This window comes from Saccharothrix sp. HUAS TT1 (assembly GCF_040744945.1).
Lineage (GTDB): Bacteria > Actinomycetota > Actinomycetes > Mycobacteriales > Pseudonocardiaceae > Actinosynnema.
In genome coordinates this window covers 3625683-3856368 of the sequence record NZ_CP160453.1, presented here as the reverse complement: position 1 = coordinate 3856368, position 230686 = coordinate 3625683, and the positions used below count along the sequence as shown (strand labels likewise).

Sequence of the window (230686 nt, the reverse complement as noted above, 5' to 3'; positions counted from 1 at the left end):
GCACCGGAGGTAGTTGTCCTGAAACTTGATTCCCCAAGCCTCTCCGCACGTCTTGAACTGCTCCAAACCTTCGCGTTCCACGCACCGCTGGTAGGCCGTGAAAGCCCGGCGGTCGTTGGTGGTGCTGTCGCTGGCAGCGGCCGGCGACTCACCCCCGAACAGCGCGACCAGGAACCCGAGGGTGATCCACACCGCGAACAGCGCACCGACACCCAGGACCCAAGCCTTGTGCTTGGCGAACCAGTTGGCCGGCTGTGCCTTGGTGTTGCCCTTAGCCATGTCATGCCCTTTCCCTTGACGTTTCCCCTCGCAGGGAGGGACCGAGGTCCCTCCCTGAAAGGCAGACGTCAAAGTCATATTCCTGATGCTTTCGCCTATGTCATGCATATGGGCGGATCACCAGCCCACTCGGCACATCAGGTAATGCACTCGCTGTTGAGTTCTCAAAGATCAGGTGAGGGGTTGGATTCCCCCGGACCTAGTAGCTTTCGCACCTGGTATCCGGTCCGTGTCCCTCTGGTGTAGCGCTAAGCTTGCCGGTCGTTGTGGGGAACTGTCAAATCCGCAGGTAGACGACGGTTTCGGGCGTACCTACTGAACCTTGGCGTTGGGTTCCGTCGAATGCGGCTCTGACTGCGGCCCACTGGCCGGCGTCACTCACGTAGGGCCCGGCTAGGCCGGTCCCATGTGCGCTGTAGTTATGCCTAGCGGTTCGAGTCGGCGCAGGTAGTTCGCGTCCCTTGCGGTTCGCGTCCCGTCCTGGCGACAGCGGTATTAGTTCATAGGTTGCGGGGAACTGTCAAATCAGGAGGCTCAAACCTGCCCTGACCTGCGGTTTCCCCTCGGTAGGTTCCGCCTGGGAGGGGGTCACCGCAGTAGGCCGGCCCCTGGGAGGGGCCTCGGTACTGGGCCTGCCCAGCAAGGGCCGCTTTCCTGCCCCCTGGGTGTGCCCTACAGGGCTTTTCCCTACAGGGGGTTGCACAGGGGAGGGGTCTGCACACAGGGGGGCTTAGAGAGGCACACAGGGGGAGGGGGGGTGGATTGTGTGCGCCCTGGTCGCACTAGTGCATTCCGGTGTGAGCTAGGCCGCGGCACGCAGTTTGGGGGGTGGCTTGCAATTCGCATCCCTGCCCGGCAGAATCGCAGGCACAACTTCAGAGCCTTTGTCCGGCCCCAGGGGGGTGACCCCCCGGGGCCGGGCCCCTGACCGGGGCGTATAGCTGCCCGTCGGTTGTGTACGGGTTTTCAAGTCGATTCGTTAGTCGCTAACCGGTGATCCGGCTGATTGCAATCGTGTACTCGACCGTTGGAACGCCTCCAGGCTCGACCGTAACCCCGATCCAGGTATAGCCCTCGGGCATCTCCTGCATGGTCACGTACTCGCTGAGCACAGACGCCGCAGCAGCGGCCATTGTGCTGTTCGCCGAGTGCTCACCGAAGGCGTCTTCGAGGATGACAGGGGCACGTTCAGGGCTCGCATAGGCCCACAGCGACGCGTAAACAGGCCCCGTCTTCCTGGGCTTAACGGGCATGTGGGCACCGTAGCGGCGATCCATCTGGCAGTGTCAGATCGTCACACGATCGAGTGACATGGTGACCTGCATCACAGTTCTGGGGTGCCATGTGACGATCATGGACGTGTAACACCTCTATATAGAGTGAGGGGTGCTGATCACCCCGAACGACAGACTTAACTAGAGAGGCCCCGAAAGGGCCTCTAGCTAGAAAAGACTAAGAGCCGCCCCGTGGAAGGGCGGCTCCTAGTTTTTAAGGGGTAATCGTGCCGTGGAGTTCTTCGAACCGCCGCGGAGAGCTTCCCCCGGGTTGGCTAACCAGGTACGTCCCTCGCATCCTGCGGCGGGACAAGTACAAGTGCCGGCTCGCCTACGACAGGTGCCTAGGCCGCGCCACTGAGGTGGACCACCGTGTTCCGGGCCTGGACCATTCCGACGAGAACCTTCAGGCCGCGTGTGCCAGGTGCCACGCGACGAAGAGTGCCCGTGAGGGCAACGAGGCGAAAGCCCGCCTCCATGCGATGCGGAAGCGTCCACCCGAGAGTCACCCGGGCCGGCGCAAGAGCTAACTCGCGATGTCAAGGATCTGGACATGTTCCGCAACCGGTAGCGAGTAACCCCGTGGTGGTTTCGGCTCACCATAGAAAGAAATGACGGTTCCTGGCCGCAACTCGTGCACGTGACGAGGCAATTCGTCGCGCCGGACGAACCACCTTATATCGCTGTCGTCCCTCGCCTGGCCCACTCTTGTCCGGGGATTCCAGTCCGTGACAATCGCGATGTGGGCTGACTCGTCGGACGCTTTCAACGATGCTTTGAAGTAGACAAAACTGAGTGGCGGTAGCTGTTGCAGGCTGCCTGCGTAGGTCAATTCCGGGGTAGCTTCGCGCCGACCGAACTCATCTGCCTCCTTAGACGAACAAAACCCTGCCAACGAGCGGTACTGGCCTGTCTCTGTGACCTGGAATACGGCTTCCCAGTTTTCGCGAATCGCCATATGTCCGCCTTACGTTACCCGTCGCCAAGTAACTATCCATTGTAGACGAATGTGATCGGCGACACAACCGATCCCGGGTGGATCGTTTCAGATACTCCCAGGAGGAGGTTGGTCACCATGGGTGACAGAGGTCCAGTGCCGAAGCGTTCCGAAGAACGAGTTCGACGCAACAAGGACGAAGTTCAGATCGAGAAGATTACGGCCATCGGCACGGTTCTTCAGCCACCGCTGGACTTCCCGAGTCCACATCCGATCACCGTTGACCTTTACCGATCGATGGGCGAGTCCGCACAGGCGCGATACTACGAGCCTTCCGATTGGGAGTTTGCTCGGGCCACGCTGCACTTCCTTGACCGCTTGCTCAAATCCACGAAGCCAAGCGGTCAGATGCTAGCCACGGTGAACCAGATGCTAACCGGATTGCTGCTCACCGAAGGCGAACGCCGCCGAGTGGCTATCGAGATCGAACGCGAAACGACTAAGAACGAGCTTGCCGACGTTGCGGCGCTGTTCCGGGATCGGGCCGCGCAGTAGAAGCCTCACCGGCGAGTTTCCCGCTTCGCTGCGTCGGACTGCTCTAGAAGCTTTGGAAGCGCCTGGTCCACAAAGTTCAGCGCCGATGCGATGTCATCGCGTGCGTAAGCGGCGTTGAAGTCGTAAATCTTACTGTCCCGTCGCGCGCTATAAGAAGCTTGACGTACCCTTTCGGCCGCCTTCAAGAGGCTGTCCGCAACCCCGGACAACACCTCATCATCCAGCACCGGCTGATCTGCGCTCTCCTGCTCTCCCACAGGTAAGAGCCTACACCGACTCCGATTCGGTTGAGCGCGTGTCCTCCTTCCGCGTCGCTCCCGGATCGGCCTCCTTTTTCCCGTCACGCCCCGATCCCCTTTCCCGTTTGTCGGGCGAGCGTGGCGGGGACTTAGCTCCCGTAAGGCACCCGCAATGGCTCTATGCCCTTTTGCCGTCCATCGGCTGATCCCCGAGTCGTACCAACAGAACCGAATCACTCCGCGGCTCGTCATCCTTCATACCGCCGTGTCCGGCGCAGAGTCCCTTGAGGGCTATTGGAATTCGCCGGGCATCGTGCTTGAGTCTCACTTCTATGTGAGCCAGCACGGTGTGATCTACCAGTACGTTGATACCAACGTCCGTGCCGATGCCAATGTCAACGCGAACGATTTTGCGGTAAGCATCGAGACCTGGGACGGCGGCAACCCGAACGTTCCGTGGACCGATGCTCAGGTCAACGCCCTCGTTCGTCTGGTGGCGTGGATCTGCGATGCCCACGGCATCCCCAAGCGACTCGCCAACGGCGCGTACGGCAACGGCATCGGCTGGCACAATCTTTACGCGTACGAATGGGCCGGCGGACCTCGTGCCTGCCCTGGTCCCCTACGCATCCCCCAGGCGCGGGACGTGATCATTCCACGCGTCGCGGGCGGGCAGGTGCCCGCCCCTGGTCCGTCGCCTTCGCCGGCCACAGAGTTCCCTCTCCCCTCGGGGCACTACTTCGGGGACATCAGCGGCCCCGACGAGTCCCACGGCGGCTACACCCCGGGCGAACGAGTCTGGGTCCGCCAGGTTCAGCAAGCGCTTCAGCGAGCCGGCAAGGCACCCTCCCACTCGGGTTGGGCTGACGGAGTGTGGGAGCAGCCCACCACGGACGCTATGCGCTCCTGGCAGGCTTCGGCGGGCCGACCTCAGACCGGCCGCGCGTATAAGGACGACTGGGACCGCTTGGTTCTCGGCCGCGGGTCTTCTCCTGCGCCTGGTCCAGCTCCGTCACCGAGTGCGCCGGCTTGGCCGCTTCCCAGGAACGAGTACTTCGGTCTGATCACCGGGCCTGCCCAGAGCCACGGGGGCTACTACCCCCACGAACGCCCTCACATCGTTCGTATCCAGCAGGCCCTACAGCGAAAGGGCTTCGCGCCCGCCTACGCGGGCTGGGCGGACGGGATCTACGAGCAGCCCACGGCCAACGCGGTCGCCGCATGGCAGCGCGCCCACATGCCAGGCACCACCAGGTACGGCGAAGTCTGGTGGGACGACTGGGCTAAGCTCCTGGCGTAGCAACAAGTTTCGCAGTCTTCGCCGCTTCGAGAGGGCAAGACATGCCGATCCCAAACAACGTCTCAACGGCTACGATCATCGGGGACTTCCGTGACTTCACGGGAGCAGCAGACACGGGCACCATCACGTTGCGCCCCAACGTTTCGCACGTGGTGGTTGCCGGCTCACCCGCCGTTGCACTGAATCAGTCGCCCATCGCCATCAACGTCAGCGGTCCGTTCTCGGTACAGGTTCCTGCGACCGACGATGCAGACCTCACCCCCCGGAATTGGCTCTACAGGGTCGAGATCGACCTTCGACACCGGAAGACCGTTCTGTTCGTCGCTGCGCCCTCGGGTGCCACGGTTGACCTCGCCAAGGCTGTCTCAGCAGTCCCACAGCGAGAACTGCTCACACCCGTGCGGTCCGTCAACGGCGTCGGTCCCGACGCCTCGGGCAACATCGCCCTGGCGTTGTCCTCGGGAGGCTCACCCGAGGACCCCGGTGACTATGTCACCGATGCGGAGCTAGTGACCGCGCTGGCGACGAAGGCAGCCCTCTCTCACACCCACACCAAGGACCAGGCGGGCCTGTCCAATGTGGACAACACGGCCGACCTGGCGAAGCCGATTTCGACGGCTACGCAAGCGGCCTTGGACACCAAGTCCGCCCGGCTTGTTGTGCGACCAGTCCGGATCACGTCCGGCAACATCACCCTTCCGAACACGTCGGGTGGTTGGCAGGCCCTAGCCGGGCTGGAGGTCCAGCTTCCTGCCTCGGAAGGGCACTGGGTCGAGATCGGAGCGCACGGGATGCGCTCGGACGCGTCGAACGCCTTCCTGGACCTGGCGGTCATCGTCGGGAGCCAGCTCGTCAGGTACTTGTCCACCGGTACGTCAACGCCTCTGGTGGAGGGTGATCCCGCTTGGTACGCCGATCCATCGGCGGAGTATCCGAATCTGACGACGCCCAGGGGATTCGTGGTCGAGTCGAGCGATCTTGACTCAGGTCAGGTTCGTTTTGTGGTTGCCGCCAAGGCGAATGGACTTGGCACGATGTACGCCAGCACGGACTTCCCCTTCTACATGTGCGCCAAGAACTTTGGTGTCGTTTCGTGACACCTTTCCCGCGTAGCTCAAAGGCAGAGCAGCCGACTGTTAATCGGCGGGTTCCTGGTTCGAGTCCAGGCGGGGGAGCTTTCCGAGGGTCGCGGGTAGACGCAGCCGCCGCGACTTCAACCAGGCAGGGCCGGCCTCGGATTTAACGGGAAGTACCTCAGCGGCAGAGGACCGGGCTCATAACCCGGCTAGGCGAGGGTTCGAGTCCCTTCTTCCCCACCACGGAATGTAGCTCAGCGGAAGAGCACCCGGCTTACACCCGGGGTGTCGTGGGTTCGACTCCTTCCATTCCGACCGTGACCGTAGCTCAAGGGCAGAGCACCGGATTGTGATTCCGGGCGTGCGGGTTCGAATCCCGCCGGCCACCCCGTCCTTCTAGCCCAACGGCAGAGGCACCACGCTTAGAACGTGGTCAGTGGGGGTTCGAATCCCTCGAAGGACACTTCCTGGCTGTAGCTCAGTAGGAAGAGCGCCTGATTTGGGATCAGGAGGCCGCAGGTTCGAGCCCTGCTAGTCAGACTCACTCAATCAAATAGGGGTTCACGTGGTCGATAACGACGACGACCTAGAGCCCGCACCGAGCTACGTAATCGGCCCGACCTGGCAACGCCGGAAGTCGGGCGGTTGGCATCTACCCAAGAAGACCTTGGGCGACGTAATCGTGAACTGGATGTTCAAATACCTCGTCCAGCCTAGCGGGCCTCGGGCGGGTCAGCCGTTTCTCGTAACAGACGAGCAGTTTCGTTTCTTGCTGTGGTGGTACGCGGTCGATGAGCACTCCGGTCGCTTCGTCTACCGCAATGGGCTACTGCGTCGCCTTAAGGGATGGGGGAAAGACCCGATTGCCGCAGCAATGGCGGTAGTCGAGCTTTGCGGACCCGTGCAATTTAGCCACTGGGATGCCAACGGGAATGCCGTAGGGAAACCCAAAGCGGCTGCCTGGGTCCAGATCGCAGCAGTGTCCCAGGACCAGACCCGCAACACGTTCATGCTGTTTCCCGCGATGATCGCCAAGCACACGCGGACCGAATTCGGTTTGGACATCCACAAGACCATCATTTATTCCGCCGCAGGCGGGATCATCGAGGCCGTTACCTCGTCTCCGCTCTCCTTGGAGGGCAAGCGCCCGACATTCGTCATCAAGAACGAAACTCAATGGTGGCAGGAGAACAACTCGGGTCACGAGATGGCTAACGTAATCGCGGGTAACGTCACCAAGGGTGCTTACGGCATCTGCCGGTCGCTATCCATCTGCAACGCTCACAGGCCCGGCGAGGAATCCGACGCTGAACGGGACTGGGACGCTTACCTAGCCGTCCAGGCGGGCGAAGCCGTCGATGTCGGTTTTCTCTACGATTCGATTGAGGCCCCGCCCGACACACCCGTTGGTGAGCTTGCCGACCTGGTGGAGGACGAAGAGGCGTACGACTGGGCACTTGAGCGCCTACGTCAGGGACTCCTGGTAGCTCGTGGTGACGCTGAATGGCTCGACGTTGACACCATCATCGAGTCGATTCTTGACGTTCGGAACGATGTCACCGAGTCGCGCCGGAAGTTCTTGAACCAGGTCAACGCGGCGGAAGACGCCTGGGTGTCGCCTCGTGAATGGGACGCCTGCCAGTACTCCAAGCTTCGTCCGCTCGAAAAGGGTGACAGGATCACCCTCGGTTTCGACGGCTCAAAGTCGGAAGACTGGACTGCTCTTGTGGCGGTTCGCGTCGAAGACGCAGCGGTTTTCCCCATCAAGGTCTGGAATCCCGAGAAGTACAACGGTGAAGTGCCGCGGACCGATGTCAACGACACGGTCGATTGGGTCTTCGGCAGGTTCGACGTTGTCGCGTTCCGTGCGGACGTGCGTGAGTTTGAGAGCTACGTCGATGCCTGGGGCGCTAAGTACGGCAAGAAGCTCAAGGTAAAGGCGACAGCCAAGCACCCAATCGCGTACGACATGCGATCGAACATCAAGAACTTCACGCTTGAGTGCGAGCGGTTCCAAGACGCGGTCGTTGAGCGCGAAATCGTGCACGGCGGCTCTGTAGTTCTCAAGCGTCACGTCACCAATGCCGTGCGGCGGCCGAACAACTTCGGTATCTCGATCAGCAAGGCAACCAAGAACTCTTCCCGGAAGATCGACGCCGCTGTCTGCGCCGTCCTTGCGTTCGGTGCGAGACAGGAATTTCTGATGTCCAAGAACAACCGTGGCCGTGGGGTGGTGATCGTTCGATGACCACTGCCTACGACAAGGACGTCACGGACCTCACGAACCTTCTGAACACGCAGCAGCCCGCGCTTCAGGAAAACCAGGATTACTACGAGGCCGAATACCGACTCAAAGCCCTGGGGCTAGCTACCCCGCCGGAGATGCGGCATCTCACCGCCGCGATCGGCTACTGCCGAATCTACCTGGACGCGATTGACGAACGTCTAGACGTGGAAGGTTTCCGCTCGGGCGACGAGGCAGAGGCCGACGAACGTCTCTGGGATTGGTGGCAGGCAAACGCCCTGGACGAAGAGGCTCCGCTCGGACATCTCGAATCCATGATTCACGGCGTTTCGTACATCACCGTGTCGGTCCCCGACGAGAACGACGAAGACCTAGACCCGACGATTCCATTGATCAGAGTCGAATCGCCCTTCCACTTTGTCGGCACGCTCGACCAGCGTACCCGCCAGATCCGTCGTGCGCTGAGGCTCTACCGTTCCCCGGAGAGCCCACAGGAAGACCGAGTGACACTCCTGCTTCCCGACGAGACGGTTTATCTCGGAAGGTCGCAGCGTCCGAACGCCGAGTGGTCGGTTATCAGCTCGAACAAGCACAACCTCGGACGCCCATTGGTGAGCCCACTCATCAACCGTGAGCGACTTTCCGAGCCGTTCGGCAAGAGCGAGATGACTCCGGAGCTTCGGAGCGCCACCGACGCGGCGAGCCGAATCATGATGAACCTCCAGGCAGCGGCCGAACTCATGGCCGTACCGCAGCGCGTTCTATTCGGCGTTGCGGCTGAAGAGTTCACCAACGATCCGGAAAACCCAGGCGCTCAGCTAGAGGCGTACTACGCCCGAATGTTGGCTTTCGAGGACTCGAACGGCAAGATCGCTCAGTACTCCGCGGCCGATCTCCGCAACTTCGTTGAGGCTCTTCAGGAACTCGCGAAGCAAGTTGCCTCGTACACCGGGCTTCCTCCCCAGTACCTTTCGTTCTCCTCCGAGAACCCCGCTTCGGCTGAGGCGATCAAGAGCGCCGAATCGCGCCTGGTCAAGAAAAGCGAGCGCAAAGCGCGGATGTTCGGCGGCGCGTGGGAACGCGCAATGCGTCTCGGAATGCTCGCTATGGACGGTTCGGTTCCATCGGACGCCTACAAGCTTGAAACGGTATGGCGCGACCCAAGCACGCCGACGTTTGCCGCGAAGGCCGATGGAGTCGCGAAGTTGCACGCCGCTCACATCATCCCGACCGAGCAGGCCCGCATCGAAATGGGCTATACCGACATCCAGCGTGAGCAGATGCGCGAGTGGGAGAAGGACGACCCCATGAGCCAGCTCAACGCGATCCTCGCGGGTGGGGCCGGTCCTGGCGGTCCGGGCGGTGCGCCTGGCGGTGGAGCTGCCTCGGGCGGAAGCCAGCAGAAGAAGGCCCCGGCGAAGTGACCCTCACCGAGTACACCGCAGCGCAGGCCGCGATCACGGCGGCCCTCGTGCGCCTGGTCCTGGCCGTGCTCCTGCCGTTCCGGTTTGTCCCTCTTACCCCCCTGGCCTGGCTGGGCATCCTCCGCAGCATCTACCCATCCGTGGTAGAGGCCCGCAGACAGACCGCGATCCTCGCGCGGGCGTTCTACGACGCCAAGCGGGTGGAACACGTAGGCGAGGCCACGCACCCGGTTGACCTGCCTTGGTACGACTTCGCATGGCTCGAAGAGGCTCTGCGTCCCGCAGAGAAGCACTTCGGCAACGGCGAGGACAACCAAGGCGCGATCATCATTTCGGCGCTCAGAGTCGCTAAAGAGGTCGAGAACGCAGGTCGCAAGCTCCTGATCAAGGGCGCGCAAAGCGATCCTTTCGGAGTTCGCTGGGCGCGCGTCGCGACAGGCAAAGAAACCTGCGCTTTCTGCTTGATGCTGGTCTCCAGAGGGGCCGTATATCTCGATGCTGACACGGCCGGGTTCAAAGGAGCCCAAACCGATGCATTCGACCTCGGCCTGAATCTCATGGCGGCTCGCCGCAACAACCGGCTAAGTCCGAGCGCGGACAACGCTGCTCTCTTGGACGACGCTAACTCGGCCTTCAAGAAGTTGATGGTCAAGTGGCATCCGGGTTGCGACTGCAAGGTTGTCCCGGTTTTCGACGTGAACGACTGGGAAGGCCGCGAAGAAGCCGATGCGGCCTACGAGCTATGGAAGCAAGTCACCAAGGGCCATGAGGACGCCCTGAACGCGCTTCGTCGCGCGGTTGACCGAGGCCAAGTAAACCCGGCGGACTTTGCCGCCGCGGCCTGACCCGTACCCATTCTTTAGCGCCCCTGGAGGGCGCTTTTTTCATGCCCAGGAGGCACAGCCATGTCCGACGACGCCACCAAGGACGCCCCGAATGCCGCCGAGCTGCCCGAGTGGGGCCGGAAGGCTATTTCGGAGGCGAACGCCGAGGCCGCGAAGTATCGGGTCAAGGCACAGACCGCAGCCGATGAGGCCCGCGCGCAGGCGCAGGCCGAATTTGATGCGAAGTACAAGACCGTTGCCGATGAGAAGTCGGCAATCACGACCGAGCGGGACCAGGCCGTAACCGACCTGGCAAAGCTCAAGGTCGCTCTAGCGAGCGGGGTTCCTGGCGAAACCGCTGTCGCATTCGCGGACCTGCTGAAGGGTTCCAACGAAGACGAGCTGAAGGCCCACGCCGAGAACCTGAAGAACATGTTTGGCGTTTCGGGCAAGTCCGCTCCTGCCGTTGACCTCTCGCACGGGCTTTCGGGTGGTAGTTCCTCCGATCCCGGCGACGCCTTCGCGGCTCTGCTTCAAAGCAAGCTCACTCGATAAGGAAAAGAACCCCGCATGGCTCAGATCAATGAGCTTGCCCCGAATACCTCTACGAAGCACCAGGGCCGTCTAGCCTACGTCCCTGATGACCTCCTGCCCAAGACCATTGTCGGCCCCATTTTCGACAAGGCGCAGGAAGCTTCGCTGGTACTTCGCCTGGGCGAGCGAATCCCAGTCGGTTACGGCGAGACCGTAATCCCAACCCAGACCGCGCGTCCCGAGGTCGGACAGGTCGGTACCGGCACCTCTAACGCTCAGCGTGAAGGTGGACTCAAGCCGCTTTCCGGTACCGCGTGGGACACCAAGTCCTTCTCTCCGATCAAGCTCGCGACCATCGTGACGGTATCGGAGGAGTTCGCGCGTACCAACCCGCAGGGCTTCTACACGAAGCTTCAGAATGACCTGGCCTTCGCGATTGCGCGAGGTATTGACCTGGCCGTTTTCCACGGTAAGCAGCCGCTCAGCGGCGGTGCCCTCCAGGGCATCGACACGGACAACGTCCTGGTGAATACCTCGAATGTCGTGAACCTTGACGCGGTCACCGACAACAACCTGTACGACGAGCTGATCACCGGTTACCAGATGGTTTCCGATGTGCACGACTTCTCGGGTTGGACCGTGGACACCCGTTTCCGTGCTCGCCTCATCCGTGAGGGTGCCGAGCGTGACGCGAACGGCAACCTCCAGAACCCATCGCAGATCAACTTCAACTCCACCGTGGGTAACATCCTCGGCTTCCCTGCCTACTACGGCAAGGCCGTCAAGGGTGACCTTGGCGCGGCTACCGCGTCCACGGTGCAGATGATCGGCGGCGACTTCTCCCAGCTCCGTTGGGGCTTTGCGGACGAGGTTCGGTACAAGGTAACCGACCAGGCCACGCTGACCGATGGTGTGAACACCATCAGCATGTGGCAGACCAACCAGGTTGCGATTCTGGTTGAGTGCACTTTTGGCTGGGTCGTGGGTGATCTGGACGCATTCGTCAAGTTCACCAACCCATCTGGCAGCTAATCAGAATGCGGGGACACCTTCGTGGTGTCCCCGCATTTCGCAGGAGTCCACCAATGCGAGTAGCTGTCTTCGTTCACTTCTACGTGCCGCACAGGTGTGCCGGCTCCGAAACCATGCTTCACGCGATGGTCAAGGCGCTGCAAGCACAGGGCCACGAAGTCCTAGTCATTGCCACGGTGCTCCCTGAAGCACCGCCGAGCTACACCTACGAAGGCGTGCCTGTCTTCGCCACGAACCTGGTCTACGGACAACAGATCCTTGCGGACTGGCGTCCCGACGTGATCGTGACCCACCACGACAACACGGTCAGGGCCGCCCGGATCGCACGCAAATTCAAGATCCCCTTTGCCTTCCTCATGCACAACGACCTGGCCGGAACCCCCGGGATGCTCGACCTCGGCCCGGACCTCGTGGTCTTCAACACCGAGTGGATGCGGGACAAGTTCGCGGAGCGAGCGCCGAACAACCTCGTAGTCCACCCCCCTGTCTTCGCGGAGCAGCACCGCACGGTGCCGGGCTACGCAGTGACCCTGGTCAACCTCAACCGGAACAAGGGAGCAGACCTCTTCTACGACCTGGCCCGCCGGATGCCCGATCAGCGCTTCCTAGGCGTCGTCGGGGGCCACGGTGAACAGGTCGTGCGTCGAGACCTCCCCAACGTCGTCATCCAGGACCACACGGACCGGATGCGGGAACAGGTGTGGTGTCGAACCCGCGTGCTCCTCATGCCCTCCGTCTACGAGTCGTACGGCATGGCGGGGGTCGAAGCCCTCGCCTCAGGCATCCCAGTCATCGCACACCCGACGCCCGGACTCCTGGAGTCACAAGGGCCTCGGGGGATCTTCGTGGATAGGGACGACCCAGACGCCTGGGAGGTCGCTCTCCGGGTGCTCAGCGCCCCGGGGATCTACGAGCGGGCGCGTCTCAGCGCCCTTGAGCGATCAGCAGAACTAGACCCGCGGCCTGAGTTGACCGCCTGGGTCGCAGCAATCGAGAGGTTGACGCCGTGAGCGTCCGCATGAGAGCCGAACGCGGCTCGATCGTAGAGGTGAGCGAGGAAAAGGCCGCTCGTCTCGAATCAACGTTCGGTTGGCGACGCATCGAAGACGAGCCGGCCGAATCCCCCAAGCCTGCCCGGCGAGGCAGGCCACCTAAGAACGGGTAGGAGTCCACATGGCCTACGCAACCGTTGAGGATGTGGAGGCCCGACTAGGGCGCGACCTGGACGAGTCCGAAAGTCAGATCGTCACAGTTCGCCTTAACGATGTCGAACTCCTCCTCAAGTCCAGACTTCCCGATCTTGACGCCAGGATCGCAGACGGCGTGCTTGACGAGGATGTCGTGAAGATGGTCGAAGCCGATGCAATCCTGCGGCTGATCAAGAACCCGGACGGGTTCCGTTCCGAGACGGACGGCAACTACAGCTATCAGATTGACGAGCGGGTTGCCTCCGGTCGGCTCGACATCATGGCCCGTGAGTGGACGCTTCTCGGCGTTAAGTCGGGGGCCTACACGGTGCGCCCCTACCTCAAGCCCTACGGGCCTCTGTCCTTCCACCCGTGGGAAGACGCCACAACCCCTTTTGACCAACTCCCTGCCTGGGACGGCGAGCTAGGGCCTGAATGGACGGAGTTCCGTACATGACGCTCCTAGACCGAGGTAGGGAGACCGTAACCGTCTACCAGGAAGAGCAGTGGATTGACTCTGACGGCAACGTGAGCCGCCGAGCCAGCTCAGTGGGAGTCACCACCAGGGCGACCGTTCAACTCCTCGCACAGTCGGGAACCTCGTCCCGCAGGTCCGAGCAGGACAACGAAGGTTTCGAGACCGAAGCCGTCTACCGCCTGAGGTTGCCGCGAAGCTTCCCCTTCCTACTCGGCGCACAGGCACAGGTCGAGTGGCGAGGCGTTCGATACAGCGTCATCGGTGATGCCCGCTACTTCAACGGCTCAAGGCGCACAGCCCATTACGACTACATCATCAGGCGCACCTAATGGCTAACCGAGTACAGCTCATCGGCCAGAAGGCAATGAACAAGGTCATCTCACAGCGCCCTGAAGTCCTGGATGCCGTGAAGGACGCCGCAGAGAAGATCCGCGCAAAGGCGCAGCGGCTTCTGCTGCCACACCGGATCACCGGTGATCACAAGATCGAGATGGAGAAGAACCTCAAGGAGAAGTACGGCTTCCTTGACTACGAGATTTCTCTAGTCGGAGACGCCGCGGCTCCGTTGGAGTTCGGCCACCTCCATAACGTATCGGGTCGCTGGGTCAACGGCCTATACATCATTCACCGCGCATCGGGGCTGATCCCGTAGCGCTTGGAGGACCCGTGGTTGCGCGCAAGATGCCGCGTATCCAAGAGGTTCTGATTCCGATTCTGCGCACCGCGCTTCCCGGCGTCACAGTCACCTCCTGGGTACCCGACGTGGATGACCGGGTTTATCCCATCCTCAATGTAAGGCGTCTCGGCGGAATCGCGAGAGACCCAAATCGACTCGATCTCCCGGTGATCGAGCTGACCGCCTACGCACAGGGCGGACTGATCGTGTGCGAAAACCTGTTTCTCGACGCACGTCAAGCAATCTGGGATGCCGTTGACAGGCAAACTCTGACGCCTGCCGGCTATCTGCATTCGGCCAACGAAACGATGGGGCCGACGCAGTTCGATTCCGGCTATGACGACACGTGGCGGATTCAGGGACTCATTGAGATTGGCCTCAGGCCGCCGAGATCCTAGGACCCCCGTAATGGCACTTAACGACAATGCGGTTATTACTCCGGCCCGGGGCTACATCTATGTGGCCCCACCCGGCACCGCCGCTCCCACGCCGTCCGCAGTGGCGGCATTCGACCCAGATACCGGCTTTGCCACCTACGAAACGCTGGGTCACACCGCCCGGGACGAGCTTCCCGTATTCGGCTTCGACGGCGGAGAGACCGAGCTAAGGGGGAGCTGGCAGAACGCATCCCTTCGTGAGGTCACCACCGAGGTTGCAAGCGACTACGTCACTTTCAACGCCCACCAGTTCGATGAGCAGGCTCTTGGCCTCTACTACTCGGTGACGAACCCAGGTTCGACCCCCGGGGTATTCGAGGTCCAGGAAGCCCCGTCCACGCCGATTCAGAAGGCAATCCTGATCGTCGTTGTAGACGGCGACGTGAACATTGGCTTCCACGCCACCAAGGCGAGCATCCGACGCGAAGACGCTATCGAGCTGGCCGTTGATGAGTTCGCGTTCATGCCGTTGCGAGCCACCTTTCTCAAGGACCCAGGATCGCCGCTCTTCTCCTGGATCAGCTCTGACACGGGCGTGAACGTCTCGTAATGGCTCGGCAGGCGCGGTTCTTGGCGGACTCCGCGCCTGTCTCTCACATGCAGTCCGCCAACCGAAACAGACTTGAAAGGTCCGCCACATGTCCGAAGTTTTTACCCTCGAAGCCCTTGAGGCCGAGCTTGACAGGCGATACGGCCCGCTGGTTTTCGAAGCGAACAGCGAGCGCTTCGAGCTACGCCCGCTACTGCGCTGCCCGCGTGACGAGCGGGACTCCGTCACCGCCGCACTGAAGTCCCTTGAGGACGTAGACGAGGCCGACGTAAGCGAAGACGAAATCGTTGACGCGATGTCATACGTCCTGCGCACCGTGACCGCAAACGGCCGCGGAGACAAGCTCGTTCAAGCCCTCGGTGACGACCTTCTTCGATACCAGGTGCTCTTCGAGAAGTGGACGGAGAAGACCCAGGCGGGGGAAGCGTAGTCCTCGCCCGCCTTCTCGACAGGCACGGCGAGGCGATCCTTGCAGATTTCCGCCAGTACTACGGCGTCAACCTCGTAGAGGCATACAGGGATTGGTCTCCCCTGTACTTGCTGGCTCACATCAGACAACTCCCCATTGAATCCCGCACGGTCGCCGCGATGCGCGGCGGCGAACAGTTCAACGGGTGGGGAGTGGACAGGTACTTCCTCGCAGCCCTAATCGACGCCGTACACGATCAGACGTACGCGTTCGTGGCTGCCAACTCCAAGCGTAAGCCGAAGCGCCCCAAGCCCATTGAGCGGCCCAAGAAGGCTCACGCATCTCAGTCGAAGACAAATCCCTGGTTGGCCCGAACTCAGGCGATTAGGCGTGCCAGGGGAGGGTAGATGACGAGCCCAGGCGCTAAGGCAAATGTCGGCAAAGTATCGGTCAAGGTTGTTCCGGATACCTCGAAGTTCCGCAAGGAACTACAGGCACAGCTAACCAAGTCCGTCAAGGGAATCAAGGTCAAGGTTCCCGTCCAACTCGACACGAAGGGTGTCCGGGCTCAGCTTGCGGCACTGAAGAAGCAGATCAACGCAACCAAGGGAACCGCGAAGGTTGACGTTGACCTGGACAAGACAAAGAAGAACCTATCCGAGGTCGCAGAAGCAGCGACCTCGGCGGGTAATTCGTTCGGCGGCATGGCCGGCCGAACCGCCCTGCTCGCTTCCGCAATCACCGTTCTGGCCGCACCAGCCGTAGCGCTCCTCTCGACACTGCTGGCTGGCCTACCCGCCTTGCTTTTCGTGGCAGGCGCTGCCTTCGCAGCGGTGGCCCTGGGCATGGACGGCATCAAGCAGGCCGCAAGCGTTCTTGGCCCATCCGTAGAACGGATGAAGGCGAGCCTAAGCGCCACCTTCCAGGATCGGCTAACCCCTCTGTTCCGTCAGCTCATCCCAGTAATGAGCGTGCTCGAAGTCGGCTTGAACAAGGTCGCGGTCGGGCTGTCCAATATGTTCGCCGGCTTCGTTGATGTCGTCTCGTCCGCAGCCGGAATGAAGCAGCTTGAGACGATCCTTGCCGGAGTCGGCACCTTCTTCACGAACATCAAGCCCTTCATGGCCGACTTTACAGCCGCCATTCTCGGGCTAGCCGAAGCCGGGGCCAAGTCGCTCGGTTTCCTCTCGCGGCTGATGAATAACACCGCCGCTGAGTTCCGCGAAACGGTGAGTCGGCTTACGAGTACCGGCGTCTTCGAGACCGCGATGAATGGTCTTTCGCAGGTGCTTGAGTCGGCGCTGAGTCTGACGATCAAGCTGTTCGAGGCCGGCGTTGGGGCGATGGGTCAGCTCACAGGCCCTCTCGTCCGACTGATCGATGGACTGAGCGCTTCTCTAGTCGCACTAATGCCCATTCTGACGTCGATCTCCAGCCTTGTCGGGAATGTACTGGGGCAGGCCCTAAAGACGATTGCCCCCATCCTAACGGCTCTCCAGCCAGCCTTTGCGATGCTCGCTAGCTTCATCGGAATTCTGCTGGTCGAGGCCATTCAAGCGCTAGAGCCCCTGCTCGTTTTGCTGGCCCAATTCCTGGGAACCGTCGTCGTCGGAGCGCTTGAGGCGCTTTGGCCCTTCATAAACCCGTTTCTGGAGTTTCTGCGGCAGTTCGCGGCGATTCTGACGGAATCGTTGCTCATGGCGCTTCAGCAGCTCCAGCCGCTTTTTGACCTGCTGCTTCAGTTCGTAACCGGATTGCTCGTTGCGATAGAACCGCTGCTGCCCGCCTTGCTCGAATTGGTGCAGTCCGCCTTTACCGCCTGGCTTTCTATCCTAACCGAGCTGGTGCCCATCGCGATCGAGTTTGCCGAGAATGCGCTTCCCGGGATTCTGAACGCCGTATCCGAGTTGATGCCATACGTCCTGGATCTAGTAGGTGCGGTGGCCGAATTGGTGCCGGTGATTGCAGCCGTGTACCGCTGGTGCGCGGAATTTCTCCTGCCGATCTTCCGTGAAGCCGCGAAAGTTGTGGCTGAGGTCTGGCCGCATATCGAGACAATCATCAAGGGCGTGCTCGATTTCATTATCGGTCACGTGAAGCTCTTCACAGCGCTTCTGAAGGGCGACTCGCAAGGTGCCGTAGATGCCGTGAAGCAAATCTTCCGTGGCGGCTTCGACGTTCTCAAGGGAATCGTACAGCTCGGAATCGAAGCTGTCGTTCAGTTTTTCATCAATTTGCCACTGGAGGTCATTCGCGCCATCGGGAACCTCGCCGGCCAGCTATTCGGCGCGGGTCAAGGGGCGATGAACGGCCTAATCGACGGAATCAAGTCGATGGTCGGCAAGGTGAAGGATGCGGCGCTCAACATCGTGAGCCAGGTCCGCGACCTGTTCCCGTTCTCGCCCGCAAAGGAAGGCCCATTCTCGGGCAGGGGGTACACCCTGTACTCGGGTCGGGCTCTCATTAGCGATTGGGCCAAGGGCATCGAGCAGAGTACGCCTTCGGCCGTGCGAGCAATCGAAGATGCAATCGGTGCGACCAACCTGGCCGCCGACAACACGTGGAACGGCGTCATTGACGACAACGACTTCGGGTCACTCGGCGACCGAATCGCGGAAGCAATGGCCGGCTGGTCCATCGAGTTCGACGCCAACGGCGTCGCCCGCATGGTGAACAAGTCCAACCTCCGAAAGGCACGGCGAGGCTAGTGGAACCGGCAACGTGGTACCTCGGCCCGCTGGGAAATGTCCGTGCCCTTGAGGTGCCGGAACCAGGAATCGGTATCACCCTGACCCGCTTCGGCGGCTTCCATCAGGGCCTAAGTGGTGCCCGGACGCTAGACGTGACCGGGCACCGCTACTCCTACTCGTTCGAGTGGCGCAACCTGGACCCCTCGGAATACCAGTGGCTAGAAGCGCTCCACGCCCGGCTGATCCAAGGTCCGTTCAGGTTGCTAAACCCGATGAAGAAGAACCGGCTATCGGTACAGGCGTCCACACTCGTCATTGCGGGCACGCAGGGCGGGATCACCGGAAACCCCGGCACCTACCGGTACGAAACCGACTGGCCGAACGCAGCCGGGGCCGGCGCGCGGTCCCTGCGCATCAGCACCTTCGGAGAAGAGGCGTTCACCCGCTTCGATGATGCTATCCCCACTCCGGTCCTACCGGACGAGGAAATCACGGTGTCGCTCTACCTCAAGGGCGAAGCGGCTACCTCTGTTGAACTCTGCCTGGACTGGTACGGGGTATCCCGACAGGACTACCTGTCCACCTCGGCACGCTACCCCGTCGCGGTCACGACCTCGTGGGAGCGCTTCTCGTTCACCATCACCCCGCCTGCTGGCGCTGGCGGTGCAGTCCTGAACTTCGTCAACCAGGACGACACCCAGCCGGTACGGCTGGCAGCTCCGCAGATCGAACCAGGAGACACCGCCACGGCCTTCGAGGTCGGTGGCGGAAGTCCCGTGGTTCTCCTGGACCAGCTATCGGGAAGCTCACGGATCTTCCCCCTCACCGACTGCTCTCTGACCCTCATGGAGGCGTGAGACTTGTTTACGCATGGCGGTGACGCCGCAGAAACGGCCATCACCGGCAGTGAGCGCAGGTTTCACGTTTCCCTGCTGGTGGACTGGAACAACAACGGAGAGTACGACCACGTGCTTTCCGACCTCAGCGCCTACGTCTCATCGGTATCGACCGACCGTGACCTTCGCGGCTCGGTACCCGAAGAGTTGCTTCTGATCGAAGGTTCGGCCGCAGCCGAGTTGATTACTACGCTTAGCGGCGAGTACAACGGTCACCCGTTCACCGCCATCTTCAGCCCGTACAACGGGTTCAGCCCGTTCTACCTCAAGGATGTCCTGGGTTGTGAGATCAAGTATTCGATCGGTGTAGAGACCGCGATCGGTACCGTCTGGTACCAGCAGTTCGTAGGCAACATCCGCACCATCACGCCCAACCGGGCGAGCAGCACCGTGGAGATTACGGCACTCGACCGCGTCGAGAAGCTACGGGTTCCGATCCAGCTTCCACCCTGGGCTGTGTCCGACGAGCACATTGCCTACGGCGAGACCGATTCGCAGTGGGTTCGCTCCCACTGGGTTGTTGACCACTGCCTTCGGCTGTGCGATACATCCCCGACCCCGTATCGGCCGACGACCCGGCAAGAGTTGGTAGACGAAGCGTTCTCCGAAGATCCGACTATGGGCGTCATGTTCTATCTGACCGGGAACGGAAGTTACCTGCCCACAATCGGGTACCTGGACAACCCGAACGCGATGAGCTTTCCGGCCAATACCACGCCGATGTTCGAAGAGTCGGCCCCGAGGAATACACAGGTTGCCTCAGACACCCCGAGGCCGATGGGCCTCAACGGGCTCGGCACTCCCGTGAGCCACGCCTACGGCGACCCCACCAAGCAAGGAATCCTGCGCTACTGGGTAGCCGACCGGAACAATATCTTCGCCAACCGCCTCCACTTCATCGGCTTCACGCTGAACATGAACGGCCCCAATGCCAGCGCCGTCTACTCCATGCCGGAACATAACCTCATCGAAGTTGAGGTAGGCCGTTACGTCCGGATGACGATTCAGGTCAACACCGGGAGTCTCCGCATCCGGTGTTTCGATCCCAACGCCAACTCGTACACGGTCTGGTCGCCTTGGGTCGGCATCCCGAGTGGGCAGCCGAACGTCAACGTGCGTGCCCAGTGGCACAACATCGGAGGCTTCACCCGGGCGGTGCGCCTGCAAGTGGGGACGAATAGCTCCCCGTTCACTAGCGTCGCGGCGATCTCCTTTGGCAACGACGACGATGAGATCGAAGGTCGCGTGACCATCGCGCATTCGGTCAGCATGAGCGACATCTATTATGGAAGCATCCTATCGGGACTGTTCGGCCTAGATCCGGAAATCGGGGTACGGCCCTCGAAGTACGCCGCCGTACTCGACCGCGGCCTCAACCGATTCTCCCATATGCCCTCCCACGATGTACGAGACGCTTGGGATGTGATCACGGGGGTTGCTTCCGCCGAGTTCGGGTCTGTGTATTGGGACGAGGAAGGCGTCTTCCGCTTCCTGAACTACGAATCAATCCTGGACAAGCAGGCGGACATCGTCCGAACCATTACGTTGGACCAGGCTTCGAACATCGAGATCACCAATACACTCGACTCTGTACGGAACATCTACACCGTTCAGGCCCGCCGCAAGCGGGCGCTTCCGGTGGGGCCGATGTTCCAGTCCGGCGATGCCAACGAGTTCATCTGTGCGCCGAGTAATTTCACCAGGTTCCGTATCTGGCGAGACGATGTGCTAAGCCCACTGACCTTCTTGCTTCAGCGGTACTCGACGGCCGTGGGCCACCCGTGGCCTACTTGGGACGACAACGCGAGCCACGGCTACGTGGTTCAGTGGTTGGTGGATGGGGTTTGGGCGGAACGTTACGTGGGCTTCAACTTCACGGACTCGTTCAAGGTGAATGCATACTTCACAGGCGAGGGGTACCTAGAGGTTGAGGTCTGGAACAGCTACGCCTACCCCGCTCGCTTCGCTACCGACTCAGGTTCGGCGGCGATGCGCTTCCAAGGAACCCGCATCGTGGACGACGGGACCACGCACGAGTACACCCGCAACGAAGAGTCCATTGCCCTGTACGGGCCTAGGAACCTCCCCCTTGAAGGCGAGTGGTACCAGGACACGTTCTCAAGCACTCAAATGCTTGAGACCCTGAAGAAGCGTACGGGTTCGCCCAGTCCGGTGACGGATGCAATCGCCATTGCGGGAGATCCCCGTCTTCAGCTTGGCGACACAGTGAAAATTCTCGACGCCGGGGGCCTGGGTGAAGAGTCCACTGTTCAGATTTACGGAATCCGCCGCTTCTTCGACCTGAGCACCGGGCTAACCGACACGCTGACGGTCGAGATGATCCGCCCTCCGGGCATCGGTCTATGGAACTCGCCGCAGTACGGCCGCTGGGACCAGACATTCATTTGGAGTGAGTAAATGGCGATCGTGCCAATGCAGGACGCCGTTCCCGGTGATGTGGCTTCGGCGGCTGAGTACAACAAGCTCATCGACAACATCCAGGATCTGAATTCCCGGACCACCACGGTAGAGACCCGCACCACCCATGCTTCTACGGGTAACACCGCCCTGGGGACGCGGGTCACCACCTTGGAGACCCGCACAACCGATGTCAGCACGGGCAACGCAGCGCTGGGCACCAGGACTACGACGCTTGAAACTCGCACCACCGATGTGAGCACAGGCAACACGGCCTTGGGAACTCGGGTCACTACGCTCGAAACCCGAACGACCGATGGAACTACAGGGAACACGGCGCTCGGCACGCGAACGACCACTCTGGAAACGAATCAGGGTACACGGGGTGCCAACGGCACGGTGTACTCAGAGATCGGCACCCTGAAGAGCACCACCACGCACGCTTCTACGGGTAACACCGCGCTCGGAACCAGGGTTACGTCCCTGGAGACGATCACGGGGCACGCGACCACTGGCAACACAGCGCTTGGTACGCGCCTCTCCACGGTCGAGTCAGCCACCACCAACGGCACGACCGGGAACAGCGCCCTGGGAACGCGCGTGAGCGCCCTGGAAGCCGACGTGGGCACCCTGGAGACCAATCAGGGGGTTCGCGGTGCCAACGGCACCGTGTACGCCGAGATCGAGAGCCTGAAGGCGTCGGTGGGTGGCGACAGCTACGCGCCAACGACGGCATCGGACACACTCCTCTACGGAGACGTGATCAGTACCCACACGCGGAACGAATGCTGGTGGGGAGAAGAGACCTCCAACGGCTTCACGTCGTTGGCGGCAACCAAGAGCACCAAGTCGTTCACCGCGACCGACCTTCGGGTTTGCTTCCCTGCCGCGGCCACTGGTTCAGGGGCCTACACGATCAAGCTCTACACAGGCTCGAATGCATCCAGCCTCACCGAAGTTGCATCGTTCAACGTCGCAGCCAACGTGACGAGTGCGGGGATCAAGCACCTGACGCTGTCGAGCATCGCGATTGCCGCCGGGGACTACGTGGCGATTGCCTTCCTCGGTACAGGGTGGACCACCGCCCCGAAGATGTCCTCAACCGCAGTGGGCACAGGCGCTCAGCACCTAATCAACGAGGTGCCCTTGAGCCTCTACAAGGGGTCTCAGACCACGCTGCCTTCGCCGCTCAACCTCACTGACGGCACCTTCACCAAGTCGAACCAGGCTTTCTGGTTCGCCCTCGCTTAGGAGGTCTTCCTATGGGGGACGAACCACAGGGCTACGTCATCGGCATCAAGGATCTGTACGACGAGCTACGCGGGTTGACGTCCACGCTGACCACCTACATGGCTCGTCAGGATCTCGAAGTTCAACGCCTGGCTCATCGTGTGGATGAGCTGGAACGCGACCAGGCCGACGCCAAATCGGCCCAAATCGAGACGGCCCGCCTGAGGGCGCAAGACCGCCGGCTCATCCTCACCGCCCTCGTCCTGCCGCTCATCGTCGGCGTGGTCGTGGCGCTCATCCCCATCTGGATTGGACCCTGATGTTTACCCTTGCATACTGGCGTGACGCTGCTGAGCGAGTCGTGTCCGCCTTCGCGTCCGGCGCGGTAGGCGTCCTGGCGGCTGACGGCGTCGTGGACGCCCTGAACGTGGACTGGAAGCTAGCCCTTGGGGTTGGCGTTGGTGCGGCTGTCGTAGAGGCTCTGAGGGGCCTTGCGGCGGCTGGAGTCGGTGACCGCGACTCCGCAGCGTTCCTCAAGCGGTAGATGCCCCTCCCCAAGCGCGTGGGGAGGGACGACCACAAGCTACTCCAAGACGAAGACCCCCACCGGGTGAACCCGGTGGGGGTCTTTTTCGTTTGAATGGGACGGCTGCGCTACGCGGCCTCAACCGTCCGGGAAGGCCAGTCGTCGGGGATGAAGACCTCCCACTGATACTTCCCGCGCAGTCGGAGTTCTACGCCCCTATCCAGCAGGAGCTTCCGCCGGTCTTCCTCCGACGCCGCTGCCCAGACCTCCCCATAGGTCACGCCGGTTCCCTTGAACTCCCAACCGGATGCCCGCTGGGGCAACGCCTTCAGCTCGTTGCGCTCAGCCACCAACTTGTCCATGCGGGTGAGGAAGCGCTCCTCGTCCTCGTCGTCCCACGTCGCGCGCAGGTCCTTCTCCCGTTCGAGCCGTTCAATGGCTGCTCGGACCTGCTTCAGGCGCTCCGTGTGGTCCTCGCCGGGCACCCACACTTTACTTTGGATCTCGTTCCTGGCCTCGCGTTCAAGAAACGTCTGCTCGACGATCTCTAGCGCATCCTCGGCAGGAAGCGAGGTTTGGCACTTGGTGTCGAAGTTCCGGCAACGGTAGTAGTGGTAGGTCTTGTGCGGTCGCACGTTGGCGATCCGGTAGGCGGGGGAACCGCACTTGCCACAGTAGACGACTCCGAGAAGGGGAGAAGTCTGGTTCACTCGGTACGGAGCCTTCGACCGTGTCGCCACGGCGTTTTGCAGGCTGCTCCACTCTTCGTCTTCGAAGACGGGATCAGCGATGCGGAACGGGCTTCCGTCCTCATTGTGCATGGGCTTCTTGCCGTCCATCTTGATGCCGATGGACGAGGGGGACGTGAGGAGCTGCTTGACGGTGGAGTCAGTCCACTTGGAACCAAGCAAGTCCATGTCGTGTTCCTTGCGCCACCAGTCCTTGATGGTCAGCTCACCTCGGGCGTTCAGCCTCCGGGCGATGCCCAGATAGGTCTCACCTTCGAGGAACCAGTTCCGCATTTCGTGCATGATGGTCATCGTCGGCTCATGCAGGATCAGAACCTTCCGCTTCTTCATGTCCCCCGAGACGGGGTCAGGAAGTCGCTTCGTGGTCGTGGTGTAGCCGCCTGGGGCGATGCCACCCAACCACGCTTCGGTCCAGCGGCGGGTGAGGATGCTGTCCGCAGCCCGCGCCTTGATCCGCATCAGCTCCCGGTGAGGCCCGATGCACTTCACATGGAAAATGGCTCGACCTTCCGGCGTGTGAAGATCAAGAGTGGGGTCGTCCAGGATCACGAGATCCTTGTTCCACTCGAAGACCAACTTGAACGCAAACGACATGGCGTGCATGTCGTTGCGGCTCAGTCGGTCCTGTGTGGTCACGCGAAGCTGCTGCCACTGCTCCAGCCCTTCCGGCGTGAACCACTTCTTCAACTTGGGCCGCTCGTGCAAGGGGATGTCGCCACTCACCGAGCGGTCTTCGGCTACGTCTACGACATCGATGTCCAGTCCTGAGGCGCGGTCCTGCTCGATCCGCTCCACGTGCAACCGGTGTTGCCGCTCGATGCTGTCCGTCTTCTCTCCCTTGTCCAGGGAGACCCGCTCAGCTAGTAGCACTCTGACCATGCACGTAGTCTGACCTGCGAGGATGGGTGTTGTCAAACCCCATGAGACGATTGGCCGTCCTGGGTGACCACGCCGACGGCTCCGCGCAGCGCCTCGAACGACAGCTCGCGAACGTCCACACCGGACAGCCGGACCGCGCCGGAGTCGACGTCGTAGAGCCGCGGCACGAGCGAGGCGATGGTCGACTTCCCCGCGCCGGACGACCCGACGAGCGCCACGAGCTGACCGGGCTCGGCCCGGAAGCCGATCCCGTGCAGCACCTCCTCGCCGCCGCGCGTGTCCAGCGTGGCCACTGATTCCAGTGAGGCCAGTGAGACCTTGTCGGCCGCCGGGTAGGCGAACCGGACGTCGTCGAACTCGACCGACACCGGGCCGTCCGGCACCCGGCGCGGCCGCTCGGGCTCGGCGATCACGGGCTTGAGGTCCAGGACCTCGAAGACGCGCTCGAACGAGACGAGGGCGGTCATCACGTCGACCCGGGCGTTGGCCAGCGCGGTGAGCGGCGAGTACAGGCGGGTCAGCAGCAGCGCGAGCGAGACGACGGTGCCCGCGGCCAGGTGGCCGGTCAGCGCCAGCGAGCCGCCCAGCCCGTAGACCAGGGCGGTGGCCAGCGCCGACACCAGCGTCAGGCCGGTCATGAACCAGCGGGTCGCCATCGCCGTGCGGATGCCGATGTCGCGGACGCGCGCGGCCCGCTCGCCGAACTCGTCCAGCTCGGCCTCCGGCCGGCCGAACAGCTTGACCAGCGTCGCGCCGGGCGCGGAGAACCGCTCGGTCATCTGGGTCGTCATGCCCGCGTTCAACGTGGCCGCCTCCCGCTGGAGGTCCGCCATCCGGGCGCCCATCCGCCGCGCCGGGATGACGAAGACCGGCAGCAGCAGGAGCGCGAGTGCGGTCACCTGCCACGAGAGGGTGAACATCACGCCGAGGGAGAGGCCCAGCTGGATGACGTTGGTGACGACGCCGGAGAGGGTCGAGGTGAACGCCCGCTGCGCGCCGATCACGTCGTTGTTCAGCCGGCTCACCAGCGCGCCGGTGCGGGTGCGGGTGAAGAACGCGATCGGCATCCGCTGCACGTGCTCGTACACGGCGCGGCGCAGGTCGTGGATCAGGCCTTCGCCGATGCGCGCCGACTGCCACCGCTCGACCAGCCCGAGCCCCGCGTCCACCACCGCGATCCCGGCGATCACCACCGCCAGCCACACCACGACGGACACGTCGCGGCCGCCGACGATGGCGTCCACCACCCGTCCCGCGAGCACCGGCGTGCTCACCGCGAGCACCGCCGACACCACGGTGAGCAGCAGGAACGCGATCAGCTTGGCCCGGTGGGGCCGGGCGAAGCCCAGCACCCGCCGGAACGTGCCCCGCCGGACCGCGGCGGGCGCGTCCGACGCCCGCATCGCGCTGCGCATCAATCCCCAGGAACCGTCCACGACAGACAGCAACGCCGGCGGACCTCCCGACGTTCCCGCCCGGGGCGGCCTCGGTCCCGCTCAGCCCGCGCCGGACGACTCCTTCAGCTCGCGCCACCGCCGGCGAGCGCGGACAGCTCGGCCAGTCGGCGCAGCTGCGCCTCGCGCTCGGCCCGCAACTGCTCCTCCTCCGACGCGCCGCCCGCCGCCGACGCCAGCAGCGCCAGCGTCTCCCGCACCGCGCCGGGCAGCGGGCGCAGCACCCGGGCCACCAGGTCGTCCACCGCGCCGTCCAGCCCGTCCGCGGCCACGACGGAGTTGACCAGGCCGACCCGCAGCGCCTCCTCGGCGCCGACCCGCCTCCCGGTCAGGCACATCTCGGCCGCGCGCGAGTACCCGACCAGGCGCACCAGGGGCAGCGTGCCGCCCAGGTCGGGCACCAGGCCGAGCGAGGTCTCGGCCATGCAGAACAGCGCGTCGTCGGCGGCCACGCGGAAGTCGCACGCGAGGGCGAGCTGGAAGCCCGCGCCGATCGCGTGCCCGCGCACGGCGGCGATCGTCACCCTGGCCGGGTCGCGCAGCCAGCGGAACCCCTCCTGGAACTCCGCGATCAGCGCGGCGCCGGCTTCGGGACCCCGCCGGGTGATCTCCGGCAGGCCCGGCTCGCCCTCCACCGGGGCGCCGGTGAACATGCGCCGGTCGAGCCCGGCGGAGAAGGCGCGACCGGAACCCCGGACGACCACGACGCGGACGTCCGGGCCCAGTTGCCCACCGATCGTCCGCAACGCCACCCAGGTCGACGGCGTCTGTGCGTTGAGCACGTCGGGACGGTCAAGCGTGATGGTCGCGCGCGGTCCGTCCAGGACGAGCCGCACGCCTCCGCGTTCCAGCAGGTCGGCGTCGATGGCGGTCGGTGCCGACATGCTCGGACCTCCGGGGTCTTCGGCAGGCGCCGTCTCTCCTCGACGCCTTGGGTTACCGGAGGGTAGCTTACTTCTTCTTCGTGCGGGTGGCGCCACCGCGACCGCGCAGCTGCACACCGGACTCGCTGAGCACCCGGTGCACGAAGCCGTAGGAGCGCCCGGTGGACTCGGCCAACGCCCGGATGCTCGCGCCCTTTTCGTACTTCTTCTTCAGGTCAGCGGCCAGCTTGTCCCGCGTGGCGCCGGTGATCCGGGCGCCCTTCTTCAGGTCAGCCACCTTGTCCCGCCTTCCGTAGACAGCAGGTCGGGCCTTGAGAGCCCCTGTCGTCGCAATGATCGAACACGGAGACCAAGAACGCCAGGTGATCAAGCGAAATGATCTGCGAGCGGTCGAACGATCACGCAGAGTCGATCAGTGCTCACTTTGGGGTGTAGGAGGCGGATTCCCTTGGCTCAAGCCAACTGCACGAGCTCCAGGTACTCCTGGGACCAGTGATCCTCGGTTCCGTCGGGCAGCAGGATCACCCGCTCGGGCTCAAGCGCCTCCACCGCGCCGGGGTCGTGCGTGACCAGGACGACGGCGCCCTCGTAGCGGCGCAGCGCGTCGAGCACCTGCTCGCGGCTGGCCGGGTCGAGGTTGTTGGTCGGCTCGTCCAGCAGCAGCACGTTCGCCGCGCTCGACACCAGGCCGGCCAGCGCCAACCGGGTCTTCTCGCCACCCGAGAGGGTGCCCGCGGCCTGGTCCAGCTGCTCACCGCTGAACAGGAAGGTGCCGAGCAGCGACCGCAGCTGCTGCTCGGGCACGTCCGGGGCGGCGTGGCGGATGTTCTGCCACACGGTGGCCTCGTGGTCCAGCGTCTCGTGCTCCTGGGCGAAGTACCCGAGCTTGAGGCCGTGACCTGCGACGACCTCGCCCGCGTCGGCGCGCTCCATCGAGCCGATCAGCCGCAGCAGCGTGGTCTTGCCGGCGCCGTTCAGGCCCAGGATGACCACCCGGGAACCGCGGTCGATGGCCAGGTCGACGCCGGTGAAGACCTCCAGCGAGCCGTAGGACTTGCTCAGGCCCTCGGCGGTCAGCGGCGTCCTGCCGCACGCGGCGGGCTGCGGGAAGCGGATCTTGGCGACCTTGTCCGCCTGGCGGGTGTCCTCCAGGCCGGAGAGCAGCTTCTCGGCGCGGCGGGCCATGTTCTGCGCGGCCACGGCCTTGGTGGCCTTCGCCCGCATCTTGTCGGCCTGCGCCATGAGGGCGCCGGCCTTCTTCTCCGCGTTGGCGCGCTCCCGGCGGCGGCGCTTCTCGTCGGCGGCGCGCGCCTCCAGGTACTTCTTCCAGCCCATGTTGTAGATGTCGACCTCGCCGCGCGTCGCGTCGAGGAACCACACCTTGTTGACCACGTCGTCGAGCAGTTCGACGTCGTGGCTGATCACGACCAGGCCGCCCTCGTGCGACTTGAGGAACCCGCGCAGCCACGCGATCGAGTCGGCGTCGAGGTGGTTGGTCGGCTCGTCGATCAGCAGGATCGTGCTGGACTTCGCGCCGACGCCGCCCTCGGAGGCGGCGAACAGGATGCGGGCCAGCTCGACGCGGCGGCGCTGACCGCCGGACAGCGTGCGCAGCGGCTGGGCCAGCACGCGGTCGGCCAGGCCGAGGTTGGCGCAGATCCGGGCGGCTTCGCTCTCGGCCGCGTACCCGCCGAGGGCGGCGAACCGCTCTTCGAGGCGGCCGTACTTGCGGACGGCGTCCTGCAGCGCGGCGTCGTCCACCAGCTCGGCCATCGTGGACTGCATCTTCTCCATGTCGCGGAGCAGCTGGTCCAGGCCGCGGGCGGAGAGCACCCGGTCCTTGGCGATGACCGACAGGTCGCCCTCGCGCGGGTCCTGCGGCAGGTAGCCGAGCTCGCCGGTGCGGCGCACGTCGCCCGCGTACGGCTGCCCCTCGCCCGCGAGGACGCGCAGGGAGGTGGTCTTGCCCGCGCCGTTGCGGCCGACGAGGCCGATGCGGTCGCCCGGCTGGACGCGGAGGGTGGCGTCGGACAGCAGGATGCGCGAGCCCGCGCGCAACTCGAGATCGGTCGCGGTGATCAAGTTCTGCTCCGGTGTGTGGTCGTGCGAGGTCGAGGGCGCGGCTGAGCGCGGGACCTACTCGATCAAGATGACCACGTGCCCAGTCTACGGGGTGGGCGACGGCGAATCACCGGCGTGTGGCGACCGGCATAGATTGCCGCTATGACTTCGGACTTCACGGAGCGGGCGGCCCTGGTCACGGGCGCCAGCCGGGGCATCGGGTACGGGATCGCGCTGGAGCTGCTGGCGCGCGGGGCGTCGGTCACCATCACGGCGCGGAAGGCGGAGGCCGTCGCCGAGGCGGCCGAGTCGCTGGCGTCGACTGCCGGGGTGTCACCTGACCGAGTGTTGGCGGTGCCGGGGAACGCGGGCAGCGCGGAGGACCGGGAGCGGGCCGTGCGGGCGACCGTGGAGCGGTTCGGGCGGTTGGACGTGCTGGTGAACAACACCGGCATCAACCCCGTGTTCGGGGCTCTGGTGGACGCGGACCTGGACGCCGTGCGGAAGATCTTCGACGTCAACGTGGTGGCCGCGCTGGGGTTCGTGCAGCTGGCGTGGAAGGCGTGGATGGGCGAGCACGGCGGGGCGGTGGTGAACGTCGCGTCGGTGGGCGGGCTGCGGTCGACCGGGGTGATCGGGGCGTACGGGGCGAGCAAGGCGGCGCTGATCCGGTTGACCGAGGAGCTGGCGTGGCAGCTGGGGCCGGGGGTGCGGGTGAACGCGGTCGCGCCGGCGGTGGTGAAGACGCGGTTCGCGGAGGCGCTGTACACCGGGCGGGAGGAGGAGGCGGCGGCCGGGTACCCGATGAAGCGGCTCGGGACGCCGGAGGACGTGGCGCGGCTGGTGGCGTTCCTGGTGTCGGACGAGGCGGAGTGGATCACCGGGGAGACGGTGCGGGTGGACGGCGGCCTGCTCGCCACCGGCACCGTGGGCTGAACGGCGGGCGAAGCGGCACCTGAAACGGCGACCAACGGCGGCTGGAACGACAGGTGACGCCTGGCCGCTCACCCCAGGCCCGGCGCTGGCTGGCAGGCAGCTGACCGGCCTGCCAGCCGCCTGGCAGCCGACCGGGCCGCCTGGCAGGTGGCTGGCTAGCGGGCAGGTGGCTGGCCGGCAGGCAGGTGGCGACCTGTTGGCAGCCGGTTCGAGGCAGGCTGGCTGGCGGTGGTGGCTGGTGGTGGCAGCGCGACCGGCGGCCGGCGACCGAGGGCCTGGTGGGCGGTAAGCGGTGGTTGGCCGTGGGCCGGATGGTCGTGGGTGGGGTGGCCGTGGGTTGCTGGCCGTGAGCGGGGTGGTGGTCAGCGGGTGGTGGTGAGGTTGGTGGTGGCTGGTGGGGTGGTGGTGTCAGTCGTGGTGCGGGTGGGGTTGGTGTGGGTCGGTGAGGAGGTGTTGGTGGTCTGCGGGAGTTCGGTGATGGAGGTGGCGGGCTCCGGGCTGGTGCCGATCGGCGGGTCGGAGCTGGTGGGCGCGCTGGTGCTGACCGGGGCTTCGGGTGGGCCGGCGGGGTCGTTGTCGGGTTGGGTCGGTGGTTGGGTCAGCGCGAAGGCGATCACCACGGCCACCAGCGCGGTACCGGCGCCGGCGGCTCCCACGGCGTAGGTGCGGCGGCGGCGTTTGACCCGGGTGCCCCGGTGCACGACGTCCATCGCCCCGAACGTGTTCGGTAGGGGCTTGGTGTTCAGTTGTTCGAACGTCTTCCTCAGCTCGTCCTCAAGCACCGCGCGACACCTCCTGCCACAACGCGCCGAACTCCGGCCCCAGCCTCTGCCGCAACGCCTTCAGACCCCGGTTCGTGTTGCTCTTCACCGTGCCCTCCGAGCACCGCAGGGCCGCCGCCGTCTCCTCCACCCCCAGGTCGTGCCAGAACCGCAGCACGAGCGTCGCCCGCTGCTTGGCGGGCACGGCGGCCAGCGCCTGCCACACCACCAGCCGGTCCTCGCTCAACGACTCCGCCACCGGCGCCTCCGGCAGCACGTCGGTCAGCTTCTCCCGCTTCCACCGCACCCGGCGGCGCTCGGCCAGGAACGTGCGCACCACGATCTGCCGCAGGTACGCCTCCAGCCCCTCGCGCTGCGCCAGCTTCGGCCCCGCGAGGTAGAGCTTGAGGAACGCGGACTGCACCACGTCTTCGGCCTCGTGGTGGTTGCCGCACAACAGGAACGCGGTGAAGCGCATCGAGTCGGCGCACCGGTCGAAGTAGTGGGTGAATTCCGCGTCCCAGCTCACGCCGTCAACGCCTCGTGGTCACCGTCGTGGACGTGGGCAGCGGCGGCGCCGTGGTGGTCGCCGGGTGCGACGCGCCCGGTGACGTGATCACCGTCTCCGTCGGCCGCGGCGGGCTGGTCTCGACCGGTGGCGAGGTGGCAATCGGCGAGGTGGCAATCGGCGACGTCGTGACCGGCAACATCGTGGCCGGCGGAGTCGTGGCCGGCGGGGTGGTGACCGGTGACGTCGTGACCGGCGGGGTGGTGACCGGCGGGGTCGCGGGCGAGGTGGCGACCGAGGTCGGCGTCGGCGTGACGGACACCGGCGCCTCGTCCCCGCCCCCGGACGCCAGCGCGGGCACCGCCACGGCGACACCGCCGAGCACGACGGCACTCGCCGCCAGCACGAGTCGTTTGCGCAGCAAGACTGCTCCTCGGGTTCGTGGGGCCGCCGCTGCCCGGCGCCCCCTCACCCTTATGAATGCGGTCGGGCCGGGCGGGGGTTGTCACGAGTTCCGCGAATCCCCGGCCGGTTCGCGGACGACGACCTCCACCGCCCGCGCCCGCTCGGCGGCCTCGTCCAGCACCGCCCGCCGGGGCTCCGGCACGTCCAACACGCGCGGTGACGCCAGCGCGAACACTTCGTCCAGTCGGCGGTCACCCCTCAGGGCGTCCAACGCCTGCCGGTCACCACCGAGCACGACGGCGTCCAGCTCGCCGACCCGGGGCGCCAGCACCCGCGCCGCGTCGTCCGCCGCCGCCTGGAGCGCGACCCGGGCCTGCCCCTCACGCCGCCGCGCGAACCGCTGCTGCGACCACCCGCCCGCCTTGTTGCGCCCGTGCACCTGCCGGCTGTCCGTGGTCGACAGCAGGACGGCGCCGTCCTGCGCCACCCCGATGCTGTGCCCGCCGAGCCGCACCAGCAACAGCCCGACCCGGCGCGACGCGGACGCGTGCGCGAGCAGCGCGTCGAGCACCAGACCGTCCGCCTCACCCACGGGGGTGAACGAGCCGAACGCGGCCGTCACCGACGCCGTCGCACCGTCCACCGCCGTGACCAGGCACGCGGCCGCCGTCACCGAGGTCGTGGCGATCCCGCCGTGCCGGGAGGCGAACCGCGCGAACCACCCCTCCAGGCGCTCCGGCGGCACCTCGACGGCCCGTCCGCCCCCGGCGACCGGGCGGACCCTGCTCATGCCGGCGCGACCGCGACCCAGACCGGCAGCGGATGGCCGCACTCGGCGGGCGACAGCCGCTGCACGGCCCCGAACCCTGCGTCGGCCAGCGCGGCGGAGACCTGCTCGGGCGACAGCACCCGGTGCCTGGTCGCCACGGTGTTGATCACTTCCCACGTCTCCGCGCCGCGCACCAGCTGCACGACCTCCAGGGCGTACGACTCGCCGTCGGCCGCCCAGTCCCACAGCTGCACGGTCACCTGCCGGTCCGGACCGCGCCCGGACACCTTCGGCGGCGGCGCGGTGGGCCGCAGCCTGCCGAGCTTGTCCAGCTCGGGCACGGCGGCGATGAACAGGCCGCCGGGCCGCAGCGCCCGCCGGGCCAGCAGCAGCGCCTGGTCGAGCGCGTTCTCGTGGGCCAGCCGGGGCATCAGGTCGTCGCCCGCGCGGACCACGTCGACCAGCGGCCCGCCGTGGTGGCGGACCACGTCCAGCAGGTCGATCACCACGTGGTGGCCGGAGCCGAGCACGGCGGTGGCCACCTCCGTCAGGGGGTCCTCCGGAAGGGGCACGAGGTCCTGGGCGGCCGTCACCGGGCACACAGTAGGCCCAACGGATCAACGTCCGCCAACGCGACGGGACCGCCGGGGCGCGCGAACAGCCGCACCGGGGCGCACCAGGACCGAAGGGGCGACGGCCGGACCCCGAAGCCCGCGTTGCACAATGTTACCGGCGGGTTTACAAAGGGGAGAGCACGGATGTTCACCACTTGACAGAACGATGCCCATCCCAGTGAACTCGTAACCCGTACGGCCCAATCAATGACTCCACCTGGAAGGCACCAACGCCCTGCGTTGGCGGGTAGGGTCACTGGGGCGTGATCTCATGACAGCGGGGAGTCACAATGACCAACGCTGCCGGTCGACCCAACCTGTCCGTCGACGAACTCGACTCGACGGGCCACGGCAGTCTTGCGCAGCTTCTCACCACGGGACCGTTCCCCGAGGCGCTGAGAGCGGCGATCAAAGCGAGCAGGCTGAGTCTCGACCGCATCCAGCACCGGCTCGCGCTGCGCGGGGTCACCATCAGCGTCGCGACGCTGAGCTACTGGCAGTCCGGCCGCCGCCGACCCGAGCGACCCGAGTCGCTGGAGGCGCTGCGCCACCTGGAGACCGTGCTCGGCGTGCCGCAGTCCGGCCTGTCCGCGCTGCTCGGGCCGCCGCGCCCGCGCGGCAGGCGCTCGCGGCCGACGACGATGATGCCGATCGACGCGCTGTGGGCGCGTCGCGAGCGGGTGGCCCACCTGCTCACCCAGGTGGACACCACCTCGGACGTGAAGCTGGGCCGGATCAGCCAGCACGACCGGATCGAGATCGCCGCCGACGGCGGGCAGCGGTCGGTGTGGGTGCGCCAGATCCTGCGCGCCGAGCAGGACGGCCCGGACCGGTGGGCGCTGGTGTTCGAGACCGAGCAGGCCAACGTGCTGCCGCAGGTGGTGAACCTGCGCAACTGCCACCTCGGTCGGGTGGTCGAGGACACCGAGGCCAACATCATGGCCGCCGAGATGATGTTCGACCGGCCCCTGACCAGGGGCGAGACCATCATCATGGAGTACGAGCTGCTGTTCGCCGAGGGCCACTACCCGGCGGGCAACAACACGTTCGCCCGCAAGTTCCGGCTGCCGGTGCGGGAGTACGTGATCGAGGTGCGGTTCGACCAGTCGAACCTGCCCGCGCGCTGCCAGCAGTTCAGCGTGCCCGCCGGTGACGACACCCCGTCCCGGCGGCGCAACCTGGCCCTGGACGCGGCGGGCGGCGTGCACGCCGTGGCGCTCGGTTTCGGGCCCGGCGTGTTCGGCATCCGCTGGGAGTGGCCGAAGTAACACGTGAACGGAAAGGGCCCCGGGAGCGCGCTCCCGGGGCCCTTCGTCACTCAAGGACCGATCAGATGTAACCGTTGATCTTCAGCGAGACCGCGCGCAGCGAGCCCTTGTCGGACGAGACCGCGTCCACCAGCTTGAACGTCCAGGTGCCGTCGACCGGGTCGGCGAGCAGGGCGTTCAGCGGGGTGGTCGGCCGCCACGTGCCGGTGAACGGCGCCAGCGCGCTGGTCACCGAGGAGAACGGCTGAGCGGCGGAGTCGTCGAACACGACCTGGCACAGGTTGTTGCCGGTCGAGCCGTTGCGCTGGAGCACGGTGGCCGTCGCACCGGACGGCGAGGTCAGCGTGCCGACCAGGTCACCGACGAACGTGTGGTCGACGCCGACCGTGGTCGCGCCGGTGTTCGCGTTGCAGGTGTCGCCGTCGATCGAGAACACGATCTTCGACCCGCGGCCGACGCCGCTGACCGGAATCGCCACCGAGACGCCGGTGGCGTCGTTGTCCGGGATGGCCACGGCCGGCCCGGCGTAGGCGAACGTCTTCGTCTCCCGGGACGGCTCGCCCACGGTGAGCGTGAACGTGCTCGTCGTCGGCGACGTGGACCCGGCGAACGTCACCCGCGCGTCCAGCCGGATCGAGCTGCCGACCTGCGCCGACGCGGGCACGGTCACCTTGAACGTGTTGGTCACCGTCTGGCCGACCTCGACGTTGCCGTAGTGCTTGGACCGCGGCGCGATCGTCACGCCCGCGGTGGGCGTGGTGAGCACGAGGCTGGTCGACGCGGCGGTGCCGTCACCGGAGTTGACCACCGGCACGGTGACCGTGGCCGTGGTGCCCGGCTTGAGGTACTGGCTGCCGTCGCCGTCGTTGACCACGGACGGCTTCGTCGCCTTCGCCAGCGGCTGCGGCGAGGCGCCGGTGTAGGCCAGCACCAGGTCGGCGCGCACGATGCCCGCGCCGGTCCGGTTGTCCACGCCCGCCTCGACGATGTCGATCGCGGTCGCGGTCATCGCCTCGCGCACCTCGGCGGGCGACAGGCCGGGGTTGCCGGACAGCACCAGGCCCGCGATGGCCGCGGCGCTCGGCGCGGACGCCGACGTGCCGAAGAACGGGTTGAAGCCCGCCACGCTGGTCTGCACGCCGTCGGCCGCGGTCAGGTCGGGCTTCTGCCGGACCTCCTCGCTCGGGGTGCCGTCGGGCGCGAAGAACACCCGGCGCGGACCGTCGGAGGTGAACCGCTCGGGCTTCTGCGCGCCGTCGTAGGCGTTCGGGTACGGGCCGCGCGGGTTGGCCGGGTCGCCCGGCTCCAGGTCGAACGGCAGCGGGTTGTTCGCCGGGGCCGCCGCGACGCTGATCGCGCCCTTGGCCGCGGAGTGGCCGCGGGTCACGCCGGGCGTGGCGTACTTCTTGAGCCCGTCCGAGGAGTCCTTGAAGCGACCGCCCAGGGCGGACAGCGCCAGGTACTTGTCCTCACCGCGGAACTTGACCACGGCCAGCCGCAGGCCGAACGCGCTCGCGGGCGTGGTCAGCCGCTCGTACGGGTCCTGGGTGCCGTCCTGCACGCTCTGGCTGGACGCCACCACGTTGCCCTGCGAGTTCACCAGGTACAGGTCGTAGTCGTTGAACGACGACGCCAGCGGGTCGGACCAGAACAGCGTCACGGGCACGTTGCCCGAGCTGTCCGACAGCGGGTTGAGCACCTGCTTGGCGTCCGGCGACGGGTTGAAGTCGTGCGCGGTGCCGGCGAACTTGCCGACGCCGACGCCCGAGTCCACGAACTGGCCCTCCCAGTGGCCCGAGGTGCCGTCGGCGACGTTGCCCTCGTTGCCCGCCGAGGAGAAGAACAGCGCGCCGTCGGCGGTGACCGCGTCCACGGCCCGCGCGATGACGCCGTCCTGGAACGGCGACTCGTTGAAGTAGAGGATGTCGTCGACGATGACGTCGCAGCCCAGCTCGAAGCGCAGGGCCCGGATGTTGTCGGCGAAGCTCGCGTCGCCGTTGATCGCGGTGGCGAAGCCGAGGCTCGCGTTGGGCGCGAGGTCGTGCAGGATCTCCAGCATCGCGGTGCCCTCGTTGCCGGAGCCCTCCTGACCCGGGAGGACTTCCACGCCGGCGGGCAGTTCGCCGGCGGTCTGCGACAGGGCGAGCGAGTCGACGCCGTCGGACAGCGCGCACAGCTTCACGCCGGTGCCGGTGACGCGGAAGTCGGAGCGCGCGGTGTCGGCGGCGTGCGCCCGGTCGGCCTCCGCGGTCTTGGCCGCCTGCGGCGCGATCAGGACCTCGCGGGTGCGGGCCTCGATCTCCCGGGCCTTGTCCTCCTTGGAGGGCGCCGGGTCCGCCTTGCGGTCCTGCTTGTTGAACGTCTTGTACTCGACCGCGGTCTCGACGCGGCGGACGTCACCGCGCGCGGAGAGCTTGGTGAGCGCGTTGAGCGGGAGCTGGGCCCGGACCGTGCGGCCCTCGGTGGAGACGGAGCGGATGCCGCCCCCGGCCGCCTTGACGGCCGCGACCAGCTCGTCGGTGACCTCGTGCGCGCGGATGTCCACCACGACGGTGTTTCCGCTGTGGACCTTCACACCGGTCTGGAGCGCTGGGAGCTTGTTGAACGTGCCGAGGTTCGTCCGGCGGCGCTGCTCGACCACGAGCGCGCTGTCCACCTTGGACTCGGATGCGGTGAGCGACCGCTTGATGTCCTGCAACGCGGCGATCTGCGCCGCGGTCTTCTCCTCGACGCCCTTGGACGCCTTGGGCGGGTCGGCCGAGGCGGGCGACACGACGCCCAGGGCCAGCAGCACGGCGGCACCCGCCGCGATCAAGGTGTTTCTTCGCAACCGGCGATTCGGTGAGCGCACAGGCGTCTCCCCCAGATCTTGCGTGCCCCCGACGCACGCGGCCTGCGGTCGGATGTCTCCGACCGAGGGGTCAACGTATTGCGCACGGCCAAGTACCGTCTGCCACCGTTCGGCCTACTTCCCAGACGGTGAATCCATCACATTTCACAGTACAAAAGCATCTGTCCACAGCTGACCGGTTCGTCCCGAGAGGGCGTCGAGCAGCGCCGCGGCCTGGTTGTCGGTCAGCGAGGCGATGAAGTCGACCACCGCCCGGCCGCGGGCCAGCGCGCTGACCGCGTCCGGACCGGACGGCGTCTCCCCCGTCGCGCCGACCAGCGCCGACGGGTCCGTTCGGGCCAGTCCGGCGTACTCGTCACCGGCCAGCTCGACCAGGTCGTGCAACCGGCGCGGCAGCCGGTTCGCCTCGTGCCGGTCGGTCACCCACTGCTCCAGCGCCTCCACCAGCGCGGTCAGCAGCCGCGCCTGGCCGCGCTGGTGCAGCGCGAGGTCCGGGCGCAGCAGCACGAACCGGCGGTGCACGAACTTCAGCACCTGCACCTCGTGCCACTGCGGCACGGCCAGCACCACGTGCCCGGAGCGGGTCGTCGGCTCCTCGACCACGCCGACCGAGTCCACCAGGCGACGCGTCCAGCGGGCGGAGAACCCGGCCACCGCCTGCTCGGCCTCCACCGAGCCGTCGAACGGCACCGCCAGCAGGCCGTCCACCAGCTCGGCCCGCACCTTCGCCACGGCCTGCGCGAACGCCTCGTCGTGCACCGCCCACGAGTCCTTGGCGTGCAGCCGGCGGCGCAGGGCCTCCAGCGAGCGGCCGGGCCTGCGCTCCTGGGCGGCGAGGTCGGCGGCGCTCAAGCCCGCCAGCTCGACCGCGTGCTCCAGCCACGTGTTCAGCTCGGTCGACACGGTCGCGTGCTGCAGCACGCCGACGCGGTAGAAGTCCTCCAGGTCGTGGATGGCATAGGCGATGTCGTCGGCGGTGTCCATGACCGACGCCTCGACCGTCTGCTGCCACTGCTCCAGCCGACCCGCGTAGAACGCGCGGGACTGCTCGACGTCCACCAGCTCGGTGACGTAGGCGGAGAACTTGCCGGAACCGGTGCCCGGCGCGTCGGTGGGCTCGGCGGCGCCGCGAGGCGGCATGGCCAAGTCCCTGGGGTGCGGCTTCGGGTAGGAGAGCCGCGTCCACGGGTACTTGAGCATCGCCGCGCGCACCGCCACCGTGAGGTCCAGACCGACCGCGGCCGGTCCGCGCACGTCCGTCGTCGTGACGATGCGGAACGACTGGGCGTTGCCCTCGAACCCGTCCGACAACCCGAACCGGTGCCGGGCCAAGCGGTCCAGCACCTGCTCACCGAGGTGCCCGAACGGCGGGTGCCCCAGGTCGTGCGCGAGGGAGGCCGCCTCCACCACGTCCGGGTCGCAGCCGCCGAGCTTGTCCAGCAGGTTGCTCACGTCCGGGCGGGCGTTGAGGCGTTCGGCGATGGCACGGGCCGCCTGGGCGACCTTGAGGCTGTGCGTGAGCCGGTTGTGCACCAGCAGCCCGGAACCGGTCGAGCTGACGACCTGCGTGACGCCGCCGAGACGGGCGAAGAACGGCGAACTGGCGACGCGGTCCCGGTCGACCCGGAACGGGCTGGTGGCCAGGTCGGCCTGGACGGCGGCGTTCCCACCGACGCGGCGCTGGGCTCGGGGGTCGACGTGCTCGTGGTGCATGGTGGAAGAAAGTAGTCGCCCTCGCCCAGCCCGGCGAACGAGCCCCGCGAGAGCCCGTGAAACGCCTCAAGGGGCGCTCGACTGAGCGCCCCTTGAGGGGAGAATTGTTCGGCGGCGTCCTACTCTCCCACACCCTCACGAGTGCAGTACCATCGGCGCTGGAAGGCTTAACTACCGGGTTCGGAATGGGACCGGGTGTTCCCCAACCGCTATGACCACCGAAACACTATGAAATTACCAACCCGTAGGCACCCCGACCCACCCCCGGATCCCGACCACCTGGTCGAAGGGGTGGACCGTGGTGGTCCGGTTCGGCTCTCTCAGAACCGCACAGTGGATGCGTAGCGCCTTCATGACAAGTCCTCGGCCTATTAGTACCGGTCAACTCCAGCCGTTACCGACCTTCCATCTCCGGCCTATCAACCCAATGGTCTCTTGGGGGCCTTAACCCACAAAGGGTGGGATACCTCATCTAGGAACAGGCTTCCCGCTTAGATGCTTTCAGCGGTTATCCCTTCCGAACGTAGCCAACCAGCAATGCCCTTGGCAGGACAACTGGCACACCAGAGGTCCGTCCGTCCCGGTCCTCTCGTACTAGGGACAGCCTTCCGCAAGTATCCTACGCGCGCGGCGGATAGGGACCGAACTGTCTCACGACGTTCTAAACCCAGCTCGCGTACCGCTTTAATGGGCGAACAGCCCAACCCTTGGGACCTACTCCAGCCCCAGGATGCGACGAGCCGACATCGAGGTGCCAAACCATGCCGTCGATATGGACTCTTGGGCAAGATCAGCCTGTTATCCCCGGGGTACCTTTTATCCGTTGAGCGACCACGCTTCCACAAGCCATGGCCGGATCACTAGTTCCGACTTTCGTCCCTGCTCGACCCGTCGGTCTCACAGTCAAGCCCCCTTGTGCACTTGCACTCGACACCTGATTGCCAACCAGGCTGAGGGAACCTTTGAGCGCCTCCGTTACCCTTTGGGAGGCAACCGCCCCAGTTAAACTACCCACCAGGCACTGTCCCTGATCCGGATCACGGACCGAGGTTAGACATCCAGTACGACCAGAGTGGTATTTCAACGACGACTCCACAACCACTGGCGTGGCCGCTTCACAGTCTCCCACCTATCCTACACAAGCCGAACCGAACACCAATACCAAGCTATAGTAAAGGTCCCGGGGTCTTTCCGTCCTGCCGCGCGTAACGAGCATCTTTACTCGTAGTGCAATTTCGCCGGGCCTGTGGTTGAGACAGTCGAGAAGTCGTTACGCCATTCGTGCAGGTCGGAACTTACCCGACAAGGAATTTCGCTACCTTAGGATGGTTATAGTTACCACCGCCGTTTACTGGCGCTTAAGTTCTCAGCTTCGCCCCGAAGAGCTAACCGGTCCCCTTAACGTTCCAGCACCGGGCAGGCGTCAGTCCGTATACATCGTCTTGCGACTTCGCACGGACCTGTGTTTTTAGTAAACAGTCGCTTCTCGCTGGTCTCTGCGGCCGAAAAATCCTAGCCCGCAAGGGGCTTCAAATCCCTCGGCCCCCTTCTCCCGAAGTTACGGGGGCATTTTGCCGAGTTCCTTAACCACAGTTCGCCCGATCGCCTCGGTATTCTCTACCTGACCACCTGTGTCGGTTTGGGGTACGGGCCGCATGAACACTCACTAGAGGCTTTTCTCGGCAGCATGGGATCACCCTACTTCGCCTCAATCGGCTATGCATCACGTCTCAGGATATATGAACCGCGGATTTGCCTACGATTCTCCCTACACGCTTACACCAGTACTACCACTCACTGGCGGAGCTACCCTCCTGCGTCACCCCATCGCTTGACTACTACAAGTTCAGGTCCCGCGCTCCACGTAGTCCCTCGTCCGAAGACTCGGGACAGGCTTTGGGCGGTTAGTATCACAAGGTTCGCCATGGGCGCGTTCACACGGGTACGGGAATATCAACCCGTTGTCCATCGACTACGCCTGTCGGCCTCGCCTTAGGTCCCGACTTACCCTGGGCGGATTAGCCTGGCCCAGGAACCCTTGGTCATCCGGCGGCAGAGTTTCTCACTCTGCTTTCGCTACTCATGCCTGCATTCTCACTCGTCCAGCCTCCACACCTGGATTCCTCCGGCGCTTCGATGGCTGAACGACGCTCCCCTACCCATCCCAGCTTGCGCTGAAATGACACGGCTTCGGCGGTGTGCTTGAGCCCCGCTACATTGTCGGCGCAGGACCACTTGACCAGTGAGCTATTACGCACTCTTTAAAGGGTGGCTGCTTCTAAGCCAACCTCCTGGTTGTCTGGGCGACCCCACATCCTTTCCCACTTAGCACACACTTAGGGGCCTTAGCCGGCGTTCTGGGCTGTTTCCCTCTCGACTACGAAGCTTATCCCCCGCAGTCTCACTGCCGCGCTCTCACGTACCGGCATTCGGAGTTTGGTTGATTTCGGTAAGCTTGTGGGCCCCCTAGACCATCCAGTGCTCTACCTCCGGCACGAAACACACGACGCTGCACCTAAATGCATTTCGGGGAGAACCAGCTATCACGGAGTTTGATTGGCCTTTCACCCCTAACCACAGCTCATCCCCCAGGTTTTCAACCCTGGTGGGTTCGGGCCTCACGCGGTCTTACCCACGCTTCACCCTGGCCATGGCTAGATCACTCCGCTTCGGGTCTAGACCACGCGACTATGGGCGCCCTATTCGGACTCGCTTTCGCTACGGCTACCCCACACGGGTTAACCTCGCCACGCAGCACTAACTCGCAGGCTCATTCTTCAAAAGGCACGCCGTCACCCCTAAAGGCTCCGACGGATTGTAGGCACACGGTTTCAGGTACTATTTCACTCCCCTCCCGGGGTACTTTTCACCTTTCCCTCACGGTACTAGTCCGCTATCGGTCACCAGGGAGTATTTAGGCTTAGCGGGTGGTCCCGCCAGATTCACAGCAAATTCCACGAGCTCGCTGCTACTTGGGAACACTGTAAGAAGACGGTGAGTTTTCACGTACGGGACTTTCACCCTCTACGGCCACGCTTTCCAGACGCGTTCCGCTAACGACACCGTTTTATGACTCCTTGCCAGCTCGGCAGAACTGACGAACAGGTCCCACGACCCCGCACACGCAACCCCTGCCGGGTATCACACGAATACGGTTTAGCCTCTTCCGCTTTCGCTCGCCACTACTCACGGAATCACGGTTGTTTTCTCTTCCTGCGGGTACTGAGATGTTTCACTTCCCCGCGTTCCCTCCACACGCCCTATGTGTTCAGGCGTGGGTGACCCCACATGACTGAGGCCGGGTTTCCCCATTCGGAAATTCTTGGATCTCAGCTCGGTTGACAGCTCCCCAAGACTTATCGCAGTCTCCTACGTCCTTCATCGGCTCCTGGTGCCAAGGCATCCACCGTGTGCCCTTAATAACTTGCCACAAAGATGCTCGCATCCACTGTGCAGTTCTCAAAGAACAACCAGACGCTCTGCCACTACTGTCAACGCCTACCGGCAACCCGGCGGTTCGAAGACGGGCGAAGCCCTGTCGTTTCTCGCTGAGGAAAACACTCGCGTGTTCTCTCAGGACCCAACAGCGTACCGAACAAGAAACCCTGAACCCCTCGATGACCCTTCCACGCTCCCGGAGGAACAGTACTAACTCACCGAGCAATCCGAAGCCTTGCATATAGCCAGCATCCACAATAATGAGCTCCACCCGACGATCGTTCGCCGCCGGCGTGGCCTCCGAACCCGACCGAGATCGAGTCCGCAGATGCTCCTTAGAAAGGAGGTGATCCAGCCGCACCTTCCGGTACGGCTACCTTGTTACGACTTCGTCCCAATCGCCAGTCCCACCTTCGACCGCTCCCCCCAGCAAGCTGGTTGGGCCACGGGCTTCGGGTGTTACCGACTTTCGTGACGTGACGGGCGGTGTGTACAAGGCCCGGGAACGTATTCACCGCAGCGTTGCTGATCTGCGATTACTAGCGACTCCGACTTCACGGGGTCGAGTTGCAGACCCCGATCCGAACTGAGACCGGCTTTGTGGGATTCGCTCCACCTCACGGCTTAGCAGCCCTCTGTACCGGCCATTGTAGCATGTGTGAAGCCCTGGACATAAGGGGCATGATGACTTGACGTCATCCCCACCTTCCTCCGAGTTGACCCCGGCAGTCTCCCATGAGTCCCCGCCATAACGCGCTGGCAACATGGAACGAGGGTTGCGCTCGTTGCGGGACTTAACCCAACATCTCACGACACGAGCTGACGACAGCCATGCACCACCTGTACACCGGCCACAAGGGGGCCAATATCTCTACTGGTTTCCAGTGCATGTCAAGCCCAGGTAAGGTTCTTCGCGTTGCATCGAATTAATCCACATGCTCCGCCGCTTGTGCGGGCCCCCGTCAATTCCTTTGAGTTTTAGCCTTGCGGCCGTACTCCCCAGGCGGGGTGCTTAATGCGTTAGCTGCGGCACGGAGGACGTGGAAGTCCCCCACACCTAGCACCCACCGTTTACGGCGTGGACTACCAGGGTATCTAATCCTGTTCGCTCCCCACGCTTTCGCTCCTCAGCGTCAGTATCGGCCCAGAGACCCGCCTTCGCCACCGGTGTTCCTCCTGATATCTGCGCATTTCACCGCTACACCAGGAATTCCAGTCTCCCCTGCCGAACTCAAGTCTGCCCGTATCGACTGCAGGCTCCACGTTAAGCGTGAAGTTTTCACAGCCGACGCAACAAACCGCCTACGAGCTCTTTACGCCCAATAATTCCGGACAACGCTCGCACCCTACGTATTACCGCGGCTGCTGGCACGTAGTTAGCCGGTGCTTCTTCTGCAGGTACCGTCACTCACGCTTCGTCCCTGCTGAAAGAGGTTTACAACCCGAAGGCCGTCATCCCTCACGCGGCGTCGCTGCATCAGGCTTTCGCCCATTGTGCAATATTCCCCACTGCTGCCTCCCGTAGGAGTCTGGGCCGTGTCTCAGTCCCAGTGTGGCCGGTCACCCTCTCAGGCCGGCTACCCGTCGTCGCCTTGGTAGGCCATTACCCCACCAACAAGCTGATAGGCCGCGGGTCCATCCCATACCGCCGGAACTTTCCACCCACCCCCATGCAGAGGCAGGTCATATCCGGTATTAGACCTAGTTTCCCAGGCTTATCCCAGAGTACAGGGCAGGTTACCCACGTGTTACTCACCCGTTCGCCGCTCGTGTACCCCGAAGGGCCTTACCGCTCGACTTGCATGTGTTAAGCACGCCGCCAGCGTTCGTCCTGAGCCAGGATCAAACTCTCCAATAAGGAATGAGTTCGATCGCTCCGAACAACACTGACAAATAATGTCAGTTGTCCAGTAACAATCTCAAAGGAAAACCTCTTGACGAGGTCATACAATTTACTGGCTATTCGGCACGCTGTTGAGTTCTCAAAGAACACGCGCTCACCATCACGTCCTGCGTCTTACCGCAGTTCATTCCGGGGCTTTGTGTTTCCGGTGTTTCGCTTGTGGTGAAAGCTTAGCGGGTTCGTTTTCGCGGTGTCAAATCGGCCGTTTCGACCTGCTCGACCCCGCGTTGAAGTCGCCCTGCATTCACTTTGTCTTCCGCCGCGCTCCGTTCCGGTCTCTCTCCGGCCCGTTCCGCGCTGGCAGAGAGAAACTTACACGAGCGGCCCGGGATAGTGAAATCGGGGGGTCGGTCAGGGCATCTCCGCAGCTAGGCGTGGTGCCTGTCGGTGGAACGGTGGATGCTGTGCCGGTGCAGCTCTCCCCTCGACTCGTCCGCTACGCGCTCCACGTCGCGGTGGTGGCGGCTTGTTACCACCTCGGCGCGCGTCTCGGTCTTCTCCAGGCTCTGGTCAACGACCAGGTGACACCGCTGTGGCCGCCGACCGGCGTGGCCGTGCTCGCGCTGGTGCTCGGCGGGTTGCGGATGTGGCCGGGTGTCGCGCTGGGCGCCTTCACGGTGAACTCGACGCTCGGCGACTTCGGGGCGACGCTCCTCATCACGGCCGGGAACACCCTGGGGCCGGTGGTGGCCTACCTGTTGCTCAAGAAAGCCGGGTTCCGGCAGGAGATGGACCGCACGCGCGACGCGCTGGCGCTGGTGCTGCTGGCCGGGTTCGTCGGCATGGCGGTGAGCGCGACGGTCGGCTCGACCTCCCTGCTGGTGACCGGCGCGATCGACGGCGGGTTGTTCTGGTCGACGTGGACGGTGTGGTGGACCGGCGACGTGCTCGGCGTGCTGGTGTTCGTGCCGATCGTCCTGGTGTTCCGCGAGCTGCGCCCCCGCGCGCGCTCGGTGCGCTGGTGGTTGGAGGCGGGTGGGCTGGTCGCGTGCACGGTGCTGGTGCTGACCGTGGCGACCACCCACAACCTCCGGGTGATGTACCTGGTGTTCCCGCTGCTGATCTGGGCGGCGCTGCGCTTCCAGCACCTGGGCACGGCGCCGTGCGCGTTGATCGCGACGACGTTGGCGGCACGGGGTGCGGCGCGGGGCACGGGCCCGTTCGCGGACTTGGAACTGGTGGTGCGGATGGTGACGTTGCAGGCGTTCAACGCGACGGCGGTGCTGACGGCGCTGATGCTGTCGGCGGTGATCGCGGAGCGCAACGCCGCGCGGGACGCGGTGGAGCGGACGGTGGCGCAGCTGACCGACGTGGTGTCGCAGTACCAGCCGCTGGTGCTGGGCAACCTGCTGCCGCCGAAGCCGCCGGAGCAGCGCTAGTGGACGTCGTGGTCGTCGGCGGCGGGCCGGCCGGGAGGGCGTTGGCGCGGGCGTGCGCGGCGAGGGGGTTGGGCACGACGCTGGTCGACCCGAGCCCGGCTCGGCCGTGGCGGGCGACGTACGCGGCGTGGGTGGACGAGCTGCCCGCCGACGCGCCGGTGGCGGTGACGGCGGCGCGGGCGCGGGCGGTGACCACCGAGGAACACGTCATCGACCGCGGTTACGCGGTGCTGGACAACGAGCGGCTGCGGTGGCTGCCCGACGGGGTGCGGGTGGTCGCGGGCCGGGTCGTCGGGTGGGCGGACGCGTCGGTGACGCTGGCCGACGGGCGGGTGCTGACCGGTCGGGTGGTCGACGCGAGCGGCACGGCGGGCGGTCGGGCGGCGCAGACGGCGGTGGGCGTGGTGGTGCCCGCCCGGTCGGCGCTGCCGTTCGTGGCCGCCGGCGAGGCGTTGATCATGGACTGGCGCAAGCCGCCCGACGCGACGACGGCCGACCCGACGTTCCTCTACGCGATCCCGGTGTCGGCGGACGAGGTGCTGCTGGAGGAGACGTCGTTGGCCCGCCGGCCGGGGCTGCCGCTGGCCGAGCTGCGGTTGCGGCTGCACGCGCGGTTGGCCGCGCACGGCATCCCGGCGCCGGCGGCCGAGGAGCGGGTGCGCATCACGTTGGACGGGCGGGCGCGGAACGGCGCGTTCGGCGCGGCGGCGGGGTGGATCCACCCGGCGACGGGGTACAGCGTGGCGGCGTCGCTGCGCCGGGCGCCGGTGGTGGCGGACGCGCTCGCGGCCGGGCGGCCGGTGCCGCGCCCGGTCGCGGAACGGGCGGTGCACGCGTTGCGGTCGCGGGGGTTGGCGGCGTTGCTGGCGCTGCCGCCGGACGAGGTCCCGCAATTCTTCCACGGCTTTTTCCAGCTCCCCGGCGAGCTTCAGCGCGACTACCTGGGCATGCCCGATGACCTGGGCGGGACGGTCCGCGCGATGCTCCGGCTGTTCGGCTCGGCGTCCTGGGTTATGCGAGGCCGGATGGCATTCCCTGTGCAATCGGCCAAAAGTGCGGGAACACTCGGTTAACGCTCTCGGCAAATGAAGATCGACCGGGCACGATCGGGGCCGTGCCCGCCTTGCTGGATGACGTCCGGTTCGCCTTCCAGCCGTTGTTCAACCTCCACACCGGAGGGGTCGTCGCGGTCGAAGCGCTCGCCCGGCCGCATGACGGCAGCGTCCACGACCTGCTGCGGATGGCGTTCCGCGCGGGCTACCTGGCCAACACCGACGTGGCGCTGGCGTGCCGGGCGATCCGGCACGCGGCCGACCACGACCTGGGCGTGCCGCTGCACGTCAACCTGCTCGCGTTGACGATCGCGGACAAGCCGGAGCTGATGGCCCCGCTGTACGGCGCGCTGCGCGAGGTCGGGCGGACCCCGGCGGACCTGGTGGTCGAGGTCGGCACGCCGTACTCGCGCGCGCCGCGCCGGTTGCTGGTGCGGGGTGTCGAGCGGTTGCGGCGGGACGGGTTCCGGATCGGGTTGGACGGCGTCGGGGAGGGCGACTCGCCGCTGTCGCTGCTGGCCGAGGTGCAGCCGGAGGTGGTCAAGCTGGACCGCGAGGTGGTGGTGGCGCTGCCCACCGACCCCGCGCGGTACGCGTTGGCGCAGGCGTTGCAGCACCTGTGCGAGCACACCGGGTCGCTGGTGGTGGCCGAGGGCGTGGAGACGGAGGCGCAGCTGGCCGCGCTGCGCCGGCTCGGGGTGCGGCTCGCGCAGGGCAACCTGCTGGCGAGCGCGCAGCGGCGGCCCAGGGTGGACGCGACGATCGCGGCGGTGCTGAGCGAGGTGAACGACCCGGAGGCGGTCAGCAGCACGATGACCGCGCCGCTGCGGCGCCAGGCCGGACCGCGGGTCACCGACTTCCTGCACCCGGCGACCACGCTGCCCGACTCGGCGACGTCCGAGGAGGTGCGGGACGTGCTGGCGAACCAGCCGACGGTCAGCGGCGTGGTGCTGGTGGACGACGGCGGCAGGCCGCGCTGGACGGTGGACCGCAACCGCTTCCTGCTGGCGGTGACGGGGCCGTTCGGGCACGCCCTGCACGCCAAGCGGGAGGCGGCGCGGTTGGCGGACAAGCCGAAGCTGATCGGGGCGGGGTCGAGCGCGTTGGAGCTGCTGGACGTGGTGGCGCACGCCAACCGGGAGCGGACCAACGACGACCTGGTGGTCGTGGACGACGACGACCGGTGCCTGGGCGTGGTGCGGGTGGCGGACGTGGTGCGCGGTGTGGCGGAGATGAAGGTGGAGCAGGCGGCGGCGCTGAACCCGTTGACGCGGCTGCCGGGCAGCGACTCGATCGCGCGCGAGGTGGACCGGCGGATCCTGGGCGGCGAGCTGTTCGCGGTGGGCTGGCTGGACGTGGACGCGTTCAAGGGGGTCAACGACTCGGCGGGGTTCGCGGCGGGTGACGACCTGATCCGGGCCATCGGGCGGGCGCTGGGCGAGGGCTCGGCGGCGTACCCCGGCGTGCAGGTGGGCCACGTCGGCGGGGACGACTTCCTGGTGGTGGCGGGCCTGAACGAGGTCGTGCCGTTCGCCGCGGGCGTGCTCGACGTGCCGTTCGACGCGGAGGGCCGGGCGGTGACGCTGTCGTTGGCGACGCTGATCTGCGCGGCCGGTTCGGTGGGGTCCTACCGGGAGGTGTCGCGGCTGCTGGCGCCGTTGAAGGAGCACGCGAAGTCGTTGCGCGGCACGAGCTGGGTGCTGGGGCGGCCGGGCAGCGACCACGTGGACGTGCTGCGGGGCGGGCCGCACCTGGCGGTGGGCTGAGCCGCACCCCCCTGGAACGCGGGAACCCGCCGACCCGCCGGGGTGGCGGGTCGGCGGGTTCGCCGGTGAGGTCGGGTCAGACGGTGAAGCCGAGGGCGCGCAGCTGCTCCCGGCCGTCGTCGGTGATCTTCTCCGGGCCCCACGGGGGCATCCAGACCCAGTTGATGCGGAAGTCGTCGACCAGGCCGCCGCCACCGCCGCCGACCAGCGCGGACCGGGTCTGGTCCTCGATGACGTCGGTCAGGGGGCACGCCGCCGAGGTCAGCGTCATGTCGATGAGCGCGACGTTCTGCTCGTCCACCCGGATGTCGTAGACCAACCCGAGGTCCACGACGTTGATGCCCAGTTCGGGGTCGACCACGTCGCGCATGGCCTCCTCGACGTCGTCCACCGCGGCCACGTCGGCCTTCGGCGCGGGCGGCTCGGGCATGCCCTCGATGCCGCGCACCACGTCCTCCTCGGTGCTCATGCCTTCGCTCCCTCGCTGCGTGCCACCGCGTCCTTGAAAGCCATCCAGCCCAGCAGCGCGCACTTCACGCGCGCCGGGTACTTCGCCACGCCCGCGAACGCGATGCCGTCCTCCAGCACGTCCTCGTCGGGCTCGACCTGACCGCGACCCTGCATCAGCTCGACGAACGCGTCCATCTTCTCGAACGCCTGGTCCAGCGGCCTGCCGACCACCAGGTCGGTCAGCACCGAGGTCGACGCCTGGCTGATCGAGCAGCCCTGACCGTCGTAGGACACGTCCTGGACGGTCCCGTCGGCCAGCTTGACCCGCAGCGTCACCTCGTCGCCGCACGTCGGGTTGATCTGGTGCGACTCGGCGTCGAACGGGTCGCGCAGGCCGCGGCCGTGGGGGTTCTTGTAGTGGTCCAGGATGATCTCCTGGTACATCTGCTGAAGCTGCACCTACACCACCCCGAAGAACTTCTGCGCCTCGCGGACGGCGTCCACCAGCGCGGTCACCTCGTCCAGCGTGTTGTACAGGTAGAAGCTGGCCCGCACGGTGGCGGCGGCGTCCATCCGCCGGTGCAGGGGCCACGCGCAGTGGTGGCCGACGCGCACGGCGACGCCCAGGCTGTCCAGCACCTGGCCCGCGTCGTGCGCGTGGATGCCCTCCACGACGAACGACACGGCGCCGCCGCGGTCCACCACGTCCAGCGGTCCGACGACCCGCACGCCGGGGATGCCGGCCAGGCCGCGCAGCGCCGCCTCGGTGAGCAGGTGCTCGTGCGCGGCGATCCGGTCCATGCCGACGGCGTTGAGGTAGTCCACCGCCGAGCCCAGCGCCACGGCCTGCGACGTCATGGGCACGCCCGCCTCGAACCGCGCGGGCGGCGGGGCGAAGGTGGACTTCGCCATCTGGACCATCTCGATCATCGAGCCGCCGGTGAGGAACGGCGGCAGCGCCTCCAGCAGCTCCCGGCGGCCGTAGAGGACGCCGATGCCGGAGGGCCCGAGCATCTTGTGGCCGCTGAACACGGCGAAGTCCACGCCGAGCGCGTGGAAGTCGACCGGGGCGTGCGGCACGGACTGGCAGGCGTCCAGCACGGACAGCGCGCCGACCGCGCGGGCCGCGTCGGCCAGCACCCGCACCGGGTTGACGGTGCCGAGCACGTTCGACTGGTGGGTGAACGCGACGACCTTGGTGGCCGGGGTGATCAGCGAGTCGATGTCGGACAGGTCGAGCCTGCCCTCGTCGGTGACGCCGAACCAGCGCAGCGTGGCGCCCGTGCGGGCGGCCAGCTGCTGCCACGGCACGAGGTTCGCGTGGTGCTCCATCTCGGTGACGACGATCTCGTCGCCGGGTCCGATGCGGAACCGCTCGGCCTCCGGGCCCGAGGTGGACGCGTTGCCCATCGCGTACGCGACGAGGTTCACGCCCTCGGTCGCGTTCTTGGTGAACACGATCTCGCCGTAGTCCACGCCCACGAAATCGGCGATCTTCTGCCTGGCGCCCTCGTAGGCGTCGGTGGCCTCCTCGGCCAGTTGGTGCGCCCCGCGGTGCACCGCAGCGTTGGCGGTCTCCAGGAAGGCGCGCTCGGCGTCGAGGACCTGCCTCGGGCGTTGCGAGGTGGCGCCGGAGTCCAGGTAGACCAGCCGCTTACCCTCCCGCACGGTGCGTCCCAGGATCGGGAAGTCCGCCCGGACGGTAGCGACGTCCAGCGGGGTGACGGTGGTGGTCACTGCTCCGACGCCTCCTCTCGGTACGTGTTCACGAACGGTGCAACGTCACGCGATGCCGGCGGCTTCCTGCTTGCCGATGTACTTCACGTAACCTTCGGCCTCCAGCTGGTCGGCCAGCTCGGGGCCGCCGGACTCGGCGATCCGCCCCGCCGCGAAGACGTGCACGAAGTCGGGCGAGATGTACTTGAGGATCCGGGTGTAGTGCGTGATCAGCATGACGCCGACGTCACCGGACTGCTTGTACCGGTTCACGCCCTCGGACACGACGCGCAGCGCGTCGACGTCCAGGCCGGAGTCGGTCTCGTCGAGGATGGCGACCTTCGGCTTGAGCAGCCCGAGCTGCAGGATCTCGTGCCGCTTCTTCTCGCCGCCGGAGAAGCCCTCGTTCACCGAGCGCTCGGCGAAGGCCGGGTCGATGTCCAGGTCGGACATCGCCCCCTTGACCTCCTTGACCCAGTGGCGCAGCTTCGGCGCCTCGCCGCGGACGGCGGTGGCGGCGGTGCGGAGGAAGTTCGACATCGAGACGCCGGGCACCTCGACCGGGTACTGCATGGCGAGGAAGAGGCCCGCGCGGGCGCGCTCGTCCACGGTCATCTCCAGCACGTCCTCGCCGTCCAGCAGCACGCTGCCGGAGGTGATCCCGTACTTGGGGTGGCCCGCGATGGCGTAGGACAGGGTGGACTTGCCCGAGCCGTTGGGGCCCATGATCGCGTGGGTCTCGCCTGCGTTGATGGTCAGGTCGACGCCCTTGAGGATTTCCTTGGAGCCCTCGTCGGTGTTGACCGAGACGTGCAGGTCCTTGATCTCGAGAGTGGCCATCGGTGCTTCGTTCTCCTGGTGTTGCAAGCGAAAGTCAGTTCGTAGCCAAGGTCAGTTCACGGCCGCGGTGACGTCCACGAGGACGTCGCCGCCGCGGAGTTCGACGGCGTACACGTCGACCGGCTCGGTGGCGGGCGGCGAGGACGGGCGGCCGGTGCGCAGGTCGAAGCACGACCCGTGCAGCCAGCACTCCACGCCCTTGCGCGTCACCTCGCCCTCGCTGAGCGCGACCTCGGCGTGCGAGCACAGGTCGCGCAGCGCGTGCACGGTGTCGCCGTCGCGGACGAGCAGGACCGGGGTGCGCTCGTCGCCGACCTCGAACGCGACCGGCTTGCGGTCGTCGAGGTCGGTCAGCGAGCACACCCGGATCACGCGCCCACCGCTTCCAGCTCCGCCTCGATGGCGGCTTCCAGGCGCTCGCGCACCTCGGGAACGGCGATCTTGAGCAGGATCTCGTGGAAGAACCCGCGCACGACGAGCCGGCGGGCCTGCTCCTCGGGGATGCCGCGGGCCTGGAGGTAGAACAGCTGCTCGTCGTCGAACCGGCCGGTGGCGCTGGCGTGGCCCGCGCCCTCGATCTCGCCGGTCTCGATCTCCAGGTTGGGCACCGAGTCGGCGCGCGCGCCGTCGGTGAGCACCAGGTTGCGGTTCAGCTCGAACGTCTCGGTGCCCTCGGCGGCGGCGCGGATCAGCACGTCGCCGATCCACACGGTGCGCGCGTCCTCGCCCTGCAGCGCGCCCTTGTAGACGACGTTGCTGCGGCAGTTGGACACCGCGTGGTCGATGAAGGTGCGGTGCTCCAGGTGCTGGCCCGCGTCGGCGAAGTACAGGCCGAGCAGTTCGGCGTCGCCGCCGCGCCCGGTGTAGGTGACGACCGGGGTGAGCCGGACGACGTCGCCGCCGAGCGTGATGACGGTGTGCTTGAACGTGGCGTCGCGGCCCAGCTTGGCGTGGTGCGCGGAGACGTGCACCGCGTCGTCGGCCCAGTCCTGGATGGCGACCACGGTGAGGTGCGCGCCGTCGCCGACGACGAACTCCACGTTGTCGGCGTACGCGCCGGAGCCGCGGTGGTCGATGACCACGACGGCCTCGGCGAACGGCTTGGCGTGCACGTGCAGGTGGCCGTAGGCGACCTGCCCCGCGCCCGGGCCGGTCACGGTGATCGTGGTCGGCTCGGACTTCGCGTCACCGGGGAGGGTGACGACGGTGGCCTCGGCGAACGAGGTCCACGCCTGGGCGGCGACGCGGTCACCGGGGGTGCCCGCGACGCCCAGCCGCTCGTCGCCGCGCGCCGCGGTCTCGACCGCGACGCCCTCGGCGGCGTCGACCTCGACGGTCGCCGCGCCGGTCGCCTCGGCGCCGTTGTGCAGGTTCGCCAGGCGCTTCACGGGGGTGAAGCGCCAGATCTCCTCGCGACCACCGGGCACCTCGAACGCGTTCACGTCGAAGGACGTGAAGTGGTCCGCGCGCGAGGAGATCGGGGCACCCGCACCGTGCGAGTGGGCCGTCAGGCCGTGTTGCTGGTCTTCGGTGGTGACGGCCATGTCAGCCGACGGCCCCTTCCATCTGCAGCTCGATCAGGCGGTTCAGCTCGAGGGCGTACTCCATCGGCAGCTCGCGCGCGATGGGCTCGACGAACCCGCGCACGATCATCGCCATGGCCTCGTCCTCGTTGAGGCCGCGGGACATCAGGTAGAACAGCTGGTCCTCGGAGACCTTGGAGACCGTGGCCTCGTGGCCCATCGACACGTCGTCCTCGCGGACGTCGACGTACGGGTAGGTGTCCGAGCGGCTGATGTTGTCCACCAGCAGCGCGTCGCACTTGACCGTGGACTTCGAGTGGTGCGCCCGCTTGTTGACCTGGACCAGGCCGCGGTAGGAGGTGCGGCCGCCGCCGCGCGCCACCGACTTCGACACGATCGTGGACGACGTGTGCGGCGCCATGTGGACCATCTTCGCGCCCGCGTCCTGGTGCTGGCCCTCGCCCGCGAACGCGATCGAGAGGACCTCGCCCTTGGCGTGCTCGCCCATCAGGAACACGGCCGGGTACTTCATGGTCACCTTGGAGCCGATGTTGCCGTCGATCCACTCCATGGTCGCGCCCTCTTCGGCCTTGGCGCGCTTGGTGACCAGGTTGTAGACGTTGTTCGACCAGTTCTGGATGGTCGTGTAGCGGCAGCGGCCGCCCTTCTTGACGATGATCTCCACGACGGCGGAGTGCAGCGAGTCCGACGAGTAGATCGGCGCGGTGCAGCCCTCGACGTAGTGCACGTAGGCGCCCTCGTCGACGATGATCAGCGTGCGCTCGAACTGGCCCATGTTCTCGGTGTTGATCCGGAAGTAGGCCTGCAGCGGGATGTCGACGTGCACGCCCTTCGGCACGTAGATGAACGAGCCGCCCGACCACACCGCGGAGTTCAGCGCGGAGAACTTGTTGTCACCCGACGGGATGACGGAGCCGAAGTACTCCTTGAACAGCTCCGGGTGCTCGCGCAGGGCGGTGTCCGTGTCGAGGAAGACGACGCCCTGCTCCTCGAGGTCCTCGCGGATCTTGTGGTAGACGACCTCGGACTCGTACTGGGCCGCGACACCGGAGACCAGGCGCTGCTTCTCCGCCTCCGGGATGCCCAGCCGGTCGTAGGTGTTCTTGATCTCGTCGGGCAGGTCGTCCCAGGTCGCCGCCTGCTTCTCGGTCGACCGGACGAAGTACTTGATGTTGTCGAAGTCGATGCCCGACAGGTCGGAGCCCCAGGTCGGCATGGGCTTGCGGTCGAACAACCGCAGCGCCTTGAGCCGGAACTCCAGCATCCACTCGGGCTCGTTCTTCTTGGCCGAGATGTCCCGAACGACGTCCTCGTTCAGGCCCCGGCGAGCGCTCGCGCCTGCCACGTCCGAGTCGGACCAGCCGAACTCGTAGTTGCCGATGCTCGCCAGGGTCTCTTCCTGGGTGAGCGGGGCTGTGGTGGTGCGCTGCTCGGCAGCGGCAGTCATGCGGGCTCCCCTCCATCTGGGATCCGGGGTGTGTTCGGGATGTGCGTCGTGCACACGGCGTCGCCGCGGGCGATCGTGGCCAGGCGCTGGACGTGCGTGCCGAGCAGGCCGGCGAACGCCGCCGTCTCGGTCTCGCACAGCTGCGGGAACTCCGCCGCGACGTGGGCCACCGGGCACAGGTGCTGGCAGAGCTGCTCGCCCGCTCCCACGTGGCGCGCCGAGGCAGCGTAGCCCTCCCTGGTCAACGCCACCGCGAGGGCCTTGGCCCGCTCCGCGGCGTCCGGCTGGGCCACGATGGCCGCGCGGTGCCGGTCGACGAATGCGGACACCCGTCGCTCGGCGAAGGTTCGTACCGCCTCCTCCCCGCCCTGTTCGGCGAGGAACCGCAACGCGGCCACGGCGAGGTCGTCGTAGGCGTGCCCGAAGCGGGCCCGCCCCTGCTCGGTCAGCAGGAAGAGCTTGGCCGGGCGACCCCGGCCGCGCTGACCCCGGGGGGCCTCCCTGCTGGTCGCCTCGCCGTCGGCCACCAGCGCGTCGATGTGCCGGCGCACCGCCGTGGGGCTCAGGCCCAGCTGCTCCGCGACCGAGGCCGCGGTGACCGGGCCCTGCTCCAGGAGGAGCCGTGCGACGGCGTGCCGGGTACGCCCGTCGTGCCCGGACGGCACAGCGGTCGATTCGATCCCGGCGTTTTTCACAACACCAGTGTTGCGTATTTCGTCGGACCTCGCAAAGATCGGCCCGGGTCGGGTGACCCGAGTCACGCGTCCCGGCCGGTCGCTACCCTTCGGACGTGACGGCGGGCGGAATGGTGATGGCGGACCGGGGCGGGATCGCCGAGGCGGCGCCCCTCGACGCCGCGGAGACGCGGCAGCTCGACGTCATCCGCCGCTGGGGCACCGTCGGCGCGCTGCTGCTGGCCGTCGGCTCGCTCGGCTCGGGCGCCGCGCCGGTGTTCAGCCCGCTGCCCGGCACGCCGCTGCTCGGCCTGTTCGTCCGGATGCCCAGCGCGTCCATGGGCGCGGTGTGGACCGGCATGTTCCTGGTGGTGTCGGCGTGGCTCTGGCTCGGCCGGTTCGCCCGGCCGGGGCGGCCCCGGCTGATGTCGCGCAGCCAGCTCGACCGCACGCTGCTGATGTGGATCACGCCGCTGGTGTTCGTGCTGCCCATGTTCAGCCGGGACGTCTACAGCTACCTGGCGCAGTCGCAGATCGCGGCCAACGGGCAGGACCCGTACGAGCTGGGCCCGGCGACGGCGCTGGGCGTGGAGCACGACCTGACCAAGAACGTGCCGAACATCTGGCGCGAGACGCCCGCGCCGTACGGGCCGCTGTTCCTGGCCGCCGGGCGGGTCATCTCGATGGTGACCGGCGACAGCGTGCTGCCCGGCATCTTCCTGCACCGGCTGCTGGGGCTGCTGGGGCTGGCGATGATCGTGTGGGCGCTGCCCCGGCTGGCGCGGCGGTTCGGCGTGCCGCCGGTCGCCGCGCTGTGGCTGGGCGCGGCGAACCCGCTGGTGCTGTTCCACCTGGTCGTCGGCGTGCACAACGAGGGCCTGGCGATCGGCCTGATGCTGGTCGGGCTGGAGCTGGCGCTGCGGAAGATGCCGCTCCGGGCGGGCGCCCGGATGACCCGCGAAGAGCTGCTGTGGATCGTCCTCGGCGCGACCATGATCACCATGGGCGCGGCGGTGAAGATCCCGGCCGCGCTGGCGCTCGGCTTCCTCGGCGTGCTGATCGCGCGGCGGTGGGGCGGCCGGTTCTCCGACCTGGTGCGGGCGGCGCTGTTGTTGCTGGTCATCTCCGGTGTGGTGATGGTCGGGACGTGCGTCGGGACCGGTCTCGGGTTCGGCTGGGTGGAGACGCTGAACGTCGCCGGCACGGTGAAGAGCTGGATGTCGCCGCCGACCGCGATGGGGTTCATGGGCGGCGGGCTCGGGCTGCTGCTCGGGCTGGGCAACCACACCGAGTCGATGATCGCGCTGATGCGGGTGGTGACGCAGGCGGTGTCGGTGGTGATCGTGGCGACGCTGCTGTGGAAGGCGTTCCGGGGCCGGATCAAGGCGGTCAACGGGCTGGGCGCGGGGCTGGGCGCGGTGCTCGTGCTGGGACCGGTGCTCCAGCCGTGGTACGTGCTGTGGGCGGCGTTGCCGCTGGCCACGGGCGTGCTGGCGCGCCGGTTCCGGGTGTTCGCGACCACCGCCAGCGCGGTCATCGCGGTCATCCTGCCGCCGACCGGCTCCGCCTTCGACGGCCGCGCCTACACCGTGCCGCAGGCCGTCACGGGCGCCCTGATCGCGTTCGCCGTGTGCCTGTTCGTGGCCCGCAAGCAGGTCATGCCGCTGATCAGGCGCGACCCGCTGCCCGGCTCGGCCTGATCCCCCAGGTTCACCCGACCGGGGAGTAACCCGGAACACCCCCCGCGCGAGAGAAGGGGTGCGGGAGGATCGGCGCGTCCGGGGAGGGAGTGCGCAATGGCCGACGTGCCCAGGGAGCAGATCCGGTTCGCCGTCGTGCTGAACGGGGGTGTGAGCCTCGCCGTGTGGATGGGCGGGGTGGTGCTCGAACTCGACCGGTTGACCAGGGGCGACGGCCCGTACGCCGACCTGCTGGACATGGTCGGCAGCACGGCCCGCGCGGACGTCATCACCGGCACGTCGGCGGGCGGCATCAACGGCGCGGCGCTGGCGTTGTCGCAGGTCAACGCCAACGCCCGGCTGGAGCGGCTGCGCGACCTGTGGGCCGAGCAGGGTCGGATGGAGCAGCTGCTGCGCACGCCGTTCCGCGGCCAGCCGGTGTCGCTGCTGCGCGGCGACGAGTTCTTCCTGCCCCGGCTCCGGGAGGCGCTGGAGCGCCTGACCACCGACTTCGAGCCCACCTCGCGCGACGACCGGCCGGTCGACCTGCGCATCACCACCACGCTGCTCGCGGGCGTGCCCACCGTCACCCACGACGACCTGGGCCAGGCGCTGGTGCAGTCGACCCACCAGGGCAGCTTCTCGTTCCGCCGCGACCCCGGCGGCCGGGACGACTTCACCGCCGACGCGCTGCCCGGTCTGGTCGGCCGGATGGCGCTGGCCGCCCGCTCGTCCGCCTCCTTCCCGTTCGCGTTCGAGCCCTCGTTCATCCCCGTCGCGCCCGGCGCGCCCGACGGCGACAAGCCGAACATGGCGGGCGTCGCGTCCTGGGCCAACGACACCGACAACCGGTCCCGCTACGCCGTGGACGGCGGCGTCCTGGTCAACACGCCGACCAAGGAGGCGCTGGAGGCCATCGACCGGATGCCCGCCGAGGGGCCGGTGCGGCGGGTGATGCTGCTGGTGTTCCCGCACGCGCCCGAGGCGGTCGTGGAGCCGGTGGCGCCGGTGGACGGCGCGCTGCCCAGCACCGTCGCCACCGGCGGCAAGCTGCTCGGCGCGCTGACCAGCCAGAGCGGCCGCACCTACGTCGACCGCATCGAGGAGCACAACCGCAACGCCGCCTCCCGCCGCGGCGGGCGCAACGCCCTGCTGGACCGGCTGGCGTCGGGCGGCTCGGTCACCGCGAAGCTGTACTCGCTGGCCGAGACGCTGCACGACCACTACGAGGACGTGCGCATCCGGCACGCCGCCCGCGACATCAGCGCCCGCCAGTTCGAGGTGCCCGGCGCGAACGCCGCCGGCTGGTCGTTCGAACGGGTCCGGGCCGCGGCCGAGGCGGCCCAGCGGGAGTACCGCGCCGAGCGGGGCAGGCTGCCGTACGTGCCGACGAGGCCGCAGCCGGCCGCGTTGCCCGAGCACGGCTGGCCGTGGGGCATCACGACCGCCGAACGGCTCACGTCCGCCGCGATGGACCTGCTCAAGCGCCTGGTCTGGGTGATGCCGGACGCGCAGCGGCTCGCCCTGGCCAGGACGAACCTGTTCGACGTGCGGTCGCGGCTGCGCGCCGCCCGCCGCGAGCTGGACGCGCACTGGACCACCGAGGTCGCCGAGGAGCTGGACCAGGCGTACTGGGAGCGGCGGGTCCGCCGGTTCGGCGTGAAGATGCTGGACGAGCCGGACGGCGTCGGGCAGCGGGTGCGCGAGCAGGTCGAGCGGATCGCGGGCGTCCTCGGCGACGCGCACGACATCCTCGACCAGCTGGACGACGACCAGCTGCGGGTCGGCGAGCTGAAGTCGTGGCACCGGCTGCTGACCGAGCCGCGCACCGAGGCGGAGGCCGGGGCCGGGCTGGTGGCCGGTGAGCTGTGGCTGTCGCGGGTGCTGGCGCTGGAGGTCGCGACCACGTGCCTGGCCGACGACAGCCGCGGCGGCCTCGACCAGGCCGTCGAGCTGGTGCAGATCAGCCTGCAGACGCGCAACGCGTTCGCCGAGTACAGCGTCACCGCCGAGGACAAGGCGGGCGGCGCGTCGCTGAACCGGTTCTCCGGGTTCCTCAAGCGCTCCTGGCGGGTCAACGACTGGATCTGGGGGCGGCTCGACGGCGCGACGATGCTGTGCAAGGTGGTGTTCGACCCGAAGCGGCTGCTGCGGGTCGACCGGCTGACCGGCGCGGGCGGCGACCCCGCCGAGCGGGCCGCGCGGCAGGTGGACGAGCTGGTGCGGGGGCTGTTCGGCGACGGGTTGCCGGACGAGCTGGCGCCGTGCGTCGAGCGGGCGAAGGCCGAGCTGGGCGCGGTGTACGCCGACCCGGACGGCAACCACCCGCCGACGTGCGCGGCGCTGGCGGAGGTGGCCGCGTGGGGCCTGCACACCCGGATCATCTGCGAGGAGCTGCCCGCGTTGCGCGCGGCGATCCTGGCCGACCGGCACGAGGGCGCGGACCGGCGGTCGCGCGGCGAGCTGTTCCTGGAGGAGCAGGCCGCGCTGCTGGCCCGGCTGCCGGTGCGCACCGACGCCGACCGGGTCGAGGTGGGCGTGCGCGGGCTGGCGGCGTTCGACCGGGCGGGCATCGGGCGCGAACCGCTGGTGCAGGAGGCGAGCAGCGACCAGGTGATCCGGACGGCGGCGACGGCCGCGGCGGTGGCGATCACCGTGGCCGACAGCGACAACTCCGGGTTGGGCACGGCGAAACCGCTGACCAGGACGTTGCGCGGGGCGGCGCTGCTGCCGTACTGGACGATCACCGGGCTGACCAGGGGCGGTCGGCTGGCGCAGTTCCTGGGGCTGCTGGGGTTCGCGCTGGGCGGGGCGCTGCTGGTGCTGGCGCTGTTCGACCTGCTGCCGCCGTGGGCGGTCGGCCCGGCGGCGGCGTTCGGCGGGGGGACGCTGCTGGCGGCGTTCGGCTACGCGGCGCTGCGGTCCGGGACGCTGCTGCACGGGCTGGTGCTGCTGTCGCCGGTGATCCCGCTGGTGACGGTGGCGATCGACCGGACCAGGGACGCGATGGCGTCCGGCGAGACCGGCGACCAGGCGGTGACCGGCATGGTGGCGGTCGGCGGCGTGCTGCTGGTCGTGGTGGGGCTGCTGATCATCGGCAGCCTGCCCGCGCCGGTGGGCACGCCGCTGGCCGTGCTGGGCAAGCTCCGGCTCAAGCCGCGGCTGCTGGTGCGGGTGCTGGTGGCGGCGGCGGTCGTGGCCGGGGTGTGGGCCGTGGTGCGGTGGCGGCTGTACGACCTGAGCCCGGCGCTGGTGGTCGTCGGCACGGTGGTGGCGATCGTGTTCGGCGCGGTGACGTCGTACGCGTTGGGCAGCTCGCTGCGGCGGTGGCGGCAGGTGGACGGCGCGTGGGACACCGAGGCCGCCGAACCGCCCGCCGCCGCGACCGCCGGGTGGGCGGCGGTGTACGGGGCCGTGCTGCTGGTCGTGGCGGCGCTGGTGCAGGTGTTCTCGCTGCGGTTCACCGGGTGGGAGGCGGTGCTGGGCACGGCGCTGGCGTTCGGCCTGGTGCTGCTGCTGGTGACGACGTGGTGGGTGCCGCTGCGGGCCCGTCGGACCATCGCCACGTCGCTGGTGGAGCAGATGTCCATCGTGGACTTCGACTCGGACGACGTGGCCGGCGCGCTGCTGAAGCGGCTGGAGGGCCACGGCATGCTGTTCAAGTTCCTCACCGAGCTGGACGACACCGGCACGCCCCACCTCAGCGCGACCGGCCTGCGCGTCGCCCACCGCATCGCCCACCGCTCCACCACCGGCGCCGACCTCGACTAACCCGCGAGAGTCCAACGCCCAAGCGTCGAGAGTCCAACGCTCAGGACCGGTGAATTCAACGCTCAGGACACTGCTGCCGGTGTCTGAGCGTTGAATTCAGGGCTTCTGAGCGTTGGACTCTCGCAGCGTGGGCGTTGGACTCTCGCGGGGTTAGGCGGCGAGGGCGGGGGTGGGGGGCGGGGTGGTGGGGAGAGGGGTGGGGAGGGGGAGGGGGTGGCCGGTGGCGTGGGCGTAGAGGGATTCGAAGGTGGCCAGGGTGGTGTCGATGGCGTGGGCGGCGATCAGGTCGCTGCTGGCGGCGCCCATGCGGGCGGTGACGGCGGGGTCCGAGGTGACGGAGTGCAGGCGGTCGGCCAGGCCGCGGACGTCGCCCGGGGTGAACAGCCAGCCGTTGCGGCCCGGCTCGCACAGGTGCGGCAGCGCCATGGCGTCCGCGACGACGACCGGCTTGCCGGCGGCCATCGCCTCCATCGTGGCCAGGCTCTGCAGCTCGGCGATGCCCGGCATGCAGAACACGTCGGCGCCGGCGTAGGCGTCCAGCAGCTCGGACTCGCTGACGAAGCCGCGGAACCGCACCCGGTCGGCGATGCCCAGGTCCCGCGCCAGCAGCTCCCACTCCGCCCGGCACGACCCGTCGCCGACGACCTCGGCGCGCAGGCGCGGCACGAGGGCCAGGGCCCGCAGCAGCTCGTCGACCCGCTTCTCCTCGTCCAACCGCCCCACGAACAGCACGGTCGGCCCGTCACCCCGCCGCACGGGACGGCGCAGCCGGTACCGGTCGATGTCGATCCCGCACGACACCGGCACCGCGCGGCCTGGGAAACCGTTGTCGTGCAACAGCTGCACGGCCCGCGGCGTCGGCGCGGTCACCACGTCGGCCGCCCCGAAGACCCGACCCAGGTCGCGCCACGCCCACCGCGACGCCACGCCCTGCAGCCACGCGGGCACCCGGGCGTGGCCGAACAGGTTCTCCGGCATGAAGTGGTTGGTCGCCACCGTCGGGATGCCCAGCGCCGCCGCCTGCCGCAGCACGTACCGCCCGACCACGAAGTGCGCCTGCACGTGCGCCAGGTCCGGCCGCAACGCCGCCAGCAGCGCCCCGACGTCCGAGCGCACCTCCCACGGCAGCCCGATCCGGAACGTGCGGTGGAACGGCGTGCGGTGCGAGCGCAGCCGGTGCACGGTGATGCCGTCGGCCCGCTCGGTGCGGGCCGCGCCGTCCGGTGACGCGCAGATCACGTGCACGTCGTGGCCGCGGCCGGCCAGTCCGGTGGCGAGGCGGTGGGCGAACCTGGCCGCGCCGTTGACGTCCGGCGGGAACGTCTCCGCGGCGATCACGATCCGCATGGCGCGTCCGTTGGTCACTGTCGTCTCCGATCTGGTGGTCACTGCGAGAGGAGTTCGGGTGCGGGCCAGCGCGACGACGCCGCCGACGGCGACCGCGGCGCACGCCACCTCGGCGGCGGCCACGAGCGGGCTGGTCCGGGTCGCCTCGCCGAGCAGCCCCGCGCCGATGCCGACGGCGACGAGCGGGTCCACCACGGTGAGGCAGGCGACCGCCAGGTGCGGCGGTCCACTGGCGTAGGCGTGCTGGGTGAACCAGCCGCCGACGACGAGGGCGGCGACGATGCCCGCCGCCGAGAACGCGGTCGTCCACGCCAGGCCGCCCTGCTGGACGTCCTGCGACACCGACCGCATGAGCACGGACACGAAGCCGTAGGCGACACCGCCCGCCGCGCCGAACCCGAGGGCGCGCACCGCCGGCCGCACCGACAGCACGCCGACCAGGCCGGGGACCGCGACCAGGCCGAGCGCCAGCAGCGCGGCCCGGACCTCGGCCTCCGGCGCGACCGCCGTGGACGTGGCGCTGCCCGCCGCGAGGAGCACGAACGCGCCGACCCCGAACGTGGTCAGCGCGACCGCGGGCAACTCGCGCCGGCGGCCGTCGAGCACCGCGGTGATGCCGATCGCCACCACCCCGACCGGCTGCACGACGCTCAACGGCGCCATCCCCAGCGCCGCCGCGTGCACGCCGGCGCCGACGACGAGCAGCACCAGGCCCAGCAGCCACCGCGGCCTGCGCAGCAGCTCCAGGACCCGCAACGGCCCCTCGCTCGCCCGCACGGCGTCGTGCTGCAGGCGCGCGGCGAAGGCGAAGAACACCGCGCCGAGGACGGCGAGGAGGACGGCGAGCCACGTCATGACCCCACCCCGCGGCGCGGCACGGCGGCGGCCAGCGCGAACAGCAGGCCGTACAGCAAAGCGAACAAAACGCGTTCGAAAAGCCCGAGGACGACCGAGCCACTGCCCGGGTATAACACCGCCACGTGACTCACCATGAATCCCAGCGAAGTAATACCCGCGGCCACCGAAAAGCGGCGGAGAGCGGTACTCGGGATGAACGTCCGGGAAATCAGCCACCCGGCCAGCGGGAGGCTGGTGAACATCACCGCCCCCGCGTACCGGTGCACCGCGCCGGAGAACGACGTCGGCGTGCCGGCCGGGTCGGTGGGGAACACCGCGGCCACCGCCAGGCCCGCCGCCCACAGCCCCAGCAACACCGACACCGGCCCCTGCCTGGGCAAACCCGATCGGATCAGGGCGACGAGCAGGCCGATCGACGCCGCCGCCAGGGACAGCGCGGTGAACGCCAGCAGCCCGCTGCCGTTGGCCACGAAGATGTAGTCGCTGACCGTGTGCGCGATCGGGCTCAGCTCACCGATCGACGACACGTGCAGGTAGGCGACCGGGAACAGCGACAGGGCCAAACCCGCCACCGCGCCGGGAACCAGCCCGCCGGCCACCGCCGGCAACACCGCCGCCCGTCTTTTCCCCCGGATCTCCACCACGGGGAAAATCCTGGTCCAAATCGAAGACCGAAGATATCGGGAACACCCCCGAGACGACCCTGAAGCCACCCGGAGAACCCTGGTAGGGCTGACCCCACCACCGGGTTGGCCGGGCCACGCCCTAGGCTTCCGCGACGTGAGCCCGCATCCCCAGCACCCTGCCGTGGAGGTGTCGGGGCTGGTCAAGCGCTACGGCTCCACCGTCGCGGTGAACGGACTCGACCTGACCCTGGACACCGGCACGGTCCTCGCCCTCCTCGGCCCCAACGGCGCGGGGAAGACGACGACGGTCGAGGTGTGCGAGGGGTTCCGGGCCGCCGACGGCGGCGAGGTCCGCGTCCTCGGCCTCGACCCCCGGCGCGACGGCGCGAAGCTGCGCCCCCGGATCGGCGTGATGCCGCAGGGCGGCGGCGGCTACCCCGGCGTGCGGGCCGACGAGATGCTGCGCCTGGTGGCCGCCTGCGCCGCCAACCCCCTCGACCCCGGCTGGCTGCTCGACGTGCTCGGGCTGTCGTCGTCGGTGCGCACCCCCTACAAGCGGTTGTCCGGCGGGCAGCAGCAACGCCTGTCGCTGGCCTGCGCCCTCGTCGGGCGGCCCGAGCTGGTGTTCCTGGACGAGCCGACCGCCGGCATGGACCCGCAGGCCCGCCGCCTGGTGTGGGAGCTGGTGTCGGCGCTGCGCTCGGACGGCGTCACCGTGCTGCTGACCACCCACCTGATGGACGAGGCCGAAGCCCTCGCCGACCACGTCGTCATCGTCGACGCCGGCCGCGTGGTGGCCGAGGGCAGCCCCGCCGAGCTCACCGAGCACCACGCCGACGACCGGCAGCTGCGCTTCCGCGCCCGTCCCGGGCTGGAGCTGACGCTGCTGCGCGCCGCCCTGCCCGAGGGCCTCCAGGTGCGCGAGGCCGGCCGCGGCGCCTACCTCGTCCAGGGCCACATCGACCCGCAGGTGCTGTCCACCGTCACGTCGTGGTGCGCCCAGCAGGGCGTGCTGGCCGAGGAGCTGACCGTGGCCAGGCGCAGCCTGGAGGACGTGTTCCTGGAGCTGACCGGCAGGGAGCTGCGCTCGTGACCGAACCCCAGCCGTTCGCACCCGGCACGTTCACCCCCGCGCCCGGCCGCGGCGGGCTCGGCCGGATGCTGCTCGCGCAGGCCCGCACCGAGGCCGTGCTCACCCTGCGCAACGGCGAGCAGGTCCTGCTCACCGTGCTCATCCCGGTGGCGCTGCTGGTCGCGATGAGCCTCATGGACGTCATCCCGGTGCCGGAACCCCGGGTCGGCTCGGCCACCGCCCGCATCCTCGCGCTGGCCGTGATCTCCTCCGCGTTCACCGGGCAGGCGATCGCGCTCGGCTTCGACCGCCGCTACGGCGTGCTCAAGCGCCTCGCCGCGACTGCGCTCCCCCGCTGGCTGCTGGTCGCCGGCCGGGTCGCGGCGGCCCTGGCCGTGGTCGCCGTGCAGGTCGTCATCATCGGCGTCACCGCGCTGCTGCTCGGCTGGCGGCTGCCGTCCGCGACCGGCGCGCTGTGGGCGGTCCTGCTGATCGTGCTCGGCACCCTGACGTTCGGCGCGCTCGGCGTCCTGCTCGGCGGCGCGCTGCGGGCCGAGATCGTGCTCGCGCTGGCCAACATCGTCTGGTTCGCGCTGCTGCTGATCGGCGGCGTCGCCCTCGGCGTCGACACCCTGCCCGCCTGGCTGGCCACCGTCGTGGACGCGCTGCCGTCGGCCGCGCTGGCCCTCTCGCTGCACGACGCCGTGGTCGAGGGCGCCGCGCCGGACCCCGGCCACGTCGCCGTGCTGGTGGTCTGGGGCGTGGCCGCGGGCGCGCTCGCCACCCGGACGACGAAGCTCGGCTGACACCCCGCGCGGCGGTTCTCAGCCGGCGGTACCTACCATCGGGTGGTGTCCGTTCCATCCTGGTTCACCACGTTCCTGAGCGCGTTCCAGCGCGCGTTCGCCATCGCCGTCGTGATCGCCCAAGGCGGCATCGCGGTCACCGGGTCGATCGTGCGGGTGACCGGATCGGGCCTCGGCTGCCCCACCTGGCCCCAGTGCTTCGAGGGCAGCATGGTGCCGGTCGAGCACCCCGAGGTGGCGTCGCTGCACCAGTGGGTCGAGTTCGGCAACCGCACCCTGACCGGCGTGGTCGGCGTCATCGCCGGCCTGTGCGTGCTGGCGGCCTGGTTCAACCGGCCGCGCCGCAAGCGGGTCGTGGTGCTGGCGCTGGTGCAGTTCGGCGGCGTCGTGCTGCAGGCCGTGATCGGCGGGTTCACCGTGCTCACCGGCCTGCTGTGGTGGACGGTCAGCGTGCACTTCCTGGTGTCCATGCTGCTGGTCTGGTTCGCCGTGCTGCTGGTCGCCGCCCTCGGCGAGGGCGACGAGCCCGCCCGGCCGCGGGTGCCGAGGGCGCTGCTGTCGCTGCAGGTGGTGCAGGCGGTCACGCTGGGGCTGCTGCTGCTCGCGGGCACGTTCGTCACCGCCGCCGGGCCGCACGCGGGCGACGCGGCCACCCCGCGCCTCGACGCGCCGGTCGACACCCTGGCGCAGCTGCACGCCGACCTGCTGTTCCTGTTCCTCGGCATGCTCGTCGCGCTGGGCTTCGCGCTGCGCGGCCACCCCGTGCCCCGCCGGCCGTACTACGCGCTGGTCGGCGTCGTACTGGCGCAGGGCGCGCTGGGCGTGGTCCAGTACTGGACCGGGGTGCCCGAGGTGCTGGTCTCGCTGCACGTGCTGGGCGCGGGCGCGGTGGTCGTCGCCACCGCCGCCCTGTGGGTGTCCACCCGGGAACGGCCTCAGCGCGAGGACGAGGGCCTGCGCTCCCAGACCGCGGGCAGCTCCGTCGCCAGCCACGTGTAGAGGTCGTCCACGGTCCGCAGCCGCACGGCGCGCTCCGGGTCGCCGCTCATCAGCCGCATCCCGGCCTCGGTCAGCTCGCGCACGCTCACCAGCGCGTCCAGCTTGCGCTGGATCAGGTCGACCCACCGCTTCTCGTTGATCCGGTACTGCGCCGCCTGCCTGCCGCGCCGCGTCCGCTTGGTCACCAGCCCGGCGTTGACCAGGAACTTCAGGTTGGTGCTGATCGAGCCGCTGCTGGCCTCCAGCTCCTGGGACAGCTCGGCGGCGGTCCGCTCGGTCGGCTGGCACACCAGCAGGTAGCCCAGGATGCGCCCGCCGATCAGCGGGATGCCCTCCTCGGCGAAGTGCGCCGCGAACCGCTCGATCCACGCCGACAGCCGCGTTTCCCGTCCGACGCTCATCAGACCCCCTAGGCCACTGCGTCGACACTTCGGTCAACACTGAAGCCATAGTAAGCCTTGTGTCGATCATCACGCAAAGGGCGCGCGGTGATCAGAGCCGGCGCAGGCCCGCCAGGACGCGTTCCATCAGGCCGAGGTCGGGCTGCTCGCCCTCGCTGGACACCGTCTTGTGCACGTCGATCAGCCCGCGCTCGGCCATGTCGCCCAGCAGCACCTTGGCGACGCCGAGCGGCAGCCGCAGCAGCGCGGCGACCTCGGCCACCGAGCGCGGCCGGCCGACCAGCGCGATCACCTCGTGGTACTCGGCCTTCATCGCGCCCGGGTAGTCCCAGTCCACCGCCGAGACCAGCGTCTCGATCTCCAGCTGGTACGCCGACGTGGTCCGGCCGCCGGTCCACGAGTAGGCGCGGACGATCGAGGCCGCCTCCTCGCGCGGGTAGGAGAAGTCGTCCTCGTCGTCGTCGAACACCGGGCGGTGCGGCTTGGTGTCCCCGCTCTCGACCGGTCGCTGCTCCGGCTCCGGCTTCCCCTGCTTGCGACGGCGGGAGGAGTCGAGGCTGAACCCGTTCAGCAGCGCGGCGAACGTCTCGTCCCCGGCTGGCCCCTCGTTCCGGTCCATGACCACCTCACGCAGACGGGCGGGCCATCATCCGCTTCGCGCCGTGGAGCTGGGCGCGCAGCTCGGGGGTCAGGAGCTGGCCGACCTGGTCCACGACCACCGTCATCTCGTAGGCGACCTGGCCGACGTCGGCGTCCGGCGCGGCCAGCACGGCCAGGCAGGACCCGTCCCGGATGGACATCAGCAGCATGATCCCGTACTGCATCTCGATCACCGAGCGCAACACGCCGCCGCCGTCGAAGCAGCGGGCCGCCGACTCGGTCAGGCTCGCCACCCCGGCCGCGATCGCGGCCAGCTGGTCGGCCCGGTCGTCGGGCAGCCCGTTCGACGCGGTCAGCAGCAGGCCGTCCACCGAGATCACCACCGCGTGGGCCACGCCGGGCACGCGGTCGACGAAGTTGCCCACGAGCCAGCCGAACTGGTCGACCTGTCGCGACTTCTGCGTGCTCATCCGCTCTCCTGCCCAGCTCGGTCTTCACCGGATCCACGCACACCATGCCTGATGCCGGTCTGGTAGCTGGCGAGGAAGCCGCGTGTCGCCTGCGGATCCCTTCGGACGGGTGCCACCGCGTCGGGCGCACTCGGCCGTTCGGCCACCAGGTTGGTCCGCGGCTGCCGCTTGGGCAACGCCGCCGGGACGTCCCCCGGCTCGCCCTGCCCCGGCGCGTCCTGCTCCGGCCGGTCGTTCACGGGCCCCTGCCCGCGCGCGTGGTCGTCCGCGGCCCGGTGCCGCGCCGGTTCCGCCGGTCCGGCCGGCGCCGCCGCGCCGCCGAACCAGGTCGAGGCCGCCCGTGGCGGCGGTGACGCCGGGGTGGCGGGCGGTGTGGTGGGCCGTGGTGCGGCGGCGTCGACGGTGCGACCGCTGAACGGCTCCCACCCGTCCTCCCGCAGCGGCACGGCGGGCGGCGACGCGGGCTGCTGCGGCAGGGCGGCGCGCGGCAGCGCCGGCTGCGGGCCGGTCGAACCGTTCGAACGAGGCAGCGCGGGCTGCGGACCCGTCGACGGCGAGCCGTTCGAGCGCGGCGGGGCGGGCTGCGGCACGGTCGGGCGCGGCACCGTCGGCTGGGGGCCCGTCGACCTCGGCAGCGCGGGCTGCGGGCCGGTGCCCGGCGATCCCGGGCCGGAGGACTGCGCGGGCGCCGGGCGGCCCGTCAGCGGACCGGTCGCGCGCACCAGTTCGGCGGGCAGCGCCACGACCGCGCGCAACCCGTCGCCCTGCTCGCGCAGCGCCACGTCGACGCCGTGCCGCCCGGCCAGCCTGCCGACCACGTACAGGCCGAGCTGGCGGGACACCGGCAGCTCGCCGGAGTCCTCCGACGCGGCCAGCGCGATCCGCCGGTTGGCCTGCGCCAGGTCCTCCTCCGACATGCCGACGCCCTGGTCGACCACGTCGACCAGCACACCGCCGCCGGGTCGCGGCCGGCCGCCGACGACCACGTGGGTGCGCGGCGGCGAGAACGTGGTCGCGTTGTCCAGCAGCTCGGCCACCAGCCGGACCAGGTCGCCCGCGGCGTAGCCGACGACCTCGACCGACGGCGTGGTCTGCACGACGACCCGCTGGTACTGCTCGATCTCGGACGCGGCGGCGCGCAGCACGTCGCCCAGCGGCACCGGGCGGGTGAAGCGGCGGGCCACGTCGCTGCCGGAGAGCACCATCAGGTTCTCGTTGTTGCGGCGCATCCGGGTGGCGAGGTTGTCCAGCTTGAACAGGTTCGCCAGCTGCTCGGGGTTCTCCTCCTGCCGCTCCAGCTCCTCCATCAGCTTGAGCTGCCGCTCCACCAGGCCCTGGCTGCGGCGGGACAGGTTGATGAACGCGTTGCGCATGCCGGTGCGCAGGTCGGCCTGCTCGGCCGCGGAGCTGACCGCCTGCCGGTGCACCGCGTCGAACGCGCGCGCCAGCTGGCCCAGCTCCTCCCTGGTGTCCACGGGCACCGGCGCGACCGTGACGTCGTGCGCGGCGTTCTCCCGCAGCTGCGCCACCAGGGTCGGCAGGCGGTGCTCGGCGACGTCCAGCGCGGCGGTGCGCAGCGCGCGCAGGGAGCGCAGCAGGTAGCTGCCGACGACGAAGCCGACCGCGGCGGCGGCGAACATCGACGCCAGCAGGATCACCGACGCCGCGCCCGCCCGGTCGCTGGTCACGTCCTGGAGCCGGCCGGCGGCGGCCGTCAGCTGTCCCTCCAAGGACCGCAGGACGACGCCGTACTGCTTGAGCGCGCTCTCCGAGCCGCTGTTCCACGCCTCGGCGTCGACCAGCCGCTCCACCGCGCCGGGGTTGGCGCGGATCTGCTGGAACAGGCTGTTGCGGAGGTCGACCTCCTGGCCCGAGACGGTGCTGCGGAAGTCGGCCTGCTGCTGCGGCGTGGCGACGGCGGAGAAGTCGGCCAGCTTGTCCTGCTGGCGGGTGTAGGACTGCTCCAGCGCGGTGACCTCGGTGTCCAGCAGCCGGCCGCGGCTGATGCCCGCGAGCACGGCGGCGTGCTGCCAGGACAGCTGCTCGCCGGCCATGGCGAGGTTGTGCAGCGCGGTCGCGGTGCCGGACAGCGCCGGGTCGCCGAAGTCGCCGACCATGGCCTGGTCGAAGTCGAGCAGGGCGCGCAGCACGACGCTGTAGCCGCCGATGGCGCCCTCCAGGTCGACGCTGCCCGACACCACGCGCTCGCGCAGCTGCGGCAGGCCGTCGAGCTGGACCACGACGTCGCGGAACCGGGCGTTGGCGACCTCGCCGAGGGTCGTGGTGCGCTCCATCAGGTTCCGCACGCCGGCGGCGGCGTTGTCGGTGGTGCGGGTCAGGTCCCGGAAGTCGTCGGAGTCGGCGCCGGAGCCCTCGGACCGCTGCGCCGACAGCGCGCGTTCGGCCTGGACGCCCGCGACCAGCGGGTCGATGCCCGCGCGCAGCGTCACGATGCGCTGCATCGCGGCGTAGGTGTCGGCGCTCTTGACGTACCCGCGGATCTGCACCAGGCCCGCGCCGACGGCGACGAGCACGGGCACCGCCAGGACGGCGGCGAGCTTGACCGGCAGGCGCCAGTTCCGCCAGTCCGCCACGCTGCGCCACCACTGCGCGCGCGCGTTGTTGTCGCCAGTCACCAGACAAGCCCCGGGAAGTCCGTAGTTGTTTCGGTCAACGACGCCGACGCTGGATGACGACGAACGTGGGTGTTGCTGGGCGGATAGTAGGTGGTGGACAGGCGTGGGACAACGACCTTGCGGTCGGTCCTCATCCGATCGGCGCAGCGTGACGGACCGAAGTGACGCATGTGCCAATCAAGACGTGCGCTGGGTGTCGACCGGGTCCTGGAGGTGCTCCCGATGGCCGCGTGGCGTTGACTGACGGCCCAGCGCGGTTACGCTGAGCGCTCGCCGCCGGCCGCGCTTCCGCGTGCGCGGCGAGGCGAATCCCCGTGGAGGACTGATGACGAAGGCGATCCTGCCTCCGACTGATCCGAGGTCGGCCCGCGGCGGACGCGGCTTCGCCACCTTCGACGACCCGTCGCCCCGGCTGGTCGACGAGACGGGCGCGCCGGACTTCGCGGCGTTGCAGGACAGCGCCGACTTCCGCGAGCTGCGCAGGCGGATCGCGGTGTTCGTGCTGCCCGCCTCGTGCGGCTTCCTGCTGTGGTACCTGGGCTACGTGGCGCTGTCGGCGTACGCGCCGGACTTCATGGGCACGCCGGTTTACGGCGTGGTCAACATCGGCCTGCTGGTCGGGCTGCTCCAGTTCGCCACGACGATCGCGCTGACCCTGGGCTACTCCCGCTACGCGCGGCGCAGGCTCGACCCGCAGGTCGCCGCGGTCCGCGCGCTCACCGCGGAGGACCAGGGCTGATGGGCGGCAACACCGCGATCAACCTCGGCGTCTTCGGCGTCTTCGTGTTGATCACCCTCTACATCGTGTACCGGGCGGGCAGCCGCAACGCCACCGCGTCCGACTACTACGCCGCCGGCAGCAGCTTCACCGGGCCGCAGAACGGGATCGCGCTGTCCGGCGACTTCCTGTCCGCCGCGTCGTTCCTCGGCATCTCCGGCAGCATCGCGGTCAACGGCTACGACGGGTTCCTGTACTCCATCGGCTGGGTGGTGTCCTGGCTGCTCGGCCTGATGATCATCTCCGAGCGGTTGCGCAACACCGGCCGGTTCACCCTGGGCGACGTGCTGGCGTTCCGGATGCGGCAGCGCCCGGTGCGCGCCGCGGCGGCCAACGTCACCCTGGTCATCTCGCTGTTCTACATGATCGCGCAGATGGCGGGCGCGGGCGCGTTGATGGCGCTGCTGCTGGACGTGCACAGCAAGGCCGGCCAGGCGGTCGTCATCGCGGTGGTCGGCATCGTCATGGTGCTGTACGTGCTGATGGGCGGGATGAAGGGCACCACCTGGGTGCAGATCATCAAGGCCGTCCTGCTGATCGTGTGCGTGACCCTGATGACGGTGTTCCTGCTCGGCAAGTTCGGCTTCAGCCTGTCGGCGATCCTGGAGACGGCGTCGCGCAACACGCCGCTCGGGCCGGAGGTGCTGCAGCCGGGCGTGCGCTACGGCGGCACCCCGACCAGCCGGCTGGACTTCATCTCGCTGGCGCTGGCCCTGGTGCTCGGCACCGCGTCGCTGCCGCACGTGCTGATGCGGTTCTACACCGTGCCGAACGCCCGCGAGGCGCGCCGCTCGGTGGTGTGGGCGACGTGGATGATGGCCACGTTCTACCTGTGCACGCTGGTGATCGGGTTCGGCGCGCTGGCGCTGGTCGGCTCGAAGGCGATCACCGAGGCGCCCGGCGGCGAGAACTCCGCCGCGCCGCTGCTGGCCTACGAGATCGGCGGCGCGGTGCTGCTCGGCGTGGTGAGCGCGGTGGCGTTCGCGACGATCCTGGCGGTGGTGGCCGGTCTGACGCTGACGGCGTCGGCGTCGTTCGCGCACGACGTGTACGCGAACGTGATCAAGCGCGGCCGGGCCGACCCGCGGTCGGAGGTCCGGGTCGCCCGGCTGACGGCGGTGGTCGTCGGTCTGCTGGCCATCGTCGGCGGCATCGCGGCCAACGGGCAGAACGTGGCGTTCCTGGTGGCGCTGGCGTTCGCGCTGGCGGCGTCGGCGAACCTGTCGACGATCATCTACTCGATGTTCTGGAAGCGGTTCAACACGCAGGGCACGCTGTGGTCGATCTACGGCGGGCTCGGGTCGTGCATCGTGCTGATCGCCTTCTCCCCCGCCGTGTCCGGCACGAGGTCGTCCATCTTCCCGGACGTCGACTTCGCCTGGTTCCCGCTGGGCAACCCCGGCCTGGTCTCGATCCCGTTCTCGTTCCTGTGCGGGTACCTGGGGACGGTGCTGAGCAAGGAGCCCTCGGACCCGGCCAAGCAGGCCGAGATGGAGGTCCGGTCGCTGACCGGGATCGGCTCGGGGCTGAAGTAGCGCTGTGGCAACGCCGGACGCCGGGGCTCTCGCGCCCCGGCGTCCGGCGTTGTGGGGGGTCGTCAGCGGCGGGCGAGGGCGGCGCGCACCGCCGAGGCGAACCGGAGCGGCGCGGTGGCGTCGGTCTGTCGGAAGCCCAGCGACGGCTCGACCAGCTCCAGCTCCAGCAGCAGCGGCTCACCGGCCGGGCCCGGGATCAGGTCCACCCGCCCGTACAGCAGCTCGGCGCGGTCCAGGCCGGTCACCGCGGCGGCGGCGTCCAGGACGTCCTCGGCGACCCGGCGCTGCGCGGCCGACGGCGACGCGCCGGACAGCCGTTCCACGACGTAGAGGCCGGACTCGTCGTACCGCGCGTCGGGGGTGAGCATCGCGCCCTTGGTGAACGCGTGCGAGTACTGCCCGCCGAGGAACACCAGCGCGGTCTCGCCGACCGCGTCCACGTTCGCCTGGTACGGCTGCACGAGCGCGGGCACGTCCAGGGTGGCCAGGTGCGCGACCGCCGCGTCGTGGTCGCCGGCGGCGACGCGCAGCGCGCCGCGCGAACCGGAGCCGACCGTCGGCTTCACCACGAACTCGCCGTCCGGCCAGTCGGCGAAGCCGGGCGCGGCCACCGCCGTCGGCACCACCGGCACGCCGGCGCGCGCGAGGTCGACCAGGTACGTCTTGTCGGCGTTCCACCGGACCACCGGCGCCGGGTTCAGCAGCGCGGGCTCGGCGTCGCACCACCGCAGGAACTCCGGCAGCCGCTCCGGGTAGTCCCAAGTGGACCGCAGCACGACCAGGTCGGCCGACGTCGGGGCGCCCCACGTCGTCCACGACGCGTGCACGCCGACGTCGGCGAGGGCGTCGACCAGCGCGTCGTCGTCGCCGTCGCCGGCGGGCAGCGTCGCGCAGGTGGCGAAGGCGACCTTCACCGACCGGCCATCCTGCGGCGGTGCGCCGGCCCGATCTTCACCGCGGCCGTCGTCTCCCGGTCCCACTCGTGCCGCTCCAGGTCCGGGACCGCCTCGACCAGCGCCTCCGCCGACGCCACGTCCGGCAGCACCACGTCGCCCATGGCGCCGTCGTCACCGACCAGCACGACCCGCGCCCCGGCCCGCCCGACGGGCTCCACGACCGCGCGGGCCGGCTTGCCGTGCGCGGCCACGAACGCCGTCGCCGTCTTCACCGCGCGCCCGATCCTCTTGTCCTCTGCCACGTCGGCCAGAGTAGAACCTGCCGGTAACTTCCGCGCACGTGACCGCACTCACGAGGTCGGGTGGAGCGTCAACGGGCAAAGCCCTGCGGGGTCCGCGCCGCCGCCCGGTCCGCCCGACCACGGGGTAGCTTGCGGGCGTGACCGATACCCCAACCCTCACCCAGCTGGTCGAACAGTTCCTCACCTGGCACTTCGACCAGCGGCCGGGCAACGCCGCGATGCTCGGCTCGACGGCGCACGACCACACCCTCGGCGACTTCAGCGCGAGCGGGTTCAGCGAGTACGAGCGCGGCGCCGGGGTGTGGCTCGACCGGTTCACCGCGGTGCGGACCGACGACCTCCAGGAGTCGGTGGACCGGGACCTCGTGATCGCCGTGCTGCGCGGGGTGCGGGCGTCGGCCACGTGGCCCGCCTGGCGGCGCGACCCGTCGCTGTACACCGGCGCGGTGCTGTACCCGTTGTTCAGCGCGTTCCTCAACCGGCTGCGGCCGGAGCCGGAGCTGGTGGCGAGCGTCGTGCGGCGGCTGGCCGAGGTGCCCGAGCTGCTGGCCGCGTGCCGGGCGAACCTGCACCCGGACCTGGCCGCGCCGAGGATCGTCAAGCGGGCCGCCGACCAGGCCCGGACCGGTCGGGCGTTCCTCACCGCCACGCTGCCCGCCGAGGTGTCCGACCCGGCGCTGCGCGCGGAGCTGGCCGAGGCCGCCGAACCGGCCGCGCGGGCGTTCGACGAGCTGGCGGCGTTCCTGGACGAGTTCGCCGGGCGGGCCGCGGGCGACTGGCGGATGGGCGAGCGGCTGTACTCGACGCTGCTGCGCGAGCAGGAGGTGCTGGGCTACGGCGCGGCCGAGCTGCACGAGCGGGGCCGGGCGGCCTACGCCGAGCTGGACGCGGAGATGCGCGGGCTGGCCGGTTCGGACGACTGGCACGCGGTGATGGCGTCGTTCCAGGACGACCACCCGCCGACGCCGGAGGCGATGCGCGCCGAGTACGAGGCCGAGACGCGGCGGGCGCGGGAGTTCCTGGTGGAGCACGGCCTGGTGACGTTCGCCGACGGCGAGGAGTGCCGGGTGGTGCCGTCGCCGACGTTCCAGCGCCCGGTGCTGGCGGTGGCGTCCTACATGTCGCCGCCGCCGCTGACCGACCAGCGGACCGGCCACTTCTTCGTGCCGTTCCCGCCGGACGGGTTCACCGCCGAGCAGACCGCGCAGCGGCTGCGCACGAACTCGCGCGCCCAGCTGGCCACCATCGCGGTGCACGAGGCGTACCCCGGCCACCACTGGCACCTGTCGTGGCTGGCCGCGCAGGACCGCCCGGTGCGCAAGGTGTTCCGCACGCCGTACTTCGCCGAGGGCTGGGCGCTGTACGCGGAGAAGCTGCTGCGCGAGCACGGCTACTTCACCGCCGAGGTGGTGGGCGACCCGGCCAAGGCGCGGGCGCAGGAGCTGGCGCACGTCGAGGCGCGGTTGTTCCGGGCCGCGCGGATGATCGTGGACACCGCGCTGCACTGCGGCGACATGGACGTCGAGGAGGCCGAGGAGTTCATGACGACGAAGGCGTCGCTGACGCCCGGCACGGCGGTCGGCGAGGTCAGCCGGTACTGCGCGTGGCCGACGCAGGCCCCGTCGTACCTGACCGGCGCGCTGGAGATCGAGAGCATCCGGTCGGAGTTCACCGGGTCGCTGCGCGAGTTCCACGACACGATCGCGGGCGCGGGCGCGCTGCCGCTCGGGTTGGCGAGGAAGATCGCTCTCGGACGTTGAGACGACGTCGGTGCGCGGAACACCCCGGCCGTCGCCGCGGTTGGTGTGCTGACGAACGGACATCGCTACAGGAGGACGACACATGCCCAAGGCAGTGGTGGTGCGCACGCCCGGTGGACCGGACGCGCTGGAGTTCGCCGACGTCGACGCGAAGTCGCCGGGGGCGGGCGAGCTGCTGGTGGACGTGGCCGCGGCCGGGGTGAACTTCATCGACTGCTACCACCGCGAGGGCCGCTACCCGCTGCCCCTGCCGTTCGGGCCGGGGCTGGAGGGCGCGGGCCGGGTGAGCGCGGTCGGCCCGGACGTGACCGGGTTCGCGGTGGGCGACCGGGTGGCGTGGTCGGGGTCCCTCGGCAGCTACGCGGAGCAGGCCGTGGTGCCGGTGCGGGACGCGGTGCCGGTGCCGGACGGCGTGGACGACGACACGGCGGCCGCGTTGCTGCTCCAAGGACTCACCGCGCACTACCTGGTCACGTCGACGTACCCGGTGCAGGAGGGCGACGCGGTGCTCGTGCACGCCGCCGCGGGCGGTGTGGGGCTGCTGCTGGTGCAGCTGGCCAAGGCGCGCGGCGCGCGGGTGATCGGCACGGTGTCCACCGAGGCCAAGGAGGCGCTGGCCCGGGAGGCGGGCGCCGACGAGGTGGTCCGGTACGACCTGACCGACTTCGCGCCCGGGGTGCGCGAGCTGACCGACGGCGTCGGCGTCGCCGCGGTGTACGACGGCGTGGGCCGGACGACGTTCGACGGCAGCCTGGCCAGCCTGAAGCCGCGTGGCGTGCTGGCGCTGTTCGGCGCCGCCTCCGGCGCGGTGCCGCCGTTCGACCCGATGCGGCTCAACCAGGCGGGTTCGGTGTTCCTGACCCGGCCGTCGCTGGCGGCGCACGTGGCCACCCGGGAGGAGCTGGAGTGGCGGGCCGGCGAGCTGTTCGCGGCCGTCGCGGGCGGGTCGCTGGCCGTGCGGATCGGCGGGCGCTACCCGCTGGCCGACGCGCGGCGGGCGCACGAGGACCTGGAAGGCCGCCGCACCACCGGGAAGCAGCTGCTCGTCCCCTGAGCCGGGACGGTGGAGGGCGGCCCCGACCCGGGACCGCCCTCCGCCGCACGCGTCAGCGGCTCACTCCTGGACCGAGACCGCGTCCACCACGAAGATCAGCGTCTCGCCCGGCTGGATGCTGCCCCGGCCCTCCGGGTAACCCAGGTCGGACGGCACGACGAGCAGCCGGCGACCGCCCTCCTTCAGGCCGATCAGGCCCTCGTTCCAGCCCCTGATGACGCTCGCCTGGCCGATGTTCGCCAGCTCCAGCGGCTGGCCGCCGTCCCAGGACGCCTCCCGGGTCCGCTGGTCGCGGAACGTCGCCAGCACGTAGTGCAGCTGGGCCGTGGAGCCGGGCTTGATCTCCGGGCCGGCGCCCTCGGCGATGTCCTCGACGACCAGGCCGTCCTGCGGCGTGCAGCCGGTCGGGACGGTGATCGACGGCTTCTCCCCCGCCGCGCCGGTCACCTGGTACTGCGACACCTCGCAGGGCGGGCCGCTCGGCTCGGGCAGGTCGGCCTCGGTGGGCTGCTCCGGCTGCTCCGCCTCGGGCTGCGCGACGGTCGCGGACGGGGTGTTGGTGAGGGTGGACGGCCGGTCGCTCGCGGTGCACGCGGTCAACGCCAGACCGGCGGACAACAGGGACACGAGAGCCAGGGCCGTGCGGCCGACAGTACGCATGGTTGCCGAGCTTAGGGTTCCGGCCCGGACGGCGCGCCGCGGCCCCACCGGCAGGCCCAACGCCGGTCACGGTGCGCTGCTGTCGATCTACGAGTGAAACCGCAAATGTGCCACTAATTACCGCTACCGCCGCTGCGTACGCGCGCGTACAGTAACTGCGCGCACTTGATCGTACACCGAACGCATTCGGCCGATCGAGTGGCGACCAAGGAGGTGCATCGTGTCCGCGGAGCCGAAGGGCATCCGCAGCAACCTGTTACTAGAATTGTTCTGGACCCGGACAGGTCTGCTCCTGCTGACGCTCATCGTCACTTCCGGGGCCAGCCTGGCCATTTCCAGCACAATGGATCAAGGCGCGCTCCGCTCGTTCCTGACATCGGTCGGCACCGGCACCATGATCACGGCCGTGGTCGGGTTCGGGCAGACGTTGATCACGAGTTCGGCCGCGCACCGCGCGCTGGTCACCCCCGTGATCGAGGAGAGCCGCAAGGCGCTGCGCGACCTCACCGCCGAGTACCGGGCGCTCGACCGCGAGTTCTTCCCCAGCCACGTGTTCGAGCCGACCGCACGTCCGGACCCGGCGTTCAACCAGCTGATGATGCAGGACCTGGAACGCACCCGGCTGTACGTGTTCCGCGGCTTCGCGGGCCGGTACGCGGCCTGTCGACTGCTGCTGTCGCAGGCGGAGTGCGAGCTCAGGGCCGTGCTGGCCGACCCGCGGGACGGTCAGGCCATCAGCGGGCGGGCGCGCTACCTGTTGCGCAACGAAGGGGCCGACGGCGACTACGACTCGATCGTGACCACCCTGCGCGAGCAGATCTCCATCGGGCTGGTGGGCCTGTTCCTGGCCCGCGGCCGCTGCTCGCGGATCGACCTCACGATCGTGTCCGACCCGCCGCTGGACCGGCTGGAGCTGTTCGACGACAGCGTGTGGCTCACCCTCTACAGCAACACCAGCGCGGGCGTGCTGCGGCACTACCCGCGCACGGTGCGGTTCTCCGAGGGCTCGTTCATCTACGGGATGGAACGCGCCGAGTTCCTGCGCATCAGCAATTCCAAGGCAGGGCTCCACGTCGTCATCACGCCGGGCACCAGTCGGGCGGACTTCCTCGCCCTGTTCGAGAAGATCACCGGGACCGCGCTCACCGACGAGGGGTTCCGGGCCCTTGAGGAGAAGTTCCACCGATTCCGCAAAGAATTCTCCGCGTCCGCTCAGTTGGGGAGCTGATAAGCCGTGCTCACCGAGTTCACCGGGTTCTCCGCCCTCGCGGAGCTCGCCACGCTCATCGCCGTGGCCGACCCCCCTGTCGTCGACCACTGGGGACACGTCGAGAGGCGTTTCCAGGAGTGGGCGGGTCGACCCGGCCTGCGGGAGAGGCTGCGCGAGCACCTGCGCGCCCTCTCACCCCAGGACGAGATGCGAGTGGTGGCCAGGTCCCGTGAGACGACGACCCACTTCGCGTGGTGCCTGCGGGACGAGCCGGCCGAGCCGTTCACGTTCTGGCTGCACGAGTACAAGCCGCAGCGCGACTGGCGACCGGGCTACGCCGATTCCATCCACAACCACCGCTACCACTTCTGCACCATCATCCTGTCGGGCTCCTACCTGCACGAGCGCTTCGCCGTGGACGTGGCGGACGACGGCCGGGCGATCCTGTCCACCGCCCTGCTGCGCCGCGACGAGGCCCGCGAGGGCGCCTCGGGCACGATGCTCGCGCACCAGTTCCACCGCATCCCCGAGGCGGCGGACGACACCATGACGTTCCTGGTCAAGTCGCGCGCGGTCAGCCCGTGGAGCCTGAGCTACGACCCCGACACCCGGACCAGCCACCGGCACGTGCCGGTCGAGGCGAGGTTGGAGGACCTGACGAACAACCTGTAGCCACCGCACGGCTCGACCGCGCGCGCTTACCATCGGCCCACCCGGCACGGGAGGGTCCAATGAGCACTGTCATGGCGCACGCGATCTCCGAGGTCGAGCGCGAGGTGTGGCGGCTGTGCCGCGACCTCGCCGCGAAACTGCAGTTCCACGGCTGGCACCACGTCAGCTTCGTGCGGGACAAGGCGGTCCACTTCGCCCGGCGCAACGGTTCGGACGTGGCGCTGGTCGAGGTGGCCGCCCTGGTCCACGACGTGAACTACATGGTCCGGCGCAACTCGCTGCCGGTGGACGGCAGGCGGCTGCGGCTGGACATCCTGGCGCGCGCGGGCGTGCCGGACGACGTCGCGGCGCGGGTCGACGTGGTCGTCGAGGAGGCCGAGATGCGCACCCGCCACCGCGACATCTCGATCGAGGCGCAGGCGCTGTCCGATGCGGACACGCTGTTCAAGGCCCTGCCGGTGACGCCGGTGGTGCTCGCGCCCCGCTACCTGGAGGAGAACGGGATCACGCTCAAGGAGCTCGCCCACAAGATCGTCGGCGAGCAGGCGGGCAAGCACGACGAGGGCTACTACTTCTACGACCCGGAGGCGGCGGCCACCTACTCCCGGTGGGCCACGGCGAACCTGGAGCTGTGGCAGTGCATCGTGGAGTCGCTGGACGACCCCGAGGTCAACGAGCTGCTGTCGGCGGTGTCCTAGGGCTGCTTCTCCCAGACGACCAGGTCGAACTCGATCGCCTGGTACACCTCGGCCGAGACCACGACCACCCGGGCCCAGCGCCCCTCCGTGGTCTTCAGGCAGAAGGCCGCGCCCTGTTCCACGGCGCTCGCGTCGATCGAGCTGTTCAACGCCGTCGCGGAGACGCAGTCCTGGTAGGAGGGCGGCGACCCGGAGGTGGCGACCGGCGCGATCTGCTCCGCGAACAGGCTGGAGATGTAGTGGAGGTCGACCTTCGACGACGAGTCCCCGGTGACGCCGCCGCTCTCGCCCTTGGAGTCCAGGTCGATGTAGTAGCCGGACGTGAGGGTGACCCGACCCGAGCGGAACTCCGCCGGTCCCGCGCCCACCGGCGCGGCGGTGGTCGTCGTGGGCGCCGCCGCGACGTGGGTCGTGGTGGCGCCTCCGGTCGGGGCCGCCGGGTCGGAGGCGGGCGCGACGTCCGCGGTGGTGGTGGACGGGTTCCCGCCGGGCAGGGCGGTGCCCGGCGTCGGGCGCAGTTCGAGGCCGCCCAGCAGGCCCGCGGTGGCCGCGCCCACGATCGTGATGGCGGTGGGCAGCGCGAAGTGCCTGGCCAGGCGCTGCTGCGGGCGGCGGCCCCACCGGTAGAGCAACCACACGCCCACGAGCGTGACGACACCGGCCGCCACCAGGGACAACGGCACCAGGTCCTGGATGCCGCCGATGATCGACAGGAGCAGCGCGGCGACGCCGGCCATGCCCCCGAACACCTGCCAGCGATCCACTGTCGCCTTGTCGAAGGACCCCCGGTCGGGTGGTCTTCCATCCCCCTGAACGGACATGCCGACCAGGCTAGCTATCCGCAAACATGCGGAAAGTGCATCAAGCTCAGAACGGCCAGCCGAGCACCGGCAGCCCGACCACCGCGTCCACGGCCAGGCCGCAGAACACGAGCATCAGGTACAGGTTCGACAGGTGGAAGAACTTCATCGTGTTGGTCGACCCGCCGCGCCGCACGACGCCGTGCAGCCGGTGGGCGAACACCGCGAACCACACGCCCGACGCCGCCGCCACCGCCACGTAGATCCACGAGGTGACCGGCGCCAGCAGCAGCGTGCACACCACGGTGATCCACGAGTAGATGACGATCTGCCGGGTGACCTGCTGCGCCGTCGCCACCACCGGCAGCATCGGCACGCCCGCCCGCGCGTAGTCCTCCTTGAACTTCATCGCGAGCGCCCACGTGTGCGGCGGCGTCCAGAAGAAGATCACGCCGAACATCACCAGCGCGGGCCACGCCACCGTGCCGGTCACCGACGACCAGCCGATGATCACCGGCATGCAGCCGGCCATGCCGCCCCAGATGATGTTCTGCGAGGTGCGGCGCTTGAGCACCAGGGTGTAGACGAAGATGTAGAACAGGATCGTGGCCACCGCGAACACGGCCGACATCAGGTTCGTGGTCAGCCACAGGAACCCGAACGACACGACGCCGAGCACGATGCCGAAGACCAGCGCGTTGCGCGGCGGGATCGAGTCCTTCGCCAGCGGCCGGGCGCTGGTGCGCTTCATCACCGAGTCGATGTCGGCGTCGACGTAGCAGTTCAGCGCGTTCGCCGAGCCGGCGGCGAGGGTGCCGCCGGTCAGGGTGCACGCGATCAGCCACAGCGGCGGCAGGCCGCGCTCCGCCAGGAGCATCGCCGGGATAGTGGTGATCAGCAGCAGCTCGATCACCCGGGGCTTGGTCAGCGCCACGTACGCGCCGACGACCTGTCGGGGCGACCGCGCCGGAGCCTCGGTGACGGCACTCATGGCGTCGCGCTCCTCATCAGGTCAGGGGATGGACAGATCGTAACCGCGGGTTCCGAAGGCAGCCCGTTCGGGTACTCCCCGAACGCACCAGCCACGGCTGTGCGCATACCGACCAGGGCTGTGCGTATATCCACAGAGCGTGAGTGCAACGCGCGTCCGCCGGTCGGACTAGGCTGGCCGGTGGACCTTGGTAGCCGCGGATCGGGCCTGACGGGATCGATTAAGTTCGCACCCGGCCGTCACAACCGCCGCCTAGTGAGTTTGGAGCTGGAAGTCAGTGTCCGTCACCGATGACATCGCCCGGTTGACCGAAGCCCACCTGCCCGACGACTGGACCGACCTCGACCGGCGGGCGGTCGACACCGCGCGCGTCCTGGCCGCGGACGCCGTGCAGAAGGTCGGCAACGGCCACCCCGGCACCGCCATGAGCCTCGCGCCGCTGGCGTACGCGCTGTTCCAGCGCGTGATGCGGCACGACCCGGCCGACGCCGACTGGATCGGCCGCGACCGGTTCGTGCTGAGCGCGGGCCACTCCAGCCTGACGCTCTACATCCAGCTGTTCCTCAACGGCTACGGCCTGGAGCTGGACGACCTCAAGGCGCTGCGCACGTGGGGCTCGAAGACCCCCGGCCACCCCGAGCACCGGCACACCAACGGCGTGGAGATCACCACCGGCCCGCTGGGCCAGGGCCTGGCCTCCGCCGTCGGCATGGCGATGGGCGCGCGCCGCGAGCGCGGCCTGTTCGACCCGGACGCCCCGGTCGGGCAGAGCCCGTTCGACCACGACATCTTCGTGATCGCCTCCGACGGCGACATCGAGGAGGGCGTGACGTCCGAGGCGTCGTCGCTGGCGGGCACCCAGAAGCTGGGCAACCTGACGGTGATCTACGACGACAACAAGATCTCCATCGAGGACGACACCGCGATCGCGCTGTCCGAGGACACCGCGAAGCGCTACGAGGCCTACGGCTGGCACGTGCAGGTCGTGGAGGGCGGCGAGAACGTCGCCGGCATCCTGGAGGCGCTGCGCAACGCCAAGGCGGAGACCGAGCGCCCGTCGTTCATCCTGCTGCGCACGATCATCGGCTTCCCGGCCCCGACCAAGCAGAACACCGGCGCGGCGCACGGCGCGGCCCTGGGCGCGGACGAGGTCGCCGAGGTCAAGCGCATCCTGGGCTTCGACCCGGAGCAGACCTTCGAGGTCTCCGACGAGGTGCTGGAGCACACCCGCGCGGTGGTCAAGCGCGGCGAGGCGGCCAAGTCGGAGTGGCAGGAGTCGTTCGACGCGTGGGCCGAGGCGAACCCGGAGCGCAAGGCGCTGCTGGACCGCCTGGTGAACAACCGGCTGCCCGAGGGCTGGGCCGACGCGCTGCCGTCGTGGGACCCGGACCCGAAGGGCGTCGCCACCCGCAAGGCGTCCGGCGAGGTGCTGAACTCGCTCAAGGACGTGCTGCCCGAGCTGTGGGGCGGCTCGGCCGACCTGGCCGAGTCGAACAACACCACGATGAAGGGCGTCGAGTCGTTCGGCCCGGAGTCGATCTCCACCAAGATGTGGAAGACCAGCCCGTACGGCCGCACGCTGCACTTCGGCGTCCGCGAGCACGCCATGGGCTCGATCCTCAACGGCATCGCGCTGCACGGCCCGACCCGCCCGTACGGCGGCACGTTCCTGGTGTTCAGCGACTACATGCGCCCGGCGGTCCGGCTGGCCGCGCTGATGAAGTCCCCGGTCGTCTACGTGTGGACGCACGACTCCATCGGCCTCGGCGAGGACGGCCCCACGCACCAGCCGATCGAGCACCTGGCCGCGCTGCGCGCCATCCCCGGCCTGACCGTCCTGCGCCCGGGTGACGCGAACGAGACGGCCGCCGCCTGGCGGGCCATCGTCGAGAACGCCGAGGGCCCGAAGGGCATCGCCCTGACCAGGCAGAACCTGCCGGTGCTCGAAGGCACCAAGGAGAAGGCGACCGAGGGCGTCGCGCGCGGCGGCTACGTGCTGGAGGGCGACGGCGAGCCGGAGCTGATCCTCATCGCGACCGGCTCGGAGCTGCAGATCGCGGTGGAGGCGCGCAAGGTCCTCGAGGCCGAGGGCGTCGCCACCCGGGTGGTGTCCATGCCGAGCGTCGAGTGGTTCGACGCGCAGGACAAGGGCTACCAGGAGCAGGTGCTGCCGTCGTCGGTGAAGGCGCGCGTGGTGGTCGAGGCGGGCATCGCCCAGCCGTGGCACCGGTTCGCGGGCGACGCGGGCGAGATCGTCTCCATCGAGCACTTCGGCGCGTCGGCGGACTACCAGACGCTGTTCCGGGAGTTCGGGTTCACGACGGAGAACGTCGTCGCGGCGGCCCGCCGGTCGCTCGCCGAGGTCAAGTGACCGGACCGGCCCAATCCCACACAGACTGCACGGGAGTTGACGAGATGAGCACCAATCCGCTGGCCGAGCTCAGCGACGCGGGCGTGTCGATCTGGCTGGACGACCTGTCCCGCGAGCGGCTGAACACCGGCAACCTGGCCGGCCTGATCACCGACCAGCACGTCGTCGGCGTGACCACCAACCCGACCATCTTCGCCGCCGCCCTGGCCAAGGGCGCCGCGTACGACGAGCAGGTGCGCGAGCTGGTCGCGCGCGGCGCGGACACCGACACGGCGGTCCGCGAGATCACCACCTCGGACGTGCGCCACGCGTGCGACCTGTTCCGCGACCTCTACACCGCCACCGACGGCGTCGACGGCCGGGTGTCGATCGAGGTCGACCCGCGGCTGGCCAACGACACCGAGGCCACCGTCGCCGAGGCGCTGGACCTGGCCAAGGCCGTGGACCGGCCGAACCTGCTGGTCAAGATCCCGGCCACGGTCGAGGGCCTGCCCGCGATCACCCGGGTGCTCGCCGAGGGCATCAGCGTGAACGTGACGCTGATCTTCTCCGTCGAGCGCTACCGGCACGTGATGGAGGCGTTCGTCACGGGCCTGGAGCAGGCCAAGGCCAACGGGCACGACCTGCACGGCATCCACTCCGTGGCGTCGTTCTTCGTGTCCCGGGTGGACAGCGAGATCGACAAGCGGCTGGACGCGCTGGGCACCCCGGCCGCGGCGGAGCTGCGCGGCAAGGCGGCCATCGCGAACGCCGTGCTGGCCTACGCCGCGTACGAGGAGACGTTCAAGGGCGAGCGCTGGGAGGCGCTGGCCGCCGACGGCGCCCGCGCGCAGCGCCCGCTGTGGGCGTCCACCGGTGTGAAGGACCCGCAGTACTCCGACACCCGGTACGTGGACCAGCTCGTGGTGGCCGGCACGGTCAACACGATGCCGGAGAAGACCCTGCACGCGGTCGCCGACCACGGCAGGATCGAGGGTGACACCGTCAGCGGGCGGGCCGCGCGGGCGCAGGAGGTCTTCGACGGGCTGGTCGAGGTCGGCATCGACCTGGACGACGTGTTCGTCGCGCTGGAGACCGAGGGCGTCGACAAGTTCGAGAAGTCGTGGGCCGAACTGCTCGAGACGGTGACCGGACAGCTGAACCAGGCCAAGGGCTGAGGACGGGTACTGAAGATGACCGAGGTGATCTCCGTGGAGATCGTCCGCACGCCGAACCAGGACCAGGTCGACATCGTCGTCGGCGACCTGGTCCGCGACTCGGCTCCGAGCAGGCTCACCGCCGGTGACGCCACCCTGTGGGGCGCCGGGGCGGAGTCGGAGGCGTCGATCCGCCTGGCGTGGACGACGTTGCACGAGACGTCCCGCCCGCTGGTCGCGGAGATCACCGCGCTACGCGGCGAGCTGCTGGCCGAGGGCGTGGACCGGGTGGTCCTCGCCGGCATGGGCGGCTCGTCGCTCGCGCCCGAGGTGATCACGGGCACGGCCGGCGTCCCGCTGGTCGTGCTCGACACCACCGACCCCGGCCAGGTCGCCGACGCGCTGGCGGGCGACCTGGAGCGCACCGTCGTGGTGGTGTCGTCCAAGTCGGGCGGCACCGTCGAGACCGACAGCCACCGGCGGATCTTCGAGGCCGCGTTCGAGGCCGCCGGGATCGACGCGGCGTCGCGGATCGTCGTGGTGACCGACCCGGGCTCGCCGCTGGAGGCGGCGTCGCGGGAAGCGGGCTACCGCAGGGTGTTCCTGGCCGACCCGCACGTCGGCGGCCGGTACTCGGCGCTCACCGCGTTCGGCCTGGTGCCCTCGGGCCTGGCCGGCGCGGACGTCGGCCGGCTGCTGGACGAGGCCGCGGCCGCCGCGCCGCTGGTGTCGGCCGACTCGCCGGACAACCCGGCGGTCGTGCTGGCCGCCACGTTCGCGGTGGCGCACGCGCACGGCGCGGAGAAGATCGTGTTCGCCGACACCGGCTCCGGCATCGCCGGGTTCGGCGACTGGGCCGAGCAGCTGATCGCCGAGTCGACCGGCAAGAACGGCACCGGCCTGCTGCCGGTGGTGGTCGAGGGTCCCGGCGCGCCCGGTTTCGTGGACGCCCGCTCGGACGCCACCACCGTCGCGATCGGACCGGCCACCGGCTCGTCCACGCTCTCGGTCGAGGGCTCGCTCGGCGCGCAGTTCCTGGTCTGGGAGTACGCGACCGCGCTCGTCAGCCGGGTGCTGGAGATCAACCCGTTCGACCAGCCCGACGTCGAGGCGGCGAAGAAGGCGGCCCGGTCCCTGCTGGACTCCCCCGCCGCGTCGTCGGCCGAACCGGCCTTCGTGGACGGTCCGATCGAGGTCCACCCGAGCGAGGGCTGGCTGCCGGCGGACGTGAAGACGGTCACCGAGGCGCTGCGGGCGCTCGTCGCCGCCGCTCCCGAGCACGGCTACCTGTCCGTGCAGGCGTACCTGGACCGGCTGGACGACGCGTCGTTCGCGCTGGTCCGCCCGGAGCTGGCGCAGCGGACGCACCTGCAGACCACGTACGGGTGGGGACCGCGGTTCCTGCACTCGACCGGCCAGTACCACAAGGGCGGTCACCAGAACGGCGTTTTCCTGCAGCTCACCGGCGCGTCCGAGACGCACCTGGAGGTGCCGGGCCGGCCGTACGACCTCAGCACGCTGCAGACGGCGCAGGCGCTGGGCGACGGCCAGGTGCTCGCCGAGCACGGCCGGCCGGTGCTGCGGCTGCACCTGACCGACCGCGTCGCCGGGCTCGCGCAGCTCGTGGAAGCGATCCAGGAGGACGGCTCGTGAGCGCTCCCGCCAAGCGCAACCCGCTGCGCGACCCGCGGGACAAGCGGATGCCGCGGATCGCCGGGCCGTCCGGCCTGGTGATCTTCGGCGTGACCGGCGACCTGTCCCGCAAGAAGCTCATGCCCGCGATCTACGACCTGGCCAACCGCGGCCTGCTGCCGCCGGGCTTCGCGCTCGTCGGCTTCGCCCGCCGCGACTGGGCCGACCAGGACTTCATGAAGGTCGTGCACGACGCCGTCAAGGAGCACGCGCGCACGCCGTTCCGGTCCGAGGTCTGGGACCAGCTCGCCGAGGGCATCCGGTTCGTGCAGGGCACGTTCGACGACGACGCCGCGTTCGACACGCTCGCCGCGACGCTGTCCGACCTGGACCGCGACCGCGGCACCGGCGGCAACCACGCGTTCTACCTGTCGGTGCCGCCCAGCGCGTTCACCACGGTGGTCAACCAGCTCAAGCGCGCGGGCCTGGCCACGCCGCCCACCGACAGCCCCGACCAGTGGCGCCGGGTGGTCATCGAGAAGCCGTTCGGCCACGACCTGGCCAGCGCCAAGCAGCTCAACAAGACCGTCAACGACGTCTTCCCCGAGGAGTCGGTGTTCCGCATCGACCACTACCTCGGCAAGGAGACGGTGCAGAACATCCTGGCGCTGCGCTTCGCCAACCAGCTCTACGAGCCCATCTGGAACGCCAACTACGTCGACCACGTGCAGATCACCATGGCCGAGGACATCGGCCTCGGCGGTCGCGCGGGGTACTACGACGGCATCGGCGCGGCCCGCGACGTGATCCAGAACCACCTGCTCCAGCTGCTCGCGCTGACCGCGATGGAGGAGCCGGTGTCGTTCCGGCCGAGCGACCTGCGCGCGGAGAAGGTGAAGGTGCTGTCCGCGACGCGCCCGGTCGGGCCGTTCGACGGGACCACCGCGCGCGGCCAGTACACCGGCGGCTGGCAGGGCGGGCAGAAGGTGCCCGGCCTGGTGGAGGAGGGCGGGTTCGCCAAGGACTCGGTCACCGAGACCTACGCGGCCATCACCTGCGAGGTGAACACCCGGCGCTGGGCCGGTGTGCCGTTCTACCTGCGCACCGGCAAGCGCCTCGGCCGCCGCGTCACCGAGGTGGCCGTGGTGTTCAAGCGCGCGCCGCACCTGCCGTTCGACGACACCGCGACCGAGGAGCTGGGGCAGAACGCCCTGGTGGTGCGGGTGCAGCCGGACGAGGGCGTGACCATCCGGTTCGGCTCCAAGGTGCCCGGCAACACCATGGAGGTCCGCGACGTCACGATGGACTTCGGGTACGGGCACGCGTTCACCGAGTCGTCCCCGGAGGCCTACGAGCGGCTGCTGCTGGACGTGCTGCTCGGCGAGCCGTCGCTGTTCCCGAAGAACGACGAGGTCGAGCTGTCCTGGGAGATCCTGGACCCGGTCCTCGCGCACTGGGGCGCCACCGGCGCGCCGGAGAAGTACAAGGCAGGCACCTGGGGGCCGGCGTCGGCGGACGAGATGCTGGCCCGCACCGGCAGGCACTGGAGGCGTCCGTGATCATCGACCTGCCCTCGACCACCACGTCGCAGGTCAACAGCAAGCTCGTGCGGCTGCGCGAGGAGGGCGGCGCGGTCACCCTCGGCCGGGTGCTGACGCTGGTCATCGTGACCGACGACGGCACCAAGACCGAGGAGGCCATCGACGCGGCCAACGACGCCAGCCGCGAGCACCCGTGCCGGGTGATCGTGGTGGCGCGCGGCGCGCGCAAGGCCGCCCCCCGGCTGGACGCGCAGATCCGCGTCGGCGGTGACGCGGGCGCGTCCGAGGTCATCGTGCTGCGGCTGTACGGCGAGCTGGCCAACGAGGGCGCCTCCTGCGTCGTGCCGCTGCTGCTGCCGGACACCCCGGTGGTGGCGTGGTGGCCGAACGAGGCGCCCGCCGTGCCCGCGCAGGACCCGATCGGGCAGCTCGCGCAGCGCCGGATCACCGACGCGGCGGCCGAGAAGAACCCGATCAAGGCGCTGGAGCAGCGGCGCGCCGGCTATACGCCCGGCGACACCGACCTGGCGTGGACCCGGTTGACGCTGTGGCGGGCGATGCTCGCGTCGGCGTTCGACCTGCCGCCGCACGAGAAGGTCACCGAGGCCGAGGTGAGCGGGGAGAGCGACTCGCCGTCGACCGACCTGCTGGCCGCCTGGCTCGCCGGGTGCCTGCGGGTGCCGGTGAGGCGGGCGAAGGCGGCGCGCGGCGAGGGCATCGTCGACGTGCGGCTGGAGCGCCGGTCCGGTGTGGTGGAGCTGTCGCGGCCGGACGGGAAGGTCGGCGCGCTGACCCAGCCCGGCCAGCCGGAGCGGCGGGTCGCGCTGCAGCGGCGCCAGGTGCGGGACTGCCTGGCCGAGGAGCTGCGCCGGCTGGACCCGGACGAGGTGTACGAGACGGCGTTGCGGTCGCTCGGCAAGGTCGTGCGCGGTCGGACCACGCCGAAGCCGGCCAAGGCCGCCGCGGCGGCGCCTGCCGCGCCTGTTGCGGCTTCCGCGGCTTCGCGCAAGCCCGCCACGGCCCGCAAGTCCTCGGCCGGAACCGGAACCGGAACCGCCAAGGCGAAGTCCGAGGGCGCCGTGAAGGCCGACACCCCGGCCGCTGCCGACGCGTCCTCCGCGCCTGCCGCTTCGAAGCCCGCCGCCTCGAAGCCCGCTGCCGCCAAGCCCGCTGCCGCCAAGCCCGCTGCCGCCAAGCCCGCCTCGGCTGCCGCCGAGAAGCCCGCGGCCAAGGCTGTGGCCAAGGCCCCGAAGCAGGCCAAGTCCAAGACGAAGGCGGGTTCGTGAGCCGTCCCGAGGTGGTGGTGCACCGCGACGGCGACCTGCTGGCCGCCGCCGCGGCCGCCCGCCTGGTCACCGGGCTGGTGGACGCGCAGCACGAGCGCGGTTCGGCGTCGCTGGTGCTGACCGGCGGCCGGACCGGCGCGGCGGTGCTGCGGCACCTGCGCGACACGCCCGCCCGGGACGCGGTGGACTGGAGCCGGGTCGACCTGTACTGGGGCGACGAGCGGTTCCTGCCCGCCGGGCACCCGGACCGCAACGAGACGCAGGCGCGCGAGGCGTTCCTGGACCACGTCCCGGTGCCGGCGGCGCGCGTGCACGTCGTGGAGCCGTCCGACGGGCGGTTCGGTGACGACCCGGAGGCCGCCGCCGAGGCGTACGCCGCCGAACTGCTCGCGGCCGGCGGCGGTTCCGCGCCGTCGTTCGACGTGTGCCTGCTCGGCGTCGGGGAGGAGGGGCACGTGGCCTCGATCTTCCCGGCGTCGCCGGCCGTCCGGGAGCGGGAGCGCGCGGTCGTGGCCGTGCGCGACTGCCCCAAGCCGCCGCCGACGCGGGTCAGCCTCACCCTGCCCGCGATCCGCGCGGCGCGCGAGGTGTGGCTGATGACCACCGGCTCGGCGAAGGCCGGGGCCGTCGCCACCGGCCTCACCGGAGCGGACGAGGTCGACCTGCCCGCCGCGGGCGCCCTCGGTCGGCAGCGCACCCTGTGGCTGCTCGACTCGGCCGCCGCGGCGGAGGCGCCGGACCTGTTCACCCCGCCATCGGACTGAGCCCCCACTGCTCCACCCGCTGCCGCCGTCGCCCCTCGGGCACGGCGGCAGCGGCGTGATGTGCGGCACTCAAAGTCTGACCCCGGCCACGGTGTCCGCTCACCGGACGTTCGCGCTCGCAATTTTGTCCGCTGCCGGGCGTTCCGATCGGGTAATCACAGCATCTCGAAGGGTGAGCGGGTCGATCGAGGACGGTCGGGGGCGGAGAGGCGGGTCATGCCAAGCGCGATGACAGCGCAGTACGGTGAGGACCGGCGGATAGCTGACACAGGAGGTCCGACCCTGGCCGGCAACGCTGTCGAGAGGCTGCCGAGCGGTCGGGTCAACGGCGTCCCGCCCGAACGGGTGCGGCGTGCTGCCTTCCTCGGGGTGCTCGGGCGGTGGCTGGGGCGGCACCGGCAGCTGGCGTTCGACGTGGCGGCCGTCGGGATCGCGGCGCTGGACGTGTGGCTGCGGGTCGTGCCCGAGGCCGAGCGGTACAACTACGTGCTGTCGATCATCTCGGTGGCCGCCGTCGCCCTGCGCCGCCGGTTCCCGTTCCTGGTGGTGCTGATCGCCGTGCCCGGGTTCCTGGCCGGGTGGGCGCAGCTGGCGGCGATGATCGCGCTGGGGACGTTGGCGCGGCGGAAGCTGCTGTCGGCGCAGACCTACGTCGGGGCCGGGCTGGTGTGGCTGAGCCGGTTCTTCGTGTGGCCGCCGGACGAGTTCGTGGCGCTGGACTGGAAGACGCACGTGCACAACGCGATCTACGGGTGCATCGTCGCGGGGATGCCGATCGCGATCGGGTTGCTGGCGCACGCGCGGGAGGAGTTGTCGGCGCGGATCGCCGAGCTGGCGGCGAGCCGGGAGCGGGAGCGGATGCTGCACGCGCACGCGGTGCGGTCGGACGAGCGGGCCAGGTTGGCGCGGGAGATGCACGACGTCGTGTCGCACCAGGTGAGCTTGATCGCGATGCAGGCGGGCGCCCTGCGCGTGGCGGCGGCCGACCCGAACGCGAGGCAGGTGGCCGGGACGATCCGGATGCTGAGCACGCGGACGTTGGACGAGCTGCGGCAGTTGGTGAGCGTGCTGCGGACCACCAGCGGTGACGACTCGCCGCAACCCCGGGTCGAGGACCTGCCCCAACTGGTGAGTTCCGCGGGGATTCCGGCGACGTTGAGCGTGCAGGGCCAGGTCGCCGACCTGCCCGCGCCGGTGTCGGGCGCGGTGTACCGGACGGTGCAGGAGGCTTTGACGAACGTGCGCAAGCACGCGTGCGGCGCTCCGACGACCGTGCGGGTGGTGTCGGAGGTCGACCGGTTGTCCGTGGAGATCCGCAACGACCGCCCGGAGGGGTCGCACGACTGCGGGGCGCTGCCCAGCGGGGGGCACGGGTTGGTGGGGCTGCGGGAGCGGGCGGCGCTGTTGAACGGTGAGCTGGAGGCCGGGCCCACGGACGACGGCGGATTCTCGGTGCGCGTGACGTTCCCCCTGGTCAGACCCATGGACAACTGACGCCATGGGTCACTCATTCGAGTGATCATCACCGAACTTGCCCAGGAAACACTGTTATTCTCGACCTCGAACGTCGGTTGAAACAACGAGGACCGCCCGACCAACCCACCCGCCAACCCCACCGGCCCACCACCCCGCACCACCACCACCCCGACCCCGCACCGCCACCACCCCACCACTCCTCACCGCCCACTACCCCACCGCCCACCGCCACTGACCGCCACTCACCCTTGCCCAACCCGCCTCCTCCGCCACCCAGCTACCCGCCACCTGCCAACCGCCACCCACTCGGCCCGCTGGTAGCCGGAGCATCGACAGTCAGTCCACCGGCGAGCGGCCTACCGCCCGACCTCCCGCCGCCTCGGTCAGGCTTCGGCAGCCAGGCAGTCGGGGACCAGGCTGTCAGCGGCCAGGCTCCGAGTGGCTGGGTAGCCAGCGGCCAGGCAGCCAGCCAGCGGCCAGGCTTCGAGCAGGCAGGCAGTCGGCGGCCGGGACTCGGGCGGCTAAGCAGCCAGCGACCAAGCTTGGGCAGGTAGGCAGGTAGGCAGGTAGGCAGGTAGGCAGGTAGGCAGGCTTCAAGCGGATAGGCAGTCGGCGATGGGCAAGATTCTCAGCGCAGCGGCGAGGTAGTCGGCGACCGGGCCCTAGGCGGTCAAGCTCTCGGCAGCCAAACTCGGCGGCAGGGCTCTCGGCAGCCAGACCGCCCGCAGGATCGCCCCCGTCGCGTCCTATCGCGTCCCGTCGCCCGGTGAACTGCGGCGGTCACGAGCGTCGGCGACCGCCGAGCGTCCAGCGGGAGAATCGCCGCTCAGCGGAGAGCGGACCGGCCGGTGGCGATGGCCGTGCACACGGCGGCGGCCGAGCCCAGTGCGCCGCAGACCAGTGCCGGCCACAGGTCGGGGGTGTGGCGCAGCAGCACGGACGGCAGGAGCCACACCGCCACGCCGAGCGCGAACCCCAGCGGGGCGGCGCTGAGGATTGCGGTGGGACCTGCGGGGCGGCGGTGTCGGCGCAGGGATCGCAGGATCGACTCCAGGTACGCGAGTGCGAACAGCAGCAGCACCGCGCTCCCCGCGCCCATGATGCTGACCATCGGGTTGGTGGTCGGCTGGAGGGAGTAGTCCTGCGACTCGCCGCCGGTCGTCACCGTGGCCACCGCTGCACCTCCCACGATCCAGCGGCTGGCGCCGGGGAGTTCGAAGGTCAGCGGGGAGGTGGGGGTGGCCTCGGCGGGGGACGGGGGTGTGGCGGGGACGTCGGCCAGGGTGATGCCGGCCGCCGTCACGGTCAGGCGGGCAGTGGTGGGGTTGCCGGTGCCGATGGTCACCGGTTTGCTCAGGTCGGCGGTGAGCGGTGGCAGGGAGCGGGTCGGGGCGGTGAACGGGGTGGCCAGCATCAGGGCGCCGGTCAGGGCCGCTGCCAGGGCGAACCAGCGTGCCGGTTTCGGTGGGGTGAGGATTTGGGCGGCGGGGATCAGGGGGGCGGCGCCCAGGTGGGCGGGGGTCGGTGGGGTGTCGGTGTCGGCGAGGGTTGCGCGGACGGGGTGGTTGAGGGTTTCGCGGAGTGAGGGAGAGGTGGAGGGAGGGTGGGAGCCGGTGGGGTGGGTGGCGGCAGTGGCGTAGGTGGTGGCGGGGTGGGTGGCGGCGGCTACTTGGGGGGTCAGGTGGACCGGGGTGCGCAGGCGCAGGAGCCAGTCCCGGCCGAAGACCTCGGTGGCGGCGGTGGCCAGGTCGACGGCGAAGGTCTCGGCGTTGCGGTACCTCGCCGCGGGGTCGCGTTCCAGGCCGCGCATCACCACCCGCGCGAGCGGGGGTGGGACTTCGACCAGGGGGCGCGGTTGCTGGTACACGTGGCGCTGGATCATCGCCAGGGCGCCGCCGCCGCTGTCGAACGGCAGGCGGCCGCTCAGCAGTTCGTACAGCACGGTCGCGGCGCCGTAGACGTCGGCGGCGGGGCTGAGGGGGTTGCCCAGGGCCTGTTCGGGTGACAGGTACGCGGGTGTCCCGAGCACCTGGCCACCGTGCGTCACCAGCGTCGCACCCTCGCTGACCACCTGCGAGATCCCGAAGTCGGCGACCTTCAGCACCCCGCCGGACGTGAACAGCAGGTTCTTCGGCTTCACGTCCAGGTGCAGCACCCCGGCGCCGTGCGCGGCGTGGAGGCCGGACAGCATCGCCAGCCCCAGAGCACACGATTGGGCGGGTGTGACGCCTGGACCGGTGAACTTCGACCACACCGTGCCACCGTCGAGCTTTTCCATCACCAGCAGGTGCTCGCCGCGGTCCTGCACGTAGTCGTACACGGGCACGATGTGCGGGTGGTCGAGCCGCGCCAGCAGCCGCGCCTCGTGCGCGAACCGGGCGCTCATCCGCTCGTCGGACGCCAGCACGCCCGGCAGCCGCTTCACCGCCACCGCCCGCCCCAGCGGCCGGTGCACGGCCGCGTACACGACCCCCATCCCGCCGCGCCCGACCTCGGCGCCGATCTCGTACTGCGGTAGTGCCGCGACGACGTTCGCCGACACCGTCACGCGACACCGCCGGGCAGCGGCCGGGTGATGCGCTGGGTGCTCTCCGGGTCGAACGGCGGATCAGCGGGCGGATCCAAGGGTGGGTCCAGGGTCGAGTCGGGGTGCGGGGTCAGGTAGCCCAGGGCGAACGCCGCCGCGGCCGCGCCGAGGATGAACGGGATCTCGGCGGCCGGCGCGGGGGCCATGATCCGCAGCACGGACAGCGAGATGACCGCGACGAGCCCGGTGCCGACGCCGGCGGGCAGGAACCGCATGGCCCGCTGCCACCGGTTGGCGGGCAGTCGGCGGCGGGCCAGGGCGATCAGGGCGCCGGTCCAGGCGAGCACGGTCAGGCCGAACACCGCGAGCCCGAACACCCCGTACACCGACCACACCGAGCCGCGGACGTCGCCGGTGGTGGCGATGGCCGCGATCGGGTCGCGGTTGGTGTCGAGGACTTCCAGCTCGGTGGGCAGCAGGCCGGTGGCCTGCGTGCCGAGCTGGCCGAGGTCGAGGACGAAGCCGCGGGTGACGCTCTGCTTGGCGGGCACGTCGAACGGCACGGTGGTGTCGTAGGAGAAGAACGTCAGCGCCAGCGCCGTGCCGGCCAGCCGGATGGTCTTGACGTGCAGGACCGCGTCCGTTCCGTTGTGGACGGTGACGGAGATGCGGGAGGACGCGGACGGGTCGAGCAGCAGTTCGCCCGAGCCGACCGGGGTGCCGTCCACTGTGGCGTTGATGGTGACCGCGTCCCCCGCGGCGTCGGCCGGTGCGACGCCGAGGAAGATCCCGCACAGGAGCAGTGAACCGACGCTGCTCATAATGCGTCTCACAGGGGCACCTCATGGTGGGTCGGCGGACGGGTATCCGGGAGTCTGTATGCGATCGGCTGGAACACTAGCTCTACTCGGTGCCGTGGCCTATGGCGTTACGGCCCTTGTGGCGGCGCCGGTGTCGGCGCAGCAGCAGGGCGTGGCCACCGTGAGCCCGGATTCGGGTCCGGCCGGGACGACGTTCTCGGTGAGCTGGTCCGGTGTGTACCTGGACCCGGACTGCCAGAACTACACCGTGCAGCTGGTGTGGGACGGCAGGCAGGTGGTCGGCAGCGGTCGGCACACGGGGCGCGGGTCGGGGTCGGGTTCGGGGAAGGCGCCGTCGGACGCGGGTGTGGGTGGGCACCGGGTCACGGTCCGCCCGCAGTGCGCGTCGACGTCGACCCCGTCGGACGGTTTCACGGTGACGCCGACGCCCACGACGACGACCACCGCGCCGCCGGTCACGACGACGACCGCTCCCCCGCCGGTGACGACGACGACCACGCGTCCGCCGGTCACCACGACCACCACGACGACGACCACCACGACGGCCACGACCACCACGACGACCGGCAGCTCCGCCCCGCCGGCGGTGACGACGACGGCGCCGTTCGACGGTGACGGGGCGTTGACCCTGGACAAGGACAACATCCAGCCGGGCGATCCGCTGACCGCGACCGGGACGGGGTGCGAGCCCGGTTCGCCGGTGCGGCTCAGCTCGCTGGGCGAGGCGGTCGGGACGGCGAAGGCGGACGGGTCGGGCACGTTCAGCACCAGGGTGGAGTTCACCACGATCCAGCCGGGGCGGCACGTGATCCGCGCGGACTGCGGTGTGGTGCTGGTGGGCAGCGTGGACGTGGCGTTGACCAGTTCGACCGGCGGCACGACGTCGACGCTGGTGGTGCTGGTGTTCTTCCTGCTGGTGGGGGCGGTCCTGGTGCGGCGGCTGTTCGCGGGCCTGTTCACCCGGTCGGACTGAGCGGCCGGGGTGCGACGACGAGGTCGAGGACGGGGTCGGTGCGACGACGTGATGCGACGACGGCCCCCGCGGAGGTTCCCGCGGGGGCCGTCGTGCCGTTGTCGCCCGGCTAGGGCTCTTCGCGCTGCTTGCGCAGCTTGGTCAGCGCCTCTTCGAGGATCGCCTCGCCGTCCGCGTCGGAGCGGCGCTCCTTCACGTACGCCAGGTGGGTCTTGTACGGCTCGTTGCGCGGCGGAGCAGGGGGTGCCTGCTCGTCGCGCCCGGCCGGCAGACCGCACCGGGGGCAGTCCCAGTTCTCCGGGATCTCGGCTTCGACCGCGAACGACGGCCGGGACTCGTGCGCGTTCGCGCACCAGTACGACACCCGACGTCGGGGCGCGGACTCGCCGCGCTCCGATTCGCCCATCGGGCCTGCGCCGACGCGGGTACCGCGAATCGCGTTACCACCAGCCATCGACCCTCACACCCCCACCACGTGGATTCCCTGTGTCCGCGTCGGCCGACGCCGTCGGCGCCCGCCGACCTGTGTCAGTTGACCTTCATCAACAGCCCGACACCAACGATGGCGATGACCCAGACGGCGCCGACGAACAACGTCAGTCGGTCGAGGTTCTTCTCCACCACGCTGGAACCGGACAGGCTGGACTGCATACCGCCGCCGAACAGCGAGGACAGACCGCCGCCGCGCCCGCGGTGCAGCAGCACGAGCAGGATGAGCAGCAGGCTGGAGACGATCAGCAGGATCTGAAGGAACAGGATCATTTCTTCCTCGCTGTCAGGCAGGTGACGCCACAGAGTACCCGGTTGACTGCCGACCGTGGACCACCGAGGGGTGAGCGCGGGTCAGTCACTTCAGGGTAGAGGTCCACCGGCGGCGAGTGCGCAGAGCTTCGCGAACTCGTCCGCATCCAGGCTCGCACCTCCCACAAGGGCGCCGTCGACGTCCTTCTGGGCGATCAACTCGGCGATGTTGCCGGACTTGACCGAGCCGCCGTAAAGCACTCGAACGGCCGAAGCGACGTCCTCGCCGTACAGCTCGGCGAGCTTGACCCGCAGGACGCCGCAGACCTCCTGGGCGTCGGCCGACGAGGCGACCTTGCCGGTGCCGATGGCCCACACGGGCTCGTAGGCGATGACGACGTCGCGGACCTGCTCGGCGGTGAGGCCCTCGAGGCCCGCGACGAGCTGGTCGGTGCAGTGCTCGACGTGGCCGCCGGCCTCGCGGACCTGCAGCTGCTCGCCGAGGCAGAAGATCGGGGTGACGCCGTGCTTGAGCGCCGCCTTGACCTTCTTGTTGACCGTGGCGTCGTCCTCGCCGTGGTACTCGCGGCGCTCGGAGTGGCCCACGGTGACGTAGGAGCAGCCGAGCTTGGCGAGCATCACGCCGGAGATGTCGCCGGTGTAGGCGCCGGAGTCGTGCGGCGAGAGGTCCTGGGCGCCGTACTTGAGCTTGAGCTTGTCGCCGTCGACCAGGGTCTGGACGGACCGGATGTCGACGAACGGCGGCAGCACCGCCACCTCGACCTTGGCGAAGTACTTCTCCGGGAGGGAGAAGGCGATCTTCTGCACCAGGGCGATGGCCTCGAGGTGGTTGAGGTTCATTTTCCAGTTGCCCGCGATGAGGGGCTGACGCTGGGCCATCACGCCTCCAACACAGACACGCCGGGCAGTTCCTTGCCCTCCAGGTACTCCAGGGACGCCCCACCGCCGGTGGAGATGTGCGAGAACCCGTCCTCGGGCAGGCCGAGGGCGCGCACGGCCGCGGCCGAGTCGCCGCCGCCGACGACGGTGAACGCGTCGCTCTTGACCAGCGCTTCGGCCACCGCGCGGGTGCCGCCGGAGAACGCCTCGAACTCGAACACGCCCATCGGGCCGTTCCAGAAGACGGTCTTGGCGTCGGCGAGCTTGCTCGCGAACAGCTCGCGGGTCTTCGGGCCGATGTCCAGGCCCTGCCGGTCGGCGGGGATGGCGTCGGTGGCCACGACCTCGTGCTCGGCGTCGGCCGCGAAGTCGGTGGCGGCGAGCACGTCGACCGGGAGCACCAGTTCGACGCCGCGCTCCTCGGCCTCGGCGAGGAAGCCGCGGACCTGGTCGAGCTGGTCCTCCTGGAGCAGCGAGCCGCCGACCTCGTGGCCCTGGGCCTTGAGGAAGGTGTAGGCCATGCCGCCGCCGATGAGGAGCCGGTCGACCTTGGTCAGCAGGTTCGCGATGACGCCGAGCTTGTCGGACACCTTCGCGCCGCCGAGGACGACGACGTAGGGGCGCTGGAGGTCGTGGGTGAGCTTGCGCAGCACCTCGACCTCGGCCAGCACGAGGCCGCCCGCGTAGTGCGGGAGCTTCTTCGCGACGTCGTAGACGGACGCCTGCTTGCGGTGCACGACGCCGAAGCCGTCGGAGACGAACGCGTCGGCCTTGGCGGCCAGCTCGTCGGCGAGGGCGGCGCGCTCGGCGTCGTCCTTGCTGGTCTCGCGGGCGTCGAAGCGGATGTTCTCCAGCAGCACGACGGTGCCGTCGCCGGCGGCCTCCGTGCCGATCTCGACCGGTCGGCCGAGCAGCTCGCCGAGCCGCGTGGCGACGGGGGCGAGGGAGAACTTGGGGTCGGGCTCGCCCTTGGGGCGGCCCAGGTGGGCGGCGACCAGGACGCGGGCGCCCGCGTCCACGAGCGCCTTGATCGTCGGGACCGACGCGCGGACGCGGCCGTCGTCGGTGATCCGGTCGCCGTCGAGGGGGACGTTCAGGTCGGCGCGCACCAGGACGCGCCGACCCGAGACACCCTCGCTGAGCAGGTCGTCGAGAGTCTTCACAGCGAGTGATCCGCCTCTTGGCTCAGAGCTTGCCGGCGACGAGGTTGACCAGGTCGGCGAGGCGGTTGGAGTAGCCCCACTCGTTGTCGTACCAGCCGACGACCTTGACCTGGTTGCCGATGACCTTGGTCAGCGGCGCGTCGTAGATGCACGACGCCGGGTCGGTGACGATGTCGGCCGACACGATCGGGTCGGTGTTGTAGCGCAGGTAGCCCTTGAGCGGGCCGTCGGCGGCGGCCTTGTAGGCGGCGTTGACCTCGTCCACGGTGACGTCGCGGCCGACGGTGACGGTGAGGTCGGTGGCCGAGCCGGTGGGCACGGGCACGCGCAGGGCGTAGCCGTCGAGCTTGCCCTTCAGCTCGGGCAGGACCAGGCCGATGGCCTTCGCGGCGCCGGTGCTGGTGGGCACGATGTTGAGCGCGGCGGCCCGGGCGCGGCGCAGGTCCTTGTGCGGCGCGTCCTGGAGGTTCTGGTCCTGGGTGTAGGCGTGGATCGTGGTCATGAGGCCACGCTCGATGGTGAAGCTGTCGTGCAGCACCTTGGCCAGCGGGGCCAGGCAGTTGGTGGTGCACGAGGCGTTGGAGATGACGGTCTGCGAGCCGTCGTACTGGTCGTCGTTCGCGCCCAGCACCACGGTGAGGTCCTCGCCCTTGGCCGGCGCGGAGATGATGACCTTCTTGGCGCCGCCCTCGTCCACGTGCTTGCGCGCGGCCGAGGCGTCGGTGAAGAAGCCGGTCGACTCGACGACGACGTCGACGCCGAGGTCCTTCCAGGGCAGCTTGCCGGGGTCGCGCTCGGCCAGGGCCTTGATGACCTTGCCGTCGACCGCGATGCCCTCGTCGGTCACGGTCACCTCACCGTCGAGGCGGCCGAGGATGGAGTCGTACTTGAGCAGGTGGGCCATGGTGTTGACGTCACCGAGGTCGTTGAAGGCGACGATCTCGATGTCGTGCCCGCTGGCCTGAACGGCGCGCCAGAAGTTGCGACCGATGCGGCCGAAACCATTGACACCTACGCGAACCGTCACGGTGAGTCTCCTCGTACTCGACTGGCGTTCTCCGCCAGGGGCGTGCAGTCATGGGGCTGACCAGGCAGCCGCAGTCAGCCTAGCCGCCACGTTGCGGCCCTGGTCACTCGCACCTCCAGGATCTCTTTATCGAACAAGAAAATCCAGCTTGTCAGCGTTGTTACCTCTAAGTAACAACTTTCGGTCGTTCGGCTGTCCGATGGGTGTGGCCGTCACTCGGACGGATCGGGGTTGCTCGCGGTGAGCAGCGGTTGGAAGAAGCCGGTGTCGGCCGGCTCGTGCCACGTGGCGCCGGTGAACCCGGCGTCGGCGGCGAACCCGGCGAGCCGGTCGCGGCCCAGCGCCCAGTACCGGGCCCGGCGGACGTCGGCGGTCCACGCCGCCCCGCTCGCGGTGAGCTGGAACAGCTCCAGGTCGTAGTGCTCGCCGTCGTCGTCCCAGTGCCACAGCTGGAAGCTCACCGCGCGGCCGGCGGGACCGGTCGTGGGGTGCGCGGGGGTGGCGGTCGGGCGGGTGGCGAGCAGGTCGTCGTAGGGGCGGGTGGTGACGACCAGCAGGCCGCCGGGCGCGAGCGCGCGCCGCATGGACGCCAGGGCGGCGCGCACGTCGTCGGCGGTCAGCAGGTGCGGCAGCGAGTTGTCCGCGCACACCACGGCGTCGAAGCGGCCCGCCCGCACCGGCAGGGACCGCATGTCGGCCGCGGCGGTGGTCAGCCGCAGGCCGCGGGTGCGCGCCTCGCGGGAGGCGCGGGCCGCGGCGGCGGGGCTGAGGTCGGTGGCGACGACCCGGTGGCCGAGCGCGGCCAGGCCGAGGGCCTGGGTGCCGATGCCGCACGCGCAGTCCAGCACGTCCTTCGGGCCGGGGCCCAGCGCGCGGCGCAGCACCCCGTCGAGGGCCGCGCCCTGGCGGCCGACCGAGGCTTCCCAGTCGGCGTAGAGCAGGTGGTAGCGCTCGGCGAGCCCGTCGTAGAAGCCGCGCGCCGCGGTGTCCTCGTCCGGCATGGCGGCACGGTACGCGCGCGGGGCCCGCGCGCACGAGCGGTTCGCGCTCCCCCGGCCCCTGGACGCCGGGGCCGTCAGACCTCGGCGTCGAGCATGTCGGCGGTGACGGCGGACTCGGTGTCGGGCAGGCCCAGTTCCTTGGCGCGCTTGTCGGCCATCGCCAGCAGGCGGCGGATGCGGCCCGCCACGGCGTCCTTCGTCATCTGCGGCTCGGACAGCTGGCCCAGCTCCTCCAGCGACGCCTGGCGGTGCGCCAGCCGCAGCGCGCCCGCCGCGGCCAGGTGGTCGGGCGCCTCGGGGCCCAGGATCTCCAGCGCGCGCTGCACCCTGGCCGCGGCGGCCACCGCCGCGCGGGCCGAGCGGCGCAGGTTCGCGTCGTCGAAGTTGGCCAGCCGGTTCGCCGTCGCCCGCACCTCGCGGCGCATCCGGCGCTCCTCCCAGGCCAGCACGCTGTCGTGCGCGCCGAGCCTGGTCAGCATGGCGCCGATCGCGTCGCCGTCCCTTATCACCACCCGCTCCGCGCCGCGCACCTCGCGCGACTTGGAGCCGATGCCCATCCGCCGGGCCGCGCCGACCAGCGCCAGCGCCGCCTCCGGCCCGGGGCAGGTCACCTCCATCGAGGAGGACCGGCCGGGCTCGGTCAGCGAGCCGTGCGCCAGGAACGCGCCGCGCCACGCCGCCTCGGCGTCGCACACCCCGCCCGACACGACCGGCGCGGGCAGGCCGCGCACGGGCCGGCCGCGCGGGTCCAGCAGGCCCGTCTGCCTGGCCAGGCCCTCGCCGTCCTTGACCACGCGCACCACGAACCGGGTGCCCTTGCGCAGGCCGCTGGAGGTGATGGTGAACACGTCGGACTGGTGCCCGTACAGCTCGTGGATCTCCCGCCGCAGCCGCCGCGCCGTGGAGCCCAGGTCCAGCTCGGCCTCGACGACCACCCGGCCGCCGACGATGTGCAGCCCGCCCGCGAACCGCAGGAGGGAGGCGACCTCCGCACGGCGGCAGCAGGTCTTGGCGACGGCCAGCCTGCTCAGCTCGTCCTTCACCGCCGACGTCATCGCCACGGCGCCTCGCCTCCCCTGGTCGTCCGGTCTTCCTGGAGGGTTGTACTCGACGCCCCGCCGGTCCCGTCAGCAGGGCCGGCCAACGCCCGCGTGATGCCCAGCGCCAGCGCGACCGGGTCGTGCCGGTCCGGCGCGCCCGCCACCGCGATCGGCGCGAGGTGCGCGGCAGCGCCGAGAGCTGCGGCGGCCCGGCGCAGCCGGTCCGGCACCGGCACCGCGTCGACGTCGGCGATCACCGCGTCCACCCGCAGCTCGGGCGCGTGCTCGCACAGCACGTCGAGGTGCAGCTCCGGCGAGAAGCCGTCGGTTTCCCCCGGTTGGGGGACGAGGTTGAGCACCACGACCTTGCGCGCGGACGTGCGGACCAGCGCGTCGTGCAGCTCGGGCACGAGCAGGTGCGGCAGCACGCTGGTGAACCAGGAGCCGGGTCCGAGCAGCACCACGTCCGCCGCGAGGACCGCCTCGACGGCCTGCGCGCAGCCCCGGGGGGCCTCGCCGGGGCCGCCCGGGCCGTGCAGCCGGATGCGCTGCACCCGGCCCGGCGTGGTGGCGATCGCGACCTGGCCGCGGATGCGGCGCACCACGTCGGCGTCGTCGTCCAGGCCGGTCACCTCGGCCTCGATGGACAGCGGTTCGGTGCACATCGGCAGCACCCGGCCGCGCACGCCGAGCAGCCGCCCGGCCGCCTCCAGCACCGCGACCGGGTCGCCCAGCTGCTCCAGCAGGCCCGCCAGCACCAGGTTGCCGACGGCGTGCCCGGCGAGCGCGCCGGTGCCGCCGAACCGGTGCTGGAACAGCGTCGACCACAGGGCGTTCGCCGGGTCCTCGCCGGCCAGCGCCACCATCGCCTTGCGCAGGTCGCCGGGTGGCAGCAGGCCCAGCTCGCGGCGCAGGCGCCCCGACGAGCCGCCGTCGTCGGCGACCGTCACCACGGCCGTCACGTCGTCGGTCACCCGGCGCAGGGCGGTGAGCGTGGCGTGCAGCCCGTGCCCGCCGCCCAGCGCGACCGCTGCGAGGCTCACTCGCGTCCCAGGTCCCGGTGGACGACCTTGACCGCCATGCCGTCCTCGCTGGCCAGCCTGCCCGCCAGCTCCTCGGAGATGGCGACGCTGCGGTGCTTGCCGCCGGTGCAGCCGACCGCCAGCGTCAGGTACCGCTTGCCCTCGCGCCGGTAGCCGGCGCCGATGAGCCGCAGCAGCTCGTGGTAGCGGTCCAGGAACTCGTCCGCGCCCTCCTGGGTGAGCACGTAGTTGCGCACGTCGCCGTCCAGGCCGGTCTGCTCGCGCAGCTCGGGGATCCAGAACGGGTTCGGCAGGAACCGCACGTCCATCACCAGGTCGGCGTCCATCGGCAGGCCGTACTTGTAGCCGAACGACAGCACGGTGACCCTGGTGCGGGTCGCCGACTCGGTGCCGAACGTGTCCTCGATCTTGGCGCGCAGCTGGTGCACGGACAGCGCCGAGGTGTCGAGCACCAGGTCGGCCTCCTCGCGCAGCGGCGTGAGCAGGACCCGCTCGGCCTCGATGCCGTCGGCGAGCCTGCCGTCCGCCTGCAGCGGGTGGCCGCGCCGGACCGACTCGAACCGGCGGATCAGCACGTCGTCGGTGGCCTCCAGGAACAGCACCTTCGGCTTGTAGCCGCGCGCGTCCAGGTCCTTGATGACCGCCGCCAGGTCCTCGGTGAACGCGCGGCTGCGCACGTCCATCACCACCGCGACCCTGGTGATGGCGCCCCTGGCCTGCGCGCCGAGCTCCACCATGGTCGCGATCAGCTCGGGCGGCAGGTTGTCCACCACGAACCAGCCGAGGTCTTCCAAGCACTTCGCGGCCGTGCTGCGGCCCGCCCCGGACAGGCCGGTCACCACCGCGACTTCGATGCCGGACTTCTCGCCGGCCGGTGCGCTCACTTCTGCTCCTGTCGATCTTCGGTTACCGGCTCCGCCGCGCCCAGCGCCGCCAGCACGGCCTCGGCGGTGCGCCTGCCCACCCCGGGCACGACGCTGATCTCCTCGATGCTCGCCTCGCGCAGCTTCTTCAACGAGCCGAAGTGCTTGAGCAACGCGGTCCTGCGGGTCTGGCCCAGGCCCGGCACCTCGTCCAGCGCGGACGTCGTCATCCGCTTGGACCGCTTCTGCCGGTGGTAGGCGATGGCGAACCGGTGCGCCTCGTCGCGCACCCGCTGCAGCAGGTACAGGGCCTCGCTGGTGCGGGGCAGGATGACCGGGTCCGGCTCGCCTGGCACCCAGACCTCCTCCAGCCGCTTCGCCAGGCCGACCACCGCGACGTCGGTGATGCCCAGCTCGGCCAAGACGTCGGAGGCTACCTGCGCCTGCGCCGCGCCGCCGTCCACGACCAGCAGGTTCGGCGCGTAGGCGAACCGGCGCGGCTTGCCCGTCTCCGGGTCGATGCCGGGCGTCGGACCCGCCTTGACGTCCTTGTTGTCCCGCAGGAACGCCTGGAACCGCCGCCGGACGACCTCGGCGATCGAGCCGACGTCGCCCTGCTCGGCGCCCTCGCGGACGGCGAAGCGGCGGTACTCGGACTTGCGGGCCAGGCCGTCCTCGAACACGACCAGCGACGCCACCACGTCGGTGCCCTGGACGTGGCTGATGTCGGTGCACTCGATGCGCAGCGGCGCGGTGTCCAGGCCCAGCGCCTCCTGCAGCTCCTGCAGCGCCGCCGACCGGGCCGTCAGGTCGCCCGCGCGGCGCAGCTTGTGCTGCTGGAACGCCTCCTTGGCGTTGCGCTCCACCGTCTCCATCAGCGCCCGCTTGTCGCCGCGCTGCGGCACCCGCAGCGCCACCCGGCCGCCGCGCAGGTCCGACAGCCACTTCTCCACCGCCGCCGCGTCGTCGGGCAGCTCGGGCACCAGCACCTCGCGCGGCACCGGCGCCGACTCCACGCCACTGGCCAGCGCCGACTCGGCCTGCTCGCCGTAGAACTGGGTGACGAACTGGTCGACCAGGCCGGTCACGCCGCCGTCGTCGACCTTGTCGACCACCCAGCCGCGCTGACCGCGCACCCGGCCGCCGCGCACGTGGAAGACCTGGACCGACACCTCCAGGTCGTCCTGCGCGAACGCGACCACGTCGGCGTCCGTGCCGTCGCCGAGGACCACGGACTGCTTCTCCAGGGCGCGCTTGAGCGCGGCCTGGTCGTCCCGCAGGCGGGCGGCCTTCTCGAACTCCAGCTCCTCGGCGGCGGCCGTCATCTCGCGTTCGAGGCGGCGGACCATCGAGTCGGTGCGGCCGGCCAGGAAGTCGCAGAAGTCCTCGACGATGTCGCGGTGCTCGTCCGGGCCGACCCGGCCGACGCAGGGCGCGGAGCACTTGTCGATGTAGCCGAGCAGGCACGGCCTGCCGATCTGGCCGTGCCGCTTGAACACGCCCGCCGAGCAGGTGCGCGCCGGGAAGACCCGCAGGAGCAGGTCCAGCGTCTCGCGGATCGCCCAGGCGTGCGCGTAGGGGCCGAAGTAGCGGACGCCCTTGCGGCGCGGGCCGCGGTAGACGTGCAGGCGGGGGAACTCCTCGTTCAGCGTCACGGCGAGGACCGGGTAGGACTTGTCGTCGCGGTAGCGGACGTTGAAGCGCGGGTCGAACTCCTTGATCCAGTTGTACTCCAGCTGCAGCGCCTCGACCTCGGTGCCGACGACGGTCCACTCGACGCTCGCGGCGGTGGTGACCATCTGCCGGGTGCGGGGGTGCAGGCCGGTGATGTCGGCGAAGTAGGAGTTCAGGCGCTGGCGCAGGCTCTTGGCCTTGCCGACGTACACCACGCGGCCGCCGGCGTCGCGGAACTTGTAGACGCCGGGGGCTTCGGGGATGGTGCCTGTCGCGGGGCGATAGGTCGACGGGTCGGCCACGGGTAGAGGGTACGTGCGCCCACCGACAGACCTGTCCAAGGCCGACCGGTCGGGGACGCGCGCGGGGTCCCGCGGCAGGTCCCCCGGCCGGGGGGCGGCCCGGCCGGGTGTCCGCTCAGGCCAGCACCACCTGGCCGGCCTCCACCTTCACCGGGACCTCGGCCAGGCCCTTGGTGGCCGGGCCCTTGGTCACGGCGCCGTCGGCGGCGTCGAACGTGCTGCCGTGGTTCGGGCACGTGATGACGCCGTTCTCGGGCGGCGAGACGGCGGTGCCCTGGTGCGGGCAACTGGCGTCGTAGGCCTTGATGGCGTCGCCGGTGCGCACCAGCACCAGCGGCTTGCTGGTGGCCGGGTTGCCGGCGATCAGGCCGCCGCCGTCGGGCACGTCGGCGAACGCGGCGATGGACGCCGTGCCGTTCGTCGCGGTGCCGCCGCCCGTCGGGGTGCCCCCGGCGGGCGCGGTGCCGGTGCCGGCGCCGCTCGGCGTCGAGCCGCTGCTGCACGCGGCCAGGCCGCCCGGCACCGCCAGCGCGACCAGCACGCCGCACAGCACCGAGCGACGGGACAGCCCTGTCTTCTCCACGGAACTCACAGCAAGTCCTCCGCTACGTCGTGGTGGGATGGTCGTTCGGCCACACAGGCAATACGACACGACGTGAAGCGGGGGTTCAAACAGTTCGGCCGTTGGGACGGGATCTTCAGGAGAGCACCACGTCCGGCCCGGCCACCGAGACCGCCACCTCGGTCAACCCGCGGGGTGACGGACCGGACAGCACCGCGCCGGAAACCGGGTCGAACGCGCTGCGGTGCGTCGGGCAGGTGATCGCGCCGGCGGCGGGCGGGTTCACCGTGGTGCCCTGGTGCGGGCAGGCCGGGTTGAACGCCCGCACTTCCGACTCCGATGGCCTGACCAGCAACAACTGGCCGTCTCCGGCGACGTCGACCAGCGCGCCGGAGCCGATCGGCAGGTCGGCGAGCCCGGCGATCCGGTCACCCGCGCGGGCGGAGCCGACCCCGGGCCGACGCGTCGGCCCGCCCGCGCCGCAGGCGGTGAGGGCGAGCAGTCCGCACAGCAACGTCCGTCGGTCCACCCGCCCATCCTCGCCTACTGGTCCTTGGTCACCGCCGTGCGGGCCAGCGCCAGCACCGCCGTGAACGGCGGGAACCAGTGCCGCGAGTGCGACGGCGGGTTCGCCCAGCGCAGCGACCCGTACCTGGTCATCGTCGGCGGCAGGGCGATGCGCTGCGGCGAGCGGACGAACTGGACCTCGGCGGGCGCCTTCAGGTGCGTGGGCAGCAGGGCGACCAGCTCGGCGAGGAAGATCCAGTGCTCCCGCGGGCCCGGGATGACGGTGACCGGGCCGGCGAGCATCCTGGCCTTGAGGTCGGCCAGGACCCGCGAGCCGATCCGGGCGGGCATGGCCAGGGCGGTGGTGGCGGGGCCCAGCGGCAGGAAGACGCCCTGCTCGGTGACGGACACCTTCCAGCCGAGCAGCCGGTAGCCCGCGATCGCCTCACCGAGTGCCTGCTGGTGCGCGCGGTCGCGTGGCCCGTACCGCGGGCCGTTGTCTGCGGTGGTGGCGGCGGTGATGCTCATCGGTGGAGGTCCCTCCCCGGTCGGGTGGAGCGGGCGGCGTGCGCGGGCCGCGGGGTCGTCCCGGCACTGGCACACCACGAGCGTCCGTCGGACGACCGCGTTCCACCACACCGTTATCGGGTCGGATCCATGCACGCGCCGGATGGCCCCCATCCGGCACGCCCCGTCACGAGGCCGCCGAAGTGCGGCCCACCCCGTCTTATGCACGAAATGCATGGACTCCTGATCACATGTCTATAGACTGGTGACCACGCTCAGTGACGGGAGCGAGCCATGGATCGGAAAGCTCGTGGAGCAGCCAGTACCAGGCGCGCATGCCCGTCGTGCGGGGCGTTGATCGCCGCCGACAACACCGACCGGCTCTGCCAGCGTTGTCGCCGCAACGCTCGGACCGAGCTCTACGGACCACCCGAGGTCCCCGCGGACTTCTGGGACCACGAGGCGATGGCCGCCGCGTTCACCGACCGGAACATGGGCGCCCTCCTCGCCGCCTACCGGCACCACCCCCAGCACGTCAGCCGCGTCACCCAAGACCGCATGGCGTCCTGGCTGGGCATCTCCCAGGCGCAGCTGTCGCGGTACGAGACCGGTGAGAACCCGATCGACCGGATCGACCGCCTGCGCCACTTCGCGCGGGCGCTCGGCGTCCCGGCCGACCGGCTGTGGTTCGACCGCGTCGGAATCCCAAGCCAGGCGGGCGCCGATCGCGGCGCCTCGCCCGATGTGCTCGCCGCGGCGTGGGACGCGTCGAGCATTGCCAGATCGGTCGAGGAGACGGCGAGGAACGACTTGGCGATCAGCAGACGAGCGGCGCTCACCGGAGCCGCCGCGGTGGCGATGGGTCCCGCACTGGTCGAACCGCTCCAGCGGTGGCTCCACCCCTTGCAGCCCCTGTCCAGGTGGTCGTCCAGCGCGGCGATCAGCGAGGAGGAGTTGGCGGCGCTGCAGCGCGTCGCCGACGGGCTGCGCGGGTGGGGCGGGCGAGGCGGGTACGGGCTGGCCCGCAAGGCGGTGCTCGGGCAGTTGGAGGAACTGGCCGAGCGGTTGTCGCGGGCGCCGGCGGGGCCGACCACGGAACGGGCCTTCTTCATCGGGGCCGAGCTGTCCAAGGTCGCGGCGAGCATGTCGTGGGACGCGGGGATGCACGACGCCGCGCAGCGGTACTACGTGCTCGGCGTGCGCATGGCGAAAGCCGGGCGCAACGACCCGTTCGCGGCCCTGTGCCTGGCCGCGATGGCCAGGCAGATGTTCGACCTCGGGCGACCCGAGGACGGGTTGGAGCTGGTCCAGCTCGGCCAGTACGGCACCAGGCGCACCGCGACGCCGACGTTGCAGGCGTTGCTGCTGACCCGGGAGGCGTGGGCGTACGCGCAGATGGGTCGGGTGCGGGAGTTCCACCGGGCGGTCGGGCAGGCGCAGGACAGCTTCGCCCAGCGGCGGCCCGGCTCGGACCCGTGGTGGCTGGACACGTTCGACGAGGCGGAGCTGGAAGGCGTCATCGGGGCCCGGATGCGGGACCTGGCCGGGCACGACCCGAAGCAGGCGCCGCTGGCCGAGCAGCACATCAGGCGGGCGCTGGACCTGCGCGACCCGGCCAGGGTCCGCAACCGGGCGTTCGACGTCATCGGGTTGGCCCGCACGAAGATGGTCGCGGGCGAGCCCGAGGAGGCGTGCGGGCTGATCCAGCAGGTGCTGCCGACGGCGGCCGGGCTGGCGTCCGGGCGGGTGGTGCGCAAGTTGCAGGACTTCGCCCAGGAGGCGGAGCGGCACCGCGACCTCGCGGTCGTGCGCGACACCCGTGAGGCGATCCGCGGGGTGCGGACGGCCTAGTGATGCGGGTGGGGATCACCGGGCACAGCAATCTGGCGCCCGACTGCGTCGACGACGTGCGCGAAGCCATCCGCACGGCGTTGGAGGCCGAGGCGGCGGGCGGGTCATCCCTGGTCGGGGTGACCTGCCTGGCGCCCGGCGCGGACCAGCTGTTCGCCGGGGTGGTGCTGGAGCTGGGCGGCCGGGTCGAGGTGGTGCTGCCCGCGATGGACTACCGGGAGAAGCTGAAACCGGAGAAGCGGGCCGCCTACGACGAGCTGCTGGCCCGCGCGCACGTCGTCAGCGTGCTGCCCAACGAGCTGTCCGGTCGGCACGCCTACGTGATGGCGAACGAGCGGATGCTCGCGTCGGTGGAGCTGCTGATCGCGGTGTGGGACGGGCAGCCGCCGGACGGTCGCGGCGGCACGGCGGACGTCGTGGAGACGGCGCGCGCGTCGGGCGTGCCGGTGGTGGTCGTCTGGCCGGGAGGAGCGCGGAGGGCGTAACGCGGACCGGGGTCGTCCGCGTTGGCCGGCAGACTGCGGCCCATGCTGGAGACCTCGGCCCGTCTGCTCAAGCTGCTGTCGCTGCTGCAGGTGCGCCGCGACTGGACCGGCGCGGACCTCGCGCGCCGGCTCGGCGTGGACGTGCGGACCGTGCGGCGGGACGTGGACAAGCTGCGCACCCTCGGCTACCCGGTCAACGCCGAGCCGGGCGTGGCGGGCGGCTACCGGCTGGGCGCGGGCGCCGAGCTGCCGCCGCTGCTGCTGGACGACGACGAGGCCGTGGCGGTCGCGGTCGGGTTGCGCACGGCGGCGAACGGCACCGTCACCGGCATCGAGGAGACGTCGGTGCGCGCCCTGGCCAAGCTGGAGCAGGTGCTGCCCGCCCGGCTGCGGCGGCGGGTGAACGCGCTGCAGGCGCACACCGTGGCGCTGCCCACGCGCGCGACGCAGGTGGACTCCGGCACGCTGACCACGATCGCGGTCGCGTGCCGGGACGGCCAGCGGCTGCGGTTCCCCTACGCCGGGCGGGACGGCGGCACCCGGCGGCACGTCGAACCGCTCGGCCTGGCCCACACCGGGCGGCGCTGGTACCTGGTGGCGTGGGACGTGGACAAGGAGGACTGGCGGACGTTCCGGGTCGACCGGATCGAGGAGGAGCCGACGCTCGGCGCCCGCTTCCCGCCGCGCGAGCCGCCCGCCGAGGACCTGGCGGCGTACGTGTCGCGGCAGCTGTCCGTGGCGCCGTACCAGCACGAGGCCCGGCTGGTCATGCACGCGCCGTACGACGTGGTCGCGGCCCGCACCTCGGCCACCTCGGCGCACCTGGAGCGGATCGACGACGAGCGCACGCTGCTGACCGTCGGCACGCCGTCGCTGGAGGACGTCGGGCTGTGGATCGCGATGATCGGCGTCGACTTCGAGGTGCAGGGCCCGGAGGAGCTGAAGCAGCACCTCCGGGCCACGGCGCGGCGGCTGCTCCGGGCGGCCGGCGACGATCAGCCGCGGGAGCAGGCCAACCGGTAGGCGGCGGCGCCGATCAGCTCCAGGGAGATCTGCAGGCGGTCCGGGCTGACGTTCTGCGCGATCGTGTCCTCGGGCGTGTGGTAGAGCGGTTCCAGCTCGTGCGGGCCGCCCTCGCCGCGCCAGCTGAAGTTCGCCGCCGCGATCCCGCGCTCGTGGAACGGCACGTGGTCGCTGCTGCCGCGCGGCACCGGGCCGTGCACCTGAGCGCCGTACCCCAGCCGGGTGGCGGCGGCGGCGACCTCGGCGGTGGTGGGGTTGTCGCCGCCGTCCACCGAGAGCAGCCAGTAGGCGGTCGCCGGGCCGTGGCTGGTGGCGACCATGTCGTTCTGGAACACGCCCGCGATGCGCGCGGCGTCCGCGTCGGCCAGCTGGCTCACGTAGTGGCGCGAGCCGAGCAGGCCCTGCTCCTCCGAACCCCACAGCACGAACCGCAGCGCCCGGTGCGTCGGCAGGTGGCGCAGCACGCGGGCCAGCTCCAGGGTCAGCACGGTGCCGCTGCCGTCGTCGTTCGCGCCGGGCGAGCCGGGCACGCTGTCGTAGTGCGCGGTCACCATGACCACGCCCTCGTCCCGGCCGGGGAACGTCGCGGGCCGGTCGGCGATGACGTTGTACGAGGTCAGGCCGGGGTGGTGGGTGGTGGAGACCGACACCGACACCGGACCGGCCGCCCGCAGCCGCTCCACGTGCACCTGCGCGACGCCCAGCACCGGCACCGCGACGTTCTCGGTCAACGTCGGCGAGAACGCGCCCGTCTTGCCCGCCGGCGGCGTCGACACCCGCCCCACCAGCACCGCCGCCGCGCCCGCCCGCACCGCGTCCAGCACCGCCGTCGACCCGGTCGGCAGGTTCACCAGCAGCGCGACCTTCCCGGTCAGGTCCCCGGGCGGCGACGCGCCGTTGCCGAGGTCGACCACCGGGCCGCCGGCCGTGACGCCGAGGGCGCCGAAGCGGGACGCGGCCGCGTTCCAGGTGTCCCCGCCGACGGTCAGCGTCGACAGGTACTTGTCCGGCACCGCGAACGGCTGGAGCGTCACCCGGTAGCGCAGGTCGCGCAGCACGGACGCCAGGTAGTCGCGGGCCCGGTGCTCGGACTCCGTGCCGCCGATCCGCTGCCCGATCCGCTCGCTGAGCACCCGCAGGTGCTCCATCGCCCGGCGCGACCGCACCCGGCCGACCACCGGGAAGTCGCCGAGGAACAGGTCCGGCCGGTCGGACGCGCCGGGCCGCTGCGCCCGCGCCGCCGGGTTCAGGCCGAGCGTCACCGCCCCGGCCACCGCCGCGGCGCCGGTCAGGAGTGAACGTCTGCGCATGTCGGGCCCCCCAAGCTCGTCGATCACCCGAACTTAGGCAGGGTCCCGGGGCGGGGCAAGGGTGCCGTCGGAGGACACCCCGCCCCCCGACGGCCCACGACGACCAGCGGGTCCGAACGCACGACTCACCCATCCCGAACGGACGACTCTCGCGCGTGTCCTACGTCCAGGACCCGAGAGTCCTACGTCCAGGACCCCCGAGTTCAACGCTCAGCGCGTGGCGGCCCGGTGCAGCTCGCGCAGCGCGCGGACGGCGGCCACGGCGTGGTCCCGGTCCACCGCCTGCACGGCCATGATCGACACGTACTCGTCGTCCGGCAGCTCCAGCCGGGCCCACGACGCGCCGTCCGGGAACGACACGTGCAGCACCTGCTGCCAGTCGAACCGGCGCACGGTCACCACGTTGCGCACCTCGACGCCCTCGGCGTCGGCCCGCACCCGCGGCCTGGCCAGCAGCAGCACGCCGCACGCCAGCAGCACCCCGAGGCAGACCATCGCGACCTGGTCGGACGTCCGGAAGATCACGCCGGTCGGCGTGTCGCCCAGCAGCAACCCCACCACGGTGAACACGACCACGAGGAACACCGCGCACGCCGCGGACACCAGGCGGATCTTCTTCGGGCGGAACTCGACGGCTTCGGCGGTCACGGCGGCCCTCACGTGCCCGCTCGCAGCCCGCGCAGCACGAGCGCCGTGCCCAGCGCCGCCACGCACGCCTCGAACCCCTTGTCCTCCACCGAGTCCGGGAACCCGGCGCGAGCCAGCGCCTGGTCCTCGTCGTCGGTGGTCAGCACGCCGTTGCCGACCGGCGTCGAGGAGTCCAGCGCGACCCTGGTCAGACCGGCGGTCACCGCGTCGCACACGTACTCGAAGTGCGGCGTGCCGCCCCGGATCACCACGCCCAGCGCCACCACGGCGTCGTGCGAGCGGGCCAGCTCCTGCGCCACCACCGGCAGCTCGACGGCGCCCGCGACCCGCACCACCGTCGGCGCCGCGACACCCGCCCCCGACGCCGCGGCCAGCGCCCGCTCGACCAGGTTGTCGGTGATCTTCGCGTGCCAGCGCGTGGCCACCACGCCCAGCGTCAGCCCCGCCGCGTCGGGGACGACGTCCTCCGGTCGCCCTTCGCCGCTCATTCCGCTCCCTCCGTGGTGGACACCACCGCGCCACCCTGGCTCAACGCCTCGTACTGCTCCAGCTGGTGCAGCTCGTGCCCCATCCGGTCCCGCTTCGTGCGCAGGTACCGCAGGTTCTCCGGGTTCGGCGAGATCGGCAGCGGCACCCGGTCCAGCACGGTCAGCCCGTACCCCTCCAGGCCGACCCGCTTGGCCGGGTTGTTGGTCAGCAGCCGCATCGACTTGATGCCCAGCGACGCCAGGATCTGCGCGCCGGTGCCGTAGTCACGCGCGTCGGCGGGCAGGCCGAGGTCCAGGTTCGCGTCCACCGTGTCCGCGCCGTGGTCCTGCAACTGGTAGGCCTGCAGCTTGTGCATCAGGCCGATGCCCCGGCCCTCGTGCCCGCGCATGTAGAGCACGACGCCGCGTCCCTGCGCCGCCACCGCCTCCAGCGCCGCGTCCAGCTGCGGGCCGCAGTCGCAGCGCAGCGAGGCGAACACGTCGCCGGTCAGGCACTCCGAGTGCACCCGGACCAGCACGTCCTCGCCGTCGCCCAGGTCGCCGTACACCATCGCGATGTGCTCGATGCCGTCCAGCTTGCTGTCGTAGCCCACCGCGGTGAACGTGCCGTGCGCGGTCGGGATGCGCGCCTCGGCGACCCGCTCCACCTGCGTCTCCACCCGCCGCCGGTAGGCGATCAGGTCGGCGATCGTGATCAGCGCCAGGTCGTGGTCGTCCGCGAAGACCTGCAGCTCGTCGCGGCGGGCCATGTCGCCCTCGTCCTTCTGCGACACGATCTCGCAGAGCACGCCCGCCGGCCCGAGCCCGGCCAGCCGCGCCAGGTCCACGGCCGCCTCGGTGTGCCCGGGACGGCGCAGCACGCCGCCGTCACGGGCGCGCAGCGGCACCACGTGACCGGGCCGGTTGAAGTCCTTGGCGGTCGCGTCCGGGTCGGCCAGCAGCCGGATCGTGTAAGCCCGGTCCGCCGCCGAGATGCCGGTGGTCACGCCCTCCCGGGCGTCCACGGTCACGGTGTACGCGGTGCCGCGCTCGTCCTGGTTCGTGTGGTACATCGGCGGCAGGTCCAGCCGCGCGCAGTCGGTCTCGGTCAGCGCCACGCACACGTACCCGGACGTGTAGCGGACCATGAACGCCAGCAGCTCCGGCGTCGCCTTCTCCGCGGCGAAGATCAGGTCGCCCTCGTTCTCGCGGTCCTCGTCGTCCACGACGACGACGGGCCTGCCCGCGGCGATGTCCGCGAGGGCCCGCTCGATCTGCGCGAAGTCCTTCACCGGGCCTCCTCCGCGCGCAGGTGCGGGAGCGCAAGGCGCTCGACGTACTTCGCCAGCACGTCCACCTCCAGGTTGACGTGGTCGCCCGGCGCGCGCCGGCCGAGGGTGGTGAGCTCCAACGTGGTCGGGATGAGGCTCACCGAGAACCGGTCCTCCGAGACCGACACCACGGTCAGCGACACGCCGTCCACGGTGATCGAGCCCTTCTCCACCACGTACCGGGCCAGGCCCGGCGGCAGTCCGATGTGGACCACTTCCCAGTGCTCGGCCCTCTCCCTGGCCAGCACCACACCGGTGCCGTCCACGTGGCCTTGCACGATGTGGCCCCCCAGGCGCTGGCCGACGGCGGCGGCGCGCTCCAGGTTGACCCGGTCGCCCTCGGCGACCTTGGCCAGGCTGCTGCGGGTCAGCGTCTCGCGCATGACGTCCGCGGTGAACGCGCCGGCGGCGACGTCCACCACGGTGAGGCACACGCCGTTGACCGATATCGAATCGCCGTGCTTCGCGTCGCTGGTCACCAGCGGACCCGCGATGGTGACGCGGGCCGCGTCCGGCAGGTCGGCGACGGCGACGACCTCACCCAACTCCTCGACGATCCCGGTGAACACGTTCCTCCTTAGCGTGCGGCGCCGGGTGGCACCACTGCGGAAACCCGCACGTCCGGCCCGCACATACTGACCTGCTCGACGACCAATCCCACCGCCTCGGTGACGGTCGACACCCCCGCGCCCAGCAGGGCGGACGGCCCGTCACCCAGGAACTTCGGCGCCAGATAAGCCAGCACCCGGTCGACGCGCCCCGCCGCGACGAACGCGCCCGCCAGCGTAGGCCCGCCTTCCAGCAGCACGTCAACCACGCCGCGCGCGGCCAGCGCGCCGAGCACCGCGTCCGGGTCGTGCGTGCGCAGGTGCATCGTCTCCGCCTCGTCGTCCAGGACCCGGGCGCCCGGCGGCAGGTCGCTCCTCCCGACGACCACCCGCAACGGCTGCCTGGCCACATCCTCCCCCGGACGCGCCGCCCGCGCGGTCAATCTCGGGTCATCGACGCGAACCGTTCCCGTGCCGGCCACGATCGCGTCCACCTTCGAGCGCAACTCGTGCACCTCGGCCCGCGACTCCTCGGAGCTGATCCACCGGCTCGTGCCGTCCCCGGCGGCCACCCGCCCGTCCAGCCCGGCCGCGTACTTCCACGTCACGTGCGGCCGCCCGGTGCGCGCGTAGTGCAGCCAGGCCCGCAACGGCCCCCGCTCGACCTCCACCGCGAGCAACCCCGACTCGACCCGGACCCCACCCGCGCGCAGCACCGAAGCCCCGCCGGCCGCCTTCGGGTTCGGGTCCGCGACCGCGTGGACGACCCGCGCCACCCCCGCGTCCACCAACGCCCGCGCGCACGGCGGCGTCCGCCCGAAGTGCGCGCACGGCTCCAACGTCACCACCGCCGTCCCACCCCGGGCCCGCTCCCCCGCGGCGGCGAGCGCGACCACCTCGGCGTGCGGCCCACCGGCCGGCCGCGTCCCGCCGACACCGACCACGGCGCCGCCGGCGTCGAGGACCACGCACCCCACCGGCGGGTTCGGGCTGGTGCTGCCGCGAACCCGTTCACCGGCCTCGATGGCCAGCGCCATCGCCTCGTCCAGGTTCACCGCGCGCGCGACGCCTGCTCGCGCAGCCGCTCCAGGGCCGCCCCGGGGTCGGCCGCGTCGTACACCGCGGACCCGGCCACGAAGCAGTCCACCCCGGCCTCCGCCGCCTGCTCGATGGTGTCCGCGTTGATGCCGCCGTCGATCTCGATGACCAGCTTGAGGTGCCCGGTGTCGACCAGTCGGCGGGCCTCGCGCACCTTGCCCAGCACATCGGCCATGAAGGACTGCCCGCCGAACCCGGGCTCCACCGACATGATCAGCAACGTGTCGTAGTGCTTCAGCACGTCCAGGCAGGACTCCAGCGACGTGCCGGGCTTCAGCGACAACCCGGCCTTCGCCCCCGCCGCGCGCAGGTCCTTCGCCAACCGCACCGGATCCCCGGCGGCCTCGGCGTGCACGGTGACGTTGTACGCGCCCGCCTCCGCGTAGCCGACGGCCCAGCGGTCCGGGTCGTCGATCATGAGGTGGCAGTCCAGCGGCAGGTCGGTGGCCTTGCGCAGCGACTTCACCACCGGCAGGCCGATGGTCAGGTTGGGCACGAAGTGCGCGTCCATGACGTCCACGTGCAGCCAGTCCGCCGACGACACGGCGGCGGCCTCGTCGGCGAGGCGGGCGAAATCGGCGGACAGGATGCTCGGGGCGATCATCGGCTGGTGGACCACGGCTGCCGAGTCTAGGCTTCCGCGATTGCCCCGACCTGGCCGGGAGTCGTATTTCACCCCGGCCCTTTCGACTACTCACGCGGGTAGTTCCCTCCGGCTGTGGCGGCCATTACGTTCGACGTCGGGGGCAGCAACTGGGGAGCACTGGGGATGAATGCCGAATTCCGCCACAAGATCGCACTGGTCACCGGCGCCTGTTCACCGCTCGGCACCGAGGTGGTCGAGTCACTGGCCAGGCAGGGAGCGATGGTCGCGGCCGTGGACAGCAACGGCGCCAGACTCGCCGACCTGGTCGAACGGCTCGACGGCCAGGGCCTGCGGATCGCCGGGCGGCAGATGGACGTGACCTCCAGCGCCGCCGTCGACGCCCTCGTCGACCAGGTGGAACGCGAGTTCGGCCCGATCGACGCCCTGGTCACCATGCCGGGCGCCCTGCGACCGGGCCCGGCCCTGTCGATCACCGACGAGGAGTGGTCGCACAGCTTCGCGGTCAACGTCGACGGCGTGTTCAACGTCTCCCGCGCCGTCGCCACCCGCATGGTCCAACGGGGCCGCGGCACCATCGTCATGGTGCCCGCCCACGTAGTGGCGGTCCCACGTTCGGGGATAGCGGCCTACGCAGCGTCACGTGCGGCGGCCGTCGCCTACACCGAGTGCCTGGCCCTGGAGGTAGCCGCTCACGGCGTCCACTGCGCCGTAGTAGCCCCCACCGACGTCAACCGCGTCACCGACGAAGTGAAATTCCTGCTGGCCGACACCACCGACCATCCCATGTCCAACGCCCTCGGCGCTTAACAACAACCCCACCACATCGGACCCGCCGCCAACCCGCAGAGGTTCGATTTGACATGGGTTCGGGTGCCATAGGCTGGACGAAGCCGGCAGGCCCGGCGGGACGCTTTACCCCGCCGGGCCTGCCGGCTTTGGCCTGCATAGGGTGCCCGTAAGGGCCCCATGTCAAATCGAACCGGACTCTCCCCCGCCCTGAACGTTGAACTCAGCACTCCCCAACGTAGGACTCTCGCGCTCCCAACGTAGGACTCTCGCGCCCTGAGCGTTGAACTCGCGCGACCTGAACGTTCGACACGCGGTACGTGAGCGTTCGACACGCGCGAACGCGGGGGGTTAGACGGAGGTTTGTTCGTGGGCGAAGCGGGCCAGTTCCACGCGTGAGCTGATGCCGAGCTTCTTGAAGATCCCCCGCAGGTGGTAGTTCACCGTGTGCGGCGACAGGTAGAGCTGCTTCGCCACCTGACGGTTCGTCATCCCCGCCCCCACCAGCCGGGCGATGTCCCGCTCCGGCTCGCTCAACCGCCTCCACTCGTCACTGCCACCACCGGCGCCGGAACCCGCGCCCACCCCGCGTAACCGGACCAGCTCCCCCTCCGCCCCCATCCGCTCGAAGATCCGCGAGGCCAACGTCGTGTGCGCCGCCGCCCGCCCCGCGTCCCCGCTCTCCGCCAGCACCACCGCCAGGTCCTCGTTCGCGTTGGCCTTCGCCCACGGGTGCCGGTGCCGCCCCGCCGCCGCCAGCAACCGCTCCGCGTCGCGGTCCAGCAGCGCCCGCGCGTGACCCGCCGCCGTCGACACCACCTCGAACCCGGGGTTGTCGGCCGCCAACCGCTCGGCCGCCCCGACGACCTCCTCCGCCAGCGCGCTGTCACCGACCGCCGACGCCTGCCGCACCAGCCACGGCGCCGCCCCCGGCTCCTCGATCAGCATCCGGCGCGCGCAGCCCAGGTCCGCCATCCGCTGCCTGGCCAGCTCGACGGCCCGCTCCGGCCCGTCCTGGGCGTGCGCCAGCAGCAGCTCCACCCAGTCGTACTGCCCGGAGTGCAGCACCGCCTCCCCGGCTGCCAGGTCCGCCCGGTACCGGCGCACGTGCTCCGCCGCCGCCGCGACCTCGCCCCGGTGCAGGGCCACCGTCGCCAGCACGGTCGACGCGAGCGGCACCAGGAGCCTCAGGCCCCGGTCGCGCGCGGCGGACAGGCCGCGCCGCGCCACCACCAGCGCCTGGGCCAGCTTCCCCTGCTGGGTCAGCACCCGCGCCCGCGCGATGGTCCGCGCGGTGGGCGCGCCGGTCGTCACCGCCTCGTCGTCGTCGCAGGTCAACGCCTCGCGCGCGGCCCGCTCGTCCTCGCACACCACCCCGCCGCGCACCAGCCGCCCGGCCTGCTCGAACTCGCCCAGCGCCGACAGCTTCAACGCGAACGACACCGCGGACTGCGACTGCCACCACGCCGTGGGCCGGTCCAGCTCCCAGCGCGTCGACTCACGCCCCCAGTACATGCCCTCGGCGAGCTTCCCGGCGTTCCACTCCAGGCACGAGTGCACCGTCGCGGCCATCACCACGTCCGCGTCACCGGGCTCGCGGTCCCGCGTCGTCAGCACCGACAACGCGTGCGCGCCCGCCCGGCTGCCGGTCGCGAAGTACAGCGACAGCACCCGCCCCGCCTCCGCCAACCGCCGCAGCGGCCCGACCACGCCCGGCGTGACCAGCACGTACTCCATCTCCGCCGCCGCGTCGGCGGGCCGCCCGTCGGCCAGCAGGATCCCGCCCAGCACCACGTGCAGCTCCGCCGCGCTCTCCGCGGGCACCCCTCGCGCCAGGCTCTCCCTGGCCAGCACGATGGCGGACCCGAGCTTCCCGCTCGCGGCCAGCGCCCGGACGCCCTGCACGGCGACGGCGCCGCGACCCTCGTCCACGTCGGGTTCCTCGCGCACCGGCCGCGCCGCCCGCTCGGCCAGCTGCGCGCGCAGCACCTTCACGTCCTGCCGCAGGGCGTGGCGCACCGAACCGGGCATCGAGTCCACGACGGCCCGCCACACCAGGTCGGAGCCGAACTCCAGCTGCTCGCCCGTGCACCCGACCAGCCCCGAGGCCAGCACCTCGTCCACGGTCAGCAGCAGCGCCGCCGTGGTCTCGTCCATCATCGCGGCCACGTCGCGCAGCAGGAACGACCGGCCGAGCACGGCCGCGACCCGCAGCACCTGGGTCGCCTTGGCCGACATCGCGTCGACCTGGCCGCGCACCACCGCGCACACCCGGCGCGGCAGCCAGCCGCCGCGCGGTCGGGCGACGCCGTCGTGGACCTCCAGCCGCCCCTCCTCCCGCAGGCCGGCGACCAGTTCGGCGACCAGCCGCGGGTTGCCGCCCGCGCCCGCCGTGAACGCCGTCAGGTCCGGGTGCGGTGTCGCGTCCACCAGGTCGGTGACCATGCGCTCGACCGCTTCGTCGTCCACCGGGGGCAGCGGCAGCACGTCGCCGCGCGAGGACAGGGCGAGCCGGACCTCGCCGCCCGCCAGGCCGCCGGACAGCGCCAGCAGCGCGGGGATCCGGCGCTCGGCCAGCCTGGGCAGCAGCGCGAGCAGGGCGGCGGGGTCCTGGTGCGCCTGGTCGACCGCGAGCAGCGGCCGGGCGCTCACATTCACCCGATCGAGAACCGCCGCCACGGCGGACGACCCCGCCAGGTGCGCGCCGGACACCACGACGACGGCGTACCCGCGCTCACGGGCGGCGGAGACGGCTTCGCGCAGCAGGGAGGTCTTGCCGGAGCACGGCGGGCCGTCGATGGCCAGCAGGCCACCGGGCGCGGACAGGAAGCGGAGAACCGAAGCCCATTCACGATCCCGGCCGTACAATTTCGACACAATCAAGACTGCTACGCATCTCGACTGGCTGTCAATTCAGCCGAGCCCCGTCAACGACCGGTGCGGTTACCGCGATCGCGGCCAACCGGACGCGACCCGATCGACCACCGCCGCCGGCGAGTCGACCAGCTCCACCCCGCTCGCGCGCAGCACGGCGAGGTGCCCCTCGAACGCCGGGTGCCCGGCCTGGTCCGCCGACACCTGCGGCAGCGCCACCAGCGGCGCGCGGCGGCCCAGCCCCTCGCACAGCACCGTCAGCGCCTGGTTGTCACCGATCCCCAGCGCCAGCTTGGCCAGCGAGTTCGCCGTGGCGGGCGCGAACACGAACGCGTCCGGCACCGGGTGCGGCTTCGGCTCCGACGGCAGCCGGGACGTCCAGCGCACCGGCAGGTCCGTGATCGCCGCCAGCTCCGGGAGCAGCGGCTCCAGCCACCGGGCGGCGGTGGGCGTCACCGTGACGGCCAACCGCCACCCCTGCCCGGCCAACGGCCGCGCGAGCCCGTCGACGAGCCACTTCTCCACCCCGCCCGCCGCCGACACGACCAACCCGAGCACCCGCCCGACGCCCGCACCACCCACGCTCACACCACCCGCGCCCGCACCACCCACGCTCACACCGGCCGACGCAGCACCGCGCAGAACATCGCATCCGTCCCGTGCAGGTGCGGCCACAACTGCACCTGCGGCCCGTCGCCCAGCTCGGGCACCCCCGGGAAGAACTCCCGCGCGTCCAACCACTCCGCCCCGGTCCGCCGCGCCACGTCCGCCACCACGCCCACCGTCTCCGACAGGTGCGGCGAGCACACCACGTACGCCACCACCCCACCCGGCCGGACCAGGCCCAACGCCGCCGTCAGCAGCTCGCGCTGCAACCGGGCCAGCGGCGCGACGTCCGACGGCTGCCGCCGCCACCGCGCCTCCGGCCGACGCCGCAGCGCGCCGAGCCCGGTGCACGGCGCGTCCACCAGCACCCGGTCGAACCCGCCCTCCTCCAGCCCGGACTCCCGGCCGTCCGCGACGTGCACCGCGATCGGCAGGTCGCCCGCCGCCTTGCGGATCAGGTCCGCCCGGTGCGGGGCCTTCTCCACCGCGTCCAGCGACGCGCCGGACAGCCGCGCCAGCGACGCCAGCAGCACCGCCTTGCCTCCCGGCCCGGCGCACAGGTCGAGCCAGCGCTCGTCCCGGCCGTCGACCGGCGCCCGCGTCAGCGCCACCGCGCACAGCTGGCTGCCCTCGTCCTGCACCGCCGCCAGCCGCTCGCGCACCGCGTCGAGGTCGCCCGGGTCGCCCGCGCCCGCGTCCAGGTGCACGCCGTACGGCGAGTACGGGGCCACCTCGCCGCCGGTCATCGCGGCCAGCTCGTCCGCGGCGCACTCGCCCGGCCGGGCGGCCAGGTGCACGGCGGGCCTCAGGTCGTCGGCGACCAGCGCGTCGCGCAGCGGCTCGCCCCGGCTCCCCAGCGCCTCCGCGAACGCTTGCGCGATCCACCGCGGGTGGGCGTTGGCCATGGCCAGGTACCCGATCGGGTCGGTGTCCTCGTCGGGCGCGATCTCCTCGACCCAGGCCGCCTCGTCCTGCCCGGTGACCCGGCGCAGCACGGCGTTGGCGAACCCGGCCGCGCCCGAGCCGCGCTCGGCGCGCACCAGGTCGACCGTCGACGCGACGGCGGCGTGCGCCGGGATGCGGGTGCGCAGCAGCTGGTAGGCGCCCAACCGGAGCGCGTCGAGCACCGCGCCGTCCACTTCGGACAGCGGTCGGTCGGCGCACGCGGCCAGCACCGCGTCCAGCAGTCCCTGCGCGCGCAGCGAGCCGTAGGTCAGCTCGGTGGCCAGGGCCGCGTCGCGACCGGTGATCCGGCGTTCCCGCAGGATGCCGGGCAGCACCAGGTTCGCGTAGGCGTCGCGCTGCCGGACCGCGCGCAGCGTGTCCAGCGCGGCCTGCCGGGCCGGGTCCTCCACCGGCGGCCGGGCCGGGCCGGTGCGCCCGCGCGGTGGGTGTGCCCGCTGCGGCCGGGACGGACGCGAAGACCTCTGGGTCATGAAATCCGCTCCCCCGCCTCGATCCGGGCGCCGCGCGCCCAGTCGGTCGCCGACATCCGCTTCTTGCCCTGCGCCTGCACGTCGCCCAGCGCCACCGGGTCGGTGGCCGTGCCGACGAGCACGCGCTTGCGCTCCACCCGGACCTCGCCGGGCGCGAGCGGTTCACCCGCCTCGACCGGCAGTACCGGCCCCAGCTTCAGCCGCTCGCCGCGGAACTCCGCCCACGCGCCGGGCTCCGGCGTGACCGCGCGGGCCACCCGGTCGAGCGCGGCGGCGGGGGTGCCGAAGTCCAGCCGCGCGTCGTCCACGGTCACCTTCGGCGCGTGGCTGACGCCCTCCGAGGGCTGTTCGACCGGCCGCAGCGTGCCGTCCGCGATGCCGTCCACAGTGGACAGCAGCAGCTTCGCGCCGGACTCGGCGAGCCGGTCGAGCAGTTCGCCGGAGGTGTCCCGGTCGCGCACCCGCTCGGTCACCACGCCGAACACCGGACCCGCGTCCAGCTCCTTCACGATGCGGAACGTGGTCGCGCCGGTGATGTCGTCGCCGTGCCGCACGGACGCCTGCACGGGGGCCGCGCCGCGCCACGCGGGCAGCACCGAGAAGTGCAGGTTCACCCAGCCGTGGGTCGGGATGGCCAGGGCGGACTCGGGCAGCAGCGCGCCGTAGGCGACCACCGGGCACAGCTCCGGCCCCAGCTCGCGCAACCGCGCCTGGAACGCCGGATCGCCCGCCTTGGCCGGGGTCAGCACCTCGATGCCGCGCTCGTCGGCCAGCGCCGCGACCGGGGAGCGCTCGACCCGCCGACCGCGACCGGCGGGCGCGTCCGGCCGGGTGACGACCGCCACCACCTCGTGCCGGTCGGAGTCCAGCAGCGCCCGCAACGACGGCAGGGCCGGCTCGGGCGTGCCCGCGAAGACCAACCGCATGTCAGGCCCCTCCGCAACGCGCGTCGGGAACGGGACCGGACAGCCTGGCTTGGTGGACGAACACGCACTCTCCTCGCATCTCCTGCGCGACCGCAGACCGCAAGTCTAGGAGAGCGCCACCCACCCAGCCCGCCGCGACCTCGATCAGACCCCGAACAACGGGTGCGGCGACTGCTTGATCACCGGCACGCCGCCGTCGAACCACGACTCCTGCCGGATGGCCCGCATGGCCTCCTTGCGGGTCCGGTCGTCCAGGCGGTCGAGGAACAGCACGCCGTCGAGGTGGTCGGTCTCGTGCTGGATGCAGCGCGCCAGCAGGTCCGTGCCCTCGACCTCGACCGGCTCGCCGTGCATGTTCCAGCCGTGGGCCACGACGTGCCGGTGCCGGCGGCAGTCCCACGACAGGCCGGGGATCGACAGGCAGCCCTCCGGGCCCTCCTGCTCCTCCTCGCCGACGACCGTGAACGTCGGGTTGACCAGGTGCCCGGCGAACCCGTCGCAGTGGTAGGTGAACACGCGCAGCCCGACGCCGAGCTGGGGCGCGGCCAGTCCCGCGCCGCCGGCGTCGCTCATCGTGTCCCACAGGTCCTTGACCAGCTTGCGCAGCTCCGCGTCGAAGTCGGTGACCTCGACGGCGGGCGTCCGCAGCACCGGGTCGCCGAACAGCCGGATCGGTTGGACGGTCACGCGCACTCCTCGCAGCCTGGGAGTTCCCAGTCTACGAAAGGCCGCGCCACCACGTCACCACGCACCGACCCGACCCGGCCGCCCCACGCACCACCACCTCACCGGCCGGCCGGCCGGCCGCACCACGCACCACCACCTCACCGGCCGGCCGCACCACGCATCACCACGTCACCGGCTCGGCCACACCGCCCGCGCCGCGCCGCCACCGCGCCTGGACGTCTCGGCCGCCGCCCGCCACCTGCCGTCGGGGAGGCGTTCGACCGCGGTCGCCGCGCCGATCTCGCCCGTCGACGTGAAGCGGTGCCCGAGGGCGCGCAGCGCTTCGGCGTCCGCGCCGGCCAGGAACTCGGCCTCGGCCTGGGTGTTCGCAGCGTTGCGCTGGGACGCCCGCGGCGCGGCGATGGCGTCGACCAGCGGGGTGCCGCGGTCCAGCCGCGAGGTCAGCACCTGGAGCACGGTGGTGATGATGCTCGCGCCGCCGGGCGAGCCGAGGGCCAGCACCGGCCTGCCGTGCTCCAGCACGATCGTCGGCGACATCGAGGAGCGCGGCCGCTTGCCGGGCCCCGGCAGGTTCGGGTCCGGCACACCGGGCGTGACCGGGGTGAACGAGAAGTCGGTCAGCTCGTTGTTCAGCAGGAACCCGCGACCGGGCACCACGATGCCGCTGCCGCCCTCCTGCTCGATGGTCAGGGTGTAGGCGACCACGTTGCCCCAGCGGTCGGCGACCGTGAGGTGCGTGGTGTCGGTGCCCTCGTACGGGGTCTCGGCCGGTTCGCCCGCCGTCGCGCACGGGGTCGGGTGGCGCGGGTCGCCGGGCGCTACGGCGCCCGGCATGGCCGTCGTGGGCGAGATGAGACAGGCCCGGGTGTCGGCGAAGCGCTGCGACAGCAGCTCGCGGGTCGGCACGTCGGCGAACGCCGGGTCGCCGACCCAGCGGTTGCGGTCGGCGAACGACAGCCGGCTCGCCTCCAGGAACCGGTGCAGGTACTGGACCTGCGTCTCGTCCCCCAGGTCGGTGGTCTCCAGGATGTTCAACGCCTCGCCGACCGTCGTGCCGCCGGACGAGGGCGGCGCCATGCCGACCACGTCGAAGCCGCGGTAGCGGACGCGGGTCGGCTCGCGCAGCGGCGCGTCGTAGCGGGCGAGGTCGGCCTCGGTCATGTCGCCGGAGCGGACCTCGCGCGTCGCGCCGGGCGTCACCGGCGGCTGCCGGACGGCCTGCACCAGGTCGCGGCCGACCTCGCCGCGGTAGAACGCGGACACGCCGTGCCGGCGCAGCTCGCGGTAGGTGTCGGCCAGGTCGGGGTTGCGGAACGTGCTGCCGACCGCCGGCGGCGCGCCGCCGGGCAGGTACAGCGCGCTGGTCGAGGTGAAGTCGGCGAACCGGGCCGCGTTGCCGCTGACCTGGCGGTGGAACGTGGCGTCGACCACGAAGCCGCGCCGGGCCAGGTCCTCGGCGGGCCGGACGGCCCGGTCCAGCGACCAGGTGCCCCACCGCTGCAGCGCCCGCTGCCAGGTGAGCGGCGTGCCCGGCACGCCCACCGACAGGCCGCTGGTGACGACCTCGCCGAACGGGATCACGCCGCCGTCCTCCACGAACAGGTCGGCGTCGGCGGACGCGGGCGCGGTCTCCCGGCCGTCCACCGCGGACACGCGACGCGTGCGGGCGTCGTAGTGCACGAGGAACCCGCCGCCGCCGATGCCCGCCGAGAACGGGTCGGTGACGCCCAGGGCGGCGGCCACCGCGACCGCCGCGTCCACCGCGTTGCCGCCGCGGCGCAGGACGTCCACGCCGATCTGCGAGGCGTCGGGGTCGACGCTGGACACCACGCCCCCGAAGCCGACGGCCTCGGGGACGCGCGGCGCGTCGGTGGCGGCCTGGGCGGCAGCCGTGGCGGGCAGGATCGGTGCGACCAGGAGTGACGCGAGGACGCTGGCAACCGTTGACCGGAGCATCGTTCCCTTCTACTCCACCCGCCCGCAAAGCTGAACCTCCTCCTGGCCGGACTTCGCGCGATCAGGTGATGTGGGTGCTGGAGGTCGTCGACGCCTTGGCGGCCGTCGGCAGCCCGTCGTAGACGGCCCGCCACCAGCCGGGCGCCGGTTCGGCCGTGTAGGCGGTGTAGGTGTAGTTGCCGCCGTGGAACGGGGTGCCGGTCACCGTGTTCACGGTGGTCCAGGTGGCGTTGTCAGCGGAGAACTCGACGCGCAGCACGGGCGGCGTCGGCGGCATGACGTGGTTCGGGAAGCCGACGACGCCGAAGAACTTCACCTGGCCGTTCGCCTGGCGGCCCACCTCGATCGTGCTGTTGGTGCTGAACTGGAGCACGTTGACCTGCGGGGTCGTCGTGCTGCTCGCGGCCAGCCCCGCCAACCACGGTTTCTGCCACGAGTCGGCGGTGAAGATCACCTGGAGGTGGCCGGTGCGGGCCGGCGCGAACGTCAGCGAGTAGTGGCCGCCCGTCGCGGACTGGGTCGAGCCGCCTCCCCAGCCCGGTGAGCACGCGGCGTCGACGCAGAGGCGGATGAGGACGTCACCGCCCGGGACGCCCACCCACCCGGTCGGGGTCTCCTTGGTGACCTGGCCGGTCACGGTGATCGTCTGGCCCTGGTCGACCGTCGACGTGCTGACCGAAGCGGTGACCTGGGTGGGCACGAGCGGGTCGGCCGCCGCCGGGGCCGCGATGAGCACCGCCGCCGCCAGCGGGGCGGTGAGGGCGGCGGTGAGTCGTCTTCGGGTCATGTTCTCCCCCAAGCTCGGAATGGCCTGCGGGAGTGGGGTCGACGGGCGGGCGGTGTGCGTTACCCACTGCGCCGCACCGGCGAAACCGTTGTGGCACAGGCCATGCGCCCCTGCTCCGGGTGCGAGCGGGACCGCACATCGCGTAGCGCGGTCACAGGACTTCGAGCGGGTCGAGCTTGACCCGGACCACGTCCGGCTCCTTGCGGGCGCTGCGCACGGCCAGCACCTCGGCCAGGGTCGTGGCCAGCGCCCGGCCCTCCGTCCGGGACACCCGGACCAGGGCGCGTTCCTTGTCCTCGGCGAGCGGCACCGGGCCGAGGACTTCGCCGGTCGGCGGCAGGCGCAGCTCCTCCAGGACGCCGGCCAGGGCGTCCGGCGAGCCGTCCACGGTCGCCATCCGCACGGCGGGCGGGAAGCCCAGCTCGGCCCGCGCCGCCAGCTCCTGCCGGGCGTGCCAGACCGGGTCCCAGCGGACCAGCGCCTGCACCGGGGCCAGCGACGAGTCGGCGACGACCACCACCCGCGCGGCCTCGTGCGCGAGGGCGGCGGCGGTCATCCAGCGGCGCAGGGTCTCCTCGGCGGCGCGCAGGTCGGCCCGGCCCAGCAGGGCCCAGCCGTCCAGGAGCAGCACCGCGCCGTAGCCGCCCTCGGCGACCGGTTCCGCGCCGGGGGTGGCGACCACCAGCGACCGGCCGCCGGGGACGGTGGCCAGCACCTCGTCGCCGCCCGACGTGCGGACCGGCACCCCGCTGAACGCGCGGCCCAGCTCCTCGGCCGTGCGGCGGGCGCCGATGACCTGGCCGCGCAGCCGGCGCGAACCGCAGTTCGGGCAGCGGTAGGCGGCCTCCGTCGCGCCGCACCAGCGGCAGTACGCGGGCCGGGGTCGACCGTCCTGCGTGCCGCCGGGCAGGGCCAGCGGACCGGCGCACCGGCGGCAGCGGGCCGGCGACCGGCACTGACCGCAGGCCAGCGCCGGGACGTAGCCGCGCCGGGGCACCTGGATGAGCACGGGGGTGTCGGCAGCCAGGGCGGCGCGCGCGGCGTCGAACGCGATCGTCGGCAGCCGGGCCGACCGCGCGGCGGCGTCCTTCACCTCCTGCCACTCGTGGTCGCCGACGGACGCCACCCGCGGCGCCGCCGCCCGCAGCGCGTCGCGGGCCGCGACCACCTCGTGCGCCCAGCCGCTGTCGACCAGCAGCTGCGCCTCCGCGGTCCGGGCGAAGCCGCCGACCAGCAGCGACGCGCCGGTGAGGTGCGAGCGCTGGACCAGCACGTCGCGGACGTTCGGGTACGGCATCCGCGGCTCGGCGTGCAGGTCGTCGCCGTCGTCCCAGACCGCCACCAGCCCGAGGTCGTGCACCGGCGCGAACGCCGCGCCCCTGGTGCCGAGCACCACCCGCACCGCGCCGCGCCGCACGGCCAGCCACCGCTTGTACCGCTCGGACGGGCCCAGGTCGGCGGACAGCGTCACCACGCCGGCCTCGCCGAGCAGCGCCGCGCACGCCTGGTGGAGCCGGGCCAGGTCCCGGTGGTCCGGCACGACCACCAGCGCGCCCTTGCCGGTGCTCGCCACCGAGGCCGCCGCCTCGGCCAGCCGGGCGGGCCAGTCCTCGGCGGGCAGGGCCTGCCACACGGCGCGCGCGGCCCGGCCGGACCGCAGCGCGTCGAGCAGGTTCGGGCCGAACGGGTAGCGCTCCCACCCCTGCGCCGAGGGCGGCTCGGGGATGGGCGCGGGTTCGGCGGAGGGCCTGGCCTCGACCCGGGCGTGCCGGGGCGGGACGGCCATCCGCAGCACGTCGATCAACGACCCGGCGTACCGGTCCGCGACCGCCCGCGCCAGCTCCAGCACCTCGGGCGACAGCACCGGCTCGGGCGAGATGACCCGGTCCAGGAAGGTCAGCTTGCGCCCGTACTCGGAGGACTCCACCCGCTCCAGCAGGTAGCCGTCCACCAGCTGCCCGGCGAACCGCACCCGCACCCGGCAGCCCGGCACCGCGTCCGCGTCCTGCTCGGTCGACACCTGGTAGTCGAACGGCCGGTCGAGGTGGGCCAGCGGGACGTCGACGGACACGCGGGCGACCGGCAGCGAGGCGGCGGGGACCCGCTCCCCGCGCCTGGTGCTCGCCTTCTCCGCCACGGGAGGAGGTCTACCAGAGACTGCCCTGGCCACCCGCAACCCGGCCCCGAACCGCGAACGCTGACGTCATGCGACCAGTATCGAACACGTGTTCGAGGTGCGCAAGATCACGAACGAGTGATCCGGCGGGCGGACCTCAGGACCGGGCCTTCGTGGCCGCGCGGCGAAGAGCAGCCGGTTCGACCGGCAGGACGAGAGCAGGGGCCCCCTTGCGGGGACCCCTGCGAAGCCGGCGCGCGGTGCGACGGTGTCAGATCATCAGATCGCCTGTCAGGCCCCGGCGGCGGAGCGGAGGGCGTCGGCGCGGTCCGTGTTCTCCCACGGCAGGTCGACGTCGGTCCGGCCGAAGTGGCCGTAGGCGGCGGTCGGGGCGTAGATCGGGCGCAGCAGGTCCAGGTCCCGGATGATCGCGGCGGGCCGCAGGTCGAAGACCTCGCCGATCGCCTGCTGGATCTTGGTCGGGTCGACCGTCTCCGTGCCGAAGGTCTCCACGAACAGGCCCACCGGCGCGGCCTTGCCGATGGCGTAGGCCACCTGCACCTCGATCCGGGTGGCCAGGCCGGCCGCCACCGCGTTCTTCGCCACCCAGCGCATCGCGTACGCCGCCGACCGGTCCACCTTCGACGGGTCCTTGCCGGAGAACGCGCCACCGCCGTGCCGCGCCATGCCGCCGTAGGTGTCCACGATGATCTTCCGGCCGGTCAGCCCCGCGTCGCCCATCGGACCGCCGATGACGAACCGGCCCGTCGGGTTCACCAGCAGCCGCACGTCGGTGGTGTCCAGCCCCAGCGACGCGATCTCCGGCGCCACCACGTGCTCGCGGACGTCCACCCCGAGCAGCTTCTCCAGGTCGATCCCGTCCGCGTGCTGCGTGGACACCACGACCGTGTCCAACCGCACCGGCTGGTCGCCCGCGTACTCGATCGTCACCTGCGTCTTGCCGTCCGGCCGCAGGTAGGGCACCGTGCCGTCCTTGCGCACCGCGGTCAACCGCCGCGACAACCGGTGCGCCAGCGCGATCGGCAGCGGCATCAGCTCGGGGGTGTCCGTGCACGCGTAGCCGAACATGAGGCCCTGGTCGCCCGCGCCCTGCTTGTCGATCTCGTCCTCGGCGCCCTCGACCCGCTGCTCGAACGCCGTGTCGACGCCCTGCGCGATGTCCGGCGACTGCGACCCGATGGCCACGTTCACGCCGCACGAGTACCCGTCGAAGCCCTTGGCCGACGAGTCGTACCCGATCTCCACGACCTTGTCCCGCACGATCGACGGGATGTCGGCGTACGCCTCCGTGGTCACCTCGCCCGCCACGTGCACCTGGCCGGTGGTGACCATCGTCTCCACCGCCACCCGCGACCGCGGGTCCTTGGCCAGCAGCGCGTCCAGGATGGAGTCGCTGATCGCGTCGCAGATCTTGTCCGGGTGCCCCTCAGTCACCGACTCACTGGTGAACAGCCTGCTGCTGTGCTGGCCCACGACACTCCCTAACGTCGATCCGCGATAATGCTTTTCAAGTTTACTGAGCGCTCCGCGCGCGCGAGGTCAAAGTACGACAGTCGGCGCCACGACGTCCCACACTGTGGACGCGAGCTGGGACTTCGACCCGTGCGGGATGGGCGTCTCGGAGCCGTCGGCGGACAGCAGCCAGCCGGCGTTGTCCTCGACCTCGAACGCCTGGCCGTCGCCCACGGCGTTGACGACCAGCCAGTCGCAGCCCTTGCGCTTGAGCTTGGCCCGCCCGTGCTCCAGCACGCCGGCCTCGGCGTCACCGGTCTCGGCGGCGAAGCCCACCACGACCTGGCCGGGGCGCCGCGCGGCGACTAGCTCGGCCAGGACGTCCGGGTTGCGGGTCAGCGCGACCGGGTCGGGGTCGCGGTCGCTCTTCTTGATCTTGTGCTCGGCCAGGGCGACGGGCCGGAAGTCGGCGACGGCGGCGGCCATCACCAGGACGTCCGCCGACGCGGCCACCGAGCGCATCGCGTCCCGCAGCTCCAGCGCGGAGCCGACGCGCACCACGTCCACCCCGGCGGGCGGGACCAGGTCGGCGGTGTGCGCGGCGACCAGCGTCACCTGCGCGCCGCGCTGCGCGGCCACCCTGGCCAGCGCGAACCCCTGCTTGCCCGACGAGCGGTTGCCCAGGAACCGGACCGGGTCCAGCGGCTCGCGGGTGCCGCCGGCGGACACCGCCACGCGCACGCCCTCCAGGTCGCGCGGCAGCGCGTCGGGGCGCGCCAGCAGCAACCGGGCCAGGTCCACGATCTCGACCGGCTCGGGCAGCCTGCCCTTGCCGGTGTCCTTGCCGGTCAGCCTGCCGCTGGCGGGCTCGGCGACGACGACGCCGCGCGAGCGCAGCAGCGCCACGTTGGCCCGGGTCGCCGGGTGCTCCCACATCTCGGTGTGCATCGCCGGGACGAGCAGGACCGGGCAGCGGGCGGTCAGCAGCGTGTTGGTGAGCAGGTCGTCGGCCAGGCCGTGGGCGGCCTTCGCGATCAGGTTCGCCGTGGCGGGCGCGACGACCACCAGGTCGGCTTCCTGCCCGATCCTCACGTGCGGCACCGACGGGACGTCCTCGAACACGCCGGTCCGCACCGGCCGGCCGGACAGCGCCTCGAACGTGGCCGCGCCGACGAACTCCAGCGCGCCCTCGGTCGGCACGACGCGCACGGCGTGACCGGACTCGGTCAGCCGGCGCAGCACCTCGCACGCCTTGTACGCGGCGATGCCCCCGCCCACCCCGAGGACGACCTCGGGACGGCCGGGGGCACCCGGGGTCTCGGTCACTCGCCCTCGGTGTGCTCGAGGAGACCCGCGTGGATCTCCCGGAGCGCGATCGACAGCGGCTTCTCGCGCGGGCCCGGCTCGACCAGCGGGCCGACGTACTCGAGCAGGCCCTCGCCGAGCTGCGCGTAGTAGTCGTTGATCTGCCGCGCGCGCTTGGCGGCGTAGATCACCAGCGCGTACTTCGAGCTGACCTGCTCCAGCAGGTCGTCGATCGGGGGGTTGGTGATGCCCTCCGGAGTACCCGCCAGCGGGCCCAGCTCGGTGTGCGTGGTCACTCGTCAACGCTCCTGCGGTTCAGGGGTGGGTCTGCGGGTCGTCCCGCGCCTCGCGACGCTGACGCGTCGGGCGCCGGGCCGACCACCAAGTTTAGCAAGCTCCGGGCGGCGGACCGCACGTCGTCGTTCACGACGACCTCGTCGAACTCCGGCTCGGCCGCCAGCTCGTCCTTGGCGATCTCCAGCCGGCGGGCCACCACGGCGGGGTCCTCGGTGCCGCGACCGGTCAGCCTGCCGACCAGGTCGTCCCACGAGGGGGGCGCCAGCATGACCAGCCTGGCCTCCGGCATCGCGACCCGGACCTGGCGCGCGCCCTGCAGCTCGATCTCCAGCAGCGACGGCAGGCCGGACGCCAACGCGTCCTCCACCGGCGCCCTGGGCGTGCCGTAGCAGTTGCCCGCGAACTCCGCGTGTTCCAGCAGGTCGCCGTTGGCGACCATCTCGTGGAACTCGGCGCGGTCGACGAAGTGGTAGTGGACCCCGTCGACCTCGCCCGGCCTCGGCTCCCTGGTGGTCACCGAGACGCTGAAGTGGATCTCCGGTCCCATCCGGCGCAGCTCGGCCAGCACGCTGGACTTGCCGACGCCGGACGGCCCGGACAGAACGGTGAGGCGGGGCCGGGCGCGAACGCCCGACCCCACCCCGGTGCCATCACTCACTCGCCGCTGAACTCGGTGAGCAGCGCCTTGCGCTGCCGCTCACCCAGGCCGCGCAGCCGACGGGACGGAGCGATCTCAAGGCGCTCCATGATCTGCTGCGCACGCACCTTGCCGACGCCCGGAAGCGCCTCGAGCAGCGCGGACACCTTCATCTTGCCAAGGACCTCGTCGCTCTCGGCGGCCTTCAGCACGTCCGTCAGGGTCGTGCCGCCACGCTTGAGGCGCTCCTTGAGCTCAGCCCGAGCGCGACGAGCGGCAGCAGCCTTCTCCAGCGCTGCGGCCCGCTGCTCCTCGGTAAGCTGGGGAAGGGCCACGATTTCCTCCGTGGTGTGGGAATTTCAATTCTGGATCGGTGCCGCGACCGTACCGAGCGCAATTGCCTGGGTACAACGTGGGTCCCAGTCAGGTGAATCTTTCAGCGCTGGAGTGGTTGCGGCGGGTGGTAGTAGTACCAACACCCTCCAACAGGCCCATCACCCCCACCGCTGACGCGCTGCGCACGCCGTGTGTGGTATGCGCCCGGCAGTGGATGCACCCGCTGGTGGCCAGGACCGTACCAGGGACCGTTTGCGCAGGTGAGCGGACCACGCGAAGCGTGTCGGGATTTGATCGTGATCACATCTCCAGGGACCGCTTCACGACGTCCACCGCAGACCGCAAAGATGCGGTCACGGGACCGTGCCTGAGCACGTCCCGGGAGGACGTCGGCAGCACCCCGCGCAGGTCCGGCCCGAACAGCGAACGCAGGTCCGCGACCGTCGCCCCCTGCGCCCCGAAGCCCGGCGCCAGCACGTATCCGTGCAGGTCGGAGAGGTCCAGGTCGAGTTCGCCGAGGGTCGCGCCGACCACCAGGCCGACGTCGCCCAGCGGCTCCGCGCCCGCGTTCGCCCGCGCCGCGGCGTCGACCACCGACTGCGCGACGGAACGCCCGTCGGGGCCGATCGCGCGTTGCACGGAAGCCCCTTCCGGATTCGAAGTCAACGCGAGCACGAATATCCCGCGACCGCTCGCGGCGGCGGCTTCCAGCGCCGGGTCGAGCGACCCGAAGCCGAGGTACGGCGACGCGGTGACCGCGTCGCCGGCCAGCGGCGAGCCCTCGGTGAGGTAGGCCGCGGCGTAGGCGGCCATGGTGGAGCCGATGTCGCCGCGCTTGGCGTCCACCAGCACCAGCGTGCCGCTGTCGCGCAGGTCCGCGATGACGCGTTCCAGCACCGCCACGCCCCGCGAGCCGTGCGCCTCGAAGAACGCCGCCTGCGGCTTGACCACCGCCACCCGGCCGCCGAACGCCTCCACGCAGGTCAGCGCGAACCGCTCCAGCCCCGCGGCGTCCTGGGGGAGCCCCCAGGACGCCAGCAGGCCGGGGTGCGGGTCGATGCCGACGCAGAGGGGCCCGTGCTCGGAGACCGCCTTCGCCAGCCGCGCCCCGAACCTCCCGTCCCCCGACCTCACCCCTCACCCCGCAGCGCCGCCTGGAGGGCCTGGAGGGGCCGCACGCCGATGTCACCGCGGATGGCGGCCTCGATGCCGTGCACGGCCGCCGCCGCGCCCTGGATCGTGGTCACGCACGGGATGTCCTTGGCGACGGCCGCGGTGCGGATCTCGTAGCCGTCCACCCTCGGCCCGTGGTTGCCGTACGGGGTGTTGATGATCATGTCGACGGAGCCCGCGAGGATGGCGTCCACGATGTTCTCGGCGCCCTCGAAGTGCTTGCGCACGATCGTGCAAGGGATGCCGTTGCGGCGCAGCACCTCGGCCGTGCCCGCGGTGGCCAGCACCTCGAAGCCCAGGTCGGCGAGCCGCTTGACCGGGAAGATCATGGCCCGCTTGTCCCGGTTGGCCACCGACACGAACACCCGGCCCGACGTGGGCAGCGAGCCGTAGGAGGCGGTCTGGGACTTGGCGTAGGCCATGCCGAAGGACACGTCGATGCCCATGACCTCGCCGGTGGATTTCATCTCCGGGCCGAGCAGCGAGTCGACGCCCTTGCCCTCCGGCGTGCGGAACCGGTGGAACGGCAGCACGGCCTCCTTGACCGCCACCGGGGCGTGCGCGGGGAGCTTCGCGCCGTCGCCGGTCGCGGGCAGCAGGCCTTCCTCGCGCAACTGCGCCACGGTCGCGCCGAGCATGATGCGGGCGGCGGCTTTGGCCAGGGGCACGGCGGTGGCCTTGGAGACGAACGGGACGGTGCGCGAGGCGCGCGGGTTGGCCTCCAGGACGTAGAGCACGTCGTCCTTCAGCGCGTACTGCACGTTGAGCAGGCCGCGCACGCCGATGCCCTCGGCGATGGCCAGCGTGGAGCGGCGCACGGCGTCGATGTCGGATTCGCCCAGGGTGATCGGCGGCAGGGCGCAGGCGGAGTCGCCGGAGTGCACGCCGGCTTCCTCGATGTGCTCCATCACGCCGCCGATGAAGACCTCCGTGCCGTCGTAGAGCGCGTCCACGTCGATCTCGATGGCGTCGTCGAGGAACCGGTCGACCAGCACCGGGTGCTCTGGGCTGACCTCGGTGGCGCGCTGGATGTAGTCGTGCAGGGTCTCCTCGGTGTAGACGATCTCCATGCCGCGCCCGCCCAGCACGTAGGAGGGGCGCACGAGCACGGGGTAGCCGATCTCGTCGGCGATGGCCTTGGCCTGCGCGAACGAGGTCGCCATGCCGTATTTCGGGGCGGGCAGCCCGGCCTCGGCCAGCACCTGGCCGAACGCGCCGCGCTCCTCGGCCAGGTGGATGGCGTGCGGCGGGGTGCCCACCACCGGCACGCCCGCCTCGGCCAGTCGCCGTGCCAGGCCCAGCGGCGTCTGGCCGCCGAGCTGCACGATCACGCCGGCGACCGTGCCGGAGCGCTGTTCGGAGTGGAAGACCTCCAGCACGTCCTCGAAGGTCAGCGGTTCGAAGTAGAGCCGGTCGGAGGTGTCGTAGTCGGTGGAGACGGTCTCGGGGTTGCAGTTGACCATCACCGTCTCGTACCCGGCCGCGCGCAGCGCCATCGCGGCGTGCACGCAGGAGTAGTCGAACTCGATGCCCTGCCCGATCCGGTTCGGCCCGGAGCCCAGGATCAGCACCTTCGGCCTGTCCGGTTGCGCGGTGACCTCGGTCTCGGCGTCGGGGTCCAGCTCGTAGGCCGAGTAGTGGTACGGGGTCTTGGCCTCGAACTCGGCGGCGCACGTGTCGACCGTCTTGAACACCGGCCGCACACCCAGGCGGTGGCGCAGCGCGCGCACACCGTCCTCACCGGCCAACTCCGGGCGCAGCGCGGCGACCTGCCGATCCGACAGCCCGGCCCGCTTCGCCTTGCGCAGCAGCCGCTCGTCCAGCACCGGCGCGGCCTCGATCTCACGGCGCAGCCCGACCAGCCACGCCATCTGCTCCAGGAACCACGGGTCGATCCGCGATGCCTCGTGCACCTGCTCGATGCTCGCCCCCAACCGCAACGCCCGATCCGCCGTGTACAACCGGCCGTCGTGGCCCCGACGCAGCGCGTCCAGCACCGATTCCAGGGTGGTGTCCGGGTCGTCCGGGGTGGTCCAGAAACCCGCGGCCTTGGTCTCCATCGAGCGCAGCGCCTTGCCCAGGGCTTCGATGAAGCTGCGGCCGATGGACATGGCCTCGCCGACCGACTTCATGGTGGTGGTGAGCGTGCTGTCGGCGCCGGGGAACTTCTCGAACGCGAACCGCGGCACCTTCACCACCACATAATCGAGCGTGGGCTCGAAGCTCGCGGGCGTCTCGCCGGTGATGTCGTTGCGGATCTCGTCCAGGGTGTAGCCGATCGCCAGCTTCGCGGCGATCTTCGCGATCGGGAAACCGGTCGCCTTCGACGCCAGCGCCGAGGAGCGCGACACCCGCGGGTTCATCTCGATGACGACCATGCGCCCGTCGGCCGGGTTGATCGCGAACTGGATGTTGCAGCCCCCGGTGTCCACCCCGACCTCGCGGATCACCGCGATCCCGACATCGCGCATGTGCTGGAACTCGCGGTCGGTCAGCGTCATCGCCGGGGCGACGGTCACCGAGTCGCCGGTGTGCACGCCCATCGGGTCGATGTTCTCGATCGAGCACACCACGACCACGTTGTCGTTGCGGTCGCGCATCAACTCCAGCTCGTACTCCTTCCAGCCCAGCACGCTCTCCTCGATCAACACCTCCGTGACCGGGGACTCCGCCAGACCGGTCGCCGCCAGCCGCTCCAACTCCTCCAGGGTGTGCGCCATACCCGAACCCAGACCGCCCATCGTGAACGACGGGCGGATCACCACCGGCAGCCCGAGATCGGCCACGGTCGCCCGGACCTCGTCCATGGTCTTGCACACCGCGCTGCGCGGCACGTCCGCGCCGATCCGACGCACCAGGTCCTTGAAGATCTGCCGGTCCTCGCCGCGCTGGATGGCGTCGATGTCCGCGCCGATCAACTCCACGTCGTACTTCTCCAGCACACCCCGCTCGTGCAACGCGATGGCGGTGTTCAACGCGGTCTGACCGCCCAACGTGGCCAGGATCGCGTCCGGACGCTCCGCCGCGATCACCTTCTCCACGAACTCCGCGGTGATCGGCTCGACATAGGTCGCGTCGGCGAACTCCGGGTCGGTCATGATCGTGGCCGGGTTGGAGTTGACCAGCGACACCCGCAGGCCCTCCTCCCGCAACACCCGACACGCCTGCGTGCCCGAATAGTCGAACTCACACGCCTGGCCGATGACGATCGGACCGGAGCCGATCACCAGCACGTGCTTGAGATCAGTCCTCTTCGGCATCAGCGACCCTCGCCCATCATCGTCACGAACTCGTCGAACAGCGGTGCGGCGTCGTGCGGACCGGCCGCCGCCTCGGGGTGGTACTGCACGCTGAACGCGGGCACGTCCAGGGCGCGCACGCCCTCCACGGTGCCGTCGTTCGGGCAGTAGTGGCTCAGCAGCACGCGGCCGAAGTCGGAGGTGAACTCCTCGCCCGGCTCGCCCTCCAGCGCGAACCCGTGGTTCTGCGACGTGATGGCCACCTTGCCGGTGGACACGTCGATCACCGGGATGTTGATGCCGCGGTGGCCGTAGCGCATCTTGTAGGTGTCGCGGCCCAGCGCCCGGCCCAGGATCTGGTTGCCGAAGCAGATGCCGAACAGCGGGATCCGCCGGTCCAGCACGCCGCGGGTCAGCTCGACCGCGTGCGCCTGGGTGGCCGGGTCGCCGGGCCCGTTGGACAGGAAGACGCCGTCCGGCTCGATCCCGACCAGGTCGTCCACGGTCGACGTCAGCGGCAGCACGTGCACCTCGATACCGCGGGCGGCCATCATCCGCGGCGTGTTGGACTTGATGCCCAGGTCTAGGGCGGCGACGGTGAACCGGCGCTCGCCGACGGCCTCGACCACGTACGGCTCGGACGTGGTCACGTCGCCCGCCAGGTCGGCGCCCTTCATCGCGGGCGCGCTGCGCACGCGGTCCAGCATCTCCTCCGGGCCGCCCAGATCGTCACCGGAGAACACACCCGCGCGCATCGCACCCCGCTCACGCAGATGACGGGTCAACATCCGGGTGTCGACACCCGAGATGCCCACGACACCCTGCCGGGCCAACTCCTCGTCCAGACCACGCACCGACCGCCAGTTCGACGGCACCCGCGCCGGGTCGCGCACCACGTAACCGGCGACCCAGATACGGCCCGACTCGTCGTCCTCGTCGTTCCAGCCGGTGTTCCCGATCTGCGGCGCGGTCTGCACCACGATCTGACGGTGATAGGACGGATCGGTCAACGTCTCCTGATACCCCGTCATCCCGGTCGAGAACACCGCCTCGCCCAGACTCACACCGACCGCGCCGTAGGACTCACCGCGGAACACACGACCGTCTTCCAACACCAGTGCCGCGTTCGTCATGAGTCGCCTCCCAGCGCTTGCACCCACTGCTCGTACACGTCCTTGTCGTCGCCCCGGAACCCGGTGTCGAACACCTGGTCGCCGAGGTCCCAGCGGACGACCAGCAGGCCGTCCGCGGTCATCACCTTGCCCGCGAGGCCGCGGGCCGTCCGGGCGCCGCGCACCCGTTCCACCGGGATCCACATCGCGCTCGCGCCGGTGCGCTGCACCAGCACGCCCCGCTCGGTGAGCTTCAGCGTCGCCTCGGCGCGGTGGCCGACGTCGCCGACCGCGACCCGGTCCTGCCAGTCGTCGCCGATCGTGGTGCCGACGTACATGCCGGTCGTCTCCAGCACCGTCGCGCCGGGCTCGGCGGGCGGCTGGGGGAACTCCGGCAGCACCCCGGCCTGCCGGCGGGCGCGGCGTCGCCAGCCGTGCCACATGCCGTACAGGCAGAGCGCGAAGACGGCCAGCACGGCCAGGGACAGCAGCACGCGGGTCATGCCGCGATCCTCCCGCCGGCCGCCGTGACACGCCCGCGCAGCACGGTGGCGACCACCGCGCCCGGCAGCTCCATGCCCTCGAACGGGGTGTTCGCCGCGACGCTGGCGAAGTCCGCGCCGCGCACGGTCCAGGTGGCGTCCGGGTCGACCAGGGTGAGGTTGGCGGGCTCGCCGACCTCGATCGGCCGACCCTGGTCGGGCAGGTTCGCGATCTCGGCGGGCCGCTCGCTCATCACCCGCGCCACGCCGCGCCAGTCCAGCAGGCCGGTCCGGACCATGGTCTCGACCACGATGGACAGCGCGGTCTGCAGGCCGAGCATGCCCGGCCGGGCGGCGGACCACTCGCAGTCCTTGTCCTGCACGGCGTGCGGCGCGTGGTCGGTGGCCACGCAGTCGATGACGCCGTCGGCCAGCGCCCGGCGCAGCTCCTCGACGTCCGCGGAGGTGCGCAGCGGCGGGTTGACCTTGTTGACCGGGTCGTAGGTCGCCAGCCGCTCGTCGGTCAGCAGCAGGTGGTGCGGCGTGACCTCGGCGGAGACCTCCGTGCCGCGGGCCTTGGCCCAGCCGAGCACGTCGGCGGTGCCCGCGGTGGACACGTGGCAGACGTGCAGCCGGGCGCCCGCGTGCAGCGCGAGCAGGCAGTCCCGCGCCACGATCGACTCCTCGGCCGCGGCCGGCCAGCCCTGCAGGCCCAGCCGGGACGACTGCTCGCCCTCGTGCGCCTGCGCGCCCACCGTGAGCCGGGGCTCCTCGGCGTGCTGCGCGATGACGACGTCCAGCGCCTTGCTGTACTCCAGCGCGCGCCGCATGATCAGCGGGTCGTGCACGCAGTGGCCGTCGTCGGAGAACACCCGCACCCCGGCCCTGGCCATCGTGCCCAGCTCGGCGAGCTTCACGCCCTCCAGGCCGACGGTGACCGCGCCGACCGGGTGCACGTCCACCAGGCCGACCTCGCGACCGCGGCGGGCGACGTGCTGCACGACGACCTCGTTGTCGGCGACCGGGTCGGTGTTGGCCATGGCGAACACCGCCGTGTAGCCGCCCAGCGCGGCGGCGGCCGAGCCGGTGGCGATGGTCTCGGTGTCCTCGCGGCCGGGTTCGCGCAGGTGGGTGTGCAGGTCGACGAAGCCGGGCAGCAGCACCGCGCCACCGCCCTCGACGACCCGCGCGCCCGGTTCCGCGACGTCCCCGATCGCGGCGATCACGCCGTCGCGGATCAGCACGTCGGTCGGTTCGCCCTCGCCGTACGGTCGCACTCCCCTGAGGATCAAGGGGTTCACGCGTTCTCCTCCTCGTGGGCAAGCAGGTGGTAGAGGACGGCCATGCGCACGTGCACGCCGTTGCGCACCTGGTCGGTGATGGCGGCGCGCGGCGAGTCGGCGACCGCCGAGGCGATCTCCATGCCGCGCAGCATCGGACCGGGGTGCAGCACGACCGCGTGCTCGGGCAGCAGCTTGAGCCGCCGCTCGCTCAGGCCGTAGGCGATCGAGTACTCGCGGGCCGACGGGAAGAACCCGCCGTGCATCCGCTCGGCCTGGACCCTGAGCAGCATCACGGCGTCGAGGCCGGGCAGCTCGGCGTCCAGCTCGTGCGAGACGGTGACCGGCCAGTTCGACACGCCGACCGGCAGCAGGGTCGGCGGCGCGACCAGCGTCACGTCCGCGCCCAGCGCGCTGAGCAGGTGCACGTTGGACCGGGCGACGCGGCTGTGCAGCACGTCGCCGACGATCGCGATCCGGCGGTCCCGCAGGTCGCCGAGGCGTTCCCGCAGGGTGGCCGCGTCCAGCAGGGCCTGGGTGGGGTGCTCGTGCATGCCGTCGCCCGCGTTGACGACCGACGTGCTCGCCTCCCGCAGCCAGCCCGCCAGCCGGTGCGCCGCGCCGGACGCCGGGTGCCGCACGATCACGCAGTCCGCGCCCGCCGCGGCCAGGGTCAGCGCGGTGTCGCGCAGCGACTCGCCCTTGCCCACGCTGGAACCGGACGACGAGACGTTCACCACGTCCGCGCTCATCCACTTGCCCGCGATCTCGAAGCTGACCCGGGTCCGGGTGGAGTTCTCGTAGAACATCGTGATGACCGTGCGGCCGCGCAACGTCGGCAGCTTGCGCACCTCACGGCCTTCGAGGGCCTGCTTGAGGCTCGCCGCGGTGTCCAGGATCGCGGTGGCCTGCGCCGGGTCGATGCCCTCGGTGGTGAGCAGGTGCTTCACCGCAGCACCACTCCGTCTCGCTGGTCGAACTCGGCCAGCAGCACGTGGACCTCCTCGGAACGGGCCGTGGGCACGTTCTTGCCCACGTAGTCCGCGCGGATCGGCAGCTCGCGGTGGCCCCGGTCGACCAGCACGGCCAGCTGCACGGCGCGCGGGCGGCCGTGGTCGCGGAGGGCGTCGAGCGCGGCGCGGATCGTGCGGCCGGAGAACAGCACGTCGTCCACGAGGACCACGAGCTTGTCGTCCACGCCGCCCTCGGGCAGCTTGGTCGCCTCCAGCGGGCGGGTGGGGCCGCGGCGCAGGTCGTCCCGGTAGAGGGTGACGTCCAGGGTGCCGGTCGGCACCTCGACGCCGGCGAACTCGGCGATGCGGACAGCCAGCCGGCGGGCCAGCGGGGCTCCCCGGCTCGGAATCCCCATCAGGACTACTGCGGGTGCGCTGGGTGCATCCAGAGCGGTCTTCTCGATGATCTGATGGGCCATTCGGGCGACGGTGCGCGCGACGTCGCCGGCCGAGAGGAGCTCGCGCTCTCCCGCCGGGTCCGTCGCGCCACGTTGACGTGGCGCCACGGTTGGACCTCCTTCCCCGCCTCGCTGGACGGGTCCTTAAAGGACGTCGGACACCCGGCTGCGCCGGGCTGACCAGCACCGTATCAGGCGGAGGCGGTCAATCTTCCGGGTGGTGTGCGTGGTCTCGCCCACCTGTCCCATCGAGATCAGCTTGACCTGGTGACCACGGAGAGCAATCATTACTCTGCGTATTGATCTAAGCCTCCCCGCGCCAGTCCCCTACCGGCTGACGGGGCGAATGAACGGAGAACCGCCACATGGGCGACTACGCCAAGGCGCTGGGGGCCAAGCTCCGCGCGATCCGCCAGCAGCAGGGCTTGTCTTTGCACGGCGTCGAGCAGAAGTCCGGCGGTCGCTGGAAGGCCGTGGTAGTCGGCTCGTACGAGCGCGGCGACCGCGCCGTGACCGTGCAGAAGCTCGCCGAGCTGGCCGACTTCTACGGCGTGCCGGTGGCCGAGCTGCTGCCGGAGGGCCGGGTGCCGTCCGGCGCGGAGCCCGCCACCAAGATCGTCATCAACCTGGAACGGCTGCAGCAGCTGCCGGCGGAGAAGGTCGGGCCGCTCGCGCGGTACGCGGCCACCATCCAGAGCCAGCGCGGCGACTACAACGGCAAGGTGCTGTCCATCCGGACCGAGGACCTGCGGTCGCTGGCGATCATCTACGACATGACGCCGGGCGAGCTGACCGAGCAGCTGATCGACTGGGGCGTGCTGCCTCCCGAGGCCCGTCCGGCCAAGGAGGACTGAGCGCACGAGGAGGGCCACCCGCCGGTTCGGCTGCGGGTGGCCCCTTCGTCGTGCGCTGTTCTCGTCGTCGCTGGTCGGGCGGTCGCGGGTCGGGCGGTCGCGACGGGTCGGGCGGTCGCGGGTCGGCGCGGTCGCGGGTCGGGCGTCAGAGCACGGCGCGGAGCTGGTCCGCGATGACCGCGATCCGGCCCAGCACCCCGTTGACGAACCTCGGCGAGTCGTCCGTGGACAGGCCCTTGGCCAGCTCCACCGCCTCGTCGATGGCGACCGCGTCCGGCACGTCGCCCGCCCACAGCAGCTCGTAGAGCCCGAGCCGCAGCACCGCCCGGTCCACGGCGGGCATCCGCTGCAGCGTCCAGCCCTCGGCGTGCTCGGAGATGAGGTCGTCGATGCGCGCGCGGTGCGCCGTGACGCCTTCCACGAGGGTGATCGTGTAGTCGTTCACCGGCGGCACGTCCGTCGAACCGACCCGGTCCGCGAGCAGCGTCACCGGGTCGACGCCCCTCAGGTCCGCTTCGTAGAGGACGTCGACCGCGCGTTTGCGCGCCTTGCTCCGTGCGCCCATCTCAGCCGTTCACTCGGCCGAGGTAGCGACCGTCGCGGGTGTCGACCTTGATCTTCTCGCCGGTCGTGACGAACAGCGGGACCTGGATCTCCGCGCCGGTCTCCAGCGTGGCGGGCTTGGTGCCGCCGGTGGAGCGGTCGCCCTGCAGGCCCGGGTCGGTGTGCTGGATGACCAGCTCGACCGACGTCGGCAGCTCCACGTAGAGCGCGACGCCCTCGTGCACGGCGACGACGGCCTCCTGGTTCTCCAGCATGTAGTTCGCCGCGTCGCTGACGGTCTCGGCCGGGACGCTGATCTGGTCGAAGGTGTCGCCGTCCATGAAGACGAAGTCGGTGCCGTCCTTGTACAGGTAGGTCATCCCGCGCTTGTCGACGGTGGCCGTCTCGACCTTGGTGCCCGCGTTGAAGGTCTTGTCCACGACCTTGCCGGACAGGACGTGCTTCAACGTGGTGCGCACGAAGGCGCCGCCCTTGCCCGGCTTGACGTGCTGGAACGCGGTGACGGTCCACAGCTGGCCGTCGAGGTTCAGCACCAGGCCGTTCTTCAGGTCGTTGGTGGTGGCCACGGTGGTGGGCTCTCCTGTTGCGTGAGTGAGGGCGACGTCGGACGAGCCGACTTCCTTCAGATGACCACGAGCTCCTTCGTGGTCAGGGTGAGGAGCTCCGGGGCGCCTTCGCGCACCACGAGGGTGTCCTCGATGCGAACACCACCCCGCCCGGCCAGGTACACACCGGGCTCGACGGTGACCGCCATGCCGGGCAGAAGTGTACCGTCACCCGCCTTCGACAGCGCTGGAGCCTCGTGGATCTGCAGGCCGACCCCGTGCCCGAGGCCGTGCACGAACTGCTCGCCGTACCCGGCGCCGTCGATCACCCCGCGCGCCGCGCCGTCCACGTCGCGGTAGCTCGTGCCCGCCGCCAGCGCCGCCCGCCCGGCCGCCTGCGAGGCCGCGACCAGTTCGTACAGGTCGCGCTGCCAGTCCGCGGCCCGGCCGACGACCAGCGTGCGGGTCATGTCGGAGTGGTAGCCGTCGACCAGCGCGCCGAAGTCGAGCTTCACCAGGTCGCCGTCGCGGACCACGGCGTCGGTGGGCCGGTGGTGCGGCACCGCCGAGTTCGGCCCCGCGGCCACGATCGACTCGAACGACGGCCCGGCCGCGCCGTGGTCGAGCATCCGGGCCTCCAGCTCGCGGGCGACCTCCTTCTCGCTGCGCCCCGGCCGCAGGCCGCCGTGCTCGATGAGGTCGGCCAGCGCCCGGTCGGCCGCCGCGCACGCCATCCGCAGCGCCTCGACCTCGGCGTCGTCCTTCACCAGCCGCAGCCGTTCGACCAGGTCGGGGGCCCGGACCAGCTCGACGTGGTCGGCCGCGGCGGCGAGCGCGTCCAGGCCGTCCACGGTGACGTGACCGCTCTCGAAGCCGAGCCGGCCGGTCGCCAGCTTGGCCAGGGCGGCGTCGCAGGGGCGGTCGACGAGCCGGTCGAGGTCCGGCACCTGGGCGGCGGCCTGGGTGAGGTAGCGGCCGTCGGTGCAGAAGGTGGTGGGGGCGTCGTCGTCGGCGCGCACCAGCAGCGCCGCGTTCGAGCCGGTGAAGCCGGTCAGGTAGCGGACGTTGAGCAGGTTGGTGACCAGCAGCGCGTCCAGCTCCCGGTCCCGGAGCGTGGCGCGGAGGGCGGCGCGGCGCGCGGAGTGCGGCATGACTCGCAGCCTAGGGGCCAGTGGGGCGTACCACCGTGACACTCGATCGGGTGAATCGTGGGCGATCGGGTGACGGGCTGGGTGACGGACCGTGGGCGCGCTTAGGGTGGAACGCATGCGCGCGTGGCTGGTCAGGGGGTTTTGGCTGGGGTTGCTGCACGGCGGGGTGCAGACCGGCACCTCGGCGGTGAGCGTCCACAGCCCGGAGGCCGCCGCGCCCACCCGGTACATCGCGATCGGGCTGGTCGTGGTCGTCGGGCTGCTGTGGGGCGCGCTCGACGCTTGGCGGCAGCTGGAGGGGCGGGGCCTGGCCTGGTTCGCCGCCGGTCTGCTGGCCGGGCCGGTGGCGGGCGTGGTGGGCGTGGCCGGGCGGTCGGCGGTGGACCAGACGGGGCTGGAATCACTCGGGCCGGCACTGACCGGGGGCGCCGCGTTCACCGCGCTGCTGGTGATGGCGACGGGGGCGGTCGGGATGGGCATCGGCAACGCCCTGCCCCAACCTGCGACGCCGGGGCAGCCGGACGGAGCGGGGCAGCCGGACGGGTCGCGCTGACTGGTTCGGGGCTGACGGCTCCGGGGTTGGCGGCCGACGCTCGGGCGGCCGGCGGCGCGAGATGGCCGATGGCGCGAGGTGGCGGCGCTCGGGCGGCCGGTGGCACCGGATGGCCGGCAGCGAGGGATGGCCGGCGACGCTCGGGCGGCTGATGGCGCGAGGTGGCTGATGGCGCGAGGTAGCCGGCGGTGCGGGGTGGCCAGGCAGGGCGGTGGTGCTCGGCCCGGCCTGGTCCGCGGACCAGGCCGGGCGTTCGCGATTGGACGCGGTGCGGCTGCCCGTCATCACGACGGGCGCAGGTTCACAGCAGGACGCTGCCGCCCGACTTCGGTTCGGCGGCCACCGCCGAGTACGCCGCCGCGATCAGCGCCGGGTCCGGGCCCTCCAGCCGGCCCGGCTTGGCCAGGCCGTCCAGCACCACGAACCGCAGCACGCCGGAGCGGGTCTTCTTGTCCGTGCGCATGCCCTCCAGCAGCTGGCCCAGCGCGTCCGGGTCGTAGCCGGTCGGCAGGCCGAGCGAGGCGAGGATCGACCGGTGGCGGTCGGCGGTCCCGTCGTCCAGCCTGCCCGCCAGGCGGGCCAGCTCGGCGGCGAACACCAGGCCCACGCTGACCGCCGCGCCGTGCCGCCAGCGGTAGCGCTCGCGGCGTTCGATGGCGTGGGCCAGGGTGTGGCCGTAGTTCAGGATCTCGCGCAGGTCGGACTCGCGCAGGTCGGTCGACACGACGTCGGCCTTGACCTGGATCTTGCGCCGGACCAGCTCCTCGATCACCTCGCCGGACGGGTCCAGCGCGGCGGCCGGGTCGGCCTCGATCAGGTCGAGGATCACCGGGTCGGCGATGAACCCGCCCTTGACCACCTCGGCCATGCCCGCCACCAGCTCGTTGCGCGGCAGCGTCTCCAGCGTGGCCAGGTCGACCAGGACGGCGGTCGGCTCGTAGAACGTGCCGACCAGGTTCTTGCCCGCGTCGGTGTTGATGCCGGTCTTGCCGCCGACCGCGGCGTCCACCATGCCGAGCAGCGTGGTCGGCACGTGCACCAGCTTCACGCCGCGCATCCAGGTGGACGCGACGAACCCGGCCAGGTCGGTCACCGCGCCGCCGCCGAGGCCGACCACCGCGTCGGTCCGGCCCAGGCCCACCCGGCCGAACACGTCCCAGCAGTACCCGGCGACCCGCAGGTCCTTGCCGTCCTCGGCGTCGGGCACCTCGACGCGGTGCGCGTCGATCCCGGCCGCCGCCAGCTCCGCCCGGACCACCTCGGCGGTCTCGGCCAGGGTGGGCGTGTGCACGATCGCCGCCTTGGCCGTGCCCTTCAACACCTCGACCAACTCGCCGAGCAGACCGCGGCCCACCACCACGTCGTACGGTCGTTCCGCGGCCACGCGGATCCGCACCGGCTCGCCCATCACCACTCCCCTCGTCGGGTCACCATTCGACCACGTCGGCTCCGAGGGCGTCGCCGCCCCACACCCCGGCCAGCACGTCGGCCTGGTGCCGGACCGCGCGCCGGGCCGCACCCCTGACCCCCGACCAGCCCCGGACCTGGAACACCGCCGTGCGACCGCGGAACTCGTGCCGCCACGTGCCGACGACCCGGCCGTGCAGGACGAGCGCGCCAGGGCTGCCGACCGGCCGCCACACCCGCCTGGCCACCTCCGGCTCGGCGAGCAGGTGGCGCGGGCCGAGCAGGTACGGGTCGCGCGGCAGCAGCAGCAGGCCGGCCGGCGGGTCGGGCGCCTCGGCGACGTCCTCGTGCGCGAGCAGCCGCCTGCCGTCCACCCGGACCGGGCGCAGGTCGGGCCAGGCGTCCTGCGGTCCCGCGCCCAGCCACTTCTCCGCGTCGGCCTTGGCGAACGGTCCGACCAGCCGCGCGTAGTCGCTCAGCAGGGTCGGCTCGCCGGGGTCCTCGACGTCCGGAGCGGGGGCGGTGGGCCGGCGGAAGACCAGCTGCCGGCCCAGGTGCTCCAGCTCGACGCCGGCCAGCAGCGTGCCCAGCCGGAACAGGCCCTCGACGACGTGCCCGGTCCGGCACGCCGGGCAGTGCGGGCGGGCGACGGCGGGCAGCAGCGGGCTGATCGCGGCGGACAGCTCGCCCTTGGTGGCCGTGTCGCCGGGGAACTCGCGGCGCACGAGGTCGGCGACCAGGTCGACGTGCTCCAGGTCGGGCGGCGGGAACGCGCCGCACCACGCCGCCAGCTGGCGGGGCGTGCGCGGTCGGAGTTGGCGGCGCAGCGCGGGCAGGTCGGCGCGGCGGTGCAGGTGCGGCGCGCCGCGCAGGCTCAGCACCCGGACCAGGTCCTCCGTGCCAGTACGACGACCGCGCACGCCCAACGCCGCCGCGGCGGTCTTCGGCGGGCTGTCGGCCACGCCCAGCGGCAGCACCGCGTCCGGGTCGTCGCCGTGCAGACCCTGGGCCGCGGCGCGGCGGGCGAGCACTCGGGCCGCGGTCGGGTCCACGCCGGTCAGGTCTCCCGCACCGGGCCCGTCGGGTCGAGCACGGCGTCGACCACCTGCTCCGGCTCCAGGTCGTCGGTGGCCACCTCGATGGTCGCGACCTCCCGGTACAGCGGCAGGCGGGCGTCCAGCAGCGACTTGAACGTGGCGCGCGGGTTCACGCCGGCCAGCAGCGGCCGGGCGCTGGACATGCCGGTGCGCTTGACGCCCTCGGCCATGCCGACGTTGAGGAACACCACGGCGTGCCCGGCCAGGCGGGCCCGGGTGGTCGCCGACAGCACCGCGCCGCCGCCGAGCGCCAGCACGCCGTCGTGGGTGTCCAGGCCCGCGGCGACGGCTCGCTCCTCCAGCGCCCGGAACGCGGGCTCGCCGTCGTCGGTGAAGATGTCGGAGATCGGTTTGCCCGCCGTGGCCACCACGTCGTCGTCGGTGTCGCGGAAGGCGACGCCGAGGCGTTCGGCGAGCAGCTGCCCGACGGTCGTCTTGCCCGCCCCCGGAGGGCCGAGGACGACGAACTTCGGCGTCACAGCCCCTCCCAGCGGGCTTCCAGCGCCTCGACGTAGGAGGCGACGTTGCGCCTGGTCTCGGCGATCGAGTCGCCGCCGAACTTCTCCAGCGCCGCCTCGGCCAGCACCAGCGCCACCACCGACTCCAGCACCACGCCCGCGCGCGGCACCGCGCACACGTCCGAGCGCTGGTGGATCGCGACCGCGGGCTCGCCGGTGCGCACGTCCACCGTGGACAGCGCGCGGGGCACGGTGGAGATGGGCTTCATGGCGACGCGCACGCGCAGCGGCTCGCCGTTGGTGATGCCGCCCTCCAGGCCGCCCGCCCGGTTCGAGCGCCTGCTGACGCCCTTCGGCCCGGGGCCCCGGTCGATCTCGTCGTGCGCCTCGCTGCCCCAGCGCTCGGCGGTGGTGAAGCCGTCGCCGACCTCCACGCCCTTCATCGCCTGCACGCCCATCAGCGCGCCGGCCAGCCGCGCGTCGAGGCGGCGGTCCCAGTGCACGTGCGAGCCGAGGCCCGGCGGCAGGCCGTAGGCGATGACCTCGATCACGCCGCCGACCGTGTCACCCGCCTCCTTGACCGCCTCGACCTCGGCCACCATCGCCTCGGTGCCGCGCTCGTCGAACGCCCGGACCGGGCTGGCGTCGACGGCGTCCAGGTCGCCGGGACCGGGCACGGCCGAGTCGGCCGGGGTCTTGGCCTTGCCGATGGAGACGACGTGGCTGATCACGTCGACGTCGAAGACCTGCTTGAGGAAGTGCCGGGCGACCGTGCCGAGGGCGGTGCGGGCGGCGGTCTCGCGGGCGCTGGCGCGCTCCAGCACCGGGCGGGCCTCGTCGAAGCCGAACTTCTGCATGCCGGGCAGGTCGGCGTGACCGGGCCGGGGCCTGGTCAGCGCCTCGTTGCGGCCGGTCGGCTTCAGCTCGGACGGGTCGACCGGGTCCGCGGACATCACCTTCTGCCACTTGGGCCACTCGGTGTTGCCGATCCGGACCGCGATCGGGCCGCCCTGGGTGAGCCCGTGGCGGACGCCGCCCAGGATCTCCACCTCGTCGGCCTCGAACCCCATCCGCGGGCTCCGGCCGAAGCCGAGGCGGCGGCGCTCCAGTTGAGCGGTCAGGTCGGCAGTGGTGACCTCGACCCCGGCGACCATGCCTTCCAGCACGGCGACGAGGGCCGGTCCATGGGACTCCCCAGCGGTGATCCAGCGCAGCACGCGGCGAATCCTTTCACAGTGTTAATCCGGGCGGGGGCGTCCCGGCTCAAGACGTCGATCAGGTTCTCCGATGCGGGCGGTGGCGCGGCGGAACGCCGCGGTGAAGACGACGAGGAGCAGCAGCGCGGAACGCACGCTGACCAGTCGGGCGTCCGACCCGTCCGACCCGTCCGACCCGTCCGACCCCGTCGCGACGACCGGTCCGGCGACGCCGCCCGCCGCCGGGTCCGCGCCCGCCGCCGGGCGGCCCTCCCCTGCCGCAGGGCGACCAGGAGGGTCGCGAGGCCGATCAGCGCGCTGAGGACCGAGGCGATCTTGTCGGCGTTGTCGAGCCGGACCTCCACCCGACCCGGGCTGGCGGGACGCCCGCACGCCGCGCACGGGTCCGAACGGGGCTCGATCAGGGGCTCGATCAGGGGCCGTGCAGGCTCACCGCCCAGGTGGCGGCCAGCAGCCCCGGTCCGTGCGGCACGCCGCCCGATCGCCACCGGAGGCCCAGGGCCAGCGTGACCGCGCTCGCCAGCACGGCGGCAGCGGGCAGGGCGGTCCACGACACCGACGCCAGCACCGCGCCCAGCGGACCCGCCAGCTTCACGTCGCCCCCGCCCATCGCCGACGGCGAGAGCAGGCGCACCGCCAGGTGGCAGCCGCCGAACAGCAGGCAGCCCGCCGCCGCGCGCCACAGGTCCGCGCCGCCCAGCCACAACGCGACGCCGACCGCCGGGTAGGCGGGCAGCGTCAGCGCGTCCGGCAGGCGGCGGCAGCGGAGGTCCGTCACCACGAGCAGCACGCCGAGCCACGCCAGCAGCAGCGACACGGGCAGCAGGTGCGGTGGGGCCAACGCCCAGGCCGTGAACCACAACACCGCCGTCGGCGCGGCGCACCACAGCGGGTGCACGTCCGCGCCGCGCGGCAGGCGGCGGAGGAGGAGAGCGCCCAGGGCGCCGGCCAGGAATCCCGAGACGACCAACGAAATGACCATGTGACCAGGGTCGTCCCGACCTCGGCCCGGGGGCAACGACGGGAGCGGATGAATGGTCCATTCATCCGCTCCCGTCGTCACACGGGGATCACCGCTGCCAGGAGAACAGCGCGTCGCCCGCCGCGACCGGACCACCGGCCGGGTCCAGCAACGCCTCCGGCGTCGCGTCCAGCGCGATCACCGGGCAGATCGGCGCGAAACCGGCCGCCCGCACCTCCTCCGGGTCCCACGTCACCACGGGCTGCCCCGCGCGCACCGCCTCACCCTTGACCACGTGCAGCGCGAAGCCCTCGCCCTTGCGCTTCACCGTGTCGATCCCGAGGTGCACCAGCACCGCCGCGCCGTCCGAAGTGGCCACGACGAACGCGTGCGGGTGCAGCGTCACGACCGTCCCGTCCACCGGCGACACCACGTCCGCCCGACCGGGCTCCGGCTCGACCGCCACCCCCGGTCCGACCATGGCCTGCGCGAACACCGGGTCCGGCACCTCGGTCAGCGGCACCGCGCGACCGCCGACCGGACTGGTCACGCGCAGCGTCACAGCAGGTCCTCGATGTCGCTGGCGATCGTGTCGGCCTCGGGCCCGACGACCACCTGCACCACGTTGCCCGAGCGCATCACGCCGTGCGCGCCCAAGCCCTTCAGAGCCTTCTCGTCCACCAGGGAGCCGTCTTCCAGCTCACAGCGCAGGCGCGTGATGCACGGCTCGATCTCCACGATGTTGTCCGCGCCGCCGAGCGCGGCGAGGATCCGCTCCGCCTTGTCGTCCGCCACTTCAAGTCCTCTCTCGACACCTGGCCCTGAGGGTGCCACCGCTCGGGCACGGTCCCGTAACGGCGGTTGACACCCGGTTGGCGCGCGGAGCATCCTCCCCGCACCAACTGGTCTAGACCGGAAAGTACCAATCCCGGTTTGGAAGTGCGAGCACCGGGGAGGTGTCATGAACCGCGGCGGGATCGTCGACGGGCCGAAGCCCAAGCACGCCCAGCTCCGCGACATCCTGCGGCGGATGGCCGAGCAGGAGCTGCCGCCGGGCTCGCCGATCCCCTCGGAGCGCGACCTCGCCGAGCAGTACGGGGTGTCGCGCATCACGGTCCGCGCCGCCGTCGGCCAGCTCGTCACCGAGGGCCTGCTGACCAGGGCCAAGGGCCGGGGCACGTTCACCGCCCGCCGCCGCCTGGACGTCCAGCTCTACCTGGAGTCCTTCACCGACGACATGCGCCGGCGCGGCCTCACCCCGGCGACCGAGGTGCTGGCCTGCGCCGAGGAGGCGACGCCGCCGGAGGCCGCCGCCGCGCTCGGCCTGCCGCCGCACGAACCGGCGTGCCGGCTCGTCCGGCTGCGCCGCGCGGACGGCGTGCCGCTGGCCGTCGAACGGGGCTGGTACAGCCCGCGGATCGTGCCCGACCTCGACCGGCACGACCTCACGACCTCGCTCTACACCCTCATCGCCGACACCTACGGGGTCCAGCTCGACCACGCGGCCCAGACCGTGTGGGCCGAGGGCGCCGACCCCGAGACCGCGAAGCTGCTCGACGTCCGCGTCGGCAGCGCGCTCCTCGTCTTCCGCCGGGTCTCCAGCTCACGAGGCAGGCCCGTCGAGGACATGACGTCCTGGTACCGGGGCGATCTCTACCAGGTGACCATGAAATTGGACCGGACCGACCCGGAATCCGGACCGCACCACTGCGCCAAGGGAGGTACCCCATGAGCGCCAGCGCCCCACAGGCGACCGGCGGTCGTGAGATCAAGGGACTGGCCGGGCTGCAGCGATTCGGCCGCAGCCTCATGCTGCCGATCGCCGTGCTGCCCGCCGCGGCCCTGCTGCTGCGACTCGGCCAACCCGACATGCTCGGCGAGGAAGGTCTCGGCTGGAACGACGTCGCCGCGGTCATCGGCAACGCGGGCGACGCGCTGTTCGCCAACCTGCCGCTGCTGTTCGCGGTCGGCATCGCCGTCGGTTTCGCCCGGCGCGGCGACGGCTCCACGGGCCTGGCCGCGGTGGTCGGGTACGTGGTGCTGCAGGGCGTGTTCAAGGCGATGTCGCCGCTGGTGCTCGACCAGCCGGACGACCCGACGGCCAAGGCCAACCTGATCGACTACAAGGTGCTCGGCGGCATCGTCGTCGGCCTGCTCACCGCCGTGCTGTGGCAGCGGTACCACCGCACCAAGCTGCCCCCGTACCTGGCGTTCTTCGGCGGCCGGCGGTTCGTGCCGATCCTCGTCGCGGGCGTCATGCTGGTCGTCGGCGTGCTGATGGGCCTGGTCTACCCGGTGTTCGCGGCGGGCCTGAAGAACGTCGGTGAGGCCATCATGGGCAGCACCATCGTCGGCGCGGGCGTCTACGGCGTCGTCAACCGGCTGCTGATCCCGCTCGGCCTGCACCACATCCTCAACAACGTGGTGTGGTTCCAGTTCGGCGACTACGAGGGCAAGACCGGCGACATCCCGCGCTTCCTCGCGGGCGACCCCACCGCGGGCACGTTCCAGACCGGCTTCTTCCCGATCTTCATGTTCGCCCTCCCGGCGGCGGCGCTCGCCATCGTGCACACCGCCCGACCGGCGCAGCGGAAGATCATCGCGGGCATCATGGGCTCGGCGGCGCTGACCGCGATCATCACGGGTGTGACCGAACCGCTGGAGTTCGCGTTCATGTTCGTGGCGTGGCCGCTGTACGTGATCCACGCGGTGCTGACCGGCAGCTCGCTGGCGATCAGCAACGCCCTGGGCATCCACGACGGGTTCGGGTTCTCCGCCGGTCTGATCGACTACCTGCTGAACTTCAGCATCGCGACCAAGCCCCTGCTGATCCTGGTGCTGGGCGTGATCTACGCGGCGATCTACTACTTCCTGTTCCGCTTCGTGATCACCAAGTGGAACCTGCGGACGCCGGGCCGCGCGGAGGACGAGGACCCGGAGGCGGACGCGAGCGTGGCCGACGGCGACGAGAAGACCGCCAGGGCCACCCGGGCCGACAGGACCGGCAGGACCGAGAAGGAAGGCCGGTCGGACGCCACGGCGTCCTGACTCGGCGAGTCGAAGCACGAGAGGACGGATCATGCCTGAGCGACGGGTCACCGTGGCGAGCAAGGTCGGGCTGCACGCGCGGCCTGCCGCGCTCCTGGCGAAGGCGGCGGCCGGGCAACCGGTGCCGGTCACCATCCGCAAGGACGACGGCCAACCGGTCGAGGCGGCGAGCGTGCTGGGCCTGATGACGCTCGGCGCGATGCACGGCGACGAGGTCGTCCTGGCCGCGGAGGGCGACGGCGCGGACGCCGCTCTGGACGCCATCGCGGAGATCATCGGCACCGACCTCGACGGGGACTGATCCCCCTCGGCACGTCGACGGGCCCTGCTCGCACCCTCGCGCGAGCAGGGCCCGTCGTCGCGTCACGCCACAGGTCGCGCAACGACCGCTCGACCCCGGCCGCCCGCCACGAGATCGCCACGAGGTCCCCCGCACAGCATCGGGAAGCGGTGGTGACGAGCTCGCGGGTCGGTCCGGCGGCGCGGGTCCGGGACGTCGCGGAGCGGATCGCGGAAGGGCCTCGGTGATGGGAGCGGTTCAGGTGCGCGGCAGGAGACCGGCGCGGTCGAACACCTCGCGGTGGCCCCCGTCGATCAGCACGGCAGGGGCAGCACGTGGTCCGTCGCGGCACGCAGCGCGCGGCGCATGGCCTCGCGCGGCGCGGGCAGGCCGGTGAACTGCTCGGCTTGGCCGAACGCCTGGTGCAGGAGCATGTCGAGCCCGGTCGCGAGGTCGCGACCGCGCTCCCCCACCGCGCGCGCCAGCGGCGTCGGCCACGGGTGGTAGATGACGTCCAGCACGCACGGCGCCCCGGCCAGCGCCGTCGCGACCGGCTCGGTCGCCTCCGGCGGCACGGTGCTGACCAGCACGTCCGTCTCCGACGCCAGGGCGGTGAAGTCCGCGTCGTCCCAGGTCACCACGTCCAGCGCCAGCCCGAGCCGGGACGCGCACGACTCGGCCTCGGCGGCCCGGCTCACCGAGCGGACCACCAGGGACACCGACCGGACGCCGACCGACGCCAGCGCCACCAGGGCCGCCGTGGCGGTGCCGCCCGCGCCCAGCAGCACGGCGCGCGTGCCGGACGTGAAGCCGCAGACCGCCCGGAGCGCGCCCAGCACGCCGTCCACGTCGGTGTTGTCGGCCCGCCAGCCCCCGGCCGCCGGCACCAGGGTGTTCGCCGCGCCCACCTGGACGGCGCGCGGCGTCGCGGTGGCCGCCACCGCCAGCGCGGCCCGCTTGTTCGGCATCGTCACCGACAGCCCGGCCCACGACGGGTCCAGGCCGCCGACCAGGTCCGCCACCCCGTCCGCCTCGCACTCGACCCGCGAGTACGTCCAGTCGGCCAGGTCCAGGGCCGCGAACGCGGCGTTGTGCAGGACGGGTGACAACGAGTGGGCCACCGGTGAGCCGATGACCGCCGCACGGCGCGCCACGATCAGAAGACGCCTTCCTCACGGGCCTTGTCGGACACGACCAGGTGCTCCTCGTAGGTGTTCGTGAAGCACGACTTGCCGTCCTTCTGGCACTTCACGAAGTACATCCAGGGCCCCTCTTCGGGGTTGATCGCGGCGGCGATCGCCTTCTGGCCGGGCGAGCCGATCGGCGTGGGCGGCAACTCCTGGGTCTTGTACGTGTTGTACGGCCCGGACCGCTCGCGGTCCTCGTCGTCGGTGGTGATGTGCGGCCGGTCCAGCTTGTAGTTGACCGTGGAGTCCAGCTCCAGCCGCTGCGGCTTGGCGAGCCGGCTGTAGATCACCCGCGAGATCTTGCCGAAGTCGTCGGTGATGCCTTCCTTCTCGATCAGGGAGGCGATGACCAGCACCTCGTACGGCCGGAACCCGGTCGAGCCGGTGTTCGCCGGGATGCCGTAGCTCTGCAGCCTCGTCAGGGACGTCGCGAGCACGCTCTTGAGCACTTCGACCGCGTCCGCGCCCGGCTTGACGTGGTACAGGCCGGGCATGATGAGCCCTTCGAGCCGGTTCTCCCTCGGCGCGGCGGTGACGTCGGTCAGCGCCCACTCCGGGATGCCCAGCGCGGCCGGGTCGGCGTTGTCGGCCGCGTCCCGCAGCTGCTGGGGCGTGACGCACTGCTTCGCGCCGTCCAGCTCGACGCACGACGCGTCGGACAGCAGCGACAGGATGCCCTTGGTGGTGCTGCCGTCCAGCGCGGTGAGGTCGTGCAGCACGTAGCCGCCCTTGACCTCCAGCGGCACGATCTTGGTGGCCTTGTCCACCATCCGCGTCACCGCGGCCGCACCGGACATCCTGGTCTTCATCAGGTAGAAGCCGGGCTGGATCGCGGTGACCCGGTTGTCGGTCGCGCCCGCCTCGGTGAACGCGCGGGCGCTGGCCACCACGCCCTGGTCCTTGAGCGAGTTCGCGATCACGGAGACCGAGTCGCCGTCCTTGACCTCGACCACCACGTCGGCCTCGCCGGCGCCCGCGAAGTCGTCGTACGAGCCGATGCCGCTCAGCGTGCGGTACCCGTAGTACGCGCCCGCACCACCGCCGACCAGCACCAGCGCCACGACGACCCACAGGATCGTCCGCTTGCGCCTGCGCTTGGCCCGCCGGGCCGCGGCGTCGCTCTTGGCACGCGCGCGGTCTTCCTGGCGCGTGTCTGGATCGGTGAACAACCCGAGGTCGTCGTTCACGAGCCGTCCTTAGCTCCGGGGGCCCGTTCCGCTGCGGACCGGGCCACTTGTGCCGCGCGCGCGTCCAGCCAGGTCTGCAGGATCTCGACCGCGGCAGCCTGGTCCACGACGGCGCGTTGCTTCTTGCCACGCACCCCCCGCTCGGCGAGCACCCGGCTCGCCGTGACGGTGGTCAGCCGCTCGTCGGTGAGCCGCACCGGAACCGGTGCGACGCGCTCGGCCAAGGCCGCAGCGTACGCCGAGGCGGTCTCCGCCGCCGGCCCGTGCTTCCCGGCCAGCGTGCGCGGCAGGCCGACGACGACCTCCACCACCTCGTGCTCGGCGACCAGACCGGCCAGGTCCAGCAGGTCCCGGCCGGCCTTCGCGTCACGCGCCAGGGTGACCAGCGGCGTCGCCAGGAACGCGCCCGGGTCGCTCAGCGCGACCCCGACCCGCACCGCGCCGACGTCGACCCCCAGCCTGCGCCCGAGGCCGGGGTCGTCGACGCCGGGGCGGTCAGCGCTGCTCAACGGCGCGGTCCACCTCGGCGCGCAGGGCGGCGATGGCGTCGCCGACACCGCCCGGGTTCGTGCCGCCGCCCTGGGCGAGGTCCGGCTTGCCGCCGCCGCGACCGCCGACGGCCGGGGCGAAGGCGGGCACCAGCTTGCCGGCGGCCAGCCCCAGGTCGCGGGCGGCGGACGTGGTGGCCACCACGAAGCTGACCTTGTCGCCGTCCGGGGCGAACAGGCCGACCACGCCCGGCCTGGCGCCGAGCCGGTTGCGCACCTCGCCCGCGATGGTCCGCAGGTCGCCGCCGGACGTGCCCTCGGGCAGGGCCAGGGCGACCAGCGACACGCCGCGCACGTCCAGGGCCTCGTCGGCCAGCGAGCCGGCGTTGGCGAGGAGCTGGGCGGCCTTGACCTTCTCCAGCTCCTTCTCGGCCACCCGCAGCCGCTCCACCAGGGCCTCGACCCGGGCGGGCACCTCGGCGTCGGGCACCTTGAGCAGGGCGGCGACGTTCTGCACCAGGGCCCGCTCCTGGGCCAGGTACTTGAAGGCCTCGATGCCGACGTAGGCCTCCAGCCGGCGGACGCCGGAACCCACGGACGACTCGCCGATCACCGTGATCGGGCCGATCTGGGACGAGTGCTCGACGTGCGTGCCACCGCACAGCTCGCGCGACCACGGCCCGCCGATCTCGACCACGCGCACGGTCTCGTCGTAGGTCTCGCCGAACAGGGCGACCGCGCCCATCTCCTGGGCGCCGCCCATGTCGGTGTAGACGACCTGGACCGGGAGGTCCTTGCGCACGGCCAGGTTGGAGACCTCTTCGATCTCGCTGCGGGCCTGCTCGGACAGGCCGCCGGTCCAGGCGAAGTCCAGCCGCAGGTAGCCCGGCTTGTTGTACGAACCGCTCTGCAGGGCCGACGGGCCGAGCACCTGGCGCAGGGCGGCGTGCACGACGTGCGTGCCCGAGTGGCCCTGGCGGGCGCCGACGCGCCACTCCGGGTCCACCCTGGCCTCGACGTGCTCGCCCTCGGCGATCTCGCCGCTGAGCACCCGCACCTGGTGCACCCACAGCTTGCGGGCCACCTTCTGGACGTCCACGACCTCCAGCTCGGCGCCGCCGGAGACGATCACGCCGGCGTCGCTCTCCTGGCCGCCGGACTCGGCGTACAGCGGCGTCCGGTCGAGCACGACCTCGACGATGTCGCCTTCCTTGGCCGAGCGGACCCGCTTGCCGCCGCTGACGATGCCGCGCAGGGTGGCCTCGCTGGCCAGCTCGGTGTAGCCGGTGAACTCGGTGGCGCCGAGCTCCAGCAGCTCCCGGTACACGGTCTGGTCGCCGTGGCCGGTCTTCTTGCCGGCGGCGTCGGCCTTGGCGCGGGCGCGCTGCTCGGCCATCAGCTTGCGGAAGCCGTCCTCGTCCACGGTGAGGCCGGCCTCGGCGGCCATCTCCAGGGTGAGGTCGAGGGGGAAGCCGTAGGTGTCGTGCAGCTGGAAGGCCTTGTCACCGGGCAGGGTGGCCCGGCCGTCGGCCTTGACCTGGCCGGCGGCGGTCTCGAAGATCCGCGACCCGGCGTCCAGCGTGCGCAGGAACGTGTCCTCCTCGGCCTTGAGGACCTGCTCGATCCGGGCGAAGCCGGACACCAGCTCGGGGTAGGACGGGCCCATGGCGTCCCGGACGACCTCGGCGAATCGCACCAGCACCGGCTCGGTCACGCCGAGCAGGCGGGCCGACCGGACGATCCGGCGCAGCAGCCGGCGCAGCACGTAGCCGCGGGCCTCGTTGCCGGGCGTGACGCCGTCGCCGACCAGCAGCACGCCGCTGCGGGCGTGGTCGGCGATGACCCGGAAGCGCACGTCGTCGGTCTCGTCGGCGCCGTACCGCCGGCCGGACAGCTCCTCGGCCTTGGTGATCACGGTCCGGACCAGGTCGGTCTCGTAGACGTTGTCGACGTCCTGGAGCAGCATGGCGACGCGCTCGACGCCCATGCCGGTGTCGATGTTCTTGTCCGGCAGCTCGCCGAGGATCGGGTAGTCCCTCTTGGCGCCGCCCGCGCCGCGGACGTTCTGCATGAAGACCAGGTTCCAGATCTCCAGGTACCGGTCCTCGTCGACGACCGGGCCACCCTCCTCCCCGAAGGCGGCGCCGCGGTCGTAGTAGATCTCCGAGCACGGTCCGCACGGGCCGGGCACGCCCATCGACCAGTAGTTGTCCTCGATGTCGCGGCGCTGGATGCGCTCCGGCGGCAGCCCGGCGACCTTCTGCCACAGGTCGGCGGCCTCGTCGTCGTCCAGGTAGGCGGTCACCCAGATGCGCTCGGGGTCCAGGCCGTAGCCGCCGTCGGCGACCGGCTTGGTGACCAGTTCCCAGGCCAGCCGGATGGCGTCTTCCTTGAAGTAGTCGCCGAACGAGAAGTTGCCGGCCATCTGGAAGAACGTGTTGTGCCGGGTGGTCTTGCCGACCTCGTCGATGTCCGGGGTGCGCACGCACTTCTGGATGCTCGTCATCCGCGGGGCGGGCGGCGGGGCCTCGCCGAGGAAGTACGGCTTGAACGGCACCATGCCGGCGTTGACGAACAGCAGGTTCGGGTCGTCCAGCAGGAGCGAGGCGCTGGGCACGTACTTGTGGCCGGCGTTCTCGAAGTGCTCGCGGAAGCGCTTGATGATCTCGTGGGTCTGCACGGGTCTCGTCCTTCGGGAGGGTGGGGCCGCCGTCGGCGGGGCCGACGGGCGGGCAAGGGCGCGGCGAGGCGAACGAACGGCCTACCTGGCGTCGTTCGCCCGGCGCGCTCGCCGACCCGGCGTGAAGCCCGTCTGGCGTTCCACGTCGTCCTGCAGCTCCTGCTCGCGCTCCGACATCCCGGCGCGCACCTCGGCGCCGAAGGAGCCGATGGCGCCCGCCAGCTCGCGCAGTCCCTGGCCGACGTTCTCGCCGATGCCGGCGGGCGTGGCGGCGTGCGCGGCCTGGCCGGCCTTGCGGGTGGCGAACACGCCGGCGGCGATGCCGACCCCGAACCAGAACAGCCGCCTCATCGCTTGCCCCTGCGCCGCGTGTGCTTGCTGGGGAGCTCCTTGGCGGCGCGCCGGGCGCGGACGGCCTTGCTCAGGCCGTAGGACAGCGCGGCGGCCTTGACCAGCGGCCCGCCGAGGGTGGCGGTGAACAGCGAGGTGAGCGCGGAGACGTTGCCGGTGACCGCGCGGGCGTTGGCGGTGATCCCGTCCACCCGCTCCAGCTGCGTGTTCACGTGCGTGATCGTCGTGTTCGCGCCGGTGAAGATCGGGTCGCTGTTCTGGTGCGCCTTGCGAATGGCGATCGTGGCCTCGTCCAGCGTGCGGCCCAGCTTGATCAACGGGATCGCCAGCAGGATCACAAGCAGCACGAACGCGCCGGCAGCGACCAGCGCGGCGATCTGCCCTGGCGACACGGAACCCTCCTGGGGGATTGCACGGTTCGAGGTGGTGGCCAAGGTTACCGCGACCGCGCCGGCGACTCCGAACGAGATCGGGGTGAGGTTGTGCCACGTGGTGGGACGATCGGCCAAGACCCCCCATTTGGCGTTAATTGGATCGTGGTCGTGGCAGCTAGCGTTGGTCGCGCAGTGATCGTCACACCACGGATCGTCACCCAGGGGCTTGACACCACGACACCGAATAGATGAGGTAAGGCTAGCCTTAGTCGATCGTCGGAGGTGCCGTGTTCGCCGTCAGTCCCTCCGGGCGACCGATCCCCCCGGGCAGGCCCGCGGACGTGCTCGACCGCGCGCGGCGGTTGCTCGGCGACCTGCCCGAGCGGGGCATCGGGGCCGACGCCGCGCTGGCCCGCCTCACCACCGTGCTGGCCGAGGCCGGTGTCGACCTGTCCGACCCGTTCGCCGCCGCCCACCTGCAACCGCCGCCGCTGGCCGTCGCGGTCGCGGCGGACGCCCTGGCCGGCGCGTCCAACGCCTCGCTGGACACCTACGACTCCGGACCGGCCGCCATCGCGGTCGAGCGGTGGGTGGTGGCGGCGCTCGCCCGGCTGGCCGGGTTCGACGCCGACGCCGACGGCGTGTTCACCCCCGGTGGCACGGTGTCGAACCTGACCGCGCTGCTGCTGGCCAGGGACGCGGCGGCGGCCAGGCTCGGCCTGGACGTGCGGTCCGACGGCGTCGCCGCGCTGCCCGACCCGGTGGTGTTCTGCTCCGAGCTGGCGCACTTCTCGGTGGCGCGGGCGTGCGCGGTGCTGGGCATCGGCGAGCACGCGGTGCGGCCGGTGTCGGTCGACTCGCACCGGCGGATGCGGCCCGAGGCGCTGGCGTCGATGCTGCGGGCGGGCGGCACGCCGGTGGCGGTGGTCGCGACCGCGGGGACCACCGACTTCGGCTCGGTCGACCCGCTGCCGGAACTGGCCGAGCTGGCCCGCGAGCACGGCACGTGGCTGCACGTCGACGCCGCCTACGGGTTCGGCGCGGTGTTCTCGGCGAAGCTCGCCGGGCTGGTGGACGGGCTCGCGCTGGCCGACTCGGTGACCGCCGACCTGCACAAGATCGGCTGGCAGCCCGCGGCGGCGAGCGTGCTGCTGGTGCGCTCGGCGTCGTCGTTCGCGCCGCTGGAGCGGTCGGTGGCCTACCTCAACCCCGAGGACGACCGGGCCGAGGGCTACGACGGCGCGCTGGGCCGCTCGTTGCAGACCACGCGCCGCCCGGACGCGGTGAAGGTGGCCGCGACGCTGCTCGCGCTGGGCCGCGCGGGCCTGGGCGAGCTGGTGGACCGGTGCCACGAGCTGGCCGGGCACGCCGCCGCGCTGATCGCCGCCGACCCGGCGTTCGAGCTGGTCGGCGGTGCGACGTTGACCACGGTGGTGTTCCGGTACCGGCCCGCCGACCGGTCGCTGGCCGACGTGGTGAACGCGCGGCTGCGGCGGGCGCTGCTGCGCGCGGGCTCGGCGTTGATCGGTCGGACCGAGGTGGACAAGGTCACGTGCCTGAAGCTGACCCTGCTCAACCCGAACGCCCGCGAGGCGGACCTGGCCGCGCTGCTGGCGCTGGTCCGCGAGGCCGGGTCGGTCGCCGAACGACTGGTGGAAGGAGCGGCATGAAAGCGGATCCGCTGGAGGGCGACCCACGGGCGACCGCCGAGCACGCGCACTTGGAGGCGTTGCTGCGCTGCTGGGTGCGGGAGCGGGGCGTGCCGGTGACCGACCGGGTGCGGATCGACGTGCTCGGGCTGCCGCTGGAGGCGGAGGTGCGGTACGCCTCGCCGACCGGGCGGCACCGGTTCGGGGCGGTGACGTTGGCGGGCAGACCGGCGGACCCGGTGGTGGCGGTGGCGCTGGTGGGTGCGGAGCTGACCTCCGGCGGTGGCAGCGGCGCGGGCGCGGGCGGCGGGCAGGTCGGCGGCGGCGCGGGCAGCAGCGACGGCGCGGGCGGCGTGGGTGGTGGGCAGGTCGCGGACCTGGTGGAGCGCACGGCCGAGTCGGTGCGCCGGGTGGCCGACTTCGTGGCCTACCGGCGGCAGCGCCCGGTCGGGCCGGCGGACCGGTTCCTGGACAGCGAGCAGCGGCTGATGCTCGGCCACCTGCACCACCCCGCGCCGAAGAGCCGGGACGGCCTGTCGGACGCCGACAACGCCCGCTACGCCCCCGAGCTGCGCGGCTCGTTCCCGCTGTTCTGGTTCTCGGCGGCCGAGGAGGTCGTCTCGCACGGCTCGGTGTCCGGCCCGGACGCGGTGGCGCTGATGGCCGAGCTGGCCGGTCGCAGCCCGGAGCGGGGACGGGTGCTGGTGCCCGCGCACCCGTGGCAGGCGCACGACCTGCTCGACCGGCCGCGGATCGCGTCGTTGATCTCCCGCGGCCTGCTGGAACCGCTCGGCGAGTTCGGGCCGGCCTGGTCGCCGACGTCGAGCCTGCGCACCGTGTACCGGACCGGCGCGCCGGTGATGCTGAAGCTGTCGCTGGGCCTGCGGATCACCAACTCGCGGCGCGAGTCGACGGCCACCGAGCTGCGCCGCGGCTCCGAGGTCCACCTGCTGCTCGAATCCGGCTACGCCGCCGGCACCGAGAAGGCGCACCCCGAGTTCAGCGTCGTGCGCGACCCGGCGTGGCTCGCGGTGGACGAGGGCGGCGAGGTCACCGGGCTGGACGTGGCCGTGCGCGAGTCGCCGCCGGACATCGGCGACTCGCGGTGCCTGGCCGGGATGGTCGCGCCACGCCCCGGCATCGGCCGCACGCTGCTCGGCGAGCTGGTGCTGCGGCTGGACGCCGCGCGGTGGGTCGCCGACTACACCGACCGGGTGCTGGTGCCGATGCTGCGGCTGTACGCCGAGACCGGCATCGGGCTGGAGGCGCACCAGCAGAACACGCTGGTGCGGCTGGACCCGGCCGGCCGGGTGGTCGGCGGGCGGTACCGGGACAACCAGGGCTACTACCTGGCGGCGTCGCACCTGCCGCGCGTGCTGGAGCGGTTGGGCGTCGAGGAGTCCACACTGGCCGTCGTGGACGACGCGGTGGTGGACGACCGGCTCACCTACTACCTGCTGCGCAACCAGGCGCTGGCGGTGATCGGCTGCCTGGGCGTCGAGGGGTTGGCCGACGAGCGGGACCTGCTCGGCGTGATGGCGTCCCGGCTGGAGGCGGCGCTGCCCGCGCTGGCCGAGGCCGGTCCGGACGGCGACCGGCTGGCCCGGCGCTGGCTGGAGGCGGACGCGCTGCCGTGCAAGGCGAACCTGCTGACCAGGCTGGAGGGCATCGACGAGGTGCTGGCGCCGCTGGACGCGCAGTCGGTGTACTTCGACGCGCCCAACCCGTTGCGGGAGGGCAGGTGCGCCCGGTGACCCACCTCGACGCCTACCGGCCGACCGACGACCTGTCCGCCGTGCCGGGTCCGCCGCTGCCGGTGCTCACCGGCGGCTGGCACGCCCGCGCCGTCGACCCCGACACCCGCGACCTGGACCTGGTGCACCGCTGGATGCAGGCGCCGCACGTGGCCGCGTTCTGGCACCAGGCGTGGCCGCGCGAGCGGTGGGAGCGGGAGCTGCGCCACCAGCTGTCCGGCCTGCACTCGCTGCCGGTGCTGGTCAGCCAGGGCGAGGACCCGGTGATGTACCTGGAGGTGTACCGGGCGGCCCGGGACGTGGTCGCGCGGGTGTACCCGGCCCGGCCGCACGACCTCGGGCTGCACGTCGCCGTCGGCGAGCTCGGCATGACCGACCGCGGCCTGGTGCGCGGGCTGCTGCCGGTGCTCACCTCCGCCCTGTTCGACGCCGACCCGCGGTGCACGCGGGTGCTGCTGGAGCCCGACGTGCGCAACCGGCGGGCCATCGCCTCGTTCACCGCGGGCGGGTTCGCGCCGGTCGGCGAGGTGCTGCTGCCGGACAAGGTCGCCGTGCTCATGGTGCGCACCCGATGACGTCGCACGACGTGGTGGCCATCGGGTGCGGGCCGTTCAACCTCGGGCTGGCCGCGCTGGCGTCCACCGTGGACGACCTGGACGCGGTCGTGCTGGAGGCGCGGCCGGAGCTGCGCTGGCACAGCGGGATGATGTTCGGCGACGCGCTGCTGCAGGTCAGCTTCCTGGCCGACCTGGTGACGCTGGTCGACCCGACGCACCCGCTGTCGTTCCTGGCCTACCTGCGCGACGCCGACCGGCTGTACCCGTTCTACGTGCGGGAGAGGTTCCACCCGACCCGGCGCGAGTACGAGGACTACCTGCGGTGGGCGGCGTCCCGGCTGCCGGTGCGGTTCTCGCACGACGTGACGTCGGTGCGGTGGGCGGGCGACCGGTTCGAGGTGTCCGGGGCGGGCTTCTCCCTGCGGGCGCGGCACCTCGTGCTCGGCGTCGGGACCACGCCGTCGGTGCCGCCCGCGCTGGCGGGGCTCGGCGACCGGCTCGTGCACAGCTCCGACTACCTGCACCGGCCGCCCACCGCCGATCGGGTCACGGTGGTCGGGTCCGGGCAGTCCGGGGCGGAGATCGTGCTGGACCTGCTGCGGCGCAACCTGGACGGCGGGCCCGCGGTGGCGTGGCTGACCCGCACGCCGGTGTTCGCGCCGCTGGACTACACCAAGCTGGTGCTGGAGATGACCACGCCGTCGTACGTGCGGCACTTCCACTCGCTGCCGCAGGACCGGCGGGACGCGTTGCGCGCCGAGCACTGGCGGCACTACCGGGCGATCTCGGCGGAGACGCTGGAGGAGCTGCACGACCTGCTGTACCGGCGGGAGTGGGAGCACGCGCCGGCGCCGGTCGAGCTGCGGCCGGGAGTGTCGGTCGAGTCGTCCGCCGTCGAGTCCGGGGAGGTCGTGCTGACCTGCCGGCACCGGGACACCGGGCGGGTGTTCCGGCACCGCACCGACCTCGTCGTCGCGGCCACCGGGTACGCGCAGGCGCCGACGCCGTTCCTCGCGCCGCTGGAACCGCTGGTGCGCCGCGACCCGCGGGGCCGGTACGTCGTCGCGCTCGACCACTCGATCGCGCTGGACCCGTCGGTCACCGGCCGGGTGTTCGTGGCCAACGCCGACCTGCACAGCCACGGCGTGGCCGCGCCCGACCTGGGCATCGGGGCGGTGCGCAACGCCACCATCGTCAACGCGGTGACCGGTCGCGAGGTCTACCCGCTGCCGAAGCGCACCGCGTACACCAGCTTCAGCGTCCCGGGGGACGACGGGCAGCCAGAAGACGGGCAACCGGGAGACGACGGGCAACCGGGGGACGACGGTGACTGACCTGTGGCGCGAGTGCTCGGCGGCGTTGCTGGCCAAGGCGATCGGCGAACTGTGCTTCGAGGGGCTGCTCACCCCGACCGGCGGTTACGAGCTGCGGTTCGACGACGCCGTGTACGCGTTCTCGGCGACGCGGACGGCGTTCGGCGGGTGGGCGGTGGAGCCGGGGTCGGTGCGCCGGGCGGCGGCGGGCGTCCTCGGTGACGACGTGGTCGAGCCGTGCGACGACGTGCAGCGGTTCGTGGTGGACGCGTTCCGGTTCCTGCGGATCGACCCGGCCACCACGGCGGGCTTCCTGGCCGAGGTGACCGCCACCCTGGCCGCCGACGTGGCGCTGGCGTCGACCGCGCGACCGGCGGTGGAGCTGGCGGCGTTGCCGCAGGCCGAGCTGGACGGGCACCTGACCGGGCACCCGTGGCTGATCGCGAACAAGGGGCGGGTCGGGTTCTCGGCGGACGACCTGGCGCGGCACGCCCCGGAGGCGCGCACGCCCGTGCGGCTGCCGTGGCTGGCCGTGCACCGGGGGTTGGCGGAGTTCCGGGGCACGTCGTCGCTGTCCGAGTCGTCGGTGCGGTCGCACGAGCTGGGCCCGGAGGTGGTCGAGCGGTTCACCGAGGCGTTGCAGGAGGCCGGGGCCGACCCGGAAGCCTACGTGTGGCTGCCGGTGCACCCCTGGCAGCTGGACCACGTGGTGCGCACCCTGTGGGCGCCGGAGCTGGCCACCGGTCGGATCGTGGAGCTGGGCGAGGGGCCGGACTGGTACCTGCCGACCCAGGCGATCCGCACCATGTCCAACGTGGACTCCTCGCGGCGGTACCAGGTGAAGCTGCCGCTGCGGGTGCTGAACACGTCGGTGTACCGGGGCATCCCGCCGCACTGCACCGTCGCCGCGCCGGTCGTGACGCAGTGGCTGGCGGGGCTGTGGCGGTCGGACGAGCTCATCGGCGGGTGGGGGACGCAGCTGCTGGGCGAGGTCGCTTCGGTGACCGTCCGGCACCCGCAGCTGTCGCGGGCCGGCGAGGTGCCGTACCAGTGGCTGGAGACCATGGGGTGCATCTGGCGCGAGCCGGTGGTGCTGAAGGCCGGTGAGCGCTCCTGGTCGTTGGCGGCGCTGCTGCACGTGGACCGCGCCGGCCGGCCGCTGGTGGCGGAGTACATCGGGTCGACCGACCCGGCGGCGTGGTTCGCGGCGCTGCTGCGGGTCCTCTTCCGGCCGTTGCTGCACGTGCTGTACACGTACGGCATCACGTTCAACCCGCACGGGGAGAACGTCGTGGTGATCACGGGCGCGGACGGCGTGCCGACCCGCGTCGCCCTGCTCGACCTGGTGGACGACGTGAACGTGTCGGTGGACCACGTCCCGGCGCGCGGCCCGGAACCGGACGACCACGACCGCGTGCTGCCGCGCAAACCGTGGCGCGTGCTGCGGCAGTACGTGGTGGACGCCCTGCTCGTCGGCGTCTTCCGCCCGCTGTCGGCCCTGCTGCCCCTCGACCAGGACCGCTTCTGGGGCCTGGTGCGCGGCGAGGTCGACGCCTACCGCAACCGCTTCCCCGCCCTGGCGGCCCGGATGGACGAGGGCTCCCTGACCACCCCCGACCTGCTGCGCTACCCGCTGAACAGCTACCGGATCACCTCGGGCTACCGCGACCTGACCACCCGCCCCCCGGTGCCGACGACGGGCACCCTGCCCAACCCCCTGCACACCGCCACGCCGATCCTGCCGACCGACGGCTGGTAACCCTTTCCGGGACGACGGCGATTCCCCGTGGTGATGTCGAGCGCGGGAGGTCGCTGAAGCATGGTCGTCGGCAGGCGCAGGACAGCCGATCGCGAGATCTACGACGCCGTGGACCTCTTCCGGAAAGCGCTGCTCCACGGCACATCGGCCTTCCTGCCGGCCGAGGCGGTGTGGACCAGGGAGAACTTCGACGTCCTGCGGGAGCGGTTCGTGGACCGCCCCGACCTCGGCAAGCGCTCGTTCACGGCCAAGCTGGCCGACCAGCTCGCCGGGGCCGGCGCCGGTCCGATCCGGCTGATGGCCGAGGTCCTCACCCTGCACCTGCTGGTGGTGATGACCACCGGCGGCGCCCGCAAGCGCGAGCTGATCGGCGCCGTCCGGCAGTGGGCGGGCGACGGCGCCACCCCGCTGCCCGCCGTGGTCGACAGCGCGCTGGACCGGGGCTTCCTCAACCCGGGCACCTTCTACCTGACCCGCCGCGACGCGCAGCTCAGCTGCCTGATCAACGTCGGGATCGAGATCACCAAGCTGGAGCCGGACCCGCGGTGGCACGCGGTGGAGAACCCCTGGCGGTTCAAGGAGCTGGTCGCCGACCGGCGCCCCGTCGGCGCGCACGCCCAGCGGCACGCGCTGCTGCACCTGTTCCACCCGAAGACGTTCGAGGCGATCGTCTCGCGCGAGCACAAGCAGCTGATCACCAAGACCTGGGCCGGGCTGGTCACCGAGCCGACGGACGACGTCGACCAGCAGCTCCAGCAGATCCGCCGCGGGCTGACCGCCCGGTTCGGCCCCGACTTCGACTTCTACGACGAGCGGGTCCGGCCGCACTGGCGCGGTGGCGGCACGGCGTGGAGCCAGTGGGTGCGGTGGGCGAAGCGGCTCGCCGACGCGGTGGACCTCGACGGCCTCGAACGCGCCGACAAGGTCGCCGCCGCCGAGCTGATGGCGCAGGCGCGCGACCACCTCCAGCAGGGAGCCCCGGACTGGCCACGAGCGCTGCGCAGGGCGTTCAACCACAGGGCCAACCTCGTGCACCACATGTCGCGCTCCCCGTTCCTCGACTGGGTGGACCGGCGCCCCGAGGACGCGGCGCGGGCGTTGGCGGTGTTGTGGGACGAGGGACGCGAGCTCGGCGACCGGATCGAGGGCTTCGTGGAACTGGCGCCGCAGACCGCGGTGAACCGGGCGGGCACCGGGTTGTCGATCGCCGCGGCGCTGCTGCTGGGCTCCGACCCCGCCCTGTTCCCCCCTTACGCCTCCACCGCCTTCGGCAAGGCGTTCGACCTGACCGGCGCGACGTTCCCGAACGAGAGCGACGGCCAGTCGGCCACCTACGAGCGGGTGCTGGAGTGGCTGGACGACTTCGTCGAGCAGGCCGCCCTCCAGGACCTCAGGCTCCGGGACCGGTTGGACGCCCAGACCCTGGTGTGGCGGATCGTCAAGGGCGATCCGCCCGAGGCGTGGCCGGCCGAGTGGGCGGCCGAGTTCGCCAGGTGGCGCGGTGCGCTGGTGGCGGTCGCCCGGCGCACGACCGCGTCGCTGGCCGAGTCGCTGCACCTGCCCGAGGACTTCCTCGCCGAGGTCGAACTGCTGTGGGCGGACAAGAAGCAGCTCGTGCTGCACGGTCCGCCCGGCACCGGGAAGACCTACCTGGCCAGGGAGCTGGCCAGGCACGTCGCCGGGGACGACGGCGTGGTCGAGATGGTGCAGTTCCACCCGTCCTACAGCTACGAGGACTTCGTGGAGGGGTTCCGCCCCAACCCCGACGGCACCGGTTTCGTGCTGCGCGACGGGCCGCTCAAGCACATCGCCGATCACGCGCGCAAGCACTCCGACAGCACGCACGTCCTGGTGGTCGATGAGTTGAACCGGGGCAACGTCGCGAAGGTGTTCGGTGAGCTGTACTACCTGCTGGAGTACCGGGACTCGCCGATGCGGCTCCAGTACTCGAACGACGGTTTCGGGCTGCCGGAGAACATGCGGATCATCGCGACCATGAACACCGCCGACCGGTCGATCGCGCTGGTGGACGCGGCCCTGCGCAGGCGCTTCTACTTCGTGGAGCTGTCCCCGCTGAGCGAGCCCGTCGACGGGCTGCTGCGCACGTGGCTGGGCCGGAACCACCCCGGGATGGCCTGGGTGGCGGACGTGGTGGACCGGGCCAACCGCGGGCTCGCGGCGCACGGCCGGCCCATCGGACCCAGCTTCTTCCTGCGCGCCGACCTCGACGCGAGGTGGGTGGCGCGGATCTGGGCCCACAGCGTGCTGCCCTACCTCGGCGAGGTGCTGGACGAGCACGAGCTGAGGGAGTACGAGCTGGACGCCCTCCGTGCCGTCCGTTGAGCTGCGGGAGTACGAGCGGGCGGAGGTCGACGGCTGGAGCCGCGACGACGTCCGGGCGTTGCGCGCCGCGGTGCCGTCGCTGAGCGCCGACCACCTCGGCGGCGAGCGGTGGTGGCTGACGCCGGGGCACCACGTCGGTTTCCTCCGCGTCGGCGGGCACCACGTGCACATCCGGCCCAAGGTGGAGCTGCGCAACCTGCTCCACCTGCTGTCCCACGCGACGGACCGGCTCGCGTGGCGGGAGGAACTGGTCGCCACGTCGACCGACGCCCACCCGGTGGCCGCCATGGCGCACCTGCTGGCGGAATCCGCCCTCCGGGCGACCCGGCGCGGAGTGCTCCAGGGCTACCGGCGACGGGACGAGGCGCTGGCCGTGGTCCGGGGTCGGTGGCGGGTGGAGGACCAGGTCCGCCGCCACCAGGGGAGGCTGCTGCCCGCCGAGGTCGGCTACGACGACTACACCGAGGACATCGCCGAGAACCGGGTGATCGCCACCGCGCTGCGGCTGGTCCGCGGCGGCGCCCTGGACCTCGCGGCGCGGCGGCGGGTGAGCAGGGCGCTGGCCCGGTTCGGCGAGCACGTCGAGTCGCTGCCGCGCCCGCGGTGGTCCGACCCGCCCGCGGTGGACTGGCACCCGCTCAACGCGCACTACCGGGGCGCGGTCGAACTGGCCCGGCTGGTGCTCCAGGGCGCCGCCGTGACCCACCGCGCGGGACCGTCCGCCGCCCACGGCGTGCTGGTCGACATGAACGACCTGTTCGAGCGGTTCGTCCGGCGGTCGTTGCGCGACCTGCTCGACGGTGACGTGCGCGGGGCGGGCGCGACGAAGCGGGTCACGCTCGACCAGGAGGGCCTGATCGGGTTGCAGCCCGACGTGCTGTGGCTGCGCGACGGCGTGCCGCTGCTGGTCGCCGACGTGAAGTACAAGAAGCTCGCCGGCGGCGCCCGCAACGCGGACCTCTACCAGGTGCACGCCTACTGCACGGCCTGGCACGTCGAGCACGGCCTGCTCGTGCACGCCACCGACGGCGGCGTCACCCGGCACCGCATCGTGGACGGCCGGACGACCATCTCGGTCGTCGGCGTCGACCTCCGCGGGACGCCGGAGGACATCACGGCGAGCGTCGAGGCCGTGGCGGACGAGGCGCGGGCTCTGGCCGCCTCGTCCGGTATCCCCGGCCGGACGAGGCGGCCGGAGGGTCAGGGGCGGGCCAGGGTCAGGTAGGCGAAGCCGAACTCGGTCCGGTAGCCCTTGAGCCAGCCGTCGCGGTGGTCGTCGACGATCGCGCGGACGTCGGCGGCCTGCGGGTGGTCCGGGTTGGCGAGCAGCCAGCGCTCGCGGGAGGCGCACCAGCGGGATTCGAAGCTGTCCCACTCGTCCAGGGTGGCGGTGGCGAGGGAGAGCAGGCGGTAGCCGCAGGCCATGGCCAGGTCGACCAGGTCGGGCAGGGCGCCGAACTCGTCCGCGCCGAAGACCTCGATCCCCTTCGGGCTCGGCGGGCGTTCCCAGAAGCCGTCGCCCAGCAGGAGGGTGCCGCCGGGGCGGATGCGGGCGTGCATGGCCTCCAGGGTGCCCTTCGTGCCGCCCCACGCGTGCGACGCGCCCATCGACACGGCCACGTCCGCGGGCGCGGTCTCCCAGGTGGTGACGTCCGCCAGGTGCAGCTCGACGCGCGACGACAGACCCCGGGCCTCGACGTTCGCCCGGCCCCGGTTGATGGCGTAGTCGTCGCTGTCGACGCCGAGCCCCCGCGCGTTCGGCTCGTGCTCGACCGCGCGCAGCAGCAGTTCCGCCCAGCCGCAGCCGTAGTCGACGACCCGCTCCCCCGGCCTCAGGTGCAGACCGCCGATCAGGTCGTACGCCTTGGCGTCGGACAGCGGCGAGTTGAAGTCGAGCAGGGCGTGGCCGTTCAGCGGTGCGTCCGTCACGGCCACACCGTGTCAGAACGCGCGCGGATCGGAAATGGAATTACTCCTGGCCCCGGACGACCCGGCGCAGCTTGGGCACGCGGTCGGCGAGCACCCGCTCCGCGCCCCGGCCGGTCGGCTCGTAGTAGTCGCGGCCGACCAGGTCGTCCGGCGGGTACTGCTGGGTCAGCACGCCCTCCGGCACGTCGTGCGGGTAGCGGTAGCCCTGGGCGTTGCCGAGCTTGGCCGCGCCCGCGTAGTGCCCGTCGCGCAGGTGCGCGGGCACCGCGCCGATCGCGCCCTTGCGCACGTCCGCCATGGCCGCGCCGATCGCGGTCGTCACGGCGTTCGACTTGGGCGCGGTGGCCAGGTGGACGGTGGCCTGGGCCAGGTTCAGCGCGCACTCGGGCAGCCCGATGAGCTGCACGGCCTGCGCCGCGGCCACGCACGTCTGCAGCGCGGTCGGGTCGGCCATGCCCACGTCCTCGCTGGCGTGGATCACCAGCCGCCTGGCGATGAACCTCGGGTCCTCGCCCGCCTCGATCATCCGGGCCAGGTAGTGCAGCGCGGCGTCGACGTCCGAGCCGCGGATCGACTTGATGAACGCGCTGGTCACGTCGTAGTGCTGGTCGCCCTGCCGGTCGTAGCGCACGGCCGCCTTGTCGACCGTCGCCTCCAACGTCGCCAGGTCGAGCGCGCCGCCCTCGCCGACCGCGTCCGCCGCCGCCTCCAGCGCGGTCAACGCTCGCCGGGCGTCACCGCCCGCCAGCCGGACCAGGTGGTCCTCGGCGTCCGGCTCGACCGTGATCGAACCGCCGAGGCCGCGCTCGTCGGAGACCGCGCGCCGGACCAGCGCGCGCACCGCGTCGTCGGTCAACGGGCGCAGCTGGAGCACCAGCGACCGGGACAGCAGCGGCGAGACGACGGAGAAGAACGGGTTCTCCGTGGTCGCCGCGACCAGCAGCACGATCCGGTCCTCCACCGCGCCGAGCAGGGCGTCCTGCTGGGTCTTGGAGAACCGGTGCACCTCGTCGATGAACAGCACGGTCGACTCGCCGGAGCGGACCAGCCGGCGGCGCGCCTCCTCGATGACCGCGCGCACCTCCTTCACGCCCGCCGACAGCGCCGACAGGGCGGCGAACCGCCTGCCGGTGGCCTGCGACACGAGCGTGGCCAGCGTCGTCTTGCCGGTGCCCGGCGGGCCGTAGAGCATGACCGAGGCGGGCGACGAGCCCTCGACCAGCCTGCGCAGCGGCGCGCCCGGCCCGAGCAGGTGGTCCTGCCCGACCACCTCGTCCAGGGTGCGCGGGCGCATCCGCACGGCCAGCGGCGCGTTGGCGGCGATGCGCGCCGCCTTCTCCTCCGGGTCGACGCCGAACAGGCCGTCGTCGAACATCCCCTCGTTCACGCGTTCGACTGTAGCTCGCGCGTGCACAGCCGCTGTCCGAGCGTGCAACGGCGGTTCCGCTGCTGGTCACTGCCGGTGCAGGGTGTGCGGCATGAGCGAGTTGAGCCCGGAGCGGATCGCCCGGCACGCGCACGACGCGGGGTTCCGGGGCGAGGACCTGACGATCGCGGTCGCGGTCGCGCTGGCCGAGTCCGGCGGCGATCCCCGCGCGCACAACCCCAACCCGCCGGACAACTCCTACGGGCTCTGGCAGATCAACATGCTGGGCTCGATGGGGCCGGCGCGGCGGCGCGAGTTCGGGCTGGAGTCCAACCGGGAGCTGTTCGACCCGCAGGAGAACGCCCGTGCGGCGTACAAGATCTCCGGGGACGGGCGGTCCTGGACGCCGTGGAGCACTTACACGAACGGCGCTTACAAGCGTCACCTGGACGAGGCGCGTCGGGGCGTCGAGCGGATGAAGCGCGGGGGTGGCGGCTCCGGAGGCGGAGGTGGCGGTGGCGGTTCGAGGGGCGGCGGTTCGCGGGGTGGGGGCGGGTTCTCGGTCGACGTGGGCGTGCTGCGCGACTACGCCCGGCGCACGGCGGGCTCGGCCGACGACCTCACCGCGATCGGCCGGCGGCACGTCCGCGAGGTGCGGGAGGTCGCCGAGGACAGCTTCGGCCGGATCGGCAAGCAGTCCGGGTTCGCCGACGCGCTGGACAACTTCGGCGCGGCGCTGCGCAAGCAGGTCAAGGCGGTCGCGCACAACACGGACGCGCTGGCCACGTCCGCCGGCCGCTCGGCCCGCGCTTACAAGGACCAGGACGACGACGTCTCCCGCTCGCTCGGTGGTCGCGGCGGCGTGAGCGGCGGAGGGGAGGGCTAGTGGACACCCGAGCGATGGCCAGGCACTTCGCCGAGAGCATGATCGGCCACCGGAACTCGCTGGCGGGCAAGGCCGAGGACGCGGTGAAGGTCCAGTACGCGCTGCACCAGACCGCGATCGGCCTCACCGAGCAGCACGACGACCAGCGCAAGGCCGCCAAGGCGGTGCTGGAGCACTGGAAGGGCGACAACTCCGAGAGCTTCGAGAAGCGCTCGAACCGGCTGGCCGGGCAGGTGCGGACCACCGCCGACGCCGCCCGGGACGCGGAGAAGGTCGTCGCCGGCGTCAGCAGCGCGTTGACCACCGGGCACGCGCGGGCGCGGCAGGCCGTGGACGAGTACCTGGACACCGCGACCCGGCTGCTGGACACCGGCAAGGCCGTCGGCACGCAGGCCGCGCTGCTCAAGGCCGTCGCCCAGGCCGCCGACCTGGAGCCCAAGTACACCAAGGAGACCACCGCCACCGTGCGGCACGTGCGCGGCGAGCTGGAGGACGCCGCCCGCAAGCTGCGCGCGTTGGAGAAGGAGGTCGAGCACGACGGTGTCGCGGACGGCCGCGCCGAGCGCGCCCGCGGCGGCACCAAGCCGTCCGGCGCCCGCGCCCGCGGCCGGTCCCGGACGATCATCTCGGCGGCCAGGCGCGAGCTGGGCACCCGGGAGAACCCGCCGGGCAGCAACCGCAACCCGTACGGGCCGACGGCGGCGTGGTGCTCGTCGTTCGCCACCGCGATGTGGCGCAAGGCCGGTGTGGACATCCCGCTCCTGCCGTTCACCGGCGACGTGTTCCGGTGGGGGCAGCGCAACGGGAAGGCGTACACGTCGTTGGACTCGGTGAAGCCCGGGGACGTGCTGCTGTTCGGGAGCGGGCCGAGCAGCCCGTCGACCAGCACGCACATCGGGATCGTGGAGAAGGTCTCCGGTGGGACCGTGACGCTGATCGAGGGCAACTCCGGCGACAGCGTGCGGCGCAACACGCACCGGCTCAGCTCGGCGACGTTCTACGGAGGGGTGCACCCGTGATCACGGCACACGCGCACGACCCGGACACCGGGATCGCGGTGGAGGTCGGTCCCGGTGGCGGGCTGCGCGACCTGGTGCTGGACGCGCGGTCGTTGCGGCTGGGGCGGACGCGGTTGGCGGAGGCGATCCTGGGACTGGTCGACACCGCCACCGCGCGGGCGAACGCTCGCGTGCAGCGCGCGCTGGGTGACGTGAGCGCGCTCGGGTTGACGGTGGAGACGCGGATGGAGGAGTCGGTCGAGGACACGACTCCCGAGACCTGGCGGGTGTGATGGGGTTCGGGGAGCGGCTGGACGCGATCCGGCGGGAGGCGTCGGACCGGGGTGTGACGGTGGTGGTCGACCTGCACGGCAAGCCCGTGGGGCTGGACTTCAGCCGGGAGGCGCTGACCATGCCGCCGACCGAGCTGGCCGGCCTCGTCCGCCGGCTGGCCGACGAGGCCGCGGCGGCGGCGCTGGCCGACGGCATGGCCGTGCTGGCCGACGTCGTCCCACCCGCCCTGATCACGCCCTGAACGTTCAACTCACCCGTTCCGAACGTAGGACTCTCGCGTTCCGACCGTAGGACTCTCGCGAGAGTCCTACGGTCGGGAGGGGTGTGTCGCGCGGTCGGGAGGGGGCAGGTGGCCTGGCGCAGCGGGGCGGTCAGGTGGTGGTTTGGCGCAGCAGGGTGGTCAGGTGGCGGACCAGCCACTGCCCGTCGGCGGGCGAGAGGTGCACCCACTCGCCGTCCGCGGTCGTCTCCGTGGTCAGCGCGTACCGGCCGGCGGCGGTGTCGGTCCAGCTCAGGACCCGGGACCGGCCGGCCGGGCCGGTGGCGGCCAGCTGACCGGTGGCCTGGCGCGGCGAGTCGACCAGCGTGGTGATCGACCGGGTGGCGCGGCCGGTGATGGACGCCTGCGCCAGCACGCGCTCCATGGCGGCGTGGCCGGACTTGGCGTAGGCGTCCACGGCGGCGGAGAACACCGGCCTCGGCATCCGCACCTGCTCGCCCGGACCGGCCGGCGCGTCGCCGACGACCCGCGCGACCGCGGCCACCAGGTCGGTGACGGGCTCCAGCGCCACCTCGCGGTCGTTGAGGACGACCAGCACGCCGTGCCGCCCCCGCGCCGTGGCCAGCACCCGCCACGGGTGCGGGCGGAACACCAGGGCGTCCACCGACACCTCGCCGTGCGCGAGGAGGGTGAACAGGTCCTCCAGCTCGACCGAGACGTCCTCGCCGTCGGCCAGGCCCGCCTCGGTCAGCGTGCGCAGGACCTCCGAGCCGAGGGCGTCCCGCTCGTCCTCCGTCCCGCCGTGCGACGGCACTTCGAGGGGGTAGGGCGGCTCACCCGTGCCCAGGTCCTCCCACAGCAGGTCGAACTCCAGGTGGGACAACACGACCGCGGTCGCCGAACGTCGGGCCATGGGCTGAGAAGGTAGCGGTCGGCGGCGCCTTTCGCGGCCGGTTCGGCCACACCGGTGGTTACGCTGCTCGACGTGGACGTCGCCGGCGGGTTCCTGACTGTGCGGGCTTCCGGCGCGGCGGCGGCCAAAGCCGCGCTCAGCGGGGGCGCGGCCACCCCGGAGCACATCCAGCTGCTGGTCGGCTGCGCGGTCGGCGGTGGCGTGCCCGGCGGCGGGACCTCGCTTCGGTTTCCCGATTGCGCGCTGCACGTGCTGCCGGGCGTGGTGATGCTGACCGTCGCCGAGGCGCGGCTGACCGTCGGGTTCGGCGAGCTGAGACCGCTGATGTTCCAGTCGGTGCCGGTCGAGGCGGCGCTGCGGTCGGTGTTCGCCGCCGCGGTGGCGCAGGTGCTCGCCGCCGCGCCCGCCCTCGACCCGCACGGCCTGTCGCACCACCTGCTCGGCCTGGCCGAACTGGTGCTGCGCAGCGCCCTGCGCGCCGAGCTGGACCGGGTGGACTCCCTGGCCGCGCGGCGGCGCGAGGCGGTGGAGTACATGCGCGAGCACCTGGCCGACCCGACCCTGAGCGCGGACCGGGTCGCCGAGGCGCTGTTCATCTCCCGCCGCCGCCTCTACCAGCTGTTCGACGACGGGCAGGGCGTGTCCGAGCGCATCCGCGGTCTGCGGATCGACCGGGCCAAGGCGTTGCTGGCCGACCCGGCGAAGGCCGCGCGCGGCATCGGCGAGATCGCCCGGGACTGCGGTTTCGTCAGCGCCGCGCACTTCTCCCGGACGTTCCGCCAGGTGGTCGGGCGGACGCCGAGCGAGTTCCGGAACCGCTGACGGCGTCGAACACCACCCCGGACACGAACCGACCCGCGATGCCCGCCACCTCCAGCCAGCCGCGCCCGGACGGCGAGTGCAGCGTGAACACCGCGATCCGCGGGTGGTCCGGGTCGGTCACCACCACCTGGAGCTGCGCGCCGGGCCCGCTGACCGGGATGCGCTCCACGATCACCACCGGGTAGCCGGTCGCCGTCTCACCGCGGGTGACCTCGCGGATCGCCGGTCCGTCGAGGTGGAACGCGGGCTCGCCGGGGTCGGTCGGCCGGTCGACGGCCACCACGCCCGCCACCAGCAGCGCGGGGTCGGCGTCCCGGTGCTCCACGACGGCCAGCAGCCCCGCGCCCTGCCGGTGCGCCAGTTCCGCGGCCTGAGTGGCGGACACCTCCAGCCCGGGGTCGTGGGTGCCCTTGAGCCGGCGCAGGACGGCCAACAGCTCCGCCGCGGTGCGTTCAGGGGTGCCTAGTGCCACCGGGGTCACCCCCGGCACGGGAGCGAGTCTCACCCCAGGCCCGCCCGGAACGCCGCCGCCGCGCCCCTGGTGGACGCCGGCCGGGGTGGGCCGAGCAGCACGGAAGCCAACTCGGAGGTCATGGCGGAGAAGCTTGCCAGGGCGTCCGCGACGGCGGTCGGCGGTTCTTCGGCGCGCAGCCGCTCGGCGACCCGCCTGGCCTCCGCGCGGTGGTCGCGCTCCAGCAGCCGGGCCTCCTCCAGCACCTCGTCCAGCTGCCGCCGCAGCTCGTCGTGCCGGGCGACGGCCCGCTGGTGCGCCTCGCCGTCGGCGGCGGTGAAGGCGGCCATGGCGCCGGTCCGGTCCAGCTCGTCCTCGGCGTCGGCCAGCGCGCGCCGCAGGCCGAGCGCCCGCCGGTCCAGCTCCTCGGCCCGCCGCTGGTTGCCCAGCAGCGTGGTGGCCCAGCCGTCGAGCACCTCGGCCGCCGCCCGCATCGCGCGCCGCACCGCCGTCAGCTCCGACACCACCGCCTCCAACCGCGTCCTGAACACGTCCGCCGCCGCGCCCGTCCACTCCTCCGGTGGCGCGCCGGGCGCCGCGAACGCGACCGAGAGCCGTTCGCTCGCCGCCGCCACCGCGCCCGCGCGACCGGGCGCGGGGTCGAAGCCGAGACCCCGGTAGTCAGTCATGGCGCAGCTCGTCGGCCCGCCGGTAGGTCTCACCCGCCGCGCGCACCTCGTCGGCCACCGCGTCCAGCCCCACACCGCGCAACGCCCTCGCCCACTCGGCCACCAGGTGCTCGACCGCCTCGGTGACGCCTTCCGGGCCGAGGTCGCCCGGCGGTTCCGCCACGGTGGACGCGGCGGCCCGCGCTTCGTCGGCGACCTCGTCCAGCCGGCCGGCGAACGCGGTCAGCACGTCCGGGTCGACCCGGTAGCCGCCGCTCATTCGCCGAGCACCGGCGGGAACGCGGGCGGCAGGTCGTCCAGCAGGTCCAGGCCGAGGTCGTAGCGGTTGCGGTGCTCGGCGTCGTCCTCGCGGTTGCCCGGCGCCATCGGCGGGTACATGCCGAAGCCCTGCGGTCCGCCCGCGCCGACGACCGGTCCGACACCGCCGCGGGCCGCCGCGCCGCCGGGCACCGCGCCGAGCACGCCGGACGCGCCACCCTGGCCGACCGGCCCGAACCCGCCCTGGCCCGCACCGCCGCCGGGTCCCGAGCCGAGCCCACCGCCGAGCCCGCCACCCAGCCCACCGCCGGGTCCTCCGTAGCCCGCCTGCGAGCCGAACCCGCCGGGACCCGCGTACCCCGGCGAGCCGACCGCCGGTCCGGCGCCGGCGGCCGACGTGACGCCCTCCGGCCGCACGCCGGGCTGGGTGGTCGGCTGGTCGACCACCGGGTCGGGGTGGGAGGTGTCGTCCCGGGGCGGCCAGGGCCGCGGGTGCTGCGGCGGTTGTGGCGGCTGCCAGGGCGGCGGCACCGGCATGGGCACGGGCGACTCGTCCGGCGGGGTGGACCGCGCGCCGGGCGGCGCCTGGTCGAAGGTCGGCAGCTGCTCGCCGATCCCGTGGCTGGCCGCCTCGTACTGCTCCATGACGCGGACGGCCCGGTCCAGGGCCTCCTGCTGCTCGCGCTTGGTCGGCATGTGGTCGTCCAGCAGCTGCTTGAGCATGTAGGCGCCCTGCGGGCCGTCCAGCGTGGTCACGTCGTACCCGTCGCGGAACCACTTCTCGGCGTCCGGGTGCACCGGCTCGGGGATCGCCCTGGCCGCCTCGGTCACCGCCCAGGTGTAGCCCTCCAGGCCGCCGCCCACCCGGGACGCGCGGCGCGAGGCGTCCACGGCCCACTCGGTGAGCCGGGACGCCGAACCGGCCGCCGCCACCGCCGACGGACCGCGCCACGACATCACGAGGGTCTGCACGACCTTCTGCGCGTCGGCCGTCGCCTCGTCGATCTCCGCGGCCAGCTTCTGCCACTCGTAGGTGCGGGTGGCCATCTGCGCGGCGTCGGCGGACTTCACCATGTCCCACAGCTGCCGGTGGGTGTACGCCCGCCAGTTGATCTTGCCGAACTTCTCCGGGGCCCGGTTGGCCCGGCGCTGCCGCACCCGCTTCGCGCGGTCCCGGCGGGTGGCCGCGGACGCGTCGTGGAAGTCGGAGTAGTAGCCGCCCCTGCGCTCGCTCACAGCTGCCTCAACGTCTGCTCGACCAGCTCGTCCTGTGCCTGGTGGGTCGCGCTCACCTGCTGCAACGCCCTGCGCAGCGCGGTCAGCTCCGCGACGTACGTCCGCAGCGCCGCCCGCACGCCGCCGTCCTCCTCGCCGCCGCGCAGCCCGAACGCCCGGCGCATGTTCAGCGCGACCGGGCCCTTGCCGTCGCCGAGCGGCTGGTCCAGCTCCCGGTCGGCGCGGGCCAGCAGGTCGGTCAGCACCCGGTGCAGCCGGTCCAGGTCGGCGGTGGCGGCGGAGAAGGAGGCCAGGTCCAGCTCGATGCGGTCACCGCCTTCGGCGACCACGTCCGCGGCGCCCGCGCCGGTGGGCTCGGACACCACCGGCATCGCGACGGCCCGCTGTCCGGGCTGCTCCTCGCGCAGCTCTTCGCGCATCTGCCTGGCGTGTTCCACGCCGCGCACCCTGACGACCATGGTGCACATGGTGGTGCGCCCGTGCGCAGGTGGCCAGAGCGGGTGCACAAAGGAGCAGCGGCGCTGCACGGTCGGACAAGCCCCCTCCCCCTCGGTGTGCGCTGCCCGACATCCCGACCCTTCACCTCCCGGCCCGGACCTGTGCGAAAATCGTCACCCGTGCCGTCACCCGCCGTTCACGCGCGCGCCGTCCTGCTCGCCGGCCCCTCGGGCTCGGGCAAGTCCACCCTCGCCGCCCACCTCGGCCTGCCCGTGCTGCGCCTCGACGACTTCTACCGCGAAGGCGACGACCCGCTGCTGCCGCGCGACGAGGCGGGCCGCCCCGACTGGGACGCCGAGGGCTCCTGGAACACCGCCGACGCCCTCGCCGCCGTGGTCGAGCTGGCCACCACCGGCGCCGTCGACGCGCCCGTGTACGAGCTCGGCGAGGACCGCCGGGTCGGCTGCCGGACGGTGACCGCGCCCGGCCTGTTCATCGCCGAGGGCCTGTTCGCCGACCGGCTGGTCGCCGGCTGCCGCGAGGCAGGTGTGCTGGCCGACGCCCTCGTGCTCGCGCCCAACTCCGTCGTCACCTTCGCCCGCCGGTTCGCCCGGGACGTGGCCGAGGCGCGCAAGCCGGTGCCGCTGCTGGCCCGTCGCGGCCTGCGGTTGCTGCGCGAGCACCCTGGCGTGGTGCGGCGCTGCGTGGACGCGGGCATGCGCCCGGTCCGACCGCACCGGGTGGACCTGGCCTCGATCGGGGACAGGGCGCCCGCGGCGGTGTAGCCGGGCCGGGCCGGGGGTACTGCTGCCGGCATGGCTGAGTTCGAGCACGAGCAGACGATTCCGGTCGACGCGCGGGTGGTGTTCGACCTGGCCCGGGACGTGACCGCGATGGAGGCCTGGCTGCCGGACGGCGTGCAGGTCGAGCGGAGCGGGCCGGAGCGGATCACCGGGCGGGTGTCGGTCGGCGACGAGATCGACGAGGCCGAGGGCTACCTGGCGGCGGACGTCGAGCAGCGCCGGCTGGAGTGGGGCGACCTGGAGCGCGCCGGCTACTCGGGGTGGCTCCAGGTGGACGAGGCCGGTCCCGGCACGAGCCGGGTCGTGCTGCGCCTGGACGTGAGCGGCGAGCACCACGCGGCGGTCGCCGGCGAGGCGGCCGAGATGGCCGACGAACAGCTCGCGCAGGCGCTGGAACGGCTCGCAGCGCTGGCGACGCAAAGCGTGACGTGACGGTTTTCACCGGTCAGCGGGGTTGATCGGGAAAGAGCGACACCGGGGTTGATCGGCCTGAACCGGGCACGCCGGGCCGGCGCAGCGGGCGCTGCGCCGGCCGCACGTCCTCCAGCCCGGCCACCCGCACCCCGGCCACCGCCAGCCCGATCACCGCCAGCCCGCGCCCGCCGGTCACCCGCACGGCCCAGTGCGGCCCGGAACCGTCGCATCCGGCGGCCCCGCGTCCGGGTGCAGCAGCACGCGTCCGTCAGGCGGCACGGACTGCGCCGCTGGGAGGCACTGCGTAGTCGAGCATTCACATATCGCGGTCGGCGGCGTTAGAGTCAGTCGTTCCTGGGAGCGCTCCCAGAACCTCAACGAGGAGGTGAACGACGTGACGGCCCGACGATGGATCGCCTTGGCCTCGGCCGGTGCGGCAAGCTTGCTGATCGCCGCGCTCGTGAATGTGGTCGGCCCCACCACCGCGTCCGCGCACGGCGCGATGATGACGCCGGGCAGCCGGACCTTCATGTGCTGGAAGGACGGCCTCACCCAGCAGGGCAACATCCAGCCCAAGAACCCGGCCTGTTCCGCCGCGGTGTCGTCCGGCGGCACCAACGCGCTGTACAACTGGTTCGGCGTGCTGAGGTCCGACGGCGCCGGCCGCACCAGCGGCTTCATCCCCGACGGCAAGCTGTGCAGCGGCGGCAACCCGACGTTCTCCGGGTTCGACATCGCCCGCAACGACTACCCGGTCACCCACCTGACCGCCGGCGCGAACTTCTCCTGGACCTACAACAAGTGGGCCGCGCACCCCGGCACGTTCCACCTGTACGTCACCAAGGACAGCTGGAGCCCGACCCGGCCGCTGGCCTGGAGCGACCTGGAGAGCACGCCGTTCCACAGCGTCACCAACCCGGCGAACAGCGGCCCGGTGGGCAGCATCGACGGCAAGTACTACTGGAACGCGAACCTGCCCTCCGGCAAGTCCGGCCGCCACATCATCTACTCGGTGTGGACCCGCTCGGACAGCGCGGAGACGTTCTACAACTGCTCCGACGTCGTGTTCGACGGTGGCAACGGCCAGGAGACCGGTGTCGGCGACGGCGGCGGCACCACGACGACGACCACGACCACCACGACGACCAGCACCACCACGTCCACCAGCACCACCACCACGACCCCGACCACCACGACGCCGAACAACCCGGGTGACGCGAACTGCATGGCGATCTACAAGATCACCAGCGCGTGGTCCGGCGGCTTCCAGGCCGAGGTCGAGCTGATGAACCACAGCAAGAGCCCGTACAACGGCTGGACGGCCAAGTGGGACTGGGCCAACGGTCAGACCATCACCAGCCTCTGGAGCGGCGTGAAGTCCGGCTCCGGCTCGCAGGTGATCGTCAAGAACGCCGCGTGGAACGGCACTGTCGGCGTCGAGCAGTCGGTGAAGTTCGGCTTCACGGCCAACTTCTCCGGCACCAACTCGCTGCCGACGGTGACCTGCACCAGCCCCTGATCCCCCTGTCGGGCTGATCCGGGGTTCCCTCAGTCGAGGCGGAACCCGAACGGGAGCTCCAGCCGGTGCCGGGCCAGCAACCCGGTGTCGGCCAGGAGCTCCCGCGTCGGTCCGTCGGCCACCACGACCCCGCCGTCGATCAGCACGCTGCGCGGGCACAGCTGCAGCGCGTAGGGCAGGTCGTGGGTGACCATGAGCATGGTGCGGTCCAACTCCAGCAACACCTCGGCCAGCTCTCGGCGGGCCACCGGTTCCAGGTTCGCCGAGGGCTCGTCGAGCACCAGGACTTCGGGGTCGCAGGCCAGCACGGTGGCCAGCGCGACCCGACGGCGCTGCCCGCCGGACAGGTGCAGCGGCGACCGCTCGGCGAAGTCGAGCATGCCGACCGCGGCCAGCGCGGCGTCCACCCGCGCGTCCAGCTCCGCGCCGCGCAGCCCGAAGTTCGCCGGGCCGAACGCCACGTCCTGCCGCGCGGTCGGCAGGAACAGCTGGTCGTCGGGGTCCTGGAAGACCAGGCCGACGCGGCGGCGGATCTCCTTCAGGTTCGCCTTCCCGACCGGCAGCCCGGCCACCTCGATCCGGCCGGAACCACCGCCGAGCACGCCGTTGAGGTGCAGCGCGAACGTCGTCTTGCCCGCGCCGTTGGGACCGAGGAGCGCGACGCGCTCACCGCGTTCCACCCGCAGGTTCACCCCGAACAGGGCCTGGTGGCCGTCCGGGTACGCGTACGCCAGCCGCTCCACCACCAGCGCGGGCGCGTCCCGCCTCGGCTCGACCACCGCGCCACCTCCCGCGCCATCGGGCACCCGGCCCGTCCAGCCGCGCGACACCATCGCCAGGTGCACCCTCTCACCGCGTTCGTAGGAGCGGATGAACAGGCTGCCGATGCCGCGCGCGGTCGCGCCCAGCTGCCAGAGGAACCTCGGGTCGTCGCCGCGGGAGATCCGGGCCACCCGCATCCGCTTGGCCTCGCCGACGATCACCTCGGCGTAGCGCAGCATCAGCGTCGCGATGGTGACCAGCACCGACGGCATCCGCAGCCGCTGCAGGCCGAGCAGCAGGTCCTGCGGCGCGGTGGTGGCGGCCAGCGTCAACGACGTGAGCAGGCCGAGCGTGCCCTTGGCCAGGATGTTCCACCCGGCCAGCGCGCCCTCGGCGGAGACCGACAGGCCCAGCAGGTCCACCCGCTCGCCCGCGCCGGTGAACGGCAGCACCAGGGCCAGCAGCACGAACGGCGCCTCGATCACCGACCGCGCGGCGAACCAGCGCACCGGGACGCGGGCCACCGCCCAGACCGCCCCGAGCGCCAGCAGGTACGCGCCGAACGCCCAGAACGCGTCCCGCGGCGTGGCCACCACGCACAGCACCGCCACCACCGCGGCGACGATCTTCACCTGCGGGGCGAGCCGGTGCACCGGCGAGTCGCCCGGCCGGTGCAGGAAACCGTGGTGGCCCGCGCTCACCCCACGTCGGACTTCACGTCGGGGCGCGCGCCGGGCCGCTTGCGCAGCAACCAGAACAGCCCACCGGCCACGGCCAGCGTCAGCACGACGCCGAGGACGCCCGCCACGCCGGTGAACCGGTCGTCGCCCGCCACCGCGTAGTCGGCCAGCGGCCCGCCGCCCAACGGGTGGTCCTGCGCGTGCTCGGCGATGCCGTGCTGCTCGGTGACGTGGTCCAGGCCGTCCGGGTTCGAGTCGGCGAAGTAGGACACGACGCCGGCCAGCAGCAGGCTGACCACGACGAACCCCAGGAAGAAGCGCTTCACGCCCTCAGCTCCAGCTTCTGCGGCACGCCGCGCAACAGGTGCACCAGGTCCGGCCGGGCAGCCGCGACCGCGGTCACGGTGACCGCCGTGATCAGGCCCTCGCCGATGCCGATCAGCACGTGCACGCCGAGCACCGCGGCGGCGACCGTGCCGAACCCGACACCGCCCTGGCCGCCGATCGCGTACTCCAGCACGAAGCCGAACGACGCCAGCACCGTGTTGACCAGGGCGGAGATGAACGCGACCGCGGCCAGGCCGCCCTTGCTGCGGGTGGCGAGCCCGCGCAGCGCCACGGCCGTCAGATAACCGACCGCGGTGCCGATGAGCGCCATGTTGGTGACGTTCGCGCCGAGCGCCGTCACGCCGCCGTCGGCGAAGAAGAGGGACTGGACGACCAGCACGATCGTCACGCACAGCGCGCCGACCCACGGTCCGACCAGGATGGCGGCGAGCGCGCCGCCGAGCAGGTGGCCGCTGACCCCCGGCAGCACCGGGAAGTTCAGCATCTGGGTGGCGAACACGAACGCCGCGACCAGGCCCGCCATCGGCGCGGTCCGGTCGTCCAGGTCGCCGCGGGCCTTGGCCAGCGCCACGCCCACCCCCGCCACGGCGACCGCGACGAACAGCAGCGACGTCGGCGCGTTGAGCAGGCCGTCGCTCATGTGCATTGCTACCGGATCCGACACGGACCTCACGCTAGTTGCAAGAGGTCGGCAGTGGCCAGCTCGCTGCAACAACGATTTCGATCACCCAGCGGGGTGAGGCGCGAACGCGGGCCGGCTCACACCGACGGCGCGGTCTCCCTGGTCAGCTCGGTCAGGGTGGCGAGCAGGCCGGGGAACCGGCGGTCGAACTCGGCCCGGCGCAGCCGGACGAAGGTGCCGTTGCCCGCGTCGCGCTGGAGGATCAGCCCGGCCTCGCGCAGCGCCCGCCAGTGGTGGGTCCTGGTGGACTTCGCCACCGGCATCGGGAACGACGAGCACGCGCGCTCGGCGTCGCCCGGGTCGGCGACCAGCTCGGCCACCACCGCCCGGCGCAGCGGGTCGGCCAGCGCGCGGAACACCTGACCGAGGTCGACCTCGGCGATCGGCGGCACGGGCATGTCCACGCTCGTCCTCCTCCACCTCGACAAGGTACTGCTTTCATCGTACCTTCTGGGTACGACGTTCATCGTACCTCTGGAGGCGGCCGTGCTCTGCGTGTTCGACGTCAACGAGACCCTGCTCGACCTGGCCCCGCTGGACGACTTCTTCACCGAGCTGACCGGTGACGCGGGCGCCCGGCGCGAGTGGTTCGACCTGATGATCCACAACGCGCTGACCACCACGGCCCTCGGCGGCTACCAGCCGCTCGGCGCGATCGCGGGCGCCTGCCTGCTGCCCGTCGTCGCGGCGCGCGGCGGCACGGCGACCGCCGACCACCAGAAGGAGCTGGGCGCGCTGCTGCGCAAGCTGCCCGCGCACCCCGAGGTGGCCGAGTCGATCACCCGGCTGCGCGGGGCGGGCTTCGGCGTCGTCACCCTGACCAACTCCGTCGCCGCCGCCGCCGAGGACCAGATGGTCAATTCCGGCCTGCGGCCGCTCATCGACGCGATCTACGCCGCCGACCAGGTGCAGCGCCTCAAGCCCGCCCCCGAGCCGTACCGGCTGGTGCTGCGGGAGCAGGGCGTCGAGGCGTCCGACGCGGTGCTCGTCGCGGCGCACGACTGGGACGTCGCCGGCGCCGCCGCGGCCGGGCTGAACACCGCTTTCGTCGCCCGCGAGGGCCGCGCCCCGCTGCCGCTGGCCGACGCGCCGACCATCATCGGCGCCGACCTGGCCGACGTGGCCGACCAGCTGATCGCCAAGTACGGCGGCTGACCGCGCGGGCCGTCGGCCGGTTCCCGGACCGGCCGGCGGGCTACCACTATGCTCTGCCTGCGATGACTCTCACCGACCGCCTGCCGGCCACCCCCGATCCCGACGTCCTCTACGACACCTTCGCCGAGTGGGCGGGCGAACGGGGGCTGTCGCTGTACCCGGCGCAGCAGGAGGCGTTGATCGAGATCGTCTCCGGCTCGAACGTCATCCTCAGCACGCCGACCGGCTCGGGCAAGTCGCTGGTGGCCACCGGCGCCCACTTCGCCGCGCTGGCGGAGGGCAAGCGGACCTTCTACACCGCGCCCATCAAGGCCCTGGTGTCGGAGAAGTTCTTCGCCCTGATCGACACGTTCGGCGCGGAGAACGTCGGCATGGTGACCGGCGACGCGAGCGTCAACGAGACCGCGCCGATCATCTGCTGCACCGCCGAGATCCTGGCCAACATCGCGCTGCGCGACGGCGCCGGCGCGGAGGTCGGCCAGGTCGTCATGGACGAGTTCCACTTCTACTCCGAGCCCGACCGCGGCTGGGCGTGGCAGGTGCCGCTGGTCGAGCTGCCGCAGGCGCAGTTCCTGCTGATGTCGGCCACCCTGGGCGACGTCGCGTTCTTCGAGAAGGACCTGACCCGCCGCACCGGCCGCACGACGTCGGTGGTGCGCTCCGCCGAGCGCCCGGTGCCGCTGAACTTCCAGTACGTCACCACGCCGCTGCACGAGACGATCGAAGAGCTCCTGCACGGCAACGAGGCCCCGGTCTACGTCGTGCACTTCACCCAGGCGTCCGCCCTGGAGCGCGCCCAGTCGCTGATGTCGGTCAACGTCGCCACGCGCGCCCAGAAGGACGACATCGCGGCCATGATCGGCCGGTTCCGGTTCACCTCCGGGTTCGGCAAGACGCTGTCCCGGCTGGTGCGGCACGGGATCGGCGTGCACCACGCGGGCATGCTGCCGAAGTACCGGCGGCTGGTGGAGCAGTTGGCGCAGGCCGGCCTGCTGAAGGTCATCTGCGGCACGGACACCCTCGGCGTCGGCATCAACGTGCCCATCCGCACCGTCGTGTTCACCGCGCTGTCGAAGTACGACGGCCAGCGCACCCGGCACCTGAAGGCGCGCGAGTTCCACCAGATCGCCGGTCGCGCGGGCCGCGCGGGCTACGACACCGTCGGCACGGTCGTGGTGCAGGCGCCCGACCACGTGGTGGAGAACGAGAAGGCGCTGGCCAAGGCGGGCGACGACCCGAAGAAGCGGCGCAAGGTGGTGCGCAAGAAGGCGCCCGAGGGCTTCGTGTCGTGGAGCGACCAGACCTTCGAGCGGCTGAAGAACGCCGAGCCGGAGCCGCTGACGTCCAGCTTCCAGGTCAGCCACGCCATGCTGCTCAACGTGATCGGCAGGCCGGGCGACGCGTTCGCCGCCATGCGGCACCTGCTGGAGGACAACCACGAGGACCGGCCCGCGCAGCGCAGGCACATCCTGCGGGCCATCCAGATGTACCGGGGGCTGCTGGCGGCGGGCGTGGTGGAGCGGCAGAACGGCGACATCCGGCTCACCGTCGACCTCCAGGTCAACTTCGCGCTCAACCAGCCGCTGTCGCCGTTCGCGCTGGCCGCCGTCGAGCTGCTGGACCGCGAGTCGCCGAGCTACGCGCTGGACGTGCTGTCGGTCGTGGAGTCCACTCTGGACGACCCCCGGCAGGTGCTGTCCGCGCAGGAGCACAAGGCGCGCGGCGAGGCCATCGGCGCGATGAAGTCCGAGGGCATCGAGTACGACCAGCGGATGGAGCTGCTGGAGGAGGTCACGTACCCGAAGCCGCTCCAGGAGCTGCTGGAGGCCGCGTTCACCACCTACCGGCGCGGGCACCCGTGGGTCGCCGACCACCACCTGTCGCCGAAGTCCGTGGTGCGGGACATGTTCGAGCGGGCGATGACGTTCGCCGAGTACGTCTCCCACTACCAGCTGGCCCGCTCGGAGGGCCTGGTGCTGCGGTACCTGGCCGACGCGTACAAGGCGCTGCGGCAGACCGTGCCCGAGGACGCCAAGACCGAGGAGCTGAGCGACCTGCAGGAGTGGCTGGGCGAGCTGGTCCGCCAGGTCGACTCCAGCCTGCTGGACGAGTGGGAGAAGCTGCGCAACCCCGGCGAAGAAGCGGCGGAGACGTCGTTGAGCGACGCGCCGCCCGCCGTCACCGGCAACGTGCGCGCGTTCCGGGTGCTGGTGCGCAACGCGCTGTTCCGGCGGGTGGAGCTGGCCGCCAGGCGCAACTACTACGAGCTGGGGCAGCTGGACGGCGAAGCGGGCTGGTCGGCGCAGGACTGGCAGGACGCGCTGGAGCCGTACTACGAGGAGCACGACGAGATCGGCATGGGCCCGGACGCGCGCGGCCCGGCGCTGCTGGTGATCACCGAGGAGCCGGGGCTGTGGCGGGTGCGCCAGGTCCTGGACGACCCGGCGAAGGACCACGACTGGGGCTTCACCGCCGAGGTCGACCTGGCCGAGTCCGACGAGATCGGCACGGCCGCGCTGCGGATCACCGAAGTCGGCAGGCTCTGACGGCCCTGGAGTCCATCCGGTGGTACTCCGGTGGGGACCGGGGCACGAGCATGTCAACGTCGGGAGAGAACGGAGGCGGTCAGCCCTGTCGCAGGACGAGTTCGGCGTGCTGGGGTCCCTCGTGGTCCGCCGGAACGGCCGCTCGGTCCCCGTCACCGCCGCCAAGCACCGCATCGTCCTGGCCACCCTGCTGCTCGGCGCGAACCGCTCGGTGCCCGCGAGCGACCTGATCCGCCGGGTGTGGGGCGAGAACCCGCCGGACCGCGCGGCGCAGACGTTGCCGGTGTACGTGATGCGGTTGCGGCGCGCGCTCGGCGACCCGCGGCTCATCCACACCACCCCCACCGGCTACCGGATCGACCTGCCGGCCGGCGCGCTGGACCTGCACCGGTTCGAGGCGCTGGCCGAGGAGGGCGCGGAACTGGCCGCCGCCGAGGACTTCGCCGCCGCCGCCGGGTGCTACGAGCGCGCGCTGCAGTGCTGGCACGGCCCGCCGCTGGCCGACGTGCCGTCGGAGTCGCTGCACGAGACGGAGGCGCCCAACCTCGCCGAGCGGCGGCTGCGGGTGATCTCCGAGCTGGTCGACGTGAAGCTGCGGCTGGACCGGTGCGACGAGGTGATCGCCGACCTGCGCCGGCTGACCGCGCAGCACCCGCTGCGCGAGCGGTTCTGGTCGCAGCTGATGGTGGCGCTGTACCGGGTCGACCGGCAGGCCGACGCGCTGGACGCCTACCGGCAGGCGTCGACGGCGCTGGCGCGGGAGCTGGGCGTGGACCCGAGCGATTCGCTGCGCGCCGTGCACCACGCGATCCTCACCGGCGACCCGGCGCTGCACCAGCCCGCCGCGGGCACGTGGGCGCCGGTGTCGCAGCTGCCCGCGCCGGTCGGCAACTTCGTCGGCCGCGGCGCGGAGCTGGGCCGGGTGACCGGGTTGCTGACGCGCGCGACGGCGGCCGTGGTGGTGTGCGGGCCGCCGGGCGTCGGCAAGACGGCGTTCGCCATCTCGGTGGCGCACGCGGTGCGCGACCGCTACCCCGACGGCCAGCTGTACGTGAACCTGCGCGGGCACTCCACGTCACCCCCGCTGCCGACGTCGGCCGTGCTGGCCCGGTTCCTGCGGGCGATGGGCGTGCGGTCCGACCACATCCCGGTCGACGAGGAAGAGCTGGTCGACGGCTACCGGGCCCGGCTGCGCGGCAGGCGGGTGCTGATCACGCTGGACAACGCGGCGTCGGTCGAGCAGGTGCTGCCGCTGCTGCCCGCCGACCCCGGCTGCTCGGTGCTGATCACCAGCCGCAACGAGCTGCGGCTGCGCGCCACCACCGTGCGGCTGGACGTGCTGCGCGGCGACGAGGCGTGGAAGCTGCTGGCCAGGTCGCTCGGCGCGGAGGCGGCCGTGACGCAGTTCGACGCGCTCGGCGAGCTGGCCCGGCTGTGCGGCTACCTGCCGCTGGCGCTGCGGATCGCGCTGGGCAACCTGGTCGGCTCGTCGCACGTCGACGTCGCGTCGTACGTGGAGGAGCTGCGCGGCGGCGACCGGTTGGCCGCGCTGGCGGTGGACAACGACGACACGGCGGCCGTACGGCGGGCGTTCGACCTGTCCTACGCGGCGTTGACGCCGCAGGCGGCGCGGCTGTTCCGGCTGACCGGGCTGCTGCCGGGGCCGGACTTCAGCGTGTTCGGCGCGGCGGCGCTGCTGGACGCGTCCGAGGGGGTGGCGCGCGGGCTGCTGGAGGACCTGGCGTCGGCGCACCTCGTGCAGCGGGTCGGGCCGGACCGGTTCGCGCTGCACGACCTGCTGCACGACTACGCGGCCGACCGCGCGGCGGCGGCCGGCGAGGACCTGGAGTCGGCGCGGCGGCGGCTGTTCGACTGGTACCTGACCACGTCGGTCGAGGTCGGGAACGTGCTGTACCCGGAGCTGGGCGTGTCCGGGCCGCCCCGGATGAGCCCGGACGCGGCCCGGGAGTGGCTGGACGCGGAACGGCCGAGCGTGCTGGCGGCGACCGAGCACTGCGCGCAGCACGGGCCGCTGCCGATGGCGTGGCAGCTGATCGACGCCGTCGGCGGGTACTTCGGCTCGCACGGGCACCACGTGGAGTTCGTGCGGGCGATCGACGCCGCCCTGGGCGCGACGCGGGCCGCCGGCGACCACGAGGCCGAGACGATGATGCTGGTGTGGCTGGCGGCCGAGCACCGCAACCTGGGCAACCTGCGGTCGGCGCAGCGGTACCTGCGGGCGGCGCGGCCGGTGGGGCGGGCGGTGTGGCTGCACGCCGGGCTGGACGGCGTGGTGCACCTGGAGCTGGGCGAGTTCCCGGCGGCGTTCGCCTCGTTCGACCGGCTGATGGCGTTGAGCGGGCAGGACTGGGCCGGGCCGCACGTGCGGATCGGGGCGCTGGCCGGGCTCGGGGCGTTGCGGATGATGCGCGGCGAGCTGGTGGTGGCGAAGTCGCTGCTGTCGGAGGGGCTGGCGCTGGCCCGGACGGCGGCCGGGGTGAACCTGGAAGCCTCGTGCGCCGCGCTGCTGGGCCGGTGCCACACGGCGGCCGGTGAGCACGCGGAGGCGGTGGAGCTGCTGCGGCACGCGTTGGCGGCGTGGTTCCGGACGGGGGCGCGGCACGCTCGGGCGGAGGCGATGGCGCACCTGGCGACGGCGTTGTGCCTGGGCGGCGAGCACGCGGAGGCGCTGCGGACGGCGCAGCGGTCGTTGGCGCTGGTGCAGGAGCTGGGCGGCTGCCCGCGGATCGAGTCCGAGGTGCACAACGCGCTCGGCCTCGTGCTGCGCCACCTGGGCAAACCGTCCCGCGCCGTGGCCGCCCACCTGCGCGCCCTGGAACTGGCCACGTCCAGCGACTACCGCTACGGCGTGGCCCGCTCCCACGTCCACCTGATCCGCGCCCTCGCCGCTGACGGCCGCCCCGTCGAAGCCCTCCGCCACGCCCGGGTGGGCCGCGACCTGGCCCTGCGCAGCGGCTTCGGCGACGTCGAATCCCAAACCACCACCGCCCTGACCGACCTCCCCTGACCGGCGAGTCGAACACTCGGGACCCGCGAGTCGAACGTTCACGGCCCCCGAGTTCGACATTCGCGTGCTCGTCGGCAGACGCGAGTGTTGAATTCGGGGGTCCTGAGTGTTCGACTCGCGGGACGTGGGGGTTCGACTCGTGGGAGGTCCGATTGAGACCACTCCTTAGGGTCGTTGACCCGTGTGGGCGGGAACGGGAACATCTGGTTTCGATATTCGGGTGGCTCACCGTGGGGGATGGCATGGACTCCGATCCGCACGTCGGACTGGCGCGGATCGCGGACCCGGCGCCCCGCACGTCCGCCGAGCTGGTCTGCGCGCTCACCGCGCTGGCCCGGGTGGTCGACGAGTGGTCGGACGTGGTGCGCGGGTTGCACGGGCCGACCCGCAGGCTGGTCGGCAGCGCCGCCGCGGCGTCGGTCTCGCTGGCCGCGCGGCGGGCCGAGGAGGCGTTCCTCGAACTGGAGATGACGCTCGGTGACGCGGAGGCCGCGCGCCGGTCATTGCCCTTGGCCACCCCGAAGGGTGAGGATAGGCGTCCGGTGGTCTGATCGCCGACGCCGCCGACCGGATCGCATTGGACTTCGATGACCTCAGGACTCCCCTGCCCGCTCTGCGAGGGCCCGGAGCGCCGCGGGGCGCTGGAGCGCACGCTGCGGGTGCTCGCCGTGGACGACGAGGCCCCCGCCCTGGAAGACCTCGTCTACCTGCTGCGCTCGGACTCGCGCATCGGTCACGTCGAGGCCGTGACGGACGCGACCAAGGCGCTGCGGACGCTGCACCGCGCGATGGACGCCGGCCAGCCGGTCGACGCCGTCTTCCTCGACATCCGGATGCCCGGCCTGGACGGCCTCGACCTGGCCCGCGTGCTCTCCCGGTTCGCCCAACCGCCGCGCATCGTCTTCGTCACCGCGCACCAAGAGCCGGCCGTCGAGGCGTTCGAGCTCAAGGCGCTCGACTACCTGCTCAAGCCGGTCCGCGCGGAACGGCTGGCCGAGTCGGTGCACCGGATAGTGCACGAGGTGCTGGACTCGAAGACCGCGGAACCGGCCGCCGCCGCGCCGGCCGAGAAGGCGCCCGACGTCGGCGACGAGGTGATCCCGGTCGAGCTGGGCGGCATCACCCGGTTCATCCGGCTGGCCGACATCCGCTACGTCGAGGCGCACGGCGACTACGCCCGGCTGCACACCGCCACCGGCAGCGGGCTGGTCCGCGCCGCGCTCAACGGGCTGGAGGAGCGCTGGCGCTCCGCCGGGTTCGTCCGCATCCACCGCAGCCACCTCGTCTCGCTCGGCCACATCGACGAGCTGCGGCTGGAGGACGGGCACCTGAGCGTCAACATCGGCGGCGCGGTGCTGCCGGTCAGCAGGCGGCACGCCCGGCACCTCCGGCAGCTGCTGGTGCGCCGCAACCGGCAGCCGTCGTGACCTCGCCGCAGCGCCCGCACGCCCAGCGGGTCGTGGTGACCAGCCCGCGCACCCGCGCCCCGCGCGCACCCCGCCCGTACCCGGCGTCACGCGAGATCGACGAGCAGAGCGAACTCGGCGCGGTCTACATGCGCTCGCTGATCCGCACCCAGCGGCGGCTCGGGCTGCTGCTGTGCGCGGTGGTGTGCGGCAGCGTCGCGGCGCTGCCGCTGCTCTTCACGTTCGTGCCGCGGGTCGGGGCGCAGCGGCTGCTCGGCCTGCCGCTGCCGTGGCTGCTGCTCGGCTTCCTGGTGTTCCCGGTGTTCGTGCTCGCGGGCTGGTTCTACGTGCGCCAGGCCGAGCGCGGCGAACGGGAGTTCGCGGAGCTGGTGGAACGTTCGTGAGCAGCACGTACAGCGTCATCGCGGTGCTGGTCGTCGCGGTCGGGACGATGCTGGTCGGCACGTACGGGCTGCGGATCTCGCGGACCACCTCGGACTTCTTCGTCGCCTCGCGGACCGTGTCGCCCTGGTGGAACGCCTCCGCGATCGGCGGCGAGTACCTGTCGGCGGCCTCGTTCGTCGGCATCGCCGGGCTGATCTTCGCGCACGGCCCGGACATGCTGTGGTTCCCGGTCGGCTACACGGCGGGCTACCTGGTGCTGCTCGCGCTGGTCGCCGCGCCCCTGCGCCGCAGCGGCGCGTACACGCTGCCGGACTTCGCCGAGGCGCGGTTCGCCTCGCCCGCGGTGCGCGCGGTGGCGAGCGTGTTCGCGCTCGGCATCGGGTGGCTGTACCTGCTGCCGCAGCTGCAGGGCGCCGGGCTCACCCTGAACACGGTGACGGGCGCGCCGAACTGGGTGGGCGCGCTGGTGGTGGCGGTCGTGGTCGGCACGAACGTGGTCTCCGGCGGGATGCGCAGCATCACGTTCGTGCAGGCGTTCCAGTACTGGCTCAAGCTGACCGCGATCGCGGTGCCGGTGGTGTTCCTGGTGATGGCCTGGCACGCGCACGGCGCGCGCGACCTGACCGGGCCGGGCTTCCCCGAGTTCCCGAAGCAGACCACGGTCACCTTCGACACCGACACGACGTTCGAGGCGCCCCGCGGCACGCCGTTCACCGGCGACGGCCGGGTGGACGGGCAGCGGGTCGACGGCGGCGGCGAGCTGACCCCCGGCACGCACACCGCGGCCGCCGGTTCCCGGCTCACGTTCCCCGAGGGCGCGGCCGTGCCGCACATCCGGTCCATCCCGGCGACCGGCAACGACGAGTGGGCGCTGCCCATGCGCGGCGGCGAGCGGTTCCCGCTGTACGCGGTGTACTCGCTGATCATCGCCACGTTCCTGGGCACGATGGGCCTGCCGCACGTGATCGTGCGCTTCTACACCAACCCGAACGGCCGGGCGGCGCGCCGCACGACGTTGATCGTGCTGGGGATGCTCGGCGTGTTCTACCTGATGCCGCCGATCTACGGCGCCCTCGGCCGGCTGTACACGCCCGAGCTGCTGATGACCGGCGACACGGACGCGGTGGTGCTCGTGCTGCCGAGCCGGATGGTCGACGGGCTGGGCGGTCAGCTGCTGGGCGCGCTGGTGGCCGGTGGGGCGTTCGCCGCGTTCCTGTCCACGTCGTCGGGCCTGATGGTGTCGCTGGCGGGCGTGCTGAGCCGGGACGTGCTGCGGTTGCGCGGCGTGCGCGGGTTCCGGGTGTCGACGGTGCTGGCCGTGCTGGTGCCGCTGGGCATGACGTGGCTGGTCGGCAAGGTGCCGGTGGCGGACATGGTCGGCCTGGCGTTCGCGGTGGCCGCGTCGTCGCTGTGCCCGCTGCTGGTGCTGGGCATCTGGAGCACCCGGATCACCACGGTCGGCGCGGTGGCCGGGATGGTCGCGGGCGGGCTGCCCGCGCTGGTGGCCGGGTTGGTGACGATCAGCGCCGGTGGTCGCGACGAGTGGTACCACGTGTTCCTGGCCCGGCCCGCCGCGTGGACCGTGCCGCTGGGCTTCGTGGTGATGTACGCGGTGTCGCTGCTGACGCCGCGCAGGCTGCCGCCGGGGGTGAACCACGTCATGGTGCGCTTGCACGCGCCGGAGAACCTGGGTCTGCGCAGTCAGGACCGGTTGTGACCGCGCTGCTCACGGCGGGCGCGATACTGGCCGTCGGGCTGGCCGTGGTGATCACGCTGTGGTGGACCTCCCGCACCCGCAACGACTTCCTGACCCACGAGCAGCGGATCACGTTCGAGACGCTGCACACCGCGTGGTCGGCCGCTCCCCCGCTGCGCGCCGGGCTGGTGCCGGAGGCGGCGAAGAAGTCGGCCAAGCACCTGCGGACGCTGCTGGGCACGCCCGCGCTGGCGTTGACCGACGAGACCGAGGTGGTGGCGTGGGAGGGCGACGGCGAGCACCACGCGACCGAGGCGATGGGCCTGGCCGCCGACGTGTTCGACACCGGCCGCACCCGCGCGTTCGACATCACGTGCTCCGCGCCGGACTGCCCGGTGCACACGGCGGTGCTCGCGCCGCTGACCGTCGAGGGCCGGGTGGTCGGCGTGCTGGCGGCGTACAGCCGGGAGGCGTCGGCCGGGTTGGTGCGGGCCACGAACGAGGTGGCGAGGTGGGCGTCGGGCCAGTTGGAGCTGGCCGAGCTGGACCGGTCGCGGACCCGGCTGGTGGAGGCGGAGGTGCGGGCGCTGCGGGCGCAGATCTCGCCGCACTTCATCTACAACTCGTTGTCCGCCATCGCGTCGTACGTGCGCACGGACCCGGAGCGCGCTCGCACGCTGCTGCTGGACTTCGCCGACTTCACCCGCTACTCGTTCCGCCGGGCCGGTGACTTCACCACGCTGTCGGAGGAGCTGAAGTCGATCGACCAGTACCTGGCGCTGGAACGGGCCCGCTTCGGCGAGCGGCTGAAGGTGACGCTGCAGATCGCGCCCGAGGTGTTACCGGTGACGGTGCCGTTCCTGTGCCTGCAGCCGCTGGTGGAGAACGCGGTCCGGCACGGGATGGAGGGCAAGGTCGGGCCGGGGCACATCTCGATCCTGGCGGCCGACGCGGGCGCGGAGGCGCACATCACCATCGAGGACGACGGCATCGGCATGGACCCCGACGCGCTGCGCCGCACGCTGGCCGGCCAGGTCGGCGAGACGGCCGGGATCGGGCTGGGGAACATCGACGAGCGGCTGCGGCGCTGCTACGGCGACGACTACGGCCTGGTCGTGGAGACGGCGCAGGGGCTCGGTACGAAGATCAGCGTGCGGGTGCCGAAGTACCAGGCGGGCGTGCACGCCTGACGACGGGCGCGAGGTCGCGGCCGGCCGGTTCCGCGGCGCGCCGACGAGTCCCCCGCAGCGGTGCGGCTAGGAGCCGTCGGCCCGCGCCCACAGCCCGGCCAGGGCGGCGTTGACCGCGGCCGGTTGCTGGACGTGCGGGTAGAAGCCGGGCACGGTGAGCAGGTCGGCGCCGATCCGGTGGGCGATCACCTCGGCGGCGACTCGCAGCGGGACGCCCGCGAGCCGCCGGTACTCCTCCGGCGCGCCCGACCAGTCGCCGCGGACCACCAGGGCCGGCCACGGGGCGTCGGCCAGCGGCTGCAGCGGCACGTCGGCGTCCCAGCACGGGCGTTCGGCCATCGTCGTGCGCGCGGCGCGCAGCCGGGCGGGCGTCGGCTCGGGCGCGGGCATGCCCACCGCCTCGGTGGACAGCCTCAGGTAGTCCTCGGGCGTCAGGTCCGCCGGCAGGCCCGCGGTGGCGGCGCGGGCGCGGGTCAGGGCTTCGGCGACGGCCGGGTGGTCCTCCGCCGGGCGCAGCGCGCCCGGCTGGACCAGGCACAGCGAGCGCACCAGGTCGGGCCTGGCGGCGGCGGCGAGCATGGCGGCGACCGCGCCGTAGGAGTGGCCGACCAGGTGGGCGCCACCGGCCAGGAGGGTGACGGCGTCCGCGGCGTCCACCTCGTAGTCGCTGCGGTGCGATCCGTCGAGGTCGGGACTCGCCCCGAAGCCGCGGCGGTCCACCAGGAGCAGCCGTCGGCGCGTGGCGAGCGGGCGCTGGTGGCCGAAGCCGTAGGCGTCGTCCGACCCCCAGCTCAGCACCCCGTGCAGGAACACGGCCGGTGGCACGTCCCCAGGACCTTCGACAACGGTCACGTGGACAGGCGTCATGCCCCCAGTCAACCGGCCCGGCCGCGAGGACCGCCAGGCCGTGGGCGCGCCGCGCCGGCGTCGCTCCCGGTCAGCCGGCGGCTCGCGCGCCGCGCCGCTCGGCCGCGTCCAGCACCAGCCGCAGCCACTCGGCGTCGGCCGCCGCGCCCTCCACCGCCACCCGGCGCAGCCGCAGCCACAGCCCGGCCTCGGTCCACTCCTGGAACCGCCGGTGCACGGTCGGCACGGTCACGCCGAACGTCGGCGGCAGGTGCCGCCAGGCGCAGCCGCTGGTCAGGACGAACACGATCGCGGTGAAGATGGCCCGGTCCGACACCCGGCCCCGGCCGCCGCCCTGGCGGCGCACCTTCGCGGGTGGCAGCAGCGGCTCGACCACCGCCCACAGCGACGGCGGCACCAGGCGCACGGCCAGCTGCTCGATCACGTCGGCGTGCGGCGGTCGGGCCGGCGCTTCCGGCGCGCGGCGCACCCACGGCTCCTGCCGCTGGGCGTCGCCGCGCTGGCGGGCGCGCAGCAACATGGCCAGGGCGGCGTCGTCGGTGCGCCGGGGCGCGACCGCCGGGTGGGTGTGCTGCTGCGCCTGGCGGGCGATCTCCGCGCCCACCGTCCGCCCGAAGGGCTGCGCTGGTCGTGCGTAGTCGGTCATCAGGTCCTCCGCCCAGGACTGTCGTGATGCCCATCACGCTAGGAACACCGACGCCGCCTGGTAAGGGAACGCGCGCCGAACGGGAGTGGTGCAGCGTCACGCGGCTCCTCCCGCTCCGCCGAACGGCTCCAGAGGAGCGACGAGCGGATGAGCGGTCACCTGCCGATGCGGGGCGCGCACGGATACGCTCGAATGCGTGACCACTCCGCCGCGGCTCCTCGCCACCAGCGACCTGCACGTGACCTATCAGCAGAACCGCCACTTCGTCGAAGCGATCCAGCCGCACTCGCCGGACGACTGGCTGATCGTGGCGGGCGACGTCGCGGAGAAGTTCGACGACGTCGAGTGGGCGCTCGGCGTGCTGCGCGGCCGGTTCGCCAAGGTGGTCTGGTCGCCGGGCAACCACGAGCTGTGGACCACGAAGGACGACCCGGTGCAGGCCCGCGGCGAGGTGCGCTACAAGCAGCTGGTGGAGCTGTGCCGCGGCATCGACGTGCTCACGCCCGAGGACGAGTTCGCGGTGTTCGAGGGCGCGGGCGGGCCGGTGGCGGTGGCGCCGCTGTTCACGCTGTACGACTACACGTTCCGCCCGGCGGGCACGACGGACAAGGCGTCCGCGCTCGCCGTCGCCCAGGAGGCCGGTGTCGTCTGCACCGACGAGTACTTCCTGCACCCGGACCCGTACCCGAGCCGCGAGGCGTGGTGCGCGGCCCGGATCGAGGAGAGCGAGCGCCGGTTGCGCGCGGTGGACCGGTCGCTGCGGACCGTGCTCATCAACCACTGGCCGCTGGTCCGGGACCCCACGTTCGTCCTGCGGTACCCCGAATTCGCGCTGTGGTGCGGCACCGAGCGGACCGCCGACTGGCACATGAGGTTCCGGGCGGCGGTCGCGGTGTACGGGCACCTGCACATCCCGCGCACGATCCGCAAGGACGGCATCCGCTTCGACGAGGTGTCGCTCGGCTACCCGAGGGAGTGGCAGCCGCGGGGCTGGACCGCCGCGCCGCTGCTGGACGTGCTGCGCGAGGGGGACGCCCGATGATCACCGACCTGCTGCCGCCGCCGGTGTCCGCGGTCGACGTGTTCGGCGACCCGGACGGCGTCGTGCTGTTCCCCGAGGAGCAGGAGCACGTGGCGAAGGCGGTGGACAAGCGGAAGCGGGAGTTCGCCACCGGGCGGCACTGCGCGCGCACCGCGCTGGCCGCCTTCGGGTTCCCGCCCGCGCCGCTGCTGCCCGGCCCGAACCGCGCGCCGACGTGGCCCGCCGGTGTGGTCGGCAGCATCACGCACTGCCAGGGCTACCGCGCCGCGGCCGTCGGCCTGGTGTCCGACGTGTGGACGATCGGCATCGACGCCGAGCCGAACGAGCCGACCCCGGACGGGGTGCTGGAGGCCATCGCGGTGCCGGGCGAGCTGGCCAGGCACCGCGAGCTGCGGGCGTCCGGCGACAAGGTCTCCTGGGACCGGCTGCTGTTCAGCGCCAAGGAGACGGTGTACAAGGCGTGGTTCCCGCTGGCGCGCAAGTGGCTGGGGTTCGAGGACGCCGAGGTGACCATCAACCCCGACGACGGCACGTTCTCCGCGCGCATCCTGATCGAGCCGCCGGTGGTGGACGGCGTGCCGCTGGACGGGTTCACCGGTCGCTGGCTGGCCCGGGAGGGGTTTGTGGTGACCGCTATCGCGGTACCCGCGCGCTGATCGGGCTGGGAAGGCGGCAGCGGCATGGGCGACGACGTCGGGCGGCAGGAGTTCACCCGCGATGACCGGACGAGGTACCGCACGAAGGTCCGCCGGTGCCTGGACGTGTTCGCCCGGATGCTGCGCGAGTCGAGGTTCGAGTTCGAGCGGCCCACCACCGGGCTGGAGATCGAGCTGAACCTGGTCGACGACGCGGGCGACCCGGCGATGCGCAACGCCGAGGCGCTGGCGGCCATCGCCGACCCGGACTTCGTGACCGAGCTCGGCCAGTGGAACCTGGAGATCAACGTCGCGCCCCGGTTGCTGACCGGCGGCGGGATCACCGAGTTCGAGGACGTCGTGCGGCGGTCGTTGAACGAGGCCGAGCACAAGGCGCGCGGCGTGGACGCGCACATGGTGATGATCGGCATCCTGCCGACGTTGCAGCCCAAGCACCTGGCGGTCTCGGCGCTGTCCGGCAACCCGCGGTACGCGCTGCTCAACGAGCAGGTGCTGGCGGCGCGCGGCGAGGACCTGCAGATCTCGATCAACGGCGTCGAGCGGCTGCAGATGACCGCCGACTCGATCGTGCCGGAAGGCGCGTGCACCAGCACCCAGTTCCACCTCCAGGTGTCGCCGGAGGACTTCGCGGCGTACTGGAACGCGGCGCAGGCCATCGCGGGCGTGCAGGTGGCGATCGGGGCCAACTCGCCGTTCCTGATGGGCAAGGAGCTGTGGCGGGAGACCCGGATCGCGTTGTTCCAGCAGGCCACCGACACCCGCAGCGACGAGCTGAAGGAGCAGGGCGTCCGGCCGCGGGTGTGGTTCGGCGAGCGGTGGATCACGTCGATCTTCGACCTGTTCGAGGAGAACGTGCGGTACTTCCCGGCGCTGCTGCCGATCTGCGACGAGGAGGACCCGCTGCAGGTGCTGGAGCGCGGCGACACGCCGTCGCTGGCCGAGCTGCGGCTGCACAACGGGACCGTCTACCGGTGGAACCGGCCGGTGTACGACGTCGTGCGCGACCAGCCGCACCTGCGGGTGGAGAACCGGACCCTGCCCGCCGGGCCGACGGTGGTCGACATGCTGGCGAACGGCGCGTTCTACTACGGCCTGGTGCGGGTGCTGGCCGAGGAGGAGCGGCCGCTGTGGTCGCAGATGTCGTTCAGCGCGGCGGAGGACAACTTCACCGCGGGCGCGCGGGCCGGGATGGACGCGCAGGTGTACTGGCCGGGGCTCGGCACCGTGCCGGTGGCGGAGCTGGTGCTGCGGCGGCTGCTGCCGATGGCGCACGAGGGGCTGGTGCGGCTGAAGGTCGACCCGGCCGAGCGGGACCGGCTGCTCGGGGTGATCGAGCAGCGGTGCCTGACCGGCGTGAACGGCGCGACGTGGCAGGCGCGGGCGTTCCACCGGCACTACGATCACACGGCGCTGGACCGGCCCGAGGCGCTGCGCCGGATGTTGCGCACCTACCGGGACCTGATGCACAGCAACGAGCCGGTGCACACCTGGCCGGTGTCCTGAGCCCTCGTCGCCACCGGGGTCGGCAGGGGCCGTCCCAGTGCGCGGTCAGTGCTTCGGCGCCCTCGCGGCGTCGGGGTGACCGCCCTGGGCGGCGCGGGCGAACCAGACCGCCGGGCGCTCCACCTCGACGCCGGCCGGGGCCCGCAGGTCGGCGCGGCGGCGTGCGGCACGGGTGGCGCGGGCGGCGGCGCTGCCCCAGCGGGTCAGGAGCAGCCCCATCTCGTACATGGCCTGGGTGTTCCCCGCGTCCGCCGCGCGCCGGAAGCAGCGCTCGGCCCGGTCGGGGTCGTCGCGCTCGCGGGACAGCACGCCGAGGGCGGTCAGCACTCGGTGGCCGGCGTCGCGTTCCAGGAGGCCGAGCCGGTGCGCGTCCAACGCGGGCAGCGCGCCCCACAGGGCGTGGTTCACGTCCACCCCGGACGCGTCGGCCGCGCGGTCCAGCCAGCGCTCGGCCTCGCCGGTCTCACCGCGGTGCGCCAGGAGCAGGGCCAGGTCGGTCATCGCCGACGTGCGCCCGGTCCCGGCCGCCCTGCGGTACCACTCCTCGGCCTCGCCCAGGTCGCCCTTCGCCACCAGCACCGCGCCGAGGGGGCCGAACGCGTTGCCGTCACCGGCCTCGGCGGCGCGGCGGTGCCAGGTCTCGGCCTCCGCCAGGTCGCCGGTCGCGGCCAGCAGCTCGCCCAGCTCGACCATGAAGAACGGCTCGCCGGTCGTCGCCACGGCCCGCCGCAGCCACCGCTCCGCCTCGCCGACCTCTCCCCTGGCCCGCAGCCGGGTGCTGATCACGACCAGCGCGCGCGGGTTGCCCGACTCGGCGGCGCGGCGGTACCACGCGTCGCCGTCGGCGGGGTCTACCGCCGCCTCCGCGAGGGCGATCATGGCCTCCTGGTCGCCGCGGTCGGCGGCTTCCCGGTACCAGCGCCCGGCTTCGCCCTCCTGACCGCGTCGCCGGGCCAGCCGGGCCAGGCCGTGCAGCGCGACCGCGTCACCGCTGTCGGCCGCGCGGGAGTACCAGCGCCGCGCCTCGGCGTGGTCGCCGCGTTCCTCGCACAGCAGCGCCAGCAGGTTCATGCCGTCGACGTCGCCGCTGTCGGCCGCGGCGCGGTACCAGACCTCCGCCGCCCCGACGTCGCCGCTGCGCGCCGCCGCCACCCCGAACCCGACCGCACCTGGATGTGCCACGCGCTCCCCCTCAGCCCCCGTCGCGGGTACGGCGTACACCGTCGACCGTACGCCGCACCCGCGAACCGGGTCAGCTGGTCGGGAAGTCGTCCGGGGTCCTCATCCGGTCGCGGATCCAGACGCCGGAGGGCTTGAGCACGCCCGTGCCGGTGAACGACGACCCGGCGCAGACGCCCTCCTTGAACACCGCGCCCGACCGGAAGTCGTCGGAGAAGTTCCAGTTCGTCCAGCCGATCTTGTTGGCGGCCAGGAAGTCCAGGTACTTCTGGCTGTACGCGAAGTCGTTCCCGCCGTCGCCGGTGTAGGTCTGGGTGCCGAACTCGGTGACGAAGATCGGCAGCCGGGCCGCCGCCCGCTGCAGCGCGGCGAAGTACTCGTCCTGGTGCGACGCCGCGTAGAAGTGGAACGTGTACATGAAGTTCGTGGCGTTGACGGGGTTCGAGATGATGTCCTGCTCGCTGCGCCCGTCCGAGATGCCCAGCGACCCCCAGCCGTGCGTGCCGACGAACACCACGCCGTCGGGGTCCTGCGCCCGGATCACCGGGATCATCTGCTCCGCGTAGGACTTGATGCCCGCCCACGAGACGTTGTTCGGCTCGTTCGCGATGTCGTAGATGATGTTGGTCTTGTTCCGGTGCCGCTGCGCCACCTCGGTGAAGAACGTGCGCGCCAGCCCGATGTTCGCGTTCGGGTCGCCCGGGTTCAGCTGGTGCCAGTCGACCAGCGCGTACATCCCGCGCCGCGTCGCCTCCTCGACGTAGCCGTGCACCATGTCGGTGAACCGGCGCGGGTCGGTCTCGTAGCCGCCCTCCTGGACGTACAGCGAGATCCGCAGCACGTCGGCGCCCCAGTCGGTGGCCAGCGCGTCCAGCGACGCGGGCTTGACGCACTGGGAGTACCACTGGATGCCGTGCGTGCTCATGCCGCGCAACTGGATCGGCTTGCCGTGCTGGTTGCACAGCTTCAGCCCGCACACCCGCAGCTGCCCGTTCACGTCGGCGGGCCGGCCGACGCCGGTCGTGCCGGTGTCGGCGGTGAGCCGGTCGAGGTTGGGCCCGCCGTTGGCGGTGGTGGCCGCGGCGCGGACGCGGTTCGCGCCGGCGTTCAGGGAGACGGTGGCGGTGGCCTCGCCCCACGTGCTCCACGCGCCGGTGCCGGGGAACGCCACGCTCACCGGGGACGCGCCGTTCACCGAGACGCCCAGCGGGCGGTTCGCGGTGGTGCCGTTGGCGTACCGGAAGGTGAGCCGGGCCGGGCCGGCCGCGGCGGCGGTCACGGTGAACTCGACGTACGCGCCGACCTCGTTGTCGTAGTTGACGAAGCCGCTGCCGGTGTACCCGGCGTGGTTGGCCTCGACCAGGCCGTTGGCGACGATCGCGCCCTCCGCCTGGTGCTCGGTGACGGCCTGGGCCGTCGGCTCGGCTCGGGTCGTCGGCGCCGCTGGGGCCGCCGGCTCGGCCCAGCCGGGCGCCGGCACGGCGAGCGCGGCGAGCAGGGCTGCCGCCAGGGGTCCGCCGAGCCATCGGGGACGGGGTGCCACGGGGTGCCTCCCACGGGTCAGGGGTGGAGGTGGAACACTGCGGCGGCGGTTCAGTTAGGAAAGTTTCCTATCTGTTGCGTGGATCACAACACCCCGGGACACCCGCTGTCAACGGTTTCCGCGGTACCTCGGTCGGCTCAGTAGTCGTCGCCGCCGAAGAACGTCTCCTCCAGCCGGTCCGCCGTCCCGGCGAGCAGCGCCAGCGGTTCGGTGAACTCGTGGATGTCCAGGTCGGTCAGCGGCAGCGAGTGCCGCAGCACCACGTGCTCGCCCATGATCGCCGCGCCGCACGCGATGGTCGAGTTGCCGACCTCGGTCAGGAACGCGTGCAGGTCCACGTTCGCGGCCAGCCCGATCGGCGACGCGATCTGCACCCACTCGTGCAGCTTGTCGAGCACTTCGCGGACCAGGATGATCACCTGGGTCCGCTCGTCGTCCTCGTCGAACTGCTCGAAGTTGAACAGGATGCGGATCTCGTCCTCGTTCTCCGCGATGACGTCGTAGGTTTCGTGCACGTATGCGGCGAGGTCGCCCCAAGTGGCCATGCGGTCACCCTACGGGCGCGACCGCCGCCCACACCGCATCGCCGACCGGTTCGGCCGCGGCGGCCAGGTCGAACCCGCCCGCCAGGAACCGGCGGGCGCACTCGTGCGCGGGGCCCATCACCACCGGGTCCAGCGCCCACAGCGGCACCCGGCGCAGCTCGCCCGCCGCCATCCGGGCCGCGAACCAGCGCGCCACCGGCTCGAACACCGCCGCCTTCACCGCCGGGTCGGCGGTCGACGGCGCGGCGTAGAGGAACCTGGCCCGGCCGGGGTTCGCGGCGACCCACTCCAGGTACCGCGACACCACCCCGCGCACGACGCCCTCGACGTCATCGAGGTCCAGCGCCGGGACGACGGCGCCGACGCAGTGCGCGTAGCTCTCCCCGTAGAGCACGGCGAACAGCCCCGCCCGACTGCCGAAGTGGTGGTACACGCTGCCGTTGGACACACCGGACCGCGCGATCAGCGCGCTGATCGTGACGCCGTCCAGCCCGGCCTCCTCGACCAGCGCGAGGGCCGCGTCCAGCACGGCTCGCTGACTGGTCGTTCCCATGGCGCTAGAGTACCGCTCTAGAGCGCCGCTCCCCAGGAGGTCACCGTGGCCCGATCCATCCCCGATCTGCTGCGCGAACGCGTGCGCGAGATGCCGGACGCCGAGGCGCTGCGCCACCGCGCCGGCGGCACGTGGACGTCGCTGACCTGGACCGAGGTCGCCGAGCACGTGCGCAGGCGCGCGCTGGGGTTCCGGCAGCTCGGCGTGCGGGACGGCGCCCGGGTCGCGATCATGGCCGCGACCAGCGTGGACTGGATCCTCACCGACCTGGCCGTGCTCGCCGCCGGCGGCGTGACGACGACCATCTACCCCAGCAGCACGCCGGACGTGGTCGCGCACATCGTCCGCGACTCCGGGAGCGTGCTCGTGGTCGCCGACCCGGAGCTGGCCGACAAGGTCGACGCCAAGGTCGTCACGCCCGACTGGGAGCCCGACTCGCCGGGCGACGACGACTACGACGCGATGGTGGACGAGCTGACGCCGGACCGGCTGGCCACCCTGATCTACACCTCCGGCACCACCGGCACGCCCAAGGGCGTCGAGCTGACCCACGACAACTGGCTCTACACCGCCGAGGCGATCCGCGAGCTGGGCGTGCTCACGCCCGAGGACCTGCACTTCCTGTGGCTGCCGATGTCGCACGCGTTCGGCAAGGTGCTCCAGGTCGGCATGCTGGCGACCGGCGTGCCCACCGCCGTGGACGGCGACGTGGACCGGATCGCGGCCAACCTCCAGGAGCTGCGCCCGACCGTGGTCGCCGCCGCGCCGCGGATCTTCGAGAAGATCCACCAGCGGGTGGTGGCGTCGATGCGCGAGGCGGGCGGCGTGAAGGCGAAGCTGTTCGACTGGGCGCTGGTCGTGGCCGAGCACCCGGAGTGGAAGCTCCGCCGGGCCGTCGCCGACAAGCTGGTGTTCAGCAAGCTGCGGGACCGGGTCGGCGGCCGGATCAAGTACTTCGTGTCCGGTTCGGCGCCGCTGTCGGCCCCGGTCGGCGAGTTCTTCGACCGCGCGGGCATCACGATCCTGGAGGGCTACGGCCTGACCGAGTCGTCGGCCGCGTCGTTCGTCAACCGGCCGGGCGCGAACAAGCTCGGCACGGTCGGCCGGCCGCTGGTGGGCACCGAGGTGCGGATCGCCGAGGACGGCGAGGTGCTGATCGGCGGGCGCGGCGTCATGCGCGGCTACCGGGGGCTGCCCGAGGAGACCGCCGAGGCGTTGCGGGACGGCTGGCTGCACACCGGCGACATCGGCGAGCTGGACGAGGGGGGCCGGTTGCGGATCACCGACCGGAAGAAGGAGCTGATCAAGACCTCCGGCGGCAAGTACGTCGCGCCGCAGGCGGTGGAGGGGCTGGTCAAGTCCAACAGCCCCTACATCGGCAACGTGCTGGTGCACGGCGACGGGCGCAACTACTGCGTGGCCCTGGTCACCATCGACCCGGACCTCGCGCCCGCCGACCTCGACCGGGACGCCGAGGTCGGCCGGGCCGTCGAGGCGGCCAACGCCAAGCTCGCGCGGCACGAGACGATCAAGAAGTTCGCCGTGCTGCCGGAGGACTTCTCGGTGGCCGACGGCACCCTCACCGCCAGCCTGAAGATGCGCCGCAAGGAGATCGAGGGCCGCTACCGGGACGTGCTGGACGAGCTGTACCCCTGAGCCCGCGCCGAGGGCCCGCGGGCCACCGCGATCGCCCACACGCCCGCCACCAGCACGGCCACCACCTCGGTGAGCACCAGCACCCGCTCGACGTAGCCGAGCGGGATCACCCGCCACCAGGACGTGCCGACGACCGCGTTCACGCCGATCGCGTACAGGATGGGCGTGAACGCGAGCGCGGACAGCAGGCCGAGCCGGAACGTCCAGCGGGCGTGCGCGCCCCACACCGGGTCGCGCCGCCACGGCCGGGCCAGCAGCGTCGCGGCGACCGGCAGCGCGATGAACGCGAGCAGGCTGCCGAACCGGTGGATGCTGCCGCTCACGCTCGGGCCGATCGCCCAGTTGTTCTTGGGGAAGATCACCACCAGGGTCAGCCCGACCGCCCACGCGGCGAACGCCACCGCGCCCACCGAGTTCCACCGCGCCACCCCTCGTCCGACCAGCACCGCGAGGATCGCCAGCGAGCCGAGCACGAGCAGCAGCACGCCGGTGTCGAACGCCCAGCGGTACGGGCCGAGCGCGTACTCGCTGATGGTGCGGCGCAGGTGGTAGCTGGACTCGCCCAGCCGGTACAGGTCCAGGCCGCCGACGAGGGCGACGGTCAGCAGGACGGCGGCGGCGCCGGCGAGGGCGACGAAGCGGGCCGGTGACCGGGTTGGTGCGGGAGCAGTCGGCACAACGGACAGAACGGACGGGGATCGGGGTGTGTTCCGCCGTTCAGCGAATCGACAGCTTCGGTGGCGCGGGTCTCAGCTGGACCGGCGGACCACCAGCGTCGGCGCGAACACGACCGAGCTGACCGGGCGGTCCGGCCGCTCCACCCGCTCCACCAGCAGGCGGGCCATCTCGGCGGCCATGTCCTCCACCGGCTGGCGCACCGTCGTCAGCGGCGGGTCGCACTCGACGGCCGGGCTGCTGTCGTCGAAGCCCACCACCCTGATGTCCTCGGGCACCCGCCGACCGGCGTTGCGCAGCACCGGCAGCGCGCCGGTCGCCATCAGGTCCGAGGCCACGAACAGGCCGTCCACGTCCGCGCCGGCCAACCGGCGCGCGCCCTCGGCGCCGCCCTCGCGGGAGAAGTCGCCCTCGACCACCACCGGCTCGGGCAGGCCGAGCCGGGCCACCGCCTCGCAGAACCCGCGCAGCCGGTCCTGGCCGGCGGGCGTCTCCAGCGGACCGGTGATGGTCGCCAGCCGGCGGCACCCGGACGACGCCAGGTGGTCGGCCGCCAGCCCCGCGCCCGCCGCCTGGTCGACGTCCACGTAGGTGATCGACATCGGCCGGACCGGGCGGGCGGCCAGCACGACCGGCAGGTTCGCCTCGATCAGCTGCCTCGGCAGCGGGTCCGCGCCGTGCGTGTGGATCAGGATGACGCCGTCCAGCCTGCGCTGGCGGATGTCGTCCACCACCTCGCGGTGGTCGCCCGTGGTCAGCACGAGCTGCACGCCGAGCGGCCGGATCACCGGCAGCACGCCGCTGACCACCCGGCCGAAGTACGGGTCGTGCACGGTGCGGCCCTCTTCCGGCAGCACGAGCCCGATCGCGCCCGCCCGGCGCGTGACGAGCGAGCGGGCCGCGCGGTTGGGCGCGTACCCGGTCGTGGAGATCGCCTTCTCCACGACTTGGCGCAGCTCACGGTCCACCGTGGCGACCCCGTTGACGACCCGGGACACCGTGGCCCGGGAAACCCCCGCGACCCGCGCGACCTCTTCCAACGTGACTGGTCTGCGGTCCACGTCAGTCTTTATACCGGGAGGTGCGGCCCCGCCGAGGCGGGACCGCACCAGCCCGTCACTGGTAGACGCGGACGTAGTCGACCAGCATGCGCTGCGGGAAGGACGTGGTGGCGTCCGGCGGACCGGGCCAGTCACCGCCCACCGCGTTGTTGAGCAGGATGAAGAACGGCTTGTCGAACACCCACGGGCCGCGGGTGGCCTCGACGGTCGCCTTGTCGATGGAGATGACCGTCACATCGTCGATGCTGAACGTGATGCCCCGGCTGTTCCAGTCCACCCGGAACGTGTGGAACGCGTTCGCGTAGTCCTGGCCGATGTCGCGCACCTGGCCGATGCCGCCACCGCCGAAGTACGCCGGGCCGTGGATCGTCTGGTACGCCGTGTTCGGCTCGCGACCCAGGTGCTCCATGATGTCGATCTCGCCGCTGGCCGGCCACGGGGTGCCCTTGAAGATGTCGGTGCCGAGCATCCAGAACGCGGGCCACAGGCCCTTGGTGCCCGACACCTTGATCCGGGCCTCCATGCGGCCGTAGGTCCAGGACGCCTTGCCCTCGGTGATGATCCGGGCGGAGGTGTACTGGCACGTGCCGGAACCGCTGACGGGGTCGACCGGGCACGCCGAGCCCGGCGTGACCTCCCGCCTGGCCTCCAGCACCATGTTGCCGGCGCCGTCGGTGAACGCGTTGCGGTTGTCGGTGTAGTACTGCAGCTCCGCGTTCTGCCCGGTGCCGACCTCCGGACGCCACTTGCCCGCGTCCGGGCGGGTGCCCGACGGCGCGTTGAACTCGTCGCTCCACACCAGCCGCAGCGGGGTGCCCGGGTCCGGGGCCTGCGCCGGCGGCGGCGTGGGGCTGCCACCGGTGCCGTAGACCTGGAACTCCCACAGCGAGTAGCCGTACTGGCCGCTGCGCTTGGTCAGGTTCACCCGGACGTAGCGACCCGTGCCCGACACGGTGAACGTCTGCTTGAAGCCCGTGCCGTTCGCGACGGTGTGGATCGTCGTCCAGCTCGTGCCGTTGGCCGAGGTCTGGATCTGGAACCCGGTGGCGAACGCCGGGTCCCACTGGAGCACGACCTTGCTGATCTGCGCGGTCGCGCCCAGGTCGACGGAGATCCAGCCCGGGTCGACCCAGCCGGTGCCGGCGTTGGTCGCCCACCGGGTGGCCGGGTTGAAGTCCAGCGCCTTGGCCGGGGTGCAGGCCGGGCACGCGCCGTCGTCCTGGAAGGACGAGGCGGACGCCGGCTTGTTGTACGACAGCAGCTGCTCGCCCGGCGGGTTGCCGCCGGTCGTGCCGGTGCGCACGGCGAACTCCCACAGCGACACGCCGTACTGCGTGGCGCGCGCCGTCGTGTGCACGCGGATGTAGCGACCCGTGCCGGTGAAGGTGACGTTCTGCGTGCCACCCGTCCCGGTCGTGGTCTGGTGCACGGTCGTCCACGCGGCGCCGTCGGCCGAGACCTGGAGCTGGAACGCGGTCGCGTACGCGGCCTCCCACTGCAGCGTCGCGCCGCACAGCTCACGGCTCGCGCCCAGGTCGACCCGCAGCCACTGCGGGTCGCTGAACGCGCTCGACCAGCGCGTCCCGGCGTTGCCGTCCACCGCCGAGGCGGCCGTGAACGGGCTGCCGGTCTCCACCGACGAAGCGGTGGCCGGCGCGTTCAACGCCGCGTTGGCCGTGCCGCACTCCGCCGCCTGCGCCCCGGTGGTCGGCACGACCAGCGTGGCGAGCAGGGCGAACGCCGCGCCGAGCTTGACCGCGATCGACCTCATCGAGTTCGGCTCGCTCACGGGCGGCCGTCCGCGCCGCACTTGATGATGGGGTTGATGCAGTCGCGCACCCGGCGGGCCAGCTCGGCCTCCGGCCACGCGTTGAAGAAGTCGCCGTGCATGGTGAAGCCCGCGCCGGAGGCCAGCCGGAACCGCGCCGGGTCACCGCTGACCGGGTAGCGCAGCACCTGGCGCAGCTTGGGCACCGGCACCGGGTGGGTGGCCGGGCAGGCCGCGTTCACCGGGTACGCCATGTGGCTCTTGTGGTCCGCCGAGTCCAGGTCCCGGCCGTTCCAGCACTGCGGGAAGTCCAGGTAGGACTCCAGCATGGTGCCCGCGGGGCAGTTCACGAAGTCCTTCGACGCGCCGACGTGGCCGGCGTGCAGGCAGGACCAGCGGGAGATCGTGCTGGCGTCCGGCTGGGTGGCCTTGGCGTTGCCCGCGACGATCCGCAGGCCCAGCGGGAACGGCTGGATGCGCGCGATGATGTCGTCGCGCACGCCCTCGCCCAGGTAGTAGAACGTGGTGCCGGTCGGCTCCACGGGCTGGTTGTCCGCGTACAGGGTGGGCACCCAGTAGGAGGACAGGTCGGTGCCCGGGTTGCAGTTGCTGGTGCCCGCCAGCAGGGTCTGGACGGTGGAGCGGGCGTTGGTCGTGCGGTTGCCGAAGAAGCTGTGCATGTGCGACCCGCCCGGCAGGTTCGGCGCGACGATCGGGTCGTCCGGCAGGCGGTGGCTGTACGGGCACTCGGCCAGGAACTCGGCGACCCGCACGATCGGGCCGCTGGCGTTCCGCACGCCGAACACCTGGAACTCCCACAGCGACACGCCGTACTGCGTCGCGCGGGCGGTGGTGTAGACGCGGACGAAGCGCGTGGTGGCCGAGACGTTCAGGTTCTGCACGCCGACGTTGCCCGACGCCGTGGCGATCGTGCTCCAGGCGTTGCCGTCGGCGGAGGTCTGGAGCTGGAAGGAGCGCGCGTAGGCGGCCTCCCAGTTCAGCGAGACCTGCGAGATGGCGGTGGACGAACCGAGGTCGACCTGGATCCACTGCGGGTCGGCGGCGGCGCTGGACCAGCGGGTGCCGGCGTTGCCGTCGACGGCCGCACTGGCGGGCGTGCCGCCGTTCTCGGTGGACGAGGCGGTGACGGTCCTGCCCTGGGACAGCAGTTCCGGCGCCGCCGAGGCGGGCGAGTTCACGAACGTCAGTGCCGACGCGGTCAGGGTCGCGACGGCGAGGGCGGTGACCAGTCGACGCCATCGGCGAATGGTGGGGATCACGACTCCCCTTTCATAGGGCACAATGAGGTGGTTGCAGAGAGCGCTCTCACAGCGGAACGTAAGACGGCCCCCTGTATCAGTCAAGGAAAGCCGCGAGTTCCGGTCATCCCGGAACACCACCCGAGAGAGCGCTCTCTCACCCCTGAACGCTCACTCCACCCCTCCCGAACGCAGGACACGCACATCCCGAACGCAGGACTCTCGCGAGAGTCCTGCGTTCGGGGAGCGAGAGTCCTACGTTCGGGAGGGGTGAGGTGAGCGTTCAGGACAGGCGGGCGGCGGCGGGGAGGCCGGAGGCGGGGGCGGTCGGCCAGGCCAGCGGGTCCGGGCCCAGCTGCCACAGCTCGGCCACCTGCAGGGCGCACCACGGCGACACCGGGCGCGCGCCGGCCAGGACGGCGGGCGCGAAGTCGGCCCACGGCGTCCACTCGAACGCGTCCACCTCGTCCGGGTTCGGCTCCGGGTCACCGGCGACGACGCCCCGGAACACCGGGCACATCTCGTTCTCGGTGACCCCGTTCTCCATCACCGCCCGGTAGCGGAACGCGGGCAGCACCAGGTCCAGGTCGACGCCGGTCAGCCCCAGCTCGTCGACCAGCCGCCGGGTCACCGCCGCGACCACCGGCTCGTCGGGCGCCGGGTGCCCGCAGCACGAGTTGGTCCACACGCCCGGCCAGGTCTTCTTGTGCAGCGCGCGCCTGGTCAGCAGCAGCCTGCCCGCCCCGTCGAACAGGTACGACGAGAACGCCAGGTGCAGCGGGGTGGACGCGTGGTGCACGGCGGCCTTGTCGGCCACGCCGATCCCGGCGCCGGACTCGTCCAGGAGCACGACTTGTTCCACACGCCCACCCTGCCACACCGCCGGTCACCGCGCGTCGGCGAGCACCCTGGGGTTGCGCACCAGCTTCCCGCTCGGCGTGCGCGGCAACGCCGTCAGCACGTGGATGCGCTGCGGCTGCTTGAACTCCGCCAGCCGCTCCGCGCACCACGCCGCCACGTCGTCCGACGTCAGCGCGCCCGACCCGGTCGAGACGTACGCCTCGATCACCTCGTCGTGCACCGCGATCGCCTCGGTGACCAGCGGGTGGGCCCGCAGCGCCGCCTCGACCTGGGTGAGGTCGACGTTGCTGCCCCGCACCACGACCAGCGAGTCCGCCCGGCCGAGCAGCCGCAGGTTGCCGTCCGCGTCGAACTCGCCCCGGTCGCCGGTCCGGAACCACCCGTCGCGGTACCGGGTGGGGTCGCCCTCGTCCAGGTACGGCGACTGGTCCAGCGCCACCTCGACCAGCCCGTCCCGCACCCGGATGGTGGTGTCGGTCAGCGGCTTGCCCACCGACGGCCGGGTCGCGCCGGTCGCGTCCATGGTCAGCGCGCCGGTCTCGGTGGTGCCGAAGCACTCGCCGATCGCGAAGCCGTACGCGGCGGCGAACCGCTCGGCCACGTCCGGCCGGATCAGCTCACCCCCGGTGAACCCGCCGCGCACCGACCTCATCGCGGTCCGGTCCGCGGCGGCGGCCAGCAGGTCGAAGTGGTGCGGCACGCCGGTGATGAAGTCGACCCGGTGCCGCGCCACGGTCCGCAGCACGTCCTCCGCCGACGGCCGCGCGGCGAACACCAGGTGCACGCCCGCGGCCAACGAGTGCAGCAGCCCGCCCATCAGCCCGAAGCTCTGCGCGGTGGAGAAGAGCATGAGCATCCGCTCGCCGCCCTGCGGCATCCCCTCGGCCGCGCCGAACCGCAGCACCTCGCGGATGATCGACTCGGTGCTGCGGCCGACCACCTTGGGCCGACCGGTGGAGCCGGAGGTGAACTGGACCAGCCGGTGCCTGGTCGCCGCGGGAACCCCGTCGGACCTGGGCTCGGTCACCAGCTCGTACCGCTCGCGGAAGAGGCCGACCGGGTGGCCGGACGCGCGCACCAGGAACTGCGGACGGGTCATCTCGCGCAGCACCTCGACCTCGGCGGGCTTGAGCCGGTGGTCGATCGAGATCACCCTGGCCCCGAGGCTCCACAACGCCAGCACCACCTCCAGCTGGGTGAAGCTCGGCGGCAGGTGCAGCGCGACCGTGCTCCCCTCACCCACCCCGGAGGCGGCGAACAGGCTCGCCTCGGCGGCGACCGCGGCGCGCAGCGCGCCGTGGGTCACGGTGTGCTCGTGGCTGAACACCGGCACGTCGTCGCCGTGGCGGCGCAACAGGTCGGTGACGAACTCGCGCATCTTGGCTCAGGTCTCCTTGCAGAACTCGCCGATGGGGATGCCCACGTGCCGCTGCTCGGTCGCGATGTAGCCGAGCAGTTCGTCGCCGCGCTGCAGCTCGGTGACGTTGCGGACCTTCCCGCCGGGGCCGAGCACCCGCACGTGCCAGTCGTCCTGCACGGTCAGGCTCACCTCGACGCCCTCCGGCGAGTGCGCGGTGATGGTCAGGATCGGGCGCGATTCGAGCTTGGCCCGGCCGACGGTGAGCTTGCGGGTGCGGCCCTCGGAGTTGACGGCGAGCACCGTGCTGCCCGAGCGCAGCTCGGACAGGTAGTTGGTGCGGTTGTCCGGCCCGAGCACGTAGGAGTGCAGGGCGCCGGCGTTGACCCGGAACGGCCGGGTCGGCATGTAGGGCAGCGGGTGGGTCTCGCTGCAGCAGAGGATGAACCCGGAGGAGTACGAGCCGACCAGGATGCCCTCGTCCTCCTGGAAGTGCGACGCGGTGTCCACGCAGACGCGGTCGCCCAGGCCGTTGTGGGTGATGCCCTCGACGGTGAGCGTGGTCAGGGTCAGCGGCGGGGTGGTGGCCTCCAGCAGCCTGGCCAGCTTGAACACGTCGGTGGCGTCGCGCGGCGCCATCAGCACGCCGTCCGAGCCGTGCTCCAGCACGTCCAGCACGATCCCGGCCTCTTCGAGGTCGGCCACGACGGTGATCAGCTTGCCCTGCGCGCCGTCGGCGGCGGCGATGACGATCTCCAGCGGGATCTTCGTCGGGTCGGCGAACGCGACCACGGTGTGCCCGAGCCGCACCGCGGCGGCGCACGCGAGCTTGAGCGTGCGGTCGTCGCGGACCTGCACGAACGCGGCGTCGACGGTGAGCCGGTCCAGCGCGTCCTGGTCGTCGACGGCCACCGTGACCAGGTGCGGGCTCTCCACCGCCGAGTCGGCGACGAGGACCCGGGTGATCGTGGGCGGCAGCGAGTCCAGCAGCGCGGGGTCGTCGGAGACGATCCCGGCGAGGCGGGCGTGCACGGCGGCGTCCACGACCGCCTCGCGGTGCGCCTCGGGAACGGTTCGGAGGTCGATCCAGGCGAACTTCAACGGTGCTCCAAGAGGTGGTGAGAACCCGGTCGGCGGGCGACGGCCGCGGGCGGCGTGGTCATGACGAGGCCACGACGCCCGTCATGGCGCGGACGAGGTCCGCCCGGGTGTCGTCGTGGACGATCGAGGCCAGCTCCGCGACCAGCGACATCGGGGCGGGCGAGGTGAACACGCGGCGGCCGACGGCCAGCCCGGCGCAGCCGACCGCCATCGCGGTGCGGGCGTGGTCGACCACGCTGCCGCCGGTCGCCGGACCGCCCGCGACCAGCACGGGGATCGGGCAGCTGGCGATGACCTCGGCCATCCGCTCGGTGGGCGCCGCGAGGTTGGTCTTGACGATGTCGGCGCCGAGGTCGACCGCGATGTTGACCACGTGCGCGAGCAGCGCGGGGTCGTTCGGGTCGGCGATGCGCGGCCCGCGCGGGTAGGCCATGGCGATCAGCGGCACGTTCCAGTCGTCGCACGCCTTGGCCACCACGCCGAAGTCGACGAGCTGGCGCTCCTCGGTGTCCGAGCCGATGTTGACGTGCACGCTCACCGCGTCCGCGCCCAGCCGCAGCGCCTCGTCCACCTCGCCGACCAGGACCTTGGCGTTGGTGTCGGCGGCGTGCGCGGTGCCGGCGCTGAGGTGGACGACGAGCGCGCAGCCCGCGAGCACGTCCGGGTCGATGGTGCGCACCCGCCCCTTGTGGACGATGATGGCGTCGGCGCCGCCGACGACCACCGAGTCGATCAGTTCGTGCCACCGGTCGCGCGGCACGACCGGACCGTCCGAGACGCTGTGGTCGAGCGGGACGAAGAGGTACCTGTCGTCGCGCGGACGGGAAAGGCGTCGCAGCCGCAACGCTTTCCTCATGTCGCTCACACCTTCCCGGTATTCGGCGATAGCCCCCAGCAGAGTGGTCGAACCAGTGAGCGCGGCGGCAGTTGTGAGGTGGCGATAACTCGCCAGTTATGCACCTGTTGGAGCAATCGACCGAATCACGTCCGCACACCGCCCGACCCGTTCCCGCCCGGGCGCTCGGTGATCCACTGCCGGGATTTGCCCTAGGCTGCCGCAGTGAACATGGAGCTGAGGCATCTCCACGTCGTGCTGACCGTGGCGGAAGCGGGCAGCATCAGCCGAGCCGCCTCGCTGCTGAAGATCGCGCAGGCCGGCCTGACCGCCCAGCTGCGCCGGATCGAGCGCGGGTTCGGCGGTCCCCTCTTCCTGCGGCGCACCGACGGGGTCGAGCTGACCGAGTTGGGCCGCCACGTCGTGCTGCGAGCCCGCGACCTGGTGGAACGCTTCGACGACCTGCTGGTCACGGCGCGCAAGCTGGCCGCCGAGAGCGACGTGACGGGCATCCGGCTCGGCGGTGTGGCCGGTTCGCTGACGCCGTTGCTGGTGGGCGTGGTCCGCGCGCTGCTCCCGGCGCACCCGCAGACCACGCACATCGAGCGGACCGGTGACGCGGTGCTCGAACAGGTGCGCACCGGGAAGTTGGACCTGGCGCTGGTGACCGAGTTCCCGCAGAGCCCCCTGCGGATTCCCGAACAGGTCGACTGCCGCACCGTGGTGACCGAACCGATGCTGGTCGGAATCGCGGTCGGGCACCGGTTGTCGACGCGAAGTGAAATACGGCTGTCCGAACTGGCCGACGAGGAATGGGCGGTGCCGGACGAGAGCTACGGCGGCGGTCGGTTGAACCTGCACCTGGCCTGCGAGGCGGCCGGATTCACACCGCGGTGCGCGCATTTCGGCGTCGACCCGGCGTCGGCCGCGGAACTCGTTCGCTCGGCGCACACGGTGGCGTGCTTCTTCCCGACCGGGCAGGAGCTGCCGGGCGTGCTGCTGAAGCCGATCGTGGGCAACCCGGTGCGCCGGCGCGTCACCGTCGTGTGGCGGCGGGACTGCGCGGCGGCCGAGCACGTGGACGACATCCACGCGGCGCTGCTGCGGGCCTACCAGGAGCGGATCCGGAGCCACGGTCCCCGCACGGCGAAGCTGGCGGCCACCGGGCTGACCGTGGCGGCGAGCTGAGCCCTACCGCTCCAGGTGCGCGGCGGCGACCCGCTTCGGCACGCACATCCGCCACGCCTCGACCACGAGTTCGGCCAACTCGTCCTCGTCCACCGCGGCCAGGGTGCAGTCGACCCAGTTGTAGCGCAGGTCGGAAGGCGCGGGCAGGTGGAACTTGGCCGGTTCGGCGGCCACCAGCGCGTCCCGCTCGTCCTTGGGGAACGCGAACCCGAGCGTCCGCTCGTCCCGCGACAGCGCCAGGTACACGATCCGCCCGATCCGGAACTTCACCCGGTCCCGGACCACCGCCTCCTCGGTGCGCGGCAGGGCGCGCGCGATGCGGCGCACGTCGTCGACGCTGGCCACCAGCGGTCCGGGCGCTAGTGGTCCGCGTGCCGGAGCACGCTCTCGACCTCGGTGCGGAACGCGTTGACGCCGTCCTCGCCCTCCGGCGCGCCGTGCGCCTGGAGCAGGTGCAGCAGCGCCACCCCGTTCGCGGACCGGCGGGAGAGGGCGCGGAACGAGAACACGGCCTCGTAGACGCCGACCGCCGTGGCCGACGCCGCCGCGACCGTGGCCAGGAACGCCCACAGCGCGCGCTGCCGCTCGTCGGCCACCGACACCGCGCCCAGCGCCGCGGCGGCGGTGAACAGCAGCACGGTGAGGCCGGTGGTCCAGCGGCGGGCCGAGGTGTAGCGGGTCTGGGCCTGCTCGAACCCGGCGAGGCGTTCGCCGACGCGGTGGCGCAGGTAGGCGCGGAGGAACTGCTCGCGGTGGTCGTCGGGCGGCGTCATGTGCGGCTCGCTGGTTCGTGGCGGTGCCGCGCCACGGCCGTCGCCAGCTCGCGGGAGCGCTCCTCGCGCTCGGCGTCGTCGGCGGCGGGCGGTGCGGAGAGGTGGTCGAAGTACAGGGCGCGCAGCTGCTCGGCGCGGACCCGGGTGTCCTGCTCGTCACCGCCGCGGGCGACGACCGCGAGCACCGCCGCCGCCGCGCCGGACACGGCGAGCAGCACGCCGGGCCACGGCGAGTCGCGCAGCCAGACCTGCAGCGCGGCGAACACCGTCGTGCCGAAACCGGCGGCGATGGCGAGCACGACCAGCAGCCGGGACCGTTCGCGCGCCCTGAGGGCGGCGACCTCGCACTCGTGCAGCGCGGGCGCGACGACCTGGTTGGCCTCGTGGATCGCGTCGGCGAGCAGCGGGTAGTCCAGCACGTAGCCGGGATCGATCACGGGTCGCGGTTCGGGCGCGGTGAAGCGGACGCGCGGCCAGACGGCGGGCGGGGGCACGTCGGCGTGCAGCTTGGCGCCGGGCCGGTTGCCCAGCACGCGCCGCAGGACGGCGACCACCTTGTCCGCGCCCTCGTCCAGGTGCACGACCGCGACCTGGCCGCTGCGGACGAGGACGGCGAGGTCGTCGGGAGCGGAGCCGCCGGCGGGTCCCGGACGGTCGGCGGGTCCCGGACGGTCGGCGGGTCCCGGACGGTCGGCGAGTCCCGGACCGCTGGCGGGTACCGGACGGTCGGCCGGGACCGGACGGTCGGCGGGCGCAGGGCCGCCGGTGGGCGCCGGACGGTCGGTGGGAACGGGGCCGTCGGGCGGAGCGGCGGGTTCGGGGCCGTCGGCGGCGGGCGCGGGCGCCGGTTCGCCGATCCTGCCGCCGGCGATCTCGTCGGCCAGCGCACCGGTGCCGGCGAGCACCAGCAGCGGCCGGTCGCGGCCCAGGTGGTCGACCAGGGCGGCGCGGGCGTTGGCGTCGCCGCCGATCAGCAGGGCCAGCGCCGGGCGCTTCGAGCCCGTCACCGCGTCCACCGCGCGGAACAGGGCGGGCACCTCCTCGCCCCACCTGGACCCCGGCACGAGCACCGCCGTGTCGTGGTTCACGTTGAGCTTCACCTCACCCCCGGCGGGCTCGGCGTCCTCCGCGGCCACCCGGCCGGACGGCGCGACCCCCACCAGCCGGGGCCACCGCCCGTCCAGCGACTCGGCGGCCAGGCCGACCAGGTGCGTGACGCCGACGTCGGCGCCCGCCGTGATCACTACCGCATCCGCGCGGGCCGCCGCCGCGAGCACCGCACGCAGCACCGGGAGCACGGCGGCGGCCAGTTCGGTGTCCGGGGTGTCGACCGAGCCGAACACCGCCAGCACCGGCCGGCCGCGGGGCAGGCCGAGGGCGCGCGCCCGGATGTCGGCGTCGGGGTGGGCCAGTCGCCGCACCCGTGGGCCGGTACCCGCTGTAGGCATGCCGGGCACCCTATCGGTGGCTGAAGTGAATTTCACCCGTCCGGGGTCGATTTTCGCGCAGGTAGAGTGCTGCACGTGTCGATTGACCCCGCCGAACTGGAAATCGCCCTAAGGGTGCTCGCCCAAGTGGACGAACTGGACACCGAGCACCCCGATGCGGTAGCCGTCCGCCGGGCCACCGCCGGCATCTGGAAGAGCCTGCGCAAGCGCCGCAAGGCCGACCGCCGCGCCTCCGTCACCGCCGCCGACCGCGCCGTCATCGAGGCGACCGCGACCGGCTCGCCGTCCCGCATCGACGACGAGACCCGCGGCCTGCTGCTGCGCGAGCCGGAGCCGGGCTCGAAGGCGGGCACGCTGCTGCGCGCCCGGTCCTGCTACACCTGCAAGCGGCGCTACACCGAGGTCGACGCGTTCTACCACCAGCTCTGCCCGGACTGCGCGGCGCTCAACCGGGCCAAGCGCGACCAGAGCGCGGACCTGACCGGCAAGCGCGCCCTGCTCACCGGCGGTCGGGCCAAGATCGGCATGTACATCGCGCTGCGGCTGCTGCGCGACGGCGCGCACACCACCATCACCACCCGGTTCCCGCGCGACGCCGTGCGCCGGTTCGCGTCGATGCCCGACAGCGCCGACTGGCTGCACCGGCTGCGCGTGGTCGGCATCGACCTGCGCGACCCGGCCCAGGTCGTGCAGCTGGCCGACTCGGTGGCCGCCGCCGGGCCGCTGGACATCCTGATCAACAACGCCGCGCAGACGGTCCGCCGCTCGGCGGGCGCCTACGCGCCGCTGGTCGCCGCCGAGTCGACCCCGCTGCCGTCCGGCCCCCTGCCCGAGCTGGTGACGTTCGGGCACACGGTGTCGGCGCACCCGGTGGCGCTGGCGGGGACGTTGGCCGACACGATCCCCTCGGTGACGTCGCTGGCGCTCACCGCCGGGTCGAAGGAGATCGACGCGGGCGGCCTGGTGCCGGACGAGGCGCCGGTCAACAGCTGGGTGCAGCGGGTCGAGGAGGTGGACCCGGTCGAGCTGCTGGAGGTGCAGCTGTGCAACAGCACCGCGCCGTTCATCCTGATCTCCCGGCTCCGCCCGGCGATGGCCGCCGCCACCGCGCGGCGCAAGTACGTGGTGAACGTGTCGGCGATGGAGGGCCAGTTCAGCCGCGCCTACAAGGGGCCGGGCCACCCGCACACGAACATGGCCAAGGCCGCGCTGAACATGCTGACCCGCACCAGCGCCGAGGAGATGCTGACCACCGACGGCATCCTGATGACCGCCGTCGACACCGGCTGGATCACCGACGAGCGACCGCACCCGACGAAGCTGCGGCTGGCCGCCGAGGGCTTCCACGCGCCGCTCGACCTGGTCGACGGCGCGGCCCGGGTGTACGACCCGATCGTGCGCGGCGAACTGGGCGAGGACCTGCGCGGTTGCTTCCTCAAGGACTACGCGCCGTCGCCGTGGTGACGTGCTGCGCGCGCGGCTATTCCGTCCATTCCCGACAGTAGTAATCGTGATGGGCCGATCGGGTATGTGGGTTAACGGAATCGTGTCCGTGTGCGACTCTCCGTCGGTAGGCTGAAGCTTTCCGCAGGCCGCCGCGAGGCGACGGGGGTGGGCATGGACCGCGGGCGGGCCGGTCGAGCCGCCGCGCTGCCGCGCGTGACCGGGGCGGTGTTGCCGGTGGTTGCACCGCGTTCGCGCGTTCGGGTGGCACCCGTTCGCGGCGATCATCACCCGCAGTGCGCGGGGTCGTCGTGGTGACCGCGCCCCGCGAACCGGTCAACCCGTTCCCGCTGCCGGGGTGGGAGGGCACGCCGATGCGCCCGCTGCGCCCGTGGCACCGGCCCGCGCACCGCTCGTACTACGTGCCCGTCGACAACGCCGAGGGCGCGTTCGACAAGTTCCGGCAGGAGATGGGCGACCTGACCGGCCTGCTGGAGTACGGCCGGCTGGCGCTGGTCACCGGCGAGTCCGGCTGCGGCAAGACGGCGCTGGTCAACCGGTGCGCGGACTGGGTCGTCGCGGAACTGGCCGGGCTCGGCCTGCGCGGCGTCGTGCTGGACTTGACCGGCTGCCTGCCGACCGACCAGGAGCTGTCCATCGACCAGCGCACCGCCCTGGTGTGCGACCAGATGTTCGACGAGCTGGTCGACCACGGCGCGCTGCGGCCGGAGAACGAGGACCGGCTGGCGGGCGCCCGCGACGTGCCGCGCCGGGTGTTCCCGCGGCTGGGCCGGGCGCTGCGCGCCGACATCGCGCTGGTCGTGCTGTTACCCAGCCCGAACGAGCTGGTGGACGAGGTCATCCGCTACGCGCGCGTGCTCAGTAGCGCGAAAGTGCTGTTCCTGACCGAATCGGCGTACTTGGGCACGGATGAGGTGGCGGACCTCCTGCGGCAGTTGGAAGCCTGGGTGCCGCCGATCACGTTGCAGCTGGGTTCGCTCCACCCCGGAGACGCCGAACGATTCACCAAGGACCGGCTGTCCCGTCACACGGACGTGGGCATTTATCCACGGATGAGTGATGACGCTATGGAATTGGTGGCGAAACTCTGCCAGACGGTCGCCATGTTGCAGCGGTACCTGCACGGAACATTTCAGCACCGACTCGGCTCGGGGCTAAGCTACACCGAAGCCGATCTGGTGACCGTCGAGGACATCAGAGCTTTCCTGAACACGAAGTCCCGGAATGGACTGGGGAATGGGCCATGAGCGGTAGCAGCGATCTCCCGCCCCCGCGGAAGAACCCCTTCTCGCCGATGGCGGTCGCCCGGATCACGGACTTCGACGCCGACCCGGACGCGGTCGACGTGGCGATCACCACCGACGCGACGCGGCAGGCGCTCGCGCACCTCACCGCCTACCTGGACGCGCCGCCCGCGCGCGCCGGGCGGGACCGCACCGGCACCGTGGTGGCCGTGCTCGGCGACTACGGCACCGGCAAGACCCACCTCGCGGTGCGGCTGGTCCGGCACGCCAGGGAGGTGCTGGCCGACCCGTCGCACGCGCTGTACCTGGACGCGACCGCGGAGAGCTTCATCGAGCTGTACCGGCGGTTCATGCAGAAGCTCGGCCGCGAGGGTGTGCGCGCGCAGGTCAGCGAGTACTACGCGGACATCGTCGCCGACTCGCTCCAGAGCAGCGGTCTGACCAGCGACATGCTGGAGTGGCTGGGCAGCAGGCAGCTGGAGCCGCAGGAGGTCGTGGAGCGGCTGGGCCTGATGGAGAGCGCGCTGCTGCGCAAGGTCCAGGACACGCTGCGCGAGGTCACCAACAACAAGGACTTCGGCACCGCGCTCACGCTGCTGCTGCGACCGGGGTTCGAGCACTCGGTGTGGTCGTGGCTGCTCGGCGGCGCGCCGGACCAGGTCCTGGTGGAGCGGGGCATCGTCACGCCGATCGACACCGAGGTGGCCGCGCTGGAGGCGATGGGCGTGTTCGCCCTGCTGTTCGGCGGCAGGCAGCGGCGGTTCGTGCTGGCCGTGGACGAGCTGGACAAGATCTTCTCGGCGGACAGCCGACCGCAGGCCAGAACGATGGCCGCGTTCCAGACGCTGCTGCAGGTGTTCGCCAAGGCCGGCGCGTGCCTGGTGCTGTGCGGGCTGCCCGACTTCAAGTCCGTGCTGCCGCCGGCGGTGCGCCAGCGCATCCCGTACACGGTGGTGATGGCCGGGCTGAGCCAGGCCGAGGTGCGCGAGTTCATCGCGCTGGCGCAGGAGCAGGTGTTCGGCGCGCGGCAGCTCGCGCCGTTCACCGTCGACACCGCGCGGTACCTGCGGGACGTCGCCCGGGGCAACGCGCGCAACGTGATCCGGCTGTGCCACCGGGTGTTCCGGATGGCCGACGACACGTCCCGCACGCCCGGCCACGAGTTCGCGGTCACCGAGGACATGGTGCGGCAGGCGGCGCGCGACCTGTTCGGGTCGCTCAGCTCGGACGACGTCGAGGGCGTGGTGCGCAGGCTGCTCGACGCCAACGGCCTGGACTACCACCAGCGGCACCTGCTCGGCGTCGGCGAGGAGTCGCTGGCGGACTTCTGGGTCACCTTCCCCGACCACGACGGCGGGTGCGCCGTGCTCGTCACCCGGTCGCTGCTGGACAACACCGACGTCGGCTCGGTGATGCGGCGGATCTCGGCGGTGCGCGAGGCCGAGCCGGACGCCGAGCTGATCCTGCTGGTCAACGGCGTGGTCGCGGACGGCGTGGCGATCCAGTTGCGGGAACTGCTCGGCCGCGAGCCCCTGGTGTACGTGGACCGGACGTTCGCCGACGACTTCAAGGCGCTGGTGGGCGCGACGGGGCGGCGGTTGGGCGGCGACGCGGACCCGCTGTCCGCGCTGCGGGTGCGGATGGAGCAGCTGACCCGGCAGCAGTCGAGCATCTACGCGTTCATCGAGCAGCTGGCCGAGCACATGGACGGCGTGCGGGCGTCGTCGGACCGGCAGCTCGGCGCGATCCAGCGGCAGCTCGGCGCGATGGCGGGCGGGCTGCCGACGCGCGCGGAGGCGGCGGCGAGCAGGCTGCCCGGCGAGGTGGAGCGGCTGTTCCGGGACGCGCTGGACGCGTTGGAGGACCTGACGCAGGTCGACGTGATGTTCGAGGAGGCGTTCGACCACGCGTTGACCGGGACGCAGGAGGCGGTGCACCGGCGGCTGCGGATGCCGGAGTTCACCCGGGCGGCGACGCAGGCGGTGTTCATGCGCAAGGCCGTGCAGGCGTTCCGGACCGCGGTGGCGCAGTGGTACCAGTCGTCCGACGACGCCGACGCCGAGGACCGGCTGGACGAGCTGTGCGGCACCTACGACGGGATCGTGGAGTTCCTGCCGCTGTTCTCGCTGGACCCGCTGTTCAAGCTGCCGCCGTGGTCGGCGCGGGCGGGCAGCCTGGTGGCCGAGGTCAACCAGGGCTCGCGCCGCGGCCGCGTGCACGAGGCCCTGCGCAACCTGAGCCCCCGCGTCCGCCGCGCCGTCTTCCGCTCGTACCACACCTGAACGTTCAACTCACCGGTCCCGAACGTAGGACTCTCGCGACGTGAACGTAGGACTCTCGCGAGAGTCGTGCGTTCGGGGGGTGTGTGTCGTGCGTTCGAGGGGTGGAGCGGGAGGTCAGGGGGTGCGCTTGAGGCGGTAGGTGGCGACCTGGGGTTCGGTGGCGGGGTTGGCGGGCAGGCGCACCGGCTTCGGCAGGGGCTTGCGGGGTGGCGGGGTCGGCTTGCGCGGCGCCGGTGGCGGCAGCGGGGTGGCCAGGCGGTCGTAGGCGCCGTTGGCCACGGCGTGCAGCAGGTTCACCACGACGACGGCGGGCGCGACCACGGCGATCGAGCCCGGGAACGCCGGTTCCAGCAGCAGCGCCAGGATGATCGCGGTCAGGCCGTTCTGCTGGCCCAGCGCCAGCCGCACCCGGTCGCCGCGCCACCGCTTCGGCGCCGTCAGCCCGAACGCCACCACGGCCTGCGCGCCGTACGCCGCCAGGCCGAGCACCGCGCCGACACCGGCCAGCGCCCAGCTGAACTCGGCGGCCAGCACCAGGCCCACCGCCGCGATCGCCAGGAACATGCCCGCCTCGGCCAGCCCGTCCACCCACCGGCCGAGGTTCGGCCGGAAGAACAGCCCCAGCAGCGCCAACGCCAGCAGCAGCGCGTGCTGCACGGCGACGAACCCGACCGCGAGCACGGCCACCACCATCACCGCGCGCACCGCGTACCGGACCGCGCGCCCACCCGCCTCGGCCCGCCGCACGCGCCCGCGCACCAGCGTCCACAGCATGTACGCCACCCCGGCCAGCGCCAGGTTCAGCACGAGGTTGACCGCGAACGACCCGACCCCGCCCACCGCGCCGCCCCGGAGCGCGAACGAGGTGATGTACACGGTCAGCAGCACGGTGATCGGGTCGTCGAACGACGCCCACGCCGACAGCAGCGCCTTCGCCGAGTCCGACATCCGGGACTTGGCCCGCATCGCGGCCACCGACAGCGGGTCGATCTGCGCCACCGCCACGGCCAGGATCAGGTGGTTCGCGTCGCGGAACACCAGGAACACCACGCCGAAGATCAGCGCGACCTTCGCCAGCACACCGAGCGTGACCGCGAGCACGACCGTGCGCAATTGTGCGCGGAATTCCGCGATGACGATTCCACTGGTGCTCGCGTACAAACCGAATCCGAGCAGCGCGGTGATGAAGAACCCGTACACCGGCGACTGGTCGACATCACGTAGTCCGAACTGCCACGCGGCGAGCCAGCCCGCGCCGAGAGCCGACAGCAGCGCGGCCGAACGCGTCACGGGCGTCACCATTCCACGGTAGGTAGGGGTGAGCCGCTGTTCAAGGACCGATTGGAGTGAGTTCCACGGTCAATTCGGACATTCGATCATCCGCCGCCCGCACCCGCGCCTGGTCGATCGTCACGCCGACGAGGTATTCCCCCGCGCGAAGGCGGTAGTAGTAGATCGCGCCCATCTCGACGTCCAGCACCAGCCGTTCCAGCAGCCCGCCGACGACCGGGTTGACCGCCCGGTTCAGCTTCGTCGTCACGGCGCCCAACTCCTGGACGAACCCCTGGTAGAACCGGCGGCGCGCGTCCACCGTGATCTGCTTGAAGAACGGCGCCAGCGACGGGTCGCCGAGGCAGTCGACCATCGCCCGCACCTCGCCCGCGACGACGTGCGCGACCAGGTGCAGGTCCTGCGCCCGCACCGCCGCCAGGCACGCGGTCAGCGGCCCGTCCCCCGCCGTCACGTGCGGCTGCGCCTCCTGCTCCACCTCCAGCGGCGCGACCGGTTCGGCGCTCTCCCAGCCACCCGGGTTGAGCGAGCCGAGGCTGAGCTGGCGGCGCAGCAGGGTGGCGAGCTCGGCCACCGCCCGGTCCGCCTCGTCCACCGCGGGGTGCCCGAACAGCGGCCCGGCGCCCGCGTGGTCGAGCACCAGGCCGACCACGTGCTCGGTCGGCACGACGGAGTCGCAGAACAGCGCGCCCTCCTCGGTGTGCAGCACGGTCCGGATGAGCCGGCCGGTGCGCACCTCCTGCAGCGCCCGGTCCAGCGTGGCGACCTGGAACGTCAGGTGCCTGCCGAGCCGCTTCAGCTCCTCGCGCCTGCTGCCGCCGGGCAGCGCGCCCGGTTCGGCGGCGGGCTCGCCGAGGGCGTCGACGCCGAAGTCGAAGACGCCGCTGCTGTAGTGCGCGAGGTAGTGCAGCGCGGGGCTCCGCTCGACGGCGTCGCGGCACGCCTGCCTGGTCAGGTCGAACTCCGGGCCGACGTGCTCGGCCTGCTCCTCGTGCAGCTCCACGCCGGTCCTTCCTGCGCGCTCACGTGTGCGGGACGTCGACATCGCACTCCCGCCAGTGCTGGTCGGTGGGGTGCGCCGCGAGCCGCAGGTTGTGCGCCGCCGCGACGGTGTGGGGGTGATCGTGCCCCAGGAACTCGACGCAGTCGGTGTGCGCCTCGGCGATCAGTTCGGCCGCCCGGTCCGCCTCGCCCGCCGCGGCGAGCACCCGCGCCTCGTCCACGGCCGCCGCCAGCGTCCACGGGTGCGTGTCGCCGAGCCGCGAGCGCAACGTCCGCGTCGCGTCCCGCACGAGGCTGACCGCGCCGTCCGCGTCGCCCGCCGACCGCAGCGCCAGGCCGAGGCCGAGCTTGCACAGCGCGATGAACGGGTGGTCGTCGCGCAGCCCGACGTACTCCTGAAAGCCGAGCCACGCGGTGCGCGCGAGCTCCACCGCCCACTGCGGGTCGACGCCGACGCGGCGGTGGTCGGCGGAGAAGCTCAACGCGCAGCCCAGCGTGTACGGGTGGTGCTTGCCGAGGACTTCGCGGTAGTCGCGCAGCGCGATGCCGGTGCGCTCCTTGGCCTCCTTGGCCCGGCCGACCAGCCGCAGCGCGATGGCGCGGTTCCACTGCACGCCGATCTGCACCTGGTTCAGCTCGTGCCGCAGCGTCTGCAGCTGCTGCGACGCGAACAGCAGCGAGTCCAGCGCCTCCGGGTAGCGGCCCAGCTCCCGCTGGTAGAGCCCGATCTGCGCGAGCGTCGTCCACGTGCGCACGTCGCCGGTGCCGAACAGCCGCCGCCGGCGGCGGTAGTTGTCCTCCTCCAGGGCCAGCGCGCCCGCCGCGTCACCGGACAGGAACATCGACGACGCCAGGTTGTTGGCCGCGCTGCGGGTGTCCGGGTGGTCCTCGCCGAGCACCGAGCGCAGGCCCTCCCAGGTGGCCTGGTCCTCGGCCAGCGCCTCGGAGAACAGGCCGAGCCCGCGCAGGTCGCCGCCCCGGCCGCGGGCGGTGATCAGCGGCCGCGGGTGGGTCAGGTCCAGCGCGCGCCGCTGCTGGGCCAGCGCCAGGTCGTCCAGCCGCAGCGCCGAGGTCGGGTCGCCGAGCACGCGGTGCACGTTGGCCAGCTCGGTGGCCAGCCGGTTGCGCAGCGGGTCGGCCGTGCCGAACCTCAGGGTCCACGCGTCCAGCAGCGCGTGCCCCGGTTCCAGCGCGGCCCGCCGCACGCCCGCGCCGCCGTCGGTGAACAGGAACCGCACCTGGTTGACCAGCCAGCGGCGCACCTCCAGGTCGCCGCTGGCCAGCGCGCCGGACGGCAGCACGTGCTTCTGCAGCTCGGCGAACCGGGCGCGCCTGGTCGGCGAGTTGCCCTCCACCTCGGTCGGCGCCAACGCGGCCAGCGCGCGCAGCACGGCGGTCTGCCGCTCCTCCCGCTCGGTCGGGGACATGCGGTCGCGCAGCGCGCGCTGCACCACGCGGTGCAGGCGTAACGAGTACTGGTCGCCCCAGTCGACGCGGAACAGCCCGTACCGCGCGCCGTACCAGAGCACCCGGTCGATCTCGGCGGCGTCCAGCCGCAACGGCTCGGCGTCGACGCCGCCCGCCTCGACCACCCGGCCGAGGAACGCGGGCGAGCGCACCAGCCCCAGGTCCGCGCCCTCCGGCGACAGGAACGCGCACAGCTCGGCCACCAGCACGGCCAACCGGCCGGTCGCGTTGTCCCGCAACGCGTCCACGGCCACGTCGACCACCCGGGCCACACCGGTCAGCTCCGACCGGCCGAGCCGTTCGAACAGCGTGCGCGTCGCCCACGACGCCGCGTCGGTGTCGCGGGAGCCCGCGCCGACCTCGGTCCGCGCCGTCTCGCCGAGCCAGGACGACGCCAGGTCCAGCGCCAGCGGCAGGTGGTCGACGGTGTCCGCGACCCGCCGCGCGTCGTCCGCGGTCAGGCCGGGCACGCGCTCCAGCAGCAGCCGCGCGCTGTCGTCGGCGCGCATCGGCACCAGCTCGACGGCCCGCCCGGCCGTCGGCCGGGAGGTGACCAGCACGTGCCCGGTGACGCCGGACGGCAGCAGGCCGTCGACCACGGACGGGTCGTCGACGTTGTCGTAGACCAGCAGGAACCGCGCGTACACCGGGTCGTCCGACAGCCGCTCCAGCGCGGACAGCGTGCCGTAGTCGGTCGAGCCGGGCTGGCGCAGCCGGGCCGCCAGCGCCGCCAGGCCGGTCAGCAGCGACTGCCGGTCGTGCGCGGACAGCCACCACACCGCCGCGTAGTCCGACGAGAACCGGTAGGCGTACTCCAGCGCCAGCTCGCTCTTGCCGACGCCGGGCACGCCGTCGACCACCACCAGGGCGCCCGCGTCACCGGCCGCCGCGAACTTGTCCCGCAACGCCTCCAAGTCCTCGTCGCGGCCGACGAAGCCGCGGTGGCGCGGCGGCAGGTCGAACACGTTCGGGTCGCTGCCGGGCACCCGCATGCCGGGCTCGTGCTCGGTGCCGGGCCGGTCGATCAGGCCGAAGTGGCTGAGCAGCCGGGCGCTCAGCGTCTCGGCGGTGTGGTCGTGCACGGACAGCGCGCCCGGCGCCGGCTCCTCGTCGGTCAGCTGGAGCCGCAGCGCGGTCAGCGGCCGGGCGGGCAGCTCCACCGGGCCGAGGTGCGGCGACGCCAGCACCACCACGCCCGGCGGCACGTCGGCGCGCAGCCAGTCGCCCGCCTCGGCCAGCCGGCGCACCTCCGCGCCCGCGCGCTCCAGCTGGCCGCGCACCCAGTCGGCCCAGGGCCGGTCCCGCGGCGCGTACGCGATGACCACCCGGTCCGGCTCGGTGGTCGACGTCAGCCCGAACACCCGCCGGTAGCGGGACCGCAGCACCGGCGACACCGGCGACACCTCGGTCACCGCGCCGTCGGTGACCGCCGCGGCCAGCCTGCCGTACTGGGCCTCCAGCGCGCCGCCGCTGGTCGGCTCCTCGACCAGGATCGCCAGCAGCGGGTCGAACGCGTCGAACGGGCGGTACGGGATCTCGATCGTGCCGCCGTCCGGCACCCGCTTCGCCTGGCCCGCCAGCAGTTCGGCGAACGCGGCGTGGATCGCGGACCGGATGCGCTGCGCCCGGGACTGCTCGTCGGCGTCGTCGAACAGCGTCGCCACCGGCACCACGTCGATCCGGATCGGCGCGCGCTTGCGCAGCCGGGCGGCCAGGTCCGCCGCGTCGGCGATGGCGCGCGGTCGCGGCCGGAAGCACACCACGGCCAGCTCGCACAGCGTCGCGATCAGCGTCAGCGACTCGTCGCCCGCGCCCGTCGGCGCGTCGATCAGCACCTGGTCGTAGTCGGACTCGGTCAGCCGGGAGCGCAGCTCGGCGATCGCGCCCGCGTCGCCGTGCCTGGTCTCGGGTTGCGGGCGGCCGGCCGCGTCGGTCTGCATCGGCGACACCACGTCGATGTGGCCGGGTTCGGTGACGTCGCCCGCGGGCGGCGCGAACCGCTCGACGGCGGGCGCCGCGTCCTCCTCGCGCAGCGGGTCCGCGCGGTACGCGGCGAGCAGCCCGCGGCCCAGCGCGTCCGGCAGGCCGAGGCGGGCCACCAGGAACGGCTCCAGGTACTCGCGCACCCGCGGCACCTCCGAGCCCCAGTCCACGACCAGGACCCGCTGCCCGGCCGCGGCCAGCGCCCAGGCCAGGTTCGCCACCGCGCTGGTGCGGCCGGTGCCGCCGGTCGCCGACAGGAAGGCGGTGACGCCGGTGTGGGCCGAGGTGGTGCGCGGGGTGCTCATCTGCTGCTCCTGAGCGGCCGGAGGACTTGGGAATACCGGTAAGGCGGGCCGCGCGCCCGCGACTCAGCCGCGGTTCACCCGAACGGCCCCGGCGGCCGCCGGGCTCACAGCGAGCTCTCGAACGCGGCGAACCGGGTGGGCAGTTCGGCGTTCTCGGCCAGGATCCGGTGCAGCGCGGCG

At 71.5% G+C, this 230686-nt stretch carries 211 protein-coding genes, 6 tRNA genes, 3 rRNA genes and 3 pseudogenes (2 of these 223 only partly in view); 93 read left to right on the top strand and 130 right to left on the bottom strand.

Translation table 11 applies throughout. The annotated features are described in order from the left end of the window. Nucleotides 1–279, bottom strand: the 5' portion of a protein-coding gene (locus AB0F89_RS18865; protein WP_367137927.1) for a hypothetical protein. 81 nt of this gene lie to the left of the window's left edge; 279 of the gene's 360 nt are visible here — the first part of the coding sequence; its start codon is at nucleotides 277–279; the stop codon falls past the left edge of the window. A 986-nt stretch (nucleotides 280–1265) separates the two neighbouring features. Continuing rightward, nucleotides 1266–1532: a hypothetical protein gene (locus AB0F89_RS18860; RefSeq protein WP_367137925.1), complete on the bottom strand. Its 267-nt coding sequence runs from the start codon at nucleotides 1530–1532 to the stop codon at nucleotides 1266–1268. Between the two features lie 248 nt (nucleotides 1533–1780). Here AB0F89_RS18860 and AB0F89_RS18855 point away from each other — a divergent pair, with 248 nt between their 5' ends. Further along, entirely contained in the window at nucleotides 1781–2083 is a 303-nt protein-coding gene (locus AB0F89_RS18855) for an HNH endonuclease (protein WP_367137923.1), read from the top strand. A gap of 563 nt (nucleotides 2084–2646) precedes the next feature. Further along, nucleotides 2647–3045 (top strand): hypothetical protein, encoded by a 399-nt coding sequence (locus AB0F89_RS18850; RefSeq protein ID WP_367137921.1) that lies wholly within the window; start codon nucleotides 2647–2649, stop codon nucleotides 3043–3045. A gap of 5 nt (nucleotides 3046–3050) precedes the next feature. Here the strand turns inward: AB0F89_RS18850 and AB0F89_RS18845 are convergent, their stop codons facing one another. Continuing rightward, entirely contained in the window at nucleotides 3051–3302 is a 252-nt protein-coding gene (locus AB0F89_RS18845) for a hypothetical protein (RefSeq protein WP_367137919.1), read from the bottom strand. 154 nt (nucleotides 3303–3456) lie between these two features. Between AB0F89_RS18845 and AB0F89_RS18840 the strand changes: the two genes are divergently transcribed. The 26 genes from AB0F89_RS18840 (at nucleotide 3457) to AB0F89_RS18715 (ending at nucleotide 23234) form a co-directional block, all read left to right on the top strand. Then, complete coding sequence (locus AB0F89_RS18840; protein WP_367137917.1) at nucleotides 3457–4584, top strand: N-acetylmuramoyl-L-alanine amidase; 1128 nt, start codon at nucleotides 3457–3459, stop codon at nucleotides 4582–4584. Between the two features lie 41 nt (nucleotides 4585–4625). Continuing rightward, complete coding sequence (locus tag AB0F89_RS18835; protein WP_367137915.1) at nucleotides 4626–5681, top strand: hypothetical protein; 1056 nt, start codon at nucleotides 4626–4628, stop codon at nucleotides 5679–5681. 6 nt (nucleotides 5682–5687) lie between these two features. Continuing rightward, nucleotides 5688–5759, top strand: a tRNA-Asn gene (locus AB0F89_RS18830). A gap of 68 nt (nucleotides 5760–5827) precedes the next feature. Further along, a tRNA-Met gene (locus AB0F89_RS18825) sits at nucleotides 5828–5903 on the top strand. Continuing rightward, nucleotides 5904–5975, top strand: a tRNA-Val gene (locus AB0F89_RS18820). A 2-nt stretch (nucleotides 5976–5977) separates the two neighbouring features. After that, nucleotides 5978–6048: transfer RNA gene (locus tag AB0F89_RS18815), tRNA-His, on the top strand. 2 nt (nucleotides 6049–6050) lie between these two features. After that, a tRNA-Leu gene (locus AB0F89_RS18810) sits at nucleotides 6051–6123 on the top strand. A 4-nt stretch (nucleotides 6124–6127) separates the two neighbouring features. Then, nucleotides 6128–6200 (top strand) — tRNA-Pro (locus tag AB0F89_RS18805). Nucleotides 6201–6225: 25 nt separating this feature from the next. Continuing rightward, nucleotides 6226–7908, top strand: a complete 1683-nt coding sequence (locus tag AB0F89_RS18800) for a terminase TerL endonuclease subunit (RefSeq protein WP_367137913.1) — start codon at nucleotides 6226–6228, stop codon at nucleotides 7906–7908. Continuing rightward, the gene (locus AB0F89_RS18795) at nucleotides 7905–9329 is read left to right on the top strand and encodes a phage portal protein (RefSeq protein WP_367137911.1); all 1425 of its coding nucleotides are present in this window, start codon (nucleotides 7905–7907) and stop codon (nucleotides 9327–9329) included. Before AB0F89_RS18800 ends, AB0F89_RS18795 begins: the two co-directional genes overlap by 4 nt. Continuing rightward, entirely contained in the window at nucleotides 9326–10174 is an 849-nt protein-coding gene (locus tag AB0F89_RS18790) for a hypothetical protein (RefSeq protein ID WP_367137909.1), read from the top strand. Before AB0F89_RS18795 ends, AB0F89_RS18790 begins: the two co-directional genes overlap by 4 nt. A 60-nt stretch (nucleotides 10175–10234) precedes the next feature. Then, complete coding sequence (locus AB0F89_RS18785) at nucleotides 10235–10708, top strand: hypothetical protein (protein WP_367137907.1); 474 nt, start codon at nucleotides 10235–10237, stop codon at nucleotides 10706–10708. A 15-nt stretch (nucleotides 10709–10723) separates the two neighbouring features. Further along, nucleotides 10724–11719 (top strand): phage major capsid protein, encoded by a 996-nt coding sequence (locus AB0F89_RS18780; RefSeq protein WP_367137905.1) that lies wholly within the window; start codon nucleotides 10724–10726, stop codon nucleotides 11717–11719. Nucleotides 11720–11724: 5 nt separating this feature from the next. Continuing rightward, entirely contained in the window at nucleotides 11725–12729 is a 1005-nt protein-coding gene (locus AB0F89_RS18775; protein ID WP_367137903.1) for a glycosyltransferase, read from the top strand. A gap of 163 nt (nucleotides 12730–12892) precedes the next feature. Next, nucleotides 12893–13363 carry a Gp19/Gp15/Gp42 family protein gene (locus tag AB0F89_RS18770; RefSeq protein WP_367137901.1) on the top strand — a complete coding sequence of 157 codons (471 nt, stop codon included), beginning with the start codon at nucleotides 12893–12895 and terminating at the stop codon, nucleotides 13361–13363. 349 nt (nucleotides 13364–13712) lie between these two features. Next, nucleotides 13713–14036 carry a DUF5403 family protein gene (locus AB0F89_RS18765; RefSeq protein WP_367137899.1) on the top strand — a complete coding sequence of 108 codons (324 nt, stop codon included), beginning with the start codon at nucleotides 13713–13715 and terminating at the stop codon, nucleotides 14034–14036. 14 nt (nucleotides 14037–14050) lie between these two features. Beyond that, nucleotides 14051–14458, top strand: a complete 408-nt coding sequence (locus AB0F89_RS18760; protein ID WP_367137897.1) for a hypothetical protein — start codon at nucleotides 14051–14053, stop codon at nucleotides 14456–14458. Between the two features lie 100 nt (nucleotides 14459–14558). Further along, the gene (locus tag AB0F89_RS18755) at nucleotides 14559–15047 is read left to right on the top strand and encodes a hypothetical protein (RefSeq protein WP_367137895.1); all 489 of its coding nucleotides are present in this window, start codon (nucleotides 14559–14561) and stop codon (nucleotides 15045–15047) included. An 88-nt stretch (nucleotides 15048–15135) separates the two neighbouring features. After that, nucleotides 15136–15477, top strand: a complete 342-nt coding sequence (locus tag AB0F89_RS18750; protein ID WP_367137893.1) for a phage tail assembly protein — start codon at nucleotides 15136–15138, stop codon at nucleotides 15475–15477. Beyond that, nucleotides 15444–15863 (top strand): hypothetical protein, encoded by a 420-nt coding sequence (locus tag AB0F89_RS18745; protein WP_367137891.1) that lies wholly within the window; start codon nucleotides 15444–15446, stop codon nucleotides 15861–15863. The genes AB0F89_RS18750 and AB0F89_RS18745 overlap by 34 nt, the downstream gene beginning before the upstream one ends. After that, the gene (locus AB0F89_RS18740) at nucleotides 15864–18164 is read left to right on the top strand and encodes a hypothetical protein (RefSeq protein ID WP_367137889.1); all 2301 of its coding nucleotides are present in this window, start codon (nucleotides 15864–15866) and stop codon (nucleotides 18162–18164) included. Continuing rightward, complete coding sequence (locus AB0F89_RS18735) at nucleotides 18164–19003, top strand: hypothetical protein (protein ID WP_367137887.1); 840 nt, start codon at nucleotides 18164–18166, stop codon at nucleotides 19001–19003. Before AB0F89_RS18740 ends, AB0F89_RS18735 begins: the two co-directional genes overlap by 1 nt. Nucleotides 19004–19006: 3 nt before the next feature. Next, on the top strand, nucleotides 19007–21460 hold the full coding sequence (locus AB0F89_RS18730; RefSeq protein WP_367137885.1) for a hypothetical protein: 2454 nt from the start codon (nucleotides 19007–19009) through the stop codon (nucleotides 21458–21460). Next, on the top strand, nucleotides 21461–22711 hold the full coding sequence (locus tag AB0F89_RS18725) for a hypothetical protein (RefSeq protein ID WP_367137883.1): 1251 nt from the start codon (nucleotides 21461–21463) through the stop codon (nucleotides 22709–22711). An 11-nt stretch (nucleotides 22712–22722) separates the two neighbouring features. After that, the gene (locus tag AB0F89_RS18720; protein ID WP_367137881.1) at nucleotides 22723–23010 is read left to right on the top strand and encodes a hypothetical protein; all 288 of its coding nucleotides are present in this window, start codon (nucleotides 22723–22725) and stop codon (nucleotides 23008–23010) included. Beyond that, nucleotides 23010–23234 (top strand): holin, encoded by a 225-nt coding sequence (locus AB0F89_RS18715; protein ID WP_367137879.1) that lies wholly within the window; start codon nucleotides 23010–23012, stop codon nucleotides 23232–23234. Before AB0F89_RS18720 ends, AB0F89_RS18715 begins: the two co-directional genes overlap by 1 nt. Nucleotides 23235–23344: 110 nt before the next feature. Here the strand turns inward: AB0F89_RS18715 and AB0F89_RS18710 are convergent, their stop codons facing one another. The 5 genes and pseudogenes from AB0F89_RS18710 to AB0F89_RS18690 all read right to left on the bottom strand — a co-directional run bounded on the left by AB0F89_RS18710 (nucleotide 23345) and on the right by AB0F89_RS18690 (nucleotide 29264). Next, nucleotides 23345–24844: a recombinase family protein gene (locus AB0F89_RS18710; protein ID WP_367137877.1), complete on the bottom strand. Its 1500-nt coding sequence runs from the start codon at nucleotides 24842–24844 to the stop codon at nucleotides 23345–23347. A 53-nt stretch (nucleotides 24845–24897) separates the two neighbouring features. After that, nucleotides 24898–26280, bottom strand: a pseudogene (locus AB0F89_RS18705) (ABC transporter ATP-binding protein); the annotation flags it as partial. A gap of 83 nt (nucleotides 26281–26363) precedes the next feature. Next, the gene (locus AB0F89_RS18700; RefSeq protein WP_367137875.1) at nucleotides 26364–27182 is read right to left on the bottom strand and encodes an enoyl-CoA hydratase/isomerase family protein; all 819 of its coding nucleotides are present in this window, start codon (nucleotides 27180–27182) and stop codon (nucleotides 26364–26366) included. A 67-nt stretch (nucleotides 27183–27249) separates the two neighbouring features. Next, a complete protein-coding gene (locus AB0F89_RS18695) occupies nucleotides 27250–27516 on the bottom strand; it encodes a helix-turn-helix domain-containing protein (RefSeq protein WP_367138922.1) in 267 nt (88 codons plus the stop codon). A gap of 119 nt (nucleotides 27517–27635) precedes the next feature. Further along, a complete protein-coding gene (locus tag AB0F89_RS18690; protein WP_367137873.1) occupies nucleotides 27636–29264 on the bottom strand; it encodes an ABC-F family ATP-binding cassette domain-containing protein in 1629 nt (542 codons plus the stop codon). 141 nt (nucleotides 29265–29405) lie between these two features. Between AB0F89_RS18690 and AB0F89_RS18685 the strand changes: the two genes are divergently transcribed. Continuing rightward, nucleotides 29406–30179: an SDR family oxidoreductase gene (locus AB0F89_RS18685; RefSeq protein ID WP_367137871.1), complete on the top strand. Its 774-nt coding sequence runs from the start codon at nucleotides 29406–29408 to the stop codon at nucleotides 30177–30179. A gap of 362 nt (nucleotides 30180–30541) precedes the next feature. Here AB0F89_RS18685 and AB0F89_RS18680 read toward each other — a convergent pair whose 3' ends face one another. The 5 genes from AB0F89_RS18680 to AB0F89_RS18660 form a co-directional block, all read right to left on the bottom strand. Then, a complete protein-coding gene (locus AB0F89_RS18680) occupies nucleotides 30542–30961 on the bottom strand; it encodes a hypothetical protein (protein ID WP_367137869.1) in 420 nt (139 codons plus the stop codon). Next, complete coding sequence (locus AB0F89_RS18675) at nucleotides 30954–31469, bottom strand: SigE family RNA polymerase sigma factor (protein WP_367137867.1); 516 nt, start codon at nucleotides 31467–31469, stop codon at nucleotides 30954–30956. The genes AB0F89_RS18680 and AB0F89_RS18675 overlap by 8 nt, the downstream gene beginning before the upstream one ends. Before the next feature lie 4 nt (nucleotides 31470–31473). Then, nucleotides 31474–31872 carry a hypothetical protein gene (locus tag AB0F89_RS18670; protein ID WP_367137865.1) on the bottom strand — a complete coding sequence of 133 codons (399 nt, stop codon included), beginning with the start codon at nucleotides 31870–31872 and terminating at the stop codon, nucleotides 31474–31476. Nucleotides 31873–31953: 81 nt separating this feature from the next. Beyond that, nucleotides 31954–32643, bottom strand: coding sequence for an acVLRF1 family peptidyl-tRNA hydrolase (locus tag AB0F89_RS18665; protein ID WP_367137864.1), 690 nt, complete (start codon nucleotides 32641–32643; stop codon nucleotides 31954–31956). Then, entirely contained in the window at nucleotides 32640–33215 is a 576-nt protein-coding gene (locus tag AB0F89_RS18660; protein WP_367137862.1) for a hypothetical protein, read from the bottom strand. Before AB0F89_RS18660 ends, AB0F89_RS18665 begins: the two co-directional genes overlap by 4 nt. Before the next feature lie 311 nt (nucleotides 33216–33526). Between AB0F89_RS18660 and AB0F89_RS18655 the strand changes: the two genes are divergently transcribed. Further along, a complete protein-coding gene (locus tag AB0F89_RS18655; protein WP_367137860.1) occupies nucleotides 33527–34504 on the top strand; it encodes a hypothetical protein in 978 nt (325 codons plus the stop codon). Between the two features lie 61 nt (nucleotides 34505–34565). Here AB0F89_RS18655 and AB0F89_RS18650 read toward each other — a convergent pair whose 3' ends face one another. From AB0F89_RS18650 to AB0F89_RS18630, 5 genes are all read right to left on the bottom strand, one after another. Further along, entirely contained in the window at nucleotides 34566–37319 is a 2754-nt protein-coding gene (locus AB0F89_RS18650) for a S8 family serine peptidase (protein ID WP_367137858.1), read from the bottom strand. 180 nt (nucleotides 37320–37499) lie between these two features. After that, a complete protein-coding gene (locus AB0F89_RS18645; RefSeq protein WP_367137856.1) occupies nucleotides 37500–39068 on the bottom strand; it encodes a deoxyguanosinetriphosphate triphosphohydrolase family protein in 1569 nt (522 codons plus the stop codon). A 106-nt stretch (nucleotides 39069–39174) separates the two neighbouring features. Next, nucleotides 39175–39291, bottom strand: a 5S ribosomal RNA gene (gene rrf, locus AB0F89_RS18640). Between the two features lie 128 nt (nucleotides 39292–39419). Further along, nucleotides 39420–42498, bottom strand: a 23S ribosomal RNA gene (locus AB0F89_RS18635). A 347-nt stretch (nucleotides 42499–42845) separates the two neighbouring features. Next, a 16S ribosomal RNA gene (locus AB0F89_RS18630) occupies nucleotides 42846–44364 on the bottom strand. The 16S, 23S and 5S rRNA genes sit together here, the layout of an rRNA operon. A gap of 440 nt (nucleotides 44365–44804) precedes the next feature. Between AB0F89_RS18630 and AB0F89_RS18625 the strand changes: the two genes are divergently transcribed. The 3 genes from AB0F89_RS18625 to AB0F89_RS18615 are packed head-to-tail and all read left to right on the top strand — an operon-like array spanning nucleotide 44805 to nucleotide 48606. Continuing rightward, a complete protein-coding gene (locus tag AB0F89_RS18625) occupies nucleotides 44805–45788 on the top strand; it encodes an MASE1 domain-containing protein (protein WP_367137854.1) in 984 nt (327 codons plus the stop codon). Next, on the top strand, nucleotides 45788–46861 hold the full coding sequence (locus AB0F89_RS18620) for a lycopene cyclase family protein (protein WP_367137852.1): 1074 nt from the start codon (nucleotides 45788–45790) through the stop codon (nucleotides 46859–46861). The genes AB0F89_RS18625 and AB0F89_RS18620 overlap by 1 nt, the downstream gene beginning before the upstream one ends. A 41-nt stretch (nucleotides 46862–46902) precedes the next feature. Beyond that, entirely contained in the window at nucleotides 46903–48606 is a 1704-nt protein-coding gene (locus AB0F89_RS18615) for an EAL domain-containing protein (RefSeq protein ID WP_367137850.1), read from the top strand. Nucleotides 48607–48682: 76 nt separating this feature from the next. Here AB0F89_RS18615 and AB0F89_RS18610 read toward each other — a convergent pair whose 3' ends face one another. Genes AB0F89_RS18610 through AB0F89_RS18575 form a run of 8 tightly spaced genes read right to left on the bottom strand, consistent with a single transcriptional unit; the run spans nucleotide 48683 to nucleotide 55298 of the window. Continuing rightward, complete coding sequence (locus tag AB0F89_RS18610) at nucleotides 48683–49075, bottom strand: metal-sulfur cluster assembly factor (protein ID WP_367137848.1); 393 nt, start codon at nucleotides 49073–49075, stop codon at nucleotides 48683–48685. Next, nucleotides 49072–49515: a Fe-S cluster assembly sulfur transfer protein SufU gene (gene sufU, locus AB0F89_RS18605; protein ID WP_367137846.1), complete on the bottom strand. Its 444-nt coding sequence runs from the start codon at nucleotides 49513–49515 to the stop codon at nucleotides 49072–49074. The genes AB0F89_RS18610 and sufU overlap by 4 nt, the downstream gene beginning before the upstream one ends. Continuing rightward, entirely contained in the window at nucleotides 49516–50793 is a 1278-nt protein-coding gene (locus tag AB0F89_RS18600; protein WP_367137844.1) for a cysteine desulfurase, read from the bottom strand. A gap of 45 nt (nucleotides 50794–50838) precedes the next feature. Further along, entirely contained in the window at nucleotides 50839–51612 is a 774-nt protein-coding gene (gene sufC / locus AB0F89_RS18595; protein WP_367137843.1) for a Fe-S cluster assembly ATPase SufC, read from the bottom strand. Between the two features lie 51 nt (nucleotides 51613–51663). Beyond that, nucleotides 51664–51984, bottom strand: a complete 321-nt coding sequence (locus AB0F89_RS18590) for a non-heme iron oxygenase ferredoxin subunit (protein WP_367137841.1) — start codon at nucleotides 51982–51984, stop codon at nucleotides 51664–51666. Next, nucleotides 51981–53156 (bottom strand): Fe-S cluster assembly protein SufD, encoded by a 1176-nt coding sequence (sufD, locus tag AB0F89_RS18585; RefSeq protein WP_367137839.1) that lies wholly within the window; start codon nucleotides 53154–53156, stop codon nucleotides 51981–51983. Before sufD ends, AB0F89_RS18590 begins: the two co-directional genes overlap by 4 nt. Nucleotide 53157: 1 nt before the next feature. Further along, the gene (sufB, locus tag AB0F89_RS18580) at nucleotides 53158–54603 is read right to left on the bottom strand and encodes a Fe-S cluster assembly protein SufB (RefSeq protein ID WP_367137837.1); all 1446 of its coding nucleotides are present in this window, start codon (nucleotides 54601–54603) and stop codon (nucleotides 53158–53160) included. Further along, a complete protein-coding gene (locus AB0F89_RS18575) occupies nucleotides 54600–55298 on the bottom strand; it encodes a helix-turn-helix transcriptional regulator (protein WP_367137836.1) in 699 nt (232 codons plus the stop codon). Before AB0F89_RS18575 ends, sufB begins: the two co-directional genes overlap by 4 nt. 95 nt (nucleotides 55299–55393) lie before the next feature. On the opposite strand from AB0F89_RS18575, the gene mptB reads away from it, so the two are divergent. Both mptB and AB0F89_RS18565 read left to right on the top strand, forming a co-directional pair. Next, nucleotides 55394–56977, top strand: coding sequence for a polyprenol phosphomannose-dependent alpha 1,6 mannosyltransferase MptB (gene mptB / locus AB0F89_RS18570; RefSeq protein WP_367137834.1), 1584 nt, complete (start codon nucleotides 55394–55396; stop codon nucleotides 56975–56977). 96 nt (nucleotides 56978–57073) lie between these two features. Continuing rightward, nucleotides 57074–60727 carry a patatin-like protein gene (locus tag AB0F89_RS18565; RefSeq protein WP_367137832.1) on the top strand — a complete coding sequence of 1218 codons (3654 nt, stop codon included), beginning with the start codon at nucleotides 57074–57076 and terminating at the stop codon, nucleotides 60725–60727. A gap of 150 nt (nucleotides 60728–60877) precedes the next feature. On the opposite strand, the gene AB0F89_RS18560 is transcribed toward AB0F89_RS18565, so the two are convergent. Beyond that, nucleotides 60878–62929, bottom strand: a complete 2052-nt coding sequence (locus AB0F89_RS18560) for a glycosyltransferase (RefSeq protein WP_367137830.1) — start codon at nucleotides 62927–62929, stop codon at nucleotides 60878–60880. Then, on the bottom strand, nucleotides 62926–63576 hold the full coding sequence (locus tag AB0F89_RS18555; protein WP_367137828.1) for a DUF998 domain-containing protein: 651 nt from the start codon (nucleotides 63574–63576) through the stop codon (nucleotides 62926–62928). Before AB0F89_RS18555 ends, AB0F89_RS18560 begins: the two co-directional genes overlap by 4 nt. A gap of 136 nt (nucleotides 63577–63712) precedes the next feature. Between AB0F89_RS18555 and AB0F89_RS18550 the strand changes: the two genes are divergently transcribed. From AB0F89_RS18550 to AB0F89_RS18540, 3 genes are all read left to right on the top strand, one after another. Further along, nucleotides 63713–64651 (top strand): ABC transporter ATP-binding protein, encoded by a 939-nt coding sequence (locus tag AB0F89_RS18550; RefSeq protein WP_367137826.1) that lies wholly within the window; start codon nucleotides 63713–63715, stop codon nucleotides 64649–64651. A gap of 65 nt (nucleotides 64652–64716) precedes the next feature. Further along, entirely contained in the window at nucleotides 64717–65436 is a 720-nt protein-coding gene (locus AB0F89_RS18545) for an ABC transporter permease (protein WP_367138920.1), read from the top strand. 45 nt (nucleotides 65437–65481) lie between these two features. Next, complete coding sequence (locus AB0F89_RS18540; RefSeq protein ID WP_367137824.1) at nucleotides 65482–66435, top strand: heme A synthase; 954 nt, start codon at nucleotides 65482–65484, stop codon at nucleotides 66433–66435. Here the strand turns inward: AB0F89_RS18540 and AB0F89_RS18535 are convergent. The 4 genes from AB0F89_RS18535 to AB0F89_RS18520 all read right to left on the bottom strand — a co-directional run bounded on the left by AB0F89_RS18535 (nucleotide 66372) and on the right by AB0F89_RS18520 (nucleotide 70542). Then, the gene (locus AB0F89_RS18535; protein WP_230569132.1) at nucleotides 66372–66836 is read right to left on the bottom strand and encodes a GbsR/MarR family transcriptional regulator; all 465 of its coding nucleotides are present in this window, start codon (nucleotides 66834–66836) and stop codon (nucleotides 66372–66374) included. The genes AB0F89_RS18540 and AB0F89_RS18535 overlap by 64 nt on opposite strands. Nucleotides 66837–66927: 91 nt before the next feature. After that, nucleotides 66928–67455, bottom strand: coding sequence for a DUF742 domain-containing protein (locus tag AB0F89_RS18530; protein WP_367137822.1), 528 nt, complete (start codon nucleotides 67453–67455; stop codon nucleotides 66928–66930). A 7-nt stretch (nucleotides 67456–67462) separates the two neighbouring features. Continuing rightward, a complete protein-coding gene (locus AB0F89_RS18525; protein WP_233815108.1) occupies nucleotides 67463–67906 on the bottom strand; it encodes a roadblock/LC7 domain-containing protein in 444 nt (147 codons plus the stop codon). Next, entirely contained in the window at nucleotides 67903–70542 is a 2640-nt protein-coding gene (locus tag AB0F89_RS18520) for a nitrate- and nitrite sensing domain-containing protein (RefSeq protein ID WP_367137820.1), read from the bottom strand. The genes AB0F89_RS18525 and AB0F89_RS18520 overlap by 4 nt, the downstream gene beginning before the upstream one ends. 325 nt (nucleotides 70543–70867) lie before the next feature. Here AB0F89_RS18520 and AB0F89_RS18515 point away from each other — a divergent pair, with 325 nt between their 5' ends. Together AB0F89_RS18515 and AB0F89_RS18510 are read left to right on the top strand one after the other, a co-directional pair. Then, complete coding sequence (locus AB0F89_RS18515) at nucleotides 70868–71281, top strand: DUF485 domain-containing protein (RefSeq protein WP_367137819.1); 414 nt, start codon at nucleotides 70868–70870, stop codon at nucleotides 71279–71281. Next, nucleotides 71281–72855 (top strand): cation acetate symporter, encoded by a 1575-nt coding sequence (locus AB0F89_RS18510; protein WP_367137817.1) that lies wholly within the window; start codon nucleotides 71281–71283, stop codon nucleotides 72853–72855. The genes AB0F89_RS18515 and AB0F89_RS18510 overlap by 1 nt, the downstream gene beginning before the upstream one ends. Before the next feature lie 62 nt (nucleotides 72856–72917). Here the strand turns inward: AB0F89_RS18510 and AB0F89_RS18505 are convergent, their stop codons facing one another. Together AB0F89_RS18505 and AB0F89_RS18500 are read right to left on the bottom strand one after the other, a co-directional pair. After that, nucleotides 72918–73769: a RimK family alpha-L-glutamate ligase gene (locus AB0F89_RS18505; RefSeq protein ID WP_367137815.1), complete on the bottom strand. Its 852-nt coding sequence runs from the start codon at nucleotides 73767–73769 to the stop codon at nucleotides 72918–72920. Continuing rightward, on the bottom strand, nucleotides 73766–74053 hold the full coding sequence (locus tag AB0F89_RS18500; RefSeq protein ID WP_367137813.1) for a hypothetical protein: 288 nt from the start codon (nucleotides 74051–74053) through the stop codon (nucleotides 73766–73768). Before AB0F89_RS18500 ends, AB0F89_RS18505 begins: the two co-directional genes overlap by 4 nt. A 137-nt stretch (nucleotides 74054–74190) precedes the next feature. Between AB0F89_RS18500 and AB0F89_RS18495 the strand changes: the two genes are divergently transcribed. Both AB0F89_RS18495 and AB0F89_RS18490 read left to right on the top strand, forming a co-directional pair. Continuing rightward, the gene (locus tag AB0F89_RS18495) at nucleotides 74191–75813 is read left to right on the top strand and encodes a DUF885 domain-containing protein (protein ID WP_367137811.1); all 1623 of its coding nucleotides are present in this window, start codon (nucleotides 74191–74193) and stop codon (nucleotides 75811–75813) included. Between the two features lie 82 nt (nucleotides 75814–75895). Next, nucleotides 75896–76867: a quinone oxidoreductase gene (locus AB0F89_RS18490; protein ID WP_367137809.1), complete on the top strand. Its 972-nt coding sequence runs from the start codon at nucleotides 75896–75898 to the stop codon at nucleotides 76865–76867. 60 nt (nucleotides 76868–76927) lie between these two features. Here AB0F89_RS18490 and AB0F89_RS18485 read toward each other — a convergent pair whose 3' ends face one another. Then, nucleotides 76928–77527: an FKBP-type peptidyl-prolyl cis-trans isomerase gene (locus tag AB0F89_RS18485; RefSeq protein ID WP_367137808.1), complete on the bottom strand. Its 600-nt coding sequence runs from the start codon at nucleotides 77525–77527 to the stop codon at nucleotides 76928–76930. Nucleotides 77528–77747: 220 nt separating this feature from the next. On the opposite strand from AB0F89_RS18485, the gene AB0F89_RS18480 reads away from it, so the two are divergent. From AB0F89_RS18480 to AB0F89_RS18470, 3 genes are read left to right on the top strand one after another with little or no spacing between them, the layout of a single operon-like run. Next, nucleotides 77748–78755 (top strand): hypothetical protein, encoded by a 1008-nt coding sequence (locus AB0F89_RS18480; RefSeq protein WP_367137807.1) that lies wholly within the window; start codon nucleotides 77748–77750, stop codon nucleotides 78753–78755. Between the two features lie 6 nt (nucleotides 78756–78761). After that, nucleotides 78762–79409, top strand: coding sequence for a hypothetical protein (locus AB0F89_RS18475; RefSeq protein WP_367137805.1), 648 nt, complete (start codon nucleotides 78762–78764; stop codon nucleotides 79407–79409). 59 nt (nucleotides 79410–79468) lie between these two features. After that, nucleotides 79469–80107 (top strand): HD family phosphohydrolase, encoded by a 639-nt coding sequence (locus AB0F89_RS18470; RefSeq protein ID WP_367137803.1) that lies wholly within the window; start codon nucleotides 79469–79471, stop codon nucleotides 80105–80107. Here AB0F89_RS18470 and AB0F89_RS18465 read toward each other — a convergent pair. Next, complete coding sequence (locus tag AB0F89_RS18465) at nucleotides 80104–80928, bottom strand: hypothetical protein (RefSeq protein WP_367137801.1); 825 nt, start codon at nucleotides 80926–80928, stop codon at nucleotides 80104–80106. The two genes, AB0F89_RS18470 and AB0F89_RS18465, sit on opposite strands and share 4 nt — an antisense overlap. Before the next feature lie 46 nt (nucleotides 80929–80974). Beyond that, entirely contained in the window at nucleotides 80975–81898 is a 924-nt protein-coding gene (locus tag AB0F89_RS18460) for a heme o synthase (protein WP_367137799.1), read from the bottom strand. A 277-nt stretch (nucleotides 81899–82175) separates the two neighbouring features. Between AB0F89_RS18460 and tkt the strand changes: the two genes are divergently transcribed. The 7 genes from tkt to AB0F89_RS18425 all read left to right on the top strand — a co-directional run bounded on the left by tkt (nucleotide 82176) and on the right by AB0F89_RS18425 (nucleotide 92122). Continuing rightward, entirely contained in the window at nucleotides 82176–84269 is a 2094-nt protein-coding gene (tkt, locus tag AB0F89_RS18455) for a transketolase (protein WP_367137797.1), read from the top strand. Between the two features lie 44 nt (nucleotides 84270–84313). After that, the gene (gene tal / locus AB0F89_RS18450; RefSeq protein ID WP_367137795.1) at nucleotides 84314–85426 is read left to right on the top strand and encodes a transaldolase; all 1113 of its coding nucleotides are present in this window, start codon (nucleotides 84314–84316) and stop codon (nucleotides 85424–85426) included. A 15-nt stretch (nucleotides 85427–85441) separates the two neighbouring features. Beyond that, on the top strand, nucleotides 85442–87058 hold the full coding sequence (locus AB0F89_RS18445) for a glucose-6-phosphate isomerase (protein WP_367137793.1): 1617 nt from the start codon (nucleotides 85442–85444) through the stop codon (nucleotides 87056–87058). A 47-nt stretch (nucleotides 87059–87105) separates the two neighbouring features. Then, a complete protein-coding gene (gene zwf, locus AB0F89_RS18440; protein ID WP_367138918.1) occupies nucleotides 87106–88596 on the top strand; it encodes a glucose-6-phosphate dehydrogenase in 1491 nt (496 codons plus the stop codon). After that, nucleotides 88593–89864 (top strand): glucose-6-phosphate dehydrogenase assembly protein OpcA, encoded by a 1272-nt coding sequence (gene opcA / locus AB0F89_RS18435; protein ID WP_367137791.1) that lies wholly within the window; start codon nucleotides 88593–88595, stop codon nucleotides 89862–89864. Before zwf ends, opcA begins: the two co-directional genes overlap by 4 nt. Beyond that, entirely contained in the window at nucleotides 89861–90628 is a 768-nt protein-coding gene (gene pgl / locus AB0F89_RS18430) for a 6-phosphogluconolactonase (protein WP_367137790.1), read from the top strand. The genes opcA and pgl overlap by 4 nt, the downstream gene beginning before the upstream one ends. A 228-nt stretch (nucleotides 90629–90856) precedes the next feature. After that, entirely contained in the window at nucleotides 90857–92122 is a 1266-nt protein-coding gene (locus AB0F89_RS18425; RefSeq protein WP_367137788.1) for a sensor histidine kinase, read from the top strand. A gap of 808 nt (nucleotides 92123–92930) precedes the next feature. On the opposite strand, the gene AB0F89_RS18420 is transcribed toward AB0F89_RS18425, so the two are convergent. Together AB0F89_RS18420 and AB0F89_RS18415 are read right to left on the bottom strand one after the other, a co-directional pair. Then, a complete protein-coding gene (locus AB0F89_RS18420) occupies nucleotides 92931–94652 on the bottom strand; it encodes a serine/threonine-protein kinase (protein WP_367137786.1) in 1722 nt (573 codons plus the stop codon). Beyond that, nucleotides 94649–95464 carry a hypothetical protein gene (locus AB0F89_RS18415; protein ID WP_367137784.1) on the bottom strand — a complete coding sequence of 272 codons (816 nt, stop codon included), beginning with the start codon at nucleotides 95462–95464 and terminating at the stop codon, nucleotides 94649–94651. Before AB0F89_RS18415 ends, AB0F89_RS18420 begins: the two co-directional genes overlap by 4 nt. An 82-nt stretch (nucleotides 95465–95546) precedes the next feature. On the opposite strand from AB0F89_RS18415, the gene AB0F89_RS18410 reads away from it, so the two are divergent. Next, nucleotides 95547–96425 (top strand): hypothetical protein, encoded by an 879-nt coding sequence (locus tag AB0F89_RS18410; RefSeq protein WP_367137782.1) that lies wholly within the window; start codon nucleotides 95547–95549, stop codon nucleotides 96423–96425. Between the two features lie 109 nt (nucleotides 96426–96534). Here AB0F89_RS18410 and AB0F89_RS18405 read toward each other — a convergent pair whose 3' ends face one another. From AB0F89_RS18405 to AB0F89_RS18345, 13 genes are all read right to left on the bottom strand, one after another. Further along, nucleotides 96535–96879, bottom strand: a complete 345-nt coding sequence (locus AB0F89_RS18405; protein WP_015103628.1) for an RNA polymerase-binding protein RbpA — start codon at nucleotides 96877–96879, stop codon at nucleotides 96535–96537. 74 nt (nucleotides 96880–96953) lie between these two features. After that, a complete protein-coding gene (secG, locus tag AB0F89_RS18400; protein ID WP_106620004.1) occupies nucleotides 96954–97187 on the bottom strand; it encodes a preprotein translocase subunit SecG in 234 nt (77 codons plus the stop codon). 90 nt (nucleotides 97188–97277) lie between these two features. Then, nucleotides 97278–98066, bottom strand: a complete 789-nt coding sequence (gene tpiA / locus AB0F89_RS18395) for a triose-phosphate isomerase (RefSeq protein WP_367137780.1) — start codon at nucleotides 98064–98066, stop codon at nucleotides 97278–97280. Next, complete coding sequence (gene pgk / locus AB0F89_RS18390; RefSeq protein WP_367137778.1) at nucleotides 98066–99229, bottom strand: phosphoglycerate kinase; 1164 nt, start codon at nucleotides 99227–99229, stop codon at nucleotides 98066–98068. The genes tpiA and pgk overlap by 1 nt, the downstream gene beginning before the upstream one ends. A 22-nt stretch (nucleotides 99230–99251) precedes the next feature. Further along, on the bottom strand, nucleotides 99252–100256 hold the full coding sequence (gene gap, locus AB0F89_RS18385; RefSeq protein ID WP_367137776.1) for a type I glyceraldehyde-3-phosphate dehydrogenase: 1005 nt from the start codon (nucleotides 100254–100256) through the stop codon (nucleotides 99252–99254). Nucleotides 100257–100468: 212 nt separating this feature from the next. Further along, nucleotides 100469–101257 carry a class I SAM-dependent methyltransferase gene (locus tag AB0F89_RS18380; RefSeq protein ID WP_367137774.1) on the bottom strand — a complete coding sequence of 263 codons (789 nt, stop codon included), beginning with the start codon at nucleotides 101255–101257 and terminating at the stop codon, nucleotides 100469–100471. Nucleotides 101258–101331: 74 nt separating this feature from the next. Then, nucleotides 101332–102318, bottom strand: coding sequence for a DNA-binding protein WhiA (whiA, locus tag AB0F89_RS18375; protein ID WP_367137772.1), 987 nt, complete (start codon nucleotides 102316–102318; stop codon nucleotides 101332–101334). Continuing rightward, the gene (gene yvcK / locus AB0F89_RS18370) at nucleotides 102309–103340 is read right to left on the bottom strand and encodes a uridine diphosphate-N-acetylglucosamine-binding protein YvcK (protein WP_367137770.1); all 1032 of its coding nucleotides are present in this window, start codon (nucleotides 103338–103340) and stop codon (nucleotides 102309–102311) included. The genes whiA and yvcK overlap by 10 nt, the downstream gene beginning before the upstream one ends. Beyond that, nucleotides 103337–104224, bottom strand: coding sequence for an RNase adapter RapZ (gene rapZ / locus AB0F89_RS18365; protein WP_367137768.1), 888 nt, complete (start codon nucleotides 104222–104224; stop codon nucleotides 103337–103339). The genes yvcK and rapZ overlap by 4 nt, the downstream gene beginning before the upstream one ends. Further along, nucleotides 104221–106179: an excinuclease ABC subunit UvrC gene (uvrC, locus tag AB0F89_RS18360; RefSeq protein WP_367137766.1), complete on the bottom strand. Its 1959-nt coding sequence runs from the start codon at nucleotides 106177–106179 to the stop codon at nucleotides 104221–104223. The genes rapZ and uvrC overlap by 4 nt, the downstream gene beginning before the upstream one ends. Before the next feature lie 115 nt (nucleotides 106180–106294). Next, a complete protein-coding gene (locus AB0F89_RS18355) occupies nucleotides 106295–106771 on the bottom strand; it encodes a Rieske (2Fe-2S) protein (protein WP_367137765.1) in 477 nt (158 codons plus the stop codon). Between the two features lie 106 nt (nucleotides 106772–106877). Beyond that, complete coding sequence (locus AB0F89_RS18350; protein WP_367137763.1) at nucleotides 106878–107270, bottom strand: Rieske (2Fe-2S) protein; 393 nt, start codon at nucleotides 107268–107270, stop codon at nucleotides 106878–106880. 14 nt (nucleotides 107271–107284) lie between these two features. After that, complete coding sequence (locus AB0F89_RS18345; protein ID WP_367137761.1) at nucleotides 107285–107776, bottom strand: hypothetical protein; 492 nt, start codon at nucleotides 107774–107776, stop codon at nucleotides 107285–107287. Nucleotides 107777–108109: 333 nt separating this feature from the next. Here AB0F89_RS18345 and AB0F89_RS18340 point away from each other — a divergent pair, with 333 nt between their 5' ends. From AB0F89_RS18340 to AB0F89_RS18330, 3 genes are read left to right on the top strand one after another with little or no spacing between them, the layout of a single operon-like run. After that, nucleotides 108110–109606, top strand: a complete 1497-nt coding sequence (locus tag AB0F89_RS18340; protein WP_367137759.1) for a helix-turn-helix domain-containing protein — start codon at nucleotides 108110–108112, stop codon at nucleotides 109604–109606. 2 nt (nucleotides 109607–109608) lie between these two features. Next, nucleotides 109609–110091, top strand: coding sequence for a hypothetical protein (locus tag AB0F89_RS18335; RefSeq protein WP_367137757.1), 483 nt, complete (start codon nucleotides 109609–109611; stop codon nucleotides 110089–110091). 42 nt (nucleotides 110092–110133) lie between these two features. Then, a complete protein-coding gene (locus tag AB0F89_RS18330; RefSeq protein ID WP_367137755.1) occupies nucleotides 110134–111114 on the top strand; it encodes a helix-turn-helix transcriptional regulator in 981 nt (326 codons plus the stop codon). Here the strand turns inward: AB0F89_RS18330 and AB0F89_RS18325 are convergent. The 7 genes from AB0F89_RS18325 to rpe all read right to left on the bottom strand — a co-directional run bounded on the left by AB0F89_RS18325 (nucleotide 111087) and on the right by rpe (nucleotide 117120). Then, nucleotides 111087–112424 (bottom strand): M28 family peptidase, encoded by a 1338-nt coding sequence (locus AB0F89_RS18325; RefSeq protein WP_367137754.1) that lies wholly within the window; start codon nucleotides 112422–112424, stop codon nucleotides 111087–111089. The genes AB0F89_RS18330 and AB0F89_RS18325 overlap by 28 nt on opposite strands. A gap of 210 nt (nucleotides 112425–112634) precedes the next feature. Then, nucleotides 112635–113072, bottom strand: coding sequence for a PH domain-containing protein (locus AB0F89_RS18320; RefSeq protein WP_367137752.1), 438 nt, complete (start codon nucleotides 113070–113072; stop codon nucleotides 112635–112637). A gap of 8 nt (nucleotides 113073–113080) precedes the next feature. After that, entirely contained in the window at nucleotides 113081–113560 is a 480-nt protein-coding gene (ribH, locus tag AB0F89_RS18315; protein WP_367137749.1) for a 6,7-dimethyl-8-ribityllumazine synthase, read from the bottom strand. After that, nucleotides 113557–114831, bottom strand: a complete 1275-nt coding sequence (locus AB0F89_RS18310; RefSeq protein ID WP_367137747.1) for a bifunctional 3,4-dihydroxy-2-butanone-4-phosphate synthase/GTP cyclohydrolase II — start codon at nucleotides 114829–114831, stop codon at nucleotides 113557–113559. The genes ribH and AB0F89_RS18310 overlap by 4 nt, the downstream gene beginning before the upstream one ends. Then, nucleotides 114828–115439: a riboflavin synthase gene (locus AB0F89_RS18305; RefSeq protein ID WP_367137745.1), complete on the bottom strand. Its 612-nt coding sequence runs from the start codon at nucleotides 115437–115439 to the stop codon at nucleotides 114828–114830. Before AB0F89_RS18305 ends, AB0F89_RS18310 begins: the two co-directional genes overlap by 4 nt. 8 nt (nucleotides 115440–115447) lie before the next feature. Beyond that, a complete protein-coding gene (ribD, locus tag AB0F89_RS18300; protein ID WP_367138916.1) occupies nucleotides 115448–116455 on the bottom strand; it encodes a bifunctional diaminohydroxyphosphoribosylaminopyrimidine deaminase/5-amino-6-(5-phosphoribosylamino)uracil reductase RibD in 1008 nt (335 codons plus the stop codon). A gap of 14 nt (nucleotides 116456–116469) precedes the next feature. Further along, nucleotides 116470–117120 carry a ribulose-phosphate 3-epimerase gene (gene rpe / locus AB0F89_RS18295; protein WP_367138914.1) on the bottom strand — a complete coding sequence of 217 codons (651 nt, stop codon included), beginning with the start codon at nucleotides 117118–117120 and terminating at the stop codon, nucleotides 116470–116472. Nucleotides 117121–117285: 165 nt separating this feature from the next. Between rpe and AB0F89_RS18290 the strand changes: the two genes are divergently transcribed. Beyond that, on the top strand, nucleotides 117286–117930 hold the full coding sequence (locus AB0F89_RS18290; protein ID WP_367137743.1) for an SDR family NAD(P)-dependent oxidoreductase: 645 nt from the start codon (nucleotides 117286–117288) through the stop codon (nucleotides 117928–117930). Between the two features lie 330 nt (nucleotides 117931–118260). Here the strand turns inward: AB0F89_RS18290 and AB0F89_RS18285 are convergent, their stop codons facing one another. From AB0F89_RS18285 to pyrR, 20 genes are all read right to left on the bottom strand, one after another. After that, nucleotides 118261–120786: a LuxR C-terminal-related transcriptional regulator gene (locus AB0F89_RS18285; protein ID WP_367137741.1), complete on the bottom strand. Its 2526-nt coding sequence runs from the start codon at nucleotides 120784–120786 to the stop codon at nucleotides 118261–118263. 66 nt (nucleotides 120787–120852) lie between these two features. After that, nucleotides 120853–121365: a flavoprotein gene (locus tag AB0F89_RS18280; protein ID WP_367137739.1), complete on the bottom strand. Its 513-nt coding sequence runs from the start codon at nucleotides 121363–121365 to the stop codon at nucleotides 120853–120855. Between the two features lie 32 nt (nucleotides 121366–121397). Next, entirely contained in the window at nucleotides 121398–122825 is a 1428-nt protein-coding gene (locus AB0F89_RS18275) for an RsmB/NOP family class I SAM-dependent RNA methyltransferase (protein ID WP_367137737.1), read from the bottom strand. After that, entirely contained in the window at nucleotides 122822–123751 is a 930-nt protein-coding gene (fmt, locus tag AB0F89_RS18270; protein ID WP_367137735.1) for a methionyl-tRNA formyltransferase, read from the bottom strand. Before fmt ends, AB0F89_RS18275 begins: the two co-directional genes overlap by 4 nt. Before the next feature lie 144 nt (nucleotides 123752–123895). Then, nucleotides 123896–124438 (bottom strand): peptide deformylase, encoded by a 543-nt coding sequence (gene def, locus AB0F89_RS18265; protein WP_367137733.1) that lies wholly within the window; start codon nucleotides 124436–124438, stop codon nucleotides 123896–123898. Nucleotides 124439–124606: 168 nt separating this feature from the next. After that, nucleotides 124607–126394 carry a gamma-glutamyltransferase gene (ggt, locus tag AB0F89_RS18260; protein ID WP_367137731.1) on the bottom strand — a complete coding sequence of 596 codons (1788 nt, stop codon included), beginning with the start codon at nucleotides 126392–126394 and terminating at the stop codon, nucleotides 124607–124609. 61 nt (nucleotides 126395–126455) lie between these two features. Next, nucleotides 126456–127181 (bottom strand): hypothetical protein, encoded by a 726-nt coding sequence (locus AB0F89_RS18255; RefSeq protein WP_367137729.1) that lies wholly within the window; start codon nucleotides 127179–127181, stop codon nucleotides 126456–126458. Between the two features lie 151 nt (nucleotides 127182–127332). Further along, nucleotides 127333–129318, bottom strand: coding sequence for a primosomal protein N' (locus AB0F89_RS18250; RefSeq protein ID WP_367137727.1), 1986 nt, complete (start codon nucleotides 129316–129318; stop codon nucleotides 127333–127335). A 270-nt stretch (nucleotides 129319–129588) separates the two neighbouring features. Further along, the gene (gene metK, locus AB0F89_RS18245; RefSeq protein WP_367137725.1) at nucleotides 129589–130791 is read right to left on the bottom strand and encodes a methionine adenosyltransferase; all 1203 of its coding nucleotides are present in this window, start codon (nucleotides 130789–130791) and stop codon (nucleotides 129589–129591) included. A 66-nt stretch (nucleotides 130792–130857) separates the two neighbouring features. Further along, on the bottom strand, nucleotides 130858–132096 hold the full coding sequence (gene coaBC, locus AB0F89_RS18240) for a bifunctional phosphopantothenoylcysteine decarboxylase/phosphopantothenate--cysteine ligase CoaBC (RefSeq protein WP_367137723.1): 1239 nt from the start codon (nucleotides 132094–132096) through the stop codon (nucleotides 130858–130860). Beyond that, nucleotides 132093–132371, bottom strand: coding sequence for a DNA-directed RNA polymerase subunit omega (rpoZ, locus tag AB0F89_RS18235; protein ID WP_360115731.1), 279 nt, complete (start codon nucleotides 132369–132371; stop codon nucleotides 132093–132095). The genes coaBC and rpoZ overlap by 4 nt, the downstream gene beginning before the upstream one ends. Further along, on the bottom strand, nucleotides 132368–133030 hold the full coding sequence (gmk, locus tag AB0F89_RS18230; RefSeq protein ID WP_367137720.1) for a guanylate kinase: 663 nt from the start codon (nucleotides 133028–133030) through the stop codon (nucleotides 132368–132370). The genes rpoZ and gmk overlap by 4 nt, the downstream gene beginning before the upstream one ends. Then, nucleotides 133027–133344, bottom strand: a complete 318-nt coding sequence (gene mihF / locus AB0F89_RS18225) for an integration host factor, actinobacterial type (protein WP_033427832.1) — start codon at nucleotides 133342–133344, stop codon at nucleotides 133027–133029. Before mihF ends, gmk begins: the two co-directional genes overlap by 4 nt. Nucleotides 133345–133645: 301 nt before the next feature. Next, nucleotides 133646–134479, bottom strand: a complete 834-nt coding sequence (gene pyrF / locus AB0F89_RS18220) for an orotidine-5'-phosphate decarboxylase (protein WP_367137719.1) — start codon at nucleotides 134477–134479, stop codon at nucleotides 133646–133648. Next, nucleotides 134476–137778, bottom strand: a complete 3303-nt coding sequence (gene carB, locus AB0F89_RS18215) for a carbamoyl-phosphate synthase large subunit (RefSeq protein ID WP_367137717.1) — start codon at nucleotides 137776–137778, stop codon at nucleotides 134476–134478. Before carB ends, pyrF begins: the two co-directional genes overlap by 4 nt. Beyond that, the gene (gene carA, locus AB0F89_RS18210) at nucleotides 137778–138890 is read right to left on the bottom strand and encodes a glutamine-hydrolyzing carbamoyl-phosphate synthase small subunit (protein WP_367137715.1); all 1113 of its coding nucleotides are present in this window, start codon (nucleotides 138888–138890) and stop codon (nucleotides 137778–137780) included. Before carA ends, carB begins: the two co-directional genes overlap by 1 nt. Further along, a complete protein-coding gene (locus AB0F89_RS18205) occupies nucleotides 138887–139372 on the bottom strand; it encodes a transporter (RefSeq protein WP_367137713.1) in 486 nt (161 codons plus the stop codon). Before AB0F89_RS18205 ends, carA begins: the two co-directional genes overlap by 4 nt. After that, nucleotides 139369–140652 (bottom strand): dihydroorotase, encoded by a 1284-nt coding sequence (locus AB0F89_RS18200; protein ID WP_367137711.1) that lies wholly within the window; start codon nucleotides 140650–140652, stop codon nucleotides 139369–139371. The genes AB0F89_RS18205 and AB0F89_RS18200 overlap by 4 nt, the downstream gene beginning before the upstream one ends. Then, the gene (locus AB0F89_RS18195; RefSeq protein WP_367137709.1) at nucleotides 140649–141581 is read right to left on the bottom strand and encodes an aspartate carbamoyltransferase catalytic subunit; all 933 of its coding nucleotides are present in this window, start codon (nucleotides 141579–141581) and stop codon (nucleotides 140649–140651) included. The genes AB0F89_RS18200 and AB0F89_RS18195 overlap by 4 nt, the downstream gene beginning before the upstream one ends. Beyond that, nucleotides 141578–142150, bottom strand: a complete 573-nt coding sequence (gene pyrR / locus AB0F89_RS18190) for a bifunctional pyr operon transcriptional regulator/uracil phosphoribosyltransferase PyrR (RefSeq protein WP_367137707.1) — start codon at nucleotides 142148–142150, stop codon at nucleotides 141578–141580. Before pyrR ends, AB0F89_RS18195 begins: the two co-directional genes overlap by 4 nt. A 257-nt stretch (nucleotides 142151–142407) precedes the next feature. Between pyrR and AB0F89_RS18185 the strand changes: the two genes are divergently transcribed. After that, nucleotides 142408–142896 (top strand): transcriptional regulator, encoded by a 489-nt coding sequence (locus AB0F89_RS18185; RefSeq protein ID WP_015103676.1) that lies wholly within the window; start codon nucleotides 142408–142410, stop codon nucleotides 142894–142896. Between the two features lie 145 nt (nucleotides 142897–143041). Here the strand turns inward: AB0F89_RS18185 and nusB are convergent, their stop codons facing one another. Genes nusB through AB0F89_RS18170 form a run of 3 tightly spaced genes read right to left on the bottom strand, consistent with a single transcriptional unit; the run spans nucleotide 143042 to nucleotide 145156 of the window. Continuing rightward, complete coding sequence (gene nusB / locus AB0F89_RS18180; protein ID WP_367137705.1) at nucleotides 143042–143461, bottom strand: transcription antitermination factor NusB; 420 nt, start codon at nucleotides 143459–143461, stop codon at nucleotides 143042–143044. Nucleotide 143462: 1 nt separating this feature from the next. Beyond that, the gene (gene efp / locus AB0F89_RS18175) at nucleotides 143463–144026 is read right to left on the bottom strand and encodes an elongation factor P (protein ID WP_367137703.1); all 564 of its coding nucleotides are present in this window, start codon (nucleotides 144024–144026) and stop codon (nucleotides 143463–143465) included. 56 nt (nucleotides 144027–144082) lie between these two features. Beyond that, nucleotides 144083–145156: a M24 family metallopeptidase gene (locus tag AB0F89_RS18170; protein WP_367137701.1), complete on the bottom strand. Its 1074-nt coding sequence runs from the start codon at nucleotides 145154–145156 to the stop codon at nucleotides 144083–144085. 115 nt (nucleotides 145157–145271) lie between these two features. Between AB0F89_RS18170 and AB0F89_RS18165 the strand changes: the two genes are divergently transcribed. After that, entirely contained in the window at nucleotides 145272–145709 is a 438-nt protein-coding gene (locus tag AB0F89_RS18165; protein WP_367137699.1) for a hypothetical protein, read from the top strand. 301 nt (nucleotides 145710–146010) lie between these two features. On the opposite strand, the gene aroB is transcribed toward AB0F89_RS18165, so the two are convergent. From aroB to AB0F89_RS18130, 7 genes are all read right to left on the bottom strand, one after another. Beyond that, a complete protein-coding gene (gene aroB, locus AB0F89_RS18160) occupies nucleotides 146011–147117 on the bottom strand; it encodes a 3-dehydroquinate synthase (protein WP_367137697.1) in 1107 nt (368 codons plus the stop codon). A 19-nt stretch (nucleotides 147118–147136) separates the two neighbouring features. Further along, complete coding sequence (locus tag AB0F89_RS18155) at nucleotides 147137–148168, bottom strand: crosslink repair DNA glycosylase YcaQ family protein (protein ID WP_367137695.1); 1032 nt, start codon at nucleotides 148166–148168, stop codon at nucleotides 147137–147139. 5 nt (nucleotides 148169–148173) lie between these two features. Next, nucleotides 148174–148692: a shikimate kinase gene (locus AB0F89_RS18150; protein ID WP_367137693.1), complete on the bottom strand. Its 519-nt coding sequence runs from the start codon at nucleotides 148690–148692 to the stop codon at nucleotides 148174–148176. Continuing rightward, nucleotides 148689–149888: a chorismate synthase gene (gene aroC, locus AB0F89_RS18145; protein ID WP_367137691.1), complete on the bottom strand. Its 1200-nt coding sequence runs from the start codon at nucleotides 149886–149888 to the stop codon at nucleotides 148689–148691. The genes AB0F89_RS18150 and aroC overlap by 4 nt, the downstream gene beginning before the upstream one ends. A 412-nt stretch (nucleotides 149889–150300) precedes the next feature. Continuing rightward, on the bottom strand, nucleotides 150301–150870 hold the full coding sequence (locus tag AB0F89_RS18140) for a prepilin peptidase (protein ID WP_367137689.1): 570 nt from the start codon (nucleotides 150868–150870) through the stop codon (nucleotides 150301–150303). Nucleotides 150871–150958: 88 nt separating this feature from the next. Continuing rightward, nucleotides 150959–151411 carry a PTS glucose transporter subunit IIA gene (locus tag AB0F89_RS18135; RefSeq protein WP_367137687.1) on the bottom strand — a complete coding sequence of 151 codons (453 nt, stop codon included), beginning with the start codon at nucleotides 151409–151411 and terminating at the stop codon, nucleotides 150959–150961. Then, entirely contained in the window at nucleotides 151408–151644 is a 237-nt protein-coding gene (locus tag AB0F89_RS18130) for a glucose PTS transporter subunit EIIB (RefSeq protein WP_053721653.1), read from the bottom strand. Before AB0F89_RS18130 ends, AB0F89_RS18135 begins: the two co-directional genes overlap by 4 nt. A 166-nt stretch (nucleotides 151645–151810) precedes the next feature. Between AB0F89_RS18130 and AB0F89_RS18125 the strand changes: the two genes are divergently transcribed. From AB0F89_RS18125 to AB0F89_RS18115, 3 genes are read left to right on the top strand one after another with little or no spacing between them, the layout of a single operon-like run. Then, entirely contained in the window at nucleotides 151811–152581 is a 771-nt protein-coding gene (locus tag AB0F89_RS18125; protein WP_367137685.1) for a GntR family transcriptional regulator, read from the top strand. Beyond that, nucleotides 152578–153897: a PTS transporter subunit EIIC gene (locus AB0F89_RS18120; protein ID WP_367137682.1), complete on the top strand. Its 1320-nt coding sequence runs from the start codon at nucleotides 152578–152580 to the stop codon at nucleotides 153895–153897. Before AB0F89_RS18125 ends, AB0F89_RS18120 begins: the two co-directional genes overlap by 4 nt. Nucleotides 153898–153928: 31 nt before the next feature. Then, nucleotides 153929–154198, top strand: coding sequence for an HPr family phosphocarrier protein (locus tag AB0F89_RS18115; RefSeq protein WP_367137680.1), 270 nt, complete (start codon nucleotides 153929–153931; stop codon nucleotides 154196–154198). A gap of 293 nt (nucleotides 154199–154491) precedes the next feature. On the opposite strand, the gene AB0F89_RS18110 is transcribed toward AB0F89_RS18115, so the two are convergent. The 6 genes from AB0F89_RS18110 to AB0F89_RS18085 form a co-directional block, all read right to left on the bottom strand. After that, complete coding sequence (locus AB0F89_RS18110) at nucleotides 154492–155334, bottom strand: shikimate dehydrogenase (RefSeq protein ID WP_367138912.1); 843 nt, start codon at nucleotides 155332–155334, stop codon at nucleotides 154492–154494. Beyond that, nucleotides 155334–156551, bottom strand: coding sequence for an endolytic transglycosylase MltG (gene mltG / locus AB0F89_RS18105; protein ID WP_367137678.1), 1218 nt, complete (start codon nucleotides 156549–156551; stop codon nucleotides 155334–155336). The genes AB0F89_RS18110 and mltG overlap by 1 nt, the downstream gene beginning before the upstream one ends. Further along, the gene (gene ruvX / locus AB0F89_RS18100; RefSeq protein WP_367137676.1) at nucleotides 156548–157060 is read right to left on the bottom strand and encodes a Holliday junction resolvase RuvX; all 513 of its coding nucleotides are present in this window, start codon (nucleotides 157058–157060) and stop codon (nucleotides 156548–156550) included. The genes mltG and ruvX overlap by 4 nt, the downstream gene beginning before the upstream one ends. Further along, entirely contained in the window at nucleotides 157047–159719 is a 2673-nt protein-coding gene (gene alaS / locus AB0F89_RS18095) for an alanine--tRNA ligase (protein ID WP_367137674.1), read from the bottom strand. The genes ruvX and alaS overlap by 14 nt, the downstream gene beginning before the upstream one ends. A gap of 81 nt (nucleotides 159720–159800) precedes the next feature. Then, nucleotides 159801–160070, bottom strand: coding sequence for a hypothetical protein (locus tag AB0F89_RS18090; protein ID WP_367137672.1), 270 nt, complete (start codon nucleotides 160068–160070; stop codon nucleotides 159801–159803). Next, nucleotides 160067–160462, bottom strand: coding sequence for a DUF948 domain-containing protein (locus AB0F89_RS18085; RefSeq protein WP_367137670.1), 396 nt, complete (start codon nucleotides 160460–160462; stop codon nucleotides 160067–160069). Before AB0F89_RS18085 ends, AB0F89_RS18090 begins: the two co-directional genes overlap by 4 nt. Nucleotides 160463–160731: 269 nt before the next feature. Here AB0F89_RS18085 and AB0F89_RS18080 point away from each other — a divergent pair, with 269 nt between their 5' ends. Genes AB0F89_RS18080 through AB0F89_RS18050 form a run of 7 tightly spaced genes read left to right on the top strand, consistent with a single transcriptional unit; the run spans nucleotide 160732 to nucleotide 171044 of the window. Continuing rightward, complete coding sequence (locus AB0F89_RS18080; protein ID WP_367137668.1) at nucleotides 160732–162114, top strand: aspartate aminotransferase family protein; 1383 nt, start codon at nucleotides 160732–160734, stop codon at nucleotides 162112–162114. Continuing rightward, a complete protein-coding gene (locus tag AB0F89_RS18075) occupies nucleotides 162111–163847 on the top strand; it encodes an IucA/IucC family siderophore biosynthesis protein (RefSeq protein ID WP_367137667.1) in 1737 nt (578 codons plus the stop codon). The genes AB0F89_RS18080 and AB0F89_RS18075 overlap by 4 nt, the downstream gene beginning before the upstream one ends. Then, nucleotides 163844–164422: a GNAT family N-acetyltransferase gene (locus AB0F89_RS18070; RefSeq protein WP_367137666.1), complete on the top strand. Its 579-nt coding sequence runs from the start codon at nucleotides 163844–163846 to the stop codon at nucleotides 164420–164422. Before AB0F89_RS18075 ends, AB0F89_RS18070 begins: the two co-directional genes overlap by 4 nt. Continuing rightward, nucleotides 164419–165738, top strand: coding sequence for a lysine N(6)-hydroxylase/L-ornithine N(5)-oxygenase family protein (locus AB0F89_RS18065; protein ID WP_367137665.1), 1320 nt, complete (start codon nucleotides 164419–164421; stop codon nucleotides 165736–165738). The genes AB0F89_RS18070 and AB0F89_RS18065 overlap by 4 nt, the downstream gene beginning before the upstream one ends. Continuing rightward, on the top strand, nucleotides 165731–167476 hold the full coding sequence (locus AB0F89_RS18060) for an IucA/IucC family siderophore biosynthesis protein (RefSeq protein WP_367137663.1): 1746 nt from the start codon (nucleotides 165731–165733) through the stop codon (nucleotides 167474–167476). The genes AB0F89_RS18065 and AB0F89_RS18060 overlap by 8 nt, the downstream gene beginning before the upstream one ends. Nucleotides 167477–167536: 60 nt before the next feature. Next, nucleotides 167537–169819, top strand: coding sequence for an McrB family protein (locus tag AB0F89_RS18055; protein WP_367137662.1), 2283 nt, complete (start codon nucleotides 167537–167539; stop codon nucleotides 169817–169819). Further along, nucleotides 169806–171044 carry an McrC family protein gene (locus tag AB0F89_RS18050; RefSeq protein ID WP_367137660.1) on the top strand — a complete coding sequence of 413 codons (1239 nt, stop codon included), beginning with the start codon at nucleotides 169806–169808 and terminating at the stop codon, nucleotides 171042–171044. Before AB0F89_RS18055 ends, AB0F89_RS18050 begins: the two co-directional genes overlap by 14 nt. Here the strand turns inward: AB0F89_RS18050 and AB0F89_RS18045 are convergent. Further along, complete coding sequence (locus tag AB0F89_RS18045; protein ID WP_367137658.1) at nucleotides 171020–171748, bottom strand: cyclopropane-fatty-acyl-phospholipid synthase family protein; 729 nt, start codon at nucleotides 171746–171748, stop codon at nucleotides 171020–171022. The two genes, AB0F89_RS18050 and AB0F89_RS18045, sit on opposite strands and share 25 nt — an antisense overlap. A 40-nt stretch (nucleotides 171749–171788) precedes the next feature. Next, complete coding sequence (locus tag AB0F89_RS18040; RefSeq protein ID WP_367138910.1) at nucleotides 171789–173123, bottom strand: replication-associated recombination protein A; 1335 nt, start codon at nucleotides 173121–173123, stop codon at nucleotides 171789–171791. A 103-nt stretch (nucleotides 173124–173226) separates the two neighbouring features. On the opposite strand from AB0F89_RS18040, the gene AB0F89_RS18035 reads away from it, so the two are divergent. Genes AB0F89_RS18035 through AB0F89_RS18020 form a run of 4 tightly spaced genes read left to right on the top strand, consistent with a single transcriptional unit; the run spans nucleotide 173227 to nucleotide 175533 of the window. Next, entirely contained in the window at nucleotides 173227–174000 is a 774-nt protein-coding gene (locus tag AB0F89_RS18035; protein WP_367137656.1) for a type VII secretion target, read from the top strand. Next, on the top strand, nucleotides 174000–175019 hold the full coding sequence (locus tag AB0F89_RS18030) for a CHAP domain-containing protein (protein ID WP_367137655.1): 1020 nt from the start codon (nucleotides 174000–174002) through the stop codon (nucleotides 175017–175019). Before AB0F89_RS18035 ends, AB0F89_RS18030 begins: the two co-directional genes overlap by 1 nt. Beyond that, on the top strand, nucleotides 175016–175291 hold the full coding sequence (locus AB0F89_RS18025) for a YbaB/EbfC family DNA-binding protein (RefSeq protein WP_367137653.1): 276 nt from the start codon (nucleotides 175016–175018) through the stop codon (nucleotides 175289–175291). Before AB0F89_RS18030 ends, AB0F89_RS18025 begins: the two co-directional genes overlap by 4 nt. Then, nucleotides 175291–175533, top strand: a complete 243-nt coding sequence (locus AB0F89_RS18020) for a hypothetical protein (protein ID WP_367137651.1) — start codon at nucleotides 175291–175293, stop codon at nucleotides 175531–175533. The genes AB0F89_RS18025 and AB0F89_RS18020 overlap by 1 nt, the downstream gene beginning before the upstream one ends. 130 nt (nucleotides 175534–175663) lie before the next feature. On the opposite strand, the gene AB0F89_RS18015 is transcribed toward AB0F89_RS18020, so the two are convergent. Then, nucleotides 175664–176425 (bottom strand): ESX secretion-associated protein EspG, encoded by a 762-nt coding sequence (locus AB0F89_RS18015; RefSeq protein ID WP_367137649.1) that lies wholly within the window; start codon nucleotides 176423–176425, stop codon nucleotides 175664–175666. A gap of 72 nt (nucleotides 176426–176497) precedes the next feature. Between AB0F89_RS18015 and AB0F89_RS18010 the strand changes: the two genes are divergently transcribed. Then, nucleotides 176498–177247 (top strand): helix-turn-helix transcriptional regulator, encoded by a 750-nt coding sequence (locus AB0F89_RS18010; RefSeq protein ID WP_367137648.1) that lies wholly within the window; start codon nucleotides 176498–176500, stop codon nucleotides 177245–177247. On the opposite strand, the gene AB0F89_RS18005 is transcribed toward AB0F89_RS18010, so the two are convergent. The 5 genes from AB0F89_RS18005 to AB0F89_RS17985 are packed head-to-tail and all read right to left on the bottom strand — an operon-like array spanning nucleotide 177174 to nucleotide 180339. Beyond that, complete coding sequence (locus tag AB0F89_RS18005) at nucleotides 177174–177719, bottom strand: hypothetical protein (protein ID WP_367137647.1); 546 nt, start codon at nucleotides 177717–177719, stop codon at nucleotides 177174–177176. The genes AB0F89_RS18010 and AB0F89_RS18005 overlap by 74 nt on opposite strands. A gap of 29 nt (nucleotides 177720–177748) precedes the next feature. Then, entirely contained in the window at nucleotides 177749–178387 is a 639-nt protein-coding gene (locus AB0F89_RS18000; protein WP_367137645.1) for a hypothetical protein, read from the bottom strand. After that, entirely contained in the window at nucleotides 178380–178646 is a 267-nt protein-coding gene (locus AB0F89_RS17995) for a WXG100 family type VII secretion target (protein WP_367137643.1), read from the bottom strand. Before AB0F89_RS17995 ends, AB0F89_RS18000 begins: the two co-directional genes overlap by 8 nt. Beyond that, complete coding sequence (locus AB0F89_RS17990) at nucleotides 178643–179881, bottom strand: PPE domain-containing protein (RefSeq protein ID WP_367137641.1); 1239 nt, start codon at nucleotides 179879–179881, stop codon at nucleotides 178643–178645. The genes AB0F89_RS17995 and AB0F89_RS17990 overlap by 4 nt, the downstream gene beginning before the upstream one ends. Continuing rightward, nucleotides 179878–180339, bottom strand: a complete 462-nt coding sequence (locus tag AB0F89_RS17985; protein WP_367137639.1) for a hypothetical protein — start codon at nucleotides 180337–180339, stop codon at nucleotides 179878–179880. Before AB0F89_RS17985 ends, AB0F89_RS17990 begins: the two co-directional genes overlap by 4 nt. Before the next feature lie 159 nt (nucleotides 180340–180498). Here AB0F89_RS17985 and AB0F89_RS17980 point away from each other — a divergent pair, with 159 nt between their 5' ends. Continuing rightward, nucleotides 180499–181104 carry a uridine kinase gene (locus AB0F89_RS17980; protein WP_367137637.1) on the top strand — a complete coding sequence of 202 codons (606 nt, stop codon included), beginning with the start codon at nucleotides 180499–180501 and terminating at the stop codon, nucleotides 181102–181104. A gap of 30 nt (nucleotides 181105–181134) precedes the next feature. Further along, nucleotides 181135–181554, top strand: coding sequence for an SRPBCC family protein (locus tag AB0F89_RS17975; protein WP_367137635.1), 420 nt, complete (start codon nucleotides 181135–181137; stop codon nucleotides 181552–181554). A gap of 13 nt (nucleotides 181555–181567) precedes the next feature. Here the strand turns inward: AB0F89_RS17975 and AB0F89_RS17970 are convergent, their stop codons facing one another. Beyond that, on the bottom strand, nucleotides 181568–181732 hold the full coding sequence (locus AB0F89_RS17970; RefSeq protein WP_367137633.1) for a hypothetical protein: 165 nt from the start codon (nucleotides 181730–181732) through the stop codon (nucleotides 181568–181570). 198 nt (nucleotides 181733–181930) lie between these two features. Between AB0F89_RS17970 and AB0F89_RS17965 the strand changes: the two genes are divergently transcribed. Further along, nucleotides 181931–183055, top strand: a complete 1125-nt coding sequence (locus AB0F89_RS17965) for a lytic polysaccharide monooxygenase (RefSeq protein ID WP_367137631.1) — start codon at nucleotides 181931–181933, stop codon at nucleotides 183053–183055. Between the two features lie 29 nt (nucleotides 183056–183084). On the opposite strand, the gene AB0F89_RS17960 is transcribed toward AB0F89_RS17965, so the two are convergent. From AB0F89_RS17960 to AB0F89_RS17940, 5 genes and pseudogenes are all read right to left on the bottom strand, one after another. Continuing rightward, nucleotides 183085–183834 carry an energy-coupling factor ABC transporter ATP-binding protein gene (locus AB0F89_RS17960; protein ID WP_367138908.1) on the bottom strand — a complete coding sequence of 250 codons (750 nt, stop codon included), beginning with the start codon at nucleotides 183832–183834 and terminating at the stop codon, nucleotides 183085–183087. 42 nt (nucleotides 183835–183876) lie between these two features. Further along, a pseudogene (gene cbiQ, locus AB0F89_RS17955) lies at nucleotides 183877–184470 on the bottom strand (cobalt ECF transporter T component CbiQ); the annotation flags it as partial. A gap of 44 nt (nucleotides 184471–184514) precedes the next feature. Further along, on the bottom strand, nucleotides 184515–184823 hold the full coding sequence (locus AB0F89_RS17950; RefSeq protein ID WP_367137629.1) for a PDGLE domain-containing protein: 309 nt from the start codon (nucleotides 184821–184823) through the stop codon (nucleotides 184515–184517). Next, the gene (locus AB0F89_RS17945; protein WP_367137627.1) at nucleotides 184820–185509 is read right to left on the bottom strand and encodes an energy-coupling factor ABC transporter permease; all 690 of its coding nucleotides are present in this window, start codon (nucleotides 185507–185509) and stop codon (nucleotides 184820–184822) included. Before AB0F89_RS17945 ends, AB0F89_RS17950 begins: the two co-directional genes overlap by 4 nt. Before the next feature lie 95 nt (nucleotides 185510–185604). Then, the gene (locus AB0F89_RS17940; RefSeq protein ID WP_367137625.1) at nucleotides 185605–185931 is read right to left on the bottom strand and encodes an ArsR/SmtB family transcription factor; all 327 of its coding nucleotides are present in this window, start codon (nucleotides 185929–185931) and stop codon (nucleotides 185605–185607) included. A gap of 82 nt (nucleotides 185932–186013) precedes the next feature. On the opposite strand from AB0F89_RS17940, the gene AB0F89_RS17935 reads away from it, so the two are divergent. The 8 genes from AB0F89_RS17935 (at nucleotide 186014) to AB0F89_RS17900 (ending at nucleotide 196953) form a co-directional block, all read left to right on the top strand. Continuing rightward, complete coding sequence (locus tag AB0F89_RS17935; RefSeq protein WP_367137623.1) at nucleotides 186014–186682, top strand: haloacid dehalogenase type II; 669 nt, start codon at nucleotides 186014–186016, stop codon at nucleotides 186680–186682. Between the two features lie 62 nt (nucleotides 186683–186744). Further along, the gene (locus AB0F89_RS17930; RefSeq protein ID WP_367137621.1) at nucleotides 186745–189228 is read left to right on the top strand and encodes a DEAD/DEAH box helicase; all 2484 of its coding nucleotides are present in this window, start codon (nucleotides 186745–186747) and stop codon (nucleotides 189226–189228) included. A 106-nt stretch (nucleotides 189229–189334) separates the two neighbouring features. Next, nucleotides 189335–192256 (top strand): BTAD domain-containing putative transcriptional regulator, encoded by a 2922-nt coding sequence (locus AB0F89_RS17925; protein ID WP_367137619.1) that lies wholly within the window; start codon nucleotides 189335–189337, stop codon nucleotides 192254–192256. 242 nt (nucleotides 192257–192498) lie between these two features. After that, complete coding sequence (locus AB0F89_RS17920; protein ID WP_367137617.1) at nucleotides 192499–192807, top strand: hypothetical protein; 309 nt, start codon at nucleotides 192499–192501, stop codon at nucleotides 192805–192807. A 36-nt stretch (nucleotides 192808–192843) separates the two neighbouring features. Beyond that, on the top strand, nucleotides 192844–193683 hold the full coding sequence (locus AB0F89_RS17915; protein ID WP_367137615.1) for a LytR/AlgR family response regulator transcription factor: 840 nt from the start codon (nucleotides 192844–192846) through the stop codon (nucleotides 193681–193683). Beyond that, entirely contained in the window at nucleotides 193680–194066 is a 387-nt protein-coding gene (locus AB0F89_RS17910; RefSeq protein ID WP_367137613.1) for a DUF485 domain-containing protein, read from the top strand. The genes AB0F89_RS17915 and AB0F89_RS17910 overlap by 4 nt, the downstream gene beginning before the upstream one ends. Continuing rightward, nucleotides 194063–195784: a cation acetate symporter gene (locus AB0F89_RS17905; RefSeq protein WP_367137611.1), complete on the top strand. Its 1722-nt coding sequence runs from the start codon at nucleotides 194063–194065 to the stop codon at nucleotides 195782–195784. Before AB0F89_RS17910 ends, AB0F89_RS17905 begins: the two co-directional genes overlap by 4 nt. Beyond that, a complete protein-coding gene (locus tag AB0F89_RS17900) occupies nucleotides 195781–196953 on the top strand; it encodes a sensor histidine kinase (RefSeq protein WP_367137609.1) in 1173 nt (390 codons plus the stop codon). Before AB0F89_RS17905 ends, AB0F89_RS17900 begins: the two co-directional genes overlap by 4 nt. Before the next feature lie 66 nt (nucleotides 196954–197019). Here AB0F89_RS17900 and AB0F89_RS17895 read toward each other — a convergent pair whose 3' ends face one another. Next, the gene (locus AB0F89_RS17895) at nucleotides 197020–197778 is read right to left on the bottom strand and encodes an alpha/beta fold hydrolase (protein WP_367137607.1); all 759 of its coding nucleotides are present in this window, start codon (nucleotides 197776–197778) and stop codon (nucleotides 197020–197022) included. 142 nt (nucleotides 197779–197920) lie between these two features. Continuing rightward, nucleotides 197921–198244, bottom strand: a pseudogene (locus AB0F89_RS17890) (transposase); the annotation flags it as partial. A gap of 418 nt (nucleotides 198245–198662) precedes the next feature. Here AB0F89_RS17890 and AB0F89_RS17885 point away from each other — a divergent pair. The 3 genes from AB0F89_RS17885 to AB0F89_RS17875 are packed head-to-tail and all read left to right on the top strand — an operon-like array spanning nucleotide 198663 to nucleotide 201667. Further along, a complete protein-coding gene (locus tag AB0F89_RS17885; RefSeq protein WP_367137605.1) occupies nucleotides 198663–199508 on the top strand; it encodes a metallophosphoesterase in 846 nt (281 codons plus the stop codon). Next, complete coding sequence (locus tag AB0F89_RS17880; protein WP_367137603.1) at nucleotides 199505–200164, top strand: 4'-phosphopantetheinyl transferase; 660 nt, start codon at nucleotides 199505–199507, stop codon at nucleotides 200162–200164. Before AB0F89_RS17885 ends, AB0F89_RS17880 begins: the two co-directional genes overlap by 4 nt. 24 nt (nucleotides 200165–200188) lie before the next feature. Further along, the gene (locus AB0F89_RS17875; protein WP_367137601.1) at nucleotides 200189–201667 is read left to right on the top strand and encodes a glutamate--cysteine ligase; all 1479 of its coding nucleotides are present in this window, start codon (nucleotides 200189–200191) and stop codon (nucleotides 201665–201667) included. A 45-nt stretch (nucleotides 201668–201712) separates the two neighbouring features. Here the strand turns inward: AB0F89_RS17875 and AB0F89_RS17870 are convergent, their stop codons facing one another. From AB0F89_RS17870 to AB0F89_RS17855, 4 genes are all read right to left on the bottom strand, one after another. After that, the gene (locus tag AB0F89_RS17870) at nucleotides 201713–202849 is read right to left on the bottom strand and encodes a tetratricopeptide repeat protein (protein WP_367137599.1); all 1137 of its coding nucleotides are present in this window, start codon (nucleotides 202847–202849) and stop codon (nucleotides 201713–201715) included. A 70-nt stretch (nucleotides 202850–202919) separates the two neighbouring features. Continuing rightward, nucleotides 202920–204389 carry a cellulase family glycosylhydrolase gene (locus AB0F89_RS17865; protein WP_367137597.1) on the bottom strand — a complete coding sequence of 490 codons (1470 nt, stop codon included), beginning with the start codon at nucleotides 204387–204389 and terminating at the stop codon, nucleotides 202920–202922. A 137-nt stretch (nucleotides 204390–204526) separates the two neighbouring features. Next, a complete protein-coding gene (locus tag AB0F89_RS17860) occupies nucleotides 204527–204934 on the bottom strand; it encodes a hypothetical protein (protein WP_367137595.1) in 408 nt (135 codons plus the stop codon). Nucleotides 204935–204938: 4 nt separating this feature from the next. Further along, the gene (locus AB0F89_RS17855; RefSeq protein ID WP_367137593.1) at nucleotides 204939–205487 is read right to left on the bottom strand and encodes a TetR/AcrR family transcriptional regulator; all 549 of its coding nucleotides are present in this window, start codon (nucleotides 205485–205487) and stop codon (nucleotides 204939–204941) included. A gap of 45 nt (nucleotides 205488–205532) precedes the next feature. Between AB0F89_RS17855 and AB0F89_RS17850 the strand changes: the two genes are divergently transcribed. After that, nucleotides 205533–207143: a long-chain fatty acid--CoA ligase gene (locus tag AB0F89_RS17850; RefSeq protein ID WP_367137591.1), complete on the top strand. Its 1611-nt coding sequence runs from the start codon at nucleotides 205533–205535 to the stop codon at nucleotides 207141–207143. Here AB0F89_RS17850 and AB0F89_RS17845 read toward each other — a convergent pair. The 8 genes from AB0F89_RS17845 to AB0F89_RS17810 all read right to left on the bottom strand — a co-directional run bounded on the left by AB0F89_RS17845 (nucleotide 207110) and on the right by AB0F89_RS17810 (nucleotide 216081). Continuing rightward, nucleotides 207110–207820 carry a DUF998 domain-containing protein gene (locus AB0F89_RS17845; RefSeq protein ID WP_367137589.1) on the bottom strand — a complete coding sequence of 237 codons (711 nt, stop codon included), beginning with the start codon at nucleotides 207818–207820 and terminating at the stop codon, nucleotides 207110–207112. The two genes, AB0F89_RS17850 and AB0F89_RS17845, sit on opposite strands and share 34 nt — an antisense overlap. A gap of 72 nt (nucleotides 207821–207892) precedes the next feature. Continuing rightward, entirely contained in the window at nucleotides 207893–208879 is a 987-nt protein-coding gene (locus tag AB0F89_RS17840; RefSeq protein ID WP_367137587.1) for a LacI family DNA-binding transcriptional regulator, read from the bottom strand. 55 nt (nucleotides 208880–208934) lie between these two features. Beyond that, nucleotides 208935–210650, bottom strand: a complete 1716-nt coding sequence (locus AB0F89_RS17835; RefSeq protein ID WP_367138906.1) for a discoidin domain-containing protein — start codon at nucleotides 210648–210650, stop codon at nucleotides 208935–208937. Nucleotides 210651–210664: 14 nt separating this feature from the next. Then, nucleotides 210665–211927, bottom strand: a complete 1263-nt coding sequence (locus AB0F89_RS17830; RefSeq protein WP_367137585.1) for a DUF1996 domain-containing protein — start codon at nucleotides 211925–211927, stop codon at nucleotides 210665–210667. A gap of 262 nt (nucleotides 211928–212189) precedes the next feature. Further along, complete coding sequence (gene idi, locus AB0F89_RS17825; protein ID WP_367137583.1) at nucleotides 212190–212768, bottom strand: isopentenyl-diphosphate Delta-isomerase; 579 nt, start codon at nucleotides 212766–212768, stop codon at nucleotides 212190–212192. Between the two features lie 24 nt (nucleotides 212769–212792). Beyond that, the gene (locus AB0F89_RS17820; RefSeq protein WP_367137581.1) at nucleotides 212793–214145 is read right to left on the bottom strand and encodes a class I adenylate-forming enzyme family protein; all 1353 of its coding nucleotides are present in this window, start codon (nucleotides 214143–214145) and stop codon (nucleotides 212793–212795) included. Between the two features lie 6 nt (nucleotides 214146–214151). Next, a complete protein-coding gene (locus AB0F89_RS17815) occupies nucleotides 214152–215225 on the bottom strand; it encodes a 3-dehydroquinate synthase II family protein (protein ID WP_367137579.1) in 1074 nt (357 codons plus the stop codon). Between the two features lie 58 nt (nucleotides 215226–215283). Beyond that, complete coding sequence (locus tag AB0F89_RS17810; RefSeq protein ID WP_367137577.1) at nucleotides 215284–216081, bottom strand: 2-amino-3,7-dideoxy-D-threo-hept-6-ulosonate synthase; 798 nt, start codon at nucleotides 216079–216081, stop codon at nucleotides 215284–215286. Nucleotides 216082–216291: 210 nt separating this feature from the next. On the opposite strand from AB0F89_RS17810, the gene AB0F89_RS17805 reads away from it, so the two are divergent. Further along, nucleotides 216292–217248, top strand: a complete 957-nt coding sequence (locus tag AB0F89_RS17805; RefSeq protein WP_367138904.1) for a LysR family transcriptional regulator — start codon at nucleotides 216292–216294, stop codon at nucleotides 217246–217248. A 3-nt stretch (nucleotides 217249–217251) separates the two neighbouring features. Here AB0F89_RS17805 and AB0F89_RS17800 read toward each other — a convergent pair whose 3' ends face one another. From AB0F89_RS17800 to AB0F89_RS17790, 3 genes are read right to left on the bottom strand one after another with little or no spacing between them, the layout of a single operon-like run. Then, nucleotides 217252–217593, bottom strand: a complete 342-nt coding sequence (locus AB0F89_RS17800) for an MmcQ/YjbR family DNA-binding protein (RefSeq protein WP_367137575.1) — start codon at nucleotides 217591–217593, stop codon at nucleotides 217252–217254. Between the two features lie 14 nt (nucleotides 217594–217607). Further along, nucleotides 217608–218021: a hypothetical protein gene (locus AB0F89_RS17795; RefSeq protein WP_367137573.1), complete on the bottom strand. Its 414-nt coding sequence runs from the start codon at nucleotides 218019–218021 to the stop codon at nucleotides 217608–217610. Further along, entirely contained in the window at nucleotides 218018–219469 is a 1452-nt protein-coding gene (locus AB0F89_RS17790; RefSeq protein WP_367137571.1) for a hypothetical protein, read from the bottom strand. The genes AB0F89_RS17795 and AB0F89_RS17790 overlap by 4 nt, the downstream gene beginning before the upstream one ends. Before the next feature lie 126 nt (nucleotides 219470–219595). Here AB0F89_RS17790 and AB0F89_RS17785 point away from each other — a divergent pair, with 126 nt between their 5' ends. The 3 genes from AB0F89_RS17785 to AB0F89_RS17775 all read left to right on the top strand — a co-directional run bounded on the left by AB0F89_RS17785 (nucleotide 219596) and on the right by AB0F89_RS17775 (nucleotide 224459). Beyond that, nucleotides 219596–220933 carry an SDR family NAD(P)-dependent oxidoreductase gene (locus tag AB0F89_RS17785; protein ID WP_367137569.1) on the top strand — a complete coding sequence of 446 codons (1338 nt, stop codon included), beginning with the start codon at nucleotides 219596–219598 and terminating at the stop codon, nucleotides 220931–220933. A 275-nt stretch (nucleotides 220934–221208) separates the two neighbouring features. Continuing rightward, on the top strand, nucleotides 221209–222180 hold the full coding sequence (locus AB0F89_RS17780; RefSeq protein ID WP_367137567.1) for a hypothetical protein: 972 nt from the start codon (nucleotides 221209–221211) through the stop codon (nucleotides 222178–222180). Then, the gene (locus AB0F89_RS17775; protein ID WP_367137565.1) at nucleotides 222177–224459 is read left to right on the top strand and encodes a hypothetical protein; all 2283 of its coding nucleotides are present in this window, start codon (nucleotides 222177–222179) and stop codon (nucleotides 224457–224459) included. Before AB0F89_RS17780 ends, AB0F89_RS17775 begins: the two co-directional genes overlap by 4 nt. 114 nt (nucleotides 224460–224573) lie before the next feature. On the opposite strand, the gene AB0F89_RS17770 is transcribed toward AB0F89_RS17775, so the two are convergent. From AB0F89_RS17770 to fxsA, 4 genes are all read right to left on the bottom strand, one after another. Beyond that, complete coding sequence (locus AB0F89_RS17770) at nucleotides 224574–225749, bottom strand: hypothetical protein (protein ID WP_367137563.1); 1176 nt, start codon at nucleotides 225747–225749, stop codon at nucleotides 224574–224576. Nucleotides 225750–225789: 40 nt separating this feature from the next. Continuing rightward, complete coding sequence (locus tag AB0F89_RS17765; RefSeq protein WP_367137561.1) at nucleotides 225790–226752, bottom strand: hypothetical protein; 963 nt, start codon at nucleotides 226750–226752, stop codon at nucleotides 225790–225792. A 19-nt stretch (nucleotides 226753–226771) separates the two neighbouring features. Beyond that, nucleotides 226772–230506 carry an FxSxx-COOH system tetratricopeptide repeat protein gene (fxsT, locus tag AB0F89_RS17760; protein WP_367137559.1) on the bottom strand — a complete coding sequence of 1245 codons (3735 nt, stop codon included), beginning with the start codon at nucleotides 230504–230506 and terminating at the stop codon, nucleotides 226772–226774. Between the two features lie 104 nt (nucleotides 230507–230610). After that, on the bottom strand, nucleotides 230611–230686 hold the 3' end of the coding sequence (gene fxsA / locus AB0F89_RS17755) for an FxSxx-COOH cyclophane-containing RiPP peptide (protein WP_367137557.1). 92 nt of this gene lie beyond the right edge of the window; only the last 76 of its 168 coding nucleotides appear in the window; its start codon lies beyond the right edge, outside the window — the gene reads right to left on this strand; the stop codon is at nucleotides 230611–230613.

Coding starts and splice junctions, on each gene's coding strand:
- AB0F89_RS18860 (WP_367137925.1), bottom strand. CDS start 1,532: ATGCCCGTTAAGCCCAGGAAGACGGGGCCTGTTTACGCGTCGCTGTGG.
- AB0F89_RS18840 (WP_367137917.1), top strand. CDS start 3,457: ATGGCTCTATGCCCTTTTGCCGTCCATCGGCTGATCCCCGAGTCGTAC.
- AB0F89_RS18835 (WP_367137915.1), top strand. CDS start 4,626: ATGCCGATCCCAAACAACGTCTCAACGGCTACGATCATCGGGGACTTC.
- AB0F89_RS18795 (WP_367137911.1), top strand. CDS start 7,905: ATGACCACTGCCTACGACAAGGACGTCACGGACCTCACGAACCTTCTG.
- AB0F89_RS18785 (WP_367137907.1), top strand. CDS start 10,235: ATGTCCGACGACGCCACCAAGGACGCCCCGAATGCCGCCGAGCTGCCC.
- AB0F89_RS18780 (WP_367137905.1), top strand. CDS start 10,724: ATGGCTCAGATCAATGAGCTTGCCCCGAATACCTCTACGAAGCACCAG.
- AB0F89_RS18775 (WP_367137903.1), top strand. CDS start 11,725: ATGCGGGGACACCTTCGTGGTGTCCCCGCATTTCGCAGGAGTCCACCA.
- AB0F89_RS18770 (WP_367137901.1), top strand. CDS start 12,893: ATGGCCTACGCAACCGTTGAGGATGTGGAGGCCCGACTAGGGCGCGAC.
- AB0F89_RS18765 (WP_367137899.1), top strand. CDS start 13,713: ATGGCTAACCGAGTACAGCTCATCGGCCAGAAGGCAATGAACAAGGTC.
- AB0F89_RS18750 (WP_367137893.1), top strand. CDS start 15,136: ATGTCCGAAGTTTTTACCCTCGAAGCCCTTGAGGCCGAGCTTGACAGG.
- AB0F89_RS18740 (WP_367137889.1), top strand. CDS start 15,864: ATGACGAGCCCAGGCGCTAAGGCAAATGTCGGCAAAGTATCGGTCAAG.
- AB0F89_RS18725 (WP_367137883.1), top strand. CDS start 21,461: ATGGCGATCGTGCCAATGCAGGACGCCGTTCCCGGTGATGTGGCTTCG.
- AB0F89_RS18720 (WP_367137881.1), top strand. CDS start 22,723: ATGGGGGACGAACCACAGGGCTACGTCATCGGCATCAAGGATCTGTAC.
- AB0F89_RS18715 (WP_367137879.1), top strand. CDS start 23,010: ATGTTTACCCTTGCATACTGGCGTGACGCTGCTGAGCGAGTCGTGTCC.
- AB0F89_RS18710 (WP_367137877.1), bottom strand. CDS start 24,844: ATGGTCAGAGTGCTACTAGCTGAGCGGGTCTCCCTGGACAAGGGAGAG.
- AB0F89_RS18700 (WP_367137875.1), bottom strand. CDS start 27,182: ATGTCGGCACCGACCGCCATCGACGCCGACCTGCTGGAACGCGGAGGC.
- AB0F89_RS18685 (WP_367137871.1), top strand. CDS start 29,406: ATGACTTCGGACTTCACGGAGCGGGCGGCCCTGGTCACGGGCGCCAGC.
- AB0F89_RS18665 (WP_367137864.1), bottom strand. CDS start 32,643: ATGAGCAGGGTCCGCCCGGTCGCCGGGGGCGGACGGGCCGTCGAGGTG.
- AB0F89_RS18655 (WP_367137860.1), top strand. CDS start 33,527: ATGACCAACGCTGCCGGTCGACCCAACCTGTCCGTCGACGAACTCGAC.
- AB0F89_RS18645 (WP_367137856.1), bottom strand. CDS start 39,068: ATGCACCACGAGCACGTCGACCCCCGAGCCCAGCGCCGCGTCGGTGGG.
- AB0F89_RS18610 (WP_367137848.1), bottom strand. CDS start 49,075: ATGAGCACCGAGGAGGACGTGGTGCGCGGCATCGAGGGCATGCCCGAG.
- sufC (WP_367137843.1), bottom strand. CDS start 51,612: ATGGCCACTCTCGAGATCAAGGACCTGCACGTCTCGGTCAACACCGAC.
- sufD (WP_367137839.1), bottom strand. CDS start 53,156: ATGGCCGTCACCACCGAAGACCAGCAACACGGCCTGACGGCCCACTCG.
- sufB (WP_367137837.1), bottom strand. CDS start 54,603: ATGACTGCCGCTGCCGAGCAGCGCACCACCACAGCCCCGCTCACCCAG.
- AB0F89_RS18565 (WP_367137832.1), top strand. CDS start 57,074: ATGGCCGACGTGCCCAGGGAGCAGATCCGGTTCGCCGTCGTGCTGAAC.
- AB0F89_RS18560 (WP_367137830.1), bottom strand. CDS start 62,929: ATGACGTGGCTCGCCGTCCTCCTCGCCGTCCTCGGCGCGGTGTTCTTC.
- AB0F89_RS18545 (WP_367138920.1), top strand. CDS start 64,717: ATGCTGCTCGCGCAGGCCCGCACCGAGGCCGTGCTCACCCTGCGCAAC.
- AB0F89_RS18535 (WP_230569132.1), bottom strand. CDS start 66,836: ATGAGCGTCGGACGGGAAACGCGGCTGTCGGCGTGGATCGAGCGGTTC.
- AB0F89_RS18530 (WP_367137822.1), bottom strand. CDS start 67,455: ATGGACCGGAACGAGGGGCCAGCCGGGGACGAGACGTTCGCCGCGCTG.
- AB0F89_RS18525 (WP_233815108.1), bottom strand. CDS start 67,906: ATGAGCACGCAGAAGTCGCGACAGGTCGACCAGTTCGGCTGGCTCGTG.
- AB0F89_RS18515 (WP_367137819.1), top strand. CDS start 70,868: ATGACGAAGGCGATCCTGCCTCCGACTGATCCGAGGTCGGCCCGCGGC.
- AB0F89_RS18510 (WP_367137817.1), top strand. CDS start 71,281: ATGGGCGGCAACACCGCGATCAACCTCGGCGTCTTCGGCGTCTTCGTG.
- AB0F89_RS18490 (WP_367137809.1), top strand. CDS start 75,896: ATGCCCAAGGCAGTGGTGGTGCGCACGCCCGGTGGACCGGACGCGCTG.
- AB0F89_RS18485 (WP_367137808.1), bottom strand. CDS start 77,527: ATGCGTACTGTCGGCCGCACGGCCCTGGCTCTCGTGTCCCTGTTGTCC.
- AB0F89_RS18470 (WP_367137803.1), top strand. CDS start 79,469: ATGAGCACTGTCATGGCGCACGCGATCTCCGAGGTCGAGCGCGAGGTG.
- AB0F89_RS18465 (WP_367137801.1), bottom strand. CDS start 80,928: ATGTCCGTTCAGGGGGATGGAAGACCACCCGACCGGGGGTCCTTCGAC.
- AB0F89_RS18460 (WP_367137799.1), bottom strand. CDS start 81,898: ATGAGTGCCGTCACCGAGGCTCCGGCGCGGTCGCCCCGACAGGTCGTC.
- tal (WP_367137795.1), top strand. CDS start 84,314: ATGAGCACCAATCCGCTGGCCGAGCTCAGCGACGCGGGCGTGTCGATC.
- AB0F89_RS18445 (WP_367137793.1), top strand. CDS start 85,442: ATGACCGAGGTGATCTCCGTGGAGATCGTCCGCACGCCGAACCAGGAC.
- zwf (WP_367138918.1), top strand. CDS start 87,106: ATGCCGCGGATCGCCGGGCCGTCCGGCCTGGTGATCTTCGGCGTGACC.
- AB0F89_RS18425 (WP_367137788.1), top strand. CDS start 90,857: ATGACAGCGCAGTACGGTGAGGACCGGCGGATAGCTGACACAGGAGGT.
- AB0F89_RS18405 (WP_015103628.1), bottom strand. CDS start 96,879: ATGGCTGGTGGTAACGCGATTCGCGGTACCCGCGTCGGCGCAGGCCCG.
- secG (WP_106620004.1), bottom strand. CDS start 97,187: ATGATCCTGTTCCTTCAGATCCTGCTGATCGTCTCCAGCCTGCTGCTC.
- tpiA (WP_367137780.1), bottom strand. CDS start 98,066: ATGGCCCAGCGTCAGCCCCTCATCGCGGGCAACTGGAAAATGAACCTC.
- AB0F89_RS18380 (WP_367137774.1), bottom strand. CDS start 101,257: ATGCCGGACGAGGACACCGCGGCGCGCGGCTTCTACGACGGGCTCGCC.
- AB0F89_RS18345 (WP_367137761.1), bottom strand. CDS start 107,776: ATGAGCATCACCGCCGCCACCACCGCAGACAACGGCCCGCGGTACGGG.
- AB0F89_RS18335 (WP_367137757.1), top strand. CDS start 109,609: ATGCGGGTGGGGATCACCGGGCACAGCAATCTGGCGCCCGACTGCGTC.
- AB0F89_RS18330 (WP_367137755.1), top strand. CDS start 110,134: ATGCTGGAGACCTCGGCCCGTCTGCTCAAGCTGCTGTCGCTGCTGCAG.
- AB0F89_RS18325 (WP_367137754.1), bottom strand. CDS start 112,424: ATGCGCAGACGTTCACTCCTGACCGGCGCCGCGGCGGTGGCCGGGGCG.
- ribH (WP_367137749.1), bottom strand. CDS start 113,560: ATGAGCGGCGAAGGGCGACCGGAGGACGTCGTCCCCGACGCGGCGGGG.
- ribD (WP_367138916.1), bottom strand. CDS start 116,455: ATGGCGCTGGCCATCGAGGCCGGTGAACGGGTTCGCGGCAGCACCAGC.
- rpe (WP_367138914.1), bottom strand. CDS start 117,120: ATGATCGCCCCGAGCATCCTGTCCGCCGATTTCGCCCGCCTCGCCGAC.
- AB0F89_RS18290 (WP_367137743.1), top strand. CDS start 117,286: ATGAATGCCGAATTCCGCCACAAGATCGCACTGGTCACCGGCGCCTGT.
- AB0F89_RS18275 (WP_367137737.1), bottom strand. CDS start 122,825: ATGACCCAGAGGTCTTCGCGTCCGTCCCGGCCGCAGCGGGCACACCCA.
- fmt (WP_367137735.1), bottom strand. CDS start 123,751: ATGCGGTTGGTCTTCGCGGGCACGCCCGAGCCGGCCCTGCCGTCGTTG.
- ggt (WP_367137731.1), bottom strand. CDS start 126,394: ATGCTCCGGTCAACGGTTGCCAGCGTCCTCGCGTCACTCCTGGTCGCA.
- AB0F89_RS18255 (WP_367137729.1), bottom strand. CDS start 127,181: ATGACCCGAAGACGACTCACCGCCGCCCTCACCGCCCCGCTGGCGGCG.
- carB (WP_367137717.1), bottom strand. CDS start 137,778: ATGCCGAAGAGGACTGATCTCAAGCACGTGCTGGTGATCGGCTCCGGT.
- carA (WP_367137715.1), bottom strand. CDS start 138,890: ATGACGAACGCGGCACTGGTGTTGGAAGACGGTCGTGTGTTCCGCGGT.
- AB0F89_RS18205 (WP_367137713.1), bottom strand. CDS start 139,372: ATGACCCGCGTGCTGCTGTCCCTGGCCGTGCTGGCCGTCTTCGCGCTC.
- AB0F89_RS18185 (WP_015103676.1), top strand. CDS start 142,408: ATGGGCGACTACGCCAAGGCGCTGGGGGCCAAGCTCCGCGCGATCCGC.
- nusB (WP_367137705.1), bottom strand. CDS start 143,461: ATGGGCGCACGGAGCAAGGCGCGCAAACGCGCGGTCGACGTCCTCTAC.
- AB0F89_RS18170 (WP_367137701.1), bottom strand. CDS start 145,156: ATGCCGCACTCCGCGCGCCGCGCCGCCCTCCGCGCCACGCTCCGGGAC.
- AB0F89_RS18165 (WP_367137699.1), top strand. CDS start 145,272: ATGCGCGCGTGGCTGGTCAGGGGGTTTTGGCTGGGGTTGCTGCACGGC.
- aroB (WP_367137697.1), bottom strand. CDS start 147,117: ATGGGCGAGCCGGTGCGGATCCGCGTGGCCGCGGAACGACCGTACGAC.
- AB0F89_RS18140 (WP_367137689.1), bottom strand. CDS start 150,870: ATGGTCATTTCGTTGGTCGTCTCGGGATTCCTGGCCGGCGCCCTGGGC.
- AB0F89_RS18125 (WP_367137685.1), top strand. CDS start 151,811: ATGAACCGCGGCGGGATCGTCGACGGGCCGAAGCCCAAGCACGCCCAG.
- AB0F89_RS18120 (WP_367137682.1), top strand. CDS start 152,578: ATGAGCGCCAGCGCCCCACAGGCGACCGGCGGTCGTGAGATCAAGGGA.
- AB0F89_RS18115 (WP_367137680.1), top strand. CDS start 153,929: ATGCCTGAGCGACGGGTCACCGTGGCGAGCAAGGTCGGGCTGCACGCG.
- AB0F89_RS18090 (WP_367137672.1), bottom strand. CDS start 160,070: ATGAGGCGGCTGTTCTGGTTCGGGGTCGGCATCGCCGCCGGCGTGTTC.
- AB0F89_RS18075 (WP_367137667.1), top strand. CDS start 162,111: ATGAAAGCGGATCCGCTGGAGGGCGACCCACGGGCGACCGCCGAGCAC.
- AB0F89_RS18065 (WP_367137665.1), top strand. CDS start 164,419: ATGACGTCGCACGACGTGGTGGCCATCGGGTGCGGGCCGTTCAACCTC.
- AB0F89_RS18055 (WP_367137662.1), top strand. CDS start 167,537: ATGGTCGTCGGCAGGCGCAGGACAGCCGATCGCGAGATCTACGACGCC.
- AB0F89_RS18040 (WP_367138910.1), bottom strand. CDS start 173,123: ATGTTCGACGACGGCCTGTTCGGCGTCGACCCGGAGGAGAAGGCGGCG.
- AB0F89_RS18035 (WP_367137656.1), top strand. CDS start 173,227: ATGAGCGAGTTGAGCCCGGAGCGGATCGCCCGGCACGCGCACGACGCG.
- AB0F89_RS18020 (WP_367137651.1), top strand. CDS start 175,291: ATGGGGTTCGGGGAGCGGCTGGACGCGATCCGGCGGGAGGCGTCGGAC.
- AB0F89_RS18015 (WP_367137649.1), bottom strand. CDS start 176,425: ATGGCCCGACGTTCGGCGACCGCGGTCGTGTTGTCCCACCTGGAGTTC.
- AB0F89_RS18000 (WP_367137645.1), bottom strand. CDS start 178,387: ATGACTGACTACCGGGGTCTCGGCTTCGACCCCGCGCCCGGTCGCGCG.
- AB0F89_RS17995 (WP_367137643.1), bottom strand. CDS start 178,646: ATGAGCGGCGGCTACCGGGTCGACCCGGACGTGCTGACCGCGTTCGCC.
- AB0F89_RS17985 (WP_367137639.1), bottom strand. CDS start 180,339: ATGGTCGTCAGGGTGCGCGGCGTGGAACACGCCAGGCAGATGCGCGAA.
- AB0F89_RS17975 (WP_367137635.1), top strand. CDS start 181,135: ATGGCTGAGTTCGAGCACGAGCAGACGATTCCGGTCGACGCGCGGGTG.
- AB0F89_RS17930 (WP_367137621.1), top strand. CDS start 186,745: ATGACTCTCACCGACCGCCTGCCGGCCACCCCCGATCCCGACGTCCTC.
- AB0F89_RS17920 (WP_367137617.1), top strand. CDS start 192,499: ATGGACTCCGATCCGCACGTCGGACTGGCGCGGATCGCGGACCCGGCG.
- AB0F89_RS17915 (WP_367137615.1), top strand. CDS start 192,844: ATGACCTCAGGACTCCCCTGCCCGCTCTGCGAGGGCCCGGAGCGCCGC.
- AB0F89_RS17880 (WP_367137603.1), top strand. CDS start 199,505: ATGATCACCGACCTGCTGCCGCCGCCGGTGTCCGCGGTCGACGTGTTC.
- AB0F89_RS17875 (WP_367137601.1), top strand. CDS start 200,189: ATGGGCGACGACGTCGGGCGGCAGGAGTTCACCCGCGATGACCGGACG.
- AB0F89_RS17860 (WP_367137595.1), bottom strand. CDS start 204,934: ATGGCCACTTGGGGCGACCTCGCCGCATACGTGCACGAAACCTACGAC.
- AB0F89_RS17855 (WP_367137593.1), bottom strand. CDS start 205,487: ATGGGAACGACCAGTCAGCGAGCCGTGCTGGACGCGGCCCTCGCGCTG.
- AB0F89_RS17835 (WP_367138906.1), bottom strand. CDS start 210,650: ATGAGGTCGATCGCGGTCAAGCTCGGCGCGGCGTTCGCCCTGCTCGCC.
- AB0F89_RS17820 (WP_367137581.1), bottom strand. CDS start 214,145: ATGCGCGAGTTCGTCACCGACCTGTTGCGCCGCCACGGCGACGACGTG.
- AB0F89_RS17810 (WP_367137577.1), bottom strand. CDS start 216,081: ATGAGGAAAGCGTTGCGGCTGCGACGCCTTTCCCGTCCGCGCGACGAC.
- AB0F89_RS17805 (WP_367138904.1), top strand. CDS start 216,292: ATGGAGCTGAGGCATCTCCACGTCGTGCTGACCGTGGCGGAAGCGGGC.
- AB0F89_RS17795 (WP_367137573.1), bottom strand. CDS start 218,021: ATGACGCCGCCCGACGACCACCGCGAGCAGTTCCTCCGCGCCTACCTG.
- AB0F89_RS17790 (WP_367137571.1), bottom strand. CDS start 219,469: ATGCCTACAGCGGGTACCGGCCCACGGGTGCGGCGACTGGCCCACCCC.
- AB0F89_RS17775 (WP_367137565.1), top strand. CDS start 222,177: ATGAGCGGTAGCAGCGATCTCCCGCCCCCGCGGAAGAACCCCTTCTCG.
- fxsT (WP_367137559.1), bottom strand. CDS start 230,506: ATGAGCACCCCGCGCACCACCTCGGCCCACACCGGCGTCACCGCCTTC.